At 40.5% G+C, this 230,686-nt stretch carries 174 protein-coding genes (1 of these 174 cut by a window edge); 78 read left to right on the top strand and 96 right to left on the bottom strand.

Annotation, left to right across the window (positions count from 1 at the left end; all coding sequences use genetic code 11):
- Positions 1 to 505: 505 nt before the first annotated feature.
- A complete protein-coding gene (locus BVC89_RS24245; RefSeq protein WP_086933685.1) occupies positions 506 to 1,351 on the bottom strand; it encodes a hypothetical protein in 846 nt (281 codons plus the stop codon).
- A gap of 1,523 nt (positions 1,352 to 2,874) precedes the next feature.
- On the opposite strand from BVC89_RS24245, the gene dinB reads away from it, so the two are divergent.
- Together dinB and BVC89_RS24235 are read left to right on the top strand one after the other, a co-directional pair.
- A complete protein-coding gene (gene dinB, locus BVC89_RS24240; RefSeq protein ID WP_086933684.1) occupies positions 2,875 to 3,957 on the top strand; it encodes a DNA polymerase IV in 1,083 nt (360 codons plus the stop codon).
- A 297-nt stretch (positions 3,958 to 4,254) separates the two neighbouring features.
- Positions 4,255 to 4,674 (top strand): ExbD/TolR family protein, encoded by a 420-nt coding sequence (locus tag BVC89_RS24235; RefSeq protein ID WP_086933683.1) that lies wholly within the window; start codon positions 4,255 to 4,257, stop codon positions 4,672 to 4,674.
- 136 nt (positions 4,675 to 4,810) lie between these two features.
- Here the strand turns inward: BVC89_RS24235 and BVC89_RS24230 are convergent, their stop codons facing one another.
- The 5 genes from BVC89_RS24230 to puuE form a co-directional block, all read right to left on the bottom strand.
- Positions 4,811 to 6,208 (bottom strand): AtzE family amidohydrolase, encoded by a 1,398-nt coding sequence (locus tag BVC89_RS24230; RefSeq protein WP_245929216.1) that lies wholly within the window; start codon positions 6,206 to 6,208, stop codon positions 4,811 to 4,813.
- 143 nt (positions 6,209 to 6,351) lie between these two features.
- Positions 6,352 to 6,546, bottom strand: coding sequence for a DUF4089 domain-containing protein (locus BVC89_RS24225; protein WP_086933682.1), 195 nt, complete (start codon positions 6,544 to 6,546; stop codon positions 6,352 to 6,354).
- Between the two features lie 17 nt (positions 6,547 to 6,563).
- Complete coding sequence (locus BVC89_RS24220) at positions 6,564 to 6,863, bottom strand: DUF1330 domain-containing protein (RefSeq protein ID WP_086933681.1); 300 nt, start codon at positions 6,861 to 6,863, stop codon at positions 6,564 to 6,566.
- A 15-nt stretch (positions 6,864 to 6,878) separates the two neighbouring features.
- A complete protein-coding gene (locus BVC89_RS24215; protein WP_086933680.1) occupies positions 6,879 to 7,385 on the bottom strand; it encodes a cupin domain-containing protein in 507 nt (168 codons plus the stop codon).
- 20 nt (positions 7,386 to 7,405) lie between these two features.
- A complete protein-coding gene (puuE, locus tag BVC89_RS24210; RefSeq protein WP_086933679.1) occupies positions 7,406 to 8,320 on the bottom strand; it encodes an allantoinase PuuE in 915 nt (304 codons plus the stop codon).
- 365 nt (positions 8,321 to 8,685) lie between these two features.
- Between puuE and BVC89_RS24205 the strand changes: the two genes are divergently transcribed.
- The 8 genes from BVC89_RS24205 to BVC89_RS24165 all read left to right on the top strand — a co-directional run bounded on the left by BVC89_RS24205 (position 8,686) and on the right by BVC89_RS24165 (position 21,948).
- Positions 8,686 to 10,113 (top strand): amidohydrolase family protein, encoded by a 1,428-nt coding sequence (locus BVC89_RS24205; protein ID WP_245929214.1) that lies wholly within the window; start codon positions 8,686 to 8,688, stop codon positions 10,111 to 10,113.
- Positions 10,114 to 10,192: 79 nt separating this feature from the next.
- The gene (locus BVC89_RS24200; RefSeq protein ID WP_086933677.1) at positions 10,193 to 11,803 is read left to right on the top strand and encodes a gamma-glutamyltransferase family protein; all 1,611 of its coding nucleotides are present in this window, start codon (positions 10,193 to 10,195) and stop codon (positions 11,801 to 11,803) included.
- A gap of 226 nt (positions 11,804 to 12,029) precedes the next feature.
- Positions 12,030 to 12,845: a sulfite exporter TauE/SafE family protein gene (locus BVC89_RS24190; protein WP_086933675.1), complete on the top strand. Its 816-nt coding sequence runs from the start codon at positions 12,030 to 12,032 to the stop codon at positions 12,843 to 12,845.
- A 27-nt stretch (positions 12,846 to 12,872) separates the two neighbouring features.
- Entirely contained in the window at positions 12,873 to 14,099 is a 1,227-nt protein-coding gene (locus BVC89_RS24185; RefSeq protein WP_086933674.1) for a pyridoxal-phosphate-dependent aminotransferase family protein, read from the top strand.
- 8 nt (positions 14,100 to 14,107) lie between these two features.
- The gene (locus BVC89_RS24180; RefSeq protein ID WP_086933673.1) at positions 14,108 to 15,127 is read left to right on the top strand and encodes an adenosine deaminase; all 1,020 of its coding nucleotides are present in this window, start codon (positions 14,108 to 14,110) and stop codon (positions 15,125 to 15,127) included.
- 10 nt (positions 15,128 to 15,137) lie between these two features.
- A complete protein-coding gene (locus tag BVC89_RS24175; protein ID WP_086934734.1) occupies positions 15,138 to 16,400 on the top strand; it encodes an allantoate amidohydrolase in 1,263 nt (420 codons plus the stop codon).
- Positions 16,401 to 16,887: 487 nt separating this feature from the next.
- Positions 16,888 to 19,758, top strand: a complete 2,871-nt coding sequence (locus BVC89_RS24170) for a tetratricopeptide repeat protein (RefSeq protein ID WP_086933672.1) — start codon at positions 16,888 to 16,890, stop codon at positions 19,756 to 19,758.
- Positions 19,759 to 20,205: 447 nt separating this feature from the next.
- Positions 20,206 to 21,948, top strand: coding sequence for a methyltransferase (locus BVC89_RS24165; RefSeq protein WP_086933671.1), 1,743 nt, complete (start codon positions 20,206 to 20,208; stop codon positions 21,946 to 21,948).
- A 257-nt stretch (positions 21,949 to 22,205) separates the two neighbouring features.
- Here BVC89_RS24165 and BVC89_RS24160 read toward each other — a convergent pair whose 3' ends face one another.
- Complete coding sequence (locus tag BVC89_RS24160) at positions 22,206 to 23,135, bottom strand: hypothetical protein (RefSeq protein ID WP_086933670.1); 930 nt, start codon at positions 23,133 to 23,135, stop codon at positions 22,206 to 22,208.
- Between the two features lie 239 nt (positions 23,136 to 23,374).
- On the opposite strand from BVC89_RS24160, the gene BVC89_RS24155 reads away from it, so the two are divergent.
- Positions 23,375 to 24,295 carry a hypothetical protein gene (locus tag BVC89_RS24155; protein ID WP_086933669.1) on the top strand — a complete coding sequence of 307 codons (921 nt, stop codon included), beginning with the start codon at positions 23,375 to 23,377 and terminating at the stop codon, positions 24,293 to 24,295.
- 180 nt (positions 24,296 to 24,475) lie between these two features.
- Positions 24,476 to 24,853 (top strand): VOC family protein, encoded by a 378-nt coding sequence (locus BVC89_RS24150; protein WP_086933668.1) that lies wholly within the window; start codon positions 24,476 to 24,478, stop codon positions 24,851 to 24,853.
- Positions 24,854 to 24,904: 51 nt separating this feature from the next.
- Here the strand turns inward: BVC89_RS24150 and BVC89_RS24145 are convergent, their stop codons facing one another.
- From BVC89_RS24145 to BVC89_RS24135, 3 genes are all read right to left on the bottom strand, one after another.
- Positions 24,905 to 25,888: a TauD/TfdA family dioxygenase gene (locus BVC89_RS24145; RefSeq protein WP_086933667.1), complete on the bottom strand. Its 984-nt coding sequence runs from the start codon at positions 25,886 to 25,888 to the stop codon at positions 24,905 to 24,907.
- A gap of 21 nt (positions 25,889 to 25,909) precedes the next feature.
- Positions 25,910 to 26,866, bottom strand: coding sequence for an aldo/keto reductase (locus BVC89_RS24140; RefSeq protein WP_245929212.1), 957 nt, complete (start codon positions 26,864 to 26,866; stop codon positions 25,910 to 25,912).
- Positions 26,867 to 27,018: 152 nt separating this feature from the next.
- Positions 27,019 to 27,771: a GntR family transcriptional regulator gene (locus BVC89_RS24135; protein ID WP_086933665.1), complete on the bottom strand. Its 753-nt coding sequence runs from the start codon at positions 27,769 to 27,771 to the stop codon at positions 27,019 to 27,021.
- Positions 27,772 to 28,284: 513 nt separating this feature from the next.
- Between BVC89_RS24135 and BVC89_RS24130 the strand changes: the two genes are divergently transcribed.
- The 4 genes from BVC89_RS24130 (at position 28,285) to BVC89_RS24115 (ending at position 35,523) form a co-directional block, all read left to right on the top strand.
- A complete protein-coding gene (locus BVC89_RS24130) occupies positions 28,285 to 30,354 on the top strand; it encodes a TIM-barrel domain-containing protein (RefSeq protein ID WP_086933664.1) in 2,070 nt (689 codons plus the stop codon).
- A 140-nt stretch (positions 30,355 to 30,494) separates the two neighbouring features.
- On the top strand, positions 30,495 to 32,225 hold the full coding sequence (locus BVC89_RS24125) for a solute:sodium symporter family transporter (protein ID WP_086933663.1): 1,731 nt from the start codon (positions 30,495 to 30,497) through the stop codon (positions 32,223 to 32,225).
- A 384-nt stretch (positions 32,226 to 32,609) separates the two neighbouring features.
- Positions 32,610 to 34,982 carry a TonB-dependent receptor gene (locus tag BVC89_RS24120; protein ID WP_086933662.1) on the top strand — a complete coding sequence of 791 codons (2,373 nt, stop codon included), beginning with the start codon at positions 32,610 to 32,612 and terminating at the stop codon, positions 34,980 to 34,982.
- A 160-nt stretch (positions 34,983 to 35,142) separates the two neighbouring features.
- Positions 35,143 to 35,523: a hypothetical protein gene (locus BVC89_RS24115; RefSeq protein ID WP_086933661.1), complete on the top strand. Its 381-nt coding sequence runs from the start codon at positions 35,143 to 35,145 to the stop codon at positions 35,521 to 35,523.
- Positions 35,524 to 36,011: 488 nt separating this feature from the next.
- Here BVC89_RS24115 and BVC89_RS24110 read toward each other — a convergent pair whose 3' ends face one another.
- The 7 genes from BVC89_RS24110 to BVC89_RS24075 all read right to left on the bottom strand — a co-directional run bounded on the left by BVC89_RS24110 (position 36,012) and on the right by BVC89_RS24075 (position 45,238).
- Positions 36,012 to 37,250 (bottom strand): family 43 glycosylhydrolase, encoded by a 1,239-nt coding sequence (locus tag BVC89_RS24110; protein WP_086933660.1) that lies wholly within the window; start codon positions 37,248 to 37,250, stop codon positions 36,012 to 36,014.
- Positions 37,251 to 37,531: 281 nt separating this feature from the next.
- Entirely contained in the window at positions 37,532 to 38,356 is an 825-nt protein-coding gene (locus tag BVC89_RS24105) for a spondin domain-containing protein (RefSeq protein WP_158658100.1), read from the bottom strand.
- Positions 38,357 to 38,377: 21 nt separating this feature from the next.
- A complete protein-coding gene (locus tag BVC89_RS24095) occupies positions 38,378 to 39,214 on the bottom strand; it encodes a spondin domain-containing protein (RefSeq protein ID WP_086933657.1) in 837 nt (278 codons plus the stop codon).
- A gap of 483 nt (positions 39,215 to 39,697) precedes the next feature.
- Positions 39,698 to 42,175, bottom strand: coding sequence for a hypothetical protein (locus BVC89_RS24090; RefSeq protein ID WP_086933656.1), 2,478 nt, complete (start codon positions 42,173 to 42,175; stop codon positions 39,698 to 39,700).
- Positions 42,172 to 43,050, bottom strand: a complete 879-nt coding sequence (locus BVC89_RS24085; RefSeq protein WP_086933655.1) for a peptidoglycan-binding domain-containing protein — start codon at positions 43,048 to 43,050, stop codon at positions 42,172 to 42,174. Before BVC89_RS24085 ends, BVC89_RS24090 begins: the two co-directional genes overlap by 4 nt.
- A 23-nt stretch (positions 43,051 to 43,073) precedes the next feature.
- Entirely contained in the window at positions 43,074 to 44,351 is a 1,278-nt protein-coding gene (locus BVC89_RS24080) for an OmpA family protein (protein ID WP_086933654.1), read from the bottom strand.
- An 11-nt stretch (positions 44,352 to 44,362) separates the two neighbouring features.
- A complete protein-coding gene (locus BVC89_RS24075) occupies positions 44,363 to 45,238 on the bottom strand; it encodes a hypothetical protein (protein WP_086933653.1) in 876 nt (291 codons plus the stop codon).
- Positions 45,239 to 45,478: 240 nt separating this feature from the next.
- Between BVC89_RS24075 and BVC89_RS24070 the strand changes: the two genes are divergently transcribed.
- Together BVC89_RS24070 and BVC89_RS24065 are read left to right on the top strand one after the other, a co-directional pair.
- Positions 45,479 to 46,225, top strand: a complete 747-nt coding sequence (locus tag BVC89_RS24070) for a metallophosphoesterase (protein WP_086933652.1) — start codon at positions 45,479 to 45,481, stop codon at positions 46,223 to 46,225.
- Between the two features lie 368 nt (positions 46,226 to 46,593).
- Complete coding sequence (locus BVC89_RS24065) at positions 46,594 to 47,502, top strand: alpha/beta hydrolase (RefSeq protein ID WP_342752202.1); 909 nt, start codon at positions 46,594 to 46,596, stop codon at positions 47,500 to 47,502.
- A gap of 53 nt (positions 47,503 to 47,555) precedes the next feature.
- Here the strand turns inward: BVC89_RS24065 and BVC89_RS24060 are convergent, their stop codons facing one another.
- The 7 genes from BVC89_RS24060 to BVC89_RS24030 all read right to left on the bottom strand — a co-directional run bounded on the left by BVC89_RS24060 (position 47,556) and on the right by BVC89_RS24030 (position 59,087).
- The gene (locus BVC89_RS24060) at positions 47,556 to 48,653 is read right to left on the bottom strand and encodes a hypothetical protein (protein ID WP_158658099.1); all 1,098 of its coding nucleotides are present in this window, start codon (positions 48,651 to 48,653) and stop codon (positions 47,556 to 47,558) included.
- A 159-nt stretch (positions 48,654 to 48,812) separates the two neighbouring features.
- Positions 48,813 to 50,033: a family 43 glycosylhydrolase gene (locus BVC89_RS24055; protein WP_086933649.1), complete on the bottom strand. Its 1,221-nt coding sequence runs from the start codon at positions 50,031 to 50,033 to the stop codon at positions 48,813 to 48,815.
- Positions 50,034 to 50,582: 549 nt separating this feature from the next.
- Positions 50,583 to 51,059 (bottom strand): hypothetical protein, encoded by a 477-nt coding sequence (locus tag BVC89_RS24050; protein WP_216825039.1) that lies wholly within the window; start codon positions 51,057 to 51,059, stop codon positions 50,583 to 50,585.
- A complete protein-coding gene (locus tag BVC89_RS24045) occupies positions 51,056 to 52,378 on the bottom strand; it encodes a sulfite oxidase (RefSeq protein WP_245929208.1) in 1,323 nt (440 codons plus the stop codon). Before BVC89_RS24045 ends, BVC89_RS24050 begins: the two co-directional genes overlap by 4 nt.
- Before the next feature lie 28 nt (positions 52,379 to 52,406).
- Positions 52,407 to 54,659 carry an FdhF/YdeP family oxidoreductase gene (locus tag BVC89_RS24040; RefSeq protein ID WP_086933647.1) on the bottom strand — a complete coding sequence of 751 codons (2,253 nt, stop codon included), beginning with the start codon at positions 54,657 to 54,659 and terminating at the stop codon, positions 52,407 to 52,409.
- Positions 54,660 to 54,777: 118 nt separating this feature from the next.
- Positions 54,778 to 57,891, bottom strand: coding sequence for an efflux RND transporter permease subunit (locus BVC89_RS24035; RefSeq protein WP_086933646.1), 3,114 nt, complete (start codon positions 57,889 to 57,891; stop codon positions 54,778 to 54,780).
- A gap of 5 nt (positions 57,892 to 57,896) precedes the next feature.
- Positions 57,897 to 59,087: an efflux RND transporter periplasmic adaptor subunit gene (locus BVC89_RS24030; protein WP_086933645.1), complete on the bottom strand. Its 1,191-nt coding sequence runs from the start codon at positions 59,085 to 59,087 to the stop codon at positions 57,897 to 57,899.
- 226 nt (positions 59,088 to 59,313) lie between these two features.
- Here BVC89_RS24030 and BVC89_RS24025 point away from each other — a divergent pair, with 226 nt between their 5' ends.
- The 6 genes from BVC89_RS24025 (at position 59,314) to BVC89_RS24000 (ending at position 65,739) form a co-directional block, all read left to right on the top strand.
- Complete coding sequence (locus BVC89_RS24025; protein ID WP_216825038.1) at positions 59,314 to 60,123, top strand: nicotianamine synthase family protein; 810 nt, start codon at positions 59,314 to 59,316, stop codon at positions 60,121 to 60,123.
- Between the two features lie 3 nt (positions 60,124 to 60,126).
- On the top strand, positions 60,127 to 61,386 hold the full coding sequence (locus BVC89_RS24020; RefSeq protein ID WP_086933643.1) for an MDR family MFS transporter: 1,260 nt from the start codon (positions 60,127 to 60,129) through the stop codon (positions 61,384 to 61,386).
- Between the two features lie 11 nt (positions 61,387 to 61,397).
- Entirely contained in the window at positions 61,398 to 61,850 is a 453-nt protein-coding gene (locus tag BVC89_RS24015) for a hypothetical protein (RefSeq protein WP_086933642.1), read from the top strand.
- 226 nt (positions 61,851 to 62,076) lie between these two features.
- Positions 62,077 to 62,808 (top strand): ABC transporter ATP-binding protein, encoded by a 732-nt coding sequence (locus tag BVC89_RS24010; RefSeq protein WP_086933641.1) that lies wholly within the window; start codon positions 62,077 to 62,079, stop codon positions 62,806 to 62,808.
- A gap of 143 nt (positions 62,809 to 62,951) precedes the next feature.
- Positions 62,952 to 64,394, top strand: a complete 1,443-nt coding sequence (locus BVC89_RS24005) for an ABC transporter permease (RefSeq protein WP_086933640.1) — start codon at positions 62,952 to 62,954, stop codon at positions 64,392 to 64,394.
- On the top strand, positions 64,381 to 65,739 hold the full coding sequence (locus BVC89_RS24000) for a DUF3526 domain-containing protein (RefSeq protein WP_086933639.1): 1,359 nt from the start codon (positions 64,381 to 64,383) through the stop codon (positions 65,737 to 65,739). Before BVC89_RS24005 ends, BVC89_RS24000 begins: the two co-directional genes overlap by 14 nt.
- Positions 65,740 to 66,292: 553 nt before the next feature.
- Here the strand turns inward: BVC89_RS24000 and BVC89_RS23995 are convergent.
- Positions 66,293 to 68,104, bottom strand: a complete 1,812-nt coding sequence (locus tag BVC89_RS23995; protein WP_086933638.1) for a S8 family peptidase — start codon at positions 68,102 to 68,104, stop codon at positions 66,293 to 66,295.
- A 675-nt stretch (positions 68,105 to 68,779) separates the two neighbouring features.
- On the opposite strand from BVC89_RS23995, the gene BVC89_RS23990 reads away from it, so the two are divergent.
- Positions 68,780 to 70,000, top strand: coding sequence for a TolB-like translocation protein (locus tag BVC89_RS23990; protein ID WP_086933637.1), 1,221 nt, complete (start codon positions 68,780 to 68,782; stop codon positions 69,998 to 70,000).
- A gap of 224 nt (positions 70,001 to 70,224) precedes the next feature.
- Here BVC89_RS23990 and BVC89_RS23985 read toward each other — a convergent pair whose 3' ends face one another.
- The 10 genes from BVC89_RS23985 to BVC89_RS23935 form a co-directional block, all read right to left on the bottom strand.
- Positions 70,225 to 71,664: a S8 family peptidase gene (locus BVC89_RS23985; RefSeq protein ID WP_245929206.1), complete on the bottom strand. Its 1,440-nt coding sequence runs from the start codon at positions 71,662 to 71,664 to the stop codon at positions 70,225 to 70,227.
- A 940-nt stretch (positions 71,665 to 72,604) separates the two neighbouring features.
- Entirely contained in the window at positions 72,605 to 74,737 is a 2,133-nt protein-coding gene (locus BVC89_RS23980; RefSeq protein WP_086933636.1) for a glycoside hydrolase family 6 protein, read from the bottom strand.
- Between the two features lie 852 nt (positions 74,738 to 75,589).
- The gene (locus BVC89_RS30220) at positions 75,590 to 77,950 is read right to left on the bottom strand and encodes a cellulose-binding domain-containing protein (protein ID WP_086933634.1); all 2,361 of its coding nucleotides are present in this window, start codon (positions 77,948 to 77,950) and stop codon (positions 75,590 to 75,592) included.
- 811 nt (positions 77,951 to 78,761) lie between these two features.
- The gene (locus BVC89_RS23965) at positions 78,762 to 79,391 is read right to left on the bottom strand and encodes a hypothetical protein (protein ID WP_086933633.1); all 630 of its coding nucleotides are present in this window, start codon (positions 79,389 to 79,391) and stop codon (positions 78,762 to 78,764) included.
- A 189-nt stretch (positions 79,392 to 79,580) separates the two neighbouring features.
- Positions 79,581 to 81,815, bottom strand: a complete 2,235-nt coding sequence (locus BVC89_RS23960) for a M14 family zinc carboxypeptidase (protein WP_158658098.1) — start codon at positions 81,813 to 81,815, stop codon at positions 79,581 to 79,583.
- Positions 81,816 to 82,297: 482 nt separating this feature from the next.
- Positions 82,298 to 83,485: an acyl-CoA dehydrogenase gene (locus BVC89_RS23955; protein WP_086933632.1), complete on the bottom strand. Its 1,188-nt coding sequence runs from the start codon at positions 83,483 to 83,485 to the stop codon at positions 82,298 to 82,300.
- A gap of 20 nt (positions 83,486 to 83,505) precedes the next feature.
- A complete protein-coding gene (locus BVC89_RS23950; RefSeq protein WP_216825037.1) occupies positions 83,506 to 84,546 on the bottom strand; it encodes an ACP S-malonyltransferase in 1,041 nt (346 codons plus the stop codon).
- Entirely contained in the window at positions 84,543 to 86,786 is a 2,244-nt protein-coding gene (locus BVC89_RS23945) for a thiamine pyrophosphate-dependent enzyme (RefSeq protein WP_086933630.1), read from the bottom strand. Before BVC89_RS23945 ends, BVC89_RS23950 begins: the two co-directional genes overlap by 4 nt.
- Positions 86,787 to 87,175: 389 nt before the next feature.
- On the bottom strand, positions 87,176 to 88,675 hold the full coding sequence (gene amaB, locus BVC89_RS23940) for an L-piperidine-6-carboxylate dehydrogenase (protein ID WP_086934731.1): 1,500 nt from the start codon (positions 88,673 to 88,675) through the stop codon (positions 87,176 to 87,178).
- A 99-nt stretch (positions 88,676 to 88,774) separates the two neighbouring features.
- On the bottom strand, positions 88,775 to 89,863 hold the full coding sequence (locus tag BVC89_RS23935; RefSeq protein ID WP_086933629.1) for a saccharopine dehydrogenase family protein: 1,089 nt from the start codon (positions 89,861 to 89,863) through the stop codon (positions 88,775 to 88,777).
- Positions 89,864 to 90,183: 320 nt separating this feature from the next.
- On the opposite strand from BVC89_RS23935, the gene BVC89_RS23930 reads away from it, so the two are divergent.
- The 9 genes from BVC89_RS23930 (at position 90,184) to BVC89_RS23890 (ending at position 96,836) form a co-directional block, all read left to right on the top strand.
- Complete coding sequence (locus BVC89_RS23930) at positions 90,184 to 90,765, top strand: AHH domain-containing protein (protein WP_158658097.1); 582 nt, start codon at positions 90,184 to 90,186, stop codon at positions 90,763 to 90,765.
- 1 nt (position 90,766) lies between these two features.
- Positions 90,767 to 91,378 carry a hypothetical protein gene (locus BVC89_RS23925; protein ID WP_086933627.1) on the top strand — a complete coding sequence of 204 codons (612 nt, stop codon included), beginning with the start codon at positions 90,767 to 90,769 and terminating at the stop codon, positions 91,376 to 91,378.
- A gap of 124 nt (positions 91,379 to 91,502) precedes the next feature.
- A complete protein-coding gene (locus tag BVC89_RS23920) occupies positions 91,503 to 92,480 on the top strand; it encodes a histone deacetylase family protein (RefSeq protein WP_216825036.1) in 978 nt (325 codons plus the stop codon).
- A gap of 161 nt (positions 92,481 to 92,641) precedes the next feature.
- Positions 92,642 to 93,322 (top strand): DUF3047 domain-containing protein, encoded by a 681-nt coding sequence (locus BVC89_RS23915; RefSeq protein WP_086933626.1) that lies wholly within the window; start codon positions 92,642 to 92,644, stop codon positions 93,320 to 93,322.
- A complete protein-coding gene (locus BVC89_RS23910) occupies positions 93,319 to 94,215 on the top strand; it encodes a class I SAM-dependent methyltransferase (RefSeq protein ID WP_086933625.1) in 897 nt (298 codons plus the stop codon). The genes BVC89_RS23915 and BVC89_RS23910 overlap by 4 nt, the downstream gene beginning before the upstream one ends.
- Before the next feature lie 186 nt (positions 94,216 to 94,401).
- Positions 94,402 to 95,565 carry an RHS repeat-associated core domain-containing protein gene (locus tag BVC89_RS23905; RefSeq protein WP_086933624.1) on the top strand — a complete coding sequence of 388 codons (1,164 nt, stop codon included), beginning with the start codon at positions 94,402 to 94,404 and terminating at the stop codon, positions 95,563 to 95,565.
- Between the two features lie 6 nt (positions 95,566 to 95,571).
- Positions 95,572 to 95,889, top strand: coding sequence for a hypothetical protein (locus BVC89_RS23900; protein WP_086933623.1), 318 nt, complete (start codon positions 95,572 to 95,574; stop codon positions 95,887 to 95,889).
- Positions 95,890 to 95,978: 89 nt separating this feature from the next.
- Positions 95,979 to 96,278, top strand: coding sequence for a hypothetical protein (locus BVC89_RS23895; RefSeq protein WP_086933622.1), 300 nt, complete (start codon positions 95,979 to 95,981; stop codon positions 96,276 to 96,278).
- Positions 96,279 to 96,530: 252 nt separating this feature from the next.
- Positions 96,531 to 96,836 (top strand): hypothetical protein, encoded by a 306-nt coding sequence (locus BVC89_RS23890; protein WP_086933621.1) that lies wholly within the window; start codon positions 96,531 to 96,533, stop codon positions 96,834 to 96,836.
- Between the two features lie 75 nt (positions 96,837 to 96,911).
- On the opposite strand, the gene BVC89_RS23885 is transcribed toward BVC89_RS23890, so the two are convergent.
- On the bottom strand, positions 96,912 to 98,864 hold the full coding sequence (locus BVC89_RS23885) for an endonuclease/exonuclease/phosphatase family protein (protein ID WP_086933620.1): 1,953 nt from the start codon (positions 98,862 to 98,864) through the stop codon (positions 96,912 to 96,914).
- 644 nt (positions 98,865 to 99,508) lie between these two features.
- Between BVC89_RS23885 and BVC89_RS23880 the strand changes: the two genes are divergently transcribed.
- Positions 99,509 to 100,432, top strand: a complete 924-nt coding sequence (locus BVC89_RS23880; RefSeq protein ID WP_086933619.1) for a hypothetical protein — start codon at positions 99,509 to 99,511, stop codon at positions 100,430 to 100,432.
- 91 nt (positions 100,433 to 100,523) lie between these two features.
- Here the strand turns inward: BVC89_RS23880 and BVC89_RS29960 are convergent, their stop codons facing one another.
- The 3 genes from BVC89_RS29960 to BVC89_RS23870 form a co-directional block, all read right to left on the bottom strand.
- Positions 100,524 to 100,850 (bottom strand): hypothetical protein, encoded by a 327-nt coding sequence (locus BVC89_RS29960; RefSeq protein WP_158658096.1) that lies wholly within the window; start codon positions 100,848 to 100,850, stop codon positions 100,524 to 100,526.
- A 616-nt stretch (positions 100,851 to 101,466) separates the two neighbouring features.
- Complete coding sequence (locus BVC89_RS23875) at positions 101,467 to 102,084, bottom strand: DUF1176 domain-containing protein (protein ID WP_086933618.1); 618 nt, start codon at positions 102,082 to 102,084, stop codon at positions 101,467 to 101,469.
- Positions 102,085 to 102,113: 29 nt separating this feature from the next.
- On the bottom strand, positions 102,114 to 103,148 hold the full coding sequence (locus BVC89_RS23870; RefSeq protein ID WP_086933617.1) for a hypothetical protein: 1,035 nt from the start codon (positions 103,146 to 103,148) through the stop codon (positions 102,114 to 102,116).
- A gap of 1,351 nt (positions 103,149 to 104,499) precedes the next feature.
- Between BVC89_RS23870 and BVC89_RS23865 the strand changes: the two genes are divergently transcribed.
- Positions 104,500 to 105,918: a carbohydrate-binding protein gene (locus tag BVC89_RS23865; protein WP_086933616.1), complete on the top strand. Its 1,419-nt coding sequence runs from the start codon at positions 104,500 to 104,502 to the stop codon at positions 105,916 to 105,918.
- Positions 105,919 to 105,994: 76 nt separating this feature from the next.
- On the opposite strand, the gene BVC89_RS23860 is transcribed toward BVC89_RS23865, so the two are convergent.
- The 3 genes from BVC89_RS23860 to BVC89_RS23850 form a co-directional block, all read right to left on the bottom strand.
- Positions 105,995 to 108,373, bottom strand: a complete 2,379-nt coding sequence (locus BVC89_RS23860) for a phage tail protein (RefSeq protein WP_086933615.1) — start codon at positions 108,371 to 108,373, stop codon at positions 105,995 to 105,997.
- A gap of 324 nt (positions 108,374 to 108,697) precedes the next feature.
- Positions 108,698 to 109,468 carry a hypothetical protein gene (locus tag BVC89_RS23855; protein WP_086933614.1) on the bottom strand — a complete coding sequence of 257 codons (771 nt, stop codon included), beginning with the start codon at positions 109,466 to 109,468 and terminating at the stop codon, positions 108,698 to 108,700.
- 108 nt (positions 109,469 to 109,576) lie between these two features.
- The gene (locus tag BVC89_RS23850; RefSeq protein WP_086933613.1) at positions 109,577 to 110,263 is read right to left on the bottom strand and encodes a glycine-rich domain-containing protein; all 687 of its coding nucleotides are present in this window, start codon (positions 110,261 to 110,263) and stop codon (positions 109,577 to 109,579) included.
- Between the two features lie 347 nt (positions 110,264 to 110,610).
- Here BVC89_RS23850 and BVC89_RS23845 point away from each other — a divergent pair, with 347 nt between their 5' ends.
- Complete coding sequence (locus BVC89_RS23845; protein WP_086933612.1) at positions 110,611 to 112,314, top strand: transporter substrate-binding domain-containing protein; 1,704 nt, start codon at positions 110,611 to 110,613, stop codon at positions 112,312 to 112,314.
- Positions 112,315 to 112,386: 72 nt separating this feature from the next.
- Here BVC89_RS23845 and BVC89_RS23840 read toward each other — a convergent pair whose 3' ends face one another.
- Complete coding sequence (locus BVC89_RS23840) at positions 112,387 to 113,754, bottom strand: esterase-like activity of phytase family protein (RefSeq protein WP_086933611.1); 1,368 nt, start codon at positions 113,752 to 113,754, stop codon at positions 112,387 to 112,389.
- A gap of 382 nt (positions 113,755 to 114,136) precedes the next feature.
- Positions 114,137 to 115,378, bottom strand: a complete 1,242-nt coding sequence (locus tag BVC89_RS23835; protein WP_216825035.1) for an ABC transporter substrate-binding protein — start codon at positions 115,376 to 115,378, stop codon at positions 114,137 to 114,139.
- 64 nt (positions 115,379 to 115,442) lie between these two features.
- Here BVC89_RS23835 and BVC89_RS23830 point away from each other — a divergent pair, with 64 nt between their 5' ends.
- Positions 115,443 to 117,041 (top strand): methyl-accepting chemotaxis protein, encoded by a 1,599-nt coding sequence (locus BVC89_RS23830; protein ID WP_086933610.1) that lies wholly within the window; start codon positions 115,443 to 115,445, stop codon positions 117,039 to 117,041.
- Positions 117,042 to 117,092: 51 nt separating this feature from the next.
- Here BVC89_RS23830 and BVC89_RS23825 read toward each other — a convergent pair whose 3' ends face one another.
- Positions 117,093 to 117,974 carry a LysR family transcriptional regulator gene (locus tag BVC89_RS23825; protein WP_086933609.1) on the bottom strand — a complete coding sequence of 294 codons (882 nt, stop codon included), beginning with the start codon at positions 117,972 to 117,974 and terminating at the stop codon, positions 117,093 to 117,095.
- A gap of 316 nt (positions 117,975 to 118,290) precedes the next feature.
- Here BVC89_RS23825 and BVC89_RS23820 point away from each other — a divergent pair, with 316 nt between their 5' ends.
- The 3 genes from BVC89_RS23820 (at position 118,291) to BVC89_RS23810 (ending at position 127,627) form a co-directional block, all read left to right on the top strand.
- Positions 118,291 to 125,865, top strand: a complete 7,575-nt coding sequence (locus BVC89_RS23820) for an RHS repeat-associated core domain-containing protein (protein WP_086933608.1) — start codon at positions 118,291 to 118,293, stop codon at positions 125,863 to 125,865.
- A complete protein-coding gene (locus tag BVC89_RS23815; protein ID WP_086933607.1) occupies positions 125,846 to 126,262 on the top strand; it encodes a type II secretion system protein GspG in 417 nt (138 codons plus the stop codon). Before BVC89_RS23820 ends, BVC89_RS23815 begins: the two co-directional genes overlap by 20 nt.
- A 741-nt stretch (positions 126,263 to 127,003) precedes the next feature.
- Entirely contained in the window at positions 127,004 to 127,627 is a 624-nt protein-coding gene (locus BVC89_RS23810; protein ID WP_086933606.1) for a hypothetical protein, read from the top strand.
- An 89-nt stretch (positions 127,628 to 127,716) separates the two neighbouring features.
- On the opposite strand, the gene BVC89_RS30800 is transcribed toward BVC89_RS23810, so the two are convergent.
- A complete protein-coding gene (locus tag BVC89_RS30800; RefSeq protein ID WP_086933605.1) occupies positions 127,717 to 127,881 on the bottom strand; it encodes a SymE family type I addiction module toxin in 165 nt (54 codons plus the stop codon).
- On the opposite strand from BVC89_RS30800, the gene BVC89_RS29955 reads away from it, so the two are divergent.
- Positions 127,872 to 128,039: a hypothetical protein gene (locus BVC89_RS29955; protein WP_158658095.1), complete on the top strand. Its 168-nt coding sequence runs from the start codon at positions 127,872 to 127,874 to the stop codon at positions 128,037 to 128,039. The genes BVC89_RS30800 and BVC89_RS29955 overlap by 10 nt on opposite strands.
- A gap of 31 nt (positions 128,040 to 128,070) precedes the next feature.
- On the opposite strand, the gene BVC89_RS29950 is transcribed toward BVC89_RS29955, so the two are convergent.
- A complete protein-coding gene (locus tag BVC89_RS29950; RefSeq protein ID WP_158658094.1) occupies positions 128,071 to 128,253 on the bottom strand; it encodes a hypothetical protein in 183 nt (60 codons plus the stop codon).
- Positions 128,254 to 128,576: 323 nt separating this feature from the next.
- Positions 128,577 to 128,747: a SymE family type I addiction module toxin gene (locus BVC89_RS30795; protein WP_425428402.1), complete on the bottom strand. Its 171-nt coding sequence runs from the start codon at positions 128,745 to 128,747 to the stop codon at positions 128,577 to 128,579.
- Between the two features lie 310 nt (positions 128,748 to 129,057).
- On the opposite strand from BVC89_RS30795, the gene BVC89_RS23790 reads away from it, so the two are divergent.
- From BVC89_RS23790 to BVC89_RS23780, 3 genes are all read left to right on the top strand, one after another.
- Positions 129,058 to 129,531, top strand: a complete 474-nt coding sequence (locus BVC89_RS23790; RefSeq protein WP_086933603.1) for a hypothetical protein — start codon at positions 129,058 to 129,060, stop codon at positions 129,529 to 129,531.
- On the top strand, positions 129,528 to 130,091 hold the full coding sequence (locus BVC89_RS23785) for a hypothetical protein (RefSeq protein ID WP_086933602.1): 564 nt from the start codon (positions 129,528 to 129,530) through the stop codon (positions 130,089 to 130,091). The genes BVC89_RS23790 and BVC89_RS23785 overlap by 4 nt, the downstream gene beginning before the upstream one ends.
- A gap of 103 nt (positions 130,092 to 130,194) precedes the next feature.
- Positions 130,195 to 130,524: a hypothetical protein gene (locus BVC89_RS23780; protein ID WP_158658093.1), complete on the top strand. Its 330-nt coding sequence runs from the start codon at positions 130,195 to 130,197 to the stop codon at positions 130,522 to 130,524.
- A gap of 103 nt (positions 130,525 to 130,627) precedes the next feature.
- Here BVC89_RS23780 and BVC89_RS23775 read toward each other — a convergent pair whose 3' ends face one another.
- A complete protein-coding gene (locus BVC89_RS23775; protein ID WP_086933600.1) occupies positions 130,628 to 131,602 on the bottom strand; it encodes an ADP-ribosylglycohydrolase family protein in 975 nt (324 codons plus the stop codon).
- Positions 131,603 to 131,962: 360 nt separating this feature from the next.
- Here BVC89_RS23775 and BVC89_RS23770 point away from each other — a divergent pair, with 360 nt between their 5' ends.
- The 6 genes from BVC89_RS23770 to BVC89_RS23740 all read left to right on the top strand — a co-directional run bounded on the left by BVC89_RS23770 (position 131,963) and on the right by BVC89_RS23740 (position 135,470).
- The gene (locus tag BVC89_RS23770; RefSeq protein ID WP_086933599.1) at positions 131,963 to 132,436 is read left to right on the top strand and encodes a hypothetical protein; all 474 of its coding nucleotides are present in this window, start codon (positions 131,963 to 131,965) and stop codon (positions 132,434 to 132,436) included.
- 191 nt (positions 132,437 to 132,627) lie between these two features.
- Positions 132,628 to 132,822, top strand: a complete 195-nt coding sequence (locus BVC89_RS23765; protein WP_086933598.1) for a hypothetical protein — start codon at positions 132,628 to 132,630, stop codon at positions 132,820 to 132,822.
- A gap of 505 nt (positions 132,823 to 133,327) precedes the next feature.
- Complete coding sequence (locus BVC89_RS23755; RefSeq protein ID WP_086933596.1) at positions 133,328 to 133,627, top strand: hypothetical protein; 300 nt, start codon at positions 133,328 to 133,330, stop codon at positions 133,625 to 133,627.
- A gap of 19 nt (positions 133,628 to 133,646) precedes the next feature.
- A complete protein-coding gene (locus BVC89_RS23750; protein ID WP_086933595.1) occupies positions 133,647 to 134,045 on the top strand; it encodes a hypothetical protein in 399 nt (132 codons plus the stop codon).
- Positions 134,046 to 134,604: 559 nt separating this feature from the next.
- Positions 134,605 to 135,090, top strand: coding sequence for a hypothetical protein (locus BVC89_RS23745; protein WP_086933594.1), 486 nt, complete (start codon positions 134,605 to 134,607; stop codon positions 135,088 to 135,090).
- Positions 135,087 to 135,470: a hypothetical protein gene (locus BVC89_RS23740; RefSeq protein ID WP_086933593.1), complete on the top strand. Its 384-nt coding sequence runs from the start codon at positions 135,087 to 135,089 to the stop codon at positions 135,468 to 135,470. The genes BVC89_RS23745 and BVC89_RS23740 overlap by 4 nt, the downstream gene beginning before the upstream one ends.
- A 267-nt stretch (positions 135,471 to 135,737) precedes the next feature.
- Here BVC89_RS23740 and BVC89_RS23730 read toward each other — a convergent pair whose 3' ends face one another.
- A complete protein-coding gene (locus BVC89_RS23730) occupies positions 135,738 to 135,953 on the bottom strand; it encodes a SymE family type I addiction module toxin (protein ID WP_086933591.1) in 216 nt (71 codons plus the stop codon).
- A gap of 72 nt (positions 135,954 to 136,025) precedes the next feature.
- On the bottom strand, positions 136,026 to 136,811 hold the full coding sequence (locus BVC89_RS23725; protein ID WP_281261003.1) for an RstR family transcriptional repressor: 786 nt from the start codon (positions 136,809 to 136,811) through the stop codon (positions 136,026 to 136,028).
- An 802-nt stretch (positions 136,812 to 137,613) separates the two neighbouring features.
- Here BVC89_RS23725 and BVC89_RS23720 point away from each other — a divergent pair.
- Together BVC89_RS23720 and BVC89_RS23715 are read left to right on the top strand one after the other, a co-directional pair.
- Entirely contained in the window at positions 137,614 to 137,919 is a 306-nt protein-coding gene (locus tag BVC89_RS23720; protein WP_086933589.1) for a hypothetical protein, read from the top strand.
- Positions 137,920 to 137,934: 15 nt separating this feature from the next.
- The gene (locus BVC89_RS23715; RefSeq protein WP_086933588.1) at positions 137,935 to 138,927 is read left to right on the top strand and encodes a Gfo/Idh/MocA family protein; all 993 of its coding nucleotides are present in this window, start codon (positions 137,935 to 137,937) and stop codon (positions 138,925 to 138,927) included.
- Between the two features lie 105 nt (positions 138,928 to 139,032).
- Here the strand turns inward: BVC89_RS23715 and BVC89_RS23710 are convergent, their stop codons facing one another.
- Positions 139,033 to 139,500, bottom strand: coding sequence for a hypothetical protein (locus BVC89_RS23710; RefSeq protein ID WP_086933587.1), 468 nt, complete (start codon positions 139,498 to 139,500; stop codon positions 139,033 to 139,035).
- Positions 139,501 to 140,628: 1,128 nt separating this feature from the next.
- Here BVC89_RS23710 and BVC89_RS23705 point away from each other — a divergent pair.
- The 3 genes from BVC89_RS23705 (at position 140,629) to BVC89_RS23695 (ending at position 144,155) form a co-directional block, all read left to right on the top strand.
- Positions 140,629 to 141,129 (top strand): hypothetical protein, encoded by a 501-nt coding sequence (locus tag BVC89_RS23705; RefSeq protein ID WP_086933586.1) that lies wholly within the window; start codon positions 140,629 to 140,631, stop codon positions 141,127 to 141,129.
- Between the two features lie 861 nt (positions 141,130 to 141,990).
- Positions 141,991 to 142,959 (top strand): expansin C-terminal domain-related protein, encoded by a 969-nt coding sequence (locus BVC89_RS23700; RefSeq protein WP_086933585.1) that lies wholly within the window; start codon positions 141,991 to 141,993, stop codon positions 142,957 to 142,959.
- Between the two features lie 674 nt (positions 142,960 to 143,633).
- Positions 143,634 to 144,155 (top strand): hypothetical protein, encoded by a 522-nt coding sequence (locus BVC89_RS23695; RefSeq protein WP_086933584.1) that lies wholly within the window; start codon positions 143,634 to 143,636, stop codon positions 144,153 to 144,155.
- A gap of 98 nt (positions 144,156 to 144,253) precedes the next feature.
- Here BVC89_RS23695 and BVC89_RS23690 read toward each other — a convergent pair whose 3' ends face one another.
- Positions 144,254 to 144,868, bottom strand: a complete 615-nt coding sequence (locus tag BVC89_RS23690; protein WP_086933583.1) for a DUF2799 domain-containing protein — start codon at positions 144,866 to 144,868, stop codon at positions 144,254 to 144,256.
- A 307-nt stretch (positions 144,869 to 145,175) separates the two neighbouring features.
- Positions 145,176 to 146,201 carry an L-threonine 3-dehydrogenase gene (tdh, locus tag BVC89_RS23685; RefSeq protein WP_086933582.1) on the bottom strand — a complete coding sequence of 342 codons (1,026 nt, stop codon included), beginning with the start codon at positions 146,199 to 146,201 and terminating at the stop codon, positions 145,176 to 145,178.
- 109 nt (positions 146,202 to 146,310) lie between these two features.
- Between tdh and BVC89_RS23680 the strand changes: the two genes are divergently transcribed.
- Positions 146,311 to 146,913, top strand: a complete 603-nt coding sequence (locus BVC89_RS23680; RefSeq protein WP_086933581.1) for a helix-turn-helix domain-containing protein — start codon at positions 146,311 to 146,313, stop codon at positions 146,911 to 146,913.
- A 75-nt stretch (positions 146,914 to 146,988) separates the two neighbouring features.
- Here the strand turns inward: BVC89_RS23680 and BVC89_RS23675 are convergent, their stop codons facing one another.
- From BVC89_RS23675 to nhaA, 9 genes are all read right to left on the bottom strand, one after another.
- The gene (locus tag BVC89_RS23675) at positions 146,989 to 148,878 is read right to left on the bottom strand and encodes a metallophosphoesterase family protein (RefSeq protein WP_086933580.1); all 1,890 of its coding nucleotides are present in this window, start codon (positions 148,876 to 148,878) and stop codon (positions 146,989 to 146,991) included.
- Between the two features lie 286 nt (positions 148,879 to 149,164).
- The gene (locus BVC89_RS23670) at positions 149,165 to 149,929 is read right to left on the bottom strand and encodes a SapC family protein (protein ID WP_086933579.1); all 765 of its coding nucleotides are present in this window, start codon (positions 149,927 to 149,929) and stop codon (positions 149,165 to 149,167) included.
- Positions 149,930 to 150,072: 143 nt separating this feature from the next.
- On the bottom strand, positions 150,073 to 151,593 hold the full coding sequence (locus BVC89_RS23665; protein ID WP_086933578.1) for a tryptophan halogenase family protein: 1,521 nt from the start codon (positions 151,591 to 151,593) through the stop codon (positions 150,073 to 150,075).
- 292 nt (positions 151,594 to 151,885) lie between these two features.
- Entirely contained in the window at positions 151,886 to 154,729 is a 2,844-nt protein-coding gene (locus BVC89_RS23660; RefSeq protein WP_086933577.1) for a TonB-dependent receptor, read from the bottom strand.
- A gap of 1,114 nt (positions 154,730 to 155,843) precedes the next feature.
- A complete protein-coding gene (locus BVC89_RS23655; protein WP_086933576.1) occupies positions 155,844 to 156,974 on the bottom strand; it encodes a GDSL-type esterase/lipase family protein in 1,131 nt (376 codons plus the stop codon).
- Between the two features lie 191 nt (positions 156,975 to 157,165).
- Positions 157,166 to 158,083, bottom strand: a complete 918-nt coding sequence (locus BVC89_RS23650; protein WP_086933575.1) for a substrate-binding domain-containing protein — start codon at positions 158,081 to 158,083, stop codon at positions 157,166 to 157,168.
- A 338-nt stretch (positions 158,084 to 158,421) separates the two neighbouring features.
- Positions 158,422 to 159,240, bottom strand: coding sequence for an MBL fold metallo-hydrolase (locus BVC89_RS23645; RefSeq protein ID WP_086933574.1), 819 nt, complete (start codon positions 159,238 to 159,240; stop codon positions 158,422 to 158,424).
- 280 nt (positions 159,241 to 159,520) lie between these two features.
- Complete coding sequence (locus BVC89_RS23640) at positions 159,521 to 159,895, bottom strand: hypothetical protein (RefSeq protein ID WP_086933573.1); 375 nt, start codon at positions 159,893 to 159,895, stop codon at positions 159,521 to 159,523.
- A 41-nt stretch (positions 159,896 to 159,936) separates the two neighbouring features.
- Positions 159,937 to 161,130, bottom strand: coding sequence for a Na+/H+ antiporter NhaA (gene nhaA, locus BVC89_RS23635; RefSeq protein WP_086934727.1), 1,194 nt, complete (start codon positions 161,128 to 161,130; stop codon positions 159,937 to 159,939).
- Between the two features lie 261 nt (positions 161,131 to 161,391).
- Between nhaA and nhaR the strand changes: the two genes are divergently transcribed.
- Positions 161,392 to 162,291: a transcriptional activator NhaR gene (gene nhaR / locus BVC89_RS23630; protein ID WP_086933572.1), complete on the top strand. Its 900-nt coding sequence runs from the start codon at positions 161,392 to 161,394 to the stop codon at positions 162,289 to 162,291.
- A 182-nt stretch (positions 162,292 to 162,473) separates the two neighbouring features.
- Positions 162,474 to 163,781, top strand: coding sequence for an alpha/beta hydrolase family protein (locus tag BVC89_RS23625; RefSeq protein WP_086933571.1), 1,308 nt, complete (start codon positions 162,474 to 162,476; stop codon positions 163,779 to 163,781).
- A 72-nt stretch (positions 163,782 to 163,853) separates the two neighbouring features.
- On the opposite strand, the gene BVC89_RS23620 is transcribed toward BVC89_RS23625, so the two are convergent.
- The 6 genes from BVC89_RS23620 to xdhC form a co-directional block, all read right to left on the bottom strand.
- Positions 163,854 to 164,954 carry a Gfo/Idh/MocA family protein gene (locus BVC89_RS23620; RefSeq protein WP_086933570.1) on the bottom strand — a complete coding sequence of 367 codons (1,101 nt, stop codon included), beginning with the start codon at positions 164,952 to 164,954 and terminating at the stop codon, positions 163,854 to 163,856.
- 157 nt (positions 164,955 to 165,111) lie between these two features.
- Entirely contained in the window at positions 165,112 to 166,350 is a 1,239-nt protein-coding gene (locus BVC89_RS23615; protein WP_086933569.1) for a urate hydroxylase PuuD, read from the bottom strand.
- Complete coding sequence (gene guaD, locus BVC89_RS23610; RefSeq protein WP_086933568.1) at positions 166,350 to 167,684, bottom strand: guanine deaminase; 1,335 nt, start codon at positions 167,682 to 167,684, stop codon at positions 166,350 to 166,352. Before guaD ends, BVC89_RS23615 begins: the two co-directional genes overlap by 1 nt.
- Before the next feature lies 1 nt (position 167,685).
- Positions 167,686 to 168,024 (bottom strand): hydroxyisourate hydrolase, encoded by a 339-nt coding sequence (uraH, locus tag BVC89_RS23605; RefSeq protein ID WP_086933567.1) that lies wholly within the window; start codon positions 168,022 to 168,024, stop codon positions 167,686 to 167,688.
- Positions 168,021 to 168,533, bottom strand: a complete 513-nt coding sequence (uraD, locus tag BVC89_RS23600; protein WP_086933566.1) for a 2-oxo-4-hydroxy-4-carboxy-5-ureidoimidazoline decarboxylase — start codon at positions 168,531 to 168,533, stop codon at positions 168,021 to 168,023. The genes uraH and uraD overlap by 4 nt, the downstream gene beginning before the upstream one ends.
- A 5-nt stretch (positions 168,534 to 168,538) precedes the next feature.
- On the bottom strand, positions 168,539 to 169,381 hold the full coding sequence (xdhC, locus tag BVC89_RS23595; RefSeq protein ID WP_425428401.1) for a xanthine dehydrogenase accessory protein XdhC: 843 nt from the start codon (positions 169,379 to 169,381) through the stop codon (positions 168,539 to 168,541).
- Between xdhC and BVC89_RS30790 the strand changes: the two genes are divergently transcribed.
- On the top strand, positions 169,366 to 169,419 hold the full coding sequence (locus BVC89_RS30790) for a hypothetical protein (protein ID WP_425428400.1): 54 nt from the start codon (positions 169,366 to 169,368) through the stop codon (positions 169,417 to 169,419). The two genes, xdhC and BVC89_RS30790, sit on opposite strands and share 16 nt — an antisense overlap.
- A 16-nt stretch (positions 169,420 to 169,435) precedes the next feature.
- Here BVC89_RS30790 and xdhB read toward each other — a convergent pair whose 3' ends face one another.
- Together xdhB and xdhA are read right to left on the bottom strand one after the other, a co-directional pair.
- Positions 169,436 to 171,802 carry a xanthine dehydrogenase molybdopterin binding subunit gene (xdhB, locus tag BVC89_RS23590; RefSeq protein ID WP_086933564.1) on the bottom strand — a complete coding sequence of 789 codons (2,367 nt, stop codon included), beginning with the start codon at positions 171,800 to 171,802 and terminating at the stop codon, positions 169,436 to 169,438.
- Entirely contained in the window at positions 171,795 to 173,393 is a 1,599-nt protein-coding gene (gene xdhA, locus BVC89_RS23585) for a xanthine dehydrogenase small subunit (RefSeq protein WP_086933563.1), read from the bottom strand. Before xdhA ends, xdhB begins: the two co-directional genes overlap by 8 nt.
- A gap of 779 nt (positions 173,394 to 174,172) precedes the next feature.
- On the opposite strand from xdhA, the gene BVC89_RS23580 reads away from it, so the two are divergent.
- A complete protein-coding gene (locus tag BVC89_RS23580; RefSeq protein WP_086933562.1) occupies positions 174,173 to 174,874 on the top strand; it encodes a TetR/AcrR family transcriptional regulator in 702 nt (233 codons plus the stop codon).
- 63 nt (positions 174,875 to 174,937) lie between these two features.
- Here the strand turns inward: BVC89_RS23580 and BVC89_RS23575 are convergent, their stop codons facing one another.
- The 3 genes from BVC89_RS23575 to BVC89_RS23565 form a co-directional block, all read right to left on the bottom strand.
- Entirely contained in the window at positions 174,938 to 176,056 is a 1,119-nt protein-coding gene (locus BVC89_RS23575; protein WP_216825034.1) for a nucleoside hydrolase, read from the bottom strand.
- Position 176,057: 1 nt separating this feature from the next.
- On the bottom strand, positions 176,058 to 177,155 hold the full coding sequence (locus tag BVC89_RS23570) for a purine-nucleoside phosphorylase (RefSeq protein WP_086933561.1): 1,098 nt from the start codon (positions 177,153 to 177,155) through the stop codon (positions 176,058 to 176,060).
- A gap of 154 nt (positions 177,156 to 177,309) precedes the next feature.
- A complete protein-coding gene (locus BVC89_RS23565) occupies positions 177,310 to 177,873 on the bottom strand; it encodes a phosphoribosyltransferase (protein ID WP_086933560.1) in 564 nt (187 codons plus the stop codon).
- Between the two features lie 718 nt (positions 177,874 to 178,591).
- Between BVC89_RS23565 and BVC89_RS23555 the strand changes: the two genes are divergently transcribed.
- Complete coding sequence (locus tag BVC89_RS23555) at positions 178,592 to 179,887, top strand: NCS2 family permease (protein WP_086933558.1); 1,296 nt, start codon at positions 178,592 to 178,594, stop codon at positions 179,885 to 179,887.
- Between the two features lie 169 nt (positions 179,888 to 180,056).
- On the opposite strand, the gene BVC89_RS23550 is transcribed toward BVC89_RS23555, so the two are convergent.
- A complete protein-coding gene (locus tag BVC89_RS23550; RefSeq protein WP_086933557.1) occupies positions 180,057 to 181,289 on the bottom strand; it encodes a spondin domain-containing protein in 1,233 nt (410 codons plus the stop codon).
- Positions 181,290 to 182,732: 1,443 nt separating this feature from the next.
- Here BVC89_RS23550 and BVC89_RS23545 point away from each other — a divergent pair.
- Positions 182,733 to 184,124, top strand: coding sequence for a M20/M25/M40 family metallo-hydrolase (locus tag BVC89_RS23545; protein WP_086933556.1), 1,392 nt, complete (start codon positions 182,733 to 182,735; stop codon positions 184,122 to 184,124).
- A gap of 58 nt (positions 184,125 to 184,182) precedes the next feature.
- Here the strand turns inward: BVC89_RS23545 and gcvP are convergent, their stop codons facing one another.
- Positions 184,183 to 187,071 carry an aminomethyl-transferring glycine dehydrogenase gene (gcvP, locus tag BVC89_RS23540; protein ID WP_086933555.1) on the bottom strand — a complete coding sequence of 963 codons (2,889 nt, stop codon included), beginning with the start codon at positions 187,069 to 187,071 and terminating at the stop codon, positions 184,183 to 184,185.
- Positions 187,072 to 187,320: 249 nt separating this feature from the next.
- Here gcvP and BVC89_RS23535 point away from each other — a divergent pair, with 249 nt between their 5' ends.
- Both BVC89_RS23535 and BVC89_RS23530 read left to right on the top strand, forming a co-directional pair.
- Positions 187,321 to 188,448, top strand: a complete 1,128-nt coding sequence (locus tag BVC89_RS23535; protein WP_086933554.1) for a CvpA family protein — start codon at positions 187,321 to 187,323, stop codon at positions 188,446 to 188,448.
- A 13-nt stretch (positions 188,449 to 188,461) separates the two neighbouring features.
- Positions 188,462 to 189,013 (top strand): NUDIX domain-containing protein, encoded by a 552-nt coding sequence (locus tag BVC89_RS23530; protein WP_086933553.1) that lies wholly within the window; start codon positions 188,462 to 188,464, stop codon positions 189,011 to 189,013.
- Here the strand turns inward: BVC89_RS23530 and BVC89_RS23525 are convergent.
- Both BVC89_RS23525 and BVC89_RS23520 read right to left on the bottom strand, forming a co-directional pair.
- Positions 188,993 to 189,664, bottom strand: a complete 672-nt coding sequence (locus BVC89_RS23525; RefSeq protein ID WP_086933552.1) for a ChrR family anti-sigma-E factor — start codon at positions 189,662 to 189,664, stop codon at positions 188,993 to 188,995. The two genes, BVC89_RS23530 and BVC89_RS23525, sit on opposite strands and share 21 nt — an antisense overlap.
- Before the next feature lie 6 nt (positions 189,665 to 189,670).
- Positions 189,671 to 190,291 carry a sigma-70 family RNA polymerase sigma factor gene (locus tag BVC89_RS23520; RefSeq protein WP_086933551.1) on the bottom strand — a complete coding sequence of 207 codons (621 nt, stop codon included), beginning with the start codon at positions 190,289 to 190,291 and terminating at the stop codon, positions 189,671 to 189,673.
- A gap of 182 nt (positions 190,292 to 190,473) precedes the next feature.
- Between BVC89_RS23520 and BVC89_RS23515 the strand changes: the two genes are divergently transcribed.
- The 5 genes from BVC89_RS23515 to BVC89_RS23495 all read left to right on the top strand — a co-directional run bounded on the left by BVC89_RS23515 (position 190,474) and on the right by BVC89_RS23495 (position 195,123).
- The gene (locus BVC89_RS23515) at positions 190,474 to 190,896 is read left to right on the top strand and encodes a nuclear transport factor 2 family protein (RefSeq protein WP_086933550.1); all 423 of its coding nucleotides are present in this window, start codon (positions 190,474 to 190,476) and stop codon (positions 190,894 to 190,896) included.
- 135 nt (positions 190,897 to 191,031) lie between these two features.
- Positions 191,032 to 191,796 carry an SDR family NAD(P)-dependent oxidoreductase gene (locus BVC89_RS23510; RefSeq protein ID WP_158658092.1) on the top strand — a complete coding sequence of 255 codons (765 nt, stop codon included), beginning with the start codon at positions 191,032 to 191,034 and terminating at the stop codon, positions 191,794 to 191,796.
- On the top strand, positions 191,793 to 193,061 hold the full coding sequence (locus BVC89_RS23505) for an NAD(P)/FAD-dependent oxidoreductase (protein WP_086933548.1): 1,269 nt from the start codon (positions 191,793 to 191,795) through the stop codon (positions 193,059 to 193,061). Before BVC89_RS23510 ends, BVC89_RS23505 begins: the two co-directional genes overlap by 4 nt.
- Positions 193,062 to 193,063: 2 nt before the next feature.
- Positions 193,064 to 193,846, top strand: a complete 783-nt coding sequence (locus BVC89_RS23500) for a DUF1365 domain-containing protein (RefSeq protein WP_086933547.1) — start codon at positions 193,064 to 193,066, stop codon at positions 193,844 to 193,846.
- Positions 193,843 to 195,123, top strand: coding sequence for an SAM-dependent methyltransferase (locus tag BVC89_RS23495; protein ID WP_086933546.1), 1,281 nt, complete (start codon positions 193,843 to 193,845; stop codon positions 195,121 to 195,123). The genes BVC89_RS23500 and BVC89_RS23495 overlap by 4 nt, the downstream gene beginning before the upstream one ends.
- Here BVC89_RS23495 and BVC89_RS23490 read toward each other — a convergent pair.
- Together BVC89_RS23490 and BVC89_RS23485 are read right to left on the bottom strand one after the other, a co-directional pair.
- Complete coding sequence (locus tag BVC89_RS23490) at positions 195,120 to 195,338, bottom strand: helix-turn-helix domain-containing protein (RefSeq protein WP_086933545.1); 219 nt, start codon at positions 195,336 to 195,338, stop codon at positions 195,120 to 195,122. The two genes, BVC89_RS23495 and BVC89_RS23490, sit on opposite strands and share 4 nt — an antisense overlap.
- The gene (locus BVC89_RS23485) at positions 195,338 to 195,868 is read right to left on the bottom strand and encodes a hypothetical protein (RefSeq protein ID WP_086933544.1); all 531 of its coding nucleotides are present in this window, start codon (positions 195,866 to 195,868) and stop codon (positions 195,338 to 195,340) included. Before BVC89_RS23485 ends, BVC89_RS23490 begins: the two co-directional genes overlap by 1 nt.
- A 155-nt stretch (positions 195,869 to 196,023) precedes the next feature.
- On the opposite strand from BVC89_RS23485, the gene BVC89_RS23480 reads away from it, so the two are divergent.
- Positions 196,024 to 198,075: a S9 family peptidase gene (locus BVC89_RS23480; RefSeq protein WP_086933543.1), complete on the top strand. Its 2,052-nt coding sequence runs from the start codon at positions 196,024 to 196,026 to the stop codon at positions 198,073 to 198,075.
- Between the two features lie 105 nt (positions 198,076 to 198,180).
- Here the strand turns inward: BVC89_RS23480 and BVC89_RS23475 are convergent, their stop codons facing one another.
- The 7 genes from BVC89_RS23475 to BVC89_RS23440 all read right to left on the bottom strand — a co-directional run bounded on the left by BVC89_RS23475 (position 198,181) and on the right by BVC89_RS23440 (position 211,723).
- Positions 198,181 to 198,765 (bottom strand): hypothetical protein, encoded by a 585-nt coding sequence (locus BVC89_RS23475; RefSeq protein ID WP_086933542.1) that lies wholly within the window; start codon positions 198,763 to 198,765, stop codon positions 198,181 to 198,183.
- A 2,048-nt stretch (positions 198,766 to 200,813) separates the two neighbouring features.
- Positions 200,814 to 203,651, bottom strand: a complete 2,838-nt coding sequence (gene pulA, locus BVC89_RS23465) for a pullulanase-type alpha-1,6-glucosidase (RefSeq protein ID WP_086933540.1) — start codon at positions 203,649 to 203,651, stop codon at positions 200,814 to 200,816.
- 279 nt (positions 203,652 to 203,930) lie between these two features.
- Positions 203,931 to 204,413 (bottom strand): nucleotidyltransferase-like protein, encoded by a 483-nt coding sequence (locus BVC89_RS23460; protein WP_086933539.1) that lies wholly within the window; start codon positions 204,411 to 204,413, stop codon positions 203,931 to 203,933.
- 86 nt (positions 204,414 to 204,499) lie between these two features.
- On the bottom strand, positions 204,500 to 205,858 hold the full coding sequence (locus BVC89_RS23455) for a ribonucleotide-diphosphate reductase subunit beta (protein ID WP_086933538.1): 1,359 nt from the start codon (positions 205,856 to 205,858) through the stop codon (positions 204,500 to 204,502).
- Positions 205,859 to 205,984: 126 nt separating this feature from the next.
- Positions 205,985 to 208,870, bottom strand: coding sequence for a ribonucleoside-diphosphate reductase subunit alpha (locus BVC89_RS23450; RefSeq protein WP_086934725.1), 2,886 nt, complete (start codon positions 208,868 to 208,870; stop codon positions 205,985 to 205,987).
- A gap of 724 nt (positions 208,871 to 209,594) precedes the next feature.
- Complete coding sequence (gene argF / locus BVC89_RS23445) at positions 209,595 to 210,506, bottom strand: ornithine carbamoyltransferase (protein ID WP_086933537.1); 912 nt, start codon at positions 210,504 to 210,506, stop codon at positions 209,595 to 209,597.
- Between the two features lie 53 nt (positions 210,507 to 210,559).
- Positions 210,560 to 211,723: an acetylornithine transaminase gene (locus tag BVC89_RS23440; protein WP_086933536.1), complete on the bottom strand. Its 1,164-nt coding sequence runs from the start codon at positions 211,721 to 211,723 to the stop codon at positions 210,560 to 210,562.
- Positions 211,724 to 212,213: 490 nt separating this feature from the next.
- Here BVC89_RS23440 and grxD point away from each other — a divergent pair, with 490 nt between their 5' ends.
- The 3 genes from grxD (at position 212,214) to BVC89_RS23425 (ending at position 216,410) form a co-directional block, all read left to right on the top strand.
- Positions 212,214 to 212,549 (top strand): Grx4 family monothiol glutaredoxin, encoded by a 336-nt coding sequence (grxD, locus tag BVC89_RS23435; protein WP_086933535.1) that lies wholly within the window; start codon positions 212,214 to 212,216, stop codon positions 212,547 to 212,549.
- 308 nt (positions 212,550 to 212,857) lie between these two features.
- A complete protein-coding gene (locus BVC89_RS23430) occupies positions 212,858 to 215,503 on the top strand; it encodes a serine/threonine-protein kinase (protein ID WP_086933534.1) in 2,646 nt (881 codons plus the stop codon).
- 145 nt (positions 215,504 to 215,648) lie between these two features.
- Complete coding sequence (locus BVC89_RS23425) at positions 215,649 to 216,410, top strand: hypothetical protein (protein ID WP_086933533.1); 762 nt, start codon at positions 215,649 to 215,651, stop codon at positions 216,408 to 216,410.
- An 86-nt stretch (positions 216,411 to 216,496) separates the two neighbouring features.
- On the opposite strand, the gene bfr is transcribed toward BVC89_RS23425, so the two are convergent.
- Positions 216,497 to 216,967, bottom strand: a complete 471-nt coding sequence (gene bfr / locus BVC89_RS23420) for a bacterioferritin (protein WP_086933532.1) — start codon at positions 216,965 to 216,967, stop codon at positions 216,497 to 216,499.
- A gap of 173 nt (positions 216,968 to 217,140) precedes the next feature.
- A complete protein-coding gene (locus BVC89_RS23415; protein ID WP_086933531.1) occupies positions 217,141 to 217,344 on the bottom strand; it encodes a bacterioferritin-associated ferredoxin in 204 nt (67 codons plus the stop codon).
- A 310-nt stretch (positions 217,345 to 217,654) separates the two neighbouring features.
- Here BVC89_RS23415 and BVC89_RS23410 point away from each other — a divergent pair, with 310 nt between their 5' ends.
- Complete coding sequence (locus BVC89_RS23410; RefSeq protein WP_086933530.1) at positions 217,655 to 218,257, top strand: peroxiredoxin; 603 nt, start codon at positions 217,655 to 217,657, stop codon at positions 218,255 to 218,257.
- 134 nt (positions 218,258 to 218,391) lie between these two features.
- Here the strand turns inward: BVC89_RS23410 and rnt are convergent, their stop codons facing one another.
- Both rnt and pyrC read right to left on the bottom strand, forming a co-directional pair.
- On the bottom strand, positions 218,392 to 219,033 hold the full coding sequence (rnt, locus tag BVC89_RS23405; RefSeq protein WP_216825033.1) for a ribonuclease T: 642 nt from the start codon (positions 219,031 to 219,033) through the stop codon (positions 218,392 to 218,394).
- A 52-nt stretch (positions 219,034 to 219,085) separates the two neighbouring features.
- Positions 219,086 to 220,120 (bottom strand): dihydroorotase, encoded by a 1,035-nt coding sequence (gene pyrC / locus BVC89_RS23400; protein ID WP_086933529.1) that lies wholly within the window; start codon positions 220,118 to 220,120, stop codon positions 219,086 to 219,088.
- Positions 220,121 to 220,436: 316 nt separating this feature from the next.
- Between pyrC and BVC89_RS23395 the strand changes: the two genes are divergently transcribed.
- Positions 220,437 to 221,378: a flagellar protein MotY gene (locus BVC89_RS23395; protein WP_173780739.1), complete on the top strand. Its 942-nt coding sequence runs from the start codon at positions 220,437 to 220,439 to the stop codon at positions 221,376 to 221,378.
- 12 nt (positions 221,379 to 221,390) lie between these two features.
- Here BVC89_RS23395 and BVC89_RS23390 read toward each other — a convergent pair whose 3' ends face one another.
- From BVC89_RS23390 to BVC89_RS23380, 3 genes are all read right to left on the bottom strand, one after another.
- Entirely contained in the window at positions 221,391 to 223,007 is a 1,617-nt protein-coding gene (locus BVC89_RS23390; protein WP_086933527.1) for a methyl-accepting chemotaxis protein, read from the bottom strand.
- Positions 223,008 to 223,287: 280 nt separating this feature from the next.
- Positions 223,288 to 225,612 carry a TonB-dependent receptor gene (locus BVC89_RS23385; RefSeq protein ID WP_216825032.1) on the bottom strand — a complete coding sequence of 775 codons (2,325 nt, stop codon included), beginning with the start codon at positions 225,610 to 225,612 and terminating at the stop codon, positions 223,288 to 223,290.
- Positions 225,613 to 225,850: 238 nt separating this feature from the next.
- Positions 225,851 to 226,135: a hypothetical protein gene (locus BVC89_RS23380; RefSeq protein ID WP_086933526.1), complete on the bottom strand. Its 285-nt coding sequence runs from the start codon at positions 226,133 to 226,135 to the stop codon at positions 225,851 to 225,853.
- Positions 226,136 to 226,461: 326 nt separating this feature from the next.
- Between BVC89_RS23380 and BVC89_RS23375 the strand changes: the two genes are divergently transcribed.
- Positions 226,462 to 228,612 carry an anthranilate synthase component I gene (locus BVC89_RS23375; RefSeq protein ID WP_086933525.1) on the top strand — a complete coding sequence of 717 codons (2,151 nt, stop codon included), beginning with the start codon at positions 226,462 to 226,464 and terminating at the stop codon, positions 228,610 to 228,612.
- A gap of 89 nt (positions 228,613 to 228,701) precedes the next feature.
- The gene (locus BVC89_RS23370; RefSeq protein WP_086933524.1) at positions 228,702 to 229,529 is read left to right on the top strand and encodes a TatD family hydrolase; all 828 of its coding nucleotides are present in this window, start codon (positions 228,702 to 228,704) and stop codon (positions 229,527 to 229,529) included.
- 40 nt (positions 229,530 to 229,569) lie between these two features.
- On the opposite strand, the gene tcdA is transcribed toward BVC89_RS23370, so the two are convergent.
- Together tcdA and dbpA are read right to left on the bottom strand one after the other, a co-directional pair.
- Positions 229,570 to 230,400, bottom strand: a complete 831-nt coding sequence (tcdA, locus tag BVC89_RS23365; protein ID WP_086933523.1) for a tRNA cyclic N6-threonylcarbamoyladenosine(37) synthase TcdA — start codon at positions 230,398 to 230,400, stop codon at positions 229,570 to 229,572.
- 46 nt (positions 230,401 to 230,446) lie between these two features.
- Positions 230,447 to 230,686, bottom strand: partial view of an ATP-dependent RNA helicase DbpA gene (dbpA, locus tag BVC89_RS23360; protein WP_086933522.1) — the 3' end only. It continues 1,149 nt past the right edge of the window; the window shows 240 of its 1,389 coding nt (coding positions 1,150-1,389); its start codon lies off the right edge, out of view; its stop codon occupies positions 230,447 to 230,449.

The raw sequence follows: 230,686 nt of genomic DNA, 5'->3' as shown, positions 1-230,686 counted from the left end.
AAAATCATGGTTTTTGAGCTTTCCTAGTATTGGAAAATACCTTTAAAAGGTCATTTAGGAGCGTTTTTGTAAGGAATCAATGTTAACCAACTAGATATTGGGTGTATTTTTGCTCGTTCAACTGATATTTCCCTAAGTTTTGGTTTTTAGTTTAGTTGGTTTATTTCCATTTAAACCTTAAGACAGCTATAAAACTCTAGGAACTTTGTGCTTTCAAATAATAGTTTTTGTATATATTGAAACAGGTTTTAATCTTTTTAAGATGAGGTAGGCAAAAGGCGTCAAAGCCGATGTTTCGAACCGAATAAGTATTTATTTGTATGTAATCTTTCTGTAGTTAGTTGTTTACTCAATGTCTTGCCATGTTGACAGACACTGGATCCAGATCGATTTCCATTTGATTGTTATAGAAGTAGAAATAATTAGATGTGTTTTTTAACATTTTTGAGCAAAAAAAAGCCACTATATTACTATAGCGGCCTTTTGTGGAACTTTCTAACTAAACTTATGCAGTCTTAGGTGGACGACCGCGACGTTTTGTTCCAGCTGCTTTAGGTGCTGCGGTTTTTGCTGCCGCTGGTCTACCGCGTTTAGCTGACGCTGCAGGTTTCGCTTTTGCAGGAGTTTTACTTGCTGCAGGTCTACCACGTTTTTTAGGTTGTGCAGCGGTTGCAGGAGCTTTTTCTGCTTTAGCCGGACGGCCACGACGCCCCGCTGGTGCCTTTTTGGCAGCAGAAGCGGCAGGACGACCACGACCTGCAGGAGCTTTTTTAGTTTTAGCAGCGGCTTTTTTAGCAGCAGCTTTTTCTTTTGCAGCAGCTTTCTTGGCATCAGCTTTTGCTTTAGCGGCAGCTTTCTTTGCGTCAGCTTTTGCTTTTGCAGCGGCTTTTTTAGCAGCAGCTTTCTCTTTTATTGCTTCTTTTTTAGCAGCAGCTTTAGCGGCAGCATCGGCTTTCTTCTTACGAGCTGCTTCTTCACGAGCAATTGCTTTAGCGGCAGCATCAGCAGCTTTTGCATCTGCGGTTACTTTAGATGCAACTGCTTTTGCCTCAGATGCAGCTTTTTTTGCTTCTGCAGCAGTTGCGGTTGCTTCAGTTGCTGCTTTACGTGCGGCAGCAAGTTGAGTTGCTTGAGCAGCAGACTTTTTCTTTTTACGTATAGTAGCTACTTTAGCTTTAGCAGCAGCAGCTTTTTTAGCAGCAGCAGCAGCTGTTTTAGCTGTTGAAGTAGCAGTAGCCTGTGCAGACTTAACTTCAAGTGCACGTGCTTTATCCAATTTGGCTCTCAATGCAGCCAATTCTTTTTCGAGATCAGCCACTTGATCTACCACTTTTGCTTTACGACCAGCCATGATTTTACCCTTTTTTATTTGCAGTTATAGAAGTTGTAGCACTACATTACGAAATAACAAGAAAAATTCAACCCTTTTTAGTGAATTTTAAAGGTTTTTTTTGATTTTTTGATGTTTTTTTTATTATCCGGCGACTTTTTTTAAATTTTTCATTTAAAAAATACATTCGCAACAATTTTGTATGTATTAATTTTACATTAAAGCTTTGTTTTTTTGGCTTAAAAATCTAAAAGTTTTTTTACTGTCGAAGGTTAGTTTTATTAACTGCTGTGTAAAAAAAGTAGACATAAATAAGTTTACTTCGAAAACTACAAAAAAGTTGCTTTGTTACATAGATTTTTAATTTCAAAACCCCGTTTTGCTTTGAGAAACTCAGTTTAATCCTTCGGATTTGTTCTTGGAGTCGTTTTTTTTAATTATCTTTGGAGTATGAACTCTAAAAATATGAAAATATTTAAATTCAAACACCTGATATATCGATTGTCGTAAGCAAATGATTAATTTGCCGATTTAATATTTTGTTTCCTCAGGGAGCAGATATTTGGTTCCAGATAAGCTAGATAACTCCCTTTTTTAGATAAAATCTGTCAATTATTTGATCAAATTTAGTTTTTTAAAGGGGTAAACTTATTAAATTGAGTCATTTGGGCTAAGAAATACAATTTACTTTACTTCTGAGCACGAATAATTTGGATCAAAATCTGATATTTCCTCTTTAGGGGATTAAATAACACCATATTTCGCTCTTCAAGTATCAAGGTTTCCAGGCAGAAATTGTAGAAGTAGATTCTGAAACTCGCTTTAAGGTTATTTTGTACTAATTTGACCGCTCTTGTTCATTCCCAAAAGCGCTAATTACCACAAATGGGCCTTTAGCCTAAGCCACTGGGAGGTAACTTAAGTTATTTTGGCAATTGTGCCAGCACTGTTCTTGCTCCTGCATTGCTCTAATACATCGCCTCCTTGTACTTATCGGCAATTGCTCCTGTATTACTCTAATACAGCATCTCCTTGTACTTATCAGCAATTGCTCCTCGTTGCCTTAATAATTTTTGTTGTTAAATCTGTAATCTAAAGTCTGTTAACACCAATGCTAATGCTTTTCTTCGCTACCAAAATACTATTACCCAAAAATATCTGCTCAAATCTACCATCTGCGCTCTAATACAGCACTTCCTGTGCTTATCGGCAATGGCTCCGAGGTTATAGCCTTCTGGATAATTGTCCCTGCTTGATGCTTATATTCTACGTTCCTGTAAAGATATCTCGCTCAAACTCTCTTATTCTTAAGTTTTTGTACATTGCTCCAGTTATCTGTACCTATACAAGTGTAAATAATGGGTGAGTAACCACGAGCGGCGTTTTTAAAAGCAAACTTTGGTGGCTGATATCATTTTTCTATCTAGCATCGTTAATAGACACTCATTTAGAATGACTGAAAGTCGTTGGTGTTCCTCGGCCAGCCAAAAAATACGTGCCGTCAGGTGTAATTCAATTAGTGTTAAGAGTTTCTATGTCAAAATATGAAAAAAATCATTCATATCGATGCTGATAGTTTTTACGCTTCTGTTGAAATACGCGAAAATCCCGAACTGAAGTTATTACCTATCGCCGTTGGGGGTAATCCAAATTCACGTGGTGTTATTGCAACGTGCAATTACGAAGCACGTAAATTTGGTATACACAGTGCCATGTCTTCTGCAATGGCTTTAAAGTTATGTCCATCTTTACGAATTCTCCCACCAAGAATGTCTCTTTATAGAGAATATTCTTTGTCTATGAGAGAAATTTTTTCTAATTACACAGATAAAATAGAACCACTCTCTCTAGACGAGGCTTATCTTGATGTTTCAGATTCAACACTTTGTGGAGGCAGCGCCACTTTCATTGCTAAAGAAATTAAGGAAAAAGTATTTGAAAAGTTAAAAATTTCTGTTTCTGCGGGTGTTGCACCAGTTAAATATCTTGCAAAAATTGCAAGTGATTGGGATAAGCCAGATGGTTTATATGTGATTTCCCCAAAGCAAGTTGATAGTTTTGTATTGCCATTATCTGTCAAAAAACTGCCTGGAGTTGGGCCGGTGACAGCGAAAAAACTTGCTGGGAGAGGTATTTTCACATGCGCGGATATACAAAAATTGGAATTGAGTACTATGGTTCGTCTTTTTGGCACATTTGGACGGCGACTTTACGAAATGTCATATGGTATAGACGAAAGGGGGATCGACTCTAAGTCGGATAGAAAATCAATTAGTGTTGAGCGTACTTATGCCAGCGATATGCACAACTTGGAGAGTATTTTTCCCAACCTCGAAGAGCTTTTACTTTCTCTAGACGAACGTTTCGAGAAATTAGATTCGTCTTTAATGATTAAAAAACTATTTGTAAAAATTAAATTTAATGATTTCTCGATTACCACTATCGAGTCAGCGGCTACCGATAACAAAGGTAAAAACAATGAGCGTTTTCATCATTTATTATCCGCAGGCTGGCAACGCCAGCAAAAACCAGTAAGGTTAATTGGTGTTGGCTATCGGCTATCTCCATCTTCATACGAACAGTTACCCCTTCCATTTGAACAAGATGGCAGTATTCGTGATGAGTAAGAAATGATCAAAAACGAACAGTTTTATCCTTTATAGCAATAAGAAAAGGACTTCAGTACGCGCAGATAGTGTTGTGATAGCTATTTTTGTATAAAAAGTGAACGTTTTGAGCGTGGTAATGCGTAATCCAAGGTAGATAATAGTGTTTTAGGATAGAGTCTATCGATGACACATGTTAGTATCGTTCTTTTGATTGGCATCAAGCTACGAAGCTGTTGCCGGCTTGGGGGGCCTCAGGCGCCTACTGAATGAACAAGCGCACAAGCACGCACGGTATACTATTGTGGAGAATTAAAGGTGAGTCGTAGAAAAAGAAACAAGGTTGAAGCTGAAGATAAAGCTGAGATTGATTTAACCCCAATGCTCGATGTGGTTTTCATCATGCTTATCTTCTTTATCGTGACAGCATCTTTTATTAAAGAAAAGTCTATTGGTGTTAATGTTCCAGAAGATAATGATCAGCCACCTCCACCAGATGCTGAGTCAAAAAATATCCTTATTTCTGTTAATTCAACAGATGAAATCTATATTGATCAGCGCCGTGTCGATATTCGTGCTGTACGTTCATTGATTGCTCAGAAATCTGCTGAAAATCCAGAAGGTGGTGTGGTTGTTCGCGCTCACGAGCAATCTACTGCGGAAACCTACGTTGCGATTGCTGATGCCGCACGTGAAGCCAAGATTTTTAATGTCTCTTTGGTTCCATATACTGAATAAGTAACAATTGAGTTTACTTTATATAAAAAGCGACTTATTTAAGTCGCTTTTTTTTGGGCTAGAGAAAAATCTGAGGTTTATTGAGGCAGCTTTGGCAACGACAAACTCAATGTCAGCAGGCCATGGTATAACTTTGCTATGACAGTGATGGTTGGTGCGATATGCAGCCCTCGCGCTCCAAATACGAAGCTACTTGAAAGCATAAATCTTCGCGCCAGGGGGCAGCTATAACTTGTATTCCAATTGGCATATTTGCTTCTTTATCTAACGTTGGTATTACTAAACTGGGTAAACCGATAGCAGAAAATGGCTGTGTAAAATAGCCTAAATTTGGTCGTAAAGCTTGTTTTTCTCCAGCGATAGTCAGGGTTTTCTCTCCCATTTTTGGTGCAGTACAAGGCGTCGCTGGGGCAATAATGATATCTGTATCTTTAAATAGAGGTAGGACTTGGTTTCGGTACCACAGCCGAACCTGCTGTGCTTTTATATACCATTGGGCCGGTAGTAGGGCCCCTGCAATAAAACGATAGCGAGTATCTGCATCAAAATTATCGGCTTGTGTTTGCAAGTGTGCTTTATGTAATGCACTGCCTTCAACATTCGTAATTAAGTATGCTGCTGATCGACCTTCATGTGTTCCTGGTAATTCAATTTCCTCGTTAACGTGCAATATTTGACATACTTTGTCCATCGCAGCTTGAGCTTGCGGAAAATCACGGCAACTGAAATAGCCTACGGCCCTTTTTATCCGCATCCCATCTATGCCCCGATCTAGTAGATTAATAGTATTTATATTTTCTCGCTTAATGCAGGCGTGATCTTTACTGTCATACCCTTGGAGTGCATCAAAGCACAAAGCTAAATCTTTTACACTGCGAGCGAGAGGGCCCAAATGATCGAGACTGTCAGAGAATGGATAAGTTCCCGTTCTGCTTAACCGGCCATATGTTGGTTTTAAACCGAAAATACCACATAGAGATGCGGGTACCCGTATGGATCCATTGGTGTCAGAGCCGAGAGAAAGGGGGGCAATTGCTGCTGCTGTTGCCGAACCGGATCCAGAAGAGGAACCACCACTCATTGATGATAATGACCAAGGATTAGCGCAATTACCGTAATGGGCATTCTCACCAGTAAAATCGTAAGCATATTCCCCCATTGATAAGCCACCTAATAATATTGCGCCTGCTTTTTCCAGTTGCTGTATTAATTTGGCATCCACTTTTGCCGGAGGATTATTAGCGTTAATTTTAGAACCGGCGAGAGTTATTTCCCCGGCAATATCAAACAAGTTTTTAACTGCGAAAGGGACGCCGGCTAGGGGCCCCGGGTTAATTCCACGACTGATATCCTGGTCAATTTCCGCCGCTCGCTGTTTTGCCCTTTGGGAAAGGATCGAGCTATAGGCGTTTAATGAGGGGTTGAGTGTTTCTATTCTTTCTAGATAATGATTTACAATCTCTTTTGCACTTAGTGTTTTCTCACTAACGTGCGTCGCTATCTCGTGTGCCTGGATAAAAGCTGGAATGTTCACAGGTTTACCTTTTATATTTCTGATATAAAGTTGTTATCTTATGTTTTGCTGATTGTGCAACTATTTATAAGACAACTTATAAGACAACGCCCTAGCATTGCTAAGACAAACTTTTCACGTACCTCTATTAATAGAAGTGTGTTTTAGTCTGGTGAGTATGTATTTGCCAAATCAAGGCTATCTTTATCTATATCCGCGTTTTCCACTATATTCGCCATTTTTGCCGCATTATCAAGGTGGCCTATGATCTCATCTTTCCATTCTTCTTTTATTTCTATACCTATGCAAGGCGCCATAAATGCTAAGTATGAAGCTGAGTCAAAGTGTTTTTTTGTCATAGATATCTCCTGTGTGATTAATTGTCGGTGACACCATCACATAAAATCATATTACAGTAGTGGGCATTTTGACGTCGCATATTGTGGATTGCTTTTAATTTTTCATCATTGAGCCACGCTTTAGCTATTTCTCTATTTGGGTACTCCATAATGACGATACGTTCACTTGTCCAACTTCCGTCAAGTGTTTCCGGAGAACCTCCTCGAACACGGTAGCTACCGCCATATTCGGCTACAGATGATGTAATCAATTCAATATATTTCTTATATTCGACTTCATTTTTAATGGCAATATCAACAATGACAAATGCACTCATTAATTCACCTTTAGTTTATTGATTGTACGCTTTGATAATGGTTTCATGTTGGGGAAAGATTTTGCTTAACCTATCTACATCACCGAGGGTCATATCTTCATATTCGAAACCTGGGGATACGGCTTCGCTTATAAGCCCATAGCCAGCATTAGAATTAAGCAGTTTCGCTCGTTTCCAAATACCACCTTTAACGTGAAGTTGCAGTTTCTCTCCAGATGTAATATCTGAACCCATAACTATTTTTTCTAAACGTCCGTCTGGATGGATTAACGTATACTCAATAGGATCGCCCAAATGATAATAGTGCAAAATATCTGATTTATTTAAATTCCAGTGACCTATAGTCTGATCTCTAGTGAGTAAATAATAAATAGATGTGAGTAAAAAGCGGGAGCCTTCTGCGGTGTTCAATCTATCGCGTTCTTCCGCCTGATAAGTTCGCCGGAAATATCCTCCTTCAACATGAGCACTGAGATCTAGCGTTTTAATAACTTCTTCAACGGTGGCAAATGTGTTAGACATAAATATTTATTCAATGAGAGTTAGCGGGCGTTGGGATAAAAGTTTTGGTGCCAATGCTTAGCGATGTCAATACGCCGACAGATCCATACTTTATCGTGCTTAAGAATATGTTCAATAAATCGCTCAAGTGATTTTAAACGCGCGGGCTTTCCGATAATCCTGCAGTGTAGTCCGATATTCATCATTTTGGGCGCTGTTTCTCCTTCATTATAAAGCACATCAAAGCAGTCCGTCAGGTAGCTTAGGAATTGTTCGCCACTATTAAACCCCTGAGGTGCGGCGAAGCGCATGTCATTAGTATCCAGAGTATAGGGAATAATTAGGTGTGGGCTTTCATAATTCATATTCCAGTAGGGGAGATCATCTGCATAACTGTCTGAGTCATACATAAAACCACCTGCTTCAACGATAAGGTCTCGTGTATTTGGGCTATCTCGACCGGTGTACCATCCAAGTGGCCTTTCGCCCGTTATCTCTTTATGAATTGCAATAGCTTTTTTGATGTGTTCACGTTCGGTTTCTTTGGTCATGAATTGGTGGTCTATCCAGCGATAAGCATGACTTGCTATTTCCCAATTAGACTCTTTCATTGCTGCTACGGCATCTGGGTTTCGCGCCATTGCCATTGCTACCCCATATACGGTAACGGGGAGCCGATAACGGTTAAATAGCCGGTGTAAACGCCAAAATCCGGCTCGACTACCGTACTCATAGAGCGACTCCATGCTCATATGACGCGCGGGATAGGGCTTGGCTCCTATAATTTCAGATAGGAATGTTTCTGAATGTTCGTCACCGTGCAAAACATTGTTTTCACCGCCTTCTTCGTAGTTGATAACGAACTGAACGGCAACTCTTGCGCCGTTGGGCCAAGGAGATGACGGCGTTTGGCGACCGTAACCAATAAGGTCACGGGGGTAATCGTTGTCTGACACAGATTATTTCTCCCAATTCTTAGGGTGTAGCAGCTTTGATTCGATAATTTCAGTATTGTTGGACAGCAAACAAGCACATTATATTATAATAGTTGACCTATTGGACATGTTTTGTAGTTTAATAGGCACTCCTGTGAAACTAAATATATGTCCACAGGGGGTATTATTGCAGCTTGAATGACTGGCGTGAAGCCGTCCGGTAATTGCCCAAAGCCAGCATGCATACTGCCTAGAGCCTGTATGCTCACTTTATATATTGGGTATTTGCGCTGATATTTTTTGTCAGGTCTAATAAGACAATAAATCGGATCAGTTAATGTTGGTTAGCTGATGACCACTAAACTTTAGCACAGGTTATTTTTGTTATGCTGACAAGAGCACTACAAATGGGGTTATTCATTATATGCACTCAAGCTTTTTCCTTGAACGCATATAGTCAAGTAGATAAATGGTTCGAAGACTTTAAAAGCAAGGCGACAGATGAACAGTTGTATAAGTTTCTATACGCTATGCCTAAAGGGGGTGATTTACATAATCATCTCAGTGGTGCCGGGTTTCCCCGTTGGTGGTATGAACTGGCAATAGCTCAGGAATCTCGAGGTTTTACATACTATACAAAAACACAAATACTAAATTGTCGGCCCTATGGCAGTAATGAGTTCGGCGGTGCGCCTTACTTGCTTCTATTCGTCAATCTGCAGCAATCGAACTACGATAAATTGAGCAGTTGTGAGAAAAAAGAATATACCAAACTAAAAGACTTAAACCCAGAGCAAAAGCAAGGGTGGCTTAACAGCTTGAAATTAGATAAATCATATGAAGGCCGCGATGAGTTCTTTCAAACTCATTGGCAGCGACTTAATGATTTATTTGTTAACCACCATATCCAAGCAGAGATACTGGTAAGAAATATGGTCGCCTTTGGTAATGAAGGCTTATCTTATTTAGAAATAGATATGTCTCCCACTGGTGTTAGACCTGATGGGAGTTTTTTGAAAGCAGAAGAAGTGTTGGCTTACTACAAGCAACGTTTAAAGAAAAAGGATGCTATTGATAGTGGTGTTGAGGTACGTTTTCACTGGGCACTTCTACGTTTTACCCCAGATGCAGAAAAGAATCTTGTTGAGGCATACAAGTTTCTTGATCAAAACCGAGATATGTATGTTGCCTTGGATCTAGTTGGACGTGAAGACAATGATAAAGGTTACCCGTTACGCTTTCTTCCAACACTACGCAAACTAAGACACTCTTATCCCGATATAGAATTATCCATGCATGCCGGAGAAGTCGACGAACCTAACCAGCATATACGTGATACTTTGTTGCTGGGTGCGAATCGAGTGGGGCATGGTGTGAATTTATTGAGTGATCCTGACACCTTCTTATTAATGCGCCATGGCCCTTATTTGGTCGAAGTAAATTTAGTAAGTAATTTACTATTGGAGTACGTTTCTGATTATAGCCAGCACTCCTTCCCGGAGTTTTTGCGCCTAGAAGTTCCTGTTGCTCTTTCAACCGACGATCGCGGAATGTTTGATTCAAATATCACGGATGAATTCTTCGTGGCAGTGAAAGAATTTAATTTATCTTGGGCCGAAGTAAAAAAACTAAGTCGAAATTCGCTGCAATATGGGTATATGGATGAGAAAACGAAAACTCGTCTATTAAAAAGATATGCCAAGCGTATTCAGAAATTTGAGCAGGGCTTTAAGAATAAAGAAATGAAGAGCTTGCAAGGGGTTAAACCTGTTAAGCATGGCTTTATTTGCAGTAAATATGGGCTATGTGGCTAGGGCCTGTTCACACTAATTTAAGAAGGCAATTTTTTACTTACACTATGGTGCGTCATAACAACAATAAGGAAACTATCTTTTGAATCAAGTTGCATTTACTGCGCCCCATTATAAAGCGGCGCAAATAGGTTTAGACTTATTAAAAGATGGCTGTAATGCGGTGGATGCCATGGTAGCCGCTGCTGCCGCTATCACCGTTGTTTACCCCCATATGAACAGTATTGGGGGAGATGGCTTTTGGTTGATACAGAAACCTGGCGAAGTGCCTTTAGCGATTGATGCCAGTGGTTTTTCCGCCAGTAAGGCAAGTATTAAAAATTATTTGTCCCGCCAACTTACAGCAATTCCTTCACGTGGTGCGGATGCGTGTATTACACTTGCTGGCACCATAAGCGGCTGGCAGGTAGCGCGCAATAGTATGGAGCAGGTACTAGGATATAAAAGTCGATCACTTAGTGAGTTGCTAACCCCGGCAAAGCAATTAGCAATAGACGGTATTGAGGTTACGGAAAGTCTAGAGGCTGCCAGTCGCAAGTGTTTGTCAGAAATATCGGTATTAGAGGCAGACACTATTGTAAGTACAGACCCTATGTTTGCGCCGTATATATCTGCTTTTAGTCATGATAATAAGCCTTTATTAGCTGGAACAAAGTTAAAAAATCCTGCATTAGCTGGTGTGTTTGAACAAATGATACATGCAGGCTTAGATGATTTTTATCGAGGTGATTTAGCGACAAAAATTGCTAAAGGTTTAGAAGACGCTGGTAGCCCAATTACTCTAGAAGATATTAATGACTACTCAGCAAAAGTTGTGAATCCCTTATCTGTTAAATTGAGTTGTGGTGAGCTATATAACATGCCGCCTCCAACGCAGGGTTTAGCATCGCTTATCATTCTTGCACTCTATGACCAGCTTCAGAAAGAAGGCTTCAGTGAAGCGGAGCATATTCACTACCTTATAGAAGCAACCAAAGAAGCTTTTAAAATACGCGATAAAGTTGTGGGTGACCCCAATAGAATTACCACCCCCGTTGAGAGTTACTTAACTTCTGACAATATAAAATCTCTTGTTGCAAATATTGGAAAGCAAGCTCAGCCCTGGCCTTATAAAGCTGAACCTGGTGATACGGTTTGGATGGGGTGTACAGACCAAAATGGTGTGATGGTTAGCTTTATTCAGAGTGTGTATTGGGAGTTTGGCTCCGCTATTGTGATTCCTGATACTGGTATTGTTTGGAATAATCGCGGCAGCAGTTTTAGCTTGGACGTGCAACATCACAATGCATTAGGTGCTCGTGTTAAGCCGTTCCATACACTTAATCCTGCATTTGCACAGTTAAAAGACGGTCGTCGGGTGGTTTACGGCACGATGGGAGGTGAAGGACAGCCTCAGACACAAGCTGCATTATTTGCCCGTAAGTTTTATCAAAACATGAGTCTACAAGATGCGGTTAGTCGAGGGCGATGGCTCTTGGGACGCACTTGGGGTGACCAAAATTCTGATTTAAAAATGGAGCAGGATATCTACGATGAGCTAGGCGAGCAATTGGAAAAGCGAGGTCATAAAATCTCAGTTGTGACGGCAAAAAATGAGTTGATGGGCCACGCTGGGGCGATTATTGAGTCTGGGGGGGAATTGGAATCTGTATGTGATCCTCGCAGCGATGGCGCAGGCTTAGTTGCTCTTTAGTTTTCCGCTGAAAAATGCATCCTGAAACTTTTCAGCGAGTCGAATCAAAAATACTGGCGCAAATGTGTGGATATGCTGGCGCTTTTGTTTCTCGAATGGGGCTTATAGCCACCTGTAAGCAAGTCTTGTTTGGCTTGTATTTTGTCCATAAGCCTGTGCTAGGGCATATGTTGTTAATTTGTTTAATGCCCGTACAAGAGGCATATTTTTAAGAGTTAGGATATTTATGATTGAATGGTTGCCGATTGTTTTGGCTTTACTATTTACTGGCGTAGTGGCTGGTATTTTAGCGGGCTTATTGGGTGTTGGTGGTGGTATTGTTATCGTTCCAGTATTGTATTTTATCTTCCAAGGCTTGGGTATTAATGCCGATACCGCAATGTCGATTGCTACTGGAACATCATTATTGACTATTATTCCAACCAGTATTTCGTCTATTCGCGCCCATCATCAGCGCGGTAATATTGACCTTGATATTATTAAGCTTTGGTCTCCTTTTATTATTCTCGGCGTGGTAGCGGGCAGTATTTTCGCGACTCGTGCAGGGGGAGGGGTTGCCAGTGCAGTTTTTGGCTGTGTCGCTTTATTAGTTGCGGCCAATATGTTGTTTCGGGCATCAGCTGCGCCTATGCAAGAAAAAATGCCTAACAATATTGTGCAGGCAATATTTGCTAGTATTGTTGGCGCGATATCAGTAGTGATGGGAATTGGCGGTGGTACTTTGGGCGTTCCCTTATTAAGTGCTTTCAATACAGCTGCTCATCGGGCTGTTGGAACTGCAGCTGTATTTGGTTTAGTTATTGCCGCTCCAGGTGCTTTGTTAATGTTGACTTTGGCAAGTACTCCAACGGATGCCCCAGCAGGAACTATTGGCTTTGCCAATATTTATGGTTTTGCTTTAATCGTTCCGTTAACTATATTGACTGCGCCTCTAGGGGTGAAAATTGGCTCATCCTTAGATAGCGCTAAGTTAAAGCGGGTTTTTGCCGTATTTTTAGCGATCAGTGCTTCACGTATGATCTACCAATCATTTTTCTCGTAACTTTTAAATAAATGAAGGCCAAATAGTATGTCAGATTTAATTAATAAAGCTTTCGTTCCACCTGCAAGACTGCTGATGGGGCCGGGCCCTATTACTTGCGATCCCCGTGTTCTGCAGGCTATGTCGCATCAGCTGGTCGGTCAATTTGATCCGTCGATGACACAATGTATGAACGAAACAATGGCCTTGTATCGCGGCGTGTTTAAAACAGAAAATCAATGGACTTTTATTGTCGATAGTACTTCGCGAGGTGGTATTGAAGCTGCGCTAGTATCATTATTAAATCCTGGCGATAAAGTTCTAATTCCCGTTTTCGGGCGCTTCGGCTTACTTTTAAAAGAAATTTCTGAACGTTGTGGTGCCCAAGTACATACAATAGATATCGAATGGGGAGAGGTTGTTCAGCCTGAGCAGGTTGCGAAAGCGATTGATAAAGTACAACCAAAATTAGTGGCACTAGTGCAAGGAGATACGTCTACAACTATGTGTCAGCCTCTTGATGAAATCGGAAAAATTTGCCAAGAAAAAGGCGTCTTGAGTTACTGTGATGCCACTGCTTCTATTGCTGGTAATGATTTTCGCACAGATGAATGGGGAATTTCTGTAGTTTCTGCAGGCTTACAAAAGTGTCTCTGCGGTCCCTCGGGTAGTGCACCTATTACATTAAACGAAGAGGCCGTTGCTGTTATTAATACCAGACGCCATATCGAAGCGGGTATACGTTCAGACAAACATATCGATGCCAGTGGTGAGCGTATTCGCTCTAATTATTTTGATCTGGCCATGATTATGGATTATTGGAGTGAAGAGCGCCTCAATCACCATACTGAAGCTGCCAGTATGTTGTTCGGTGCTCGTGAATGCGCGCGAATATTATTAGAGGAGGGCGTCGACAACGCAGTTGCCCGCCATAAAGTACAGGGCGATGCCATGGCTGCTGGCCTTGAAGCAATGGGCTTACGCCTGTTTGGCAATCAGCAATATAGAATGAATAATGTTGTTGGCGTTTATATTCCTGAAGGTGTGAATGGTGAAAAAATTCGCCAGCAAATGTTGATGGATTTCGGTATCGAAATAGGTACTTCTTTCGGCGCTCTGCATGGTGTAATTTGGCGTATTGGCACGATGGGATATAACGCTAGAAAAGATGCAGTATTGCAAACCCTTGCGTGTTTAGAACAATCGCTAACCATACAAGGTTTTAAAGTGCCTGCCGGTGAAGCTGTTAAAGCGGCACTTGCAATGATGGGGTAGCGAACAATATGAGTGACAATAGTGATTTCAATGCCTGGGTAAGTGGGCTCCCTAAAGCGGAGTTGCATTTACATATTGATGGTAGCTTACAAGCTCACCGTTTACTCGCTCTTGCTGAGAAAAATAATGTCAAGTTAGATTACAAGACTACTGAAGAGGTCGAAGCCGCATATAATTTTGTCGATTTACAAAGTTTTCTAGACCTTTATTATCTGGGCGCTTCGGTGCTAAAAGACGAAGAGGACTTCTACCACTTAATGATGGATTATCTACTTAAATGTCGGGAGCAAAATATTGTTCACTGCGAAATTATGGTAGAGCCTCAAACCTACTTTCCTAATGGTGTTAGCTTTGCCACTGTGATGGCCGGGTTTAAAAAAGCCATCAAAGAAGCCGAACAAGGTTGGGGACAATCTGTACTTTTAATTTTAAGTTTACTACGCCATTTAAGTGAGCAAGAGGCAATTGAAACACTAACGCAAGCCGAACCCTTTCGCGATGATTTTGTAGCCATTGGCTTGGCCAGCTCAGAAAATGGAAATCCACCTGAAAAATTCGAAAAGTTATATCGTGTAGCAAGAGAGCAAGGGTATCTAGCCATTGCTCATGCCGGGGAAGAGGGACCAGCAGATTATATCTGGAGTGCGTTGAAAAAACTCAAAGTGCAACGTATTGATCACGGAGTCAGATGTGTTGAGGATGCAACGCTCTTACAATACCTTAAAAAGGAAAATATCCCTCTAACTGTCTGTCCACTATCCAATGTTTGTTTATGTGTTTTTGACTCGATGACAGAGCATAATATTCTTGAATTACTGGAGGAGGGGGTAAAAGTTACTGTAAATTCTGATGATCCTAGCTATTTTCGAGGTTTCCTCAACGAAAATTATATGGCGCTACATGAAGCCTTAAACTTAACGAAACCCCAAGCTTTAGTACTAGCTAAAAATAGCTTTGAAGCGAGTTTTTTGACAGCGGATCAAAAGGCGCAATACCTGCAAAAACTCGATGTTTATAGCCGAGGTTGAAATAGTGAGTATGTTTGATTTGAATGGCGATAAGCACATTCCCGGAGCTGCTAGGGTGATGCAACGTTGTGAGCAATTAGCGCAGTATAGCTCAATGAGCACAGGTATTTGCCGTACTTATCTCACACAAGAGCATCAGCAATGTAACGCCACAACTCAACAGTGGATGCAAGAAGCCGGTATGAAAAGTTGGATAGACGGTGCCGGCAACTGCTGGGGACGTTATGCTTCAGCAAATGAAGATGCCAGTTCTATTATTTTAGGTTCTCACTTAGACACTGTTCCAAATGCTGGAAAATACGACGGTATATTAGGCGTAGTCGCGGCAATAGAGGTGGTTGATGCTCTTCACAGGAATAATGTTCAATTACCTTTTCATATCGACGTTGTTGGGTTCGGTGATGAAGAGGGGACGCGTTTTGGCACTACCTTGCTAGGTAGCCGTGCAGTGGCTGGACAGTGGCAAGACTCCTGGTTTGCGCTGCAAGATAAAGAAGGGATGAGCCTCTCGCAAGCAATGGAGAGCTTTGGTCTTAAACCTGAGAAAGTCTCCACGGCTAATCGTAGTGGCGACAAAGTCGCAGCTTATCTTGAGTTACATATTGAGCAAGGCCCAATACTTGAGCAAGAAGACTTAGCTGTTGGCGTTGTTACTTCTATCGCAGGGGCTCGACGCTTTAACTTTACTCTTGAAGGTATGGCTGGGCATGCAGGCACTGTGCCTATGAATATGCGTCGAGATGCCATGGTTACTGCCGCTTTGTGTATTGCTCAAATTGAAGATGTAGCTAAGAATTCGAATGTCGTTGCTACTGTGGGTAAGTTGGAATGTTCCCCTGGCTCAGTTAATGTAATTGCTGGTAAATGTCAGTTCTCTCTGGATATTCGCAGTGGCAAGGATTCGGATCGTGATGCCGCGGTGAAGTCTATTTTTGAATATATCGAACAGCTATGCCACGATCGAGATATTAACTTTTCCTACCAAGAGATCCACAATGCACCAGCTGTGGAGTGCGCCGATTGGCTACAACAACTGACCGCTGCATCTATTGCTGACTATGGCTTAAAACCTCTTTCTATGATGAGTGGAGCAGGCCATGATGCTATGGTTTTTTCCGGTATATATCCTATGGCAATGCTATTTGTGCGATGTAAAGGTGGTATAAGTCATCATCCAGCTGAAGCTATCACCGAGGCGGATGTAGCAGTTGCTCTAGATGTATTTTTAGATATGATAATGAAATTTGAAAAATTTTATTGTTCTGATTCTTAATATAGGATTACTAGCCTAATAAAGATTACTAACAAAGGACGGTTAATATTTTCTTGCTCGCAAAGAAGAAATACATACTATTTCTTCTTTGTAGACTTAATTAATCATAACCGGCACAGTGTAAACTGACTGTTTCTTACTGGGAACGTATTCTATTCGTTTTTGTTTTCTATTTTTCTGCTTTTCTATGTTTTTATTAACTTCACACTAGTTACTCTAAGGCCTGTTAACATACTCTAAAGCCAGCAGCATTATTATATACTTAGAAGCTGTTCATAACCGTTGTGCTTGTTTTGCCCGCGTTCGCGATTTATTAGTAAAGTCGTAAACTGTTAATTAATAGAGGTGTCCTATATATATTAATGATAGCGGCGACTATATAATGAATTATAGAACGATAAATGTTAGCAACTACTAATGGAAAGTGAATAGCGACTTGCGATTAGTTAAGGCTTAGTTGGATACGGCTCTCTATGCCCTATATTCTATGGAAAGAGACGTACGTTGCGATCACTTAAATATTATGACAATAGATTTCTCTGCAACTCGATGGCATGAAATTACATCAATAATTGATCATGTACTTGAGCAGCCCGAAGACAAACAACTCGATTATCTCAAGTCTTTATGTGACAAAAATAAATCGTTATATGAAGAGATTGAAGCTCTTTTGCTGGCTGAGAAAAATGCGCTGACTTTTTTAAGCCGCCCTGCCGCAGAGTTGGTAACTTCATTAATGAGTATAACTGGGGATACTGTTGCTGGCGGAAGTTTTGCTCAGAATTTAGAAGGCCTAGATATAGGGTCTTACACCCTGTGTGAAGAGTTGGGGCGCGGTGGTATGGGTGTGGTATATCGCGCTGAGCGAAGAGAGGGTGAATTCGAGCAGCAAGTAGCGATTAAATTACTCAGCCACTATGACAATAATAAAAACAGCTTAATTGACCGTTTCAAACGAGAGCAGAGACTGTTAGCGTCGCTAATACATCCTAATATCGCACAACTATACGATGCCGGTCTGACCGCAGAAGGGCAGCCCTACTTTGTGATGGAGTATGTTTCTGGGCAGCCGTTTAATGAATATTGCCAAAAAAATAACCTTAGTGTTGATGCTCGCTTGAGATTGCTACAACAAGTTATCGATGCACTGAGTTATGCCCATAGCCACTTAATTGTACATCGCGATATTAAGCACTCTAATATATTAGTAACAGAACAAGGGCACGTTAAGTTATTAGATTTTGGTATTGCCAAATTGTTGAGCGAAAGCGAGCCTGACAATCTAACTCGTACCGGGGAAAATATTATGACCCCAGGTTTTGCCGCACCTGAGCAATTGCAAAATAGAACAATTACCATTGCGACAGATATATATCAGCTGGGTTTAGTTGCTTATGAATTGCTGACTAATCGCCAAGTATTTCGTGATAGAGCAGCATCACTTGCAGAACTGGTGAAAATGATCTGCGAGGAAGATCCTAGTTTGCCGAGTTCTGTTATTAGCCGTAAAGCTATATTTCAAACATCCACGAAAGCTAAGAAAAGCGATTCGATAGTTCAGAGTCTAAGTGAACTTGAAATCAAAAGGCTAGGTAAAAAGCTCAAAGGCGATGTGGATGCCATTATTCTTAAAATGTTAAGAAATCGACCTGAAGACCGTTATGTGTCGATGTTGGCAGTAAAAGACGATATCGAAGCCTATTTTGAAAAGCGCCCCATTGCTGCTCAAAACGCAAGTCTTGTTTATCAAGGTAAGAAATTTGTTACACGCCATTGGCGTTCGCTGTCGGCAGTAACTATGTTTATTATGTTACTCGCCGTATATGCTGTGACTGTGACTTATCAAGCAGATGAAATTAGCCGTGCACTTAAAGTTAGCCAACTTGAAACAGAAAAAGCAAATAAAGTCTCTGATTTTTTGGTAAGTGTTTTTAAAGCCGCTGATCCTACCGTGGCAGGTTTGGAAAGTGTGACAGCACAAACTTTGTTAGAGCGAGGCGAAGAACGAATCGAGCAAGAGCTAGCGCAGTTTCCAGAAATACAAGCACATATGCTCTCTTTGTTTGGAGAGATATATTTTAGTCAAAGCAAACTAGACAATAGCACTAGTTTTGTCGAAAGATCGCTACAAAAACAACGTAATTTTCCTGAAAAAAATGAAAAGAGCTTAGCCGATACCCTAACTCTTCTTGCTAGTGTTTACACCTATTCTGGTAAATACAAAGATGCCGAGCCTCTATTTGAAGAAAGCTTAGGTATTTACAAAAAATTGCTTTCCAAAGATGAGCTATCCCAAAGTGTTGCCTATGCAGAAACACTCGCGCTTTATGGAGAGTTTAAATATTATACCGCTGATTATGATGAGGCCAAAAAGTATCTAGTTGAAGCGATTGATATATTAAGCCCGCTGGCGAATGGACAGCATGAAGAGCTTGCTACTGCGTTGAATAATTTGGCTGTGTTACAGCATACTGAAGGAAAATTCGACTCCGCTAAAAAGAATATGCAGCAAGCTATTGAAATTCAAAAAAATATTTTAGGGGAAGAGCATTCCTACTACGCGGTACATCTGACGAACTTTGCTATTATGCTGACCGACATGGAGCTACTAGATGATGCCGAGCGTCTAGCACAGCAAGCTCTGGAGTTACAGACACAAATACTAAAGTCCAATCATATTGATATTGCTGAAACTTATAGAACATTAGGGGTAATCTTTCATCGTCGGGGACAATTAGAAAAAGCTGAACGTTATATTCGCGAAGCCATTGCTATTCGTAGTCGTGCTGTTTCAGATCATACTATGCCTACTGCTATCGATTACATGTGGTTAGGTGCCGTTTTACAGGATTTGCAAAAGTACCAAGAAGCTGATGTTTTCTACCGTGACATGATTAAAATTTTCCGTGAGAAAACCAACAGCAATGATACTATCGGCCGCGCTTTATGCCAAATAGCCTCTCTTGCTTTTGCTCAAGATAATATAGAAAAAGCAGAAAAGACATATGCCGAAGCCTTAAGAATTATGGCTGATGGTGGTATGCGTAAGACATTTGCTCAAGTGGGCTATGGCAGAGTTTTACTGGCGCAAGATAAAGCTGATGAAGCTGAATTTTTGGTGCGGCTTGCTTTACAAAAACGTAGCGAAAAATTTCCTGCTAAACATAGTATGATTGCTGAGGTGCAAGTTTTACTCGGATTGATCTTGCACCAACAAGAAAAAAATAGTGAAGCGCTAAGTCTTTTACAAAAAGGTGTTAAAGAGTTAGCTGGTCGAGAGTTATTTAAATATGGCAACCAGCATCAGCTATTAAAGCAGGGGCAAATTGCTCTTGCGATATTAAGTGCCAATCCTTGATTGGCTAATCTATGCAGCTTTAATCTAATTTCGATTGAGACCCTCTTCTTGTGTTTGCACTTTAAGAATATGCTGATATTTACTCAGACCGCCAATATTGATGCCTAGAGTGTTCTGTCTCAGTTCGCTATTTGCTGCTTGAGTCTGGTTTAAAGGCGCTTTTATTGTAAATGCGTCAACAGCTCAGGCCAATAGTGGAGTTACCATACAACTATTCATACAAAGCCTAATTTTCTAGTGGGCCACCTTAGGCACGTTATTCAAAGCTAATCTATCCAATATTTTTGTGTTGTTTATATATCTCGATCTAAGAAATATAGGCATATCATTTATGAGACCTTTCCTAGGAATAAACAACAAATTATCGCTCTTGCATGAACTTCTATCTTGCAGCACTCACTATCTCCATAAAGCGATCAAAAATACTGTCATGTACGGTGTCTAACAGTGAGAAAATCTAATATGCTACAAAGTCAAATACCCAGTTTTAAAGATACGCTCGCACTTCATGAAGATGGTCAGTTAGAGCATGCTCAAGCAGGATATCACCATCTTTTACAACATGAGCCCGATAACCATGTTGTTATGAATGCACTTGCCTGTGTCTATCAAGGCCTGGGGCAGAATCTCAAAGCTTTGGAGTTCTACCAGAAAGCTGCAAATACTAGCCAAGAAACATCACTGTATAAATTTAATACCGCAACAACACTTATGAATCTCAACCGAGACGACGATGCCCTGGCTACATGGGATAAGTATATTGCACAGGTTCCCAATAATGCTTCAGCCTACCAAAATCGCGCATGGATTTATTGGTATAAGAAAAATATGTTAGAAAAGGCGTCGGCCGATTATCAACAAGCATTAAAATATGATGCTGAGAATATTTCTATTTATAGTGAGTTGATTGAAGTCCTGATGGAGCTTGGTGAAACTCAGGAGGCAGAAAAGCTTATAGCAGCAGTTGTTACTCTTGCCTCGGAACAAGAAAAGCCAGAAAACCATAAATTGCTGGCAATAAGCTTTATGAATCTAAGGCGGATAGATGATGCCATTAACCAGTGGAATCAATATCTATCAGAAATTACCGATAGTGCTGAAGGCTATAGTTATCGAGCACTATTGCTCCGCGAAAAAGGCGACGTAAAGCAAGCACAACACGATTATCAACTAGCAATTGCATACTCACCTGATGATATCGGTAACTATTGCGAGCTAGGAGAAATGCTATGGTTACATGATAAAAATGCTGAAATGGAAATAGTGTTAGAACATGCTTTAGAAGTTGCGAAGAAAAAGGGTTCAAGTACAATATTTAAACAGCTTTCTATAACGTTTGATAAGCTTAACTTAACCGAAAAAGCACTGTTTTGTTTACAGCAGTGTATAGACTCTGAGTCAGAAGATGAAGACCTGATTAATCGTTGTTACAAACAAATAATGTATTTATATATGCGTAATAACGATAATGATAAAGCGAAAGAAAATTGTCAAAAGTGGAGTGAGCACTATCCACACAATCCCATACCTACCTATTTTTTAAATATATTAAATCAGAAGCAACCGGAGAGAGCTCCGGCAGGTTATGTCGCTCACGAATTTGACAGCTTCGCTGAAACCTTTGATAAAACACTTAGCAATTTAGAATATTCTGCCCCACAAATTATCGCAGATAACATAGCGCCATTTATAGTAAATCCAGAAGATAATGTAGTGTTAGATTTGGGGTGTGGCACGGGCTTATCAGGCAAAGCAATCACACAATATAGTCAATATCTCGAAGGTGTTGATCTATCTCAAAAGATGCTGGATAAGGCAAAAACACTAAATGTTTATGACAAACTAGCAGCAGATGATTTTATTAACTATCTGGCTAATGTGGAGAATCGCTATGATCTAGTCATCGCCGCAGATTCTTTAGTATATCTAGGTGACTTAGAGGAAGTAATTGCTAAAACTTCTCAAGCATTAAAGACAGGTGGGATATTCAGCTGCACATTAGAAATGCTAAAAAATACCGAATCCCCTTGGCAAGTTCATTTACAAGGTCGATTCTCACACAATCAGAATTATATCAACAATTTATTAGCGGCCAACAATTTAGACGTTCGTGTAAGTAACACATGTAGCTATCGCAAAGATAGAAATAAATCTGTAGATTCACTTATTATTGTTGCAATAAAACAGTGATAATAAGATGTGGCAAGGTTTCTGTTGCTAGATTATATGTGACAGAAATCTAGATTTTGGGTGGCAATTTATTATGTATTGTAACTCTATAATCAAAGGCCTTTAAGTGGGGCTCGATAACTCAGATAGACAGAAAAAATCTATCTTTAGAAAATTATTAACATTTTTAAGTTTTCTATTTTAGTGTGTTGGTAAGAGAGATGACGGATAAGTGTATTTATCCGTCATTTTGATAATTGATAGCTACCAATAAATATTTAGGGTGCCTCAATGATATCTGTTGGTGTTAAATCAGGGTCGACGCACATTAGTGGTTGTCCTCGGGCGGGACGGGCACACATGACAACAGGCTCCAGCTGTATATCGCTTACCGCGCTAGCTGAGGGCGCGGAACTTGTTGCCGGACTCTGGTCAGTTGAATGACTTTGTGGTTTAGTCAGAAACAGAATCATATCGGAGTTACTGCTTCCACAGCATGATCCACCTTCATCTTCGATAACCAAGTGTGTGTCTCCTGGGGCGTTTTTACAAGGAAAATCCTCTGATCCGCAGGTTAACATTGATTTTTTAGGTCGACAGAATTCATCAGGGTTGTTTCTGACAAAGCCTTCGTCACAGGCTTCTCCAGACGAATATAAACCCAGTTCTCTCAGCTCTTTAAACGGTCTTAGTGCTACATCCATAGACATGCAGTAATCGCCATCTGAAGGCAGATAGAAGCCTGCGACGCATTGATTGGCCGAACGAGATAGCCCTTTTATCTTCCTTGACGCTTTGATGAGCTTTAAGCGCTTATTTTCCTCAATCAGGCCCAGTTGGTTATCTAAACATACTTGCGACATTGCTAGTCGGCTAAAACCTGCAAAACATTGGTCAGCTGCTGGCTTAACGACATAGTTGTGTCTTCTCATTGTTATCGACGCATTTTGATCTTTAATGCAAAAACGTGTTCCTTTGATATGAATATATTCTGTAGGGCAAGTATTACTACTTGATAGCGGCAATACCGTATCACTGTCGAGAGTTTTATCGAGACAAACATCATCTAATACTTTGACAGTTCCTACTGGGCAAATATTAAATCTAGTTTCTGAAAGCGTGGCAGTGTTCGCCGCTAAGGCGGTTGGGATATAACATAGACCTAGAACTGTTAGGCCTTTTAATGCTTTAATGAAATTAATACGCATCTCTAAAATTCTCCATTTATCCTTGTTGATGCATTACATGCCTTTATGGTTACAGCAATCCTAAAAAAACAGGACAATTAAAATTTGATATATTTAAAATCTGTTAACGTATTATCAAAATGAACTGTTCTATTTAAGCTTGGCATTTTAATTAACATTGTGGTGTTTTTTCAAATTTTTGATTAAAAATGAGACTTCAGTCGGAAAAACACTCAGTTATGAGGCTCTAAGTGACCACTATGTACGTTAAATTACGCACCTTGTTATTATGCCTTTTGATTGTAAGTACTTATTTATATGTTGTTTCCGACCCAGGTGAATATTCCGCTGATGAGTATTCTCCCCAGGATAATAGCGAACTCACCCTTTCTGTCAGTGACTCTCTACCCGCCGAAACCCCAATATACTCGCCAGCTCGATATGTATACCCTGAAGAGAGCAGCGGCTTAAACTATGAGGATGATTGGTGTCACTATTCTGAACTTAGTGATAAAGCGAGTATTGACGCGGATATAGAAAACGAAGATTGGCTGTTAGCTAGAGGGCACTTTGCTGGACAATTTAATGGTTATGAGGCTTATCCCGTTGAGCAGTTAAAAGAACTGGCACAAGGAGGGGATCTTAGAGCTTCATACGTATTGGTTTATGTTAAAGACTCTACGACCGAGCTGAAGTTTTGGGCTGCAAAAAATGCCGCTATATATGGTGGAACTGGCTTAACTATGTCGTATATCGCGACAACATACGCACAAAAGTATGAGCGATTTTTAACCCAAGGGAAAAATGCCGATGCCAAGAGTGCGCTGTTGGAAAGCCTCGCTTGGCGTGAATTTGCAGCGATGCGAGGGGATTTTCTCCATTTAGAAGCAGGCGTTTACACTGTTTCGCTAAGTATAGGAAGCATTGACCTTAGTTCATCTGATATGACCTCGATTACCACAAGAGCACGGCAAATATACCGCCAGCTTGAGAGCTCAAGAATTAGTAAAGGTTTAGGTGAATTTGATAAAGATCTACCTCGTATTATTAAGAAAAAAAATGCATGGGCCGCCGCTAGCCTACTAGCAAAAGGCTGGAGCAAGTGGGGGCATCAGTATTTAAATCAGAGTGAATGCGTTCAAAAAAACGTCAAAAGCTTTCTAAAAAATGAACAATTTTAATATTGCCTTTATTTTTTTTGCTTTAATAAATCTTTCACTTTTCATTTCGTGATAATTGGTTCAAAAAACGATAGTATTATTTTTAGGTAGAACGACTTATTATCTTGAACAGGGTATAAAGTGAAATAAACCTTATGCCTTACTATAAATGCACAACTCAATTTTAGCTTGGAGACAAATATGATTGGTTACACCACCATTGGAACAAAAGATATGGATCGTGCAGTTGCTTTCTATGATGCATTGCTTGCTGAAATAGGAGGAAAACAGTTGATGGGTATGGATCGTATCAAGTTTTATGGCAATGACCCCTCTTCAGCCATGTTAGCTATTTGCCTTCCCTACGATGGTGAAGAGCAGGCGTGTGGTAACGGCACCATGGTTGCTTTTCCTGGCGGCTCAATTGAAGGTGCGAATAAACTATATGCCAAAGCTATTGAATTGGGTGCAAGTGATGAAGGTGAGCCAGGGCAGCGTATGCCATTTTTCTACGGTGGTTATGTACGTGATCTAGATGGCAATAAACTGTGCTTCTACCATATGACACCAACTGAGTAATACCTGTTTGGTCTTTATCTAGAGTGAGGGCCTATTTAGTAGGCCCTCATACTATGCCGCTGCTAAGGCGACCAGTACTTGTCTTTTTCTCTCTCCTGAATATGGCCTGCGGCCATGCATTGCCATATAGTTATCGACAATAGCGACATCATCATCTTGCCATGCGAGATCAAAAGTATAGTCTTTTGCCAAATCTACTACTAACTCTAAGCCGGCTTTAGGTATTGCACTACCATCTCCGAAAGTAATAGCACTGGAAGGATTTTCCTTTACTCCCTGCCAACCTAAATATGCTGCGATTAGTTGATTAAAAAATACCTGTTTGCCGTTATCAAGTTTTAATACTGCTGGTAGAGCTGGAGTTACCGCTCTTAGGCTATTATCTTCTAGCCATTTCCAGCTATAGCCCAGCTGTTTTAGTTTATGCTCTGCAGAGGCTTTATCCGCAACACTCAATGTGCTTTTCCAGCTGCGACCTTGTCCTGATTTCGGATTATCATCAGCAGGCATTGTGGTGGTATATTTAAGTCCCTTGGTAGCAAAGTCATTGGCTAACTTAGGGTCTTTTTTCTGCAATGCTTCAAATAGCTTATCTGAGCGGCACAGCGGGGTGGCGCCCCCTTGATCGGCAGCTGATTGGCAAAAGAAAAACAGTTTACTTGGATAGATCGGCGTCTGTGCCATTTCATGGTGTAGATAAATTTCAACGTCTTTTGGTGCTTCATTAGCGGTAAAAACTCGCTCGGTGAAATTTATCCTTACAGCATTCGATAGAGATTCCTGATAAGTGAAATTAGGATACTCAAAGGCAGCAGAAAATTCATCAAAGCACTCTGCTGACTTTACTGGAAAGCCGCGAAATAAAAGTGCTCCAGATGTTGTAAGCGCTGTCTCTAGTGCTTGTTTATTCGCCTTAATCCAGGCTTTGCATTCTTCTACTGTCGAAGCAAAGCCCTGATTAACAATAATCTTGGGAAAAATGTCTCCGTCAAAATTTAATTGTTCGGCGACATCCTGAAATTCTATAGTAGTCATTACGTGGGTGTCTCTATAGGGCTAGTCGTAAATAGGGTGGAAAGTATTAAAGGCGATCTCGCAAAAATGTCCGGGATCATTAAAGCGACGATTAGCATTGAGTGCAGAAATACTCAGCATCTCTTCTTCAGTTAATGAGAAGTCAAAAATATCTAAATTTTCCTTCAGGTGATTAGGTTTGCTCGATTTAGGGATAACTGAGCAACCTCGCTGCACATTCCAGCGCAGTACAACTTGTGCTGCTGTTTTTCCTGTACGCTCTGCAGCTGTAATAACAGCGGGATTTTGTAGTACGGTATCTGAAGATGTTGCCATATCTAGTTCTACATAAGATAGAGCACCCAGAGGAGAAAAGGCGGTCACTTCAAGACCATAGCTTTGACTCAAACGTATCAGTTTCTCTTGAGTCAAAAATGGGTGTGATTCAATTTGCAAGGCGGCAGGCTTAACAGTGGCGTAAGACATTAAGTCGTGTAAAAGACCCGAATTGTAATTACAAACACCTATTCTTTTGACTAAGCCTTCGTTGACCAGTTCTTCCATCGCCGCCCAGGTTTCATGTAATGGTACTTTCGCACTTTGCATACGAGGTGATTCAGCTTCTGGGTCTAAAAACCACTCCGGTGGATAGCGTGTTTCAAAGGGCACAAAAGTTAAGGCGATAGGGAAGTGGATAAGATATAAATCGAGATATTCAAGTCCTAAATCATTGAGGGTTTTCATAAGTGCTGGTTTAACATGCTCTTTAGCATGATAGGTATTCCATAGTTTAGAGGTCACCCATAGATCTTCCCGCTGACATAAGCCTTCATCCAAAGCCTTTTTGATACCTTGTCCCACTTCCACTTCATTGCCGTAATCGCAGGCACTGTCGAGATGGCGATAGCCGATAGATATTGCATCGTAAACGGCCTGGGCACAGTTCTCTTTGGCGATTTTCCATAAACCCAAACCTACTTTAGGTATTTCAGTTGACATATTCATTTCTCACTTAATGTAAATATCAGTATATTCTTATGTCTTATATAAGACCTACGTTAAAATCTAGTTGTACAATTGTCAATCGTTTAAATTATATTTAGGCTAATAGATACCTATTGATAGGCCCTAAAAGGCAGTGCAGACCACTCTTACTCAAGGTCTACCAAATAGTGAAAGCGGTCTGAGCGGCATCTGTTGACGCGATATTCGATTATCTTGCCATCGAGAGAATAAGTGACCCGGGTAAACTTCAGTAAGGGCTCTCCTCTATCTATCTCCAAGGCCTTGGCATCGCTAGCTCGTGCAAGTACCGCTTTTATTTTGTCTACAGTTTTATGGACTGTTAAATTAAAGCGAGTTTGATAAAAGTGATACAAAGTGTGTGGGATTTCTTCTTCATCCAACAACTCTTTAAAATACTTATAAGGTAGGTGAATATCTTCAAGTAAGCAGTACTCGCCATTTAGTATGCGTCTACGGGATAAAAAAATGACTTTTTCTTTTGCCTTTAATCCCAGGCTATTAAGTATTTCTGTGCTGACAGATTTTAGTAAGCGCAGTTGCATCACTTCGGCTTTAGGGAGTTCGGGCTTTTCACCATCTGCGACCAAGGGGAAAAAGCGGTAGAGTGCTTGATGGCCTGTATGCTCAGAAACAAAGGTTCCGACACCTTGCCTACGGGTTAAAATTTTGGAGTCAGTTAAGGAATTTAAGGCTTTTCTTACGGTTCCTTGGCTAACGTTATATTGGCTTGCCAGCTCGAATTCACTGGGTAACATTTCGCCAGGCTTCCAGTGCTGCTCCACAATAAGTTGGATGACATGTTCTTCGACTTGTTTGTAAAGCGGTTGTAGTTTGAATGAAGAGCCGCTTAATTTATTATCAAATTGCTTTGGCGTCATATAATTTACCGTCTTATTATATAAAGCTTATTATTTAATCAGATCCTATCTGACAGGTATTAGCCAACTATCGCTATATCATACTCCTTCGGCTTATTGCTGTGCAGGTTTTATGGCATAAGCTCTGAATTGATATTACCGTTATCATACAAGGCACAATAATTGATCTGCTCCCCATGGGGCCTATTTTCTTATATTTTTAGATGTAATATATCTGGGCTGATTGGCTATCAACAGGTGCGGTCTTAGATATATCGTTTGAATCGTTGCAGCCTAATAAACGGTGCCATTGTGAGGCGGTATGGATGGTCAGAGCCACGAGATTTTCAAATATTTTTCTAAAGTTATGGATAAATAGGTTTAAGTGCCTTATCCCCCCGTTTATAGGGGATATATTGACATTAGATATCTAATACAATACTTTGCCTTCTAACTTATATAAGACATAAGTATTTTAACTTAAAAGGTTTTCGGGCCGCTTGATGTTTCAATTCGTGAGTTTGGTGAGGCTAGATGTCTGAGTTTTCGTTACCTGTTCCTTCTTGGAACAATATCCCGCCTATAGAAGTGACTGGAATAGCCCGTTTGCTCAGTGATAATCAAGTAGTGATCGGAACTAGTGAAGGCGAGATGCATATCACTTTTTTCGATTGTGGCGTGCGTATTCTTATGGGAAAAGAGCGTCGCGATGATTACCAAATATTATACTCGCTACCTCAACGTGAACATATTGCCTTAGCTCAAGATGATGAGGAAATACGTATTACCAGCGAGCAATTCGAACTGCTGGTAAATATTTCCCCCTTTCACTTCCGCTTATATAAAAGTGGTGAATTGGTACAAAGTAGCACAAGAGATGGACATTTTGTCAGAGAGTATCGCCTTCCCCCACTTGCGAAAGTAGATGAAGGCTGGTTTGTCGCCCTCGATCTTGATAATGATGAAGCGGTTTATGGCTTGGGTGAAAAATGGGGCAAGTTGAACAAGCGTGGACAACTGATACGCTCTTTTAACAGTGATGCATTGGGTGTAAATGCAGAAATATCTTATAAAAACACTCCCTTTGCATGGAGCCCAGATGGCTGGGGCGTGTTTGTACATACTCCCGCACCTGTAACACATGGGGTTGGTTATGCGCCTTGGTCTCAGAGAGCCTATGGCATATTAGTGGAAGATGAAACGCTCGATGTATTTTTATTTGCCGAAAAATCGGGAGCGGAACTCATCGACACATATACTCAGCTAACAGGTCGTGCTCCTGTGCCACCTGATTGGAGCTTAGGTGTTATTTTATCTAAGGCTTATTACAAAGATGTGGCGGAGGTGTTGAGCACTGCTCGCACTGTGCGTGACAACAAGATGCCATGTGATGTGATCACTCTAGATGGCCGTGCTTGGCAAGATACAGATACGCGTTTCGCTTTTGAATGGGATCCAAAACGTTACCAAGACCCGGCAGCTCTAGTAAAAGAGCTTAAATCAATGGGCTTTAAAGTATGTGTTTGGGAGTATCCTCTTGTATCAGTGCAAAACCCTTTATTTAAAGAAATGGCTGATAAAGGCTGGTTATTAAAAGATAGCCGCACTCAAGAAGCGTATCGTTACCAGTGGGACATGAGTGCCTTTGGTGAGACTCTTACTCCATTGCCCGAATCTGGTATTGTAGATTTTACCCATCCTGATGCTTACACCTTTTGGCGTGACAGCCATAAGCCTTTGTTTGATCTTGGTATTGATATGATCAAGGCTGATTTTGGTGAGCAGGTTGAAGATAACAATATGCTGGCCCACAACGGTGAATCAGGTATTGCTCTGCACAATGTATATTCACTGTTGTATAACCGATGTGTTTATGAAGCCGCTCAAATGTACAGTCAAACGGGAGCTTTTTTGTTTAGCCGATCTGCCTGGACTGGATCGCAGCGATACCCTTCACAATGGGGAGGGGATCCGCAAGCAGATTGGGGCGGCTTTGCTGCAAATATTCGCGGCGGTCTGTCGTGGGGGCTATCTGGTGGGCCTTATTATGCGACGGATGTGGGAGGCTTTTACAAAGATACACGTGATGCCGAATTATTTGTTCGCTGGTCTCAGGCGGCCATTTTTTCTGCACACTACCGATTGCATGGTATTGGCCAACGAGAGCCATGGAGTTACGGTGAAGAAGCTGCGAAGGCTGCCACTAAAGCGCTTCAACTGCGTTATCGTCTGTTGCCCTATATTAAAAAGGTTGTTATCGAAGCAAGCAAGAGTGGGCTTCCCGTGCAAAGAGCAATGGTTCTTGCATGCCCTGAAGATCCAGCCTCTTGGGCGTTTGAAAGCCAATTTATGTTTGGTGACGACTTGTTGGTGGCCCCTTGTTTTAAACCTGGCGGCGATGTTCAGGTGTATTTACCCGAGGGTGATTGGGTGATGCTGCAAGATGGTCGTGAGTTTAACGGCGGTCGTGTTCATCGCTTAAATTTAAAGTTGGATGAGATCGCAGTCTTTGTTAAGCGCGGCACTCAAATTCCGCTGGCAGCACCTGGTATTGAACACCTCGAGCACAATAGTTTGGATGTAGTAGAGTATTGGTCGGCGTAGCCAATGCTTTTGAACCGGTACTAACCAACTAATGGCCATTAGGCATTAGCAAAAACGCATTGACTAAAATTCTGGCATGGGCTAACTAGCACTTCACCTATGTCAGAAAACAATAAAAATAATAAAAGATATTCAAAACCATGGCATTAGTAGACGTACTTACCACAATTTTTTCTTGCATCTTCTTTATGGGATTGGTGGCTTGGATTTCTTATCAAAAAACCAAGGGCGTTGTAGACTCAAAAGACGGGTATTTTTTGGCAGGTCGAGGCTTAACGGGTGTTTTTATAGCCGGTTCGATGCTACTGACCAATTTATCTGCCGAGCAACTAATAGGCTTAAATGGTTCTGCTTTTGGCTATAACATGAGTTCTATGGCTTGGGAAGTGACGGCAGGTGTTGCCACTATCATTATGGCCTTGATATTTCTGCCGCGTTATTTGAGTGGTGCTTTTTCTACTTTGCCTGAGTTTTTAAAAGTCCGATTTGATGATTCCGTGCGTCGTATGACAGTGGTTTTATTTATGATTGGTTACGGACTCATCACTATCCCTTCCGTGTTATATGCAGGTTCTGTCGCAGTACTACGATTATTTGATGTTCCTGTATTGCTTGGCGTCAGTTATGAATTGGGCTTGGTTATCACGATTATTATGGTTGGCACCATAGGATCTATTTATGCCATTTTTGGTGGTTTAAAAGCAGTGGCCGTATCCGATACGATCAATGGCGTCGGGCTGTTAATTATTGGAGTTTTAGTGCCTATTCTAGGCTTCGCAGCACTAGGTGACGGCAGTGTTATGCAGGGTATAGACACAGTATTAAATAATCATACCGAAAAACTTAATGCCATAGGTTCACCACAAGATCCTGTGCCATTTGGCACCATCTTTACGGGGATGATTTTTGCGAACTTGTTTTATTGGGGAACAAATCAGTATGTTATACAACGTACTTTGGGCGCTAAAAATCTCGCTGAAGGCCAAAAGGGAGTATTATTTTCAGGCTACTTTAAATTACTAGTGCCTTTTTTGATGATGATTCCCGGTGTCATTGCTTTTCATTTGTATGAAGGTGAAGCCATGCAGAGTATTGATTTGGCTTATCCAAGACTTGTTAAAGATGTGTTGCCCCTTTACTTGTCTGGCTTTTTCTTGGCAGTCTTATTAGGTGCAGTATTTAGCTCTTTTAACTCGTTACTTAACAGTGCAGCTACCTTATTTTGTTTGGATGTCTATTCACCTTTTAAGAAAAATAATGTCAGCGATAAACAGCTGATTAAAGTGGCGAAGATTGCTAGTGTAGTGATTGCCCTCTTTTCCTTCATTGTTGCGCCGTTATTAATGTTTGCCCCTGAAGGTTTATGGCAAATCATACGTATTTTCACCGGTTTTTATAATATTCCTATTATTGCCATAGTCTTGGTAGGACTGTTTACTTCTCATGTGCCTGCATTAGCAGCGAAAGTTGTTATTATTTTCCATGTTTTTGCTTATGCTCTATTAAAGTTTGTATTCGATGTAGAGCTTAACTTTATTCATATTTATGCGCTGTTGTTTTTCGCCGAAGTAGGCATTATGTTATTGATTGGTTGGCAAAAGCCGATGCTCAAAAAGTGGCAATATGAGCGTAAAGATACTGTTAGCTTAGTGCCGTGGAAATACGCACTACCTACTGCGATTACCCTACTATCATTGATTGTTATATTGTATATAAGCTTTTCTACCATTGGCGTTGTAAATGGCTTAAGTACAATGTTCTGGCCGAGTGTTGGCGGAGTTTTGCTGATCAACGCCATTTTGTGCGTATTGGCACTAAGACATTGGCACCAGCACTACAGTCGTGGTATCGAGAGGATTGGTAAAAGCTAAAGGGCTTTTAGTATATACATAGGTTCATTGTAGTAATTGGGCTGAAAGTACAATTATTAGTCTTATATAAGATATTAGTTGTACTGTGCTCCATTAATGGTTAAGGTAAATACAATAAAAATTAACCAAATTTTTAATACGTCATTTTTACTGGATAAAAAGGTTTGTCGCTAAGCTTTTGGGTAGCCTTTTGTTTGGGTAGTCGTTTGATAGAACCTTTTGATAAAAATAGTTGGATTTTCTTGCTCAAAAGAAAATTTATGGCTATATACAGAAAAATTGCATAACAATAATAAGGGCCATCTCAGTTAATTAGACTCGCGCAGAGGTCAAAACCAATTAGCAGAGCTGCCCATAATGTAATTAAAAATTCGGAGAAGACCGATGGGAAAACACAAGACTAAGCTGGCAATTGCAATTGCCTCCATAACATTTCAACACTCAGTGATGGCTCAAGATTCCGCTGCTACCGACAGCCGAAACCTTGAAGAGCTAGTCGTTACTGCCCAGAAGCGAGAAGAAAAATTATCTGAAGTTCCTGTGGCTGTTTCTGTTTTGGGTAGTGATAAAATTGACTCTGCTTTTGCCGGTAATTTCGAAGGTTTGCAAAGCCTTGTACCGTCGGTAAGCTTCCGCAAAGGAACCACATCACGTAACTCAGCAATTACCGTGCGTGGCATTGGTACGATATCTTTTAGTGTGGCTGCTGAGCCAAGCGTTTCTACGGTGGTTGATGGCGTTGTACTCGCCCGTTCTGGTCAAGCATTTACAGACTTGTATGATTTGGAACGCATCGAAGTATTGCGCGGCCCACAAGGTACATTATTTGGTAAAAATGCATCCGCGGGTGTGGTCAATATCACCACTAAACGTCCGTCAGATGAAACTGGAGGATTACTGGAAGCGACTTTATTACAAGGCCATGAATACCGTCTTAAAGGTAAGATTGAAGGGCAGATAAGCGATAATGCCAACGGCAGCATAGTGGCTGTAAAGTCCGCATATGATGGCAATATATTTAACGTATTTAATAATCAGCAAGTTAATGGCTATGACCGTCAGGGAATTCGCGCGATGTTAGATGTTGCGGTTAATGATGATACTAATATGTTGTTTATTTTTGAAAACACTGAAGCTGATGACGACTGCTGTGCCGATATTGAAGCCCTCCCAAGTGGGCGCAACCCTAATTCTGAAGCTGCGCCTAATAGCCAAGGAATTGTTAATGGTGTAGCAGATTTAGATCTAAACCAACGTCGAGTTGATCATGATTTCGAGTCCCGCACAGTAGATGAAAACACTGCATTTTCAGTGCAACTTGATACCAACCTAGGAGAATATGGCTTTACCTCAATTACTGCATATCGAGAGTGGGATAACACTGAGTTTAGGGAAGGTGATTTTACCTCTATTGCAGGGGATTCAAACGAGCCTGTCTTTGGTGTGCCTTTTCAACTGCACGATATTGGCCCACAAACTTGGCGGCAATTTTCTCAAGAAGTTCGTTTGGCCTCTCCTACCGGCAACGCACTTGAATGGCAAGTAGGTGGTTTTTTCTGGGATTTAGATTCAGAGCGCAGTTTTACGCGAGATGCAAGTTGCCAAAACAACAACGGACAATTAGCGAGCGAGATAGGATTTTTCTTAGAAAATGATAGGGGTATCAGTAACCCAACAGATCAACAAATTGCCGATTTTATTAGCGACGAGAACATAAGCTGTAACGCCAACGATATTGTTAGCGCAACAGCAAGAATGAGGACAGAGTTTAATAACTGGGCATTGTTTGGTGATGGTAAGTACCATATTACCGATAGCTTCAGATTACTCTTTGGTTTTCGCTATACCGATGACGAAGTTACCTTCGATCATAACAGACTTAATAATGATAGTTTTGGTAGGCGTGGTGTTGGAGTAAGACCTGCCAGTGAGAATACTAACTTCAATGGTAAAACCGATGAGACTGATTTATCAGGAAAGTTTGGTTTGCAATATAGCTTTGAAGAATTTGGTACTTTATACACCACATGGTCGCAAGGTTATAAAGGGCCCGGATTTAACGTATTTTTCAATATGGCGCAGAATGATACTTTGCCTATAGGTGAAGAAACTTCTGATGCTTATGAGTTTGGATATAAGTATGCGTCGCCTAATTTCTTGTTTAATGCTGCAATTTTTAAAACAGAAATAGAAGGCTTTCAGGCGAATAACTTTGACAACTCTACCGGTGTGACTATCACACGTTTAACCAATGCCGGTAATGTATCAACACAAGGTATTGAATTAGATTTCTTGTGGCAGGTAACAGATGCTTTGACTTTATCTGGTGGCTTAGCTGAAATTGAAGCGGAGATAGATGAGTTTTTCTGTCCTGCAGGTGCTGCCTGTACAGATCGTTCAGGCCTTGATGTGCCTTTTTCTCCAGACACTAAATATTCATTAGCATTAGATTACACCATGGCTTTGAGTAACATGGATATTTTGTGGAATGCTTCATACTCATATACCGATGAGCAGGTCAGTGCACTGCCAGATAATGAAGGTAACTTTGCTCCTTTCTTGTTTTTGCCTGACTACGGTTTGTTGAATGCGAGCATAGCATTTTCATTTAACGATGACGCCTATAGAATTAGCTTAATTGGTAAGAATCTGACTGATGAGCAATACTTCTCGACCTATAGTGGTGACGGCTTCCGTTATCAAGTACCAAGAGATGCAGACCGCCATTTTGGTGTTCAGTTTAGAGCCCAGTTCTAATTCCTACTTGTATAGTGTCGCTTAAAGTAAGCGGCACTATTTCAACAATTAAATACTATATCGCTTGTTCGATAGAACCCTTCGTACTGTTGATTTTGAATTCAATAATCGTTATTTTGCTGACATAATTTTTGTGAGCATTCCTTTGGGGGTTAATTGAGTGAAGAAGTTTTTGTCAAAAATAAATCATCTCACTTTGTTATTATCTCTGAGCGCTTTGGCTGCTTGTGGCGTAACTAATAATATAAAATCTAGCCCGCATGTCGCCCGAGCCCCATTACAAAATAATGACGTCAGTATTGAAACTGTTGATAGCCTGGAGTCGGAAATAGATGACTCTGCATTTGCTGAGCTTATGGAAGCTTCAGGCTTACCTAGCTACGACGCTGATGTAAGTTGCAACGAGGTGTTAGAAGATTTAAGGAAAAAGGATGTAGAGATTTTGTCTATTGAGAAATATGCAGTGGTAGCACAGTCTCATAATATGAATTTCCAGATGAAGTATAGATTTGATCAAGGAGAATGTAGCGAGCGTTTGTAGTTTTTCTTTACAGCGTTAAAAACAGTGATTGATAAGACAATAAGGAAAGAGAAGCATATTGTTTAACCTTATCGCATAGCATTCTTATGAAATGCCTTAGCTAGGCTATGAGGTATACACAAAAGGTATTTGAATCCTAAATCGACTGCCGGGATGAAAAAAGTAAGAGTTTGCAGTAAATTTTACGATGCTTCTTGTATTGCTTGTTATTTATACCAAATAATTTGTACCAATTAATCTAGTAAATTAATAAAATATTTTTTCAAATGAGTTTATGAGACTCTTAGATGTCTCAAATTGCGATAATAAAAAGTCGGCATCGAAATAAACCCCAACAATACCACATGTCATAAGTAGTGCGATAAATCCAGCGGCGACTAGAATTTTATCATCAGCAGTCATAGTTTATTTTCTCCAATAAATTAAATATGTTAATTGAAAACACGCTAATAAGGTTGAAAAAAATTCTTATTAGCGCGATAGATTTTTTAATTACCTAATGATGGTGTGTTAACTTTTCTATCAGGTCTAAATGGTTTTACTCTACCACGCCTGCTTGTGTCAATATCTACGAGACTATACATGGCTTTACGGAAAGCCCAGGTGTCACCATGGTTAGAGAAATGGTCGTGGTAAAATGAAAAATATTTATTTTTCCATTTCACTACCGAACCATGCATGGTGCCCTGGTTGCCAAAAGCATGTACTTGCACACCTGGGCGAGTATCGAACATGCTGTAGGGCTGATTGTTATTCCAAGCGACAGCATGTTTTAGCTCATAACCGGCGGGATAAAAGCCACCACCTGGCCTAGACTGTCTACTGGCACTAACACTTGCATATTGAAGCCATAAATCATTATTAATAAAGTATGCATGAGGGCCTTCTAGATAGCTGTTGCTATCGAGCTTTAGATCTCTAGGATTCCACGTGGATGTGAAATTCCCATCGATACTAGACATCCAGATAGACTTTTCGAAGAGAGGCTGGCCGTTAGGTTTGAAACGCAAAGCGCCGGTATTTTTGTCTCTTGCTTGTACCGAACCTCCTTTTGCATAAAAAATATACCAGTTTTGCCCCACTTTGATAACAGAGGGATCAAATACATGGTCGAACCCATTAGCTGTGGAAATTGGATTAGGCCTGGCAGTAAATGGACCAAGCGGATTATTGGCCGTTGCTACCCCAATTGTTTGATGACCATTATCTTTTCTAATAGAAGGGAAAAACATGTAGTAGGTGTTGCCATTTTTGACAACATCTGGCGCCCACATAGTAGCACTACCACCGTGGCCATCGGTGGCTTTTCTCGCCCAGGGGACACTTGCTTGCCAAACAATTCCGTTGTGAGTAGCCCAGTTATTTGAGTTTAAATTGGCGTCAGAAGATGAAAATACACGGTACTGCTGCATGCAAAACTGGCCTTGGCCTTTGTATCTTTTATTCTTTGCACGGCTAGTGTTACATAAGTCTCTGCTATCGGTGGATGTATAGACATACATTTTTTCAACACCGTTATGAGTAAATACTTTTGCTGTAGGGTCTGCTGTGCCCTCAGGGGTTGTTTGTCCTAATAGCGGCTCCCAAGTGTTTAGGCTGGGCATTTCAGCACGATTTCTTAATGGCTGAGCGTGAGTTGCTGTAGCGATAGCCGTTGTAATAGTTCCTAGTATTACTAAGCTACTCAGCCTGAAGTTAGTAATTTTTTTAAGACGGGTGATATACATTTATTACATTCCTCTATGGAAGTCATTATTATTTGTTTAATATCTGGTCAAAAAGATGTTTTTACTACTGCTCAAGTTTCAACACTATATACTCATTTTGTAAACGATTACAAATCTGCTTGCTCGTTTTTTAATGCACTTAACTAATTTATGTCTAAATTTTAGTTTGGGATTGCGTTCTGCTGCCGCAACTGGTTAATAACATGCGGTGTTTTAAAAAAATACAAAAAAAGGCCCCCATTATTGGGAGCCTCAAAAAGGGTTTGAAAGTGTAACTATGATTATTGGGTTCGTGTAATCACAATTCTTGACGCAGGATTATCCCAGCGGTCTATTTCTGTTAACACTGAGGTGCTCAAACCCTCTCTACTTGGGTCATTGCTATTGGCCGAAGTAACGACACCAGGGTGGAAGTGCACTCTATCGATAAGATCGTCTCGATCCGCGTTAAAGCCTTCCGCTGCGCCACCTGCTGCCATGGCCGCAGGCCCGGGCATTGTGTCTGCCGTTTCAGTATTTGCTTCTGTGCCAGAGTCCCAGGTTGGAGCATTGACAATCCTGCTTGCACCTACTGCCATGTTACTAATGTCGAGTGCGTTGGTGCCGGTAAAAGCGTCATTAGTATCAACTAGCATCGTTAAAACAGTGAGCCTTAAATTGGCAACATCTGAAGCTGGTATACTAATGGTGTTATCATCACCAATAGTAAGCGGTGGTACAGGCATAACACGCATAGACATAATATGCTCTGATGCAGCTTGGGCTTCAGATATCAGCATATCTGGATTGCCACCTTCTGCGAGTGTTTCTAAACCAACGGTCGCTGGCTCGCCATCCATAAAGCTATTAAAACCACCTTGGTGCATAATAATTGCAGGCGGAGACATAGGCTGACTTTGAGTTAAATTAGTCACCGAAATTGTAAACATTGCCATTGGTGTTGGCGTCGGTGTGGGTGTAGGCGTTGGTGTGGGTGTAGGCGTTGCAGTAGCCGTTGGCGTTGCAGTCGGTGTTGGCGTTGGAGCCGGACCATCATTATCACTGCCACCACAGGCAACAATTAACGCTGTTAAAAGCGGTAGAGAGCCGAGTTTCAATATTTTCATTTTCTTTTTGTCCCCCAGGTTCTATGGCTGTGGCACAACAATAACAACGCGCGCTACTGGGTTTAGCCAACGATGAACTTTAGAATTTAAATCACTGGCACCCGCAGAGTCGTCAGTATCTCCTAACACATTGCGGTGAATATGCACTGGGCCATCAGTACCGTCTTCAATTTCTCCCGCTACCACTTGTGCTCCAACACCTGTACCGCCTATGCCCAAATCAACAACACGTGTTGGTGCTGGGCCACCAGCAACACCTGGCACACCGTAACCGCCTAGAGCATTACCTGTACCTGCTTCTACTACATCGGTACGAGCAGAGTTTAATTCGTCGTTCAACTCAGTGCCTGCATCATAAGCATTTAAGGTATAAGTGTAGGTGCCTGGTTCTGTTGGAATACGAATATTGTCTAAGCCTGCAAATGCATCGTTAGTTGGAATTAACATTGTCGCCATAGTTATATATTCAAAGTCACCAGCATCAAAACGATAAACGGCACTTGTACGTGAGGGCCCTAACAGTCCGCCGAAACGCTGCCAATTGTTTGTAGGGTTTTGTACTAATGCATTTTCTGCTGCAGGTGTACCTCCCAATTGTGCCTGAAAATTCTGCCCAGTTGACGCAGGGTTTTGGATATCATCAATAACCCCCGCTTCTGCTAACCATGCTAGAGCAGTACTTGCTGTTTCGCCAACCTGAAATAAATCCTGGCTGCCGTCATGAGCAACTACTAGACGTGGAGTGAAACTTTGGCCGTGTGTTAAATTTGTAATTGTAATGTCTAGTGTTACCGCTTGAGCTGATCCCATCGCCAAGGCAGATGCAAGCGTTGCCACTGCTATTTTACATAATTTCATTTTTGCTCCTCATCGCAAGTAATAATTAATTAAATAAGTGCTTTTATCTGTACTGCTTTAATTTAATTTTGGTTGCACGTTAGCTGTGAAACTTAATCACATAAAAAATTTTCTTGGCGAGTATAGAATAGGAAGAAGAGGCTTTGATAGTTAGGCTAATTTTTAACGAGACAATTTTTTTACAAAATAACCTCGTTTTTTATAGGTCATGTAAATATTTTAGCTGCTAACTCGCCTTTTTTTTAACTAAAAGAGCGAGTTATTCTACAGATGTAATTTAAATATGATGTTAATGAGATAGTTATATTTATTCTTGTGATTTTTCTGTGATCTTTGCGTGACCCATTCGTTAAGTATTTGTTAAGAGATTTGTAAAGCTTTTTAACTTATTTAGATAATTCGTAATAAATTTAAAATAGATATCATAATTTAGTTTACAAAGCATTATTAAAATAATATATAAATTGATAACTTTTTAAAATATCAATTATTTACTTTTAAGCCTTTATCCTTAAGTTTATCTAGTAAAGAATATATATCCTTCACATTGGGTAAAACATCCCTCCACTCATTTAAACTTGGGAAAGGTATCGCTCTGACTGCATATAGATCGTTTCCATTAGTAACAAAACGCGAGAATGCACGTTTTCCCGTTGGGCTCTTCCAGTGTTCTAAATGTGGATGAATAAATGTAGGTAAATATGTTTGACTTGGGTCACTATGTGCAGAGTCAAGAATACTCTTGTGCTTTTCATGCAACGGAGGCTTGAGCATAGTTATCGACTTTAAAGGCTTAGAGCGTGTTGTACCCCCCATAGCCGTAAAATATATTTGTCCTTTGTCAATGGCAATACTAAATCTATTATCTGCTACTTTGTACCAGTTAAAAGGTGTGCATCCCATTAATGAATGTTTTTTCCCTCCTTTATTGTCTTCGACTTTTTTTCTAAGGGCAGACCCGGATTCTTCATATACATAAAGTTGTCCCTCAGCTGATGCATCAGAAGGGCAACAGTCTATACCACTTAAAGGTTCATACGCGGCAATATATCCTGTTGTTGGAAGCTCTTTTTCATCGAGTAATTTTCGTAAAGGTTTTACTTTGACAATGCCCCATTCATGGCCAGATACCGCTACTACATTAATATCTGTAAGTTTGCTGGCTAGATTCACTTCACCTCCTCGTGAAGTTTTTATTTTGTCGGTATTCTCCCTAAGTTTTTTAAGCGATTTTATTTTCCCTCTAAGTTTAAAGCGAATTTTATATGCATCATTCATGCTATGTCGGTCGCTAAATCTTTTTGTTTCATTGCATTTGACCCCTCGCATATTTGTGAGATAAGGCTCTAAATCTCCAGTGCTCGGTCCATAGGACGAGAACATTGTCCAATATTTTTGCGCAATTAACCTATCCATAGCTGCTGCCCATTGTCCTATGTTATGAGCAATATCTTTATGCAAATCTATTAGAATTTTTTTACCTGCGGGTTTTGTATCTTTACTCTTGATTGAGTAATATAAGGTTTGCATAAAAGCATTCGGCTTAGTCTTAGGTGCAAGATCTTTTAACTTGTCGAACCTTTTTTTCGGAACCAGCTCACCTAAGTTAGGATTCAAAGCCATTGCCTTATTAAGTAAAACATTCCAAAAAGCAGTTTCACCATATATTTTCTCATAGAGCACATTTATTTCTTTATATAATCTCTCAAGATTCTCTATTTTTTCTTCTCTCGTAAACTCTGGGGCCCACATCTCAATATCTGATGCGGCAACACGATGATAAAAATCATGGATGGGGTAGCCAGAATTATTAACTGTACCTGAAACAGAACCTTTACCTGTAGACCAACTTTTTCTGTCTATACGTATCATATAATTTGTTAGCCAGAGTAGGGTGTCTGAACATACTCCACCAGGTGTCATGGGTTGATGCTGTGGTAGTAAATCAAGGCTTTCTCGTGTTGGTAAACATCGTGGTGGATCATGCTTTTTAACATCGTGACACCAGCCTGATGTAAATAAACGATAGCTTTCTTGTAAACTTTTATCTCCGAAGCTTGACCATCGAGGGCTATTAATAACGGCGGCATACATCATGCCTCTAGCATAGACATGATGTGTTTTTGTTGGGCCTGTTATGTTTTTTTTTGCCATATCTTCGCTGGTTTCAGGTACGGTAGCTTCGACCGAAATAGCTTTGCCACTATCGTAGAATTTATCAGCATATACTTTTTCATTTAAATGATAAAAACCGGCACGAAATGCATGTAAAACATTCTGAAATCGCATAGCAAGACGATTATCATGAAGGGGAGCATTTGTTGGCGGTGGCGATTTGCCATCTGCTGCGACTACTGAGTTACCCAGTAAATAGCTACCCTCCGGATTAAACTTCATAATATCTGTAAATGAAGGCTTATTACCGTATTGTTTTAAGCCGCAGCCTCCCAACATTTTCCACAATGGAAATTCCACTACATCGCTGGTAATAAATGTTGCATCTGCATTATTCACTTGGCCTTCTACGGTCGCTAATCTAGGAGCCTGAGGAGACTCTTTAGTTGGGTTGGGCCAGGGAGTAGTCACTAAACTGAAGACCTGTTCTGCGTCATGCCAATTTTTACCAATGAGTGATTTTGCATATTCTTGTTCTAACAGTGTTCGAAGAGCCCCTCTCCAAAGGCGCACCTTCAAGTCAAAGGGGGGGTGATCAATGGTCACTTCCCCATCTCTAACGCCATGGATAGCACTATCGCTTTGTGATGGAAAAAATGATTGATACCAAAACTTTATCATCTCTAGGCCACTGTGAAAGCTTGGATCATCTAGCTTATACCAGCGTTTAAGTGAAGTTTTGCAAGCTTTTATTTCGTTTATCCAGGCTTGAATCAACTCAGCATAACTTATTTGTGATATAACAACAGCTCTTCTTCCTGGAACAATCCAATTTAATTTGCTCATGAACTATGTGCCTCCTTTAATTTTTTTTCATCGTCCTTAGATATCGTACCCGTCACCTCTATTTTAGCTGCTTTTTGAAATCGCTTGATGGCTAATGGAAGCTGAGTTTTATCACTTTCATCTTCATCTATAATAAAATGTCCGAGGTGAGCTAAACGTGCTTTTAAACCACTTTTCTCATTAATAGGATCTAGATAGCCTAACATTAGTTGATAGATTTCTATCATTTTTTCTTGCTCGATCGTTTCTTCAACGAGTAGACGGCAATTTCTTTGTAACGCCGGTATATTGAAACTGACACTACCTCTTTCATCTGTGTTATTTTCAATATATGTATCATTGATCTCAAGTCGACAAGGTAAGTTCTTTCTTGCTTTGCCACCGCAAAGAAAACGTATGCGAATCGTTGTGGTTGCTGCAGGTTTTAATTTAAAGACGGTTTTGTCAGCAATGGATACGGACAGATATTCATCATCAGCAGCAGGTATATAAATCTTATCTCCCAACATTAGTTGATTATGAACACGGTTTTTATCTTCACTAATTTTCTTATTTTCACTTTGTTGAAGGATAAATTCTGGTGTTAGCTGATAGTAAGCGGCAATAGATACCAAGCAGTCACCTTGTTTTATATCTATCCAGCAAGGTCGCTTAGGATATGTAAGTGGTGGTAATATAGGCTCAGTTTTTGAAGGTGGCGATATTTCTTCGTCATCTTCTTCTAGACCTTTTTCGTTATCTTCGTATGGATCGATTTCTATATCTTCTTCTGGTATATCACTCTCTTCAACGTCATCCCACTGCTCATCTTCGCTATTTTCAAGCCAGCTATCTATAGGATCTTCGTCCGTAACATCCTGCATATTTACCGTCATAGTTATTCCTTAGCACTAATGTTTTATTTATCTACGGGGTACCAAGTACCGCTCGGGTAGTGGCTAAAAGATACTTCACATATTTTAGCTGACTTCAAATGCTGTAATTTGGCTGTGCCATTTTCATTTGTTGATGCCTCATATGGCTCTCCATCTATAAGTGCATTAACCTGAGTTCCTTTTACAGGATGATCATTGCTATCAAGTAATACAACTTCTGTTGTGGTAAATATATCGGGCCTTTCAGCTGGACAGCGCTTAGCAAAGCTGTCGTAGAAATTGCAACGAAACCCCGTTTTATGCCGATAGTTTTCGTTGATTAATTGCTTTTTACATGGTGCTATATCAGCAAACTTGCAGGGCAAGGTCGGTTGTCTATCTTTATGGAAAAAATAAAAGGTAACACGACGGTTTTTCTCTGAGGCATTGTTACTCTCTTCGACTAAATTAAATTCTCCACAGCCGGTAAAACCTGGTTCAATAAAGCGCTCCCTAGGTAGGTCAATATCGTGCTTACTAGACATATACGCACCAAAGAGAGACTTGCGGAAAGGTGCGTTATTATTGATGGGGGCGTCCTCTGGCAGGCTGGCAAAGGCCCTCATGGCGGAACGAGTAAGAGGCCCAATTTTGCCATCGATCGGCCCTGGGTCGTATCCTAAATCTTGTAGGATTTCTTGTATTGCAGCTAGTCCCCAGTCTTCGTCTTTATGATTATATAGTGTTTCCCACACATCTGGATCATTGACAATAAATGCATAGGTACTCCAAGCTCGACGTTCACTTAGTTTTTTATTATAAAGTTCATCGCCAACGGCATCCGTGTGTCCAAAAATTAATACTTTAGCATCAGCTTTTTGTTTAGCTAAGTCTTCCAGTTGGACTAAGTCTTCGGCGACACTAGGTCTGATAAATGAGCTGTTAAAACCAAAAGTAACGGAAGGAATTGAACAACAGCCCAAAAACTGCTTAGGGGTGGTTTTTTTTCGCAGTTTAATCTCATGGACTTGTTGAAGAGGAATTAGCTGCTGTTGAAATTGTACTGGAATTTTAATTTCATTCTTAGCGTTATCATCGGGGGAGAGTGCCAGTGTATTATCTTCAGTACGTGTATAAGCCGCCAGCTCATCTCGCATAAAGTTTTCGGCTTCATCTTTGTCCGTTGTTCCCCAGTTATACTGAGAAATGTCTTGCCAGCTTATGTTATTACCAAGCTGGTTTTGCTCTTTTGCAATCGATTCTAAAGTATCACCTTTTTGCGGCTTGTGCGATTTTGCGTTGTCCAATCTATTAAATGCCATTGCTTTCCCCTCTAACGTATCTTTTCCATTGAACAGAATTCCCAACCGTCGTTGTCCATAATTTCTTCAATTTCACAAAACCCTTCATCGAGGTTATTTAGATAAATGCTACCTTTGTTATCTGAAGCTTTGATAACCACGGTTCCGTCCGGACGCTTAATTCTAACTTTAATTCCAACGAGAGGATTTCCACTCTGTTCATCTCGTAATACAAACTCAATCCAGGGTGCAGTAGGAGGGGCTAGCTCGACAGAACGTGTACCAGGCTGATTATATGTTTCCTGTAGCTGTTCTTTTGATTTTGGCCTCGGTAGGATCGGTGTTCGATAAACAACAAAAAGTGTCCTCTCATATAGATGCTGTGCGAGTATCTGCAACGATGTTGATGAATCTTTTTCCGAAATATTTTTATTTAACGTTAACAGAGAGTTTTGTATTGAAAATGGTATATTAGAACTTTCTAAAAAGTTCAGAGCTGCATCAGTTGTTGCAAAACTAAGAATGTGCTTTTTATCGGATAAGCCAATAGAATTTTCCGTTACGATTGAATATGTTTTACTAAATGCGTCTTTAATAAGGGGAGCATCTTTACCAGCAATGAGCTGCTCAGTGTTTACTCGTGAGAAACTGATTCTTCCTTGTACCACTGCAGCCGCAATTGCATTTTCGATGTCATTTTGCGAACCATTGTGACGACTGAGTCCAATGGAGTGGTCGATTCTTCGCCAGTAGTTAGTTGGAACAATGAGTTTACGAAGAAATTGTAAAGCTTGCCTTTGGTCGAGAAAAATTTCTTTATTTTGATAGCTTTTGTCATGAGATAGCGAGGAGTTACCACTAATGTGTATACTGAACTGTTGTCCAAAAATATTACTGATATGTTTCATATAACTATAGTGCCCGCAAGGCCCCTGTATTTTTCCATGTCAAAAGCTCTCTCTCACTAGATATACAGAGACAAGAGAAGATAGAGGACACTGTTAAGTTAAAAAGTAGTAAGTTTTTATCCTTATGTGAATTTGTAAGTATTTACTACCGCCGCTGTGGTTAGAAGATTGATAATGAAGGGTAGCAAAGATGAAAACTATCGAGGTTAAGCCGTTCTATACTGTGGGATTAGCACTGTAATGAAAATTCATGTTTTAAGTGATTTACATATTGAGTTTGGACATTTTCAATATCCCGAATGTAATGCTGATGTTGTTGTCCTCGCGGGGGATATACATGTTCGTGATAAGGGGGTTATTTGGGCTATGGAAAACATTCCTCACATTCCCGTTGTTTATGTGATGGGTAATCATGAATACTATGGAAGTGCTTACCCTAAGTTAGTCGATGATGTAAAAGAAAAAACCCAAGGGAGCAATGTTCATGTACTTGAAAACGATAGTGTTAAACTGGACGGTATCAATTTTATTGGCTGTACTTTGTGGACAAATTTTGAATTATTTGGTAATCCAGAAATTATAGGATATGAATGCCAGCAACTGATTAATGATTATAAAAAAATCCGCCGTTGGCCTAGCTATTCAAAGTTGCGCTCAATTGATGTGGCATCTATTCACTTGCAATCATTCACATGGTTAAATGAAACATTACTCCATTTAAAAGATGAAAAAAATATTGTCGTAACACACCATGCTCCTAGCATAAAGTCGTTGCCAGAGTTCAGAAAGAATAAAGTTAGCAGCGCAGCTTATGCTTCAAACTTGGAAATATTTGTAGCCAAACATAAGCCAGACTATTGGATACATGGACATGTACACAGCGGTAGTGAATATTTTCTTGGTGACTGTAAAGTGGTATGCAATCCTAAAGGTTACCCTGACGAAAATATCACCAGCTATGATCCGTTAAAGTGCATTAACATATAGCCCCTCGTATCTATAAAAGATATATAGCATCGGGAACTATTCAATTTAAGTACCGATCCAAAGCTATTAACCTGGTGGCAGTATATGTTGGGTTAATAGCGGTTTATGGATGCACCGCCGTATGTCGATAGACACGTGCGAGCCCTTATAATCAAGCCTTTTCGAACAACGACGCTTTATGTTAATGGGCGACGGTTAATAGTAGGTATTGTTTACCCGATACAGGTATTTGCAGAGGTAATAATCTGTTACTGGCTCTATTGCGTAACTACCTAAGCTGTGACTATAACCATTATAAATGGGATCATAGTATCCTTTGTAAGATTACACCTACGATTTTTCAATGCTACTTTTAATACTAGATTTTTATGCAAAAGTATATTTTACTCTTATTTGTTATCTGTTTCCTGCTATCCGCTTGCAGTAATCAACCGTTAAATAAGCAAAGCAGAAGCGAGCAGGGAATAATCTATAGCCCGGCAATGAAAAAGGATATGCCTTACTCTGTCTATCTTCCCCCGGGTTGGGATAAGCAAGAGGCCTTACCTCTTATCATTATGTTGCATGGGGCTGGTGGGAATCATCGTACTTTCGATAAATATAATGCGGGTGAACGCCTAGACGAACTTATTTTAGCAGGTGATTTGCCCAGAGCTATTATCGTCAACCCCGAGGGTGAGTTAGGTTTTTGGGAAAATTGGTTTGATGGTACACGCCATTATAGAGATTGGGTTGTCAAAGACTTAATGCCTCATATTCAAAAAAGTTATCCAACGTTAGCGTGTCCTGAGCACTGCCATGTTACTGGGATTTCTATGGGGGGGCACGGGGCATTGCGTTTCGCCTACTATGAGCCTGAAACATTTTCAAGTATCGCAGTTATTAGTGGCCCTATCTTTACTAAAACATATAAAAATAAGTTTTCCTTGCGTAGTGTTTTGATTAAATTACTTTTGCCAACTAAACGTATTTGGGGAGATATAAAAAATGGCAATGGTAGTAAGACTCCTAAAGATATTGATCCCTTTGTCAGCTGGGTTGAAAACCCTAACATGCAGGACATCCGTTTGTTTTTAACTTGGGGGGACAAGGATCATACTGGTATTAGAGAGGCCAATGAATTATTTCAAAAGCATTTAGAGACTAACCAACGTCCACATAGTTGGTTAGTCTATGAAGGTAAACACAAATGGTATGACTGGCATACGGTGATTGCTGAGAGTGTCCGTTTTCATATTGATCGCAAAGCAAATACGACTACAGATGTCTCTGGTTGATGGCTGCTTTAAATTATTACGCAGCCTTAAATAGATTGATAATGCAAAAAAAATTAAGAGTCTTTTGGACGGCTAAATGCATTTTTTGCTTGTTGGAGTATTTGTGTTTTTTGTTGTTCGTCAAGTAAGTAGCTATTTAGCAAAAAATATTCAGCTTCTTCATTACTCTGAGCATACCAATTCTCAAAAGAAGCACTTAGTATTTGTTCACGAGAGTGACTGTTGTTGATGCTCATTGCTAATTGAAATATTTCTTCCAATGGCGCTTGTGTGCCGGAGCTTTCTATATATTGAGATAAAACTTTGTCTTTTATCTCCCCTTCAGGTATAGACTCTAACCAAAGCTTCGCATTTTTCCTATTGGGTTCAAGATTACTTTCAACTAAGTGTCTAATAACACTTTGAGCTAATTCTTGACGTATGCCCTCAGGATATTGATAAATGGAACTAGCTTCTAATTCAGGATTATCAAGAATCATACGGCGAGCAGCAATATCTGTTGCATAGAGGCTTAGTTCACTTGAAACATCTGAATATGTTGATAGAAAATCTAAAACTTCTCTTGGATTATCTACAGCCCAGTCATGAATTAAAATATGTTTTGCATGATCTCTTAGATTATCCTCCGCAATATTTTCAGACCAATACATTGCCGAAATAGGATCTTCTTTACTAATAAAATCTATATAATCATTGATTATTTGTCCTTTACTAACAAGCTGAGATGGTAATTCCAATATTAAATTAGCTATCTCAGCTTTATCTTTATGAGTAGCATCAGTTAATGCAGCAATAAAAATGGCATGGTAATAGTACCCGACACCATCTGTAGTTGTTGTAGAAGATAACCATTCAAGTGCCGATTTAAAATCTTGCTTGCCCCACTTAGAAAGTAAATGAAGTGTTTTTTCAATTTTGCCTTCTTCGGGGCTAAGGCGTGATATTTTATCTAACCGCTCGGGGAAAGAAGGTTGGCTTTTGTTAACATTACCCCTTTGCTTATAGTGCTTAGCTACTTCACTTTTTTGAAAAATAATTTTTCGCTTATGTAGATCAGCAGCAGAGCTTTTGTTAGTTGAAGAAGCATCCTGTAGTGGTGAATCTACAGCAGAAAACCTCCATATAAAACATATAATAAAAGCTGCTACCAATACTGCAGATGTAGAAAAGTATTTTATGTGAGTTTTCATAATTTACTGTACACAATGACGCTACTTAACTAGTAAAACTAATAATAAATCACTTAACCAATACTATACCTATTAATAGTTAAGTGATTTATTTATGAGGAGTATTAATGATTGTAAAAGCTAGTTTCCTCGAGAGGGTTGCTGAACAACACGGTCAGGCCTAAACGACTTAATCTGACCTCTTTTGCTCCAGTCAACATCTACTAAACTATACATTGCTCTACGATAGTTGTGTGTTTGGTTCCAAGCATTGGGATTGTAGTTGTTATTACGGCCATTGACATGGTCATGATAAAAAGCCCAAAATTTATTATTCCACCAAACGACAGAGCCATGGTTAGTTCCTGGTTTGCCAAATGGATGAACTAAAATACCACGCTGATCAAAATTATGATGGGGATTGTTGTTATTCCAGGCAACTGCGTGTTTAATTTGGTAACCTCCTGGATAAGGCCCCTGGGGTGAAGCTGTTACACTTGCCCATTGTAACCAAACATTATTACCCACTTTATATGCATGTGGGCCTTCTAAATATTTGCCTTTTTCTAATTCAAGGTCTTTAGGGGTATTTATTTGAGTAAAATTGGAATTAATCTTCGCGACCCAAATTGCTTTATTGCCACCGGCACCATTTTTAGCATAGAAAATGTACCACTGCCCACCTATTTTAATAACTGAAGGGTCAAATACATGATCAAATCCATTAGCAGTAGAGATCGGCCCGGACCTAGCAGTGAAAGGCCCTGTGGGTGAATTAGCCACGGCTACACCAATGGTTTGGTGGTTGTTATCCGCACGAACACTAGGGAAAAACATATAGTATTTGCCATCGTCTCCTTGAACTACATCAGCGGCCCACATAGTAGCGCTATGTCCCCAGCCAGAATTCGCTTTTCTCGCCCAAGGCACATCTTTTTGACGTAAAACTAAACCGTGCTTTTGCCAATTGTTCTGATGTAGATTGCCATCTGTAGAAGAATATACTTGGTAACCAGGCATGCAAAAACCAGTATTTGCCCAAGGAGCATAGGAGTGTTTCTTCTGTTTGTTATTTCTTATTTGGCAAAGCTCTTTGCTATCGCTAGAGGTATACACATATATCTTATTACCGAATACTTTTGCAGTTGGATCTGCAGATCCGACTGGAGCCCACTTATTAAAATGGGGATTGTTGCCTCCGTCCCAAATAAGATTAGGTGCATAGTGTTCGGGCAGAATTGTTCGATTACGTAATGGTTGTGCTTCCAAGGTGGATGCAATACCTATAGAAGTAAAGGTAAGGGCGGTAAGCAAGCGCTTAATATAAGAGTTCTTTGCATTTTTATTTTTATTAAACAGCATTTATTGGATTCCTCTTTATCTAGTTATTATTTATTTTATTCCTACATTTTTAATATTATTTACCTGTGAAGTTTGTCGCCGTATTACTAAGAAGTGAGCCGCTATGCAATACAGTTCGAAACAGTTTAAAACGGTTTCTCTATTGAAATAGGCCGTCTGCATTCACATCTTATTGGCAGTTAGTATATATACGTTTTGAAAACGATTACAAATCATTCTGTCACTTTTTTAAACTTAAGCGAAATTAGAAGGCTAATGTTTATAACCTTTTAACATGCTAATTAAATTAACAATACTGATAAAACGGACAGTTTAAACAGAGGCAATAGAGTGCATAGTAGAAATTATAATGAGTTATTAGAATTTTAGTATTTTTAGTATAAATAATTTTTACATAAGTTAAATAAAGATATTAAATAAAAGAATGTTAATTGTATTGTCTATATTATTTTCTGTTGTTATGAGCTTAATTTCTGATATGTAACCAATGAATAGCACTGCCTTATAGTCATCAGAATTATAGAGTTAAGCTCTTTACAATAATAAAGATCAGGGTTTTGATACAGGCTGTGAGCTTGGAGGTAATAAATGAGTGGGCAAGTTCCGTCTTCTTCCAATTTTATCTGGCCCGTAGTTTTTTGTTAAATACCTTAGTATCTTCTCTTCTGTAGCGGTATCAAATTTCCACAAATTTTGGGTTTCTTGCATCCAGCGAATCATAGAGAGCCAGCCTTGTTTATTAGCACGATTTGTTTTAACTAAACTAAGAGAGTGGCATGCACTGCAGTTACCAGCGATGATTTGCCAGTTTTCATCGATAATTAGGCCGGTGCGTTGGTCTATTTTTTTCTCCGTAGCGTTCACGTAAGACACATTTACTACAATAAACAGCGTTGCGACTATCTCTTTTATCCATTTAGATTTTCTTATCTTTTTTACTGTTTTTATCTTTGTTACACCATCTAACTGCAGCAGAGCTAATGTGTTAGCTCGATCATATAGTTTGCGATAGACGTTAATACTCATGAAACAGCTACCGCGATACGGTGACAGGCGTTGTTTAGATATCCTCGTGGATTCCAGCCAGGTAAAATCATTGGTTGTGATTTTCCATTTGAATCTACTGCTCTTGCCCAAACTTCATAATATCCTGCTTGTTGAAATGTTACTTCTGCTTGCCAGCTCTGCCATGCTAATCGATTCGCTGGCGCTTTTAGCTTTGCTAATTGCCATGTGACTCCAAAATCAATGGAAGTAAAAACTTTTGCAACGGATAAGTCTCCCGCCCATGCCTTGCCGCGAATATCGAGGGGCTTGTTCAAATTGTGAGTGATGCCTGATTTAGGAAAGGTTACTAATGATTTCACCGGCATCGATTCAATAATACACATATCCTGTTCGGCAACTTTTGTCCCCGGTGCCACCGGCTTACAGGGTACTCGATAAGAATAGCCACCCATTTTAGGGCCATCGTGAATTGTATTGCGTACAACAATTTTATTTAGCCATTTGCCGGACGTTGATGCGGGCCAACCACCACAGACTAACCTTAGGGGGTAACCATTTTGTAGTGGTATCGCCTCACCATTCATTTCCCATGCGATTAAGGTTTCTTTTTCCAAAGCCTTACCGATAGGTACACCTCGAGAGATTACAACTTTATTTTTTTCACCACTTAGATGTTTATCAGCACCGTAGTAACCAATATAAATTGCATCTTCCTTCACTCCGCAATGTTTGAGTACATCGGCGAGACGTACACCTGTCCATCTAGGACAGCCAATGGCACCGACTGTCCATTGGTTTCCCTTTGCTGGAGGAGAAAATTCACTGCGACCATTACCACCGCATTCAATGACTAGTTGATAAGTATAACTCTTAAATTGTTGTTTTAACTGGGCAATAGAAAAGCTTTGTGGTCGTTCACATGCTTCTCCGTCAATAGTTAATTGCCACGTACTTGTGTCGATATCAGATAACTTGGGAGGTATGCCATTATTTCTTACAAATAAGTGTTTAGCTGGTGTAATATCATCATCTAAAAGATGTGCAGGTGTCTCGGCGTTGATAGGTCGGTCATTTAAAATTGTTAGGCCCGATTTACCAGGAATAGTAAATTGCTTATTTTGTTCTGCCAAGGCAATAGGCATGAGCCCCTTAGGCATTAAATACCCAAAAGGGATTGCCATACCCAATAGCGTCGTCATACTACTTAGGGAAACGCTTTTCAAAATATTACGTCGTCCCTGATCGATAGTACTATTGGAGTCGCTATTTTGAGAGTTAAGTTCGTACTCGCTCGCAGTGTATGAAAGTGTCTTATATGGCGGTCGACTTTTCTTCACGAGGTCTCCTTACATATGTTTGTTGTTGCTAAGACGTAGACAAAGAAGGCTGCCTCTCTACAACTTCTATATCGACATTAACCGACTTAAAAGCAGGGGTAAGGCTGCGAGGATCGTGATCTCGACCCACTAAAATATTTGCCTCTGGAAAATATGCCATAATGTTGCTGTTAGGTAAATCGAAGGGAAATACTTTTACATCATTCATCACTCCGTGAGCAGAGCGCACGTTAATACAACTATTTTCTGTAATGCCTAGTTTTTCAATGGTAGCTGGATTCATTAATATAGACCAACGGTCATCTGTGTCTCTATAGCTGTCTTTTTGTTCGTAAACAATAGTGTTAAATTGGCCTTCGCTTCTGACTGTAGTAAGTGTATAAGGCAAAGGTTTTTCTCTTTCATCACGTAATATTGAGTGGGTAATGAATGATGCTTGCCCATCTTGAGTATTAAAATTGTAATCATGAACAAGGCGTCCAGAAATATGAAATTCCTCTTTACTCGTGCCTATCTCAGCAAGTTTTTCCATCCCAGGTATTGTTGATGCTATAGCTTCTCGAATATTGTTATGAGTACGAAATGCTGAAAAATCTAATTGCGAATCGGGTAAAACCTGTTCTGCTATATGAGTTAGAATAACGCTCTCTGGTCTTACGTGATCAAGCCGTTTAATACCGCCATCGCTTAAGCGTACATAATTAAACATTGATTCCTGAGTTGTCGCTTGCCACTCTTCATCTCGTGCTGTCACAGGTAACACTAAGGCCTCACTGTTGTCCATACCATTCACATGGCCTTGATTTAACGTGGTGGTAAGAAAGACCTTAAAATTAATATTATCCATAGCTTTCTTTGTCCATTGTTGATCTGGTGATGCCGCATATAAATTACCACCCATTAACAATGCAAAGTCGATACTATTGTCGTAAGCCGCTTCTAGGCAAGCTAAGGTATCCATACCTTTTTCACTAGGTAATGTAATATTAAAATTTTTCTCTATGCCATCGAAAACATCTTGAGGTAGAACAGGCTTGACACCAATAGTGCCAATACCTTGTACGTTACTATGGCCACGCAACGGCAGTAGACCTGCGCCCGGGCGGCCGACCATGCCACGTAGTAAAGCTAGGTTAGAAATATATTCAACGTTTTCAACACCATGGGTATGATGCGTAATACCCATACCCCAAGCAAAAATGGTATTGGAAGACTCAGCGTATATTTTAGCAATATCGCCAATTTGTTCACGGGAAATACCACTGCACTCTACGATTTCTTGCCATTCGGTAGCATTAATATTTGTTAGAAAATTATCATAGCCTTTTGTATGCTCATGAATAAAATCCTCTGTTATTGCCTCCATTTCTATAATGGCCTTTGCAATACCCTTAAATAGAGCGATATCAGAGCCAATACTTGGTTGAATATATAGGCTGGCAATTTCTGTCCCGCCAAACAGCAAAGACTTTGCACTTTTGGGTACCGCAAATCTCACTAGTCCAGGCTCTTTTGCTGGGTTAATGACAATCACTTTGCCGCCGCGCTCACGTAAGGCTTTTAGCTTATGGATAAAACGGGGGTGGTTGGATGCCGGGTTAGCGCCAATAAGAAATAATACATCGCAGCCATTTAAATCTTCCAAACTGACAGTTGCTGTGCCACTGCCAATGGTGTTTGTTAATGCTACCCCCGTTGCCTGATGACAGTAGTAAGAACAATTATTGATATTATTAGTGCCATACATTCTTGCCAGTAATTGCAATACAAAACCGGCTTCGTTTGACGAGCGGCCAGAGGAATAGAAAAAGCTGCGCTGGGCGGGTGTCTTGCGCATGGCTTTAGCTATTCTATCGAGGGCTTCTTGCCAACTGACTTCACAGTAATGTTGCGAGTCTTTGGCTTTGTAAATAGGAGTACCCAATCTGCCAAGATGCTCAATCTCTTGGCCGGATAGCTCTTGGAAATCTAATAGTGGGTGTTTATTAAATAGGGCATTAGGAATCGCAGGTTGTATATCCGTACTTTGCGCCTGGATACTCTTATTGCAAACAGATGGGAACTCATCGAGTTCGTTGGTCATTCCCCCCCGTTGGCCACCCATTCCAAGGCCGCAGGCTTTACAGGCATTATGAGAGGTCAGCGCTTTTGCTGAGTTACGTAGGCCAATACGTTGGATAGTACTTAATGTGTATATAACCTTTTTAACGCCACCACCTGTTGTGGTCGGGACAGTCTTATTTTTGACAGTAGCTTTGTTTATATCTTTTATATCTTTCATGCCTAATAAGCGCCTACTACATTATTATTAACGAACCCTGGAATTTGTTGACACTAATACATCAGTATTAGTTTCAACAAATCCTTAAGACCCTATTATATAGCGTACGATAAGTTATTTATTTGCTAAGTTTATAGCGTGTTATTGGGGCGCTTAATAGTCTCGAAAACAAGAGTTTGAGGTCTTCTTGTACGATGTAGAGGCATGGCACCATTATCAAAGAGACGAGGGTGGCGAATAGTACTGAAAAGCTCAGAGATATAGCCATCGGAATGACAAACTGGGCCTGCAAACTGGGTTCAAACATAATCGGAAGTAGGCCGAAAAATGTTGTTAGAGAAGTCAGTAAAATAGCCCGAAAACGTTTTTTGGCAGCGTCTACCACCACATCCTTTGCCTGCTTACCATTTAAACGAGAGTTATTGATGACATCGGTGATCACCAGCGAATCGTTAATGACAACACCCGCCGCCGCGATAATACCAAATATGGACATCATGCTTAGGCTGTAACCAAGGAAAAAATGTGCCCATATGGCGCCTGTTAAGGAAAAGGGAATAACAGACATGACAATCAATGGTTGCAAATAACTTTTAAGTGGCAGGGCCAGCAGTAGGTAAATCACAAATAAACCAACCAATGCAAAGGTCGCCATCTGGCTTTGTTCCTTGCGTTGCTCGAAAAGCGCGCCGCCAAGTTTTGTTGTTACCCCTGGATACTGTGTGAGTAATTCAGGTATTATTTGCTGCTCAACTTTATTGCTAATACCGGCAACTGCTGCTTTAGCCTCATCCACGTCGGCATTTACCGTTACTACTTGAAACCCTAGTTCCCTGTCTATAGTGCTGACACCTGGCACTTCATTATATTCTGCAATATCACCAAAAAATACATGGCCACCTTGTGGTAAAGTAATTAATGTACGTGTCAATGCACTGAGTTGCTGTCGATCTGATAAAGGGCCTCGTACCATAAAAAGAATTTCTTGTCCTTCTCGAATAACGCGTTGCGCTTCTAACCCATAAAATTGAGCTCCGACTTGTTGGACGACTTCCTTTGCAGTCAATTGTAATTGATAGGCCAATGGCTTGAGGGTAATTTTATATTCAGTTTGTGAGCTATCTATACTAGAAGAAAGGTTATACACCCCTTCAACTTTACTGAGTTCATTAATTAAATGGCTACTGGCTTGCTGTAATAAGTTCACGTCCTTAGCAAAGAGCCTATAGCTAAGGTCGCCATCTTCAAAAATATCAATGACATCGGATTCTATCGTCAGTTTTTTCACCCCTGGTATTTCCGGCAGTGCTAAGCGCCAGCGTCGTGCTAGTTCAAAAGTATCAAAGGGGCGTTCAGCTTCAGGTACCAAAGGGACAACTACCTCGGCTTCTGTCAGGTGGTCAACACGAGTATACATACTCTCCATCATTGCTTGCCCAGTTTCATCCATTATTTCTTGCTCTACTTGCCGCATCATGTTTTCAATTTTTGCTGCGGCAGCAAGTGTCTGAGCTTCAGAAACATTTTGGTTCATTTTAATATTGATAGAAGGGTAGTCATGGGGCACTTTAGGTACAGAAATAAAGCGAACTTGACCTGATATCACGAGGCTAATAGCAAGGGCTAACAATATAATAAATGCGCAGATCACCGCATACCGATAATGAATACAATAGGTTAACAAAGGTTGAAAGCGCGTTTTTAAGAATTGTTGAAGATTGTTATTAAAACGCTGCCGCCAGTGATTTTCCGGTAAAGGTGCGAAGTATGTGCTGCCCAAATGAGCCGGTAAAATTAATTTAGACTCCACCAAACTGAATAGCAAACAGAGTATGCATACTCCGGCAATGGCAATAAACTGTCCGGAGTTAGGGCCGGAGCTGAGCATAAAAGGGGTAAAGATTGCGACGGTGGTTAACACTCCGAAGGTTGCGGGAGTGGCCACCTTGTGTGTGCCTGTAATAATATTTTCTTTTGAGTGACCGCTTTGCTCAGTTTGATCGCAAATACTTTCACCAATCACAATGGCATCGTCAACGACTATTCCAAGCACCATAATGAAAGCAAATAATGATACTAAATTAATGGTAACACCTAGCCAGGGCATTAGCCAAAATGCCCCTAGGAACGAAACTGGCAGTCCTACCATCACCCAAACTGCCAGTCGTGTGCGTAAAAATATTGCCAATATGATAAAAACTAAGACGGCACCCTGAGCTAAATTTTCTAGCATCATATTTAGCCTGCCATCTAAATAAAAGGTAACATCTACAAACTCATAAATTTCGATTTCACTCGGTAGTGTTTCAGTTTTTCGTTTAACGTAAGCTTGCACTTGTTGCACTACTTCGTTGAGGGATTGATTTTTTCCCGCGAATACCATGATGTAAACAGCTTGGCGTCCGTTCAAACGTCCGAGACTTAGTGTTTCTCTAAAACCGTCCTTAATATTTGCAAGGTCTTTAAGTAATACCTTCTCTCCTAACTCACCCACTATCACAGGAATGTCCGCAAGTTTTTCTCCGATGTAGCTTCTCTGTTCTAGCCTTAAATAAATATTTCCTCTATCCGTTTTAATTTCACCCGCTGAGATATTATCGGAGTGAGATTGAATGGCGCTCACAACTTTTTGCAAACTCAAGCCATATTCCTGCATTTTGATAGGTCTGATTTCTATTGCTACTTCATAGTCGGGTAAGGCTGACAGTTCCACGTGTGATATGCCGTCGAGTTGTAACAATTCAGATTTAACTTCATTGCCTAACTTTTTTAGCGACATAGGATCGCTGGGGCCAGAAACAACTATGCTGATTGCTCGCTGAGTTTGTTTTTTCTCGTACACCAGCAGCGGTTCCATTTGGCCAGGAAAACTGGCAATGCTGTCTAGTTTCAATTTTATTTCATCGAGTCTAGACGAAATATTCTCACCGTTTTCTAACTCAATAGTAACTTGTCCCTCACCTGGCCTGGCAAGGCTAGTCAATCGTTTTACACCTGCCTGGGGTTTGAGTGCTTGTTCAATTTTGATAAGAACACTTTCTTCAATTTCTTTTGCAGACTCCCCAAAAATTGTTGCTTGAATAATTATTTTGTTATTTTCAGAGACCGGGAATGTTTGCCTTTGTATGCTGTTATAACTCAACAATCCCATACATGAGACAAGTAATAGAAGTAAATTTGCCGCAACCGGATGGTAGACAAAGTAGGCGATTAAGCCTCGCTGTTGCGTCATTTATATTATTCCTTTAATGCTAACTTAGCTGCCGAAAATGTATCTTTAACGAGCATGCCATGCTGAGGATATTCTGGCAGCTGATTCACTATTCTATACCCATTGTTCGTCCATTTATCTCCTTCTATTAGAGCGTAATCCTGTTCTTGTCGCAAAATAGTGACAGGCTGCTCTACCAGTTTTTGTTCTTGGCTAACTAGCCAAATTGATTTATTGCGTATCCACTCTTGAGGTACTTTTAATACATTAGATAAATGTTTACCTGGAATACGTGCCTGCAGAAATTGGCCATAGTGCAAAGGTGGAAGTTTTGTATTAATGCCATAAGGATCGTCGACTCTCACAATGTAGTAGGCCATGCGTGTATTGTTGTTAAATTGGCCTATGTGGCGCGTTAATATTCCTGATCGTACACTTTGTTCTTGTGACAGCGGCCCTGGTGAAATGGGGTCGGGAAATATCTGGATGCCGTCGCCTGGTAGCTTTGGCAAAAATGGACGGTCAAAGCCTGCAATGGGAATTCGAATTTCGCCATAAGATAAATTCACCATCTCTCCTAAAGATTCACCTTCAGATATTACTTGTCCAAGTCCTGTGTCGCGGCCGGTGATAAGAGCATCATAAGGCGCGTAATACTTTGTACGTGTAAGATTTTTTTCTGCCAGTGCTAGATTCGCTTTGGCTGCCGTAACTTGTGCTTTAGCACTGTCTACCTGAGGTTTTCTAAGTGCTAAGTCTGTTGTTTTCGGATTGTTTGCCCATTCTACTTTTGCAACTTTTGCCATGGCGATTTCTCTTGCTAAGTCTGCTTCGGCTAGTGCTAACTGAGCTTTTTGTTGGCTTACTTGTGTCTCGTAGTCAAAAGATTCGAGCGTGGCCAGTATTGTACCTTTTTTCACTATACCGCCTTCGATAAAGGCCGCGTTTAACCATGCAATTTTTCCTGTTAACTCAAAGGCAATATCTGTTTTTTCTGCCGCCTCTAACACCCCGGCCACATTAATTTGCGTCTGATACTGGATTAAACTTACAGGCACTGAAGCTACAGCAGGTCGAGTATCAAGCTCAGAATTTATATTGACTTTAGGTGAGGCAAGAGAAATAAGAGCAACGCAAGCTCCTCCACCTAAAAATAATATCAATAGACAGACAATAAAGTGTTTAAAAGAATTTTTCGCGCCATTTTCATTTTTCATTAGTGCTGTGCTCTCGATACTTCCATTAATTTTCCTTTATTGTCGCGTAGTACATCTACCTGCTCGCCAAATATATAACGTGTTAACTAATTAAAATATTGAGGTCAAACAGGATTGATTGTTTTGCAGAATTATACTTGCTTAAGTTATTCGTGATATGTTACAACATATCTGCCAATTCAATTGATAATATCACCATTTCAATAACTCGTATATGGACATTTCAATGTCGGTTTCTGAGCACGTAAAAAATATTGTTGACCAGTATCAGCGCATTACAGCAATGCCTGAAATAATAATTTCAGAGAATACAATGGGACAATTTCACAGTTTTCTAAATTTACTGTCTAATGATCATGGCAGTGATTTTTCAGAAAGTGTGTTAGCGCACCCAGATATTCAAAAAATTAAACCAGGTATTCAAAAAATATTTAGTCATGCCTCTAGCCTTTACGAGCGTCACTGGGCTACGCAAATACTCAACTCGGATATGCCACGACAGACTTTCGAGCGTGAATATCCCTATTACCAGCATTATGAGCGGGCAACTGGCCTGGAAATAAATTCTATCCAATCCTTATCTGAGCGTACTATAGAACGTGTACTTATGGTAGGTTCCGGCGCACTTCCGGTTACATCCATGGCTCTTGCACAGAGTGGATTTATCACTGACAACCTTGATATTCACGGAGAGGATCTTGAATTAGGACAGTCAGTTAGTCAGAGACTTCACCCTAGTTATCAAATGTCATTTATTCATAATGATATTTGCCAGGAATCCAACTTAGCAAAATACGATGTTATCTGGCTTGCCGCGTTGGTGGGAGACGAGAAGATTAAAGCCAATATTGTCGCCCATTTATTTAAAAATATGAAACCCGCAAGCTTGTTGGTTGTGCGCACTGCTTATAATCTTCGAACCTTGCTTTATCCTAGTATAAGTGAACAAGAGCTGCAGCCTTTTAAACTGAAATTAAAAATTCAAACTTACGCAGATAACTTTCATTCAATACTTATTGCACAAAAGCCGGTTTAACTAATGTCGATATTTACATCGCTTTTAAAGCTCAGGGCGGAGCATCGTTGGATGTTGCTAGCGGCGTTCTCTTTCAACTTGGGCTTTTACATGCTAATCCCGTTTTTAGCTGGCTTCCTCAAAGAGCAGTTACTGTTAAGCGCAACCCTAGTGGGGGTGGTGTTGGGTATACGCTCGTTTTGCCAACAAGGCCTTTTTATTGTAGGGGGATTACTTGCCGATTTGTTCGGTTATAAGCTGCTGATTATTTTGGGGTGCTTGTTACGAGCACTGGGCTTTGCGCTATTTCTATTTTCTAGCTCCCATGTATTGCTTTTTAGCGCGGCCATACTTACAGGTTTTGCTGGCGCGCTCTTTACTCCCGCTGCACAAGCATATTTTTCTGGGCAGAAAGATATTAGCCGTACGCAGATGTTTTCTTTAGTGGGGATTGCGCGTAACGGTGGTGAACTTCTTGGCCCTATCTGTGGTGTCATGTTACTCAGTGTGAGCTTCGATACCTTATGCCTAAGTGCGGCAGCGCCTTTTGCGATATTTGCACTTATTTTTATTTTTTTACTTCCTGCTGAAAGTAAAAAGAGCACTTTCAGTACATCAGAAAAAGCCGCCGATTCTAGTATTAAAACCATGATAAGTGGCGTACTAAATAATAAACCCTTCATTAAGTTTTCTGTACTTATGACAGGTTACTTTATGTTGATTAACCAAATCTCTTTTGCCATTCCCATTCATATTGTCAATCAAAATGGCGCGCAAAAAGATGTTGCCTGGGTGCTGACATTGTGTGCCCTGGTCTCAATATGCTTGCAGTTCCCAGTAACACAATATTGCGAAAAGAGACATTCTCCACAATATTGGATTCGAGTAGGTATCGCTTTGATGGGACTGGCATTTTTGTCATTAATACCCACCTGGTCCGAAAATCAGAGTCTTTATCATTATATTTCTTTAAGTGTTTTGGCGGTGGTATTTACCGTGGGTACGATGGTGAGCTTTCCATTTATCCTCAGCCAAATATCCGAATTCGCTAACGATCGATCAGTTGCTACACACTATGGTTTCTTTTACTTATTTGCAGGTTTTGGGTTGATTGCTGGTAGTAGTTTAATTGGTATCGCCTTTGACCTTTCTAGCCTAAATAAACACCTTGCATGGTATAGCCTGACAGCAATAGGCCTGTTGACCGCATTCCTGCACATGCTGCTAATGCCCAGTGGTGTAAAGCCACGGGCCAGTCACGTGCAAAACTCGCTTACAAACTAAGGTGAAACATTATGATCCAGCTTACAAAAGAGCAACAACAAGCATACATGTCTGATTACCTGGAAAAAGGATGGAGGGAAGAGAAAATGACCTTCGAGTCGGTCAATTTAGAACCGGGTTATATTGATGGAAAAATAAATGTCGATCATTTTCAAATTATGGGAGACGGTAAATTTCACTTCAGTGCACAAAGTGCCATGATATGGATCTCGCAACTGGGAATCATATATGGCTGCTGGGATAATAAGCTAACTTCTAAAGCAGGAGAGGTGTATTTACGCGACCTGGATATCAAATTTAAGCGCACGATAAATAAAACGGAAAGCGTACGCTTTGAGGGGTATTTCCCGAAGTATTGCAAAAAGCAGCTGTCTGAAAATCTGGTTTATTATAAAAACGCAAAAATTTGCGTTGAATCAGGCGCCTTTACCGGTTCGGCGAGTTTTATGGTGCCTATTGCTTAGCATCTGTTTCGCTACTCACGAATATTAAATAACAGTCACCATTATTTACATAGGGTATGATACATTATATCATTTGTAGACATTTAAATTACTTCAAAAATTCGACCTGAATGTAAAGGTGGTCTCACAGCGACGCTGAGGCACCTGAAACTCACCCCGTGTAAGTGTTTTTAGCTGCAGCGGTGTGATCTACAGGTGTGAAATTTTAATCAGAAGAGGACTCGCTGTGATAGAAGCCGTCAACTTGAGCAAAACCTTTGCTGGCAATAGTGTGCTCGATAACCTGAGCTTTACTGTTAATCAGGGTGAGATTATGTGTTTGCTGGGGGCCAATGGTGCGGGTAAAAGTACCACTTTAAATTTATTTCTCAATTTCCTACAGCCCGATGGTGGTAAGGCCCTTATCGATGGCATCGATGTCAGCGACCGCCAATCCAGTAATAACAGTAAGGAAAAGCTTGTTTATCTGCCTGAACAAGTTAATCTCTACCAAGAGTTTAATGCCATAGATAACCTAAAGTATTTAGCGAGTTTATCTGATTTAAAAGTTTCTGAGGATCAGCTGAACGCAGCGCTCGATGAAACAGGGTTAGAACCTGATGCGCGCCGACAGCCCTTAAAAAGTTATTCTAAAGGAATGCGGCAAAAGGTGGGAATTGCTTTTGCGATCATCCGCCAAGCAAAGGTACTGTTGTTGGATGAACCTACTTCTGGTCTTGATCCCAGTGCAACACTTGAATTTATTCGCATTATTGAAAAAATTGCCAAAAAAGGTGCCGCTGTTTTAATGGTGACACACGATTTTTATTGCGCCCATTCGCTAGCGGATAAAATCGGTATTATGGATAAGGGACGTTTATTAGATCTATTAGATAATAAACAGCTTTCTATCAAGGTGTTAGAAGATACCTATCACGGTCTTATTTCTGGTAAAAGTGCTATTCGGCAAGCTTCTTAACGCTAACTTGTTAACATAAGCTTCTTAAAATTGTCGCAATACGATGTACATATTTATCCAACCTTACACGAAATGAGCTTAGGTTACGTTGCCCTCAAGGGCTGTGTAGCTTGAGCTGCTTTGTAAAAGGAAATCGAGAATAAATGGTCGATCAAAAAGTCCTTAAGATTTTTCACCACGAACTGGCGAGCAAACGCAAAAGCCCAAGTTTATGGATTATATTTATTATGATCCAACTACTTTTGGGAATTGCCCTGTATACCGGCTGGCAACAATATCAGCATAACCTGACTACACAACTGACAACTCAGGCTGTAGTTGAAGAACAGTGGTTGGCACAACCAGATAGGCACCCTCACCGAGTGGCACATTTTGGTCATTTTGCATTTCGGCCCCCAGGGGCACTTAGCTTTTTTGATTTGGGTGTCAATGCTTGGGTGGGACACAGTATTTTCCTTGAGGCACACAAACAAAACAGTGCTAATTTTGCCAGCGATCAAGATGCCAGTAGCTTGCTTAGGTTTTCAGAGTTAAGTAGCGCGAATATTCTGCTGTTAATTTGGCCTTTACTGATTATCGCTATGGGATTTGCCAGTATCTGTGGCGAACAAAAAAGTGGCACCTTGAGGCAGTTAATGTCCATGGGGGTGTCGTTTAGGCATTTGGTAATAGGCAAAAGTTTGAGTTACCTACTGGTATCACTGATCTTTATTTTGCCAGTTTTTACATTAACCTTGATTCTCGCAGTTAATGCCGGCGCAGCCGTATCTACAGAAGAGTTGTTGCGGGTTGTCTTATTGTTTGGAGTTTATCTCGTCTATTGCTTATTTTGGATAGGCTTAACTCTATTAGTGTCGAGCTGGCTCAAAGAGCCTAAGCAAGCACTCATATTATTAACTTCCATATGGTTTATCCTGACGATTTTAATGCCGCGCATGTTGGCTGAATTCGCTCACAGTCAATACCCTTATCAAAAACGTAATGACTTTGAACTGGCTGTTAAATTAGATAACAGAAAGGTGGGTAATAGCCATAACCCTGATGATCCTTATTTTAATAAGTTTAGAGCTGAAACTTTAGAAAAATATGGAGTCGATTCTGTCGATGACTTACCCATTAATTACAATGGTTTGGTGATGCAGGAAGGTGAGAAGATCACAGCAGAAATTTATAATAAGCACTACCAAAAGCAAATGAAGCAATTTACTGCGCAACAAGATTTTGTCAGTACTTTTTACTGGCTCAATCCCTACTTGTTTGTGCGAGATTTTTCAATGGCGCTCACACGGGCAGATACACGGCACTTTTTTAATTTCGAAGAGCAAGCCGAAGTACATAGATATGAGCGCACTCAAAAGTTAAACAAACTGCATACTAATGAAATTCATCGGCACAATGACAGAGACCAGCGAGCTGATAAATCTTATTGGCAAACATTTGAAGCATTTGTTTATCGTGCACCTAATTTAAGTTGGTCGCTCAATGCCTTTTCATTTAAATGGCTACCTTCATTGGCTGTGGTTTTCATCTTATTCCTACTATTAAGCTCCAAAGGCATGCAGCGGAGGATATATGCTACTGTTTAAGCTCGAATGTAAGCGCCTATTCTCTGGCATGATTAACAAACTTGTGTTGCTCTTATTTTTGTTATCTGGAGTGTTTGCTATTTACCAAGGGGCACAGGGATATAAATCCATCCGTATAGATCAGTACAAATCCCAGATAGTATTTGAGAAAGAGCGGGAACATATCAATAAGCGTGAAGAGCTGCCGGAGACAGGTTCTCTTGCTTATTACGCTTATGCTCCTACTGAGTGGAAGCTCAGCCCTTGGGCGGCTTTGTTCGTGGGCCAGAGTCAGACATCAATGGTGGCAACTAAGATTCGGGCGCTGGCATTACAAGGGCAAATTTATAATAGAGAAATCGTTAACCCCTCTCAGCAGCGAGCCGGTGGTCTAGATTTAGGCTTTGTAATTGTTTATCTACTACCTTTAGTAATCGGTATTTTAACGGTTACACTTATCTCAGACGAACAGCATGCCGGTCGTTGGCGTTTGTTAAATGCGTTGCCCAAAGGTGCCTTTAGTTTGTTGTGTAAGCAGCTGGCCCTGCGCTTTAGTGTTATCTGGTTGTTAGCTGCAACCTTATTAGTAACGGCAGCCCTATTACTTAAGTTGCCTTTTGATGGGCAGTTTTGGATTGTTGCAGTGGCAATCACACTTTATATGTTATTTTGGTTTACTCTAGCCGGGTTAATTATGAGTATGGGCAAGAGTAGTGTTGTTAACAGCTTGAGTTTTCTCAGTGCTTGGGTGTTGTTTGCCATATTAATTCCTGGTGCTATCCATCTATATTTGTCTCAGCAGTTTCAATCAGATGCGCCATTGCAAGCAAGTTTACAACAACGCATGGTATTAAACGATGGCTGGGATCAAGATAAACAAGCAGCTTTGGATAAATTTCTAACTCGCGAGCCGAACTGGAATGATACTGCCCCTCTGGACGCTTCATTTAGCTGGAGGTGGTATTATGCGCAGCAACATTTAAGTGACCTTGCCGTGGAACAAGAGTGGCAAACATACTTACATAATAGCCAACTCCGCCAGCAGCGCTTGCAAAGTCTTAGCTTTTTGTCTCCGTGTCTCTTTCTTCAGTTAAAGCTAAATCAGTTAGCGAATACTAGCAGCGAACATTATTTGGCATATTTGGGTGAAGTAGAAGAGTACCACAAGACTATACGTTATTTTTTCTATGATTTTATATTTGATGATAAGCAAATAGGCAAAGAAGAAGTGACTAATTTCCCATTATTCGAGGCCAAAGAAACATCTTCGGCACCCACACCTTATTGGTTATTGTTTAGTGGGATTTTTGTTTTAGTTGTTGCTTCCTTATCTGCATTTAGGCTTCGTAAACTACGACCACTTTAATGCTTGGTGGGCGAATTTAATCCGGCTAGGTATCTATTTATCTGCCGGATTAATAGAGCATTATCTAAATATTTCAGCCCCCCTGTTGTTATCGTACAAATATCTTTTGATCGCTTCCTCTTATTAGACTTAATTAAAATACGGTATGGCAACCTATATTTAATTAGTCCTACCTCTTATATCCACATTTTTATAAAGCTTTATAACAGTCTGCAAGCGGATAGTGTTTGCGTATATGATGTGTGCCGACTAGGGAGGTATATAGAATAAATAAGAGTGCTAGACACGCTGCTAATACATTTCTGAGTGTTCTTTATTAATTAGAATTAAGGGGCTGCCAAGAGCCATTAAGATACTGCCAAGCAGCACCGAGGAATTGCACCTGAAAGGCTATAAAGGTAATTATTTAACGAGATAAATATATATTGATCAAAGGAAAATTGTTAGAGCTTGTAGCCAAGGCCTTAAGCTCTAACGAAGTACAGCGATTAAAATCTTAATCGCTGTAGGAGGGGATATTGTTATATAAAAATGTTTAAACTTGGCTTAAGGTTTAGTCGTAAGAAGCTACTAAACTTACGCCAGAGTAATTTCTATAACCAACTAACATTACATGGTAAGTGCCAGCAGGGAAGCTTGAGAAACTGCAGGTCTCATTATTACCATTGCGGAATGGACGGCAGTCGTAAGTTGATGTTGTTGGCTCGGAACCAAACCTTACATAAAGGTCAGCATCACCTGATCCACCGGTCATACGGAAAGATAGGTTAGAGGCACCAGCAGGAACTTGAAAAGTAAAACGAGTGGTAGAGTTTCGAGCTCCAGATAAGCTAGTCTTTGCAACACCGTCTTGAAGTACAGAACCACTAGGCGCTGGTGTTGGTGTTGGGTTTGAACCGCCGCCGGCAGCTGCAACTGCTGCTGCTGCATCAACGATACCTTCACCACATCCGTTACAGGTACGTGGGAAAGATCGAGCAGTATTTTTAAGGATATTTTCTACTTGTGTTGGAGTAATCGATGGATTTACCGAGTAGAGTAAAGCGGCTGCTGCTGCTACATGCGGTGTTGCCATACTTGTGCCTTGATAAAACGCAAGAGAATCAGCACCTGGGCCACGTCGACCAGCATTTAAAGTAGAAAGTACACCGTTGGGATCGTTAGCTACTCGTGTCTCACCACCTGGTGCAGCAACATCCACGGGGCTACCGAAGTTTGAATAGAAAGCACGTCCACCACTGCGATTTGTTGCTGCAACAGTAACTACTCCATTACAGTTTGCTGGTGTAGCTGGTGGTATGTTTCGAGATGGATCACCTGATACTACGTCCGCATTTGAATTACCTGCGGCAACAACAACTGTCGCACCTAAACTGCGAGCCCTATTAATCGCAGATTGCATTGTTGAGCCACATGCACCACCACCGCCAAGGCTTAGGTTAAGTACCTTTGCAGGGTTGGGGTTTGCTGGCACGCCAGGAACGTTTCCGCCTGCACCCCAAATGAGAGCGTCTGCAATATCAGAAGTTGATCCACCACAACGCCCCAATACTCTGATAGGCACAACTTTAGAGCCAAATGCCGCACCTACAACGCCTGTGGAATTTGCTACAGCTGCAATGGTTCCTGCCACGTGGGTGCCGTGCCAGCTGCTGTTAGTGCCTCGTCTACCTGGTATACACTCATTATCATTTGTCCAGTCACCTTCATCTCGTGCATCTGAATCGCGACCGTTGCCATCCTGTGCCGTTTGCGCACTAGATATAAAGTCATAACCGGGTAAAAGATTTCCGACTAAATCTGCATGTGGACGATAACCTGTATCGAGAACACCTACTACAACACCGGTTCCAGTAGTAGTATCCCATGCATCAGGAAGATTCAGTCCTCCTGTAGACTCAAAATAATGCCACTGCTCGTTATAGCGTGCATCGCTAGGCGTGAACATGGGATACATTCTTGTATCTGGCTCTACCATTTCGATGTTGGGATCGGCCATCATCTTTTTCATGATTGATTTTAATTCGGCTTCAGAAACTTTATTTCCTAGCTTAACAATATGCGCACCAGTAGCAATTTTTCGTAGATAATTTACTTGTCCGCCTGTCACATCAGACACAGCATTAGATACAGATGCCATTGATGATGTTGAGAGCGACGATAGAAAATTTTGTGGCGCATTGTCTTTATATTTTACAATGAGTCTATCTGTTGTAGCGGGGTTTGCTAACGGTGAAACAAAGCTAGTTTGACTTGCATCGTCCATAACCGCTGCATTTACAGTGTTTGCGGCAGCTGCAATGGCAACAGCACTAGCCAGCACTAGCTTTTTAATTAAGCAACCTGAAGGCATTATATTTTTCATTGCGAATATTCTCCGGTCTAGAATTTATGTTCATATTTTTTTACAACGTATAAAATCCTGTTTTTATTTTTAGATCCGATTTAATGCAAATAAAGAAAAGAAGTAAAAATGTTTTTTTTTGTTAAAAGCTATTGTTTTTTTTCTGTGTGCAATGTTTTTGCTTTTATGTAACGAAAGTATCCCGATAATCCCTCAATATTTTTGATTAAAAAATTAATAAAAAATATTTTTTGTGAAATAAGACTAACTTAAATTAAATTATTGGCGCGAAAAACTTTTTATTTTTATTATTTTATTTAAAAATATCGAAATAATTGTTTTTAGGTTCACATAAGAGCTGTTACTTTTTATTTATAATTTATTTCTAGATGTAACAAAAAAATACATGTTAAGTAAAATTTTATTATGTCGATCTAGCTATTCACTTAAACACTGTTATTGACCTGGTCACAGTGTTTGAGATGTCAAAGTACTTGAGAAAATTACTTAATAATAGAAAGATGTTTTTTGTGTCACTTTGATGATGTAAATTCAACCAGGATATTACTTAAACTAAAAGGCTAAGTGTAGCCTGTAACATAGACAGAGCCTATGCAAGGCTTTATCCTGAGCAGAATTAAATAAGTTATTAACCCACCGGGTTACTGAGTTATAGGTTTTCTGAAGGTAATATTGATGATTTTAAATGATAGTAAAATTGGCGTAGAGAAATATAGACCATTAACAAAGCTTAAATCTTGTGTGGCTTTTTCTTTTTTATTCCTGCCTTTGATATCTGATGCGCAGGTATATTTCAACGCGAAAATTTTTGGCCCGGTAACAAATATCTATTCTGTTGATCAGCAAGGAAAAATAGAGAAAACTACCGAAAATAGCGCTTGGCGTGATAGGGAACCCAGTATCTCAAATAAGGGGGATGTTGTATTTAGCTCTAACCGAGAGCAACAAGTGAAAGTGGATTTAAAACGTAGCTCGGAAAATTTTAATCTCTATATAAAGAAAAATAAAACAAAAGAAATAAAGCCTTTAGTGGTTAGCAAAGCTCAAGATATCTTGCCACGTTTTAATCCGCAGGGCACACAAGTCGCTTATTTAAAGGTAATTTCAAAAAATAATGTAGAGTTGCATAGTGTTGATGTCAGTGGCGAAAATGATACTATCTTAGTACAGGCTAATAATATTTTTGACTTCTCTTGGTCTCCCAATGGCAAAAAAATAGCACTCTCTTCTATTAGGGGAGAAATGTCCTATATTCAGGTAGTGGATGTTAGAGAAAAAAACAATGAAGTATTACTTAAAGCCACTATCCCTTTAGAAAACCGAGATAAAACGCTACCCAAAGGTAAAGTGTCTAAATCGAATGATCTATTTTTGATAGCACCAAATTGGTCGCCTAATGGCAAGCATTTAGCTTTTATCAAGCACCCAGCCACTGCTGACAAAAGTAAAGCTCTTTATATTTTAGATCTTGCTTCTTTAAAAGAGCGGCGTATATCTGCCGAGGAAGTACAAGTGCAAGCGCCAGTAAATTGGTCAGCCGACGGTAAACAATTGTTGTATTCCGGTTTAGTAGGCTATCGTTATTATTATGATGAAAGCAAACGTGATCGAGTTTATGAAGGCGGTATGCATATTTTTGTTGCTAATGTTAGTGAAGGCGGATCTCATGATAAAAATATTAAACAATTAACTAAGGGAGATCACTTGCATAGTTATCCTGTATTTTCTCCTGATGCAAAAGAGATTGCGTTTTTGTATGCCGATAAGCTTGGCGATGTAAGAACTGTTGCTTTGAAAAAAATGAAGCTCAATAGCCAAGATAAAAATATTGAAGCGGGTGAGATTGAGGAATTGTATTCCAGTGTTGCTCGTGATTCGAAAATTGTTTGGCGCTAATAGTTGGTGTAAATAATTGCTGGTTCTAATTACAGGTTCAACTGTAAAAGGCAAACCTAAAAATAAAAAGGGGTAATAACTTAATATTCCCCCTTTTATTTTTTACACAAGCGATTTATTTTACTTGGATTTTATTGCTAATTAATCAAAGCATAGCTCTACAATGATAGTGCCTGCGTTACAAGTAACTGTTGACGTTGTTGTAGCATATATTCCGTCTACTGTTAACGATTAACTGCATCAACTGCCGCTGCTGCATCTACAATACCTGCACCACATCCTCTGCAACGTCTTGGGAAAGAGCGGGCAGTGCTTTCAAGAATATTTTCTACCTGATTAGGTGTAATCGAAGGATTAACCGAGTAAAGTAAAGCTGCCGCTGCTGCTACGTGAGGCGTTGCCATACTTGTTCCTTGGTAGAAAGCAAGTGAATCATTTCGAGGGTTGCGACGACCAGTATTTAATGTTGATAATACGCCATTGGCTCTAACACTATTTGTTTCGCCGCCAGGAGCCGCTACGTCCACTCTATTACCAAAGTTTGAATAAAACGCTCGACCACCGCTGCGGTCAGTTGCAGCAACAGTAATGACACCATTACAGTTTGCCGGAGTTGCATTTGATACATTTTGGCTTTCATTACCTGCAGCAACAACGACAGTGGCGCCTAAACTGCGAGCCGTATTAATCGCAGATTGTATTGTTGAACCACATGCACCACCACCGCCAAGACTGAGGTTTAAAACCTGCGCTGGATTAGGGTTTGCTGGAACACCTGGAACATTTCCACCGGCACCCCAAATCATTGCATCTGCGATATCAGAAAGTGATCCACCACAACGGCCTAAAGCTCTGATGGGAACAACTCTTGAGCCAAATGCAGCACCGACAACGCCTCTGTTATTTGCTACAGCAGCGATGGTTCCTGCTACATGAGTGCCATGCCAGCTACTGTTCGTGCCTGGTCTGCCGGGCACACACTCATTATCATTGGTCCAATCACCTTCATCTCGTGCGTCTGGGTCGCGACCATTGCCGTCTTGTGCTGTTTGTGCGCTAGATATAAAGTCGTAACCAGGCAAAAGATTACCCACTAAGTCGGCATGTGGACGATAGCCTGTGTCGATAACACCTACCACAACGCCAGTACCGGTGGTGGTATCCCACGCAGTTGGAAGGTTTAAGCCACCGGTTGTTTCAAAGTAATGCCACTGCTCATTGTAGCGGGCATCGTTGGGGGTGAGCATGGGATACATTCTAATGTCTGGCTCCACCATTTCTATATTCGGGTCGGCCATCATTTTTTTCATAATTGCCTTTAATTCGCTATCAGAAACTTTATTTCCTAATTTAACTACGTGAGCGCCCGTACTCATCTTACGTATATAATTGACTTTGCCACCAACAACATCTAACACTGCATTAGATACAGATTGCATGGAAGAATCACTTAATGCTGACATTAAATTTTGTGGTGTATTATGTTTATATTTAACAATTAGACGATCAGTTTCTGCAGAATTTACTAACTGAGGAGAGAAACTGGCTTGACTTGTATCGTCCATAACTACTGCATTTACAGTGTTTACAGCTGCCGCAAGTGCAACGGTGCTGGCCAATGCTAGCTTTTTAATTAAATAACCTGATGGCATTATATTTTTCATTGCGAATATTCTCCGGTTTAGAGTGTGTGTTATTTTTTACAATATATAAAATCCTATTTTTTGTTTTTAGATCCGATTTGGTGAAAATAAAGAGGAAGAAGTGTTTTTTTAAAACTATTATTTTTTTATTTGTGTAATGCTTTTGTTTTTTATGTAACGAAAGGATCTCAATAATCCCTCAATTCTTTTGATTAAAAAAATAGTAAACTTTTGTTAAGTTAATCTAGAAGTTGATTTGAATGCTACTGTTGAATTGATTTCACTATTTAAAAGGTGAAAGTGCTTAACAATAAAAAAGTATTTTTTGTGTCACTTTGAGGGTGTAAATTCAGTCATGATATTTCTTAAAACCAAAGAATTAATTTTGGCTTTAATATAGACAGAACCTACGCAAAAAATTATCCATAAGGGAATTAACGTCAGTTAATAATCCGTAAGCCTATTTATTTATAGAGTTCTAAAGGTAATATTGATGAGCTTAAATGATAGTAGGCTTGGCGTAAAAATTATAGATCACGGACTTAGCTTAAATCTTATGTAGCTTTTTTCTTTACATTTCTGCCCTTGATGCATTATGCGTAGTTATATTTAAATGCCAAATGTTTTGGTTCAACAATAAATATCTATTTCGTTGATAAGCAAGAAAAAATTGAGAAAACTACGGAAGATGATACCTTTGTGTGACAGGTAATCCAGTATTTGGGGGAAGTGAGATATTATAGTTAGCTTTAGTCCAGAGCGATAAGTGAAAGTAAATTTGGGCGGTGGAAGTGGACTTAGGCGCAGCTCCAAAAACTTTAACTTCTATATAAAGACAGATAAATCAAAAGAAATAAAGCTTCTAAAGGCACACCTACAAATAAAAAAGGGGGAATATTAAATATTCCCCCTTTTGCGTTTTTGATGCAAACGATTTATTACGCTTGCATTTTATTTACGATTAATCAAAGCGCAGTTCTACAGCAGTAGCATCGGCATTGCGGCTAACAGTTGCATTGGTAACACCAGGCATTGAAATAGACTGGAAGAAACCTTGAGCGCCAGTGGTACCTGCAGATGATTGAATTTGAATATCAAAAGCTCCGCCAACAGCGTCGACGAAAAGATTGCCACTAATTGCTGGACTAAATTGAACATAGATAGGTGCTTCACATCCTAGATCAATTTGCTCTCTTGATCCGCTTAAAATAACAACTGGATTATTAGGATCTAATCCTGGGCAGTCGCTACGTGGTGGAGCTGGTGGTGGTGGTGGGCCAGCTGGACTATCGGCTGCTGGATACGCATTATCCAATAGTAGTTTGAAGGCTTCTGGGTACCAACGACCTGCATGGGGAGCATTATCAAGTGCGCCTGTTCCTGATTTACCGTCTGGACGAGTAGCTGTGGGATCACACATTGGATCGTGTTGTTTCGCTGGATCGTTTGGATCTGGCTCGAAGTTAGGATCGCTAATACCATCAGATTCACCTTGTGGTTTCACCCATACGAATGCGTCGATGCCATCATAAGGATCTGCCCATGGCTTAAAGCCAACGCCACCAGGTTGGTTACACCAGTTACCACGATGCAAACGACGGTCAATGCGAGATTCTTCTACATAGGTATCCACATTGGTTGATGTACTTGCTTGCGTTGGGCGATTAGGTCCACCCCAGCCATTTCGACCAGTGTCAATCAACATACCAATGCTTTCAGGTGCACCGCGAGCAATCATTGCCGCACGCCAATCTTGAGCGAAAGACTTTTCTTCGAAGTAGGGGTTGTACTCGTAGAAGCTTGCAGCACGAACTGGCATACCGCCAATACTTAAGTTGGGGTCTTGTAAGAAAGGTTCTACTGTTGGTGCATAGTTTGCGCTGTTAGTAACAAAGCCAGAAATGCTGTCCCAACCTGCGTCGGTGCTGGTTACTACATCGCCGATTAACTCAACAGCGGGGCCAAAGTTACTAGACCATCCCAACCATCCTGAGTTAGCAACATCAAGGTATGAATATACATTAGGTACTGTGGCTAATTCGTTAAGTGCGTGTCTTATACCGTCACGGTAGCCGCCAGGGCCATTAGCTTCCGCGCAATCAGGCACATTTAGGTTGGTCACTAGGTTTGGAAGTGAATCAACCTCGATAATTGCGACAATGCGGATATTTCTATATTTAGCATCAGAAACAATTTCTTTAATGGGTGCAATATATTCATCCATATAGCGTTGGAAGCCATTTTCAGATATACGTAATTCACCATTTGACGCAAGTGCAGCACAGTCACGATTAGGAAGATCGTAAACAACAAACATAAACATTTCAGCTGATTGCGCGAGAGCTTCATCAAGGTGGCCGCGCAGACCGATACCATCGGTTATTGCACCGATGCGATCCATCCATACTGCAGTGTTATAGCCAGCAATTGCCGCTCCGCCTGGTTCTGCCGCTGCACGAGAAGACCAGCCTGGATCAATGTAGAACTTAGCATCGCGGAACGGGTTATCAACGCGTGCGCCAGGAACCGGAGTAGGTGTTGGCACTGGAGTTGCGGTTGGCGTAGGAGTCGGCGTCGCTGTTGGTGTTGCAGTAGGTGTTGGTGTCGCCGTTGGAGTAGGTGTTGGTGTTGCAGTAGGTGTCGGTGTCGCCGTTGGAGTAGGTGTTGGTGTTGCCGTTGGAGTAGGTGTCGCCGTTGGCGTTGGGCTAGATGAACACACATTGCCACCCACTGTAGGGATCTCCGCGGCACCAGCACCTTTAGAACCCTGCATGCCAAATTCTACTGATTGGCCAGCAGGGATTGTGCTATTCCAGCTTAAGGCTGAAGCTGTGTAAGGATTACTTCCAGATACGGTTGCATTCCATGAATTAGAAACGGAGTTGTCACCAGAATAAGACCAATTAACATTCCAACCGTCTATTGCAGTGTTGCTGTCATTAGTAATGCGAATTTTAGCAACGAAGCCGCTATTCCATTCGTTGTCGATAATGTATTCGCAATTAGCTGCATGGCCCGACGCAGCATACAAGCTTAGAAGTGCCGCACTTAATGGCTTCAGCCATTTGCGCAACACAGGCTTTGATTGTTTCATGCTTTTTCCTCTAGTGGGTTGTGTGTGTTTACAAACATACATAGTGATCAACGGTGTGGAAGTAGGTGTCGTCGATCGTATTAATCATGTTTATGCTTTTATACAAAAACACTCATATTCTTTTTATAGCTGTGATCACATGATTGGCGATGAGGTTAAGATAATTATGAACTTTCTTCGTTCTAGTTTCAGAAAAGCAGGGTTCTACTTCAATACTTACAAAGTTAAACAAACGAAGATGAAAGTTAAACGTTTAACTAAGAGTATTGTTGGGTACAAGTATGCGCATATGGCATGGAAAGCTTTGTAAGATGGTTATTTATAATACTTAAAAAATAAACTACAAGGTCGAATAATATTTGCGCGTAGTATTTTTCTAATTAACAGAAGGAAAAAATACTTAATACTTTGTCCTATGTCTCATTTATTAGTTCCCTACATCGATGCCTAATAATTTTTAATTACGTGCTAAATATTAACTATTTTATATGTGAAAATGTGAAGTGTGTCCACTACAAAAATATTGTATAGGATCTAAGTATTTAAAGGTACTATATTTAAGTCGAGTGAAAAATATTTATTTTGTTGTATATAGATTGGATAGCTAACAAGTATTGTTTAAGCTCTTCTTTTAAATAGGATATTTAACTAAAAATTAGCTTTAAATAATTATGAGAGATAAGGCCTTGAAATTTTAGGACTGTTAAAAATAGTTTATGGCGAATCTAGCGATATATTTAAAAACGATAATAGAAATTATAATTTGTAATATAAATAAATTATAATATTAATAGGAAAGGCTTCAGTTCGAAGCCTTTTAGCCATTACTATGAATTCGGCAAAATTGAAGTATTAATGCCCAAGTTCAATAATTCCCCAAACCCCAAGATTATTGACAGTCATTACTGTGTCGCCTGAAGCATTTTGAGATAAGGATAAGCGTGAAGAACCCCCTCCAGGTAAATGCAAGGTAGCTTGAGTGATGGCTTCATCAAAGTAACCATCAGGAATGGCAATACTGATATTGTCCAGCTCAGGTGTTGTTCCGTCGACAGAGTTAAGCGGACGGTTTAACAAGTGAATAATATAAGGTGCATCGTTATTACTTTTATGAACCCGAGAGAGCGCTGTCACTGTGTCATCGGCAATTGAACCACTTATGCTGACAGAAATGTTATTGATTCTTAATGCATCAATAGCTGCCGCATCGCTTGATTTAGTCAAGTCTAAAACTTTATTGCTATATCTGTTTAACAATGCCTGTTGCTCTGCAGTGAGATAATTACGATCTCTATCCACAATAATTGTGTCGTATTTAGCAAAATCTTCTACTCTGGGTACAACTGGGGTTCCAGGGTCACCAAAAATAAGCAAGCCAAAGTTTAGGTTGCTTTCAATTAACTGACGAATACTTCCTAACATGGTATTGCTGCCATCAATCCATGTCGCATCGAGATAGGCCATCATGGATGACACTAAACCAATTTTGGAATAAGCCTCATAATCATCGAATAAATCGGCGTTATTACTGACAAATTGGTAAATATCACGGTAGTTGTCGGCATTTATATTCCAAACACCCGAGCCTCCTACCCATACTGCTGCGGGAACTGAAAAGATACCTCCCATTGCGTAGGACTGAGCAATCCAGCCACGGGCTTGTTGAGGCGCATTACGGTTGAATAAGTTTGCAAACTCCCAAGGATAGGGGAAGTAAATTAAAGTTTTATCCACTGCTTCAGCGGCTTTTAAATGACCAATGATATTAATTGGCATTTCATTTTTAAAATTAGCTGCACCCATTGCATGTTCGCCGGCAAGGAAGCTGATGTTCTTATCAAATATATAACCCCGAGCTTCCGTAACAGCTGTGGTTGCACCAATTTCAATATTGGGATCAATTGAACGAATATAACTCAGTATCTCGGCCATTTTTTCATTCAATACTTTGCGGTTAAAGTATATGAAATCTTCCATCAGCGGCACGCCACCACTGACTCTATTAGCACCTGCCATATAGCTGGTGTGAGTGTAACCGGCACTTATTAGAAAGTTACGATAGTTAAAATCACTAATATCATTAATGCCTTTTGCACGTAATTCTACTTCAGTGTAATTATCATCCATATATTCTCTGAAGCCATCCATTGCCCAGCGTGAGAAGTCGCCACCAAATTGATTCAAGTCGGTAGATCGCGTTGAGGATGTTTGTGAATCAAACATAAAGTGTGAAATATTAGCTTTAAATATTTGATCCACTTGAGATTTGAAATAATCTACAAACGCTGGGCTGTGATTACTAACCCAACCGGACTCATAACCTAAATAAGTGGGATCTTCTGGGCCGAAATCCCATGACACAACGTCGTTATCTAAAGTGCGAACCCAGTGTTCATCGGGCCTATCCTGAAATTCAATAAACCATTTCCAAGCCCAGTCAAATTCACTGCGTGCGGTATATTCCAAACCTTGATTTCTATATCCCTGTACCTGATTTGCCCAATTGTTGATAGTGGTATCGTTATAAAAGTTTTGGTTAGGTGGATGTCCCCAAAACGCACCAGTAGCGCCAAAATTACCATAGCCGGGTAGACCTCTGTTTTGAGGATAGGTGTACCACACAGAAGATTTTTCTATTTTACGATTAGCAGGTATTGCAATAGGTGGTTCCATATGCAACGCATTGCCTGGAATTGGCGTAGCCGTTGGTGTGGGCATTGGCGTCGGTGTTACCGTTGGAGTGGGAGTGGGAGTTATCGTCGGTGTCGCTGTTGGGGTAGGCGCTACCGTTGGGGTAGGTTGAGGGGTGCTTGTAGGTTGTGGATTAGAAGAGCATACGCTACCACTTAGTGTAGGGATTTCGGCTGCACCAGAACCTTTAGATCCTTGCATACCAAACTCCACTGATTGGCCAGCAGCAAGGCTACTGTTCCAACTTAAGGCAGATGCAGTGTAAGGGTTAGTACCTGATAATGTCGCATTCCAACTATTGCTAACGGTATTATCACCAGAGTAAGACCAAGTAATGTCCCAGCCATTAATAGCACTATTACTGTCATTGGTGATTTTAATTTTAGCAACAAAGCCATTATTCCACTCATTGTCGACGATGTATTCACAATTGGCTGCATAACCTGACGCAGCATACAAACTGAGGAGTGCAGCACTTAATGGTGTTAACCATCTACGTGCGACTGTGTTTGACTGTTTCATTATTTTTCCTGCTATGGATAGTGTATGTTTAAGGAATTTACAATGACAATAGGTCTTAGTATGAAACATAGTTAACCTGTTAATCATATGTAAGCTCTTATAAAAAATATAAGTATTACTTGATAGGTGTGATCAGATTCTTAGCAAGAAGACTAGAAGAATTGTGAATGCCCTGCGTTCTGATTTAAGAAACAGAAAGTTTTGTTTGCGATTTTTGTAAAAAATAAAACAGAGAGAAAAAAGCCGAACGTTTAGTTAACTGCATAATTTAGTTCAAGTATATGCATGTGGCATATAAAGCTTTGATACCCTAACCTTATAATCCTTTTCTTGTGAACGATATAATCGAATATCATCTGTGTTTGGTGTTTCTACAGTTAAGGAAATGTTAATAAATGATATGCTTTGTCGTATGTCTCATTTTGGATTTTATTTTTATTATTAAGTTAATTTTTAAATGTTAACAATTTAATGTATTAATTTGTGATGTATTTCCATTGAGCGGCAGTATATAAATCAAGCTTTCCAAAGCTTTGATCTTCACATTAAATAGAGAAATGTTTGCTTCTTGTGCCAGGTTTACAAAGAAAAGGTCGTTTTAAATAGCTAAGAAAATCCTTATCTTAGCGTTTGTCATTTTAATCTTTTCGAAAGCCTTAAGCGAATATAGCGATATGTTTCAAAATGATAATTTACTATGCAATCTCTGTAAAATTGCAAATTACGATATTGTTTATTGCCATCTATGTATCATTATAAATATCTTTTAATAACGATATATTGGATAAGGCGCTGATAGCTAGCCCGTAAGTTAGCCTTCCAGGTTACTAGTCAAATTTTGTTCCATAGTTGACTCACCCTTTTTTTCTTGAGACAAACGTACTAGTGCCTTCATTATTGCACCTAAGCCACCTCCTTCATTACTGCTTATCGCTTTCTCTACATCTGCAACACTAATACCTAAAGACATTGCCAGCATCATTTTTTTAAACGGATCATTCTTAAGTTCTGCAACTGCAGCCGAAACTTTTTTCGATCCATCCATGCCGGCGAGTTTCAACAGCTTTTTGATTTTAACCTCAAGAGGTGCTGGAGATTCCAAAAATTCGTTAAATTTCTCTGGAGATATATCGATCTTAAGAAGTCGTATGATAAGTTGTAAGCGAACCTTTTGATGCTCTTTTTCGGCATCTTTCATCTTCTCTTTAAAAAAGTCAGCGAGCTTTTGAATAGGCCCTTTATTTGATTTTTTTGACTGTTTATCTGAAGTACTCTTCGAGTCGTCTCCCTGTAATATCTTGAAATAGTTAACGCTCTGGCTTTTGTCTGATATTTTGAAATGTTTACTGTCCTGATTTTTAGTCGCAACTTCTTTAGATTTATCACCATCACGTTTCATAGTTGAATTGGACAGCCATGTTGGCTGAGTATTAATCTTCATTATTTTGCACCTCGGTGATAAAAATATAAGTTTAGTTAGCGTTTAATAAGTGATCGGCTAGCAAGAATAGTTCAACTACATTAAGTTGCATTAGTTATTGATATGTTAATAGAGATGAAATGGTACGCTTATCTAGCCCGAGTCTAAGCCCGGACTAGAAATTACTATATTTTTTATATTTACATAAAACTAAAAGCTGATAGTTTCTTCTGTAGAACAGTTGCTTACTGAACCAGCTTCACATACTTGGAAAGTGTATGTTCCTCTTGAAGTAAAGTTGCGATAGCGGCCATCATTCGCTGTTGTCGTGAGCAATGAACCATTGCGATAAATATCGACCTGTGAGGATTGTGCATCACCCCAAGCGACATCGACCCAGTTGTAAAAGAAGAAGCTACCAGATGATAAGCTGATAGTAATATTACCGGCAGTTGGCTCTGTTACAGAAATTGTTTCGGTGATGCTATCACTGGCTGAGCCGTCAGATACAGTAAGGCTCACATTATAACTACCACTTTGGCTAAAGGTGTAATTCACATTACTGCCTGTCGCATTGTTGCCGTCTCCGAAGCTCCATTGGTAACTATTGATATTGCCCGTGCTTTGAGAAGCATCGAAGGTGCAATTTAGATCATTACAAATGCTGCTAAAGCGTGCTTCGGGCTCTGTTGGTGTTTGGCCATCTCGAATAACCAAGAACTCAGCAGAAACAGCCCCCCAAACATTACTGGCATCTCTTGAGCGTACAAAAACTATATGCTGTCCTACACTTAGCCCGCTGGTATCAATAGTTGCTGTAGCTTCCTCTGTTTTTTCATTAAAGGCTCCATCAGAAGCCGATAAGGCTATGGCATTGGCACCACTTTGCCAGGGGGGAGTATCAATATAATATTCTACGGCAGCTATATTTTGTGTGGCCTCGGTGCCGTTACGGGAGCTGAAACGTGTATCTGTTACCGCGGTATTAAGGGTTACTGGTGTACCAGCGACTACACCAGAGTCGGTGGCATTGGCACTAAGTGTTATTGTTGTAACATCGGGGCCTGCTGGTGTGATATAAGGTGTTCTTACCACTTTGGCGGCATATATTAATGCGGGTATATTGTCGGGCTTAATTGAATTATTAAATACCGAGCAACTTTGGAAAAAACTTGTCCCCAATTCAAAAGTAAATGCAGCGACCCCAAGTTCTGCATAACTAATACTATCGCTGGTGCCGTCGGTGGGATAAAGCCCAACGGATTGTTGCGGGGTATAGCCATTAAAAAATGCAAACTTACGCCCTAATGTTTGTAATGCGGTACCGTTTGGTGCGACACTGTTGACGTCTCCCCAAGGCCACAATACTAACTCACTGAAGCTATGGATATCTAAGTGTATGCCACTGGTATCAGCTGGCGCTGCATCGTTATCATTCGGCCCACGACGATCCGGAAAAATACTACGCACATAGCTTTCAAGGGCTTGTACTTCAGGCTCTGAGCCTGCAAATGGGCCACGATAGGTTAAATTACACTGGTTACCGCTTGAACCTACGCCATTAGTAATATTCCAACGATCGCTAAAATTACGATTTAAATCAGCACCTCGAGTATTGGATGTTGGACTACAATAGTTTTGATTAACATTTTTGCGCCAAGAAAGCCCTGTTTCTGCTTGTTTTCGACCATCTGGATTGGTCTGTAACATGAGATGAATTTCGTGATGATCCAGTAGCCAACGAGCATCTGCATCATTTTGATAGTTGTCCACTAACCAATTTGCAAAAGCTAATACCAGTGGCGCTGTAGTGTATTCACGCGCATGTATTGCACTATTAATAAATAGTTTGGGCTTATCACCGGTAGTCGTTTTGTTGGTTAACACTAATACCTTAATGTCATAGCCACCAAGCCCTTGGGTCTTTTCCCAAGAATTTCCTACATCAATAAACTCAGCTAAATTAGGTTGTTGCGCAACAATTCTATCTGCTTCTGCAAATGTTTCTTCTACAGTTTCATAGCAGGCATAACCTGGAATTGCAGCTGCTTGACTGGCGCTTTGAAATTGTAAACTTTGTTGTATTTGTTGTAATTTAATATTTCGTTTTTCAATAAATTTACTTGCGGGTTTAAAAGTAAAATCAAAATCTTGAAGCCTCTTTATTTCCTCCGGGGTTAATTCCAAAATAAGATAGCCGTCGTCGAAATTAGCTTCATGCAATTGTGCATGAAAAGATATAACTGCCTTGCGGCCTATATCAGCATTTGGAAAATAGGCGCGGTAAATGTTGTTTTTACTTCTTTCCTCCAAAATAGCTTGTTGCGTTGTCAAGGCTCGATGTGCTGCATGTTCTGATGCTGTATGAGCTTTGGGTGTATCTGCAAATGTAGACACTGAAGATGCGAGAAACAATGCTAAAGAACAGTGTTTTAAGGTATTCATAGTGCACTCTTGTGTTAGAAGGGAAATGGATAAAATTCCTGCGTTAAATGCTAGGAATTTCAAAATAATAGCGAGATTAGTGCCTTACAGAACGCCTATTAAGAATAAAGAATAAAATGTTCAAAAATATATAGAGCTTATCTTTTTAAGAAAATAATATTTTCTTTTCAAATTAATAAATCATGTGTTGAACACAGGTACTGGTGTGGAAGGGTATTTTTCAAAAAATTAGTTAGAAATATTATTTTTGTTTTTATTTTAAGTGCCAACAATACTGCTCTTATGGCATTTAAAACTGCTTTATAATGTTTGTGGCGTATGTAAAGAGAATTGCAAGGCGCTTGGAAAGAAAGTGGTCAGATAAAAGTAAGGCAAGTACTAATAAAAAAAGTTTATCTTACCTTACCGGTTATATCATTAAATTTAATGATATAACCTATCTTTTAAAAAATAATTATTTTAACGAGCTCTGATCTAGTGCACTAAAAAGATGCTATACCCGTAATAGCGCGCCCCAATATTAACGCATGGATGTCATGAGTGCCTTCATAAGTATTAACTGTTTCTAAGTTGACCATGTGACGCATTACCGGGTATTCATCAGAAATGCCATTGCCTCCTAACATGTCGCGAGCATTACGAGCAATATCGAGAGATTTACCACACGAATTACGTTTAATCATCGATATAGTTTCAGGAGATAACTGGTTTTCATCTTTTAATCTTCCGGCTTGCAAACAGGCTTGTAAAGCAATAAAAATTTCTGTCTGCATGTCTGCAAGCTTCTTTTGGATAAGCTGATTAGCGGCGAGAGGGCGCTTAAATTGCGATCTCTCAAGAGTATAATCCCTTGCAGCCCTCCAACAGGTTTCAGCCGCGCCTAACGCTCCCCAGGATATGCCATAACGGGCATTGCTCAAACATCCCATAGGCCCTTTTAATCCCACTACATTTGGCAACATGTTTTCTTTTGGCACAATGACGTCTTGCATAACGATTTGGCCGGTAACGGAAGCCCGTAAGCTCAACTTGCCTTCAATTTTAGGGGCACTTAAGCCGGGCATACCTTTTTCTAAAATGAAACCACGAATGGCATCATCCTCATCGCTGACTTTTGCCCAGACAACGAAAACATCAGCAATAGGGGAATTGGTAATCCACATTTTCGCACCGTTGAGACAGTAACCATCGTCTACTTTTTTTGCTCGAGTAATCATACCGCCGGGATCTGAGCCATGATCGGGCTCAGTTAAGCCAAAACAGCCAATCCACTCGCCTGTTGCGAGCTTTGGTAGATAAGTATTACGCTGCTCCTCATTACCGTAGGCAAAGATCGGATACATAACTAAACTTGATTGTACACTCATCATTGAGCGATAAGATGAATCTACAGCTTCCACTTCTTTTGCTGCTAAACCATAGCTAACATAACCAACACCATAGCAACCATAGCCTTCGATCGTTGAGCCAAGCAGACCTAGCTCGCCCATCTCCCTAAAAATATTTGGATCTGTTGTTTCTTCACGAAAAGCCTGTTGAATACGAGGCAGAAGCTTTTCTTGCGCATACTGTCGAGCAGTATCGCGCACCATACGCTCTTCTTGTGTTAATTGGCTTTCTAAATTGAAAGGGTCTTGCCAGTTAAATTTGGGCCATTTTGCAGATGTCATAGTGAAAACCTGTTTGATCGTTATGAGTTTATAAGCAAATTACGTTGATCTTCGAACCCCATGCTCAACACAAAAGGATCATCTTGTTGTATACGCTTAAAAGTTTGCTTGCTATCAATGTTGCGCCAATTCATTTTAATCAGCTGCTGAGCTGTGGGTGGCCCGAGAGTTGTTCCTGGGCCTAAAATAATCAGGCAGTCGGGTGCAAACTCTTTACAGGCAACATTTATTGCCTTTGAGTAATTATATGTCTGGCACACCTGATGATCGAAGGTGTACTGAAACAATGCTTCTGCTTCGGTACTGTGTGCTTGCCAAATATGACCTCGGCCATCAATAAGGGGAATTTTAGGTGAAGCAAGTATCTGTTTATCGAAAGTATTGATGGCAATATCTGATATGGGCTTCATTAATGGACTGTGAAATGCCCCATGATTAGGTAAGGCAAATGGATAGCGGCCTTGTACTTTGGGTAGTGCATTGAGTAATTGTTTAACAGCATAATCATTCGCTGCAATTACTGCCATAGAACCTAAGTCAATGGATTGATAAATTTCCGCTTGGTTATCTTGTGATACCGCTTTTATTGTATCACTGAGTTGTTGGACTAAAGCTTCATCATGTTGCCAGTTATCATCACATAGTGGAAATAAGACTTGCCCTCCTTGGGCTTGTTTATGCATCAGTGTGCCCATCGTGTTAACAATGTGCATGCCGGTATGAAAATCTACAGCGCCGCCGGCGGCGAGTGCTAGATACCAGCCCATGGAGTTACCTGTGACTGCGACAATATCGAACTGTTCTTGATCAATACTTAAAAAGTCGGCCATTGCACAGGTGTAAATAATTGCTGAAGCATTGTCACCAGTGTTATGTAAAGACGGTTTATATTTTTCAGCAGCGTCTAATTCACTTACAGGTGGCTGCTGACTATCACGGCGGTAGGCATCCATCCCACTGATAAACGATTTTTTATCGCTGTGATATTGTTTTAGAAAGCCTAATTCCTCTTTATTGTAGGTGCCTCTACCTGGGCAGATAACCACGGCACTGCGTTTCATGATGCGGCCCTCTTGTTGTTACTGCTGTGATTTATATTCTCAGAGCTTTGTTGCTGTAAATTTATGGCAGCCTCGACGATATCATCGACACTTAGTAGCACTTCGTAAGCGGCACTACCAAGAGGAATAAAGCTGTCTTCAGCATTTATTCTAGCAATATTTTGTGGGCACTGTTGCTCTTGCAACATGGTTATAATGGCTTCGCTCACTGAGCCTGAGCGACGACATTCATCGACAATTAAAATATTCTCGCAATCATTGATTGCTTCTAGTATTGATTCTTCTGGTAATGGATGTAACCATCTTATATCGATCAAGCGCACTTGTATGCCGTGCTCTTTTTCTAATTTAAGAGCTGCTTGGTTACTTAAATAAAAACCATTAGCATAACTTAGAATACACAGATCCTTACTATCACCCACTACCTTAACATCACCGTAGTTAAAGGCATTATTTATAGCCGGCGGTTGGTATTGTGATGCCCACAGATTATCTCCAGGCTCGTGCAAATCCATGGTGCCATAAAGTGCAATAGGCTCGATGATAATAACGACTTTTTGTTCTCGCCTCGCCAAGTCAATACAGATTCGTAAAATGTGTGCGGCATCTTCACCATTACTGGGGGTGGCGACAATAATTCCTGGAATATCGCGAAAAACAGTAAAGGAATTATCATTGTGAAAATGACCGCCGAAACCTTTCTGATAAGCAAAACCTGCAATTCGAACGACCATTGGGTTGGTAAATAACCCTCTAGAAAAAAATGATAGGCTTGCCGCCTCGCCGCGAATTTGATCTTCAGCATTATGAAAATATGCCAGGTACTGAATTTCAGGTATAGGTAAAAAACCGCAATGCCCAAGCCCAATGGCGAGACCCAAAATACTCTGCTCATCAAGTAGAGTATTGGTGACTCGGGCCGGCCCAAACTTATCGTGTAAACCTTGTGTTACACCGTAAACACCACCTTTTACCGCTACATCTTCACCGAAGACAACGGTGTTTTTGTGCTGTAGCATAATATCTGCTAGTGCAAGGTTAATATGCTTCGATAAACTTACAGGTTTATCAAGGTGGCGTTTATCTTTTTTAAAGAGTTTTTCCCGTTCGTCATTGCTAACAGGGATATTCTCAAGCTTGTGCTGTGGAGAGGGCCAAATACTGTCCATGACAGCCGCTGCCGATGTTAATTTGGGGCGCTCAATTGCAGCTTCGGAAATACGGGTAATTCTCGCTTCAAGATCTGTATATAATCTACAAATCTGTTCGCCACTCATAATATTGCGGTTAATTAATAAACTTGCCGAATACAATAATGGATCATTGGCCTCTGTCGCTGTGATCTCATCATTTTTATGATAGCTGGCTTCGATATCAGAACCTGCATGCCCCATCAGGCGCACTGTTTTAAAGTGCAAGAATACAGGTTTACGTGTGCGTCTTGTGTATCGTTCAGCTTCTTTGGCCGCTCGGTAAGTATCGAGAATATCAAGGCCATTACAGCTAATATATTTTAGGCCTGGTTTGTGACTAAAATTAGCTTCCACCCAACCTTTGGGTGTATGAGTGGAAATACCAATGCCGTTATCTTCACAGATAAAAATAATAGGCATGGGAGATAATTGGTACGATGCCCAGGCCGCTGTATTAAGTGCACCTTGCGCTGTCGAATGATTTAATGAAGCATCGCCGAAATTACACAGGACGATACTGTCCTTATCCAATCCTACATTGTCATATTGAACTTTTTCATAAAGACCTAGTGCATGAGCAGCCCCCATTGCCTTAGGTAAATGGGAGGCTATAGTACTGGTTTGCGGTGGTATCCATAGATCTTTTGAACCAATAACTTTATGCCGTCCTCCAGAAATAGGATCATCACTACTGGCGACGAAGGATAACATGGTGTCGTATAAAGGGGTGCTACCGTGAATTTTCTTGGCCCGTTGCAAAGCCAGTGCACAACTTCGGTAATGCAAAAAAGCAATATCATTGCTTTTAAATACCTTACCAAAAATAGCATTACCTTCATGGCCAGAACTACCAATGGTATAAAAACTCTGTTTGCGGCTACTCATACGACGAGAAATAATATCCAGCAAACGACTCATTAACTGAGTTTCAAATATATCGACCAGCTCACTATTGGTTAATGTTGCGGTCAAATGAGAAGCGGAGGGGAGATCAGCTTTACTCACCCGTTCAATAAAATTGTTGTGGATGATTTCAGAGCGGTTCATGCAGACATCTCATATTTAAACATCATGTATGGAAGTTAAAACGTTTTATTCTTTTCGATATCTTGCCAGGGCCAACAAGCACCAATGCTATTAGTGATGACCGGCCCCAGTGGATGGTAAATAGAGCACTTTTATATCACAAAGTTCTTTAAATTTTCTTGGCTTTACACTACCGCAAAGCCAAGAAAAGGGCTTTCGCCTGTTACTAGCGTAACGAAAATAAAGAGTACTCTTAGGTATCAGACCTTCGGAGGCTGCTTGACAGTACCTCGGTGCCGCTTGACGGTAAGCCGACGCAGAGCGCACAAGGATGTATTCACAGCGTGTCTGTTACCGATGAGTATTCTTTTCATGCATCTTAATAGTAATAGCCATTAACTGGCCCTAACTTAAAGATCAAATTTTATTCCCTGCGCTAAAGGCAACTCGCGCGAATAATTGGTGGTAGAGGTCATACGACGCATGTAAGCCTTCCAAGCATCAGATCCCGATTCGCGACCGCCACCGGTTTCTTTTTCTCCGCCAAAAGCGCCGCCAATTTCAGCACCGCTAGTACCGATATTGACGTTAGCGATACCGCAATCACTGCCAACCGATGAAGTGAACAACTCAGCTTCGCGCACATCCGTGGTGAATATGGCAGATGACAAACCTTGTGGCACATTGTTTTGCAAGTGAATAGCTTTTTCTAAATCTCGGTACTGGTAGATGTACAAAATGGGTGCAAATGTTTCATGCTGCACCGTTTGTTCACTAATTGGCATTTCTACTAACGCAGGTTGTACATAGAAAGCATCTTTGCTGTCTACTGGCATAACCCGTTCACCACCGAGTACCTCGCCACCATTTTCTTTGGCGAGTACTAGGGCACTTTGCATTGCATCAAAAGCTTGCTGGTCAATCAGTGGCCCAACCAAATTAGCCTCATCTAATGGATCACCTATGCGAATACTTTGGTAAGCTTTTTTAAGTACTGGCACTAATTTGTCGTAAACATCTTCATGAATAAAGAGTCGACGTGTGCTGGTGCAACGTTGCCCAGCGGTACCCACCGCACCAAAGACAATAGCATTGGCAGCCATTTCTAAATCAGCTGAGGGTGCAACGATAATAGCGTTATTACCGCCTAATTCTAAAATGCTTCGACCGAAGCGCTGCGCTACTACTGGTCCCACTTTACGACCCATGGCGCAACTGCCAGTGGCACTGATAACGGGTACACGTTTGTCGGCAGCTAGTTGCTCACCAACGTTTCGTTCACCAATAATTAACTGGGATAAATTGGCTGGCACATCTCCCACTTCTTCACATGCACGCTCGAATAATTTTTGACAAGCAATGGCTGTGAGAGGCGTTTTCTCGGAAGGTTTCCAAATTACCGGATCACCACAGACAATAGCTAAGGCCGTATTCCATGCCCATACAGCCACTGGGAAATTAAACGCTGAAATAATGCCAACTGGCCCAATAGGTTGCCAAAGTTCCTGCATTTTATGGCCGGGTCTTTCTGAGACAATGGTTAAACCGTAAAGCTGACGTGATAAGCCCAGAGCAAAATCGCAAATATCGATCATCTCTTGCACTTCACCCAAGCCTTCTTGGTAAATCTTTCCACATTCCAGTGTTACCAAGGCTCCGAGGGCCTCTTTATGCTCACGTAAGGTGTTGCCGAACACGCGAATTAATTCACCGCGCTTAGGCGCTGGTACTTGACGCCATGCATGAAACGCCGTGACCGATTGCGCAATACAAGTCTCAACTTCTTCGCTGCTATAAGACTTTACTTGACCTATCATTTCGCCATCGATCGGGGAGGATACTTTTAAATCACCGGATGCAATGTCATCGGTGGTGAGATTCATCTTGGCAAATAATTCTTGAATTTTCATTTGAGCTTTCATCTCTCTTCTTTATGCCGTTTTATAGTCATTCAGCTATAGTTAGCAAATTAACTTTTCTTTTTAACTTTTCGGTGTTGTCCAGCTATATTATTTAGCTATTTGCTCGGCATAGTATTGTCCGAAGCGATTGTTAATAAAGTCATCGAACAAGATGTCTTCTTGTTTGATAAAGCCTTTATCAGCAAGTTTACCTTGAGCTAATAAATCTAATACCGTACAAATACCAGAAGCCGTGGTGATCTGGATTGCACTCCACAGCTTGCCGTTAATTTCTCGACTATATACTTTATTTACATAGGACTCCTGCACCAGCATACCGTCTTTCTTGCCACTAACATTGACGAATACTAAAACAACATCCTGAAAAGTAATTGGCAGGGCTTCTTCCATAATCTCTTTTAGTAGATCTTGACGATCTTTTAAGCGTAGATCGTGGAGCAACATCTTCATAATGTCGCGATGACCCGGATAGCGCACTGTACGATAATTAAGATTACATACCTTGTCATTTAATGTTTCACACAAAGTACCGAGACCACCAGAGGTATTAAATGCCTCATAATCCACACCGTCGAGAGAGAACTCCTCCAGTTCCTCTAGTGCAGGCACCTTCGTTAACTCTCCTTCAACAATCGCTTCACAAGGATTGCAGTATTCATTAATCAACCCATCGGTTGACCACGTTAAATTGTACTTCAGAGCATTAGATGGGTATTTAGGAAGAGCACCTACGCGCATATGCACGTTTTGCAGAGAATCGAATTTCTTTGCTAACTCGTAAGCGGCGATAGTAATAAACCCAGGCGCTAAGCCACATTGAGGAATAAATGCCTTCTTACTATTTTTCGCCAGATCTTTAACGATATTGGTGGTTTCCACATCCTCGGTTAAATCCAAATAGTGCACCTCAGCTTCCGCTGCCGCCATCGCCACATTACGTGTTACTTGGTAAGGCATCGCACTTAGAACAGCAAACTGGCCACGCATCGCTTTCAATAAGGCTTCTTTATCAGTGACATCAATGCGCTTGACTTGGACATTATCACGCTTAGGTAAACGAGAAAGGTTTTGTTCGTTAAGATCGACAACTGTGACATGGTAATCACCGCACGACGACAACAATTCAGTAATAATCGCGCCAATTTTGCCAGCGCCCAATAACATAACCTCTTTCATAATGAACTCCACTTGTATGCATATAGTTATCGCACAATATTAGGAGCCAAAGCTGTCATATTAAATATTGATTGTGGGTATTATGATTACTATTGCTTAACATATCGGTGGGTTTTCCGTTATTTTGTTAACTCTATTAGAGTGCTTGTAAGGCCTAAGCAGATGTTTTGCGAAATAACTCACAGATAATCTATTAGAAAACCAAAATCGATATTGAGGCGGGCAATTACAATAATGGCGGGTACTTCTTTGATAGCATCAGAGGTAGCAAAAGCAGCTAATTCGTTTTTATGCCTTACCCCACATACAAGGATCGCCGAATGTTTCCTGATATTAAGTTTCCTCAGGCCAAAGTTGATTGGCTTATTGCTGACTTTGTTAAGAAAGATAAGCCCTCAATTGCCGATTTTATGCGCCTTAAAACCATTGGCGGCTTGTATGATCGGCTAGATCGCTACCGCGCCGAAGCTATAAATATGAGCCGTAAAGACTTAATCGGAGAACATCATAGATCAAGTCGTTTAGCGCGGAATATGACAGCAGCGGGTGACCCTCGCCCATCTTCCCGGTGTGATTGCCATGCTTTGATTTCTGGTGCTCATGAAGGATCGGTTATTTTGCGTGCAATCATGGCATGGTTATTAATGAGAATTGATGATCCTTTTAATGGGTGCTGGCTGCCGAAAGATTGGGATGACCGTAAATATATGCCTAACTATCTTCGCCACGCTGTACCACATTGTCGTATCCACCATACTGAATACTACAACTGGCTTAATAGACGCATAAACTACCTAACGATTAAAACCCCTGAACAACTTATTAATGCTCTGCGAATAGTGCGTGTTTTACTTCAATCTGGTAATGTCCCGCCTAATGTTATGCCCAAAACAGGACGATAAAATGCTTTATACTCTGGCATCCGATAATCAGCACCGCCCTATGGTATGGGATTCAGATCACCTTGATATATTGGTCGGAGAAATCGGCGAAGCCATCGAAAAACGTATTGATATTAATCATGAACCCCGTTCATTTAAAGATGTGTTTCAAGAACCTGTACGCGTCAGCTTTCCGGGAATTGCTAAAGAATATAAAGATAAACCTATTCCGGATATAGCCGATGTGCAAGGGCGTTTATTCCTAAATGCCAAAGCTTATCAATGTTTACATTCATTGCTGGAAAATGACGGTGAATTTATAACGTTGAGCTATGAGTTAGGCGAAGCCTATTTTTTCATTCCTTTACAAGTGGCTGAAAATGCAGATGCATTGGATACTCAACTAAGCCGTAAAAATGAATGGGGTGATTTAGAGCATATGGCTTTTCATGAAAATAAAGTAGAGAGGTGGGCTGTATTCCGATCTATGTACAATGCCTGTATGACTTTACAATGTAACGAGAACATAAAAAATGCCATTGAAAAAGCCGGATTAAAAGGTGTATTTTTTACAACAGATTTAGGTAATAACTACGCAAATCAATTTGATGAAGGCGTACAGGTAAAAAATTGATAGAAAAACTCAAGCCAATATATGGCTTGGATGGGCGTTTCAGTTTGTTTTTTGTAAACTTGGTAGCTATGGTGGCAGTGTGTATATATTGTAATGCAGAAATCTATTCAGGGAATGGCGGGGTATGGAGCATGAACAGCCCCTAGAGGACTGGCATCGCAGGGTGGGCAATAGTATGAATGTTATCTACAGCACAAATTATAATATCAACCTTGGGCTATTAAATTACTTACATCCTTTTGACGGAATGAAGTTTAAAGCGATCCACCAAGGCTTAAAGTCCAATAGCAGAGTTAATTTTATTGAGCCTCCCGAATCTGCCAGCATGGAGTTAATTGATGGCTTTTTTTCCAGTATTATGCGAAAAAAAGTAAGGGATTCTGTATTCATCTTTAGAGCCCTAGAAGTCCCTCGTATTCCTTTTATCTCTTTTTCCTTTCTAGATCGCAAGATACTTCAGCCGATGCGTTGGGGTGTGGCTGGAACAATACTCGGTGCACAAAAAGCATTAAGTGAGGGCGGCATCTATTGGAATATATCGGGTGGCTACCACCATGCCGTGCAACAAAATATGGAAGGGTTTTGTATTTATAATGATATTGGTATCTGTCACCAGAAATTAGTTAACAATGGCGTGTTGGCAGAAGATGACAAGATACTGATTATTGATACCGACGCTCACCATGGCAATGGTAATGCCTACACCTTTATGGAAAATAAGCAGGTGACGATTTTGGACATTTATAATGCCGGTATTTATCCAGCATCTGGCTATACACGCGACCGTGTTGACATTGCCGTCCCTCTTAGGCCAGGTACAGAGGGACAAATATATTTGCAAAGCTACAGCGAGGCATTGCAAAAACTAGACGATGATTATCGTCTGGCCTTTGTGGTCGCGGGCACGGATACTTTATTAACGGATAAACTCGGTGGGCTATGTTTAACGATTGATGATGTGGCCGCAAGAGAAAAGCTCACACTGCAAGCACTTCACCAGCGCTCAATTCCAACGGTTATGCTCGGCGGTGGAGGCTACTCCAAAGACAGTGCAAAAAGCGTTATTCGCGCTATTTCTGCCTGTGCAGATTTGAAATTATAACACCAGTTATTAATAATATCTGGTGTAGGAGATTTAAAAGAAGGAAAGCAGCCGGGAAATAATGGGCAGCCTCGAATTAAAAATGAGCATGAGGGCCACGCGCAACCAATGCTTTACCTGTTAAAGATGGTAATTTAGCCTATTAATTAACGTGATAAAAAATGAAAAAACTGTGTTTCTGCTTAGCTATCTTCCTATTAAGCCAAAATTTAGCGGCCTTCTTGGGTTCCGAACTTGAAAAAAATGGATGGAAAATCCTAACAAAAAAGAAGGTTCCTGCTAGTGAATTCTCTATCACTGAAGATAATGGCATTAAAATTGTTTCTCCTGCTAGCAACGCGTTAATTTATCGTGAGGTTAACGCTGAGGAGCGTATGGGGAATGTACTTTCTTGGGAATGGAAAGTTGAAGATGGTTTGCCTAGCAAAACATTAAAAAAGAAACGGGGAGATGATCGTCCTATCGCGATCTATATTTGGTTTGAATCCAATCCTAAATACGATAGTTGGTGGATGCGAACAAAAGCTAAAATTGCCCGAAGTTTCGTCGGTGTTCCCTTACAAGGGCGTATTTTGACTTACGTCTGGGGAGGAACTGCTTCGGATCAAGAATTCTTTGATAACCCTCATATTCGAGGTTTTGGTAAGATGATTGCCTTAAAAACTCAAGAGGAGTCCTTGGGGCTATGGCAGATAGAGAAACGTAATTTAAAGCAAGATTTTCAAGAGGCTTTTGGTTTTCCTATGCCCAAGATTCGTTTTCTAGCACTATCTGCAGATTCTGAAGATAGTAAAAAGAGAGGTGTTGCTTTTATTAAGAATATTCAGCTGTCAGATTCATGAAAAAGATTTGTTGCCCCGTCTGCAATTCGTCACATGTCAACTTAGTTGAAAAAAACTCAGTTGATTGGATTGCCTTTCTCTATCAGCTTTTTCTTCAAATAGATGTCGCCCCATATTTTAAAGACATTGGAACCCTCTCCCTTTATCGTTGCGGGGATTGCCGCTTAGGTTTTTTCTCGCCCCATGTATCGGCACAGCAGGAGTTATACCAACAATTGCAAAAAAAAGATTGGTATTATCCTGCTATAAAAGAGGAGTATCACTATGCTGCCGGTTATATTGAGGCTGGCGCTAAGGTCTTGGATATCGGTTGTGGGCCTGGATATTTTAAGTCTTATCTAGAGGATGCTTATTATCAAGGCTTGGACTATTCACATTCTGGTAAGGAGATTTTATCTGAAGATGTTCATGAGCATATTGATCGACATCCATCTTACTACGATGCCTTAGTTTTATTCCAATTTGTGGAGCATTTAGAACAGCCTAAGGACTTTCTCGCAAGAGCGCTCTCTGGCCTTAAAAAAGGCGGGCGGCTAATCGTCGGCGTTCCCTACGAAGATTCCTACCTTCAAGATTTTCCGCTTTTTCCTCTTAATATTCCTCCTCATCATTTGAGTTTATGGAATGAGGAAGCGCTGAAACGCCTAGGTGAAGAACTGTCATTAACATTAATCTCTCTCCATCAACCAAACCTTGAAATATGGGAGAAGCCACTTTTTTGGTTGATTTTCTTTTTAAAAAAAATGGGGGTGTTAAAAAAGAAAAGACGTTTACTTTTAGGCTTCTGTACACCCATAGCCTATATTCTGAGCCTATTAGCCACCAAGTGCAATTGGCCTGTTCCCGTTCAGAAAGGTGCAACTATGATAGCCGTTTATCAACTGGATAGGTAAACGATCAATCAAGTAGTCAGAGTAAACCTCCCCCGATTTGGACTATGAAGATGTCACCGAACAGTTTGCACTCAATAAACTTAGCCCTGCTCTCACTTAAACAACAATAAACGAGACAATAAACAAGACACCCACTTTTTTCTAAGTTCGGTCGATAAGCTGTTATGAGTGTCTTGTTAATTCATTATGATTGGTGGCGGCGTCACAATTATTTTTGACCTGCCAAATCAGCCGACAAATATCAGCAACAGTGTAAACGGAAACTACATCTATGACGGTAATTTAAAGCGGGTAAAATCTGTCGTCAACGGAAAAACCATTTATAACATTTACGATCAATCCGGCGCACTCGTTCATATCGATGCCGTTAGTGACAACCAAAAAACCAATTATGTGAGCGGCCCCAACGGCAGCCTCGCACGAATCAGTAATAATATTATTACCTACCTCCACCCGGATCACCTAGGCAGCGCCCAAAGTGGCAGCGATGAAAATGGTAATGTGATATGGCGCGAACAATATACGCCCTATGGCGAAGAAATTAACAGCCCTGCCGCCAATGATGACTTAGCAGGCTATACAGGGCATATAAAAGACAGCGGCACAGGCCTAAACTATATGCAAGCGCGGTATTATGACCCTGTGGTTGGACGGTTTTTGTCGAATGATCCGGTTGGGTTTGTGCAAGGGAGGGAACGGCATTTTAATCGCTATGGTTATACTTATAATGACCCGGTTAATAGTATCGATCCTGATGGAGAGTTTGCTCTACCTGCTGTAGCGATTGGTGCTATTGTAGGTGGTGTGGTTAACGCTGTAGCTTATGCTGTTACCAGTGATTTCAATGGAAAAACTACGACTCAAATTCTAGGAGGAGTGGTTAAAGCTGCGGCTATTGGTGCAGTAGTTGGTGCAGCGACTACTTATGGTGCTGGTGCTGCTGTAGCTGCAGAACTGGGGGCAGTAAGAACTGCTGCCAATGTTACCGGAGCTGGTTTTGCTGCGGGCGGGACGGGAGAGATTGCTAATCAGTTAATAGAATCTGGTGAAGTAAGTAACTCTGGAAGTGTGTTGGCTGCGGCAGGAGGCAATGCTATTGGGGCGGGAGTCGGGGCTAAGGTCGCCGCTCCTATTGCTAATGCAGCAAGTAAAACATTAAGTGATGCTGGTTCACATGGTACTGGTGCGGCAATCAAAAGTTTAAGTAGCAAGGTTTTTAAACCCGTGGGCTATAGGGCTCCTACAACCATAGCTGCGCCAGAAGGGGCTGTAAAAGCTGGCGCTGAACTTATTGGCGGGTCAACAGGAGCGACAACGAACCAAGCTATAGATAAAACACGAACAAAATAAATTTATATGAAAATTAAGTTACCTAAATCTCGAAATTTACTACTAGACTTTTTTTCAATGTCTGTTTTTGTTGCTGTTTTTTATTTTAATGCGGAGGATATTGCGAGATTTTCGCTTGGCGATAGGGCTGATGTTATACCGTCTGATGAAGATATGATTTATATAGTTATTCTTTCTATTGTATATATTTTCGTTTGTGTCATATCTCTTATTTTAACAATTAAATTTTTCCGTTTTATTGCTAAAAAAGTATTTGGAATAGATGCAGGTGAGGATTATGTGGAAGTCGATTTATCCGAAAAAAAAGGAAAGAAAAACAAATAATATATTAATTTTTACCCAAGATTACTTATTGATTTTTTGAGTTGTGCCTTATTAATGCTGCAATATGTGCTGACAATGGTTCGTTCAAAATGAGAAATTATATGCAAAGGCTAAAGCAATCATTTTGCTTAAAAAGCGTAGTTTTATTTTTTGTACTTAGCTTTTTTGCTTTTGCTTTTTTGGTTTTACCGATCCCTGATTTTGATACTTTAAAAAAAGTTGATGGGGTTGTCTTAAGTAGACAGTTAAAAAAGGGTGGGGTAGGTGCTCAGGTTATTATAAATTCTGGAGAAGAAAAGATACTCTTCAATATTGCCAGTCTTACACATAAAGAAAATACTAAAGTTCGTAATTTAAAAAAAAGGAACAAAGGTTACAGTATGGTATGAAAAGGATGTTTTTTATACTTTTAATGGTTTTGAGCCATGGCAAATTGCTATAAATGATAGTGTTGTTGTTCCATATGAGCGGAAAATAAAAGCGGCAAGGATGTTGTACGACTTTGGTTTTATCCTTGTTTTTATTTCTCTGCATTTTTTTGCTATTTATTTTTATCTTTTGATAAAAAATAAATGAATACTATATTTACTTATATTTTAATTTGGGTGATACGCTACTAATAGGTATTCATTAGTTACTTTATGAAAGTTAAGCTACCTAAAACGAGAACGCTTTTATTAGATTTGAGTGTTATTCTTATCTACACGTTTATATTCAATGAAAATCTTGAAGATCTTTTAAGGTTTATACTTGGCGATTCCTATGATGCAAGTATAGAGGAAACAGGCATACTTATACTATTAATAGTAGTGTTTGTGGTTGGCGCAGCTTTTATATTCTTTATGTTCTCTTTTATCAACCTATTTAGGTTTTTTGCACAAAAAATCTTTGGTGTGAATGTCGGCGTAGATTATGTAGACCTTGATTTATCAAAAAAAATCAAATGACAAGCGGTAGTGTGAATAAAATAAATATACCATCCTTGGTAATATTGAAATTCTAGTACTCGAAGATTACTTATTTTATTTTGATTGTACTTCGGCAATATTTGAGGATTTCGATTTATTTTTAATATGTGCAACGTTTTTGTTTCGGAAGTAAAAACGGCTTTCCAACGGATCGCGATCGGTAGCTCGAATGGGGGTGTTGGGGTCAAAGCGAGGGGAGTCGAAATCTGGGAAGAGGGAATTAAAATGCAAAATATCGAAGCCTGCTAGGCGCTCGACTAATGCAGGGCTTGCCAGCATATGCGATAGAGCTTGACTGGTGCCATTATATACCCAAGTAAAAGCTTCCTCTGGCGATTCTTTTTCAAGTAAGTTTTGGAGGCTGATTTGCTTGCCTCCGTCCGCAAGAATTCCCACTACATGTTCTTGTTCGCCGGGTTCGGCAAATGGCAAATCCCCTAGATCTCCGGCGATCATTATCTGTGCTTTGTTATTTTTTTCGAAAAGGCTGTCGACGTATGCGCGAATAGCGCGGGCTTGAATTTGTCGTTGTGATTCAGTTATACGCTGGTGAACTCCGTTAAGATTGAGTAGAGGTCCATCCATGCGCTTACTTTTAAGTTTGCAGGCAATCACAGTAACAGGTGGAGTATTGTCTGCGAATCGAAAAACGCCTAATAAAGGCTCCCGAGTTCGAAATGGGCTGGAATAGCCAAAGGCCGATTCTATTTCTTTGCCTGCCATTTGTTCATATTTTATGAGTTCGACCCGCGCTTCATCATAAATAAATCCCACTTCGAGGCCGCGTCGGTCGCTGGTTTCCATGGATATGGCGCGGTAACGTGTGCCGGCCTGTTGGTTGACGCGATCGGCTACTCGCTGTAGCAAAGCTTGTGATTCAAATTCTTGCCCGACAATAAGATCTGGTAGTTCAAGTTCTTGAATAAAGGCAAGTGTAAATTTTTGAATGCGATTTTCGACTTCTTCTTTCGATGGGGTGCCCATACGGCCGGAACCGGGATCAAAATTTTCATCGAAGCGCTCAGGATTATCTACCTCATCAAAAAAGTCACGAAAATTCACATTGGTAATACGAGTGTCTCCTTTTTCAGCGCTACGTTGACTCACTGGGACTTTTGGCCAAGGGAGTGTTTTAACAGAAATTTCAGTCGGGTAAAGACGATAATTACCGTGTGAAAAATTGACGATCCCCGTAATATGTTTAATTGTATCACCGGGGCGGACAATCGTTGGTTTTTGTCTTTTATCTCCCCCAACCAGAATAACTTCTGGGTTGTAGTCCACTGCTCCATTTTCCAATAGCCGAGTATGTACTACATTTGTATTTCGAGAAAAGCCAGAATCTGTACGTGCATTTTCTTGTGTTAGCACAGCAAATTGACCAGAGCGTTCTGTAGCAGAAATTACCGAGGCATTTTTAATCGTAACGCGCATGCCTTCTAACGGCTCCCAAAAATCGACAGCTTCTGAGATATTTTGGTTCGGCAGCTTTGTTAAGCGAATAGGTTTGGGTAATTTCTGCTTATGCTTGAGCACTTTAAGATGTTTGATGTCCGTAAGTACTGTGTGAGGTAAGGTAATGCCACGCTGTACTTCCTGCACTTTTCCAATAACGTGAATAAGATCGCCAACCCGTAAATCTTGAACGTTATGATCAAGAGATGTATCTGGCGTTTGCATGATCATTAAACCATCAGAGCTTGACGGATTATTATCGCCCTTAGGATCTTGAATCCAATAACCGGTACCATTTTCTAGTATATGGGTGATTACCCCACGGGTGGCGACGATGTAGCCTGTGAGAGGTGAAAATGTTTCTGTACCTTGAATATCCATTATTGAGAATGATTCAAATCCGCGCAGATCATCGAGGATGCTCGGTGCAGAAGTGCTTTTTGGTGTCGTTGTATTTATCGATGCCAAACTCGATAACGCAAAGAAAAAGCTTATGAGTATAAACAGCATATGCTTGAGCTGAATAAAGCGATTCAGGATGCCACTTTTCATACCTATCCAAAATGGCTGAGGGGGAATCAAGAAATAAGATCTCGGCATAATATATCGATTCTAAAAGATTAAGGGAATGAACGTAGCATATTTAAAAGGTGCTACGGGCGAGCATGCAGATTTCAATTGTAAACCACGACAGTTTATTGTCTGTATTCTTTTTCAGTTTTTTCTCCCTAGTATTTTTTACCATATTCTTAATGTGGTATTAAAATGAGTACTCACTTTTTCTTAAATTTGACCGATGAGTCATAATTAATTGTATTTGTATAGAAAAATGAATAAGTGTTTATTGTTTTGACATCTTAAGTAACTACACAATTTAAGTAAATAATAAATTCTAAGTCTATTTTCTCTGGTAAAAAAATGGTAAACACGGGATTAATGATGAGGAATACCTATTAATATAGATACAAAAAACCCTTGCAGCAGTAGCAGGTTATTAGATCTAGGTAAAAATTAAGTGTTACTCATATTTAAATTATTATTAGAAAATTAATTTTATAATCTTTTATAGTAAAGAAAGATAAAGAAAAGTGATAACAACCGTATGCTTTTTTTAAGGTAAGCCATTATTAGATATGCAGGTTAATAGTTATGTGAGTAAATTTAATAAAAAATAGTGGGTATGTAGAGGCGTTTTGATGAAGGAGAAGTATCCAAATGATTTTTACCAACGTCATCAATTAGATTTATTATGCCATCTTCTCATCGAAATAAAATCGATGATGATATGGGCTCTGACTAATGGCTTTGATGTTCCCGAAAATATCGTAATGAAATACTGCGATGTACTTTATGGTATGCATCAAAAAAATATAAAATCAAAAGATACTCATAACCAAAAAACTTCACAAGATAATTTCAATTGCTATAAAGAAAATATTGGAAATCTCGTTCACATTCACGGTGTACTAAAACAAATTATTAGGCCTGCCAAGCCGAGAACGGTTGCACTTATTTACAGAGAACAGCGGCGCCGATCATTATTTATTTTTTTAGGGCCAGTACCATTAATCCGCCAGTTAGTGTTAATTGCGGTGTTTTTTCTATGTATGTTATATAGCTTAGGGCAGTTTTCTGAAGTGAATGTTATTAATGTTAATTTGAGTATTTTACATTCAGAGGGGAGCGCCCAGTTAAAAAGTCAGGGTTTCTTATTGGCGTGTGCTGGTCTTGGTAGTATTTTCTCGGGGCTCTTCCAAGCGATGGAATATGTTACCAAAGGTACTTATGACCCGAAATATAATGCTTCTTATTGGGTTCGAGTAATTTTAGGATTAATGTCTGGGTTAATTTTAGTTGAAATGATACCCGATAGTTATTTGGCCGATGGCCCTATGCAGGAGTTTGGTAAGCCGACTATTGCTCTTTTGGGTGGCTTTTCAGCAACTGTCGTTCATAAATTATTACAAAAAATTGTTGATATTATGGGACGAGCAATAGATCAAATTCCAGGAGGAAAGAATCATGATTCCACCGAGAGTTTTAACGTTCGTCAAAAAAACTACCATTCTCATGATATGATTTCCCTCCAAGAAAAAAAGGTCAACATTGTCAAAGAATAAAGGCACTCTCCATCACTTGCGCGAGCGGTATAGCACAGGTGATGGAGAAGATCGAATCGGTTATATTTGCAAAACTATTTTTTAGAAGTTATTAATTGCACGTTCCTGGAAATATAGTCTCGTTAAAAAATCCTTCAAGAGTTTCAATTCTTGGGCTTCTACAGCCTCTTGGTCCGCAACCCCCTGCACGTCTAAAAAAGTATTCTAATTGAACACTATCGCCACAACTTACATCAGCACTAATAGAACCACTAGAAGATCTATTGCTGACTCTGGCAGTACAATTATTTACCTCGCTAACTTTTCTAAATGTTTGAAAATCAATTACGTCATAGAGTGCAACTGTATATGTTTTCTGTAAATTTTCTCGATTAACTCCATCATCAAAAAGAACAACTCTCGTATCTGAGTCGCTCACGTTACAAGTGAATTCAATATCTGCTGAACAATGCATTGCGTATAAAAAAACAAACTAATAATAAAACGAACTAGTATTTTCATTATTTTACCTATTCTAATGACTCTTTGAATATAGTGTTTCTCTTTATGAGAAAGTTAATAGTTCCACCTAAATATATATGCGTCAATGCTGAAAAAATCTCGGCAAATTTTTACTTATATTGACAAATATTTAAATTAAATCTCTCACTAGTATTAATGTCCTTTAAATTATCATGATTGTGATAATCGTTGATTTTTAGGGGCGCTATTGTTGACTAATGTCGCTTATTTTTTTCTGTAAGGAGAAAAGCGTTTTATAAATTTTTTATAACAATTTTATGTTGTTTTTATGTTTTTCCGCTTTTCAAAAAAATAGTGACACTTATTTCAAAAGCTTATTTGCAAGAATTACTACTAAGGCAGGCTGTTTTTAATAATTGTTTTTGACTTTTAATTGGGAATTTTATCTATTAGTTAAAACATAAACAGGTAAGGCGATTTTTCAAATATAATTGATATCTTTATTATAAATGTGCCATTACCTGTTTTCGTTACCAAAGACTAGATGTATAAGTTGCAGCCATAAAGTAAATCTATTTTACCAATGGCCAACGCTTTGGGTCGAATAATTCAGCCGGTGGGTTCTCCGGTAGAGGCGATTCACTACAAGCCTGCTCACGTTTTTCAATTAATCTCGGTGGGGTTACTGCATCGGCCATTTGATATACCCGGTAAGAACCACAATCTCCAACCCCCCGCGATAGTGAATGTATTGCTAAACGCAGATTCTCCACTGTAAAGCTGATATTTCCCACTACCTCTTTGGAGTTGTCCGTATTGGCAGTATCTCCCAGCAGTAATTGTTTGGCTGTTTTAGTTGCTGCATCGTAGGTAAAAAGGTAATAAGTGGGTTGATATGCTCCAGGTACGCACATAACTTGTACAAGTTGTGTGTTGTTTTGTAGTGGGTATGTTTCTATGTCAGCCACATAATCGCAAGCTTTATCCCAGCGCAGCTTACGCTTCCACGACCACTGCTGCTGATCCCAGCCATCTGGCCCACTCCAAAGGTCGCGATCGTAGTTTTTAAGTAGATCCAAACCGTTGTTATCATTGCTTTCAGTCTGTCGCGGCGATTTCACTGCTTCACCAGCGCTGCAGCACGCTGTGACTAGAGCTATAGTTATGGCGCCAAATAAAGAGTAATTCATACGATCTAAAACTCCGCTACATCCGATAGTTATTGTGTACTAGTTAACATAATAATTTCAAAGTTTTCTGCATACCCTGCAATTTTTGCTGCCTTATCTGTGCCATTGATAACCCGTCGAGCGTTGACATAGTCAATTTTGGTCTTATTGACATAGTCGCCAATTTTCTTTGAGGTGTATATCCCCTTTTGCATGGCCCAAACCAAGCCGACATAAGCATTTTCCTTATCCAGCGCCTTAGCTGGGTTTAAATAAATACTTTTGGTCGGTTGGGATACTGTAAACCCTTTGTTGTAATCGATAGCCTTGGTTTTATTCTTGTTAGGGTATATCCCATTGCCGAGCTTTTCATCCAAACGCTGGTAATTATAGCCCCAAGTCAGTTGCACATAGCCCCGTCCATAATACTTATTTTTATAGGTTTTCTTCGTTTTGGGATCTACTACTTTAATTTCTTTGCCATAGGGTCTGCTAGCTCCCTTACCGTACTCTTCGATGCCACGGAAAGTATGAGCGGTTTCATGTTTGGTTGTGGCCAACATATAGGCAAACTCAGGCAGGCTTGTCAGATCGCTATCGCTGCTAGCAGTCGTTAAAATATAGCGCAACCCATCTTTATTATTGGCAGCCATGGAGCCGTATTGTTTTTCATACAAAGCCAAGCAAACCTCAACCTTGAGCGAACTTACGCCACAAGGGCTCACTAGCTTCTTGCGAATATACGCCATTCTACTGCCGTTTGTCGCGACTTTAGCATCGGCCAGTATTGCTTTAATAGTATTGCCTCTGGGGCCCACCCAGCCATCTACAATAGCCATTGACTTAGCGCTTTGGTAGGCTGTGATTCTAGTAACAAGCTCAGTAATGGATTTACCATCTACTTTCAGTTTTTCGAGTTTTTTCCCTCCAGCAGTGCTGTCTAACGTATAACTTGCCGGAGTTTCTGGTTTTGCACCTTCAGATGGTGCCTTTTTATATATAGCAATATCGTTAAGCAATAACTGTAACACGATGACATCAACCGCCTTGTTAGACTTGTCTTTACCAGTACTTTGCTGAATCATTAAAATCTCCAGTTACTTGCAGTATTGAAATCAATTAAATAAGAGGTGCTCCCAGTTTTTTTACTGCACGCTGAACCACTGTAAGCGTCTCGCTTTTTAAGAAGGAAGCGTATACAGAGGTAGAGTATGCTGAAAATGCAGGGACACTTTCCAAGAAACAGACGCTAAAAGCGCTCTTTTTTTGCCACAAGCAGGGGTTACCCTGTCTAATCTGTAGATATCGAGAATATGAACTGGATGGCCATGCGTCAACATTTTTACGGACACCTAGGTACACGTTTTTTTTTAACTTTTAAGGAAACACAAGACCGAAGCAAGCTGTACTGATTTCCTGATAGATTTAATTTTCTCACAGCGATTTGATGACTGTCTTCCGTTGTTTTTAGCGACAGTGTGCTTTTACCGCCAAGACTTATAATTCGCTATCACTGCAATATGTATTTTAATTACTGGCTACTTTTAGCGTTTACCTTTTCAAGCGGCATCTTCTGTGACTGTATCTCTAAGTGCAAGCACTTTAAACCTGAGGCTGAAACCAATAAAAACTTTGTATTTCTGGTCAGTCTTTTTAGTACAAGATGCCTAAAAACACCAATAAAATGTAAGAAAAAAAGTCAGGATAGTTTTAGTTTATTATGGGTTGCTATGATGGCTATGGTATTAAGTAAGATACGTTTGACTTGCTTTCTTATGTTTTATCACTCCCTAGATTTAACAAGAATAATAAATTAAATTTAATTTATTAATAGATTAACAATTTATTTTGAGCAATTAACTACTGTTAATTTGTTGTTCAATCTAGTATTCCTAGACGAAACCTGATTGCAAGTAAAAATAAAAAGAGATTTGTTAAATTTATATTGGTCAGACAATTGGTACTCTATAGTGATTTAAAATTTTTGGTTAAACGTTTACATTTGATTATCATAAAATAAAAATATGATTTTAAATATGTCAAAGGCGTTTAAATTTTAAATACTACCCACTGCGTTTTTTTGATTTATATCAATATAAAAGTATAGGTTTTTAAATTTTTAATAAATTTAAAATAATATAATCAATATTATTGTTAGTGAATAACTCAATGTTTCCTGGTTACACAAAGCTATGAAATATATAGTAGACCAATTTTTAATTAAAAATATTTTGTTTTTTTAAACCAATAAGGCTTAAAAAAACAAAAAAGATATAAATCACATTTTTTTGTCTTTGTAATAACTCTCTTAATTTTTGATGGTTATAATCATTAAATATTACAAATATAGTAGATCGCATATTTGGGGTGAGGTGTAGAGAGTGTCTTTATTTTCTTATCAAAATGTTAATCTAAAACTAACCAAGAGAGATAAAAATGAAAGTTACTAAAAAAGCTTTTCTTTTAAATTTCGTTTTCTTTTCAACGATTTTTTTAAATCAGGGAGCGTTAGCTCAAGATCAGTGTGATACGACTTTGCAATGTAAACTTGATTTTGGGGAGCGGGCGACAGATTGCAAAGATAGCCGATCTGACAAGAGTATATGCATGTGTGGTTCTTTGCCCTGTAATACAGATAGTGGTACAGACTCTAATTCTCTATTAATACCAGCACTGATAGAAGCGGAAGACTTTATTCGTTATTTCGATTCTTCTAATGAACATAGAGGCAACTGTGGTTCTGGCCCGGTAGACCAACAAACAACTTCTGACCCCAAGGGCGGTGGATGTAATATTGGGTGGACTGCTGCAGGAGAGTGGTTGGAGTATGATGTTCAAGTTAACCAAGGTGGTAAATATGACTTCGATTTTCGTTTAGCGTCGCAAGATAAGAATAAAAATCTTAACTTTTCTATAGATGGTAACAGCGTCGATAATATAGTTGCGCCGGGTAAAGGCTGGCAAAAATGGGACGATGTTAGTGTTAAAAATGTACAATTGAATTCAGGTAAGCACACATTAAGAGTCACCTTTACCTCTGGGTCAGTAAACTTTAATTATTTTGATGTCAAAAAATCAGGTAGTAACTCTGGTAACAATAAACTTGGTTTCTTCAATAAAAATACAGATTTATTATTGTTACATTTCGATTTAGATAACGACCTTGATGATGCTCACGGTATCGCTGGAGCTGGAACTATGTTGCAAGATGCACGTTTACAGGGAGTGAATTTTCATGCTGTAGTAGGTACCTATTCAAAGAGACCAAGTTCTTTTCCTAATATGAACCGCCTTATGAATTTGGCATTTTCCAACAATTGGTCAAATGCTCATACAAAAAGGAATAATGCTCTCAATACGGTTGTTAATAAATCGCTCAGGACATTGAGAAATGGTGGTGATATATGGATTGCTGAGGGTGGTGAGTCCGATTTTAGTGCAGATGTGCTACGTGCTATAAAAAACCAAGCGAAGAACATAAACACCAAAGCAAAGATTCATGTAGTTCAACATAGTACTACCAATGAAAAAAAATCCAATCAAAAAGATTTTAATTTTGTTAAATCAAATACCGATTATAGAAAAATACCAGATGGCAACATAGAAGGTAATGGGTCATCAGGATTTAGAACTTTTGCTACCCAATACTGGGGTAGGGCAACTTCAGATGTGGAGTCAGGCGCAATGTGGCAGGAAGCTCGTGATATGGCCAATCAATTCAATGGTCAATTTGGACGTTTTGATAATGTTCATATAGGTCGTGGAGGTATGGACTTTTCTGATACTCCCGAATTTTGTTATATCATAGGTATTAATCCCCGTGGTGTGAAGGAATTCTTTGACGAATTTCTATAAAACTTATTTTATAAGATATTGATAATAAAAGCCCAGTTGAATGACTGGGCTTTTTTTCAGTAAATAACCTTACAAGTTAACCACCTGTGAAAGAGAAGGCTTTCTGCTCTGGGCATCGGCCAAAGACTTCATGATCGAATCTAATGCGTGCTTTACTTCCACCTATACGCTTGGTACAAGCTTTAATATAGGTATTGACACACGTTCTACCATTTTGCCTTTTAATAGAGTTATTACCTATTCCGCTACCACCACTACCTGGTGAATGATAGTCTTTAATATCAAGGCCAAAGCCACGATTAAGACCTTGGTCATATCCTTGGAACGTATCTTCAAAACATGAAGCATTAGTCAAGCAGGTGTATTTATCTGTTTCGATACATTTTTTATTCCAAGCTCCGCCGGTAACACTATCATTGTGTGAACCTGTTTCAGAGGTTGCTCGTAGGTAGTCGATCTTATTTCCTAGCTCATGATAAAGATTTACAGGTGAAGGTAATACGCCTGGCATGCTTGGATTGGAAATACCTGCGGTGAAATAGGTAGCTGGGTCTTCACAATTGATGCGGTCAACAGACGTTGCACAGTAATCTTTTGCTATTTTAAGTTCGACACCCATTGTGTCACAATGGCTAATATCTATTTTACTACCGCCGATATCTTCATAGGTCTCAAGAGTTTTACAACGTTGTCTGCGCTCGGCATCCAAGAAGTTCCAACGTCTCACTTTGGACATATCGGGTAAAAATCGATTGAAGATATCGTAGTAATTGTAATCAAGCAGTGATGTAGGATGTGGATAATTACGATATTGCAATGCTAGTGCACGATAATTACTCTCGTTAGTACCATTAACAAACTCTTGAATTTTAGTATTAAAATTGTTGATAGTAATCCCTGTTTCGATATTTTCTGGTCCACCAAGTGTATATGCTTCGACGCTCATGTTAACGGATTGTAGTAAGGCTCTAAATTGCTGAACCTGACTGCTTGAATACGCACCATCTAATATACTCTGTATTCCTACTTCTATGTTGGTATTATTTTCTGATACCTGATTTGTAGCAAAACTCTTACTATCATAGGAAAATACGAGATAAAGCTTTGCACCGAGATCCGTACTGCCAATGTATTGATCACCACATCGTTGACGGAAAGCGTTACGACCATTACTGTCCCTGCGAGACAACATATTATCTACAAAGTATCTTTTTATTGGATCATTTTGTGTTGTCACCGACCATGTTTCACGGTTTTCAACAACTCTGGCAACAAATACTTCACTATGATTACCCGTGAGGCTTTCTAATAATCTTCGTGATTCGCTACTGATATTAGCTGAGACATCCTCGGTAGTAAGATCAACTGATGCTGCATCTGAAATATCTAAACTTTTAAAAAGATCGGAAGTATTTCTTATAAACGTTACTTTTTTAACATCCTGTTTACTTGAAGGAGCCTTAAAAACACGATAATCATCGTGATTGAAGTTTAGACAGGCTTCTGCAAGAGCACTGTTTAGTCGATCGAAGCCCTGTCCAAGATTAAAATTATCTTCAGGATCATCACCTGTTCTTGCATTCGGATTGCGGGTACTAACACTTCCTCGTCTGCCTGCAGATGTACGATATTTATATTCGCCTCTAAACGTTTTTGCTGTTTGCGCATATTGTTCGTTTTCGGCATCATCTGAAACTAGAAATGGGTATTGCGCATAGAGATCTATCGTTTCAGGTTTGTTCGCTACCATCCTATCGCCATAACGGTAACTGCTACAGCCGTTACTATTACATGAGCGAACCCTAAAACGATAATTGCCGTTATCAAGGCTGACATTTCGCGACCTTGCACTACCTGAATATACATTTGTCCATGAACCATTATTTTTACTTTGGTCCAGGTAGTGCGTTACTCCTGAAGTAGTGGAAGTTCTCCAGTCTATGTCAACGTTTCCACTATTCGTATAACCTGCATATTCTATCTCACTAGGTGTGCCTGGACGTACAGCGACAGAAATATTAGAGCTAAGACGATAACCGCCACAGCCATAAGAATTACAAGCGCGAACGCGATAGCGATATGTACCATCGGATGCAGTTACTGAACGAGATAATGCGCTGCCGCTATAAATACGTGACCACAGACTATTCCCTACTTGGTTTTGATACAATTCATAACGAGATGCGAAGCCACTAGGCCGTGACCAGGTTACAGAGAAACTGCCACTAGAATTAGAGGATGGAACCGTTATTCTAGAAGGTATTCCAGGGAAAAGGTTATCGTTACAGTCATCAATGGGAATACGTGAATTTAAGCTATCATTATCTAGGGGCTCTGGGCATATGGGGATTTCAGGTATTGCATATGCATTTGAACAAAGTATTAATGCGCCGCTAACTAAAGGCGCCGCTATTATTTTTTGATGTCTTTCAAAGAATCGTTTAAATATGAACATATTATGTACCGTAAATATTTATGTAAGTTTTTTACGATGATATTTTTAGGAGGCTCTAGTATCGATACAAAATTACTGACGCAAAAGCGTCTAGCTATAAATCTCATCGCACGACCCAATGATAGATATCTGGCAGAATAATAATTTGTTTAGAATGCAGTTGTTATTGACTAAGCGTGCATAGAACTAATTTATATAGCAGCAATATTGTTAGAGTAAAATAACTAAGGAATTACTGATTAAAAAGTATTATGTAGATAGGTAAATATAAAAAACCTGAATATTGTAATTATGAGATAATAAGTGTTAATAATTATAGGTAGGTTAATAATTATAGTTTTGTTCTATCTTGGCCGCTTTTTTACGTGCTTTTATAATTTCTTTCTTCGTTAATTTATAGCCAGGATTTTTACCCCCCATCAACAAGTTAAAAAGTTTTTGCTGCGTTTTGTTTGGATGTTTCAAACCTAATATATGTCCTATTTCATGACTTATCGTTCTACTTAGAGAACCAATTTTATAGGGTCTGCTCTCTACTAACTGAAATCTTTGAGGTGGCTTTTTGCCTTTAGATGGTTTATCTGTCCATTGGCCAACAAAAATTCGTTTATATTTTCTGTTAGCATTTCCTTGAGATGTTTTCCCTAAGTAAGGCACTAGGTAAATATTAATGACATTCTTGTTGTGATTAGCCCAATTGATAAGTTTGTTGAGATGACTAATACGCTTTGGGTCAGATCTCCCTTTATCATCTCTCTGAGATTTTACTATTTGCGTAATAAGGTAATTTTTGTTATCGAGGTTGAGTGTTTTACTATGAAAAATATTCTCTAATTCAAACTCTATTCCTGCTGGCAGCCATATATTATTTACTTCTGGCAGAACTGTATTTTTCAAGTCCTCACTGCTCACCCAGCTTTTCATATCTGCTCCGTTACTTTTCATAGTTAAATCTTTTACTATATGAAAACGTAAAGGAATAGAAATAAGCGATTGTGCGTTAACGCTGTTACTAACAAAGGCTAAAAGAAATATAGCGAATGGGATCTTTATTACAATAAAAACTTTTAACATGCCGAGATTTTTTAACGTCATTATGTTGTGATAAGCGCCTTGGGGTGGCTTTAGGCGGAAAAACTATGGTTATACCAACCTCCTTGCAGATATCTATGTTGTTTGTAATTATTTTAGTTGCTGCGGTCTTTACCCGCCGCAGCCACCACAACTACTTCCACAACCACCGCAGCCTCCTGTTCCCCCATCTTTTTTGTTGTCGTTTCTATTACTATTAGCCGAATTTTTAACTAATTTCAAAATAATCAATCCTCCTATAAAAATTAAAGACACCCAAAATACAAATGCCGACTCTGTGCGTACTTCATAAGGAGAAGCCAACGCTGTTATTGTAAAGGTGGAAAGAGCGAGCGTAGCGCATAAGATTAACCAGTAATTTGTCTTAGGTTGTAACTCTTTATCAGTTGTTATTGGTTTATTTGTTGTTGTCGGCCAGTATGCTTCAGGATGTGGTTCTTGAAAGTATTGACGATATAGCTTTAGCGTATACTGGTATTGATTATCAATGGTTTCCCGCTCCGATGGTGGTGATGGATTATGGTGTAGTCTAAAGCCCAGTATATTCGTGCATAACTCCTCCCAATAACAATGGCTAAAAGTTAAATGTAAATGCCATACCTGATCTACAATCGTAGACGGCGTCAATACAGATTCAGAGACCGTCGTAAGATAGATAAAGCGTTTATATTCATAGATGGCCTGATCACAAACATCGCTACTCCATGATGTCTGTTGCTGTAGCTTGTTTACAAACAATTCTGCCTGCTCTCCACCAGGGGTAAAGTGCGATAGTGCGAGCCATTTATCATCCAACATAAGATATCTCCAGCAATTGATATTTCGTGTTATCTGATGAAATTATTGCGCTGCTTTTTACGACTTAGAACCGTTATTCGATAATTCGTTACGACCATAAATGCTGAAAATCTAAGCTTAATCTGTTTTGGTTAAAAAGTGTTCGGATGTGTGTGCCAGAGCAATAACTTATTGATTTTTATAAATTTAAAATTAATATTCGTAGAGAGATCGTAACGTTGTATTTACTAATTAGTGACGATTTAGAGGAAAATTGAGCATGGCTCATAAAGTCATGGTTTAATTTATATAAAGGATGAGGAGTTATATATTTATGTATTTTTACGCGAAAAGAGCAGAACCTCAAAATGCTTCCTGAGTTTTTGGATGAACAAAAAACCTACAAAGTGGGCACTGAACCATTAGCCGATGTGCAGGAGTTGGCACCGTTAAAGCGCTGGTTGGAGAAAAAAGAAGCAGAGACAAACCGTCAAACCAGACCTGCATGGATCGAGATTATCTGGGCGCTAGTTAACCTTTCTGAACAGCGCTTGTCCGATCAGGGGCAAGCTCTTGAGACCTGTGTATTTGAAACACATATTATCGCTCGTCAAGCCGCTAAACAACGTTCTGAAAGGCAACTACCTACCCGCTTTGTAACGGATGAAATTAAACGAGTTAGTAACCACCAATTAGACTTTCTAAGTAGCTTGGACGATGCGGCGTCAGCCGATATGGCTGCGGTTATCGGTTGGTATCGGTTTACTAACAGGCGTGGCCTTGGCTTTGCAAAAATGACTAAAGAGTCAGCTCTAGTGCTATGTTCTAGTAATACCAAAGAAGAGGAGAAAACTGGTAAAAATAAGGGTGTTCCAGACCATAGTGACATTGTAGGCGCTATACATAAAAGTGAGCTGAAAACTTCTATCTATAAGAAGTGGATGACCGGGTTCCTGGGTATATTTGTATTATCGCTAGTTGCTGCTATTGGCGTTTCGCTCTATCCAGCGCATGAATACATTTTATCCCAGAATGTATTGTCAGCAATAAAGCAAAATAAAAAATTGTTATGTGGTGTAGATGGCCTATTGCCTCACTTTTCTTTACGCAATGATGCAGAACAAACATGGTGGGGGCTTGATGTAGAGCTCTGTAAAGCTTTAGGACGTGCGCTTGAAGTAGATGTGGAATATGTAAAGGTAAGTAGCTCACGGTTTGAAAAACGCATTGCGGCATTGGAAAAGCAAGATGTTCATATACTGTTTCGCAATACCTCACACACTATTACGCGTGATCTTAACAGCAAAATTTTATTTGGCCCTATTTATTTTTACGAACGAGAATATCTACTTGACCTTGTATCTGAAAATGATAGTGCTCTAGTATCAAACAATGAAATACGAGATAAAAATGTTTGCGTTAAGCCAGGCACATCTAATGCGCAGGCGCTGTATTATCTTAAACAAGAAGTTAATTTTCATATTATTACTCAAGATAAAGCAGGTAATAATTTATCCGATAATGTAAAACTGCTACAAGCTTTGCGCGCAGATAATAGATTGTGCGATTTTGTTTTTGGCAATTACTTTATACTCAAACAGATAAAAATCGACCAGGAGAGGCGAAAACTCGGGGAAGCATTAGCACTTAGAACTTTTGATAAAGCCGGATTAGACCCGCTTGCGCCTGTTCTACTAAGAGATTATGGTTGGCAAACAATTATTAACTTCACAATTTATGCATTACTCTATGCCGATAAACTAGGTATAAACTCCTATAATGTAGACGAGAAATATATTTCTGGTAATACGATAGAAAGGCAATTTCTAATGGCAAAAGGCATGGAGGAAATTGGGCTTTCTGAAGAGTGGGTATTGCGAATTATTAAAGCTGTTGGCAACTACAGTGAAATATATTATCGTTCTATTGAATGTTCATATGTTGCCTGTGCAATAGCTGACGAAGATGAGTTTCATAAACTAATGAAACAAATAGACGGTAAACGATGGCCTAATAAAGTGTTCAACCTGCATGATAAAAGACCTGGTGTTTTGCATGCGCCGCGTTTTTAAGAAGTGAGGGCAGGCCAAATGCTCGCCCTCACTATACGCGCTCTCACCAAAGATCTATTTTAGTTTTTACAATTATTCATCATCGCTAGGAGCGAATCGCGCTATAGGCCTTGGGAATTTCAGCTTGATAAACTCAGTACTATCTGGTGTCCCAGGAGCACGCCCGTCTTCACTCGGAAAATTAGTATCAATAGCAACACCTAAGGTTTTTCTATTAAACACTACGAGGCTTTCGATAGAGTCAAACGGCATACTAAATTTTTTATCAGCTAAGCCTTCCAGTGGTCCGCCTATATCTTTAGGATCATTAATATCCAAGAGGTCTATTAACAATCTTTTGCGCAATATTCCATCTTCGTCAGTAACATTGAGATCAATGATATAAAGTCTTTTCACTTCAGCATTAGCGCCGAATTTACTGTCACGTTCAATTAATACGTATTTATCTTTGCCAACGTTTGTCATATCACCAATAACAATGTTATTGCCCAATACTGGACCATCTTTACGGTATTTATATGTAACACCGGTATAAGAAGATGTTTTTGGATCAAATTGGAAAATTTCAAGTACTCGCTCATCTTCTGCGCGAGGTCTTAGTTCAGGCTTCACTGGTGCAGCTTCTGGCACAGCATATAAAAACTCATTATCATTATCAAAAGCTAAGCTTTCAAAGCCTCGACTAGCGCCATGGGTCGCTTCTTCAGGAAGCGCCAGTGCAACAGGATGGAAAGGACTTACTAAAAATGGATGCGCAACAGGTTCTTCAATTAAAGTACCTTCAGCATCAAAGTGAAGTAGGAACGGCCCAAACTCTTCGCCAACCCAGTAGCTGCCATCATTAGCACGAGCGATTGATTCAACATCAAAATCATAACCGGTTAATAAACGATTATCTTTGATGTCTGAGTCTACAGGAATATTAGAATTCTCCCCAAAGCCGCTGCCTTTTCTATAGTTCTCTAAGTCAGCGGTAATAACCAGGTCTATACCTTTACCGTTTTTAAGTAGGTTATTACGATCGTTAAAGGGCACGAAAAATTGATTTTCAATATTTCCCGGTTTGGTCGTACCATCACCGCGTTTTTTAAAGTCTACTTTTACATTATAAAAACCGATTAAATAATCAGCGGAATTTCCTTTTGCTCCGAAGCCATTATCTGGAAGCGCCGTAAACGAGCCATCATTGTTTCTCAGTAACCCAGACCAACCTGGAATAGGTTGAGTATTGAAGAACGGAGGGGTAATACCTAATTGCCCGTTAATAAATTGACCGGAAGTTGGGCCCTGCTCTCGTTCAGATTGATCTAATGCCGCCCAGCCGACTAAACGATGAGGTACATGACGGTTTTCATTACCGTTAACATATGTACTGCACCCAATAGTTACTGCAAGCGTACTGTAAACAATACGCTTGGTTAGATTGTTGAATCTGATCATAATATAACCTTGATAGCCTATGTATATTAAATATTTGATAACAAACTTACAGAAGTAAGCATAAAGTGTGGGATGATTTTTTAGCCAATTACCTATTTGTCAAAATTAATCTAGCGCCAATGTATTACAAGATTATGATGTGGCGTTTATTATGAATTTTCAGTTGCATAACAATTGATTATATCTATTTTGAGCGAGGTGAGGGTGTTTCCGTGAAGTATAAGCCGAAAGGGTGTTAAAAAAAATGTGAAATAAGTCAACATTTAATAGTATGCACGCTTTTATTGCATAGCAGATATACAGCAAAACATCTTATCTTGCTTTTTATAGGTTTATTCTAAGGTTATAGGTTCATTCTAAGGTTACAGGGGCGTTCTAACGGTTATAAGTTGAAGGATATTCGGCGAGCCTCTTCAAGCTGCTTTAGAGTCCTATCAATATTAGGATCTTGTAAAAAATCAGTAAAAATTCCAATAGCTAGTTCAGCCATTTTTGCATTTGTGTCGCGATCGAAAAACTGCGAAACACCAGCCGCTTTTTCTAGTACCGAACTTCCTTGTTGAATAAAATAATCATTACTTGCTGGGCTTTTCTTATTGGGTGAAATCGTGCCTTGGACGATATTTAACTCAGTTTGAAAAGGCTCACTTGCCACGAACTTCAGAAACTCCTCGGCCATTTTGGGGTGCTTACTGTGTTTTGGAATCATAAATAGATCCAAAGGCGCTTCCTCATAATTCGGAATATTTGGATTTATCACAGGAAAGGGCGAGAACGCAAAATCCTCTTTTAACATTTCGGGTAACTGTCCGGCAAAGAAATTACCGATAAGTGTTATCCCAGATTTTTTATGATACAAGAAGGGTAAAGCCTGCTTCCAATTCCATACTATGTTTCTTTTGACAAAACACTGGTTTGTAATCAGTTCTCGCCAAGCACTGAAAACTTTGCGAACTCTCTCATCGTGATAAGAAATATTACCTGTAAGAAGTGATCTATGAAATTGAAGGCCGTTTATACGCAAGTTGATATAGTCAAACCAGGCAGCAGATGGCCATTTGTTTTTGACTCCTAGGGTGATTGGTTCAATACCTTCTCTCTTCAGTACGTTGCAAACATGTAATAGCTCATTCCAATTCTGTGGCGGAGACAGGCCTAGGTTAGAAAATAATGACTTTCTATAATAAAAACCCCATTGGTAATAAGAAATAGGTATAGCATAATGCTTACCTTGATAAGACACTGCATCAATAGCGCTAGGTGTAAAGCGATTGCTAAAATCTCGCTGTTGCCATAAATCATCAATTTCTTGTAGTTGGCCACGTCGAGCATAACGAAATAAACGTTCTCCCCCTTGCCAGTGAATAACATCTGGTCCACTTTTCTCTGCAAACCATTTTTTCATTAATGCTTTATAATCGGCATCTTCTTTAGCAATTAAACGGACGGAAGTCCCTGTTTTTTCTTCAAATTCTTTGATCTTATTGGTAAAAAAAGTACGTTGTCCGCTAGCTGTGATAAATACACTAACCTCCATGGATTCTGCATGCACTGGGACAAAGCTATAACTCACCAAGAACAGCATGAAAACACTATTCTGTAATTGCTTAAATATCCTCAGCATACTGTTGCCCCCTGGCTAAAATGACATTGCTCTACTAGTATAAGCATAGAAGTAAAATATAAATTTGAATGACATATTCGTTCGTATTTGGGAATGTCAGCAAAAAAATGGCGCCAAAACCTTATCGAAAAGACTGCTAGCTGTGACTCTAAAGACAAAACTCAACCTTGCCTTACTTGTAATCTTGACCGCTGTTTTAGCCATCTATGCAGTGGTAGATTTATGGCAAGTGCAGAAAAGCCTCACCGTAAAAATGGAGCAAGCCGCACAAAATACTGCATCTAGAATAGGTATTACTCTAGCTAGCCCTCTTTGGAATTTTGATATTGCAACTGCGAAAAAGATTGCTAAAGCTGAGCTTGGGACAAATGATTTGACAGGGATATCAGTATTTAATCTTGAGAAAAAGCTACTTTTTAGTATTTCATGGGACGAAGATAAGAAAATAATAAATGATGGCGAGTTTCAAGGTAGTGTACTTTTCGAAAAAGAAACCAGCATTAAAGTGGATGATCAGGGAGTTTTTTACGATACCGGCCAGGTGAAGTTAGTTTTTTCCAACGCGACCCTCAACGGATCTTTCTACGAGACAATAAAGCGAAGTATCCTACAAACTGTTATTCTTGTAGTCGCATGCTTGGTGTTAATAAGTGTTTTTGCCCATCGGGTTATTATTCATCCCCTTGAGAAAATCAATAAGCGTGTATTAGATATTGCTTCGGGTAATGGCGATCTTACCAAGCGTTTGGATCATGACTCAAAAGATGAGCTGGGTGAGTTGTCCTCAGGGATAAATTTATTTATCGAAAATATTCAAGGCATTATAAAACATATTATTGATGTGACAGAGAAGCTCAATAGTTCTGTGCACTTCAACCAAGAAAATATACATGGTCTTAATTCTTTGATGGAAGATCAAAATCATCAACTGAGTCATATTGTGACAGCCATCGATGAAATGCAAGCGACCTCTGCCGACGTAGCTTCTAGCGCAGCCAGCACTGCCGACGTTGTTCAAGAGACAACTAATTTAGCTCATGAGGGTATGAGTGAAGTTTCCTCGGCGAATCAAGTGACTCAAGATCTCGCCAGAAATGTTGATGAATCAACAGTAAAGACGTCCTCTTTACAAGAACACTCACAATCGATAAGTACCGTTATCGATGTTATTAAAAGTATTGCTGAACAAATCAATTTGCTGGCTTTAAATGCTGCCATTGAAGCCGCCCGAGCAGGCGAACAGGGTCGAGGTTTTGCTGTGGTTGCCGATGAGGTGAGAACTCTTGCTCAGCGTACACAGGAGTCTACATCGGATATCACTAATATTATTACCGAGCTGCAACAGCAGGTGGAGCAGACTCATGAGCTTATGATGAACGGTTTAGAGAAAGCAAACTTAAACGTTACTTCTGTCGCTCAAGCAGGTAACACTATTAAAGGTATTCAAGACTCTGTTGAAAGAAACCTTTCCAGTGCCACGACAATTGCAGCGGCTGCCGAAGAGTTGAGTCAAACGCTTGTCCGCTTAAAAGATAATGTAGATAGTATAAAAGCTGGTAATGACAAAACCCTTAAAATTACTGCAGAGAACGACCAATCAAATATAGCGCTAGTTGAGCTTAGTGAAAAAGTTGCAGGTTTGGTAGAGCAATTTAAAGTTTAGCCTCAGCCGTTAGTAGATTTTTAAGCAATCTATTATTCATCTACATATTAACTACAGTGGGTTATCTTGAAATCTCGACAGTAGAAAATCTATTGCCATACGAGCTTTTGCCGACAAGTATCTTCTGTTCGCGTATACAATCCAAGTAGAACCTCGGTTTTTCCAGTAACCACTTAAAACACTTTCTAACTGTTTGTTTTCTATAGTATCGCCAAAACTCGTTATCGGCATATAGGCAATACCTAACCCTGCTTTACATGCATTGACAACCGTTCTTACGCTATTGGCCTTGATTCTTCCATTAACGCTCACTTCTATGGTTTTATTATCGCACACAAACGGCCACCGATTATAAGTTGTCACTATGCAAGAATGAGCACTGAGATCTTGCGGCGTTTCAGGGCGGCCAAAATTATACAAATACTCAGGGCTGGCTGCTGTAATATAATTATGATCCGATAATTTGCGTGCGATTAAATTTGAGTCTGGTAATGAGCCGAAACGAATAGCGAAATCAAAACTTTCTTCAACGAAATTCACCATGCGTGTATTATAATCCAGCTCGAGAGTTAGCTTTGGGTGCTGTGCAATAAACTCAATAAGCACAGGTATTACGTTTTTTTCGGCAAATTCTCCAGCGGCTGTCACTCTCAGCACACCGCTTAATTCAATTTGCCCGGCAGTTAGTATTTCATTGGCTTGATCTAGGCCATGTACGAGATCTACACAACGTTCATAATAAATAACGCCAGCATTTGTTAATTTCACTTGGCGAGTAGAGCGCGCCACTAGCGCTATACCCAGGCGGGCCTCAAGGTCGGCTATTCTGCGACTTACATGGGATGTAGAAACATTTAAACGCCTAGCTGCCGAAGAAAACCCTTGGGTTTCAGCCACTGCAATAAATTCAGTAATCCCCTCGAACATGGACATTGTTGCACACCTGCAATAGTTTTGCATATATTTTTATTATTATGCTATTTGATGACGGTAATTGCAATTGTATATAAGAGTGAAAAATGCAGCAGTGAAGAGTATTCTAGTCACAATATAAGCTTATCAACGACTCGATTAGTGTAGACAGCCCCTTACAACTTTGATTACCATAGAAATAAATGTTTAGGAAAGGTGTTTGAACGGAAGCATCCCGCAAATGGATTGCTTTTCTCCCAAATGAACTTTCAAAATATCTCACCTGATTTTTATTTTAATACCACTAAATTTGGTGGTAACCATATGGGGACTTTATATGCTCGTTCGAGTATTGCAGATATTTTTCATATTAGCTTCATATTTATTAGTACCGTCCTTAGTTCATGCAGTTGATTTTAATAATAACAAATATGATATTTATCGCGGTGACGTGAACGGTGATGGCACAGATGACATATACCTTCATGGCAAACAACAATTTATTTTGCTGCATAGTGAAATTAGTATCCCTATAATTGTTCCCCCACAAAGTGCTTATATTATTGATGGCGTTACAGAGCAGACGGATCAAGTTGATTGCTCCCCCACCGGTTGTGGTGGCCAGATCATTATCTCGAAATTCTTTTCTTCATCCCCCAGGCTTCAGAGTCCTGCGTTATCAGATCAAGAGATTTTAGATTTAGGTTTAACTTTATTAGTCGAGGGAATAGATTATTTTTTATCTGATTTCAATCAAGACAATATTACGGACATTCTGTTAAGGGCCCCAGATTTTGATAAAGCCTATATTTATACCGGCAGCGTAGCAAATAGTGCGCCTTCCCAATTTAAAGAATATACCGATCAACACAGTACTTTAATTAATGACTCTGGCACAAGGCTGTCGTTAAAAGATACTAATGGTGATGGCTTACCAGAGATCGTCATTGCTGCAGAAAATAGCCTTTATGCCGATACCGCCATTTTTGGTGGCGGTAACTACGAAAATATAGATTATGTTCTCGAAGCATCTGCCCCTTTGCCGACAACGCTAGTGGGATCTACTAATGGCGCGTTTCGAGTGAATGAATCGGGAGCGGCGACTTATAGCGTATCCATCTCAATGCCAGAAGGTATTGCAGGTGTTATGCCTTCTGTTTCTTTGGATTATTCATCACTGAATACCAACACTGTTGTTGGCCGGGGATGGTCTTTAAGCGCCGGCGGTGCAATTACCCGTTGTCGATCAACATTATTTGCCGATGGTCAAGCAAAGCCTATCCAACTTAATAACGAAGACAAATTTTGTTTAAATGGCCAGCGTTTGATTCTGGTGAGTGGTACCTATGGTGCTCCAGGATCTGAATATCGAACAGAGATTGACGCCCATGAGTATATTTACGCTGTTGGCGGAACCAATGGCGACCCAGCTTACTTTGATATCATTGCCAAAGACGGAACACTAAGTCGTTACGGCTCAGCAAACAATGCCAGTCTGGATCTGGGCTCGAAAACCTTAGTGTGGGCACTAAGTCGTCAATCAGATAATTTTAGTAATAATATCGATTATTACTATCTAGGTGGAAGTGATAGCCATAGGCTCGACAGAATAGTTTATGCCGGTGGTGAAAGCGTCATTAAATTTAACTATACAATGGCGCGGCCCGATATCCAAAAAGGATATACAGCAGGCTATTTAACACAGGCTAGGGCACGTTTAGAAAATATTACTGTAAGCAATAATACTCATACTTTTAGGCGGTACAATTTAAGTTATTTAAAAGCGACAGAAGATAATCGAGTAAGCCGTTTGAGTCGCATACAAGAGTGTACAGTATCAGATGCTTTATGTTTGTCGCCATTAGAATTTGACTGGCAATACCAAACTAGAGAAGTCTCTGCACACGCCAATTTCAATTTTGCTCCCGTCTCCGGTGGACAAAAAACATTACTGGATTTTAAACCTACGGATATTAACGGGGATAGTTGCCAAGATATTATCTATGGCTGGTACGATCAAAGTGATAACCGTTTTTACACGGGCTACTCATTATCGATTCGCAATTGTACAGATTACTCTGCAGTAACGAATATGCTTTCCAAGGCTGCAACAGGTAATGACGATGTCTATCAAACTAGCATTGTTGATTATAATGCCGATGGTCGTCAGGATTTAGCCATTCGTTATGCCGATGATCAAGAATGGCGAATTCATTTGGCTACGCCTGATACCTTTGGCAATTGGAATTTAAATCCCACTCCTGTCGTCACATCTCGAAATTTAACTGGGAAAATATTTGTTGATATTAATTCTGATGGCCTTATTGATAACTTAGACGATAGCGAAGCCATACTATTAAAACGGGATGTCAATTCACCCGAAACGGCTGCTTCTCATTACCATTATGCTACATCTCAACCTCAAACCATCGGCGGCGCCGGAGAAGTTAAAGCTTTTGGCGATTTTAATGGCGATGGTAATGTTGATTACATTAAATTTTCAGAAGTTACATACACTGAAGATGAAACCCCCAACAATATTACTATTGAAACAACTAAGACTATTGCTGCATATATATTTACCGATACTGGCACGCAGTTATTTTGGCAAACATCGACTTTTTTAAGACAATGTCGGACCTGCCCGCCATCGTCAGTAGGGCAAATTTCGGATACCCCAATGGTTGCCGACTTTAATGCGGATAATCTTGCAGATATTGTTGTTTCGGTGGGTAACCAATACCGCTTATATTTAAGCACGGGTACGGGCTTTGCTTCCCCGATTATTTTGCCTGTATTACCTTCGGTCATCCAGCACCCCAATGTGAACGCTACGCTATTGCCATCTACCGTTGATCGAAACCGGGACGGTTTCTTAGATTTATTCTGGCACGACAGAAGCGCTAATAAGTTATTTGTAGCACTTTGGGATGCAGAAAATGAAACATTCTCACCTCCAGAGTCTATACGTAATGTTGCCGATGATAATACCTATAGCTATATGGATGTAAACGGCGATGGCGCGGATGATCTTGTTGAGTTGCGCAATGCTTATAGCAGTGACAGAGAGAAAAGGATTCTTTTCTATCTTAATCAAGATGATGCTAATCACAACCTCATTACTTCATTTGTTAATAACTTTGGTAATGTAACAAATGTTAAATATGAGCGTTTGAATAAAACTGGTAGCTATGCACGAATGGAGATACGTGCACAATCTCAAAGTCAATATCGTCAATGTTCGTACTACGAACAAGAACCAGGAGACTTGTTGGGTCAGTTGTGTGAATTCCGCGAAGTTAACTACGACGACTTTAATAGGTATCTTCACAACCCATTAAATGTCGATTCAAGTTCGAGTGAATTTGGTCGGCCTATTATTGATTTAAATTCACCTACGCCAATTGTTACCAGTGTCGAAAGCTCTGCTCCAGTTGCCGGTAATCCCAATGCGCTAAATCGTGTTGACTACTTATATGCAGAAGCGAAATTGCAGGCTGGTGGACGAGGGTTCCTCGGTTTTAAATCATTAACCTCTATCGACACTCAAACAGGCATTTATACAACCACAGAATATCGTCAAGATTTCCCTTATATTGGCATGCCGACTAATACGATTGTAAGAACCAAAGAAGGCAAGAAACTTTCTGAGAAAATAAATAACTACGATCTGTTCCAGCCGAATAATGTTAGCTTTTACCAGCCTAAGCTGATAACAAGTACTGAACACGTTTACTCAACTAGTACGAACACACATTCTGTTACGGGAGATGTTCTTGTCGATGACAGTTCTCCCCTTGCAACCACCGTCACACACACCAATTTTGATAGCTTTGGTAACTTGCTTACGTCTACTACCAATGTGAGCGGTATTTTTACCGATCCGGATGCTAATTCTGGGGCAATCACAATCAACCAGAGTAAGTCGACCATTAATAGCTATTCTGGCAGTACCAGCATATCCCTACATGGCAAACCTTTTTCCTATCAGCAGCTGGGGCGCTTAGTTTCTACATCTACTAGCGGTGAGCGTAATGGTATTGCGCAGGCACCTCGTTATGTGGAGTTCAGTTATTATTCTAATGGCATGTTAGATGAAGAGCGCATAGAGCCAAACAGCACTAATAATGCTCATAAGCTTGTTAAGAAAAATTTCTATGATTCACGCGGCAATACTGAGCGTACTGAAGTAACAGGGTGGAATGGCGATACAATAGAAACCCGTGAATCAAGAGTACTCTTTACCAGTTCAACTAAGCGTTATGCTGATAAACGTATCAATGCTAAAGGCCATGAGATTGAAGAAATATTGGCGCGCAATAACTTTGGTGCGCCGACAAAAATTAAAGGCACTAACGGAATTGTTACAGATGTTGTATTTGATTCCCTTGGCCGCGAAATAAGCCGTACTGATAATACCGCTACACAAAATACATCAAGCTCTGAATATTTAAACTGCTCTCAGGTTTCTCCTGCTTGCCCTATAAATATGGGAGTACAATATGCACTGAGAAAAAGTATTCAACATGGTGTTACTAGTGTCGAATATTTTGATGCACTAGGGCGTACAGTAAGGTCTGCGAGTACAAGTTTTGATGGCCGCTGGGTATATGTGGATACAGAATACGATGCCCTTGGCAGAACTGTTCGGGTCAGTGAACCATATTTTTCAAGCCCTCAATATTGGACATCCACCAGCTACGATATTCTTGGGCGCGCACTGCGTATTTCTGCACCAGCTTCTGCTGGCGGTGCAACGGAAGCGGTAAGCACAATGGTGTACAGCGGCACTACTAGCACCACAACCAATCCCGATGGTCAAACAAAACGTGAAATCAAAAATATTTTCGATGAAGTTATCAAAGTTGAAGATAACGTTCACGATTCAGCAAATGATTATGCCTATATTCGCTATCACTATGATGTAGAGGGGAACCTTAGGGAAACCGCAGTACATTCCGCTGAAGGGGATATTATAAAAACCACAATCGATTACGATTTCCTCAATCGAAAAACATCCATGACCGATGTGGATAAAGGCTATTGGACATATCAATACAATGCTTTCGGTGAATTGATCAGGCAGCAAGACGCAAAAGGTCAAGTAATTAAAAACCGCTATGATCTTCTCGGTCGTATTGTTAAGCGTTTTGATTACTGGAATAGTAGTGAAACTTCCTTAGAAAACTATAGCCACTGGTATTATGACGGAGAAACAGATGACGCCGCCCTAAGTGTTGCCAATGCTATAGGCCAAGTGACAGCGGTTGTGCAAAGTCGAAGTGCTGCTCATACACGTTGCACCCAAGCCAGCACGCAGTATTGCCAGTATCAGACCTTCGATAATTATGGCCGTCCTCTGGTCACTACCACCCATATCAATGCAGATGACAATGATGCTACACCACTTGAAACCTTTAATTCTGATGTCAGCTACGATCCGATAACAGGACGTATCGATATTGCGCACGATGCTATGCATGGTTGGATAAAAGACTTTAGTGTGAACACACAAGGGCAAGATATACAAAGTGGTGTGCGTAACCATTACAACAGTCGTGGCTTCTTAACTCACACGGAAGACTTGGAGACAGGGGAAGAGTTATATCGCACTGACAGCGTTAACGAAAGGGGGCAGGTGACACGTGCTTATGTTGGTCCCTATGGCAGAACGCTATACTACGATGACGCTACTGGCCGTTTAGAAAAGCAAATCGCTTATATTGGCGGTTTGATGAATACTTCTGAAACACCAGATGCGATGACAATCCAACATATCACCTATGATTGGGATATTGTGGGTAATTTGAAATCCCGCCACAACCAAAGTTCACTGGCAAATAATGGCAACCAATCGGCGAACAGAAACCTGCAAGAAAGTTTTTGTTACGATAGCCTCAACCGTTTAATTAAAACCAATATTGGCACCACGAGTGTTAGTAACTGTGCGTCGTTAAGTGCTGCGCAACAAGATACGCGCTATTCATCCATTGGTAATATCACCTACAAAGCGGGTGTTGGTACTTACCACTATCTCCACCCCACAAAAAAACACGCAGTGACTTCAACGGGGGATGGCAATAGTTTTGTTTATGACAATAACGGCAACCTTACTTCTGATAACACCAGAACATTACTTTATTCTACCTTCGACAAAGCTATTCAAATATCGAAAGGCAATCACTCTTCTCGCTTTTTATATGGCCCGGAGCGTGGACGATATTTGCAGGTAGAAACCAATAGCACTGTAGCAGAAAAAAATAAAACAACTCTTTATGTTGGCAATATTGAACGTGTTAAGTTAAATGATGGCACTTATGAATGGCGCCGAAGTGTGACCGGAGGCCAGCGTACTTACACCACAGACAGCAGCTTTGCTGTTATTGGCGATGAAGAAAAGCGTTATATATTTAAAGATCACTTAGGCTCAGTAGATGTTATTGCCGATGACTTGGGTAACTTGGAACAAAGTATGAGCTTTGACCCCTGGGGTGCCAGACGTCAACAAGATAGCAATCTAAGCTTATTCTCCGACACCCAGCTATTTGGTTTTGACGATGGCATTACATCCCGTGGCTATACCGGCCATGAAATGTTGGACGAGCTAGGGCTGATTCATATGAATGGCCGAATTTACGACGCCAGCCTTGCTCGTTTTGCCCAGGCTGATCCTTTTGTACAGGCAGCGGCAGATGTGCAAATGTATAACCGCTATTCCTATGTACGTAACAATCCACTCAATGCCACCGACCCAAGCGGTTATATTCTCAAAAGTTTGTCGAGACGCTTCGGTTTTGCTGGCGGGCATTATTTCCTACATACCGGCGATTTACTCGGCGCCCATGCCATGAACGCGGTTAATAGCCGCTTAGCTCAAAACGATACCTTTGCCCAATGGGCGCCCACGGTGGCAGGCATTGTTTCTGCAGCTATCTGCGGGCCCTGTAGCATAGGCGTCACCGCCATGGTCACCGCCGATATTACCTACTACCGCACCGGCAGCTTCGGCGCAGCCGCCAGAGCCGGCGCCATATCCGCCGCCTACGGAGGCATCACCTACGGTATTGGTCAAGGCTTATCTGCTAATTACGGAGCTAATAATGCCGCAGGTTTGAGTAGTAAGGGCTACGCCCTAAAAATTGCCTCCCATGCAGTAGTCGGTGGCATAATGGCCGAAGTTCAAGGTGGCAAATTCGGCAACGGCTTTGTCGCCGCCGGCTTCTCCGCCGCCGCCTCATCCTACGCCCCAGGAGGCAACGGCAGCGGCCAAGGTAATTTCCCGGCCTTTGCCCAAGGTGTTATCATATCGGCACTGGTAGGCGGCACCTCCTCAGTATTAAGTGGTGGTAAGTTTGCCAATGGTGCGAAATCTGGGGCGATTGTTTATGCTTTGAATTCGGCTGCTAAGAAGGCTGTAAGTAAAAGAAGAGTTTATCTTGATTTCAGTGAGCTTGATGAAAGTTTGTTGGATGGGTTAAATTACGCGGAAGTTAAGGCTAGTATATTAGAAAAGCTTGTAACCGATTATTCAGGGTACAATATAGAGTTTATTGAAGGTAGTGGTTTCCCTATTTTTAGTAAAACCATCTTCTTTTCTAATGCTGTTGTTGATGATGGAACTACATTTGGTCACAACGGCGTTGTTAGGGCTGATGTATATGTAGGGTCAATTGTTAGTGATTTGTCAAAATCTATTTATCATGAATTAAATAATGGTACTTTCTCTAAGCTAAATGCTTCGTTACTTGGAGTAGCTATAGGCAATATAGCTTCACATGAGCTTGGTCATAGATTTGGCTTAGAGCATTATGGTTCAAACTTTTTAATGAGTATCCCTGAGCGTGGTGCTAATGTAAATCCACTTGTCTGGTCTAGTAGATCTAGGGCTATTCTTGATAAAAAACTTAAATAGCCTTGGACTAAAAATGTATAAATTTTATTTTCTTATTTTTGTATTATTAACTTTTAATTGCCAACTCGCTTTGAGTGACTCTCGCGGAAATAGGGTTCAAATGGATTTAAATGCCTTGCGTGTTGCTGTGTTGGCATATGAAGCACATTGTAGAAAGTATCCTCAAAACCTTGACACTTTATTTTCTGAGATACCTAGTTGCGATTATTGGAAGGGGCCTTACCTGTCTACGAAAATAAATCTGGTTGACCCTTGGGGTGAGTCATATATGTATTTTACTGTTGATAGAAAAGCTGGCGTATTTTTTTTGTTATCTAAAGGGAAAGATAATCTTCTTGGATCGCAGGATGATATTGTGATGGTAGGCAAGGCCATAGAAAGAATACATCAACAATAACCAAGTAATAAACATGACACCCATATTTTATCCCAAACAAAGCAACATCTTTGGATAGCTGTCTCGTTAAAATATATGGCTATTAAAGCTGAGGCGGAAGATTTTTTATCGATGTTAAAAGCCTCAGGTAGGCAAGGCTTCTAGCTAGGTAAATGAATTTGAACGCCATGGTCGCATGTATGGTAGGTAAGGAGGCGACAGGTGACCATGGCGTGTGCGGCTTACATCTTCGTAGGCTTTTCTTGTACCCTGACACGAGGCGCGATTTCATTGCCAGAGTCGGAAAAGCCGGTCGGTGGTGTGAATGTCATAGTTAAGTTTTCCTAACTCATTAGTGTGAATATACTGTGTAAACGTATTTTTATGCTTTCTTTCCTAACGACTTGTAACTAACAATGTCATCCGTAAGTAGCGTTATAATTAAAATAGCTCTCTATGCTGAAAAATTATTATAAGGAATGGAACCCCACTAATTTTTTGTTATATTCGTTGATATCGATAATCAATAAGTAGAGTTGAGCAAAAATAATCAGGGTGTATCTATTTCTTAGAGTATTTTTGCATCTTTGTGTGGGTGTCTTGTTAGGAGCCCCGTGGTCATGGTATTCCCGGTGGAGAGATAACTCTAGATGCAGGTCAATATACTGTAAATTGGGTTGTTGTTCGTCCAAGTGGGGCGGGAACCTCTTATAACGCTTCAAATGCTCAAGCTATGCAAGATATGGCGGAAGGTTTGTTTCAGTGATTGAGTTATACAATTATTTTTTATCTAATGGCTTTAAGAAAGCTAGAAAGAAAGCTGTTGTTAAATATTTGTCAGCAGATATTTATATTAAAATCACCCCTCAAAGTGGCAGTTGGAACGATAGTGGAGATTTGTATATATACCTGTTTTCATCGCCTTTTGGGATGGTTATGACTGACCTTTTCAAGGATAAAGACTCACTAGCTTGGGATTACTCACCTCGAAAGTTGAGGAAAGATACAGAAGGCTGCTTGGGAATGGTGATGTGTGGTTTTGATATCGATTTTGATCGAATTGAAAATAGCACGCTTACACCTTCCGATTACAGTATCTCTGTCGGTAATTTCCTTGAATGTATAAATACGTTGAATACAGATGGAGATATATTCGATAATTTATACAAAGGTGCTCTTGGAAAGATTTTAGTGCTGATTGAAGGTTTATGGGTTTATTTATACTTTGCAAATAAGCTGGGGTATTCGATTGAAAAGACTCTGGCTGATGTAGAAGAAAATGATGCTATTCAAGACAGTCAGCAGGCGTGGCACTTGAGAAAATGTGTGGATATAGAGGCTGTTGAATTGTTTAATAAGCTCTATGGACGTGCCTTGACCCAATGAGTGTGGCAGGCACGATAGTAGCCACGGTCAAGACGGAGTGAAATGCTCTAATCGTAAAGCCCTAGCTAACCACTAGGGCTTTTTAGTTTTTAGAGTTCTCTAGTCAGCACCAAACACCCCTCCATCACTCTGACCTTCACCGGTGAATCAATCTCAAATCCGGCTTTAATTAACCAATGGCCTTTAAGGTGAATCTCGCAGATGGGTGTGCGTTGGTGGTAGCTCTGGCTAAGTTGGTAGGAGTATGAATACATCAGCTGGTTTTTCGATTACTATTGACGCACCACTTAGCGCAATTGATAAAATACTTTCTTTTTTTGGAGAAAGACAAACAGGACACCCATATTTTATCCAAGACAATGCAACATCTATGGATAGCTGTCTCGTTAAAATATATGGCTATCAAAGCTGAGGCGAAAGATTTTTTATCGATGCTAGAAGCCTCAGGTAGGCAAGGCTCTCGCTATGTACATGGATTTGAACGCTATAGTTGAATGTATGGTAGGTAGGCGACAGGTGACCATGGCGTGCGCGGCTTGCATCTTCGTGGGCTTTTCTTGCTCTCTGACACGAGGCGCGATTTCATTGCCAGAGTCGGAAAAACCGGTCGGTGGAGTGAATGTCATAGTTAAGTGTTCCTAACTCATTAGTGTAAATATATTGTGTAAACGTATTTTTATGCTTTCTTTAACAACGACTTGTAACTAACAATGTCATCCGTAAGTAGCGTTATAATAAAAATAGCTCTTTATGCTGAAAAATTATTATAAGGAATTGAACCCCACTAATTTTTTGTTATATTCGTTGATATCGATAATCAATAAGTAGAGTTGAGCAAAAGCAATCAGGGTGTATCTATTTCTTAGAGTATTTTTGCATCTTTGTGTGGGTGTCTTGTTAGGAGCCTTTTTAATTGGAGCCCTAGTCAACCACTAGGGCTTTTGGGTTTTTACCGTTCGCTAGTCAACACCAAACACCCCTCCATCACCCTGACCTTCACCGGCGAATCAATCTCAAATCTTGCCTTGGTTAACCAATGGCCTTTAAGGTGAATCTCTCCAATGAGTGTGCGTTGGTGGCATCTCTGGCTAAGTTGATAGCATTGGTAAGTCTCCTTTATGTTGAGATTAATTCTTTAAGAGGCTTTGTGTGCGGTGCTTCCTGGCGGTATATACTCTGTATAGGGTGAACATTCTCATTTTATTCTTGAGTTGGCTGGATTTAGAAAAAGGCAAAACTCAAGACCTGAGGTTAAAGGCTTCTCCTCCGCTACCTCATCCTACGCCCCAGGAGGCAACGGCAGCGGCTAAGGTAATTTCCCGGCCTTTGCCCAAGGTGTTATTATATCGGCACTTGTAGGCGGCACCTCTTCAATATTAAGTGGTGGTAAGTTTGCCAATGGCGCGAAATCTGGGGCGATTGTTTATGCTTTGAATTCGGCGACTGATAAGGCTAGAAATGGTTGGAATGTTGTAAGGCAGAAGGGAACTCTTGGGGAGGTTATCACTGGGGATGGGATTCTTGCTCCAGAGTGGGGGCCATTTGCTGAGGCTTTAGAAAATGGCGGTTATATAAATCCTGATGAGATAACTATTGTTGGGCATGGTACTAATGACTCACTTGAATACAGAAAGAGTTTACGTCCTGCATCTGAATACGCTGAAATCCTTCGGGGCAGGGTGAAGCCAGGTGATACGATAAGAATATATTCTTGTAATGTGGGTAAAAAAGGCGGCTTTGCACAGGAATTGTCTAGAATTTTGAATGTGAAAGTAATAGCACCTAATAATTTTATTAATTATAACAGCGCTGGAGAACATGGGTTGTTTACAATTGGAAAGTATGATGATTATGGTGTTACCAATGGAGGCTTTGAAACATATGTTAATGGTGTTAAGCAATGAGAAGTATACTAGTGTTCATAAGCTTATCTTTTTGTCTTTCCTCTTTTGCAGGTGGCGAAATTACAGTGTCATATGATATTTATCTGGAAAAGCTAAGAGAGAATAAGCAAGATGAAGCTGCTGCTTGGCTTAGCAAAGCTGTTATTGATGGAAACCCTAGAGCTTTGTTAGAGTTATCTTCAAAATGTTTAAACGAAAATCATTGTAATGATCCCGTCATTCTACGGCCTCTTTTGAAAAACTTAATATCTTCTGAAGATGTTTATATTCGTGCTAGAGCTTATTTGTTAATGTCTCAGTTTACTTTGAAGTATGAGCCAGGAATTAAGGGGGAACTGCAAGCTCTTGATTATCTTTTACTTGCGAGCGCCTACGGAGAAGAGGGTGCTATTGTTAAAGCTTTACCTTTATTTGAGAAAATTAGTAAATATAATAAAGATTATGCGGTTTTTATTTATACTATTCTTCAAAAAGAAATATTATTTACACAGAAGGACTCTATTCTCTATAAAGAAATTCAAAGTCAAATGAATCTCCTTGCAGATAAATTAAAAGAATGACCTAAGAAAGAAACAAACGGGGTCAGGTCTACTGATCCAATTATCGTTTTTCAGAAAGATACCTATTCCCCAAGAGAAATATATCATATAGTTGGTGATTGGTTTGAGTGATAAGAATAAAAACTATTATCTAATTATATTTATTTTATTTCTTCAGTGGGCAATGATTGTTGCATATATGGGAATTTCTAGTAATTGGTATTTCCCGCTAATTGCTTGGGGAATTGTTTATTTTTTACTTGTCAAAAAATATAGCTTCTCATTTAATAATATTTTATTAGATATTGGTAGAGTTAGGTTGTTTCTTGCTGCTACTGTAAGTGCTGTAGTTACATTTTTTTCTCATGGTCAATCATTATATTATTCTATATTCTTTTTTTTATTTTCGTTTACTATTTTCATATACGGTTATGGATTTATGAATAAAAAATAAATGAGTAAAAAACGCAAAAAAGGTCAGATCGATATCCCCCATTTTTCTGACACTCCAAAGGCTTTTACTCTCTCGCCTGATTCTCTAGAAGTGGGAAGAAGGTTTAAAGAGTTTGATGGTGTTTTGGATGAATCCTTTCAAATAAATCTTTTGAGATCTGGTCAATTTTTTCCCATTTCTCGATGTTTTTGGCTTCTTGGTTTAGGCTCTGGTTCCCATTAAATGCTCCCCAAATTGATCCGGCCATAGAGGCTATTGTGTCAGTATCTCCCCCCAGTCCTATTATTTTATTTAACATTGAGTTAAATTTCTGGTCGCGGAATTGTAATGAAAAGTAAATAGCAGTAACACATGATTGCGGAGCTGCTATTCCATTACCTAATTGTTTTTTTATTTCACTGACCTTTATGTTTGGCTTGTTTAAAGCCTCAGTGCAAAAAATGATTTTATCTTTGTAGATTTTTGATTGGCATTGGTGGAATAGCTCCGCCAGGATTTTCTCGTTGTCTAAGTCTTGAAATGCTGCTTGAGTTGCCCGTGCTATAAGCTTGGCGCCTTCAATACCTAAAGGGTGGGCATGAGTGATTTCAGCACTTTTAATGACGCTGTTTAGTAATGTTTGAACGTTGTAAGGAAAGCACATCGCTAGGATGGATGCCCTCATTGCTGCGCCATTCCCAAATGACCCTGTTTTAAATTTCTTTTTGTTGGCTTCTCTCCAGTTTTTTCCCTTCTTAATGAGCCTTAACAATTGCGAAGTGGAAGGGCCATATCCCCTTGACCACTGATAACTCTGTGCAAACGTTTGTGCTAAATGATTCTGGTCGATTGTGTCGTTATAAAGGTATGATTCTGCCAGGTCTATCGCCATTTGAGTGTCATCGGTATATCTAAGTTTACCATCTCTTGTTTTGCCAATGGCTCTCCATAGTAATTGTTCTAATGGCCCCCCTTCGTATGGTGCGCCAAATGCGTCTCCCATAGCTAGTCCAAGGAAGCATCCCTTGTACTTATTTAAACTGATCATTTTTAAAATCCAGATACAAATTAGTGGGAAAAAATAAAAAGTCTTAGTCATTGAGTATGGCTAGGACTTTCTGTTGTTAATGTTTGCTGGTCAATACAAAATATCCATTCATAACCCTGACCTTCATCGGCGAATCAATCTCAGATCTCGCTTTGATTAACCAATTTTGGCTCAATTATTAGGAGAAGAAGATAAACAGTGGCATCCATTAGACTTTGAGTCAATAAAAAACAAGAAATAGTATCCCAAACCAAAGGGAAAAATAAACAAAACACTTATATTTTATCCGAGGTAAAGCAATATCTTTGTATGGGGGTCTCGTTAAAATATATAGCTGTTAATAGCCGCTTACCTTAAAACGATACATTTGCCCAATGAACGCCCACGACGGTTGGTGTTGTTTCTGCAACTATGCCTGCCGCCTCATCCTACGCCCTAGGAGGCAGCGGACAAGATAATTTCCCGGCCTTTGCCCAAGGTGTTATTATATCGGCACTGGTAGGCGGCACCTCCTCAGTATTAAGTGGTGGTAAGTTTGCCAATGGTGCGAAATCTGGGGCGATTGTTTATGCTTTGAATTCGGTAGCTGATAAGGAGAGGGAGGTTGCACAAAAGGTGAAATCTGATCTTTTGAAAGGTGAAGTTGAGATCGAGTTAAATGGCTATATTAAGGGTAAGTTGTCTTCGGGGGGCATTGAGCTTAGTGTGGACCTTGGAGCAGCATCAGTTTCATTTGATCAGGATGGAAAAATTTCTGGCACGTATGGCTTTGTTAAAGGCGAGGGTCAGTTTTCCGGTTTAGGTGCAAAACTCACGTCCTTAGGTATTGATATTAGAGGTGCTCAGTTTACATTGAGTGACTTTTCATCAACCTCCCTTTCTTGAAAACTCCACTATTCGAATAGTTTTTGGGGTTACGATGTAGGTAAGCACTTCCCTAGCTTTAGTGGTTCAATCAACATAGATCAAGTTCACTACATAATGCAAACAAGAGCCGGTCAAGCAGGTCAGCAATACCGATCTGGGTCAACGAATTACGTTGAGCAATGCATGGCTAGAAATTTTAAGGGTTGCTGATGATTAAGTTGATAGTAGTTTTAGCTTGTTTTCTCACTACTTGGGGACTGAATGCCAATGCTGAAGGTGGAGATGCCGATTGCGAGTCTAACGTTAATTTTTTCCAAGATTATATTGGTCGCATAACTGAGCTTGACGCGAATACAGCACAATATTTTAATCTGCGTTATCTCTCTCACGAAATGAAAAAATAAGGTATACCAGATGAGGAAATTACAACTAGGTTATTAAAATACATATCGAGCATCGATCAATTATTGGAAGGGGTCTCGTTGATTGTCGTGAGCCCTTCCTGCGCAGGTCAATCTTCGAGGCTGGTTTTTAAAATTGACGATAAAGATTCGCCTGGCAAAGGCGACTATATAATTGTTCGCATGATTGAAGGTCGGGTCATAAATGTGAGTTTTGAGGAATCCAGCATCTTATTAGATAATATGGGAATTCAAGATTTAGCCTACAAGAACCTATAAATAACCTCATGCACAAAAGGGATACACGATAGGGCTTGGTGCAAAACTGGTGGATGCAGATGATCTAGTTGGTCATGCATTTATTGTTTTAACTGATTAAAATGGAAACAGAATTGTTAAAGGTTTTTATCCGGAAAAGCACGCGCCGTTTGCGGATGGTGAGATTAGGGATGACTCTCGGGTATACGACAAGTTGGTAGCCGGTAAACTTATCGGTGGAATCCATACGGTGAATATATCCGAAGGCCAGTTTAAACAAGCATTATCTATGTTAGGGCATGCTGATAGTAACTATTACAATATTTTTACTTGTCAGTGTGCGACTACCGCTGCTGGAGTGTTTAATAGCGTCACCGGCATCAACTATTCAAATGATTTTTGGACAACGCCTTCGTCTATATTGAGCCGAATGGTTGGTGGTGGTTCGGGCATTTCTTTGTATAGGAATATTGGCTCTTTTCTGGCAAGACAACAAAGATATGAAGATTCAGCGAAGTACATGGGCTACATGTTTTCGCCCTCGTTTTAGATGCAGCAGGAGCAGAAATATGAAAGTGAAAATTTTGTCTTTTTTGTGCACATATTTTTTATTGACAGGTTGCCATGCTATGGATTGTGACAATACAGTTTCCAAAGGCTTAGATCTCGACGAGAAGGGGCTAGATTTTCGAATTTATAGTGATACAGGAAAATATTGGGGGGAATTTGTCTTGTACGCAGTGGATCATACTGTTTCTTATACAAATAACTCTGGCATAAAGTTTAGAGAGGATCTAAAAGGCCTTGAATATGTTTGGTTTGACGGGGGCAATCAGGATGGTAGGCTTTTATTGAAATGGCCAAATAACGAAAAGGCAATTTGTATTGCAAATATTCCTCATTCTTATTGGCTTGAGATAAAAAAGTACTCAAATCAATGGGATGAAAGTGATAAGTTTCTTCCTTGAGTTAAACCACTTCCCAAGGCTTATTATCCATTCTCGTTAAATCCCGACTGCCGTGCTAATAGAAATAACCTGGACAGGCATTCGACAAAAATTATCGAGTGCCTTTTTAGTTTTTACGACTCGTTAGTTAATACCAAACACCCCTCCATGACTCTAAACTTCACAGGCGAATCAATCGCTCCCCCCTTTGATTAACCAATGGCCTTTATGGTGAATCTCCCCAATGGTTGTGCGTTGGTAGGAATGGTAAGTCTCCTTTATGTTGAGATTAATTTTTTAAGAGGCTTTGTGTGTGGTGCTTCCTGGCGGAATATACGCTGTATAAGATGAATATTCTCATTTTATTCTTGAGCTAGCTGGATTTAGAAAAAGGCAAAACTCAAGACCTGAGCTTAAAAGTTTCTCCTCCGCTACCTCATCCTACACTCCAGGAGGCAACGGTAGCGTCCCAGCCTTTGCTCAAGGTGTTATTATATCGGCACTGGTAGGCGGCACCTCTTCAGTATTAAGTGGTGGTAAGTTTGCCAATGGCGCGAAATCTGGGGCGATTGTTTATGCTTTGAATTCGGCGACTGATAAGGGGAGGGCTGCTGCACAAAAGGCGGACGGAGGTTTGCGAGGCAAAATTACTCGCTTCTTTAAAAATAGCTCGGAAGAAAATCAGTTAATTGAAGAGTTGTTTTTTGCTGAAGACTCACCTTTAACTGTTGAGGGTTTGTTAAGGAAGGGGAACTATAAATTTGGTGTAGATCAGACCGGTGATGCCTATGCTAAATATTCTGTGTCGTCGGGAATCTACTCAGTATCTGGGAATATTGATAAAGATGGTCGTTTATTTGGAGTGTCGGTTTCTGTTGGTACATCATTGAAGTTGTCTGGTGTGGAGTTGGGATTAAAAGTTGATCTTGGGAAAATTGTTCCATTTACGGCAAGGCAATTTAACGACTTTATTGCTACAAATTCAGGACTTTCGGGTCAAGCTTATAGAGCATTACAAAATCGCCAATCTGTACTCGATTCTGCAATTGATGGGGCAAGTAGATGATTAATACGAAGAGAAAATTATTATTAGTTATAGGAGCTTTGTTTATTTTCTTGCTTCTACTTTCGGCCCCTTTAACAGCTTTGATTTATAAAGTTGGGAGTATCTTTACTGGCGAGGAGTCTTTATTTATTGCTGGAGTGCTAAGTGCATCCATTCTTTGTTCGTTAGTTGCGAGAAAATGGCCTGAGCAATCTGTTTCGATTTGTTTTTGGGCGACCTTTCTTACTTCGTCACTTTTGGCGGGTGCCGCGATGTACTTAGCAAATATTTTTGAATCGTTCTTGATCCCTATGGCATTTTATGTGATTTGTTTGGTTGGCGTTGTTGCGGCTTCCTTGGTAAAAAATACTGCATTGAGTAAGGAAGTTTTACAGGGTTAATATTGTATACCGAGAAAAGGTATCACTGGTTATTATCAAATATCCGATGAAAATGGATATTAACCCGATGACTATAGCCTTTGCTCCTTTATATTGAGTTTCTGGGGCTGTGTCACTTTCTCCCCAAGAGATAGTAACACGCTTTTTGATAACAATATAAATCCCGAAAATAATAAATGCTGTTCCGAAAAAGGTAGCCGAGGTTATTGTCATCTATATAGGCCTTAATAATTATTTATTCTCTAGTCAACACCAAGCACCCTTCCATCACTCTGACCTTACTCTGACCTTTACTGGCGAATCAATCTCAAATCCCGCTTTGATTAACCAGTGGCCTTTAAGATGAATCTCACCAATGGGCGTGCGTTGGTGGCAGTTCTGGCTCAGTTGGTAGGAGTGGTAAGCCTCCCTGACTTTTAGCTGCCGTTGTTGATTAAGAGTTTTAGCCAAGCGCGAAGCTTGTGTATCATTCTCGTTACTCATAATAACCTCGTATACAGGTTGTTGTGATAGCTGGTCCTGGGTGTTGGCGCACCCTTGATCAGCGCCTTTTAATTAAGCTAGTTTGTCAGCAAATGCGCGTTTGGCATTGTGCTTAAGAATCAGACTTTCCAGTAGTTCCTTAGCGACCATCCGTTCACTCTCATCAAATTGGCTTAGTGCCTCAAATTGCAGTTTTAACTCATCGTCAGGGCTTCGGTGATCTTCTCCGAATACCAAATCATCCAGCGTTGTATTGAGTTCTTTAGCCAGTCTTACAAGTGTCTCTAAGGTAGGCTGTGCTGTACCTGCTTCGTACCGCTTAATCTGATTCACATGCAGTTCAATGTCTTGAAATGCTGCTTGAGTTGCCCGTGCTATAAGTTTGGCGCCTTCAATACCTAAAGGATGGGCATGAGTGATTTCAGCACTTTTAATGACGCTGTTTAGTAATGTTTGAACGTTGTAAGGAAAGCACATCGCTAGGATGGGCGCCCTCATTGCTGCGCCATTCCCAAATGACCCTGTTTTAAATTTCTTTTTGTTGGCTTCTCTCCAGTTTTTTCCCTTCTTAATGAGCCTTAACAATTGCGAAGTGGAAGGGCCATATCCCCTTGACCACCGATAGCTCTGTGCAAACGTTTGTGCTAAATGATTCTGGTCGATTGTGTCGTTATAAAGGTATGATTCTGCTAGGTCTATCGTCATTTGAGTGTCATCGGTATATCTAAGTTTACCATCTTTTGTTTTGCCAATGGCTCTCCATAGTAATTGTTCTAATGGCCCACCTTCGTATGGTGCGCCGAATGCGTCTCCCATTGCTAGTCCAAGGAAGCATCCCCTGTACTTGTTTAAATTGATCGTTTTAAAATCCCGCTTTGATTAACCAATTCTGGCTCAGTTGGTAGTGGAAGAAGAGAAACGGTGTCACCCATAAGGCTTTTAGTCAATAAAAAACAAAAAATAGTATCCCAAACCAACGGGAAAAATAAACAGGACACCCATATTTTATCCAAGACAAAGCGACATCTTTCGATAAGTGTCTCGTTAAAATATATGGCTATCAAAGCTCAAAGCTAAGGCAGAAAAACTTTTGATCGATGTTAGAAGCCTCAGGTAGGCAAGGCCTCTCGCTAGGTAAATGGGTTTGAACGCCATGGTCGTATGTATGATTGGAGGCGAAAGGTGACCATGGCGTGGACGGCTTAGGTTTTCATCGGCTTTTTCTGGACTCTAGCGCGAGGCTTGATATTATCGCCAGAGTTCGAAAAGCCGGTTAGTGGTGTGAATGTCATAATTAGGTATTCCTAATAAGTTAAGTAATGTAAATGTACTGTGTAAACGTATTTTTATGCTTTCTTTCCTAACGACTTGTAACTAACAATGTCACTAGTAAGTAGTGTTATAAGAAAAATAGTTCTTTATAGAGAAAAATTATTATAAAGAAGAGAACCCTACTAACTTTTTGTTATATTCTTCGGTATCGACAGATCTGGGTGGGCTAAAAAATAGTCAGCAATGCCTTTTCGAAGTGCAAAATATGATGTCTTATGATAAATGTAGTCGTCACATTCAATAGACAGTACATACATACTCTATATGGTAGACATTGGCATCTTTATATGTGGAGCTCTTTAGCTTTTTTTAGGGGCATCATTAATAAATGAATACTTTTTTAATACAACTCTGTTTAAGTTGGATTATTTTTTTATTGGCATATGTTTATTTTGCCCAATTTCCTCTTTTGGTGATAGGAGAGCTAGCCCAGCTGTATACTGCCAAAGGAAAGGCAATTATACTTGGAATATTCACATATTTGGCTTTATCTATAATGTCTCTCTTTATTAAAAAAACAAAAGTTTTATACGAAAAACATATGCTATACACCGCGATAGATGTTTTATCTATTGTTACTTTGGTTGGTTTTGTTAGTTATCAGGTTTTTTCTATACCTATCTCCATCAAATAAATTTTTATAAATATTATGACTCTTCGTATCGGTATTATTGGCTCTGGTTTTGTCGGACAGCATATTAACGCACTTAAGAAAATAGATGATGTACTCATCGTTGCAATTTGTAGCCGTAATGAAAAGAAAGCACGCAGTCTTGTTTCAAACAATGTCAGTTATTATGTATTTGATAATTATTTAGAAATGTTGAGGAAAGAAAATTTAGATGCTGTTTATATCTGCCTTCCTCCTTTCTTACTTAGCGAAATAGTCATGACGTGTGCTGACTATGTTAAAGCGCTGTTTATTGAAAAGCCCATTGGGATCGAAATTTCAGCAGCGCATCGAGTTATGGAATCGCTTGACAAAGTAGGCACTATAGTCAGTGTGGGTTACATGTGTCGCTACCGTAAAACATTACAAATGGCGAAAGATTTTTTTACTAAAGAGCCTCCGATTTTAATTAATGGCGGTTGGTGCTCAGACTTACCATCACCTTATTGGTGGCGACAAAGAGGCATGTCTGGTGGTCAGCTAACAGAGCAATGTACACACTTTCTTGATGCCATTAGGTTTATTGCCGGCGAAGTGGATGAAGTTTCAGCTTTTTCAGCTTCTGGTTTTATTGATGATGTTAATGACTTTAATGTTGATGATGCAATCACGATGAATTTTCGTTTAGAATCTGGAGCTGTTGGGAATGTGATGACGTCCTGTTTTTCTAGAACTGCCGATGTAGGGTTAGGGTTATTTCTAAATTTTTCTTCGAGAGACAAAAAGTTCTTATTTCATGAGCACTGCTTGAACCTGAACATTCATAGCTTAAGTGGTGAAAAGCAAACTTTCTTTTCTAAAGACGACGCCATACTAGAAGAAAATCTAGCATTTATTCATGCGGTCAAAACTGGAGATCTTTCCAATATAAGGTCAAATTATAAAGATGCACTAGAGAGTTTAAAACTTAGCCTTGCAGTGGATATTTCGATACAGGAAAAAAGATCGGTGAAGATATCTGAATTCAGCTAGACGTTACCTATTAGATTTTTCAGAGAAGTGCGTCGTAAATAATTTTAATAACAAGAAAGCCAATACAAACAGGGTCAGCTCTATTGAAATGACCCTGTTTAATGACTAAAAGACTTTACCCAGAGCGATGCCAAAAACAACGGTATCTTCACTGCTAGATAGATCATAGTGGAGTTGAGGGGAAATAGTAAATTCGTTTTCAAATTCCACTTCATAAAGGACTCCCGCCCGGCCAATAGCAAATGTTTCATCATCTACAAATTCTACTCCTGGCCCTACTTGAAATATAAGTCCATACCATACATGGATATCAGCCACAGCTAATACTGTAGTTGCTTCCACATCACCGAATGTCTGTTCTACAACTGATCCCAGTCCGAGTAGTTTATCAACACGATACTCATAATCGATACCTACAGTAGAAAATGTATCGTCTTTTTCTTCTATGTAGCTACCTCCAGTCAGCACCGATAGGTGGTGCGGTTTTTCTTCATTAAACTCTACGCCAACTTGTGCTAATGCATGTTTAGATAAAAAAGATAGAAGTAATAAAAAATAATATAGTTTCGTCATATAGTAAGTTCTCTTGTCACTTTTATTTCTGATAATTATGTAAGTTCACGTAATTTTTTCACGAGGATTTATACATAGTTTAAATAAGATTATCAGGTATATACATTCGATAGGAATGTACAACTGTGCCATTAATTTTTAGTTAGTATTGCACAAGTAAATGTGAAAATATGAGGTGTAGTGATTAAGTTTGAATTCTATACTTGTGGGACACTAGAAAGTGGAGTAACTCGCCCACTTACTTTCTTTGACTGCGGTATATTATTTGAGCGTTTTAAACTAGATAGAAAAAATATTGATAGAAGCCTTAGGTAGGCAAGGCTTCTTACTTCTCATTCACTTAGATGGAGCAATGAATGTGAACGCCATGGTCGTATGTATGATAGGAGGCGAAAGGCGACCATGGCGTGGGCGGCTTAGGTTTTCATCGGCTCTTTCTGGACTCTAGCGCTAGGCCTGATGTGATCGCCAGAGTTCGAAAAGCCGGTTAGTGGTGTGAATGTCATAATTAGGTATTCCTAATAAGTTAAGTAATGTAAATGTACTGTGTAAACGTATTTTTATGCTTTCTTTCCTAACGACTTGTAACTAACAATGTCACTAGTAAGTAGTGTTATAAGAAAAATAGTTCTTTATAGGGAAAAATTATTATAAACGAGAAAAGCTTTCTAACTTTTTGCTATATTCCTTAAAATCGATGGTTTGACAGTTAAATTGGATAAAAAACGAGTAGGCGCTAAAAGTGGAATCACTGTATTTTGGAATAATATTGTTTATCAATAGCAATATAGCCGTATTAGTTCAATACCCAGCCATACTTGTTCTTTTTTGTACTAACAACTAACCTAGACAATAATAACTTAGCATCCTATACGCTTAAATATTTCTACACCTTAATCCTAAGGTAAAAATATAATCAACTTTTATAAAAATTTAGTTAATAAGTTAAATAAATACTCAGTGTCATGTAATTAGCTTTTAATATTTTAATTTTCGCCTCTTTAATCATTTTTTAATACAAGACATTCCAAACAAAAGAAATATAAATTTTTTTATAGACTATTACCCGTAATAAAATAAAATAATATTTCAACTTTTTTATTTTAAATATAAATAAGGCACCGATAAATGAAGTTAAAAAATAACAAAATTATGTTTCCTGCATTATTCGTATCCGGAATGCTTTTTTCTATGCATGCTTCTTCGGAAATTAAGTATGTTTGCGAAGAAATTAACAGTGAAATTAATCCTTTTTTGCGAACAACTATTGTTTTTGAAGAGGATAGCATTGAAGATATTGGGTGTAATTTATGCTCTAATCGAACTAATACTCGACTCACAATTGAGGAAGTTGATAAATTTAGTGGGCAGGCTCAGCTCGTTCTAGAAGACGAAGGTAACAACTGGTTTGCTCGATCTTTTAACTATTATTATGGAAGAAATGGAGAACCTACCGGGCGCTATATTAGTTTTAACAGTCAAGCACCTTCGGCTCTTCGGGAAGTAGCTGATAATATGCAATTAGACTTTAATGGAACTGGAAAGATAAACGATACGAAAATTGAATCTACTGCTAACACAGGGCGTAGAGTTACCAATATTTTGTGGAGTTCTTGTATACAACAGTAGGACAAAAATGAGCACATGCTTTTTTGTTAAGTAGTAGTTACTTTGCCTCGTAATATAACGGGGCCTTTTTATCTTATTTAGTTTATATTTTTAATCAAACCTCTCTTCTGATTTTGTCAACCCTCTCAACAGAGGGGTAGAGCTATTAAAAGAACGCTTATAGATTGATTTATTGCTTCCATTTTTGCTTTTATAAATAGAGAGATGTGAGCAGATTTTATCTGTATATGAATATCCTTTTTAATCAGTAAGGAGAGACTAATGAAATATAAAATGTTGATGTTATTAGCATGTTTAAGTTCGCCTGCATTTTCTGATGATACTTCTACTGCAGGCAACACTATTACCAAAAACAGTGCTTATTCCTTTTCCTTTTAACTATATTGCTATTTTCTATATTAATTATCACCAAAACTACCTGGCGTTACAGTTATCTCATGTTTTACAAATGATAATTATTACTCTTCTCGCCTCTATCTCATTGTTAATTTAGCTTCTTACGTGTCTAGGTTTACTTTTTATTAGAAGGCGATAGTGACAATATAATAAATCTAGGGACAGTTTTTTTGATTTTTAGATAGAGAACTTACTTGGTTATTAAAAAAGCTATATTTTTAATACTTGTTTCGTATTGAATAGTTAATTTTTCTAATATTGACCATTAATTTGGTTTGTTTTTTTGAAATTATAAATTTAGGGTGATGAGACTAATATCTATTTTTTTTCATGGAATTTTAATTTTTAATTTTTTTGGCGCAGTACATTTTTTCGTGTCTTGTGAATAAGCTTGATCTCTATAACTTAACATGTTTTTGAAAAATTTTCTTTGCCCGTGCTTTCAAAATCATAGGCGGCGGGGATATGTTAAACAGCTTGGTTGATTTGTTGAATTGCCGAGTGTTGAAGAATAGTATGCTGCCCGACAAAATCAACTACATGAGAAAATATATGGCATCTTTGTTAAGTAAAGTGATTATTATCTTTCTGGCTATTAGCATTCAGTCCAGTGCTTTTGCGGCTGCTACAGAAGATCATAAAAGTAAAATAGAAACAGAGTTAGGAACTAACGCTATTCAAGGAATAAGTAATTTCAAGAATACTGCTGCTGTATCAAAGAAAAAGTTCCCACATTCTGGTCAACTAATGTTTAATGGAGGAAATGCTACGGGTGGCGCTTGTGGGTTTAATCAACCCGAGCTTTATATGAATAGCGACTACGTTGATTATTATGCAGCAGCAGGGTCTGATATTTTTAAAGGTGGGAACAATTGTGGAATGGTGATTGAAATTGCGAATCCTTCTCGTTCAAACCCTGATAATACCAGTTGTACAACTAACTCAGATGCAACAGTTAAAGTGATGGTGATTGATCAATGCCATGAATGCGATAATCATCTTCTGAATTTAGCACCAAAACCGTTTGCTGACTTAGTGGGGCCTGATCTATCGGGTACTTGTGGGATAATAAATGCAGATTGGAGGTTCGTGCATGCAGGGCTAAGCAGTAATATCTCTATTCAGAATAAGGAAGGGACTAATCCTTATTGGTATGGCTTTCGAATATTTGGTCACAACCTTCCGGTTAAATCTGTCGAAATTAAGTCACATGGTTCTCCCGAGTGGATAAAAACGACCAAGTCCAATGGCCCGAGCTTCTATGTATTAGAACAAGGTGGCTATCCACTGACACCTCCATTATCTGTTCGTTTTACAAATGTAAATGGAAGGAAAGTGAAAGCAATGAATGTAATCACTAACTTTGATAGTGGTGCTATGTTTGACACGGATATTCAATTTCGGGGGCGACTTGTGGGTGATCCCTTAGAATAATACTCTAACGCATTTTATAGGAAAGAAAGTAAGGCGTACAATGCGAGTTTCAAGTTGTATGCCTTATTCTTTCTGTACCATTATTTAAAACATATAGCCTATTATTGTAAATAAAATGTCCAGAGTACTTATTTTTAAAGTAATCATATTAGCGCTATTTATATAATTATAATAAAGGTTTTTACTTCCTATCTTTAGTTGCTTTGTAATAAACAACACACGATATAATTCAATTTATAGATAAGTCTGCACAATTTATTTTATCGTCCTTAATATTTATGGAATATTTTTCAAGGATAATTCATTACTTCATTGTCTTTGATTGATGTTAAATGAGTTGATGAAAATTTAAGTTAGGCTCCTTATATTTGATCTTGCAGTCAACAATGTTGCTGAAGCAACTAAGTTTATATTCCACGATGGTAATCAACATGCTACAAAAAGACATCAGATTCAACATTTCGAGTTGCTTGCTGTAAGTTGAGTCAGTAGATTAAAGAATGAATTTAATGTCGTTAAGTGGGGTTTAGATCAGTCACTTAAACTGGAAGATAAAGACTGATTTGTATGCAATATATAAAAGTCTGTTCGAGCTAAGTCGCTGTTCTATCTTTGTTAAGGATATATGTACACAAATAAATTTAATGTAGGTTTAACTAGAACGGGATTATATTATGACAACTAAATGTGTAGAACCAGGAGAAGCAGTGAACGGCCCTCATCAATATGTAGTGGCAGTTCCACCGAATGATGAATTGTTGTTTCCTCACGTTGATAGCTGTATTGCCATAGCTTTTATAATGAACGATGCCAGTTATATTGGTGGCCACGTCGGGATGCAAATGCCTAATAGCCCCAACCTAGCCCCTCGTGCAAATGCACTTAATATCTGCACGCAGATGCAAGTGCTTGCACAACATGGCACGATTGACCGTGTTATTTTAGCTGGTGACGGAAATGTTTGGCGTCATGACTTCTTGACAGGGCAAGATATAGTGCAAGATTTGATTAATCAAATCAATTGTGCAAATTCTATCTTTATGGATTCTAGAGGCTTTGCTGGAGGGATGAACGTATCATTAAACCCTAGACGCAGAATGGCTTTTGTTAACCGTTGTACAGGCGGGAATACAGGTGTCTTTCTTTTGCAACAACCTTATACCGGCATCAATGGCCATACAACCAGAATTCTCTAATTAAGATATCGAAGAGGTATTTCAGCGGCGCCGCGGGCACACTGCTGCGCCTTGTTAATTATTATTTAGGTGTGCTCTATTTATACTTATTTTAACTATCAATAATCTAAACTTCGTTTAAAATCTTGGTATTCTCTTTCGGCGGCAATGCTTAGCTCGAGATCTTCATCTACAAGTAATAGCAGTTCATCAATATCATGTTCAATTGCAATTATTTCATCCAGGGCTTCAGTTCGTTGTTGGGGTGTGGAAGTTTCACTTGCGATTTCGTCACGAAGATGGAGCACTCTTTTATCTAGACGTTTTATCTCATGACGGTTGTGTTCAATACGAGATTTAATTTTATTACGCTCTTTATTAAGAGCGTATAAATGTTTGCCATCATGGTAACCGTCTAGGAAGGCTTGTTCGTTAAAATCACGGCAGACACCTTGATAGTTGTACCCACTGGAACCTTGCTGAAAACCACTATATTCGCTGCAAAATTCTTTTAGCCCATCGCTTCGTCCGGTGCGATATGCTTGTAATTGTGGCGTAACGCCATGTTTTGCACAAGCTTCACGGCGATCGCTCAGCTTGTTTATGGTATGGCCTTTAGCGCCATCTTCGTAGCCTATGGCCTGCCAGTCTGCACTAAGACATTCTGATTTATTCATGGTTGCACAAGCCGATAACAGCAAACATAAAAATGATAAGGCTAAAAGTCTGAGCATGTTGTATTCCGTTTTCTCTATGATGCAAATTTTAGCATAGAATATTCCTGTGCCGTTAACAGACTCTAGCTGGGGTTAATTTGCCATTGTTTTTTAGTTTTTTAGCTTTTGAAATGAACTCTATCTATTATGGAATGGTGTTAATTTACCGTAACTGAATATAGAGCCGAGCATTGAGTTAAATAGTGGTCGCAACATATGAGGAGGGGAGCATAATGCTATGCAAATATATTAAGCGCAGAGCTTAAAAGCCTCTGCGCTCTTATGTTTTTAAACATTGTTTATATTAAATAGAACTTAAGAATACCTATTCCCAGTTTAAAATAACCTTGCTAGCATCACCGGCATTCATAGCATCGAAGCCTTGTTGGAAATCGTCAGCACCTAAGCGATGACTAATGACGGGTTTTATATCCAACCCAGACTCAATCATTACCGACATTTTGTACCAAGTTTCATACATTTCTCTGCCGTAAATACCTTTTAACGTTAGCATGTTAAAAATAACTTTATTCCAGTCAATTTGCACATCACCACCGGGTATACCCAGAATAGATATTTTGCCGCCGTGGCACATGTTGTCGATCATATCTCTAAGTGCAATAGGGCTACCTGACATCTCCAGACCAACATCGAAACCTTCAGACATTCCTAAGGCTGCCTGACATTGTTCAAGGCTTTGTTCAGCGACATTAACGGTATAAGTTGCTCCAAGCTGTTTGGCAAGCTCCAAACGCTTGGGGTTCAAATCGGTGACCACTACATGGCGTGCCCCCGCGTGGCGACATACGGCAGCGGCCATGACGCCAATTGGGCCGGCGCCAGTGATCAGCACATCTTCACCTAATAAATCGTATTGCAAGGCTGTATGCACAGCGTTACCTAAGGGATCGAACAAAGAGGCGATATCCAGATCTATGCCTTCTTTATGCTCCCATACATTGGACATGGGTAATGACAAGTATTCGGCGAATGCGCCAGGCCTATCGACCCCAATACCGCTAGTGTGGGCGCACAGATGGCGTCTACCTGCCATACAGTTGCGGCAGCGACCGCATACTACGTGACCTTCACCAGAAACTATTTGGCCTGGCTTAAAATCGTTAACATTGGAGCCTACATCAACAATCTCACCTACAAATTCATGACCTACTACCATCGGCACAGGGATGGTTTTTTGAGCCCAGCTATCCCAATTGTAAATATGCATGTCAGTGCCACAAATCGCGGTACGTTTCACTTTAATGAGCACGTCATTTATACCAAATTTCGGCTCTGGCACATCTTCAAGCCAGAGGCCGACCTCGGCATGGCGTTTTACAAGCGCTTTCATTGTAGATAATTCCAGGTAATCGTTTAATATATGAGAAATATTTCCAGGATACTAAATCAATAGTGTTCGCTATACAAGATATTATTCTCATATGAAGGAATTAATCTTAATGAGTAATGAATTTAATACTTCTAAGCATAAGCGTGGTAATGAATCTGACCCTGCCAGCCAGGTGTTGTGTGAACGTGTTGCTCAATTACGTAAACGCCACGACCTAACCTTAGATCAACTGGCAACGGTTTCTGGTGTTAGCCGCTCCATGCTCAGTCAAATTGAGCGAGGGCAAGCAAACCCGACGTTGGCCGTTACCTACCGTATTGCTCAAGCCTTTGGTATTACTATTGGCGAACTGGTAGATCAGCCTTGGTCTTTTTCCTCGATAGAAGTTGTTCACGGAGAAGATCAAAACAATCTTTATCGTTCGGATGATGAATGCCAGATCAGAACTTTATCGCCGCTGCACATGGAAAAGAATATTGAGTTTTACGAAATTCGTGTTGCTCCTAACGCACGTTTAACCAGTGCACCTCATTACCAAGGCACTAAGGAATTACTAACGGTTACCAAAGGGGAAGCGTCGGTACGTTCGGGAGAAAGTATTTGTAAATTGAAGCAGGGGGATTCGGCTCATTACCGCGCTGACCTTGACCATGTTATCGAGAATCCCGGCAAGAAAGAATTGGTTTGTTATCTAATTGTCACTAATCAATAGATGCCTTATCTTGAATTGCAAAAAGAGGGTGACTTATAGACGTTTCCCCCTTTTGTTATTTACGTGAGCTGTTATTTATTTCTTTTGAAATTCAACATCTTTGCCATTCGCTGCCAGAATTTTTGCTGATACGATTTCACTATTATCGTCTAAATGTAGATAACCCAAGCCACTTTGATTAACCAGTGTTTTACCGATGTGTTTATTGGGGTGGCGAACCTTAATCGACATGTTACGACGCTGTGTAAACCAATTAAGCGGTGAGCGTCTAGCATATAACACTTGATTAAGGTAATCGAACCAGGATAGTAACTTTTGAGGAAATTCGTTTTTAAGTCCACTACAGGTAAATTGGGTGATTTGTGGGCTACTGCGGCGAAAGCGTAAAGTAACATCATAAAAAAATGAGTAGTGCACATCGCCAGATAATATAATAAAGTGAGGTGGCGTTTTAAAATGTCGAAAAACATTGAGGATAACTTCGGCAGTGCCTTTATGGGCCATCCAATTTTCCGCATCCACCATTAAAGCTTGCCCGAAGAAGGTAAAAATCTTTTGTACGGTCTCAATTAATTTAACCCCAAAAATAGGTGCTGCTGAAACCATAATGACGGACGGTTGATTAATTAGCTCCTGTTGTAGTTCACAAAGAGATTCCCAATCCATTAAACCTGAAGGTTTATTTAATTTACTTTCTGAGCGCCAACGTTGTGTGCGGGTATCTAATACCACTACCTTTGGTTGTGTATCGAGGCAATAATGCCAGTGATTCCATTTAAGCATGATATCTACCAGCTTATCGTGTTCCTTCACTCCTTGATCCTGAAAGTGCTGTTGTGCTTGTTCCGATAAGAGGGCTAGGTTATCAGGATTATTTCCCCAGCCCTGACAAAGCCAATACGCAATTAAAGCATTGCCGATGATTCGTTTTGAAAATGGATGACCATATGCAGTTTCTTCCCAGCCTCGTGTGAGATTCCAATCATCGGTAACATCATGATCATCGAATATCATGTACACAGGCAAATGCGCCAGCGCTCTGCGTACCTTAGCTAAGCCTTTGACAAAGTGTTCGATAACATTCTTTTCTTGTTCGTATTTAGCTAAAAATTCGGTAGCTATGTTGTGATCAGAAAAGTCGACGAGCCGCCAGAGCGATGGTGACCAAACTAATAAATACATCGCAATTAATTCACTTAAACTGATTAAATGATTACGTGCATTTACTGATGTAAAAATCGGCTTTCGTTTAGCCGCAATAAATGTTTCGTAGAGCTTTTGGTTTGCCTCGTCATGCGGTAGCAGTAGCTCTCTTTGATAATAACAATGGGGGTGGGCCAGAAGTGCTTGGGAATTATTAGCAATACTGCCGTGCCATTGTTCATCAAATAATCCAAGCATATTCATTACTTGATGAATTGCCACCAACATTGGGCCAGCTGCATCGTCGGCGTATATTTGATCGCCTGACATCATCAGTAAGGATGGCCTGGCCTGTTTGCTGCCAACACGCTCGCCGATTAAATTATCCAAACGTACCAATGCATCGTCACCTGGGTGGTGGGGTTTACGACAGGAACCATGGTATAGCTCGTTAACCTTAGGCCTAATTTCAAAGCTAGGTAGCGCGCAGTCCTCATAGCTGATATCGGGGAGCAAATGCGCTAAGCCGGTAAACGTATTATCTTGGTTGAGCTGAATATCATAGTAAATTGTTTGTTCAAGGGGGAGTGCATGCTTAATTCGAATATCAAGTTGTTGAATGAAGGCGTGCTTACCCACCTTGATGGTCTTTTTTTGTTCGCTATTTAGAACTTGCTGCCAAATGTTGTTTTTATTTTGATCGCATAATAATACTTTTATATCCATATCCTGGCTGGTCACTAACCATAAACACATTTGTGTAGCAGACACATGACGCAGTATCGGTCCGGCGATAATAGTGTCTAATGAAGTATTATTCATGGAATTTCTAAGCCTTTTCAAATTGTTCCAGTCGACAGTATTAACAATACCTAGGGAATTGATCAACTATTGATTGTTAAAGCGACTCTAAAAAGAGGTTAACGTCCTTTATTCAATGATGTAAAAGAAAGCTGTACCTTACAGACTAATTTAGTGTTACTGGATCTTAAATAGTTGTGGGAAGTAGAGAAAATACTATATGTGTAGATATTTTATCCAGCTATTTGAGCCATAACTGGATAAAAATGGTAAGAATTAAATGGTAAGAATTTATTCAGGTTTGGTGTTAAATCGTGCTCTTATCTTTAGTGGTTTCAAACTTCACTTGTCTAATTTTATCGAGGCCATCTACGGCATTATTTTTTTGAATTAGTGAGTTTATCTGATATAAAGATATTAGCATCGCATGGATCTGAACAAGGTAGCCTTTTTTATTTAGCTCTTCTAATGTTTGCGCAGATAGTAGCTGTAATTTATCTTCATCGATTGTGTGTAGGCCTGTCATATTTTGAGCGGTGCCATCGTTAAAATAAACGATCATATCCAAAGCTTTCATCAGCTCTAACTTTTCGATTAGCTCAATAAATTGTGCGGTATGAACGGTATTTTTAATATCGGCTTCAAGCATACTTGTGACTTGGCTCAGGTGCATTGACGCTTTATTTTCACCGCTAAATATTGGCTCCCCATGTTCTTTTGATAATGCTTCGCTATCTTCATCTATTCCAATGGTAAAGCCCTTTTCTTCTGTGGAGGAATTCACTAAGAAAAAAGGGTATGTTTGCACCATAATCGGTAGATAGGTTGCCAGCCATTTTTCCTCGCTAAGAAAAAGGTTACTGTTAGGTACGAAGCTTGTCAGACCTGATAGTGCCCAGTTCCCAGTGGCTACATTAGACATAAAAAATACAGGGAAATTAGCTGCACACTGTGCCACTTCAGAAATTCTAATATTGAGTGTTTGCTGTTTTGCAGCTATTTGGATGGCTGCTTGAGCATCTAATTTGAGATCTTTATGGTCGGTACTGCTCAATTCAACAATTTTTTTCATATGATATTTTTAATGTTAACTGACTTTTATCTTGAACTCTTGCGCTCTGATTTTTTGCGTTTCAGCGCTTGTTAGTTGGAATTTAGTATTTCCAACTTTAGTTTATATGTATGACAAAAGAAAGCTTCATTCCCTCTTTATAATTAATGTGTTTTCGCCAACCACTGTTGAATGTAATCGCGATGTGGAGGCAGAGTTTGTAGCATCTGCTGAGTTAACTTTTGATTGTTGCGAATAATTTGATCGGCTTTATCTTGCTGATTATATAAATACCCTTGGCGACTAAAATCAGGTTTAAACCCCATGCCATAAATTACATACTGATAACTGGCTGCGGGAAACAATTCAATTGCACTATCAAAATCGCCACTGATTGGCCCTCTAAAGCGCCATACGTCGAGATCTTCTTGTAAACTCTCTGGAATAGAACTCTTTTCTGTGTTGGCTTGCCAATAGGGTTCGGGTCTTTTGGTTAGCATATAGTGCAGTTTAAGAAAGTCGATGATGCGACGCCAGCGATAAAGCATTTGTTCATTAAAACGCTTGGCTGTTACTTTCATTAAGCTTTCGTCAGCTGGTAGGTTATCTGAAATATAGCGAGCCGAGATTTCTATCAACATTAATGCTGTGGCTTCCAGAGGCTCAACAAAGCCGGCTGATAGACCAACAGCAACACAGTTATTCTTCCAAAATAATTGTCTATGTCCGGAGTTAAAGCTGATTTTTCTTGGACTTAGTTGTTCAAATTCATCGCCAATATAGTTATGTAAAACTTGTTCGGCTTGCTGGTGATCAATAAAATCACTGGAATACACGTAGCCGACACCTCGGCGATTAGTAAGTCCTATATCCCAAATCCAACCTGCTTTTTGGCCTGTAGCTATGGTGTGGCTGGCAATAGGGCTGGTCTCTGATGAGTAGGGTACTTGCACTGCCAGTGCTGTATTGTTGAAGAGGACATCATCTGTCGATATAAAGGGAACGCTCAAGGTTTCGCCTAACAGCCTGGAAGCAAAGCCTGTACAGTCAACAAATAAGTCGCCTTCAATATCATCATTTTTCTCTAATGTGATACTTGTGATATTGCCTCTATCATCGAGCTTTGCTTGTTGCACGGTATCGACAATATGTTCTACACCGAGGTTATCAACGCTGTGTTCTCTCAATAAATCCGCGAAGGCGCCAGCATCAAGATGGTAAGCGTAGTTGCAAGGCCCCTGAAATTCAGGATCTGCGATTCCTCTGGGAGCGAGGCCAGCTTCACAGACGTGGTGCTGGAAATTAGATTCGACAGCGTAGTCTTCTATGTCCGAGACGTATGGTGCTAAATCTAAGCGCCCGTACCCCAATGGGACGGTGAAAGGGTGGTAATAAAAATCTCCTTCACTATGAACCCAATTAACGAATTTGCCACCTTGTTTAAAGGCTGCATGACAGCGTCGGAATAGCTCGCTCTCTTTGATACCTATCTGTTTGATGGTGTTTTTCATGGTCGGCCAAGTGCCTTCACCGACGCCGACAGTCGGGATGTCAGAAGACTCAATAAGCGTGACTTTAACGCCATCGGGAGAGCGACTCTTGTGATTTGCTGCAACCAGTGCGGCCGTCAACCAGCCAGCTGTTCCGCCACCAACAACAATTATTTTTTTAACCGCGTTTGACATGATGTATCACGTTTTTAAATGAAGATGAATGACTATGCCAAAGCTTGTCGATGACTGCAAGATGCGCATTGGCAACAATGTTTTACAGGTGTTCTGCACTCTAATTTACGTAAATAGTGTAGAAGCTTCTTTCTCTGAATTTGTATTTTTTAGCTTGCGACCTAAAAAAGTATTAGCGTTAACATGCACTAGTGAGAGTAGTGAGGTGTTTAAAAAAATGGAACACCATTGCTGGTGTTCCATTTAAAGCAAGACAGGTATATCAGGAACCTGCTATGGGAGTAGAAATGTATTAAAACTTATAACGTCCACCTAGAGAGTAACGGGAACCGTTGTCTTCAATCGAGAATATTTGATTATCAAAACGGCCAGTTTGCTCAAGCTCTTCTTCGGTGATATTGATACCTTCGAAGAATACAGTGAAGTTGTCGTTAATATCGTAGCTAGCGCTCATATCCCACTGACCAAAAGTACGGGTATTGATGGGCTCGCCATTAAAGCCGTTATCCAATTGTCGCAAGAAGCCTTCACGGTTGTTAAAGGCGATACGCGCTTGGAACGGGCCTTGTTCGTAGAACAGGATAACGTTTTGTGAATCCCCTAAACCTTCAAGGCCGAAACTCTGGGTAGTATCGGTACCTACATCAGCGTCGCTATCTACAAAGGTCGCGTTAACCGTAACACCTACACCGATATCCCAAACATGGGTAAGTGCAAGTTCAACACCGTCGACTTCTGCTGAAGGGCCGTTTTGTGGTCTAGAAACATTAAATACTTCTGTTTGTCCAAACAGCTCAGGAGTGTTGAGAACAAATGGCAATGAACAATCGTTAGAGTTGCTGACGCTGCATCGATCATCTGGTTGACCTGCACGATCTGCCAAGGTAACGGTTTCTGCCCCGGTTAAAGTGACAATAAAGTTTTCAACATCTTTTCTGAAGTAAGTAAAGCTGGCATAACTTACATCGGTGTAGTACCACTCAACAGAAAAGTCGAAGTTATCGGCAGTGAATGGCTCAAGCTCAGGGTTACCACCATTTGCCGTTAAGTTTTGACGGCGAGGCTCGCCAAATACTGTAACAGGCGATAGCTGTGACAATGTTGGGCGCGTTAGCGATTGATACAGTGCTGAACGTACAACAATATCGTCGGTAACATCTAATCTAAGGTTTAAGCTCGGCAATACGTCAGAGTAATCTGTGCCTTGAGTGATGTCTGTTGGGTTCGCTTCAACTCTGGCAAATAATGTTCTATCACTGGTAGGAATAATATCGTTAAGAGCTGACTGTACACCGGTAATGTCGATATCTGTTTCGGCATAACGCAGGCCAGCATTTACTGTTAAAGGCATGTCGCCGATATTGAAGCCAAAGGTAGCATCGATATAAAGGCTGGTGATGTCTTCTTCGATAGTGTAGCGATCGTTTTGCAATACAGCATCAAAACTTCCACCTAAGGCAGCAGCTGTTGTGCCTGGAGCATTGCCTGCAGCGATATCATTATCAATAGCTGATTGAGGTAGCTCTAGGAAATCGAAGTATGCTTCACCGTCATAGGTGTAGAACGTATCAATTAAGCCACTGAAGAAGTTATTAGCCGTGAATGGTCTTAATAAACCATTAGGAATTGGCAGATGGTAGCCGCCAAATGCACCAGCTCCTGGCGAAAGTTTTTGGAAACGAGACTTTTCACGGCTCTGGTTATAGGCACCGAATTTTAACTTTTGGAAAACTTCTGAGTCAGATTCGTATTCAAAATCTACTTTGAATTCGGTAATCTCGTCCTCATCAGTAAAACCTTCACGTCGGTTAAAGTGAGCTCTTGCTAAGCTTTCATCGGGCAATGCGCCGTTGCCAAAGCCGTCATGTGTGACCACAGGAAAGCCGCTGCGAATATCAAACTCGTAGTTGTTATCGATACCGATAACGTTGAAGCGCTGACGACCTGCTTGGTCATTTTCAGCATCCGAAGTCGATGCGTCAAATGTCATTGTGAAGTTATCATTAATCGCGTAGTCAACATTAAGACCAAAGCCTTTGTTGTTTACGTCGCGGCCATTTCGAGTATGAGATACAAGGTCAGTACGAGGAGCACCACTACTAACATCAAGGCCTACTCTTTGAGTGAAGTTAAGAACTGTGCCGTTAGCGTCAACTTCAGCTGCACCCACACGGTCTGGCTCAAACCAGGATGCCAAATCCGTTGTTAATGAATCTACCTCAAATTTAGAAATATAACCGTCAAGGGTAATAGTGATATCGTCATTGGGCGCAAATTGTAATACCAAGTTCGCGTTAGTTCTTTCACGGTCTTGCTCGTCAACAATTTGATCCCAGTTTCTGGGTAAAAATACGTTGGTAGCAACGGTAGTGACAGTATCGGGATCTGTATCTCCGCCATTATTTGTTAAGTCTAAGCCTGGGCGCCAACCTGCAGTTTCAATACGGTTGATCTGAACTTTACGTTCTTGACGGCTTAAAGCAAGTAGAACACCGAAAGTATCATCAGCAAATGTATTACTTACAAGCGCTGAAACAGAGGGTGCTGTTTCTTCTGATAAGGTTTCATAAACACCTTTTACAGAGCCTACAAACTGGAAGCCGGGATTATCAAAAGGTCGTGCTGTTTTAACATCGATAGTCGCACCAATGCCACCTTCTTGAAGATGGGCGGCGGAGCTTTTATAAATATCTGCACCGGTAATCTGATCTGCTGCCAGTACATCGAAGTTGAATTCACGTCCCGGGCTATCAGTAGCGATTTGACGGCCGTTAACAAGTACCATATTAAATTGTGGACCGAAGCCCCGAACTGATACTTGTTGACCTTCACCGCCGCTACGGTCGATAGATACACCGGTAATACGTTGCAATGATTCGGCAACGTTTAGATCCGGAAATTTACCCAGGTCTTCAGCAGCAATTGCGTCTACCAATGTCGAGGCCTCACGTTTGACGTCTTGGGCTCTAGATAATGAAGCGCGTATGCCTGTGACAATTACCTCTTCTTCTATCTGCCCTTCAGTTTGGGCGTAGGAAGCTGAGGTTCCTGAGAGTGTAAGAATGCCGGCAATTGCTACGGCAAGCTTGTTTTTTAATTGTGGTGATTTTATGTTGCTTTCTACGTCAAACGACATGGTTTTACTCCTGGGTATTATTATAGAGTAGGAGGATTAACGTTCCCTTATTTTTCTAAAATCAGCTATATATACAACATATAGTGAATCATGCTTTCACTGCACTAAGTTAAATACTCATAACTATAGATGCTTCTTATTATAAATGCTTAACCGATATGACATGTTTTTTTACAACATTCGGCTTAATTATATTTACACCCTATCCTATAGAGTAATACGGAAACTCAAACTGCGACTTGTTTGCATTACAACCATCGATAAGCAGGTGAACACCTTGTGGGCGCCGCTTATTGTGTATAGGTTGATGGATTACTAGATTACTGGTCTTAAGTTCTCACTTTATTTGATAGCGTTAATGTTATTATTTTTTCATTTATTTTCGTATTAAATCATATAAATGACAAGAATCCTAGTATAATTTTGACGTCTAAACGCTCTAAATCGTAGTGAATAAGTTTTCTCATCCTGTTGCCAGACTAAATAGGATATTCTCTGTAAAAAATAGGCCTTATCTGGATAATCTCAAGTAATTCGCAGACTTAATGCAATAATTTTTCTTTATGCTGCGCTGCATTGTTGGTCAGTTTTTGTTGTTTTTATTCACTATCTGAATCAAAACTACAGATTTAAGTAGGCTTTTACCAATATAACGCACTAAATTTCCATTAGATTTATTACTACTTATTTATATCTTACTTATTCTTTTAGTTAATTAATTGAGTGTATTAATGTACTACTTTTCACCATTTTAGGGGTTGGTGGCGACTATTATTGCTATTGTTTTATATCTGTTGGGCTTGTTTTTGTTATCTATTTTAATGCCCCGGAGATAAAGCCATTAAATTTACACGAACTATCGAAACAGTAGAGAAAATTTCTTTTTTTTTCTTTATTGGTGAATCTTATCCCGATTGTTCTTAAATGTAACTGCTACTTTCAGATGAACAGAATTAAAAACAAGGTAAATTGAATCTTTTAGATAACGACTAAAAATGTCATTAGAAGTTAAACGATGACGTTATAGAGGAAATTATGATATTTGCTTGCGACCGAGATCGCAAGCAAAGTAGCTATAGACAGTTAATTTTTTTAAATTGATTGGCTTAAGTTATTAGTTTGATGCCTGGATGGTCAGATAATTTAAATTGAAATCGTCGTCCAAAAACTCAATTTTAATTGTGTGCGTACCAGGTTCAAGGTTAATGCTTGCGCCAGCTTGAATTGAATCGAAAGATTGCCAGCCCCTGGCGTTTGTCGTCATTTGACCGTGGTTGTTGCCATCGATGAGAACGCGAGCGCGGCTATTACGGATACTAGCGGCTCTAAGCTTTATCACATAGTTTGCTGCTTGCTCTATATTTACTTGGTAAGCAATAGATTCGCCAGCTTGAACATACGCAAGATTGCACCCACCGCCTATATCAGATGTTCGTTCAAAATCTACGTCGGGGAATTGCGGATTGGTACAGGCGCCGCCAGAATTTCCTCTACTTGTATCATTAGATGCATCGATAAAATCTTCTGCCTCTATTTTAATTGTACGGGGTAAAGTAGAGCCATTGCCATTGGGTAGGTGATTTGCGAGTACATTATAAATTCTGTCAGTAAGTACTTGATGGCCCGAGGCATTTGGATGGAAAGAATCATTAGGAATAGTAAGGTTTTGGTTACCCCAAATATCTGTCATTACTCTAGGTACAATAACAACACCCATTTCATTGGCCAGGCTTTCCAGTTCCGAATAGTAGTTACCCCACAAAGCAGGAAGTAAAAATCCGATAGGGTTATTTAGTCTGCGCCAGTTACTTACAGGGTCAATTGCTGCAAAAACAACCATGGCCCCACGGTCTTGAAAGGCTTGAAAAACCGAGCGCATATTATTCTTGATCTGATTCGTTCGGCGTCTATCATTCATAATATCGTTGCCACCAAGTGTCATAATCACTATTTGTGGATTAGGCATCTCTCTTAGAGATGTTGAGATATGACCATTCGAGCCTAATGCTTGTTGGGTGGTCAATCCATTTCTTCCTCGGTTTAATATTGGCACTCCCAGAATATTTCCTAGTTGTGCAGAGTAGGTGACATCTCTGTCTAAGCGGAAACCATAGGTTAAACTATCACCGAATGACATGATACGTGTAACTTGGTCTAAGTTTCTGGTATCGTTTACAATTTCTGAGTATGAAAAAGAGGAAAGTAACAACAAAATAAATGCTGTCAGTTTAGATTGGATTTTCATTCATTATCCTTTCACTATTGGGTATTTAACGAGTTAATTATTGATGAATATCATACGTTATTACCTATTTGGGGCTTCAGTATTTTGCTGACAAAATTGAACAATAGTGCTTTAGTCTATCTTTTAATAAACTAAATAAATTTAGCAGGCTGGCTTAAAGTGATATTAATTCTCAGTATAAATAGTGGGATTTAATTATTATCTGAGGAGAGCTTTGTTTTGGTGATAAATGAAATGGGAGTATATATGTTTTCCTCTATATCTAGTCCCAGATGGGCATTATAAACTGTTTTTACAGCCATATAGCCCATTAGATAAGGGTCTTGTTTTACTACACCGTATATCTTCGCTTCTTTAATTGCTTTGCGAATAGTTTTATTGGGATCAAAACCAAAATGGAAGATATCTCTTTCTAATTTAAGATAATTAATAGTTGCCAATAAACCTAATGTTGTAGATTGATTGGGAGTAAAGAAAACACGAGAGCTAGTGTTATCTATTATTTCCTTAATTTTTGAGCGAGCCTCACCAACAGTTGAACCAACGTCGAAGATCTGTACCTTAATTTTAGACAGCGTCGAGATACCATGGAGAAAACCTTCGACCCTTTGATTGGTTGGGATGATTTTCCGACCTGGTCGAAATATTGTAATGAAGGTGGAATCATCGATAGGGGCATTTTTTACTACCATCTGAGCGGCTTGAAAGCCTGCGTTAAAATTATTCGTCATAATGACGGCGATGCGTCCACCGCCAACATCACGATCAATAAATACAGTGGGAATACCACTTTGTTTGAGCTTTGAGGCGTAGGCGCCACGTTCACTTGAATTTGGCGCGACAACTAAACCAATACATCTTTTTTTTTCGAAACTCTTCAGTACATACTCCTGGCCTTGGATATTTTCTTCTTCTGAAGCGCCTCTCACCGACACAGATACTCCGATTTCTGATGCTGCTACTAGCGCACCTTTTTTGACGCTATCCCAGTAGTCAGAACCTCCTCCTGCAGTGACAAGTCCAACACACTCTTCTGCCATCGCCAGGTATGGCAAAAAGGAATACGCTAGTACAAGCAAAGCCATGTTTTTATAGGGAGGTATCAACATTTCACATCATCTTTTTTGTGCCAATATATTTCCATTTCTGGGGATCGCAATTAACTTATCGCTTAGCTATATACTTTCCTGATGACCCTTTCTACATGCTTTATGAAACCAGTCATTCTCAATATCGAGATCCCTGACCAATACAGTATCACAATAGCAAATCGAAAATGTCGACTTAAGCTTTATAATAACGGGAAAAATCTTTCTAGAATGCCTGGTTGGCGCGATAAAAACGACATTGCCAGTTTTTGTGAATGTGTTCTTTTGAGTGAAATATGAAGCCGTATTTAAAACTATCGTTTATCGAAGCCCCACAGTTATATATTTGTTTACATAACTTAATGTTTATGAGTGTTTTTGAAAGTTTTGGTTTCTCCAGGAGAAGAGAAGTAATCGATACCTTTTTTCTTTAGTTCTTCGGGAACCTTAACGGGAACATGAATACCAATGCTTTTTTTAGCATTGATTCTCTGTTTTAAAATAATATTGCCTTCATCAGATAGAAAAAACCAATAAGGTGGTAAGGCGACATCGCTTGCATTGCTCTGCCAAAATTTCTGAAAAGGTAAAAAGTGCTGGTCATTTGGATCCGCATCTCCCATATGGGTTACTGTTGTACCATCTTCTAAAGAAATGCGAAAAACAATATTCTCGACCTCGGCTCTTCCCGGCCAACCAGCGTGGGGGACTCTTACTGCTTCGACTGTTATATTTTTAAAGTCAAAATTTTCAGGCTTATCTCCATAGTTTAATGTTATAGCACTTATTCTATCTTTCAATTTGCTACTCTCAGGTAGCGCTAGAATCTTATCTACAGCCTGCTGGGGAGCAAACAGTTGAATATCTTTGTGAGAGACTAAATAAGACAACATATCAGTATCGGAAAAGTGATCACCATGGGCATGACTTATAAACACCGCGTCAATATTATTAAAAGGGGGAGTGCCTGCAAATATTTTTTGCCTGATATATTCTGGCACTAAGCTATAAGTGCCGTAATTATTGTGGAAGAATGGATCGAAGAGTATGCGGTTTTCATTACTGACAACTAGCACGCCCTCATTGCCGAGATAGTGAAGTGTTGAACTGTCTTTATGAGCAGATGCCAATTGAGATAGCAAAATTAATGTAGCTAGCAGAGTGGACTTTATACTCATTATCGCTGGCTCCTCAGGTTGTATCCGACAGTAATCGTGTGCTGTTTGTTAGCAAGTCTCACATGACTTGTTCACATATGCAAGGTTTCAGCGCAGAGTTGTGCTTAAGTTGTGATAGATCCTTGGCTATGAGGCGAATATATGACTGATAGCGCTTGTGAGAAATTTGATTTGTTTTTGTTGATAGGTTCTTGGAATATGAAATTCTAGGTATGTTCTATATACCAATATGTAAGCAATGCCCTCCGTACAGAAAGTGGCATTGCACTACTATTATTTGTTATTGTTCCATTTCGCTAGTTGCAGTTTGTGGTTGTTCATTAGCAGTTTTCAGTGGTACTTTTTTACTGAGTAACTGTTTCCTTTTCCATTTTCTCAAAAATGCATGATTTGCCCGTTGTAAGGCATTTTTTGTTGCCATTTGGGCAGAAAGTTGTGTGTCTTTAATAACAATAGGGGCATCTAGCTTACCATTTACAACTACCACACACTGTTTATCTATGCCGCCTTTAGGGCCGTTATCATCACTTAAGGAAATTTTTATTGTATCTATGACGTTTCTAATTCGCGAAAATAATAACTGGGCTTGCTGTTCAATTCTATCTTTCTCTTCTCTGTTAAGATCTACGTTAGTAGATTCTACGCTAATTTTCATATTAGTTTCTCCAAGGCCCCTATAAGAGCTTATTGTTATTCTTATGGTGTTAATTTATTTGTCTTAAGCTTATTTGTTTTAGCCTTAGCAATAATCCATCCCCCTAGAACAGCAGAAGCTAAAGATCCAAGTAATACACCGATTTTTACACTTGCTAGATATGATAAATCTTGGTTTTCAAAGGCAAGAGTGCCTATAAATAAACTCATCGTAAAGCCAATACCACACAATAATGATACGCCATAGAGTTGTACCCAGGTCGCGCCTTTTGGTAACACTGCTAGTTTGCTTTTAACTACAATCCAGCAAAGTCCAAAAATACCTACTTGCTTACCAACAAAAAGTCCAAGTGCGATACCCACAGTTATCGGATTTAACAGTTCAGCAACGCTAGTATTAATAAAACTAACACCAGCATTGGCAAATGCAAAAGTGGGTAAAATAAGGAACGATACCCAAGGATACAACTCCTGCTCCAACGCTGGCAGCATAGGTTTACCGTGTTTGTTAAGTTGTTTTAGTGGGATAAACCAGGCTATTAAAAACCCTGCTAAGGTAGCGTGGACACCTGATTTTAAAACCGCTGCCCAGACAACTGTGCCGAGAAGAATATAAGCGGCCACACTGTTGATAGATAAGCGATTTAATATCAAGAGCCCCAGCAAACCACAAAATGCGATAGCTAATGAGGCTGTAGATAATTCTTGTGAATAAAATAAAGCAATAATAACAATTGCGCCTATGTCGTCAAAGATTGCAACAGTCAGCAAAAATAGCTTAAGTGTAATGGGTAGGCGTGAGCCAAATAATGTGAAAACGCCAATAGCGAAGGCGATGTCTGTTGCTGAAGGAATTGCCCAACCTTTAATAGCGATTGGGTCATTGTAATTAAATGCTGAAAAAATCACTGCGGGGAAAATAATGCCAGCAATAGCCGCAATACCAGGCAGGACGATTTGGTCTAGTGATGACAAATGCCCATTTAATAGTTCACGTTTTATCTCTAAGCCAACTAAGAGAAAAAAAAGCGCCATCATGCCATCGTTAACCCAAAGCAGAAGCGGTTTGGCTATTTCAAAATCGCCTGCAGCCACTACTACTGGAATTTCTAAAACTCCTTGATAAAAATCGTGCGCAGGTGAGTTGGCAAGAATTAGGGCCGCAACGGCAGCTATGGCGAGTAGTACACCTCCAGAAGCATCATGTTGAAACTTTTCCTTCAATACTTTAATCATAATGAATGGTGCAATCACAAGTATATTCGTGTCAGCATGCCTTAGCACTGTACACTGAAGTTATTAACAAGTATATTCGAAATAACTTTAATTTTTATCAGTTTAAACCTGATAGCTGTTTTAGCTTATAACTATATACTAGTAGAAAAAATATGGAATTGCCATTTTGTCGTATCGGCCTAAAGTCGAGCCAGGTTCTAAAACTAGGTTCTGAATTGAAACGAGATGAAAATAAATCTTATTTGTAAGGTTGACTAAATAATGTTGAAGCAAATTAACTACAATCATCTTTTCTACTTTTATACGGTAGCAAAAGAAGGTGGTATCGCAAAGGGCGCAAAGCGTCTTAATGTAACAGCGCAAACTGTGAGTGGTCAGATAGCTGTTATGGAGAGTTATCTGGGAATTAAATTATTTGATAGAACTGGCAAGCGCCTTTCTTTAAATGAAACCGGGCATATAGTGTATAGCTATGCTGAGGATATCTTTGGTTTAGGAAATGAATTAGCAAGTGTTCTCTCGTCGAATCAGCAAGGTCATGAAATAACTTTTAATGTTGGTATTATTGATGTTATACCCAAAGTTTTCGCTTTTGATCTATTGAAACAATGCTTTAACTTAGAGCAAAGTGTTCGCCTAGTTAGCCGTGAGGGAGATTTTGACTTATTACTGGCAGATATGGCTTTAAATCATTTAGATCTAATTGTTTCCGATAGGCCTCTTCCTCCTCGTGTTGGTGTTAAGGCCTACAGCCATTATTTGGGAGAGTCTGGTTTCACTTTTTTTGCAGAAAAAAAATTGGCTAAAAAAGCAAGAAAAGACTTTCCCCATTCTCTTACAGATATGAACTTCCTAATGCCAAGCGATCGCTCTGCGCAGAAAAATAACCTGGTTACTTGGTTTGAAACAGAAGGTATTCACCCACACGTTGTAGCGGAATTTGATGATAGTGCGTTGATGAAGTTTTTTGGCCAGGATGGATTGGGAGTATTTTGCACGCCCACGAGCATTGAAACTTTTGTGTTAGAGCAATTTGCAGTTGAGGTCGTAGGGAGAGTAGAGAATATTAAAGAAAGATATTACGGTATTTCACCGGAGCGTAAGATAAAACATCCCGCTGTTGAAAAACTCTTTGAAGAAGCTAAACGTGTTATGAATTAAAGCATATCGTTATCTCAGTAATCGAGTCCTCGATAAGAATAGTGTAGTTTGGGTTATCGATACCTAGGTATATCGAAAGATTTAAGCTATTCATATTGTTATAAATCGTTAATGCAATCGTTTGAGAAGGCGACTAAAATGTGATCTTTACTCAATGTTCATGAATAGTGAAGGAAAGTGGGATGACATTATTAATCCGATACTGTGCTTTTATAACTTTGTTTTTGTTTTCGGCTCTAGCTAGTGCTGGAAAAAAATCTGATACAACGTTGATACCCGAAGATGTATATGTGGGAATTAGCAATGAGGTTTTTCCTCGGTTGTCACAGAGGGGAGAGTACGATGTGGGTGTCCGCACAATAAATGTCGTTAATCCTCAGCAGCTGGATGTTTCAAGCCAAAAAAATAGCGATAGAAAACTCGTATTAGAAGTTTGGTATCCTGCTAGTAATGTAAAAAATAAACATCGGGCGAGCTATGAGAACGTCACCCGAACTCATAAGCCTTTCTCCATTCTAGGGCAGGCTTACCGCGACGCCGAAGCGGCTAAAAATAAAAAGTTTCCTCTCGTTATCTTGTCGCACGGTTATACCGGCTACCGCTCACTTATGTTTTATCTGGGAGAGCATTTGGCTTCTCACGGTTATGTTGTTGCATCTATTGATCATACTGATTCAAGAAATATTGATGTTGATATGATCAAAGCACCATTTAGCGGGTTTTTAAGTACTTTGTACAATCGTTCGCGAGATCAGTATTTTGTTATGGATTACTTTTCTAAAAATAACCATGATTTGACAAAGATAACAGATGCTAAGTTATCTGCCATTATTGGTTACTCGATGGGAGGCTATGGAGCGATCAATTCCATCGGTGGGTGTTTTGATTTTAGCCTCCCAGTGATAGCGCGTTTGAGCGGCGTTCAAGACAGCGCGCAACAGCAGCAAATGCGTCAATTATTGAATAGCTGTGCGGGAGGCCAGTATGACAATGTTAAGGTTGATGCCAGGCTGAAAGCTGCCATATTAATTGCTCCTTGGGGAGGCGAGTTATCTATTTTCAGCAAAGATGCTTTGTCAAAAGTAAGGGTTCCGTCACTGTTTATTTCTGGTGATCAAGATGATATCGCAGGCCATAAGAGTATTCAGTCTATTTTTGAAGGCCTAGGATCTGAGTCTCGCTATCTCTTAACCTATAATAATGCTCGCCATAATATTGCTGGGCATCCTGCGCCAAAAGTGGCTCGCGAGAAAGAACTTGACCTTGGCCATTACTGGGAACCATCGTGGAATACTGAGCAACTCAATGCCGTTAACAAACACTTTGCTTTGGCAATGATGAATTGCCATGTGAAAAAAATATCCTCTTCCTGTAAATTTTTGAAACTTCCCCAAAATGCAACGCAGCAAAAAGTAGATGGCAAATTAACACCTGCCTGGGAAGGCTTTCCCGATCGTTTTGCTACTGGAATGCAGTGGTTTAGTCGTTAAACAGTGTAGACCTGCTTTATCGTTATCCAATAGCTTATGGCGGCGCTATTGGATAACTATTATATTATAGATTTATAACTTTACTTCAGCCGATTTGTTGGCAGCCGACTTGAGCGCGCCTTCAATGATATGGATATCTCGTAATCCCTCGTCACCAGGAACTAAAACAGGTGTGCTATTTAAAATTGCTAAGGCGTCATCATCCATTTGTGTCGCTTGTTGATCAGCAATTCTTTTATTTAATTGTATTCCTGAGCTTGTGAGCCCTCGGACACCACTATAAGACTGAAATGGCTCTAGCTTGTACCAGCCCTTTGTGCAATTAGCCTGCAAGATATTCATACTCTGGCCTACGCTGGTTGCGCACTTAGCGATGGCACCACTGGGAAAGTGGAGAGTTAAGTAAGAACTCTCATCCACCTCGGTGAATATTTTTGTACGCTTCACCTCGTGCCTTGCTGATACAGAGATAGGGTCTTCTCCTGTAACGTAGCGTGCAGCATTGAGTGTATAAACACCCATATCATAAAGTGCACCGCCGCCCATAGACCTTTTCACGCGCCAGTTATCAGGCCCAGGGTCGCCACCGGCATAGCCCGCCTTGGCGACTAGATTATTTATTTTACCAAAGGGCTTTGTTTTTGCGTATGACATAACCGTGCGGGTATTGGGTTCATGCTGCATGCGGTAGCCGATGCTCAACTTTACTTTATTTTTATTACACACGTTAATGATTGACTGCGCCTCTGCAACAGTCATTGCCATCGGCTTTTCACACCATACATGCTTACCTGCATTGGCCGCGATCGCCGAGTACTCTGCATGTAAGCCTGTTGGCAATACAATATAGATAACGTCAATCTCTGGATTGTTGGCTATTTGATGCATAGTTTCGTAGGAATATACGTTGCTATCAGGAATGCCATATTTTTTTTGCCAAACTGGGATTTTGTGAGGGCTACCAGTGACGATACCTTTGAGCTCACAGTGCTGAGTCAACTGCATGGAGGGAGCTAATAGATCGCGGCTGTAATACCCAAGACCTACTAGCGCCACACCTAGTTTTTCTTTTTTACTCAGTGCAAATATATCGCGGCTATAGATGGTAGATGCTGAGACGACAGCCGATGAACTTACAATTGAGATAAAATTTCGACGAGACAGTTTAGTCATAATTATGATCCGCTATAAAGTATAGAGGTAACAGGTGGGGCGCATTTAGAACAGACACTAACAGATGCGATAACTAAAGGGAACAGGCCCTGGATGAAGCGGCCGTATGAAAGGATAGCCCGCCGTGACAACGGGCCTTTTTATATTGTTATTAATATTATAACTGATCGAGTAGCAGCAAAAATTGTTCTCTTTCTTTTTCACTCATTTGTGTAATGTTGCCCAGCGGCATGTATTTAGACGATACTGCGACGCGAATTTTGTCTCGGGCGATTAGCACTTGGTCAACTTCTTCTAACACTAAACCTGCTGGGGGAGCGCTAAATCCTGCTTGTGATGGCTCGTTTGCATGGCAGACCGTGCAGTGCTGTTGGGTAAGTGCGAGTAGTGTCTCATTGCTACTGACTGTTTCTGAGACTGCACTCGTATTGCTTTTAGTTTCAGTAGCTTGAGGCTGTTGTTTTAGAGTATTTTGTTTTTGTGCATGTTGCTTATGGTAAGTCATAAAGCCTATCAAGCTAATGAATATTATTGCCGCTACCACTAATATATGGGGCTTAATAATGCCTCGGTGTTTTAAGTTAAAGAAATGTCTAGCATAGGCTGTGGTTGCTATAATGACGGCAAGCAAAACCCAGTTATAGCTATGACCATAAATAAATGCATAGTGGTTGCTAATCATGCAAAACAATACTGGCAATGTAAAATAGTTATTATGTACAGAGCGTGTTTTTGCAAACAACATCGGTGCTCTGTCAGGCTCACTGCCGGCATTAATAGCGGCCATAAATTTCTTCTGTGCTGGAATAATTCCGATAAATACATTGGCAGCCATAATAGTGGCAAGCATTGCTCCCACATGTAAAAAAGCAGCGCGCGAAGCAAAGATATGAGTTGCCAGCCAGCAGGCAAAGACAATAAAACTTGCAAGTACTGCAACAAATACAGGCGTATTTTTTACCAGTGGGCTGCGAATTAAAATTTCATAAACACTGAGGCCAGACACTAAAAACAGTAAGCTTGCTACAATGGCTTTACTTGGGGTGTTAGTTAATGGATTTTGGCCCACAAGATAAAGGTCGGCTTGAAAGTAATAAAAGATAATCAACAATAAACTGCCGGTTATCCAGGTACTGTATGCTTCCCATTTAAACCAGTGTAGTGTCTTGGGCATCACCTGCGGTGCTAAAGAATATTTAGCTACTTCGTAAATGCCACCGCCATGAAAGGCCCATAAGTCGCCGGCAATCCCTTTTTCTTTTTTCCATTCTGGGGGTGTTTCAAGACTGTTGTCTAGCCACACAAAATAAAAAGATGCGCCTATCCATGCTATCCCAGTAATAAGATGTAACCAACGTAGTAGTACGTTAAGCCATTCAAATATAAATACTTCCATTAAGATAAACTCCTACTAGGTTCATTGGTCAGCATATTGTTTTGATATCGTTGCTCACCATAAATATAAGTACGTTCTATTAAGCGTTCATCCCCCATCGTCATATAGACGAACAGCTCTTCTTCGATATTGTTGCAAAGTTTTACCCGCTGGTGAACGTTGTCAGATAAGGCGGGGTTTATCACAATAAAATCGGCTTCTTTTCCTATTTCAAAATTGCCGACATGGTCAGCAATACTCAGTGCTTGTGCGGCACCTAGAGAGGATAAGAAAAAAGCTTCTGCTGCAGCGAGGGAATAATTTTGCAGTTGACAGACCTTATAAGCATCGGCCATCGTTCTGAACTGAGATAGGCTGGTGCCACCTCCCACGTCACTGGCGAGGGCGATAGGAATGCCGTAAGATTTTAATTTAGCGAGATTAAATAAGCCGCTACCGAGAAATAAATTTGATGAAGGGCAGAAGGCAATATTACAACCGATGGTAGCGATACGTTCTATCTCAGATTCATTGAGGTGAATACAGTGTGCGAAGGTTGTTTTAGGGCCTACTAAATCGAACAGCTCATAAGTGTTTAAATAATCTTTCGCTTCGGGAAAGAGTGATTGTGTCCAGGTGATCTCATCTAAGTTTTCACTGAGATGTGTTTGTAACCAAAGGTCTGGGTGGCGTTTGAAGATTTCACCTGCTACCGCTAACTGCTGCCTTGTGGATGTGCCCGCAAAGCGTGGTGTTAACGCGTAGCCCAAGCGTCCGGTTCCGTGCCAGTTATCGATCAAGGCTTCACAGTCGTACTTTGCTTGTTCGGCGGTATCCAATAAAGCGTCAGGCGCATTGCGATCCATCATGACTTTGCCAGCAATTAAGCGCATATTAATAGCGTTTGCTTGTTCAAATAAATGATCGGTACTGTGTTTGAAGCTAGTGGTGAATACCATAGCACTGGTAGTGCCATTCGCTAGCAGCGAGTTAACAAAACGCGCCGACTGTTGTTCGGAGTGTTGTTTATCTGAAAACTTAATTTCAGTAGGAAAAGTATACTTTTCTAGCCAGTCGAGTAATTGTTCACCGAAAGAAGCCATCACATCCATTTGCGGTGCATGGACGTGAGGATCGATAAATCCGGCAACTATTAACTGTTTGGGAAAGTGCAAACATTGTTGCAGATCAAACCCCTGCTGTGCCATATCTTTCGCATCGGCCAGAGATTCGATTTTGCCATTTTTAACAAGTAGAACAGCATCTTCCAGATACTGGAAATTAGGTTTATCACTGTTAGCTTGATCGTCAGGAAAATGCATTACACGGCTGCGAAAAGCCTGTACTTTGTCCATATTAACTGCCTCGATAAGTGCTGTAGCCAAAGGCATTTAACAATAATGGCACATGGTAGTGTTGCTCTGTATCGACAACTTTAAATGACAAGGTGACATTATCATAAAATGAATCCTCACCTCTTTCGCTAAACCAAGATGCTGTTGAAAAGTCAATTGACCACGTTCCTGGCGTAAGAGAAATTTCTTGATCCCACTGAGATATACGCCCGTCTGCGTCGGTAACACCGCAGGCAACAGGTGTATTACTTTGTGGCGAAGTGAGGGTGGCTTTCACCCCTGCGGCAGGTGTTCCTGTACTTAAATTTAAAATATGTGTGGTAATCGGAGCGCGTGTCATGATATCCCCAGTAATTTTTTTAGTCTGATATGCGTAATCTTATTCTGCTCTCCTGCGCCATTGTTAAGCTCTTCGCTACGAGAGTTTTGAATTCGTTGCCTGAGTATGTCAAGCATATACTCTGCAGGTTTGCCGCTGGCACAGACTATAAAAATAAAACCGAACTTATTTTCATAGTCATCGTTGAGTTGTTTGAGCTCTTGTAAAACTGCATCGCTTGTCTGCTTTATTTGTCCTTGTTCGGCACTGGCATATTTGTCTCTTAATGCATTTAAATCGCCGATTTTTGCGTGGCCTAAAAATGCTTCTAAAATTTCTTCTTCTGAAGCTGTTGACCAGCTGCTGGTGGCATATTCAAGTAATACCTGCGAGGAAGAAAATGGTCGGGCATCGACCATAAGGTTTGCCCATTTCTGACAATGACAGCAATTGAAAAACATATTATATGCATCATCCACTGATAGTTTGTTTACTTCATCGATATTTAATATTTCGTTAGTGATTGCCATGTTAATTATTTTTCGATTTTCTCTGCAGACTGATTTGAATGTTCGTGCGCAAGTGCATTATTTATTGCGGATACTTGCTCTGTTGTGGATTTATCTTTTTTTGTCTTATCGTCACTGTGGCTATACTGTATGAGCTGCGCTGCGATGGATACCGCTACTTCTATAGGCTGTTTCCCCGGAACGTCGGAAAGTCCAACTGGGCAGTGTACACTGTCAATGTCAGCGTCGCTGAAAGAAGCGCTTTTCAGGCGTTTTCTAAAACGAGCTGCCTTGGCATCCGAGCCGATTAAACCAATGTAAGCACTGTCTTTTCTATCCAGTACCGCTTCTAGTAATTGATAATCGAGGGTGTGCTGATGGGTAACTATAAGAATATAAGCTCCTGCTTGAAGATCGTTAACATGTTGTAGCACATTATCGTATTGTAGCACTTTCGTATTATTGGGGACGTTCTCTGGGAATTCATCCGCGCGACTATCTATCCAGTGAATTCTGGCATCCAGTTGCCCAAGAATACTTACTAGTGCCCGTGCTACATGACCTGCACCAAAAATATGGATATTTAATCCTTGCTCGCAAAAACATTCCAGCAGCACAGTCATAGTACCACCACAGCATTGCTGCGCTTTGGCAGATAAAGGGATATGTTCCACTATTTGCTGTGATTTTTTTTGTTCGATTAGGTCTCTTGCACGGGCAATAATATTAAACTCGAGCTGCCCACCGCCTAGTGTGTCGTATGCGAGGTTTTCGGTTATTACCATTTTGGTTCCGCAGTCGCGAGGTGTAGAGCCCTGTGTGCCAATAACCGTAGCCAGCACCCAGGCTTCTCCTGAGCGCTGACATATTCCCGCAGCTTCAGACCAATGTAGTTTTTTATTCATAACTAAATTTATTCATGCCTAAATACTTTTGCTGGTTTGATTACCTGCATCGTTTCTTGCGTGTGCAATAGCTGCTTGCATACATTCATATACTTTTTCAGCCGTCGCTGGTGCCGCCAATGGTGGACTAAAAGTATAGTCGCAGACACTGGCACAGGCATCGCGCAAAGCACACCATACTGAGATAGGCAGCATTAAAGGTGGCTCGCCCACCGCTTTGGAATAATAGACATTATCTTCTTGGTTGGGCCTGTTAAATAATTCTACGTTGAAATGTTCGGGCACATCTGTGGCCGTAGGGATTTTATAGTTAGCGGGGCTATTAGAAATTATTTTACCTTTCTCGTCCCATAATAATTCTTCCGTGGTTAACCATCCCATACCCTGTACAAATCCACCTTCAATTTGGCCAATATCCAAGGCGGGATTAATCGAGTCGCCGACATCATGAAGGATATCAACTCGTGTCACTTTATATTCGCCAGTTAGCACATCCACAATAACTTCTGACACTGAGGCGCCATTGGCAAAATAAAAGAAAGGACGGCCTTTTGCTGAAGCGCGATCGTAGCCAATTTTAGGCGTGCGATAGAAGCCCGTAGATGACAGTGAAATACGATTCATATACGCAAGTTTAATAAACTCTTCAAAGGCAATAGGTTTATCGTCAATCCACACTTTATCATCACGAATACTTACTTGCTCAGGTTTTACCTGATAATGCTCTGCGGCAAACTCTATGAGATTATGTTTAATTTTGTTAACAGCATCCAGTGCTGCCATGCCATTGAGATCGGTGCCAGCAGAAGCCGCTGTGGGAGAGGTATTGGGCACTTTATCTGTACGCGCAGCACTTATCATTATGCGCTGGTAATCAACACCAAAACCTCGTGCCACCACCTGCGCCACTTTGGTATAAAGTCCCTGTCCCATCTCAGTGCCACCATGGTTGAGATGGATACTGCCGTCGGTATAAACATGGATAAGTGCACCAGCCTGATTTAAATGCTTGGATGTAAAGGAAATACCAAATTTCACCGGCGTGAGTGCCAAGCCTTTTTTCAGCCATTTACTCGATTTATTGAAGGCGGTAATTTGTTCGCGTCGCTCACGATAATTTGAGCTTTCTTCCAGTTGGGCAATTAGATGTGGCAGTACATCTTCCTCTACTTTTTGCCCATAATGTGTTTCAGTATTGTCACCTTGATAAAGATTAATTTTACGAATATCGAGAGGGTCTTTGCCAAGTTTACGCGCAATGTCATCGAGCATAGCTTCTGTTGTCAGCATACCCTTGGGGCCACCAAAGCCCCGAAAGGCGGTATTAGATACGGTGTTAGTCCGGCAGCGATATCCAATCACATCAGCATTATTGAGGTAGTAGGCATTATCGGCATGAAACATGGCTCTATCGACAATGCCGTCGGATAAATCTGTGGTACAGCCGCACATTCCCGCAAGTTCTAGGCTGACACCGGCAAGCTTACCCTCATTGTCGAAACCCACATTGTATTGGTTCCAGAAATCGTGCCGTTTGCCTGTTTGCACCATGTCATCCTGTCTGGGCATACGATATTTCACCGGACATTGATTGCGCTTTGCAAAAACCGCAGCCATACAAGACAGAGCAGCCGCTTGGGATTCTTTACCACCAAAGCCTCCTCCCATTCGGCGAACTTCTGTTTGCACTTTGTTAAGGGGAACAGCGAGGACACTGGCGACAAGTTTTTGCACTTCAGAAGGGTGCTGAGAGGAAGACAGTACATGCATACCGCCATCTTCATTAGGCAGAGCGATACTTATTTGCCCCTCTAAGTAAAAATGTTCTTGCCCGCGAATATACATGTCAGCACTGATCTTGTGTGCTGCCTGTTTTATTGCTTGCTCGGCGTCCCCCATTGACATTTTGTGGGTGGGCATAACAAAGTCGCTTTGCTCTACCGATTCTCGTGGGTGTAATAGTGGCGGTAGAACTTGGTACTCAATTTTAGCCAATTTAACAGCGCGTTTGGCCGCTTCAAAAGTTCGCGCAGCGACCGCAAATATCGGTTGGCCGACATAGTGCACTGTGTCGCCAGCGAGCAAGACGTCGCCGGTAAAAACTGGTGAAATATCTGCATCACCAGGAATATCTGTTTGCACAATAACGTCGATAACATCGTCTGCCGCCACGACATCAGCGAGATCTATTGAGGTTATCTTGGCATGGGCATGGACAGACATACCTGTGGCCACATGAAGCATGTTTGGCCACTCTGGAATATCGTCCAGATATTGTGCCTTGCCAACAACATGTTTGAGCGCCGATTCGTGAGCGAGTGACGCTTTCTTATCGGCGCTGCTGCTCTTGCTTGGTTCAGCAAAGCTTTGTGGTAGTTTACGCATGGGAAATCCCCCCCTGGCTATCGCTTGCAAGATGGTGGTGGCCAAGATCGGGAATGACTTCGCCGTTGGCTTCCAACCATGCTTTGTAAAGTAGATTTACGGCAATATTCAAGCGGTATTGTGCGCTTGCCCTAACATCTGTAAGCGGGTTTAGGTGTTGCTTCAAACTGGCAATGGCATCATTTATTGCGATTTCTGAATCCACATCAGCATCTTTAAAGCAGTCTTCTGCATCCTTTGCTCGTATCGGTGTTGCTGCCATCCCTCCAAAAGCGATTCTTGTTCTGACAATTTTATTGTCTTGGATGTCAAAACGTATGGCAGCCATAACACTTGAAATATCATCTTCCATTCGTTTTGATACCTTATAAAAACGATGGAACTGCTCAAGGTTTTTACTGGGTAATTGGATGGAAATAATATATTCCCTATCTTTGAGCACGGTCTTCTTATAATCTAAATAGAATTCGTCTAAACGTACTTTTCTTCTACTTCCATCGGTAGCGCCTATTTCCACAACGGCATCCATACACAACAGAATGGGTGGTGTGTCGGCAATCGGTGAAGCATTACCGATATTGCCCCCAATGGTTCCACGGTTGCGGATTTGCCTGGAGCCGAGACGGGTGAGTAATTTACATAATTCAGGAAAGCGTTGTGCCAGCTGTTTTTCTATTTGCGAATAAGTAACAGCCGCGCCAATGACAAGTTTTTCCTCAGCTAATGTTGTCTCAGAGTCTACGTCATCTTCATCTGTAACAAAGTCACAGCTTTGCATCTCTGGAATGTTGCTCACATCTATGAGTTCAGGTAAGGCTTTGAATTGTTGTGTCACCTCTAGCATTAAGTCCGTTCCACCAGCAATGACTTTGGCGTTCGACAGACGATTTAATGTTTGATTAAGCATCTCAATGGATGTTGCTTGAATAAACGCTGCTTCCTTGTGCTTGATATTTTCTTCTGGAGCGGTGATGCTGCGCAGTTGTTGTAATATTTTATCGTTGAACAAATGATGGTGTTTGCCACTATTGTCATTATCTTCGCGCTCGAACATATGAAAACCGGCATCAACAATGGGACGGTAGCCAGTACAGCGACAGAGATTACCTGAAATGGCATCATACACTTCAGCACGGGACACTTTAGCACAAGACGCGTCTGTTAGCTGCGCATTGGTCTTATTCTCATAGAGCCCGGCCAGAGACATAACAAACCCTGGAGTACAAAACCCGCACTGAGAACCATGAGATTCTACCATTGCCGCTTGGCTCGGATGCATTATCTGCGGTTCAGATTGCGATTGTGTTGACTCTTGGGGGGTACCTGCAAGATGCTCTACTGTTACTACATGCTTTCCTTGTGCAATAGCTACTGGCGCTATACACGCGTTTACAGAAATATACTCGACAGTCTCTTTGTTAGCAGATGTGTTGAGGCTGCCGACTAATATTGTGCACGCCCCGCAGTCCCCCGAGGCGCAGCCCTCTTTTGTTCCACACAAATGTTGATTTTCACGCAAGTAGCGCAGTAGTGTGAGATCGGCTGGCAGGTTATCTTCAGTGATCAATGTATTGTTTATAACGAATTGCAAAGTATGACTCCTGTGCGTGGGTCTATTGCGTCATGGATATAGGTGCTTATATAGCAAAAACTTGTCCGCATGGACAGTTTTTTGTTGTTCAATGATAGATTTTTTATCTATTAAGCCAATTTTGTGCCGTCTTACTACTTAGGTTGGGCTTATCTAGGTCTTGTTGTGAATACTTACTTTAAGATAGCCAGAATCACTATAAAAGCACTTTCCTTTGTTTTCATGTGGGGTCGTAACCTGTCACTTATCATATAAACATATGCAGCGAAAGAAAAATGCATTTCTATGCAATGGTAAAGATGCACCTTTATTATTCACACAGTTAAGTGTGAATCACTATAAAAGCCATCGCTTTTGAGCTTCAATACGGTCGCGGTCAGGCCAAAGTTCTGATATTAAATTTTAGCTGTTGTTCTAGGTTTTTATACAATACTATGCTGTTGAGTATGCTTACATTTATTCCTATAACGGCGTTTTGAATTACAGACAAAGATAAACATTGAGATAAATAATAAGAGTCTGGATTATATCTTGTAACACAAGGAGGCAGAGCCTAATTAATGTAGACAGATCCTAGGTGAAAACAATATCATAATAATGAAACAGCGTTACCCTAGGTAATTGTTGTTGAGAGTGTTGAAATATAATTATAAGTAGTGTCGGATTTATCGCGTTTGTGGCAAGTTTATATTAAGGGCAAAACATAAGCTTGTCTGAAGTCGATAAACGTGTAGGGATTTCTTTGAAAACGTACACTTGATAATAAAAAAGGCCGCTTCATGGTAAATATTATAGATGATCATGAGAATCATCCCACTACTGCTCCGCGCAAATATAAACGCGGAAAAATACGTGATAAAAATCTTGAGAAAATTTTAAGGGCTGCTAAAGAGGAATTTGTTTTAAAAGGATTTTCGGGGGCAAGTATCCAGGCTATAGCTGACAGGGCCGGTATTCCCAAAGCTAATGTGCATTACTATTTTCGTCGAAAAACTAATCTTTATGTAGCTGTGCTTGATGGAATTCTGCAACTTTGGAATGATCACCTTGACGATATAAAGGTCGATGATGATCCTGCTGAGGTGCTCGATCGTTTTATTCGAAAAAAAGTTGAGCTTTCCTATAGCCATCCGCGATCGTCTAAGCTTTTTGCGATGGAAATTATTACCGGTGCTCCCCATCTTGGCGAGTATATGCGCAACGATATGCGGCCATGGGTTAAAGATAAAATACAAGTCATACAAACTTGGATTTCACAGGGCAAGATGAAGCCGGTAGATCCTATGCACTTGATCTTCCTTATTTGGTCTTCAACTCAGCATTATGCTGATTTTAAGACACAAGTATTGACTATTATGGAGCGAGAAGAATACGAAGAAAAGATGATCGACGAGGTCGGCGGTTTTCTAAGTAAAATGATTCTTAGCGGTGTTGGACTAAAGCCGCCCATACCGCAAGCAGCCGTGCAAGAGAATAGTTAAGAAATAAAAAATTGCTAGCAAATACGTAGATGAGGAACATCTATAAGATGTCCCTCATTTTATTCACATGTTAACTTTATGTTTGCTTTTGGATGTATCCCTCGAATTAATTGTTTTTGTAAACAAATCGAATGCCGCTTGAGCTTTTGTCTTTCGGCACACTTTTACCTTAGGGTTGCTACCACTGACTCTTGTTATGCCTGCGGTTTTAGCCGAGAAGTGATTTCTTACTGAGCCGTCAGCTAGTGTTTTTGGTATGGACTTAAGTGCAGAGGCTTGCCAAGGCTCATCTGTGACATCGTAGGAAACTTCAACAGAATCATATGTGCCCTCACAAAAAGATGAATCTATCGCAACAATAGCTGCCAATACATCCCAGAAGTAGTATTCTCCTGAGTCAATAAACCAATCGTTATCATCTAATACCTTATCCCAGAATTCAGCAGCAGGGGTAGCAACAGATTTTTTAAATGCCGTGGCGAACCAAGCTTCTACTTTCACTTGATTGGTAACATCTAGACCCACAGTTTCTATTGGCAATCCCGATTTAAAAACAATACTTGCAGCCTTAGGGTCGACAAAAATATTCCACTCAGCATGTAAATTCGGATGTTTATCGGTAAAGCCTGGCACAATAATATTACCGGGAACGTCAAATGCTCCCCCCATAATGATTAGCCGAGAAACTCTGCTTTTTTGTTGAGGGTACTTTGTCAGCCACTGAGCGATATTAGTTAGGCTGCCAGTGGAGACCAAGATCACTTTCTCACTACTATTCTCTTTTAATATTTTATGAATAAGTTCTACCGAATGTAATTTGCTCACTTCGCGCTGGCTTGTAGGCAGTTTTACATTAGATAAGGTATCTGCTTGTTGACGCCAGGCCTCTGGAAAGGCAAAAAACCCGTCTATTGGATAGTCATCACCACAGGCAATAGCCACTTTTTGCGAAGGCGTAAGATCTAGTAGCTTGGGAATGTTTTCCATTGCGGGTTGACAACGCGATTCACCAACACCGTTAGCGGTTACCGCTAACAAGTTAATATCTTCATGCATAGCCAGAAGTAGCAGTGCCGCCCAGTCATCTATTGCCATATCTGTATCGAGAATAACCGGTACTTTATTGCCAGCAAAAGATAGTGTGGAAAAATTTAATAATACGATAAAAAATACAAACTTCACTTTAGTTTCCCGGTACTTCACTTTGATAAGTATTCCAATTAGTGACAATTTTTTTGATGATGCTGCTACCGATGGTATAGGCTGTTTCAAGCGCCGGGCGACCTTCGTCGGCGTAAGGTGCGGTAACACTCCAGCTGGTGGGCTTATCTTTTGGTGCCATGGAATAATTACTTACGGTGCGCAATATCATAATGCGTTTGTAGTCGATGATATTCTGTCTCGCTAAGCGAGACAAAGCAGTTAATGTGCCGCTGTCTTCCATATTGGTCGTCATAAAATTAGCATCTTTACCCGCGTAAAGTTTCACCCAATCATTGGCCCATTGATTCATATGCTTACCATGCCAATATGTACTGGAGCTTAAAGTTTCTCCAAGTGTAATAAAGGGAGGTTTTTGGGCGTTTGGATAAGATGAAAATAGTGCGCGATATTTTTTAATACCAGGTGAATCAGGCAACGTTATATCTTTAGTTGCCTTGTATGCCCACTTGGCAAGGTCTGAGTTTAATTGAAAAGATACGGTATCAAGTGTCCAACCGGTATATATATCCTCAGGCGTTTGGGCAGGTTTTTTAGCTCCCAACGGTATCAAACCATATGGCCACTGGGAAGGAATTTCTCGTGCGTCAATTTCGTAGACTAGGTCGCCATCGACAACATGACTTGCCCAAGCAGCTGAGCCTAGTGAAATATCTTCTGGATCACCGCCGGCGATGCCGGCTACCAGCCAATAGGCTTTTGATAGATCAAAACGGGGGTCTAGTCCTAAAGCCATGATAGACGCTGTCGCATTTGCGATACCGCCACCTAAGCATATTGCTAAAACACCCTCTTTGTTCATCCTTAAGGGGTACTCCCCAAGAGGAAATTCATGTTCTATATCCAGCTTCCCTCTCTCTACCCAAAACTGAAATTCTCCGGGTTTATCGCCAGTAATTTTTCCATATTCAAACATTGTAACGACAACAGCTTTAACCGCTATCTTTTCGCTCTCTATTTTTGTCTGGGTGGCCGGAGCAGTTGCAGAGGTCGCATATGTCAGCGGGAAAGCGTGCGTCAAAATCAAAAGGGTAATGAGTAATCCAAAGTTTTTACACATAAAAATATCTCTATCGCAAATCTAACAATATTAATTTACATGCTATTTTTGTACCTTAGACGACACTGTATAAAATTTGGATTGCAAGTGGATTACTGATATCCAAAAATGGCTATGGGACTTTTGGATATCATAATGTGTCTGCCGCTAGGTATTACTTTTGTGTTTTTAAGACAATGTTCGCAAGTTCTTGCCCCTTTCCTTTGATTATTTCTTCCTCGCTCAAATCCTTAAGCTCATGTGGAAAGACAAGCCATTTATCTGTTTCGTGTACGTAGAAATCAGGTACGATATCAGTAACATTCTTAGCGGGCTTAAACCACGGGCAGGCTACTTTAATGGTATGTGGCGTATTGCGTCGCGCACGTTTTTTAACTTGATCAATAATTGCTCGAATAGAGCGCCCTGAGTCGAAGACATCATCGACAAGTAACAACTCTTGATCCGCTTCGACATTATCTATGACGTAATCCAAGCCGTGAACACGTACTTCTTTGTGCTGTTGATTGATTCCATAATATGAGGACGTACGAATAGCAATATGATCGGTATGAACCCCCATATGATCCAAATACTCCTGTACGGCAATTCCTACTGGTGCGCCACCACGCCAAACACCGATAATAAAGTGGGGGCGAAAACCTCGTTCAAATATCTGTTCTGCTAATTTAAACGAATCCAGTAGTAACTCATTGGCGGTAAGAAAATATTTTTCCATGCAACTAAGGCCTGTGTATATTATTGATAATTGTGTACTTTATGGCCTGTTAATAGGCCCAGGATCAGCAGTGTAAATCTAATGTTTGTTGCTGTATATAGAGGCTTTTCTATGGCGATAGTATATTTATTGTTCGCCGCACTGTGTAGTGGTACCAATGGATGGTGAGTAAAGTCGAAAAAAACCGAAACCTCAGTGGGTTCCGGTGAAGCTCTTTTGGGGAAAACGAATCATAGGCTAGATGGATCGAAATCGCTATGAGGCGAGCCTATGACGTATAAGAAAAGACGAGGATATGTTTCTCATTTCCTTTCAAATCCTTGCACTGATTTAGTTCGTTTTCTATATTAAAAAACCATTATGTGTTGTTGTGGGGCGCTATCAACTGATTGCAGGCACCTGTTAATCCAATCTTAGGGCTTTGTTAAACCTTATGTCTTTGTGCATTATTTGAGATATACAAAAAGCAAATGATGGGTAATAGATGTGAAAAGAAAGAGCTCTTGGCGCTTTTATTATATGGCACTTGAATATATGGTTTGTTCATTGCTTTGCTTTCATGGTTTACATCCATGATGTCGATTCGCACTTTAGATTTATGCATAGATTTGCTCCTAGCATAGCACTTAGCGCATATAGCAAAACATGCTAGGTAATTTTCGTATGTGCGAGTAAGTCAAACTACTTTCAATTTTCAAAAGAACAAGAAGCCTTAACTATGGAATATATATCACGTTATTTTCAATTGGATAATAAACAAAGCACCTATAAAAAAGAAGTTATCGCGGGAATAACGACATTTCTAGCAATGGCCTATATTACGGTGGTTAATCCCGCTATGTTATCCCAGACAGGCATGGACTTTGGTGCTGTATTCTTCGCAACATGTGTTGCTGCCGCTTTTGGTTCTATTGTGATGGGGGTGATGGGAAATTATCCTATAGCTCTGGCACCAGGCATGGGACAAAATGCTTTTTTTACCTATGGTGTTGTGTTGGGGATGGGCCATACATGGCAGGTTGCTCTTGGTGCCGTTTTTATCTCTGGCATTTTATTTATTATATTGAGTGTTTTGCCTGTAAGAGAGTGGTTGATTAACGCCATTCCGCGCAATTTAAAATTGGGTATTTCTACTGGTATTGGTCTTTTCTTGGGAATAATTGCTTTGACAAATGCCAAAGTCGTTGTCGACAGCCCTGCGACACTTGTGCAATTGGGAGATTTGACGAGTTTCGAACCTTTTATGTGCCTAATTGGTTTTGCCATTATTGCAACGTTGGTACAAAAGAAAATAATAGGGGCTGTGATTATAGGCATGTTGTTAACGACCTTGGTTGGTTGGCTGACGGGTTATGCTGAATTTAAAGGAATTGTATCGTTGCCGCCGTCTCCTGCACCCGTATTTTTGAGTTTAGATCTTGCTGGTGCATTTGATGTCACCATGATAACAGTTATTATCACCCTGCTTATTGTCGATGTATTCGATACAGCGGGAACTTTGGTCGGTGTTGCCACACGTGCAGACATGGTGAATAAAGATGGCTCTTTACCTCGTCTTGGTAAGGCTTTATTGGCAGACTCTGGCGCGACAACTTTCGGCGCGGTTATGGGAACCTCATCCACTACCAGTTTTATCGAAAGTGCCACAGGTGTTGAGGCTGGGGGGCGAACAGGTTTAACGGCTATTATTTGCGGTGTTCTATTCTTATTGTGTTTGTTCTTTTCACCTCTTGCGCAGAGTGTTCCAAGTTACGCATCTGCTGCAGCGTTACTTTTTGTCGCTTGTTTGATGACTAAAAGTGCTGCTGATATTGACTGGCATGACTACAGTGAAAGCGCACCCGCTATAATAACCGCTATTAGCATGCCTCTTGGCTATTCTATTGCCGACGGCATAGGGTTGGGGTTTATCACGTATGCTCTTATTAAAGTGTTTAGCTTTCGCCTGCGGGAATGCCCCTTAGTTGTTTATGTGGCGGCATTAATCTTTACTGGGAAGTTTATCTTTTTATAGTCTTAGATGTGCTCTTAGGCTATTGGAACATCCGCTTTTATCAAACGAGTCTAAATAAATAAAACTACGCTTTATCAACTTAAGGCTTTTTTATTAAGTCTTAAGTTTAAGTTTGTGAATATATTAAACAGATAAAAATATTGACGATAGTGTTTTTTAACACAGCTTATTAACGCAAAGTAAGCTGCCCACGAAGTTCTCCAGTCGGGAAGTCTTCTGTGCGCAAACTTACATAAATCCTACCGGCAGCCATTTCGTTTAACAGGTTTAACATTGGATCTTTGCCCTCTGATAAATCTCCTAAAATATCGCTAGCCTGAATTGTAATATCGACCTTAGAATCGTAGATATTGTCTTCAATATCGACCACAATTGGACCCTCTTCTCCTGATAGACCACGATGTAAATGCGCAGATACAAGATCGCTAGATAAGTTATTTGTCTGTATTTTTATTCTTATACTTTCAGCATTTTTAGATCTTAAGTTCGCCTTAGCAGTGGCATAGCTTTTAGCAACAGGAGAAGAATTAGAGTGAGTGGAATAGTTGATAGAAGTGGTTGAGATTGTCGGGTCTGGCATTAGTTGGCTGGTAAAACGGACTCGCCCTCCTAAATCCACATATCTAAAACTGAAGCTGGTGACGCGATAATGAGGATCAACAAAATCTGCTCTGGCAAATTCAGGGTCATTTAATATGCCTTGCGGGTGAGAAGACTTTCGCAGAAGTCCGGGGTGTTTGCCGACAACATTATTTTCAGGGGTGCCGGTGTTGTCTAGGATTTGTTCTAAATAGGCTATATTTGTCGTTATTTCATCATTCGCTTCTGTTCCCGCGTCCACTATATCCTTGCCAATGACGTTAAAATCTTCCGCAATAAAATAACCATATTCATCAAAGAGCTGATGAGCCATCGGGTTTTCATTTGCTATAAATGCATCATTACTAGGGATAATCATTGACGCGTAGCTAAAAAAGCGGTCTTCTAATGGATTTACATTAAGTGTAATGCTTGCCATTTCCCCGGGGTTTAGCAGGGCACTTTTACTTACTAATGTCGCCTGTGGTGATCGAGGTTGCAGCAGACTGAATTCTTTGCTTATCAGCTCAGTATTACCGTCTTCTGCAACACGTTCGACTGCAGGTGCTGGCACTAAATTAGGATTTGCGGCAGTATCACCTAAAGCCGTATTTTCGTCAAAAGTATCAAAAGAGCCATCGTGCATGCCTAACCAAAATGGTGTCAAGCTTGTGCCTTTGGATGGCGCATCATTTTTAACAGTGATGACAACGGAAGGTATAGAGCGATCGTAGTAGCTCTTGTAATAACTGGCCGATGCTGTGTGAGCTAAAAACATTATGCCGCTCATTAATATGCTTATCGGAAGTTTTACGTTTCTCATTGAAAAAATGCCTATACCTATGTTTGAGTTTTTTGGATTTTTTAAATCAATACAGCTTTAAACCACTTCTCTACATAATTCTGCATATTGGACTGTAAAATTAATCGACTAATTAACGTCAAAAGGATGCCCGATTAAACTGTTAACTTAGTCCTAATCGCTTTAATGTAATTGCTATTGTTTTACTCCCTGGCTTGGGGAGCGCATTTAACTACAAAAAACACTCTGAATGTAAATATTTTTTGCAAAAATAATCCACAATATGTTTCCCATATTATGTGGCTTTATAGGTCGAGAGCTTTTTCGATAGTGGATAAGGTGTTGAATCTTGTTTCAATCAACCCATTAATAAATAAACAATAAATACCACTAACTAATTTTTCTATGATGAAAATGGCTCTAGTTAAATGCTCGATAAATAATATGTTCGAGCATTGGATATCTATAAATTATAACAACTCATCAATGTGTTATTTGTCACGAACTTATTCTGTGCAAATGTAGTTGCTTTATTATTTTGGCTTTTTAAATACGTCATTAATTGGTACTGACTGTATTCTTGTCCTTGCCTATTCCGCGACGGGTATAAATATAATCTTTTAAATTATTTGATAAATAAAAAATTTTAATTTTTGTGAATAGCTAATGATAATTGTCATAAAGTGTAAAATTATCCGTCGATTTTGTCGCGCATTTCTACTTATATTAAGTGTCAATTTTTAATTAAATTTGCCCGAAAAGCTATTTCAAAAATATAGAGAATGTAACAGCCAAGATACACTTTAGATGTAGTTATTATGTTAATCATTAGCTAATTCGATGTTATCGAAACTTCTCATATCGCTAGAGTCTTTGTGCTTAGGCTATCTTGCGTCGGTGTGGATTATTATTTTATGGAATGGCTTTATCGTATTGATCGAAGATAGGTTTCTTCTCTCCGCTTCGTAAAAATACCTAGCAATGAATTGAGTCAGGTGAGACTTGCCCTTAATGTCCCAGATGCATAACTCTAGTACTTAAGATCATATTTATTGCAGGTATGAAATCTAACTGCTGATACATGATCTCTCGACGAAGTGTTGTTTGTCTTTTCGTCATGTGTGCATAGCCAGTTCTCGTTATAATTGTAACCGTATATACAGTGCCTTCTTTTTGGCGCAAAACAGCGTTTTTGATTGTTTTTTGCTTCTTTTACCGTCAAAATACTTGATAAAAATTTAAGTTCTTATGATGCGCTTTGTTCGATGAAGTGCGTTATTTTATGTGGTAGTTAATGATAGCTATGCGCACTTAGATTTTCGATTTTTATTGGTACTAGCGAAATATGTCAGAGTGATATGTTTCGCTGCCGGATTAGTAGATCTGATTACCGAATGAGAGTTGTGAATTGGAATTACGAACTGTAATTAATAGTATCTAAGTTTTTAGTAATAGGGTTTTTTTATGTTTAGAGGTTTTATTTATCTCTTATTGAGTATTATCAGCTTTTCGAGCTTTGCTTTCGAGTTTAGTCCTCAGCAAAAAAAGAATGCGGATAAGTTAATAGCCGAAGCGCTGAAAGATGATTTAGGCTATCAAGTTGTAGAATCATTAACCACGGAAGTTGGGCCTCGTCTTGCTGGTACTGAAGCCGAAACTCGTGCTCGTCGGTGGGCAGTGAAGAAGCTTAAATCACTGGGTTTTAAAAATGTACGAGTAGAGCATTTTGATGTGCCTCGTTGGACTCGTGGTATCGAAACGGCTGAAATTACTTCTCCATTTCCACAACCACTCACTATTACTGCTTTGGGTGGCAGTGTTTCTACTCCAGCTCAAGGTGTTGAGGGTGAAATTTATGTCGTGCCTTCACTAAAAGCCTTGCAAACTGTTAAGGCCAATTCTCTAAAAGGCAAAATAGTTTTTGTCGATGAAACGATGGCTCGTACTCAAGATGGCTCTGGTTATAGTGCCGCTGTAGCTAAACGCCGCGAAACTGCGTTTGAAGCTCATCGAGCAGGTGCCAGCGCAGCATTGATACGTTCAGTTGGAACTTCTAAACACCGCTTTGCCCATACCGGACAGATGAGACGTGTGACAGATACGACAGGTGACCCGAGTGTGCCAACAGCGGCATTATCCGCTCCAGATGCCGATCAGCTGCGAAGAATACTGAATAAAACAGGTAAGGTGCGTGTCAAGGTCACATTGACACCGCGTACAGAGCCAAGAGGGAAATCAGGTAATGTAATTGCAGAAATTCCTGGCACTCAATCGCCCAAGGAAATTGTGATGATTGGCGCTCATCTAGATTCATGGGATCTTGGAACTGGTGCAATCGATGATGGTGCCGGAGTAGGTATAGTCGTGGCGGCTGCTCGTTTGGTAAAAGAAGTACTTGGCAAAGCGCCGAAGCGCACAATTCGCGTGGTGCTGTTTGGTGCTGAGGAAGTTGGCCTTGTGGGTGCTAAAGAATATGCTAACAAGCACAAAGAGGAACTGGCTAATCACATTATCTCAGCTGAGTCTGATTTTGGTGCCGATGTTGTATGGCAGTTTGGTTCTAATAATGTTGCCAAAGACAAATTAGACATTGTTAAAGCTTTCCAGGAAGTATTACGCCCCTTGGACATTATCCCTGGGAGCACAGTAGCTTATGGTGGCCCAGATGTTAAATATATTAGAGAAATGGGCTTTCCTGTTGCTGAATTAAAGCAAAATGGTGTGGACTACTTTGATCTCCACCATACACCAGATGATACGCTTGACAAAATTAACATCGACAAGTTACGCCAGAATATCGCCGCATATGCTGCGTTTGTTTATCTCGCTTCTGATATGGAAGAAACTTTTAACTAGTTAGTGTCAGCATAAACTCTTGGGGATAAAGCCTTACGCTTTATCCCCAAGATACTTGTTAATCAATATAGCTTTCTAATGAAGGGCAAGAACAGATAAGGTGCCTATCGCCATAGACATTGTCAATACGATTGACTGACGGCCATACTTTATGTTCTTTCAGGTAGGCTAAAGGCTGACTTGCCTCTTCTCGGCTATAAGGCCGTTGCCAATTCCCATCTAAGACATCATCAAGCGTATGAGGCGCATTCACCAACGGATTATTATCTGCCGGGTATGTTCCCGATTCAACGGCTTGAATTTCACTTCTAATTTTAATCATGGCGTCGCAAAAACGATCCAGTTCTATTTTTGACTCAGACTCTGTAGGCTCGATCATTAAGGTGCCTGCGACGGGAAACGACATGGTGGGGGCATGGAAGCCAAAGTCCATAAGCCTCTTGGCTATATCTTCTTCACTGATACCACTGCTTTCCTTTAAAGGGCGCAAATCAATTAAGCATTCATGAGCCACAAAACCATTTTTGCCTTGGTAAAGAATGGAGTAGTGATCGGCTAAGCGTTTGGCTATGTAGTTTGCATTTAGGATGGCATACTCAGTGGCCTGTTTCATGCCTTCACGGCCCATCATATTAATATACATCCAACTGATGGGTAGAATGCTAGCGGAACCCCAAGGAGCAGCGGAAATCGTACCATTACTGCTGTCGTTCCCTGTTTCTACTAAAGGATGCGAGGGTAAAAATGCGGCCAAATGTGACTTTACCCCAATAGGCCCCATGCCTGGCCCACCACCGCCGTGGGGAATACAGAAAGTTTTATGCAAGTTTAAATGGGATACATCGCCACCGAATTTACCCGGGGCGGCGAGTCCAACTAGCGCATTCATATTGGCCCCGTCGATATACACTTGCGCTCCTACAGAGTGGACAAGCTCACATATTGCTTGAATGTCTTCTTCAAAGACACCGTGTGTAGAAGGGTAGGTGACCATGAGCGCGGCAATATTTTCGCCATGTTGCTCAATTTTATCTTTAAGGTCATTAATATCCACATTGCCGTGCTCATCGCAAGCGCTGACAACAACCTTCATCCCAGCCATTTGTGCTGATGCTGGGTTAGTGCCATGAGCTGAGGCTGGAATTAAGCAAATATTACGATGGCTCTGTCCCTTGTGCTCAAAGTATTTCTTAATTGCTACGAGACCTGCATACTCCCCCTGGGAGCCCGCGTTTGGTTGCAAGCTAATGGCATCGTAGCCTGTGCAGGCCTTTAACATTTCTTCTAGTTGGCTAAATAGCTCACGGTAGCCCTCGGTTTGATCCTGTGGGGCATAAGGGTGTATTTTGCCGAATTCTGGCCATGTGACGGGTACCATTTCGGCCGTAGCATTGAGCTTCATGGTGCATGATCCCAGAGGGATCATCGCGTGATTCAACGCAATATCTCTCGCTTCTAGGCGATGAAGATAGCGCATCATGTCCGTTTCAGATTGGTACTTAGAAAATATTTCGTGTTGTAGAGCAGGTTCCTTACGCAAAAGTGCTTCAGGAATTACCTTTAATTGTTCTGCTTGCTCATATAGAGCATCAAGCTCAATAGGAGTTTTATCGCCTGCGAACACTTCTAGCAATACGGCTATATCTTCTAGTGTTGTGCATTCATGGAGACTCAGTGAAATTGCAGAGTCACCTACTAGACGCATATTTATCTGGTGTGCTAATGCTCGCTCGTACAAGGTTTTTTGCTGATCACCTACTTCAATACATAAAGTATCAAAGTAGTGCTCATTATTTTGCTGGTAGCCCAGCTGTATTATTCCTTGAGCGAGAATTTTAGTGAATTCATGGATTCGGTTGGCGATTCGGGTGATACCTTCTGAGCCGTGATACATGGCATAGAAAGCACTCATGAGCGCCAGTAAAACCTGTGAGGTACAAATGTTGGAATTGGCTTTTTCTCGGCGTATATGCTGCTCGCGTGTTTGCATGGCCATGCGCAGCGCGGTTTTGCCTCGAGTGTCTTTGGAAACACCGATAATTCTGCCTGGGGTTGCTCTCTTATACGCATCCTTAAAAGCAAAAAAGGCAGCATGCGGGCCACCAAAGCCCATTGGTACACCAAAGCGTTGATTACTGCCTACCACAATATCTGCCCCCAATTTACCTGGGGCTGTTAGCAGCACTAGGCTCATAATATCTGCGGCTACAATAGCAAGTGCTTGCTTCTGTTTGATGGTTTTAATTAATGGTTCGATATCTTCAATTGCGCCGGTCGAGCTGGGGTATTGTATAAGGGCGCCAAAGATGCTCTCTTGTTCGGCTATCTGCTCTATTTGATCAACAATAATGTTGAAGCCGAAGTGCTCAGCGCGAGTTTTAATGACGGCAATGGTTTGGGGATGACAGTTAGCATCCACAAAGAAATTTTCCGATTTATTTTTACGTGAAACTCGTTTAGCCATTGCCATTGCTTCGGCAGCGGCGGTCGCCTCATCAAGCATGGAGGCGTTGGTAAGGTCCATGCCTGTTAGTTCAATAATCATTTGCTGAAAGTTTAATAAACCTTCCAGACGCCCTTGTGCTACTTCTGGTTGGTAGGGTGTGTAAGCGGTGTACCACCCAGGGTTTTCTAGCACATTGCGCAGGATAACAGGAGGGACATGGGTGTCGTGGTAGCCCATACCTATGTAGCTTTTGTAAATTTTATTTTTGCTGGCAATTGCTCGTATTTCTTGCAAAGCCTGATGCTCATTCTTGGCATCCTCTAAGGTCTGTGTAGTTTCAGAGCGAATGCCTTGAGGGATAGTTTTACCGATAAGTTGATCGATAGATTCGAGCTGTAACGACGCTAGCATAGATTGAGTTTGTGATTCATCGGGCCCAATATGACGGCCGATAAACTCTTCACTATTAATGAGCTCTTTTAAACGCGCTGTTTTTGACATACATTGAATTCCGATGGCTAGTGAGAATCAGACTCGAAAGCCATTTTTGTGAGTTAAAATGCTGGCTACACTATAGAGCGCTTGTTATTTATAAGCGCGCTAAACCTAGTGGTATTTTTCGTTGAGCGTTGTTGCTACGAGCAATAGCCTTTAGAGCACCTCTACTGTACTTAACAATGTTGCTTACAAGGTGCTGGCGAAGTGTAGCAAAATGGGACTTCTATGGGCAATTTCAATGGTGGAGTTTGAATGTTTTCTTCAACACATTTAATCATCTTAGCTGGATGTGTTTTTATCTTTGCTTTACGCGCTTATAACAAAGGGATTTGGCTCAGTATTATTGGGTTTGTAGGCTTTGTTTGTGCCTATATTGCCAGTGCTATTGCGACCGCACCTTTGGTTGAGTTAACCAAAGATAAAGGGCTGGAAGGTATCATTGCTATGCTGGTTACCTTAATCGCACTTTTTTTCACCGTCTCAGCGTTGATCTCCTATGTTGCCATCTTAATTTTTCCATCTTTGAAAAAAGCGACCTCTAAACAGCGTCTTCTTGGGGCAGTGCTTGGGGCCACCACAGGTGCCATTATTGCCGTTGGATTAATATGGCTTATTAGTGTTTTATCGGCATTTTCCTCTAGTGACAAGACAAAATATGCCGAGTCTGACCCTCTGGGCAAGTTTTCCTCTATGTTTGTTGCCGAGCTTGTGCGTGCAGGTATGAATTTTAGTAGTGATGATGAATTTAGAACCAATATCGTTGCCACCGCAATTAGTGAACCACAGGAGTTTTCTGCTGCGATTAAAGAAGTTTCTAGTACGCAAGAATTAAAGAGTTTTTGGCGTGACCAAGGCACACAACAACTGATGATGCACAATAACATCGATGAGCTCATTGATAACCCAAATTTTCTTGCCTTGGTGGAGCAGCCGGCAATGAAACGAATATTGGAAAAAAGTTTGCCTAAAGATGCGGCTCCAAGAGACAACCATCGTTATGTGGCTTCGCAAATGAGCTTTGTTTGGCGGCGAATGGACACCTTGCGTTCGGACGAAAGGGTGATTGAGATATTGAATGATGCTGAAGTAATGGCGTTGGTAGAAAAACAAAATACCGTAGCGCTGCTTGCCAATAAAAAAGTGCAAACCCTTATTACTATTGTCATGGAAGAGGGTGGCCCTAGTTCGCCTGATGGTGCTAACTCTGCGCATACAGTTGCTAGTGAACCTATTGAGCCCGTGCCCTTGGGACAAAGTGTTTTAGAGCATAAAACGAAAGTCATTTATAAATGGCAGGATGAAAAGGGCAATACTCGCTACACAGATTGGTCGAATACTCCTCAAGATAAGCGTGAGACTGCGCAAAAAGTTGTTCAATAAAGACAGAGTTGTTATGAAAAAAAAGATTGCAGGCTGGTGTCAATTAAAACAAGAAGTGGTTTACGAAAATCCTTGGATTCGTGTGACTCATGAGGATGTAACACGTCCTAATGGCAGCGAAGGTATATACGGCGTTGTACACTTTAAAAATCAAGCGGTGGGTATTGTTGCTATTGATGATGAAGACAATACTTGGTTAGTAAGACAGAGCCGCTATGCGCTTAATCAATACACTTGGGAAATTCCCGAGGGCGGCTCGCCTATAGGGGAAGATCCGCTTAGCTCTGCCAAGCGAGAGCTTAATGAAGAGGTTGGTTTGGTGGCCGATAACTGGCAACCCCTTATGACATTGCACACTTCGAACTCCGTGACCGACGAAGTAGGTTTTATTTTTGTTGCAAGAGGCTTGTCAGCAGGCCAGCAAGCATTAGAAGAAAGCGAAGACATTGAAGTCAGAAAACTACCATTAAAAGAAGCCATTGAAATGGCGATGAATGGAGAAATTACCGACGCAATGTCAATTGCTGCCTTATTAAAGCTGGCTTTATCTAGGGTTGATTCGTAAGAACGGATTGATAATTTTACCTGCAAAGCCAGTCACTTTTACCGGAGCTTCCACGACAGAAAGACAGAGGCAATCTTGGTCTTGTGTCGCCATCGGTCGGTGGATCTCACCGGGCTCTTTGACAATGTAATCGCCGGGCATGTAGCTACCATTTTCATCAGAGAAACTGCCCTCTAAAACTAATGTAACTTCAAGTCCTCTGTGATCATGTTCCACAACTTTTCCGCCTCGTTTGATCTTGTGAAAGCACACCTCATATTTTCCCTGGCCTGTATCAAGCCGGGCGGATTTTAAAGATGACGATACAAATGACCACTTGAGAGTTTTGTCTTTAGGTATCAATTTTTGCACTATTTCGGGCAAGTCTTTGGTTCGTTGATCCTGCTTAGCTTGACGCTGTATCGGCTGACAATCCTGTGTTTGAGAAGAGTTTTTAATCCTCTGCATGAGGCTGTCAAAACTTGAGTTACACACCTGAGCGGGCTTAGTTTGCTCTATCAAAGCGCCACCAATAGCGTTGAGCTCACTGACTTTGTGCGCGCAGTGAGGACAAAATTGCAGGTGTGCAGAAACACAGATGCTCAGAGCCCAATCCAGGTTGCCGGCAGAGAATTCGATCAGTGTGTTTTCTGATGGGTGAAAATTCGCCACTTTAAGTTACCTCGATAATACTTGTGGGTGAGCTTGCAATTTCTTGAGCCCTAAGCGAACTCTGGACTTGACGGTACCTAATGGTAACTTGAGTTCGTCTGCAATCTCAGTATGAGATTTCCCTTCCATATACACCTTTCTAATACAGGAGCGTTGTTCTTTCGGAAGGGACTCCAAAAAACTTACAATTTCTTGTTGCTGGCGATTCTGTTGTAAATAGATGAACGGTTGGTTGTCAGCTGCTTCGTCCCATATATCGTCCGTCTCAAGGGGTTGGCTGAGCAGCTGATGCTTTGAATTCTTACGTAAGTAATCAATTCTAGCATTGCGCGTTATGGTAAATATCCAAGTGCTGGCGGAGGCCTTGGATGAGTCAAAGTTGGCTGATTTTTGCCACACCTTAAACATCACCTCTTGAACCAGCTCATCTGCGGCTTCTGACGACAAGTATGTAATGTTACTTTGGCAAAAACCTTTGATCAGGGGTGCAAAATGCTGGAAAAGCTCTGCGAAAGCATGCTCATCGTGGTGTTGGGCAATGCGAGTAAGTAGGGTAGACCAACTATCCTCACGGGCTTTTTGTGTATCCATGCGCTTCTGCTGACTTTGCTCTTTTTGTACAGCCATAAGGACAAATACCGTGTAAAAGTGTGTGTTAACAGCAACTTTTACGTATTGTCTTGACCATTGGATGACTATTCTCTCATCTTCGTTTAGTGCTAGAGCCTATTAATAAGTGTTAACAGGTCTTAACTGATCTTAGCGCTTGTGAAGCACGTAATAAAGACAAACATCGTATTGTGAGCCCTATGTCCCGTTCATTTGAAAGATTTATTAACTTCTACTCAGAATTTACACCAGAATCATTGCATTTACTGCCTGATATCTATGCACAAGATGTGGTGTTTAAGGATCCTGTACATGAAGTTAATGGTGTTGCTCAATTAAGTGCTTACTTTGCGAGTTCGATGCAGAATTTAGATTATTGCCGCTTTGAGTTTACGGAGCATTTTGCTGGAAATAACTCCGGCTACGCCGAATGGAAAATGCACTACCAGCATCCCCGGATCAACTCAGGAAAGCCTCTGTGTTTGAAAGGTGTAACGGTAGTCGCCATGGATGACAAAATAGTCTCTCATCGAGACTATTACGATATGGGTGAGCTACTTTACGAGCACATCCCTCTGTTGGGGGCCGTGGTTAAGAAACTCAAACATAGGGTCTCTTCTTAGCTGGCTAATTGAAACTGCACATTCGATAAAGGCAAATTCCCACGCTCCGAGATAATGCTCTTGGGTGGTGAGTACTAGCAAACTAGAAAACGTAAAATTAGGAATGAATTAGTAAACGTCATGAGCCTATCCTATGTGAGTAACAAGACAATATGGATCACCGGAGCCAGTAGTGGTATCGGCTTTGATCTCGCTAAGTTATTAGCTAAACATCGAAATTACCTTTACATCAGTGCCCGCTCAGAAGATAAGCTGCTAGCGTTGAAAGCGCAGTTTCCGGACAATATTTTTGTGTTACCTATCGATGTAGGGGATAGCGCGAGTCTTGCAAAGGCAGAAGAAGTTTTGCACCAACAAACGGATCAGTTGGATATGCTGATTTCATGCGTAGGTACATGTGAGTACGATGATGTTCCAGCACTACAAGCAGAACAGTACGAACGTTTGACGCGAGTTAACTACCTTGGAACTGTAGAAACAGTTCGTATTGCTCTACCATTACTGCGCAAATCAGCCAGTCATCCTCATATCGTTGCAATCAGCAGTTTGGCTGCGCTTGTGCCTTTTCCCAGGGCCGCCGCCTACGGTGCGTCAAAAGCTGCATTGGAATATTTCCTACAATCACTGAAAGTTGATATCGCTTCAGATAATATATCTATTTCCATTGTACGACCCGGTTTTGTGGATACACCGCTGACGCAGCAGAATGACTTTGATATGCCCTTTTTAATGCCAAGTGATCTTGCTGCTAAACATATCGTAAAGGCGATAACCAAACGAAAAATGTTTATCGACTTTCCTAAACAAATGTCTATCCCTCTTAAAATTATGCGCTTTTTACCTTCATTTTTTTGGATGAAAATATGTGCTCCAAGATTTAGGAAACCTGAAGTTTTATGACAAAGAAAATAGCAATTATAGGCTCAGGGATTTCCGGCTTAACAGCTGCATATTTACTCAATAAAAACCACGACATTACATTATTTGAAAAAGAAAAACGCCTCGGTGGTCATACTGCTACCATCGATATAGAGCACAATAACCGTAGCTATGCAATCGACACAGGCTTTATTGTATTTAACGATTGGACTTACCCTAACTTTATTGAGTTATTGTCGCAAATAGGTGTCGCATCGCAGCCTACGTCAATGGGGTTTGCTGTCAGTTGTGATGCGACAGGTCTTGAGTATTCGGGTGAAAATTTAAATACAATTTTTGCTCAGCGTAAAAACATGCTCTCGCCTAAATTTTATACAATGTTGCGAGATATCATTCGTTTCAATCGCGAAGCTCGTAATGATTTACAGCGTCAGTCAATCTCAGCTGATATGTCGCTGGGAGAATATTTAGAGGCTAATAACTATTCCGATAGTTTCTCTCGTTTTTACCTAGTGCCTATGGGCGCGGCAATATGGTCGGCTTCACTGGCTAAAATGAAAGAGTTTCCCGTTCACTTTTTTGTCCAGTTTTTTCATAACCATGGTTTGCTAAATATTTTTGACCGTCCGCAATGGCATGTAATTAAAGGTGGTTCAAAGGAATACATCACCCCGTTAACTAAATCATTTGCCGATAAAATATTCTGTGATGCTGAGATTAAAACAGTAGAACGTAGTAATGATGGTGTTATTCTCCACTTTAACAATGGCGAAGCCTTGAGTTTTGATGATGTGGTTTTTGCCACACATTCCGATCAAGCTTTAGATCTACTACAATCGCCAAGTGATGCCGAGCGCGATATCCTGGAACAAATTCCCTATTGCGAAAATAGTGTCGTATTACACACCGATACCCATTTATTACCAAAAATTAAGAAAACATGGTCGAGCTGGAATTACCGTTTGCAAGCCGACAATGATTTAAGTATGAATGCTTTACCTGTTGTCACTTACAATATGAATATTTTACAAGGCATCTCATCTGAAGATACTTTTTGTGTGACGTTAAATGCCGATGAGCTTATCGACGAAAGTAAAATTCTTGGTCGCTTTCGTTATGCCCACCCACAATTTTCTGTGGCTGGTATTGAGGCGCAAAAACGTTGGCAAGAAATTAACGGTGTCAATCATACATGGTTTTGTGGTGCCTATTGGGCAAATGGTTTTCATGAAGATGGTGTTGTTAGTGCATTGCGAGTTGCCAAATGTTTTGGTGAGACTTTATAAAAATGAAAAGTGCAATATACACAGGTAATGTTAGACATCGTCGTTTTTCGCCTAAATGCCACGAATTTAATTACAACGTGTTTATGCTTTATGTCAGCCTAGATGAGTTAGATGATGTGTTGAAGTTGTCGCCTCTGTGGTCTAAAAGTGCATTTGGTGTTGCGCGATTTAAGCGTGAAGACTTTCATGGTGACCCTAAACGCGACTTAAGCGATTGTGTTAAGCAAACTGTTGCTGACAAGCTTGGCCGCGAGGTTACAGGCGATGTGCGTGTACTGGCTAATTTTCGTTATTTCAATTTTAATATGAATCCACTAACAACGTATTATTGCTTCGATGAAAGCGGCGAGAATTTGCAAGCGATACTAGCTGAAGTGAATAATACGCCATGGAACGAGCGCCACGCCTATGTTTTGGATATGAGCTGGGAAAATAGGCGGCAACGTGTATTTTTTGACAAAGTATTTACTGTTTCGCCCTTTAACCCCCTTGACATGCATTATCAATGGAAGTCGACAACTCCTGATCAATTATTGCACTTGCATATTGATACGGTTCAGAATAATCAACGTATCACAGATGCGACCTTACGTCTTAAGCGGGAGCCAATAACAAAGGCCAGTTTAAACCTTATACTATTGCGCTATCCCCTTATGACTTTAAAAGTTTTTACAGCAATATACTGGCAAGCATTTTGTCTATTTATTAAAGGTGTTCCTTTTTTAGGAAAAAATGCAATGTCTGGAATACATAAAAAAGAACAAACTGGAACGAGAGAACTATGAGATCTATTTTAGCAGAGACAAAAAAAACGGGAATAGGCCATGCCTCTCAACTTATTGCTGGCATTGCACGCAAGCTATTGTTCAATCAACTTGCCGGTATCAAAGAAGGTTGTTTGACCATAGAAGAAAATGGTGAAATTAAAACCTTTGGCAATAAAGCTCATAATTCTCAATTAATTGCTCATATCTCTGTGAAAGACATTGCTGCCTATCCTCAGGTTTTATTTGGTGGGGCTACTGGCGCCGGTGAAGCTTATATGCAGGGAAGCTGGACATCATCGGATCTGGTTATGGTTGTTCGCGTGATTGTTGCTAACCAGAGAACACTTGATAATTTAGACTTTGGATGGAATTGGTTTAATCGTTTATTAGACAGTCTTTCTGGCTATCTTAAGTTAAACACTAAAAATGGTTCTAAGAAGAATATTTCTGCCCACTACGATTTAAGTAACGACTTTTTTAAATTATTTTTAGACAAGAGCATGATGTACTCTGCGGCACTTTTTCCTGATAAGAGCCTTAGCCTGGAAGAAGCATCCTTTATTAAGCTCGATCATATCTGTCGTCGTTTGAACTTAAAACCAAGTGATCACCTTTTAGAAATTGGCACAGGCTGGGGTGGTATGGCTATTCATGCTGCTAAATATTATGGTTGCAAGGTGACTACAACCACTATCTCGCAAGAACAGTATTCTCTAGCAAAGACCCGTGTTGAGGAAGAAGGTCTGGAAGATAAAATATATGTTTTGAAAGAGGACTATCGCGATCTTGAGGGGCAGTACGACAAGATAGTGTCTATCGAAATGATAGAAGCTGTGGGTCACCAGTATTATAATGAATACTTTAGCCGCTGTTCAAACCTGCTTAAGGACAATGGTTTAATGCTTATTCAGGCTATTACCACTCAGGATCAACGTTATGAAAGGGAAAAAGATAAAGTAGATTTTATCAGACGCTATATTTTTCCTGGCGGGTGCTTGCCTTCGAACGAAATTTTATTGCGCACTTTAGCCAAAGTGACAGATATGCACCTTGTCTGTCTGGATGATATGACGTTGGATTACGCTCAAACACTATCTCATTGGAAAAGACGTTTCTTTAATAAAATTGATGAGGTTAAACGTCTAGGATTTGATGACGTATTCATTCGTATGTGGGATTTTTATTTATCCTACTGTGAAGGTGGATTTAGTGAACGTGTTATTGGAACATCGCAATTTTTGTTCGCTAAACCTAAATGCCGAGAGTTACCTAAAGTTGGTGAAGACCGACATTAAAGCTCCTTGTTTTCCCCTCTAAACTCTAGTAAGTCGCCCGGCTGGCAGTCTAGGTGTAGACATATGGCATTTAAGGTTTCAAACCTAATGCCTTTTACTTTACCTTGCTTAAGCAGGGAAAGGTTGGCTGGAGTAATACCTACTGCTTTGGCAAGTTCTTTTGAGCTGACCTTGCGCTTAGCCAGCATGACGTCGAGATTGACAATGATCGTCATTATACAAACTCTTTATTCTCTTGCTGGATATCACATGCCAGCTTTAAGCTATAGGCAATGATTAAAAATATAGGAGGGTAGAGTAAGTCTATCGGTTTAATGGCGAAAGCTAGAACAAAGTTATCTTGCAGAGTCATATACCAAAGGGCCAAGGGAATGGGAATCAATAGTCCTAAAAAAAGATACAGTACATTTAGCCACGCTAGCCATAGGTAACAGTGCACAGTGCTGCTATCCAGTAGTCTACCTCTTTCGTAACAAGTAAACAAACGCGTAAACCACCACATCAACCACAATCGCATTAAGAGAAAAGGCATTGTTAATATTCCAATCAGCCATAAATCTCCTTGTTCAATATAGTGGTCTACCAGTGCATTCCACACGGGATTATCTAGATTGACGAGTAAATAGTCATTAGTAATGAGCAATACAATGTGTAAGGCCGGGATTACAGCCATAAAAATAAGTATCGCATATCTTGCTAACCGAGAAACTATCTGAATATGCGATAGAGATAATTGCCAAGACATAGAAAGCCCTAATGTATATGTAAAATTATCTTACCACAGTCATTTAATAGTGTAAAACAAAAATAAATTTTTGTTTTGTTTGTATTAATTATTGTAAAACAATAATTTTAAAGATAAGGTAGGTATCGTCATATAACAAACCGAAGAAGAGCATCATGTCCCATCTTATCTATCGAAAGATTGTTTTCTTTACATTATTTGTTTGCTGCCTTGTCAGTGCCTGTTCAAATTTCGAGGGGAGAAAGCCCAAAGCGCTGCCTTCTCTCGTTGCGACTCCTCTGCTGGACGCTGCTCTGTTCTTTGATGAAAGTACAGTTTCCCGCCCTCAACTATCGCCCAATGCCAAAACAGTTGCATTTATCAAAACCGTTAATGATGTGCCCAATATTTTTATTCAGAGCCTTGAAGACGGGGCTAGGCCTTATCAGTTAACTAGGTCTAGTGTGCCTATACGGAATTTTATTTGGTCGACAGACAATCAAGATATTTTGTATATAAAAGATAATAACGGTGACGAAAACTATGGTCTTTTTAAAATCTCGATTGCTAATTCGAAAGAGGGTAAAGCTGAGGAAATAACTCTGGTTAACCTTGCTGATGCTAGAGTCTCGATTTCAGACACTATAGAAAATGATCCCGATAGTATCATGATTACACTCAATGATAGAGATTCACGATTTTTTGATCTGTACCGTCTAAATATTCGTTCAGGGAAACGAGAGAGGGTATTTGAAAATAATGAAGGCTTTACTCGTTTTTTAACTGATAAAAATGGAGCTTTACGTATTGCTCAACGTCAAGCTGATGTTGGTGGTCAAGTCATTTATGGTTTTGACGGGTCGTCTAGTAAAAGTAAAGAACTAATACGCACTGTGCAAAATGAGTTGATGTCAGTAGTTACTCTAAGCAAAAATGGAGATGATCTTTATTTTGCCAGTAATAGCGGTAATACAGATAAAACTCAGCTACGTTCGTTGAATCTTTCTACCGGAGAGCAGAAGTTAATAGATAGTGATCCCTTAGATAAGTCGGATATTTATCAAACTTTATTTTCTCCTGCTGGGGATCTATTACTGACCAGTTACTACGACGCGTATCAACGGGTTTATATTAAAAAAGAAAGCTTCAAATCTACCTTTAATGCAATAAAACAACAACTTGAAGGTTTACAAATTACAATTATTGAGATGAGCAAAGATGAGAATACTATTTTATTAAAAGCCGGCAGTGGCAATACACCTACAGGTTTCTATATTTATAGAGCCGATCAGAAAAAACTCACGTTGTTTTATCAAAATAGTCCTACTCTAAACCCTAAACTATTAGCTCATCATTCTTCTATAGAATATAGCGCTCGTGATGGTGAAATTATTCAAGCGTATTTAACTTTGCCTAATGGAAAAGAAAAAAAACATTTGCCCCTAGTTGTAATCCCTCATGGTGGGCCATGGGTGAGGGATTATGCTATGTTTGATGATGGCTTTTTTAATCGTATGGCACAGTTTTTAGCAAATCGTGGTTATGCGGTTTTACAGCCTAATTATCGAAGCTCTAGTGGCTTTGGAAAACGGTTTTTCAATTTAGGGCACCGAACGTGGGGGCGAGGTGCCATGCAACATGACATTACTGATGGGGTTAAACATCTAATTGATTTAGGTATCGTAGATAAAGCGCGTGTTGGTATTTTTGGAGGGTCTTACGGTGGTTATGCGGCATTAGCTGGTGCTACTTTTACTCCTGACGTGTATTCAGCGGTGATATCTTTTGTTGGGCCTTCAAGTTTAGTTACACTAGTCGAATCGTTCCCTGATTATTGGCGTCCGTTGCTTAAAGGCACCTGGTTTTCCTGGGTTGGTGACCCGCAGAATAAAGAAGATTTGTTGGAATTAAAGCGTCGATCTCCATTAAATTATGTGGATTCCATTAAGGCACCTGTTTTGTTAATTCAAGGTGCAAATGATGTTCGAGTAAAGCAAGCTGAATCGGAGCAGATAGCCCGAGCAATGTATGAAAAGGGTTTGCCCGTAGAATATATTTTAGCAAAAGATGAAGGGCATGGCTTTGGAAAGAAAAATAATAAGCTTGCCGCTGCTATTGCTGTAGAGTATTTTCTAGCTGAACACTTGGGAGGTAATAAGAAAGCTATAACTGATTCAACTATAGTTGCGCATTTAGAAAAGCTTAAACAGGATGTCAGTGAACTATAAAAACGATAGTTTACTCTTATATAATTCGTGTGACCCATTAGGTCTGAACTAATATAGTTCAGACTATGACGTCACACAGAATTATTTATAAAGTATGGTGGATTATTAAAAACCTATCCAATAAGCCCATGGGCCACGACTCTTGGAAATCTTAAACTCCATACCTTTACACGTTTCTGCAAGTTCGCTGTTAACTTCTGCGATGCTAGTTTTTTTTATGGTGTTGTCTTCCCAGAAACTTATCACTTCGTCTTTATTACCTGTTGCTAAAGCTACATGGTCTAGACCAAATGATATCTTATCATCACTTCCATTGTCGCCAAGTTTGAAAATTGTTTTTGCGAGAATAGATGTTTCGGCGACCACCGACTTCCAAAACACTAAATCACCTTTATCTAGTTTAACACTACTTGTGTAATTTTTAAGTTGGTAGCCTTTAAGCCAATAACCCATATCATTGTACATTTTGGTTACATACTTCTTGGTCAGTGCATTAGCACTTAACGCTGCCATCAGTGGCATCTCAAAGCAATTTACTGACCAGGCTTCACTGGGAATTATTGGTGATGTTAAATTATTAGCGCTAAGTTTTTTGTACAATGTTGATTTGTCGGGATCGAAGGACACCCACTTCATTTTTTTTCCTACCCAGCTTGTTGCTTCTTTGACGATTGCATCTTCGTAAGCCATAACCTTATTTCCTTAACTTATATTTTTATTGAAAATAATATGGATAAAATAAACTCTCTATTTACGAATAAATAGAGACTCTCTAGCTTTTAGTGTAGTGTTTACGAGTAGTGTTGTGCTTATGAGTATTTTGCAGTGGGTGGAGAAGTGTATTGATAGATATTAGGTCATCCTTGACCAACAGCCTTCTACTTCCTTGAAGCTACATGAGTTGTTAGACATTTTCCCGATCGCTCCTGCTACCCTGTTCTCATCCGTGAGGCCGTACATCTATCGCCCTATTACTATCTGCTTTTTGCTTTAAATATATAGTGACTTCCGCTGTTTGTGTCCAATTTCTATTCCTATACTTAATTCCCTTTAAACTTCCATTTAGTTGCCGCTTTGCCCAATTATACTTCCTGTTCGCATCAATCCGTGCCAACGGTTCAATTACAATATCCTTTTCCTTTTATTCCATTAAGGTGTAGCTCCCTGCTACAACATTTTGAAGTGTTTTTGTTATCTTCCTTGAGCGTTATCGTTGTTGTTATGCTCTGAATACTTACAAGTTATCTTTGTGTTTATGCATTTATAGATTTTCTTCCATGAGGCAAATCTTTATTCCTTTTGCCTTCATTCATATTCCTAATTTTCTTTGGAGATATTATTTAATTTAGCTTTTCGACTATCTTTTGCAAAGATCATCCTGATCCAAATGGCCTGAGTACTTCCTATTCATACTCTCAATACTTACTAGTCTTTCCTTTAACTCTCAGCTTGCAACCTTGCGTTTTCCCATATCCCTTCGATTACTTTCCGTTGTAATCACCATCCTGGTATCCAATATCCTAGTACATCCGTTTGCTCACGATCCTAGTTGAGCGCTTTCCTTTGATCCTTTTCCTTACCGATATTCGCAATCCTGCGTTTTCCCATATCCCTTCGATTACTTTCCGTTGTAATCACCATCCTGGTATCCAATATCCTAGTATATCCGTTTGCCCACGATCCTAGCTGAGTGCTTTCCTTTGATCCTTTTCCCTATCGATATTCGCAATCCTGCGTTTTCCCATATCCCTTCGATTACTTTCCGTTGTAATCACCATCCTGGTATCCAATATCCTAGTATATCCGTTTGCCCACGATCCTAGCTGAGTGCTTTCCTTTGATCCTTTTCCCTATCGATATTCGCAATCCTGCGTTTTCCCATATCCCTTCGATTACTTTCCGTTGTAATCACCATCCTGGTATCCAATATCCTAGTACATCCGTTTGCTCACTGTCCTAGTTGAGTGCTTTCCTTTGATCCTTTTCCTTACCGATATTCGCAATCCTGCGTTTTCCCATATCCCTTCGATTACTTTCCGTTGTAATCACCATCCTGGTATCCAATATCCTAGTATATCCGTTTGCCCACGATCCTAGCTGAGTGCTTTCCTTTGATCCTTTTCCCTATCGATATTCGCAATCCTGCGTTTTCCCATATCCCTTCGATTACTTTCCGTTGTAATCACTATCCTGGTATCCAATATCCTAGTACATCCGTTTGCTCACGATCCTAGTTGAGCGCTTTCCTTTGATCCTTTTCCCTATCGATATTCGCAATCCCGCGTTTTCCCATTTCCCTTCGATTACTTTCCGTTGTAATCACCATCCTGGTATCCAATATCTTAGTACATCCGTTTGCCCACGATCCTAGTTGAGCGCTTTCCTTTGATCCTTTTCCCTATCGATATTTGCAATCCTGCGTTTTCCCATATCCCTTCGATTACTCTCCTCTGTAATCACCATCCTTGGTATCCGATATCTTTTTACTTCCTTGAAAACTCTGTTCCTGGTGAGTTTTAATCCGTCTCAGCATTTCCTTAGCTGTTGAAGTCATTATGCTGATTTTCCCTGTGGAGAAATAGTCGTATATTGCTTGGATGCTTGTAGGAAATTGACCATAGTGGGTGCTTGAAAAAACAGCATATATAAGATCAGGGCCTATTAATACCTGTCTGGTCACTCTCTATTAGTGTTATAAGGCCCTAGTGCAGACTTACAATACGCTAAATTAACTCTTTCTACTCAGCTTGCACAAAAACAACGGCACTTAGGCCAGGAACAGTAAAACCATTGGTCGAGACTTTCGCTATTGTGCGGACTTTAGTATCTGCACCTTTTGCTTGTACAGGGTGCAAAGAGAAGACTTCAGCGTTATTGTAAGAAAAAGTCTGGGTATTTATATTATTATTAAAAATAATAAATATCTTTTGATAGTTGCTATCTATATTGTCCGTAAACCCTACGTCGCTAATTTCCATTGCAATTAAGCCCAATTGTTGATCTTTACCTGTATTGTGGAAACGTAAGCGCTGAATAATTTCCTTTTCTGAGGTTAGTCGTAAAAGGGGAGATTGGGAACGTATTTGTAGCCATTCCATAAAGATGCTTGCTGCAAAGCGGATGTGCTGAGGTTTTACCTGGTCTCTGCCCTGGTTTCTTTCCAATAATTCCAGAATAAGCGGCCAGTTTTTCTGGTCTTTCGCTGCCGGTGGGAGGCCTACATTATAGTTGTTGCTTTTCATGCTAAAGTCTAGGCGATTAAACCAGTCGTTATAATCATAACTATCGCGCAAAAAACTTTTTGAGCGAAGTAGCTCAGAACCCATGTGAATAAAAGGTATGCCTTGCGATAATAAAGGATAGGCCAGGGCCAGGTTTTGCATGCGAACTCTATCTTCTGTACTGGTATTATAGGGGATGCGGTATTGGTTATTGTCCCATAGGGTTTGGTTATCGTGTTTGGAGACATAGCTGATGGTATCTGCTGGATCTGAGGCATAGCCCGTTACTGAGTCTCCATAGGGAATATCTTTGCCGCTAACTTGTTCATTGTTGCTATTTTTGATGGGAAAGTTTGCAAGGTTGCCGGCCAAACCGATACGTACTTGATCCATGGATAGCAGCAAGTGTGATGGGTCTTGGGTAGGGGGTTGAAGATCATTAGGTAGAACAAATAGACCATTACTAATGCCTTGCCCTTGGCGAATTGCTGAGCCCTCGTGAAAGGGGGCGCCACCGCGAATAGCATCGCGACTGCGATCTGAAAATGTGCCTATTTGTGTACCTGCTAGTTCGTATTGTGTTGCCTGTACGAAAAGTGCATTGTCTTTTACTTCACCGAAGTTCCAGCCTTCTCCGTAGAAATAGTTATCAGGGTCTAATGCTTTTACACGCTGGTAAGCGGCAAGCATCAGTGCTTTTGGTTGGTGTCCCATCAAATCGAAGCGAAAGCCATCAATTTTGTAGTCTCTTGCCCAAACGGCAAGGGAGTCCATCATGAGCTTGCCCATCATAGTATTTTCTGTTGCCGTATTGTCACAACACGTTGACTGTTCAATCTTACCCGTGGATGTGTTCAAACGGTGATAATAATTGGGAACAATTTTATCGAGTACAGATTGTTTTTCTAAGTGTGCAGCATAGGTGTGGTTGTATACCACATCCATAATCACTCGAAAGCCCATGGTATGAATGGACTTGATCATTTCTCGAAACTCAACAATTCGGCTAAACCCTTCTGGTGCTCGTGCGTAGCTGCCTTCAGGTACTGTGTAGTGATATGGGTCATAGCCCCAATTATAGGGATCTAGTGCGCGCAAGGACTCGATGGTTTTTTGGGCGTAGTCGCTTTGAGTTGGATAGCTCTGTAAAAGCTGTTGTAGAGTCCAGTTTGGTTTATAGTCGCTCTGACAAATAGCATTATCAGGTGCTAAGCGGCATACTTTTTCTAAACTATCATGTGGATAAATAGTTTGCTTAGGGTCTTCGTTGATACTTGCTATATCGAAGGTAGGTAATAAGTGTAAGTGAGTGAGTCCTGCTTTTTGTAGTCGCTTTAGGTGTTTTATCCCATCACTATTCTTTTCACTAAAGGCACCATACTTGCCGCGGACTTGGGAGTTAGAGATAGATGAATCAGAAGCACTAAAATCACGAATGTGCATCTCATAAAAAATACTATCTTCGTAATTAGCAATTGTGGGTATCGTATGATTATCCCAATCTGTTGGTTTAGTGGCGGGGTGGTTGAGATCGACAACTTGCGAATAAATACTGTTCGTTGACAAACTCAGTGAGTATGGGTCTGTTGTTATGACACTTTCTATCGCCTGTGTTGTAGGATGGTAGACAGTGACTTTGTATTGGTAGTAGGCATTTTGCAGCTTAATATTACCTAGTGCTCGCCATGTTCCACTAATGGTATCTTCTTGCATATTTATTGAGGATGGTGATAGAGGCTTTTTATCCTTATCGAATAGTAGAACTTGAACCTCTCTTGCTGTTGGTGCCCACAGTTTAAACTGTACTTGGTTATTTGAGATAGTCGCTCCGTAATCTGAGATCTCATCGGCATCATTATCACCCAAGGTATAAAGTACATCGATCAGCTTGCCGTATTGGACTTGCGATGCGCTAACAATTTTTTCACTGTCATCGAATTGAATAATAACTAACTGCCCTTTAAGTAAAGCTTTCAAAGCAGTACTGTTAATAGACCTTTTGGGTTTTACGACGGTATAGCCTACGGCAAAAGAACTACTCATCTCGGTTGAGGAGGGATCAAACACCTCCTCTAAATCAAGGTATGGGCTGTTGTTGAGGGCTATTTCCTTTTCGCCTATCTCAATTTCTCCATTTAACGAGTAATGTAAGCGGACTGTTCTAGCATCAGGGAATTTCTTTACCATCAAGGTATTAGGACTGAGCCAATGTGCAGAATAATCTGTCACTACCCTTGCTACTATGGGGGGCAAGCTTGCTTTAGCTTTTGGTGGCGTATTTTGTTCTACTGCCGTGTCACGGCTACATGCACTTAGTAAAAATATAACGATAAGGATAAAAAACGAACTTTGCACTTGAAATCTCTTCTTTTAAAGACTCGGTCTGTTAACAGACTTCAATCGAAAATGTTAATCGAGTTAGTTGTTGTCTGGCTAATAGTTCTTAGCGCTTGAAAACAGTCTTGAACTCTCGCTTAGCAGCCTTGAGCTCCCGTTAACAACCCTGACCACCACTAATAGCTCTGAGCACATATACTAGCCCCTATTATAATTGGCTCAAGGTTATCACTGTGTGAATGAGAAATCTGTTATGTGTTTCTTCAGTGATTTCTTTCTATAAAAATAGTGTCTGAATTATTGTTCGTTCGAACTCTGATTTTTTAGGAACACCAGCAGCGCTGTTGCGAAAACTTTCGTATCTTCCAGAGAAAAATTCTCGCTGTTGGGGAATAGGGGAGTGATACCATCAAGCTCTACAAAACTTGTTTCCATGTGATTATGTTTTGTTGCGCATTGAATAATATGACAGAGAGTCCAGGATACAATAGTGCGCCAATCATTATTAGGTTGTATGCAAAAATGGCTATGGATGAGACATTTTAACAACCAGGAGCTTGGAATTTTTATGTGAGTTTGTTGACGGCGTATATCTTTTGATAAGTGAAAAAAAATTCGAGAGGCTTTCTTTAGTTCTCTGTTGTAGTACTGGCTTTGAATAACTTTTTCGAGTGGCGTTGTGCAATGGGGATAACTCTCGAATGTCTGTAGAACATTTGCTGAGATCTGCTGTGATACGATGTTGCGATGACATTCTTGATTAACAGATGTAATAACCACTGCATCCACCTACTTTGTTGGGGAAGTTTTTAATGACGTGTGTTAATGAGAGCGTCCTTGCTCTCTACCAATCAATTATTTAAAACTTACCAGCTTAGAGCACCACCTGTTTGATATTCGATAACACGAGTTTCAAAGAAGTTTTTCTCTTTGCGTAAGTCCATAATTTCACTCATCCATGGGAATGGGTTTTGTGCACCAGGGTAAGCTTCTGCTAAACCTAGCTGTGCCAAACGGCGGTTGGCAATAAAGTGCAAGTACTCTTCCATAATGGCGGCATTCATGCCTAGCACGCCTCTTGGCATACTATCGCGGGCATATTCAATCTCTAACTCAGTGCCTTCTAGTATCATCTGTGTGACTTCATCTTGGAAAGCTTCAGACCAGAGTTCAGGGTTTTCTAATTTAATTTGATTGATGACATCAATGCCGAAATTTAAGTGCATAGATTCATCCCTAAGGATGTATTGGAATTGTTCGGCAACTCCAGTCATTTTGTTGCGGCGTCCCATAGATAAAATCTGCGTAAAACCACAGTAGAAGAATATTCCTTCAGTGACTGCGTAAAAGCCAATAAGGTTGCGCAAGAGTTCTTGATCGGCTTCATGGGTACCTGTCGTAAAGTCAGGACTGCTGATGCCATGTGTATGGGCGATACTCCATGCTGCTTTCTTTGCTACCGATGGTACTTCTCGATACATATTAAAAACTTCAGACTCGTCCATACCAAGGGACTCGACACAATACTGATAAGCATGAGTATGAATTGCCTCTTCAAAGGCTTGGCGCAACAAGTATTGGCGTGCTTCTGGGTTGGTGATGTGGCGATAAATTGCCAGTACCAAATTATTGGCTACCAAAGAATCTGCAGTTGAGAAATAACCTAGCGAACGCATAACAATACGGCGTTCATCTTCTGTTAAACCTTCTGGATTTTTCCATGTAGCAATATCTGCATTCATGTTAACTTCTTGTGGCATCCAGTGATTAGCACAGCCATCTAGATATTTTTGCCAAGCCCAGTCGTATTTAAACGGCACTAATTGGTTTAAATCCGCGCGGCAGTTGATCATGCGCTTATCATCTACTTCAACGCGCTCAGCACCCATTTCTAATTCTTCAAGGCCAGGTGCAGGATCAAGTTTGGCCACTGCATTTTTTGCACGCGTTACGGCATCTGTAGCGGCGTTAGGCTCTTCGCTTGCTTGTGGCTGTTCAGTAGCCTGTTCTGAAGCTTCCACAGCTTTTGTTGCTGTCGGCTGTTGAGTTTCTGTTGCCGCTTGTTCTTGTCTAACTTCTTCTACGTCTTTACTTTTTGTTTCTGGATTTTTTACTTCTGTGTTGGCTTCATGCTTTTTCAAAGTGTCCAGCGCCTGCTGATTGACAGCAACATCTTGTGGCTTTTCACTGGTGGCTTCATCGTTGTAGTCGTCCCAACTTAGCATATTTAGATTTCCTAATTTTGTTAAGAATGTCGTTTATATCTTTTATAATAAATCTGTCAGGCGGGCCTATTCCCGCCTGACAGATTCTCCCCCTCATCCAATAACACGCGTTATTTTTCGTCGTGTTTATTGGCAAGCTTCACAATCGGGATCATCGAGAGAGCAGGCTTTTGGCACTTCTGCAGGTCCTGCCGATAACGCTGGTGCTGCTTTGGCAGAAACTGCATTTAGCTCTCCTGTATCAATAGTGGATTTCTCAGTTGTGGTAGCCGCTAAAGCGCGCAGGTAGTAGGTGGTTTTCAAACCGCGATACCATGCCATACGATAGGTAATATCAAGTTTCTTGCCATTAGCGCCAGAAACGTAAAGATTTAGACTTTGTGCTTGGTCAATCCACTTTTGGCGTCGACTTGCGGCATCAACAATCCAGCGCGGTTCCACTTCGAACGCTGTAGCATATAAAGCCTTAAGCTCAGCGGGTATACGATCAATTTTTTGTAGTGAGCCCTCGTAGTACTTTAAGTCGTTGACCATGACGCTATCCCAAAGGCCTCGCTCTTTAAGGTCACGTACTAAATAGGGGTTAACAACAGTAAACTCACCAGAGAGATTCGACTTGACGTATAAGTTTTGATAAGTGGGCTCGATTGATTGAGAAACACCCGTAATGTTAGCAATGGTTGCTGTAGGTGCAATTGCCATAACATTGGAGTTGCGCATACCTTGGCTTTGTACCTGCTTGCGCAAGGCGTCCCAATTTTGAGTGGATGACTTATCCACTTCAATAAAGTTTTTGCCTCGGTGTTCTTCGAGAATTGCGATTGAATCTATTGGCAGTACTCCTTTACTCCAAAGGGAGCCTTCGAAAGTTGAGTAACTGCCTCTTTCCACTGCGAGGTCGCTAGAGGCTTTAATCGCATAGTAACTGACTAGCTCCATAGATCGATCAGCGAACTCTACGGCTTCTTCGCTACTGTATGCGGTATTCATTTTATATAAGGCATCTTGGAAGCCCATGATACCCAAACCAATAGGGCGGTGGCGCATGTTTGAGGTGCGCGCTGTTTTTACTGAGTAGTAATTGATGTCGATAACATTATCGAGCATCCGTATTGCAGTTTTTACAGTTTCTGCCAGTTTGGCCTCGTCGATTTTTCCATCGACAATATGCTGTGCCAAATTAATGGAGCCTAGATTACATACGGCAATTTCGTCATTGGCACTTGTGTTTAAGGTAATTTCTGTGCACAGGTTTGAGGAGTGAACAACACCCGCATGTTGCTGTGGACTGCGCAGATTACATACGTCTTTAAATGTAATCCATGGATGGCCTGTTTCAAATAACATACCTAGCATTTTGCGCCACAGTTCTACCGCGCGCACGGTTTTACTTAGCTTTATTTCGCCGGTTTGTGCTTTTCTCTCGTATGCTTCGTATTTCTCTTGGAATTCTTTTCCGTATAAATCGTGAAGATCTGGTACATCATTGGGCGAGAATAATGTCCATTCTTTATCCTCGAAAACACGTTTCATAAATAAATCAGGCACCCAATTAGCGGTGTTCATATCGTGTGTTCGTCGACGGTCGTCACCGGTGTTTTTGCGTAGCTCAACAAATTCTTCAATATCTAAATGCCAAGTTTCAAGGTAAGCACAGACTGCCCCCTTACGCTTACCTCCCTGGTTGACGGCAACGGCTGTATCATTTGCTACTTTCAAAAATGGTACAACACCTTGAGATTTGCCGTTGGTGCCTTTTATATAAGCACCAAGTGATCGTACTGGCGTCCAGTCGTTGCCAAGCCCGCCCGCCCACTTAGATAGCATAGCGTTATCTTGCATAGCACCGTATATGCCATGTAAATCATCTGGAACTGTAGTGAGGTAGCACGAGGAAAGTTGTGGTCTTAAAGTGCCAGAATTAAATAGTGTTGGTGTTGAACTCATATAATCGAAAGATGAGAGCAAACGATAAAACTCTATAGCACGTTCGTTCTTTTGTGCTTCATTTAATGCCAGTCCCATAGCGACGCGCATAAAGAATATCTGTGGTAATTCTATTCGCACCTGATTGCTGTGTAGGAAGTAACGATCGTAAAGGGTTTGCAGGCTTAAATAGGTAAACTGCAGGTCTCGCTCAGGCAGTAAGGCTTGTCCTAAGCGTTCGATATCAAAGTCTAGTAAGTCTTCAGAGATTAAATCTAACTCGACGCCTTTTTGAATGTAAGTATTAAAGGCTTGAGGGTAAAACTCTGTCATTTGTGACTGGGTAGCAGATTCACTAATTTTTAAGAAGCTTAAGGCTTCACTGCGAAGTTTATCGAGTAAAAGCCGAGCAGTTGCATAAGTGTAATTAGGCTCTTGCTCAACTAGTGTACGCGCAGACATAACAAGTGAAGTATTTACATCTTCAAGAGATACGCCATCGTAGAGGTTGCGCAAGGCTTCTTTTAATACTGTCTCGCCTTCAACTTCATTAAGACCAGAACAAGCCTCTTCTACAATGATCTTAATGCGTTGAACATCAAGGGGCTGTAACTCGCCGTTAGGCATTTTTACTGAAATATTGGGTACATCGACATTAAGCTTTGAAATCGTCGCTTCTTGCTCGCGCAGTTTGGTGCGCTCAGCACGGTAAATAACGTAAGAACGAGCGACTTTATGCTCACCTGTACGCATCAGTGTTAACTCAACCTGATCTTGTATTTCTTCTATATGAATCGTGCCGCCAGAAGGCATTCTGCGTTTAAATGTTGCAGTGATTTGAGAACTAAGGTTTTCTACTAATTCATGAATTCGGCTCGAAGCAGCGGCAGTACCACCTTCAACAGCAAGGAAAGCCTTGGTCATAGCAATGTTTATTTTATCGTCATCATAAGGCACGACTTTGCCGTTGCGCTTAATTACTCTAAGTTGTCCTGGTGCCGTTGCAGCGAGAGAAGCTGTGTTGACATCAGAAGAGGGGGTATTGGCTGAGAGAGTCCCTGATTGTTCGATTTCACTTGTTTGCATTATGTCTGTGCTCATGATTCTCGGGTTATGTTGTAAGTCCTGGGTATAGCAAGTATTAAAAAACACCCATGAGTAAGTGGGCGTAGCAGTTACAGATTTAAATGTTAAATTGAGTATTGGTATTACGTTATTTGCATTCGTTTCGTTCTATTTATTTTATTTGCCATTGGTCATTAGCAGGTAAATCGACAAAGTTAAACGCTTAAATTCCTACAAATTTTTAACTGCAAATACTAACTATGACAATCGGCAAAGATCCTGTTCTTTTGTTGTTATCTCGAATGCTTATTTTCGTTTTAATAGATGGTACTGCTTGCATTATTACTTTATTCACAAAGCAAAGGTGTGACGCAAAACAACTTTTTATGGCGTAACAATGCTTCTTTATATAAGGATAGCCTATTCTTCGGCAAAACACCATATGTAGGGGTTTCTCAAGGCTTGAATACAAGATAATGCGGTTTTTGTGTTATTGCAAGGTGGCTTATTTGGGAGTTACTTGTGGATAAAGTGTGAATATATTATGCATGAAGTAGTTACTTACTTTGTGCGCCCCATCTCGTCCCAGTTAATCAAAACGTGGACGCAATGGTGGCACTGTATAATATTTTTTTATTTATTTTTATATTGTTTATAGCGAAATTTTAAAAGAATACGAGCTAGCACAAAGAGCTAAAATAACAAGTGGTATTGGGGATTTTTAATAGGGACTTAATAATCGTCCCTAACTGTTTTGTAACAGAAATAGCAGCAAAGCTTTTTGTGCATGTAAGCGGTTTTCTGCTTCATCCCAAACCAAAGATTTGCTGTCATCTTCTAATAATTCTGTGCTGACTTCTTCACCACGGTGAGCGGGTAAACAGTGCATAAATACTGCGTCATTGTGCGCGTAACTCATTAACTCGTGATTGACTTGGTAGTTAGAAAATTTTTCTATGCGGGCTTGTTGTTGTTGTTCCTGTCCCATACTTGCCCATACATCTGTCACCACCCAATCTGCATCTTTTACCGCTTGCACAGGATCGTTAAAAATTTGTACACGATCTTTATTCTCTGCCACTAGCTCTGGATTTGGAGCAAAACCTTCTGGGCAAGCAATTTTGAGTTCGAAATCCCATTGGCGAGCGGCATTTATATACGACTGACACATGTTATTACCATCTCCTACCCAAGTTACCGTTTTGCCTTGTGGGCTGCCTCTGTGTTCCACATAGGTTTGTACATCGGCGAGCAATTGACAGGGGTGATAGCTATCTGTCAAAGCGTTAATAATGGGTACTTTGGAGTACTCAGCAAAGCGTTCAATGGCCTGATGATCGAACGTTCTAATCATGATGATATCGACCATGCGTGATAATACGCGAGCAGAGTCTTCGATGGGTTCACCGCGGCCCAGTTGAGTATCCTTAGGGGATAAGAATATGGAGCCGCCACCAAGCTGTAACATGCCTGCTTCAAAAGATACACGTGTGCGGGTGGAAGACTTTTCAAAAATTTTCCCCAGCACTTTGTTTTTTAATGGCTCAAAAATCTTTCCCGACTTGTATTCGCGTTTTAACTTTATGGCTTCTTCAATAAGAGTATGTAGTTCAGCTGCGCTGCAATCTAATAATGTTAAAAAATGTCGAGTAGCCATGATAATAAACCTGGTTAAAAAGTGAAAAGGTTGCCATAAAACTTGTTGAAGGATTAAAGTGACTCGATCAGCTCACAGACAGTGTCAATGATTACCTGGGCTTGTTGCTGATCAATAATTAGAGGGGGGAGCAACCTAATGGTATTGCCCGCCGCTATGTTAATAAGTAAATGACGTTGTGTTGCTTTACTCACTAGATCACTGCATTCGTGATCTAATTCGATACCCAGCATCAGGCCTAAGCCCCGAATATCTTTCACATGTGTATTGCCTTCCAGGCGGTCTGTGAAAGCTTGCTTTAGGAAGGTACCCATATCCTCGGCATGCTTAATGAGGCCGTCATCGATTAGTGTTTGCACTACAGCCAAAGCGGTATTAGTGGCTAAAGGATTACCACCAAAAGTAGAGCCATGATTACCTGGTTGCAAAATATCGGTCGCAGCTCCTTGTACCAGGCATGCGCCGATAGGAACGCCATTCCCCAAACCCTTTGCTGTGGTGAGAACGTCGGGTAGCACATTGCTGTGCTGACAGGCGAAATACTTACCTGTGCGGCCATTACCTGTTTGAATCTCATCGATAATTAGAAGCCAGTTATTCTGGTCGCAGAGTGAGCGTAAATCTTTGAGATAGTCTTCATCTGGCACATGAACACCGCCTTCGCCTTGCACCGGTTCCACCATAACTGCCACAGTATTAGCATTGGCGACTTCTTTGACTGCCGCTAGATTGTTATAGGGAACGTGTGTAAAGCCTGAGAGTAGGGGAGCAAATCCTTGCTTAACTTTTGGATTGCCGGTGGCGGTTAGCGTCGCCATTGTTCTGCCATGAAAGCTCCCGGTGGTGGTGATGATCTCGGGTGATCCGATACCGCGCTCTTGGCCGTATTTACGAGCAATCTTTATTGCTGCCTCATTGGCTTCTGCGCCTGAGTTAGAAAAGAAGACTTTGTCCATACCTGATATATCGATAAGCGCTTTTCCCAGTCGCTGTTGAGGTTCGATATTGTACAAATTAGAACAGTGGATAAGGGTTTTGGCTTGTTGACAAATTGCGTCGGTGACTTTGGGATGATTATGGCCAAGACCGCATACGGCAATGCCGGCTACGGCATCAAGATAGCGCTTACCTTCGCTGTCCCATACATAGGCACCGTCGCCTCTGACTAGCGTGATGTCTCGCTCACCATAGGTATTAATAAGCGCAGATCCTGACATGTATTGCTCCTATTTTACGTATTATTTACGTGCGTTATGTCGGTCTTACATAAGTTATACAAGTTACATAAGATATAAAAATTGTTTCAAAAGATTTGCCATAGCAGCAACTAAGCTGCAACAAATAACCGAAGCCGCTATTGAGTTTATTCAGCATTCTATAAATAAATGCAGATTTTTCAAAGCGTTGAAGCATAGATTGCTATGTTGTCCAGCGACTAGAGAGTATTACCGTTCAGGTAGCTGACGCTTAATGAATTGCCTTATTTAGTTGTTATTTCTCAGACAGCCGTATTTGTAGGAATAATTTTCTTTAACTAAACGCCTAAGCTAGGATAGAATGGCGAATAGTTGAGTAAATAGCTCGGTTTTTGTTGTACGAAAATAAAATTGTAAATTTTGCAAACGTAAGTAGCGCAAATGCTACATATATAGTCAAACAAATAGCTAAACAAACCGAGATACGAGTAATAAGCGAGGTTTTGCCACCATGGACATCATGGATACTATCAAGAAACAAATCGAAGAAAACCCTATCATCCTTTACATGAAAGGGTCTCCAAATGCCCCCCAGTGCGGTTTTTCACAAAGAGCTACCCAAGCAATTATGGCGTGCGGCCAGCGCTTTGCCTATGTTGATATTCTATCTAACCCTGATATCCGAACTAACTTACCAAAGTACGCAAATTGGCCAACCTTTCCACAGCTTTGGGTAAATGGTGAATTAGTCGGTGGCTGTGACATTATTACTGAGATGTATGAAAATGGTGAACTCAAAACACTAATCGATTCAGTCGATATTGAAAGCTCTGATAACAATTCATAACGTAGCTTCAGGCACGATGCATATTCGCTAGTGCCTAGGTTCATATCCTATATTTAGTCCAAGCCTTGTCTGTATTTTGTTCAAAATATGCCGTTGAGTTGTCTGTTTGGTATAAAAAAGAAACAATAACTGCATTCAAGGTTGCCAGTTTAATGTGTGGGCTACTAAAGCACGTGGCTTTTAAGCTATTATTTTACCTATAACTGCCAGCTGTTCACGGCGGGTTTTTTTCTACACGTTTTATAACTACGGTGCTTTTGATTAAATCTATGACATTTATGCCCAAGCAGATAATTTGGTAGCCCTTGATGTCGCTGAATATTCCTGGATATAAAATTCTTCGTACTCTTGGCCGTGGTGGTATGGCGACTGTATATCTTGCGGTACAAGAAATCTTTGAGCGCGAAGTCGCGCTTAAAGTGATGTCGAAGGCTTTAGCTGAAGATCCCAATTTTGGCCAGCGTTTTTTTCGTGAGGCAAAAATTGTGAGTAAGCTGGTGCATCCCAATATCGTGACGGTTCACGATGTTGGAATGCATGACGGCTATTGCTATCTCTCAATGGAATATATAGATGGCAAAGACTTAAAGCATGTGGGGCGGCGCTTAAGTCTGCGCGAAAAAATGGAAATGATTAAGGATATAACCAAGGCCCTGGATTACGCCGGTGGTAAAGGCTATGTGCATCGCGATATAAAGCCAGAAAACATTATGTTCCATTCGTCGGATGGGCGTGCCGTACTTATGGATTTCGGTATCGCACGCACAGCGGAGTCCGATACCATGGTGACTCAAGTTGGCACTGCGATTGGCACACCTCACTATATGAGCCCGGAGCAAGCGAAGGGCAAAAATGTAGATTCTCGTTCTGATATTTATAGTTTAGGCGTAGTGTTTTATAAAGTGTTGGCTGGAAAAGTACCATATGATGCTGAGTCCGCCGTAGCTATTGGTATTAAACACATTACCGAGCCTGTTCCGACACTCCCTAAAATATATGCAGGTCTGCAGCCTATCCTCGATCAGATGATGGCGAAGGATGTGAATAAACGTTATCAGAACGCTAAAGCATTAATGGCCGACTTAGAAAGCATCGATATTGATACCATTGAGCATGCAGCCACGTTTGCTCTACAAGCGTCGGTGGCTCGTAGCAATGCAGACGAGGAAATGACAACTCTTAGCCATACTGGTGATGAGAAGGCTGAGGCTTTTGAAGTCGATGATGACCACATTAGTATGGTGGATGCTTTTCCTGACTACAATGTTGCCAATGAAAACCTGAACGATGAAAAGAAAGCTGTTCTGCCTTGGTTTGTAGCCGCTATATTTGTTATGTCGGTGATAGTGGTTTTTACCCATTTTAAAAAGCCTGAACTATTCGAGCCCTGGTTGAGTCACGTAATGGGTGAGACAGCGATTGTCTCTGACGGACAACAACAGCAGAACGTAGGTCAAAATCCAAATAATGTTAATTCAACTCCCAAGCTGGCGGCTGCTTCTCCTGCACTAAGTGACCCCACTTCGACATATAATGATCCGACTTTATTGCCACCTTTATACGAGCCTGACGAGCCGATTATCCCCTCAAGTGATGAAACAAGCAGCGCTAATGTAGGCGAGGAAATTGTTACTGATAACGTAACTAACGTAGTGGATGATGCCGGGTTGGCGGCTAACCTCGAACAGGAGAAACAAGCACAAATAGCGGCGTTAAGTAACAAGATAAATCAACTAGCAGAAGCTTATACGAGCGATGATATTTACTTAAGTGAGATTGTTTCAACGTTTCGTAAAATTATGGCATTAGTACCGCCTGAGCATGCGGCGGTTGAACGATTTGCTGCATTTAAGCAAAGTGAGATCGATAGATTAATGCTACATGCGAGTAAGAATGGAAGTTCCACACAGCTAGATACACGCATTAAACAACTGCAATCACTTTTTCCTGAAGAGGACGAGGTAGTTTTTACTGATATAAAAGACCTTGCAAAAAAACGAAAACGAGTGATGAGTTTAATTCTAGAAGCTGAAGCGTATTTAAATCAGAATAATATTACTAAACCTGTTGGTCGTAACGCACTTGATAGTTATGAAAAAGCCCTTGCTCTCGACGCTGAAAACGAACAAGCGCTAGAAGGTAAAAAACAAATCTCAAGACGTTTATCCAACTTGGCAGAAAAACGTTATAAAAACAATAAAGCCAGTGAAGCGTTAAAGCTGATTGAAAACGCATTAAATATCGATGCGGATAATCAACATGCCAAACGTATAAGAACAGACATTATGTCCACTGTGGACAGGGAAACAACTATTGCCAAGTTACTGGCCAGCGCAGATTCAAAAATTGCTAAAAAGGAACTATTTTCTCCTTCAGAGAAAGCCGCTTTTCATGATTTACAGAGCGTTCTCAGATTAGACCCTGATAACGCCACAGCAAAAGACGAGCTGGAAAGAGTTGTCGACGAACTATCCGCTAAAATATGGCAGTTGGTGGGCGATGAGCAGTATCTACAAGCAAAAGAAGCGATGCGTGCTCCATTGACTGAATTTGGCGATCATGAGCGAGTGAAGTCTCTTGCTCTGGCTCTCGACGAAGTTATTGGTGAAAAAATTATTAATGCTCAGCCCAAGATTGGTGGTATGACAATTAGGCGTGAGCCAATTGAAAGTGTTAACGGCGAGTATTCAAAAGTAGCAGCCAATGACCGTACAATATTTTTAGGTTTTCGTTACGAAAATTTTCAAACCACAACGACTGTCATCCAAGCAGTCTTAATGGATGGCGGCAAGCAAGTTCAAATAGCCCAAGTGCCTGTTGTTTTAGAGGGTACAGAGGGTGAATCTATATTTCGTATTGATCGTCCTGTGGATGGTTTTCCCGCTGGTGTTTATTCAATTGAAATGCGTCTCGGTTCTGAAACATTGAACTCCTCGATTTTCAAGGTAGAATAGTTTCTTCAATTGATACCCTGTCAGCCTACTTGGCAACAAGATGTAAGCATACATCTTCATTGAAATACCTTTGTGTACATTATTTTGATGGGGTAATAACTTATTTTGATCTTTATTAATTGCTAGCTGGTTTTAAGGAAAGACAATGTTGCCTCGTTTTTTTGCATTGAGTATGTGTATCGCTTTAGCCGGGTGTGAAATCACACCTGAAGTTCAGGATTTGATGGACAAAAATAGCACACTTGAGACCCAGCTTAAGGAAGCGAATCAACAAATTAGTAGTTTAGAGTCAGAACAGACTATTTTGGCCGCAGACAATACTGAACTGAAAAGAGTAATGGCAATACTCGATACCGAAAAAAGTTCACGTGTTCAAGAGTCATCTGGGCTGCGTATGCAAATTCGTAAATTTACTCAAAAACAAATTGATCAATTAAAAGAATTTTTAGTGCTGAGTGATTTACTGGATTATGTCGGTGAAGAGCTGTTTGACCGCACTAAAATTGATGCTACTGCCGCTGTGTTAGTCGACCTTGCGAATCCGATCCCCAGACGAGGCACACTTATTGGTGTCAGTGGCCATTTCTCACGGTCAACAGATTTTTCTATCCATATTTTGCGTCCGGTAGGTAACCGTTACGTAGTCATTTGGCAAAGCCCGAGTGTAACTGCGAAAGGAGAGGGGTTTGAGCGTTTCCGTTTTCCTCTTTCTGTTGGTATCGAGAAAGGCGACGTGATTGCCTATGATTTTCCAGCAACTGTGGGGGTGAAGTACGATAATGGTACAGGACAAACCTTGTTATCGAAAAAAAGCTTTATGCTGGGGGCATCAGTAGCGGTGTCTTCGCTGAAGTATGCTAGCGATAAGCGTGCTTACTCCTTAGGCGTTAGCGCTATCCTGGAGTAATTAGTATTTGCTTCTTTGAATATCGTTTGGCGTATTATTATGCCTGAGACTGCTAGCAGCCCAGGCATACGAAGTTTTGCGATATGTTAGTTGGCCATTTTAGATTGTAGGTAATTTTCTAAACCAATCTTATCAATCAAGCTCAACTGTGTCTCAATCCAGTCCACGTGCTCTTCTTCGCTGTCGAGAATCTTCTGAAATATATCTCGAGACACATAGTCTCGCACTGATTCACAGTACTCTATGGCATCTCGCAGATCTGGGATGGCTTTAAGTTCGAGTTGAAGATCGCATTCCAGCATCTCTTTGGTATTCTCACCGATCAGCAACTTACCGAGTTGTTGTAAGTTGGGGATGCCTTCAAGGAATAAAATGCGCTCGATAAGGACGTCAGCATGCTTCATTTCATCGATGCTCTCCTCATATTCGTGATCTGCTAGCTCTTTTAAGCCCCAGTCTTTATACATACGCGAATGCAGGAAGTATTGGTTGATTGCAATAAGTTCGTTACCTAATGCCTTATTTAGAAATTCGATAACCTTAGCGTCGCCTTTCATGCGATGAATCCTCAGCTAGATAGTGGTGGGTAAATTATTACTAATTGTCGCGCTGAGAATGACCTATGTCAAATAAGTCTTTGATTTAAAAGAATAAATGCGATTGTTAATAAGAACCAGTAGCGTTTTGTTTTTATTCTGTTATACCACTTGTCAGTAGTTTTTACCCTATTTTAGGCCACCTGATAGTAGGAGGATTTGTTTGTAGAGGGGCCTTCCAAGGCGTCTTTAACTAAGTCGCGAACGTGGCAAGCGCATTTCCCACATTGGCTGGAGACATCAAGCTGCTCACGTACAGCCCTCATACTTTCTGCGCCGTTATTTACTGCTTCACGAATTTGTGAATCTGTCACACCTTTACAAAGACAAACGTACATAAATATCTAACCGCTAATGCTTATTAATTTCTACAGTATTAAGGTTAATGCAAATAAGAATGATTGTCAATAAAGTTTGCAGAAGGTTACTATATGTATAGGATCTCGTGATATATGAGGAATATTGTATTTATAAATATAATTTATAGTTTTGATTTGTAAAAACAATGTGAGCTCAATAACCACGGGTGTATCATATTAAATCCGTTTTTTATTCGATGATTTCTGTGAATTTTATGCACCTGTCACCTTGTATGTTTAAGGTGATACGAGATCATTATTTTTATTAACTATGTTTTGAGGAAGCATTATGGCTGTATTAGTTGGAAAACCAGCTCCTGATTTTACTGCACCTGCAGTATTGGCTAGTGGAGAAATTGTTGACGAATTTAACTTTGCTGAAGTAACTAAAGGCAAAAAAGCTGTCGTATTCTTCTACCCATTAGACTTTACCTTTGTGTGCCCATCTGAGCTATTAGCTTTTGATCACCGTATGGCTGAATTTGAAAAGCGTGGCGTAGTTGTTATCGGGGTTTCTATCGACTCGCACTTTTCGCACAATGCATGGCGCAACACCGCCATTAACGACGGTGGTATCGGTGCTGTTAAATACCCATTAGTTGCAGATATGATGCATGAAATTTGTAAAGCTTACGATGTTGAGTCTGAAGGTGGTGTTGCTTTCCGCGGTTCTTTCTTGATTGACGAAGAGGGAATTGTTCAGCATCAAGTAGTTAATAACTTACCTTTGGGGCGTAATGTTGACGAAATGATCCGTATGGTCGATGCACTTGCGTTTCACCAAGAGCACGGTGAGGTATGCCCAGCAGGTTGGCAAGAAGGTGATAAAGGTATGGACGCATCACCAGAAGGTGTTGCCGCTTACTTGTCTGAAAATGCTGACAAACTATAAGTTAGTTGTCTAAGCGTTTGTTACTTATAAAAAGCGTCTGTTGCCAATACTTAGCCAATCAGTGATTGAAATTAGTGCTAACAGGCCAGTAACAAAAAAAGCCCGCTTACAGCGGGCTTTACAATTATTCTATTTTACTCTTCTACTGTAATTGGCCAACCGCCCAAGTCTTTCCACTTATTGACAATTAAACAAAATAAATCGGCTGTCTTTTCAGCGTCATAAGCAGCGGAATGAGCCTCTTTGTTGCTAAACTCAAAGCCCGCTAATGTACAAGCTTTGGCTAATACTGTGTGGCCAAAAACAACGCCAGACAGAGTCGCCGTGTCAAAGCATGAGAAGGGGTGAAATGGATTGCGTTTGATCTGGCAACGATTAGAAGCCGCATTTAAAAACCCCAAATCAAAGTGAGCGTTGTGTCCGATCAGTATGGCGCGATTACAGCCAGCACTTTTTACTTCTTTGCGAACAGCTTTAAATATCTCATCCATAGCGATATGTTCTGGCACAGTTTCGCGGTTATCCAAATCAATGCCGGTAAACTCAAGAGCTGATTGTTCAATGTTTGCGCCATTAAAGGGTTCAACGTGGAAGTTAAATGTTTCATTTCGCGTTAGTATTCCGTCGTCATCCATTTTTAGGGTGACTGCAGCTATCTCAAGTAAAGCATCAGTAGTCGAGTTGAATCCACCTGTCTCAACATCTATAGCTACAGGTAAAAAGCCACGAAATCGTTTTGCTATGAGTGATTTTTCTGGTTCAGGAGTATTTGTCACAAGGTGCCATATATCAATTATTTAACATTTGCCGGCCAATAGTAGTGAGATGCTAACGCACTATTTGCCAATTCAACATTTCGCCCGCTTTAATGGGGACTAGCTTCTCGCCAAGATAGTCGAAGGACTCTGGCACATGCCAAGGTGTTTTTTCTAATGTAATAGTAGTCTTGTTCGGTTCTAGCCCGTAAAAACTTGGGCCATTCAGGCTTGCGAAGGCTTCTAACTTATCAAGAGCATCGGCTTGGTCAAATACCTCGGCATACATTTCCATAGCGGCAAATGCCGTATAGCTGCCTGCGCAGCCACAAGCGGATTCTTTGGCACTCTTAGCATGTGGTGCTGAGTCGGTACCTAGGAAAAAGGATTCCCCACCCTGGGTTGCTGCCTTAACAAGGGCTTGCTGATGGCGATTACGTTTTAGAACAGGCAGGCAATAATAATGAGGACGAATGCCACCGACCAGCATATGATTGCGGTTGAACATTAAATGATGAGCCGTAATTGTAGCTGCGATATTGGCTCCGGACTCGGCAACAAAACTGACAGCGTCCTCGGTTGTAATATGTTCAAACACCACCTTCAAGCCTGGGTAGCTGCGAATTATCCCTTTCATACGTTGTTCAATAAATGCGGCTTCACGATCAAAAATATCGATATGAGAGTCCGTCACTTCACCGTGCACCAACAACAGCATGTTGTGCTCTTCCATCGCCTCAAGAGCTTTGCTTATCTTAGCGATGTCCGTTACTCCAGAGTCTGAATTGGTGGTAGCTCCAGCTGGATAAAGCTTGCACGCTACTACACCAGCAGCTTTAGCATCGGCAATTGTTTGTGCATCCGTGTTATCAGTGAGGTAGAGCACCATCAATGGCGTGAAACTGACACCTTCTGGAATATGCTGGCAGATACGATCCCTATAAGCTAGAGCATGTAGAGCATTCGTTACCGGAGGAACCAGGTTTGGCATGACAATCGCGCGCTCAAAAGACATCGCTGCATCTGGAACTGTGTATTTGAGCGATTCCTTATCCCTAAGGTGTATATGCCAGTCGTCAGGTGCTGTAATTGTGATAGTTTCGGCCATAGATATTTAGTTCAGTTTGGTGAGTAGCGCATCCTACCGGAAAAAGTGCTATTTTGCACAGTTTTGCATGGCGCCTAAGTTTTCATTTGTGTATGACCGGTAAGATCTTTAACTATTTAGTAAATATCTTAGTGAACATTAACTAATGCGCTTTGCGCAGGTATTTCCTTTGTCATCAATTGCCGTTTATGTGCAAGCACTGGCTATACTCTATATTGAAGGTTTCATGATTAAGAGTTTTATAAAAAGCTAATGTTGATATGGAGGAAAAGGCTCTCCAGTAGTAATCATAGCGTTAGTGTTAGAAGGTTCTTGTATGCGCATATTGCTATGTATTGTCGTAGGTTGTTGCTGTTGCCGGCTGTTTGCAGAAGAGGCACTAGTGACTTATACCAATGCAATTAACGCCAGCAGTTGGACATCTAAGCTTTCTGTATTTGAGTGCCGTATGGAGCATAGCGTACCTTACTATGGTCAGGCGGTATTCAGGACGAAAGCGGGAGAGTCGTCGAGGTTTTATCTGAACGCTCAATCGAGCCGTTTTAAAGCTGGTAAGGCTGAAGTGGTCTCCACCTCACCTGTTTGGATGGCTCAATCACAGTTGTCCAGCCTAGGTGATGTTGCGGTTAAACGCGGGCGCAGACCATTATGGATCGGCACTAAAAAGACAGAAAAAATGCTCTCCGAGCTAAATCGAGGTAAAGATATCGAATTCATGCGCGATGCTTGGTACGAAAATGAAACTGAAAAGCCTATGCGTTTAGTCGTAGGTACCATCGGCTTTCGCGAAGAGTATCGTAAATACCTTAAATGCTTAGCGGGGCTATTGCCTGCTAACTTTGATCAACTGCGCCGTACTTCTCTTTATTTTGAGCCAGGCATACCGGTGGAGTCTGGCAAGCTAACACGAGCCAATATGCGCGTGTTAGATAAGGTATTAATGCTAGTGAAGCATGATAGTGAGATTAATCGCTTTTATATCGACGGCCATGCTTCTGAGCCGGGAGATCGAACGGATAACCTAGAGCTTTCTAAACATCGAGCGAATAAAGTGGCCGAGTATTTGACTCTTAAAGGTATTCCGCAAGATGCCCTGGTGGTGCGTTGGCACGGAGAGCGTTATCCGGTTGCGTCTAACGCGAGTACGCGGGGGCGAGCTAAAAATCGCAGAGTAACATTGCGTTTGGAAAAAATGAAAGATACCGATACTGACAATACCGCGATGACGAATAAAAATGAGATGATGAATAAAAAATAGTGGAAGTTATAATTATTTAATTGAAAACTTCATGACCTGATCTCTTAAATCGTCAGAAATCTCAGTGAGAGATCTTGCAATTGTACAAACTTCATTAGTCGCCTCCAGGTTATGGTTGGCGAGCCTATCAATATTGGTAATATCCTGCTGTATACCAGCACTTCCTGCGGCTTGTTTATTAACAGTTTGCTCCAATTGTTCAAGGCCTGCGAACGAGGCTTGTGCACCGGAGTTTAAATCTTCTAGAGGCTGCACCATTTCCTGAATAATCGAGACGCCCTGCTCTAATTCTCGTTGGCCGTTGGTGATTTGGTCCACAGCGATTTTTGTTTCTGAGTCAATAGCATCAATCACTGTATTGATCTCACTGGTTGCTTGTTCTGTGCGATTCGCGAGGCCGCGAACTTCATCTGCCACCACTGAAAATCCGCGTCCGCTCTCTCCTGCACGCGCCGCTTCGATGGCCGCATTAAGGGCGAGTAGGTTGGTTTGTTCGGCAATTTCCCTCACCGTCGTCACTAGGTTTCTAACGGAAACAGCGCGTTCACTAAGGGTTTCTACCGCTTGGGCTGAGCCGCTGATGGTCGATGAAATTTGAATAAATTCTGATGTTGCTTTATGGATAAGTGCTTGTCCCTCTTGCGCTAGTTTTCTCGCTGAATCCAATTGTTTTTTAGCGCCTTCAGTAGCATCCGCAGCGTGAGCAGCTTCATCTGCAAACTCATTCACTAAAGAAGCAATATGACTGACCGCGTCGCTTTGATCTTGAGAGCCTTGTTTGACGGTATTTACTGAATTTGTCAGTTCTTGTGCTGATGAATCAACGCCGCCAGACGACCCCTGAATTGAAGATACAAGGTTTTGTAAGCCCATACACATATCCCTAAATGCATGCATAAGAGAAGCGGCTTCATCCGTGCCCCCATATTCTGGGGGTGAATGTAATTCACCATTGGCAATTCTACGCGCAATTTGTACGGCATTATTGATGGGTTTGGTAATACTATGGGCGACTACCCACGCCAGCAACGCTCCAAGTATAAGGGCTGTAACTCCCATAATTACCATGAGTGTTAGGGTTTTGCTACTTGATGCTATCGCTGCATTTTGCTCAATCAATAAGTTATTTTGTTTTGTCTCTACTAGCTCATCCACAAGCTGTAAAAATTTTTCCAGTGCGGGGCTGGTTTCATCTGAGAAGTGTTCTAAAGCTGATTCGGTATCCAGTTCCAATAACTCAACGCTCTCTTGTAGTGACGAGCGATATTTTTTTTGGGAATTTTTTAACTGTTCTAACTTAGTTTGATCAACCCCTTGATTTGATTGTAGTTTATCAATCAATACATCAACATTGTTATTGTGTTGATCCATTTTTTTATAAACAGGAATTCGTGCTTCTCGTTCTGAAGTGGCCAGAATAATAAGTAATTTCAAGGCTGCAGCACCGGCCTCCATATTAATCGCCGAAGCTGCTGCTAGGTCAGCTAGCTCTTGGTTAACTAATCTTTCATTTGTGCTATTTAAAGTGCTGATTCGGCTAGTTGCCACAAAAACAATCATAACCAGCAATACCAGTACCGTCGCGAAACTTAGGCCAAGCCGCGTTCCAATGCGAAATTGAGATAGCATTAGGGAGTATTCCTCTTGGTGGTGTGATGACTCCCACCTCTCCCTTAGTTGTTAACTCAATACTGGGAAAAGTGACAATAGGTTATTGCTAATTTTAGACCATAATCCATTGGCTTGTTTTTAGCACTAATATTAATAGCTATGAATTAGAGCACTTATTTATTAATGCGAGGGGAACAAATACTATGTTCAAAGTAAGATGAATGTGCAAAGGCAATCGCAAATATACAAAAAAAGGCTGCAATAAATGCAGCCGTTTTTGTATGAGTATAGGTATTTTTTAAAAGTTTGCACGTACTCCCAAGGCAAAGCCACGACCTGGTAGCGGTGCTTGATCTTTAATAAATGATGTATGCGGGCGTGCTTCTTCATCTGTTAGGTTGTGGCCACGCAAGAATAGTGTCCATTCTGTCGGGCCGGTAGTAATACGGTAATTAACGTTGGCCTCCACCAATGTATAGCCATCGGTCGCTGTTTCGAATGGTGCGATATCATCTTGTTCGTCATACCAATTAACGCCAATATTACCGGATAGAGCATTTGCGTCGAAGTCTAAGTATGTGCCTATTCTCAACGGTGGTGTACGAGGCAGCTGCTCATCGTTGTCTAGTTCCGCATTAATATAGTCGGCAATGATGCGTGCACTAACAAAGTTGTTGAATTGGAATGACAACTCACTTTCCATACCGTAAAGCGTGGCGTCTTCCTGGCGATTGATAAACACAGGCAATTCTTCAGCTCCAGTAAGCCCGGTGTTACTTTGGAAGAGATAGTCGTCTACTTGGTTATAAAATAATGATACTGTCAGACCAAAACTCCCTTCGTATTTACGCCAAGTCACGTCAATATTATTGGCAATTTCTTCTTCTACTTGCTCATTGAGAATGAGATTGCCTTGATTATCAAAAGTAAATACTGCGCCGAGGTCAAATGTTCGCGTAGATATATGAGGGCCTGCCGAGAAAAGTTCTTGATGGCTAGGTGCTCGTTCTGAGCGGGTTAACGACAAAGAAAGAGAATAGCCTTGTTGATAGTTCCACACGGTACCAGCTGACAATGACACGCTGGTGAAGTCCTGGTTTGCGAGAGTAAATGTAGCGGGTTGTTGGCCTTCAAGCTCAACTTCTACTTCTTGTTCAACTTCAAGCTCTGTGCGTTCAACTCGTCCGCCTAGCTCTAGTATAAAGTCCCCAACGCGTTTTTCTTCGACAACATATAAGGCCAGTGTTTGCGTATCGCTACGGGGGGTAAAGGCTTCCTCACCGACTGCGGAAAAATCCACATGACTTTGATGAAGTCCGACAACACCATGCCAACCGCCCAGTGCTTTGTGTGTTAGAGATAAGCGGTTCTCAACGGTGTCATTGGTAAATAAAGTACCAATTTCTTCACCTTCAAGTTCCACATGTTGGTATTCGGTATAGGCGCTGCGCAAATTGATCGAGTTGATAAACGGAAGAGGGGAAAACCATTCGCCGCTTATCTGATAGCGATCCATTTCCACATCCAAGCTGATTGCTTCCTCTTCTTCTTCCTCATGTGGCTCTTCTTCTCCAGCATGAGGCTCTTCCTCTTCTTCTTCGTGACCATGGCCGGGAATGCCGTACAAATTTTCTAACCGCTGATAAGCGATACCAATGTAGCCTTGTTCGCCGACTAGAGATGTGCCGATGGTAAAGCCGTGAGTATCTATAGCACTGTTTTCTAGTGTTCCTGGTTCTTCACCTTCATCTGGCATACTTTCTGCGAAGCCTGGGATTTCGTAGTTTTCTGTTTCACGGGTGAAGGCATCTAAGTGGAATGCACTTATGCCTACACCAGCATTTAAATCTACTTTAGCGTACTCCTCGTCAGAGACTGTATCGAATCGTACTTCTGCCTCTCCGGTTAGCTTCTTGGGAACACGAGTAGGAATGCGCTGATCCACAACATTAACAACACCGCCAATAGCGCCACTGCCGTATTGCAGAGTAGCAGGACCGCGCAATACCTCTATCTGGGTCGCGGTAGAGGCTTCACTGGCGGGATTGTGGTCAGGGCCAACCCTTGATGCGTCAGAAATATCTAATCCGTTTTGTACGATTTTTACTCGTGGCCCGTCTGTCCCACGAATGATAGGGCTGCTTGCGACAGGCCCAAAATAGGTTGAATGCACGCCCGGTAGGCCGGATAAGGTTTCTCCTAAAGTGGGGGCTTGTTTATTCTTTAAAGCATCGCCTTCAAGAATTGAAACCGGTACGGAAGATTCTAACACAGAAGACGTAAGTGCACTGGCTGTGACTAAAACATTTTCTACCTGAGTAGGTCTCAGCACAAAGTCTGCCACTAGTTGCTCAGGAATATCGGAATATTCGCGATCACCATGAACATGGTCAGAAGAATAAACGTGGAGGTGAAGATGTTCTTTATCAATATTTTCAATGATAAATTCACCTTTTTTATTGGTGTACACCTGAATGTTTGAACCTTCTACATATACTCTCGCATTATCGACTGCCTTGCCAGAAGTGTCTGTAACCGTGCCGCTAATCGTGCCAGCGTATAGTGGAGACATAAATATAGTTGCCGTCGCAGCACAAGCAGCGACAAATTTGTTAATGGCCATGAAAACACCTTAAATACAGTTTTTATTGGAGCCCATAACCTAGAATTTTGCTTTTATGTGACCTGCTTATATGTGTTCCGTGAGGGGAACTTTGTTATGCGCAGACAAAATTTTAATTCTTAGGAAAGGCGTAAACTTTTAAATAATCTAAATAAACAACGGTAGGTTAGATACTCGAACACAGGTATTACCCTTCCGCTAGCATCTTGCATTCGCTTTTCTAACAATAGATGTGTTGCTAAACGTTGAAGGGAGGAGCTCTTGGTAGAGTGGTGGTAAGCGTAGTGAAGGCGTAATCCCGGTGTGGCGTTACCAATAGTACACTACTCACTGAAATAAAAGCGCTTGCTAGCGGGTGATTTGAGACAATATCCCCATCGGCAAATTTAGACTGAATATAGACGCCACATAATTGGTCTTCATGGCTATGTTTTTCGAAGGCATAGTCAGACATATGCGACAGCGATAACAGCTGCGCACAGAGAAAGCATGCACTTAAAAGTAAGCCAAGTTGTTTATTCATGTTTTTGTAACTGGATTAAATGGAGAGGATTAGATCTCACCCATATTGTTGTTTAAACTACCGTTTAAAACAAGGATCGGCCCATAGTTTCGTCAAAACACTATTATGTTGTCAAGTCTGACAATCTGTGTATTTGAAACACCGAATTTTAATCGGCAATTATTTAACTTTATCACGAAGATTCAGCTAAATAATCAACATATGATGTAAATGCTCCCGGCGAAATGGTGTTGTCATTAACAATGTTGTAAAGTTCTCCACCCTTGGAAGCGCAATGAATAATTAAATAGCCACTTCTTATTAATGATATTGATATTTCGGATACTATGACTAATCCCTTTAACTATAAGACAAAGTCCGGTCTTCAGATTATACGGCGCAAAACAACGGTTGATTATCACAATGAGATAAACCGTCTCGCTGAAAAACTAGACTCTCGATTAGGTTGTTTGTTGTCTTCGAGCTACGAATACCCTAATCGCTATAAGCGCTGGGATCTTGGCTTAGTCGATCCGATGATTGTTATTTGTTCAAAATCCTATGGCCTTAATATTCGCGCGTGTAATCGGCGTGGAGAAATTGTATTAGGTGTTATTGATAAAGCCCTACAAAACGAAGACTATATCGAGTCTTATAGCGCTAGTGAAACTGAAATAAACCTTACAATCAAACAGACAACCCATCGTTTTGCTGAAGAAGAGCGCAGTAAACAGCCCTCTGTGTTTAGTGTGATTCGCTCCATTCGCGAACTATTTTTCAGTGATGAAGACAATAATTTTGGTTTATATGGCGCCCTTGGCTATGATCTAACTTTCCAATTTGAAAAAATAGATTTCAAATTGGAAAGAGCGGAGAACCAGCGGGATATGGTATTGTTTTTACCTGATGCTGTCTTTGTGCGAGATCATGAGCGTGTGGAAGCCTCTGTTCACTATTATGATTTTTTGATTAATGGGCAAGATACCTCGGAACTACCAAGAGAGGGCTCCTCAGAACCTTTCCAGGGGAAAACTGAAGTTGAGCAGGACAGTGATCATTATCCTGGTGAATACGCTGAAGTTGTGCGTAAAGCACAGCAAGCGTTCTTTAAGGGCGACCTTTTTGAGACAGTTCCCGGCCAAACTTTCTTTTTCCCTTGTAAAGATTCTCCATCCACTATTTTTAACCGCTTAAAGCATGCTAACCCTTCGCCCTACGGCTTCTATATGAATTTGGGGCAACAAGAGTACTTAGTTGGCGCTTCACCGGAAATGTTTGTGCGAGTCAGTGGTGATACTGTCGAAACCTGTCCTATTTCCGGGACTATTGCTCGTGGCAATGATGCTCTTGGTGATGCCGATCAAATTCGTACCCTGCTCAATTCAGAAAAAGATTTGAGTGAATTGACGATGTGTACGGATGTTGACCGAAATGACAAGTCTCGTATTTGTGTCCCCGGTAGTATCCAAGTGGTTGGCCGTCGACAAATCGAATTGTATTCCAAACTCATCCATACTGTTGACCATGTTAAAGGTCGCTTGCGTAAAGGTTTTGATGCCTTGGATGCATTTCTAAGCCATACTTGGGCTGTGACGGTGACAGGTGCCCCTAAAATCTGGGCGATGCAATTTATTGAAGATAATGAGAAGTCGCCACGCCGTTGGTATGGCGGTGCGGTTGGACGTATTACTTTTGATGGTAATATTAATACCGGTCTCACTCTACGAACTGTAAGAATTGAAGAAGGTGTGGCTGAAGTGCGTGCGGGTGCTACCTTGTTATATGATTCTGTTCCAGAAGATGAAGAGGCGGAAACTCGTCTTAAAGCTTCGGCTTTAATTCAAGCTATAACTCATGATCCATCTAAGGATACAGACGATAGTGACGCGGTTCTCAATGCTGGTGAGGGCGTTAAAATTCTGATGGTAGATCACGAAGACAGCTTTGTGAACACCCTTGCCGATTACTTTCGTCAAACAGGCGCTAGTGTGACCACATTGCGCTATGGCTTTGAGCAAGCAGATGTTGAAGCCATCGCGCCTGATTTAGTCGTGCTATCGCCTGGCCCAGGCCAGCCCTCGGATTTTAACTTGAGCCAAACAATTGAAATGATGTTGGCTATGAATTTACCTATGTTTGGTGTATGCCTCGGTCTGCAGGGTATGGTGCAATACTTTGGTGGTGATTTAAGTTTGCTAAGTGCCCCACAACACGGTAAAAACAGCAGTATTAATGTTTTGCAAAGCGATGGTATCTTCAAAGGTATTAAAAATAATATTAATGTTGGACGTTATCATTCCCTCCACGCAGCAAAAGCCTCTTTTCCTGAATGCTTAGAAATTACTAGTGAAACAGAAGAGGGTGTAGTGATGGGTATCCAACATAAAACACTACCTATGGCTGCGGTTCAATTCCATCCAGAATCTATTATGACTTTAGAAAATCAAGCGGGTCTTAAGCTTATCAATAATGTCTACTCGCTTATTAAAAAGTCCTAGAATTTTTTCTATGATTTGTGGCTTGTTAACAAGCCACAATATTCATAAGTTAAGTCTTTTTTATTATTTTTAATAACTGGACTTTAGCTATGAATGACAACTCTTCTTTAAAACCCTCCCCTTTATTTATCGATAGCCATTGCCATTTCGATTTTGCTCAATTTGATGAAGATCGTCAGCAGGTCTGGCAAGAGTGTATTAATAGTGGCGTTATCGCGGCTATTGTTCCTGGTGTGGATGTTTCTCAATGGCGCAAGGCAGCGTCTCTTTGCCAACAACTTGAAGGCTTATATTACGGTGCAGGTATTCATCCTTGGTGGGTTGATGAATTTTTAAATACCTATCCACAAGGTTTAGCTGCTTTGCAAGAAAAAATTGTACGGGAAGTTCAGTCGCCACAATGTATTGCTATTGGGGAATGTGGTTTGGATAAAACCATCAATACACCTTTTAAAGTACAACTTGAGATATTCGAATATCAATTAAAGCTAGCCTATGATCTAAACAAACCTGTGATTCTACACAGTCGTAAAGCCCATAATGAATTGTTGGCAATATTAAAGAAGGTACAACCTGCCCGTGGTGGTGTTATCCATGGTTTTAGTGGAAGTACAGAGTTGGCTAAACAATATTGGTCGCTGGGTTGTTATTTAGGTGTCGGTGGTACTATTACTTACTCAAGAGCAAATAAAACGCGCGCTGCTATTAAATCAATGCCCTTAGAATCTTTGCTTTTAGAGACAGATGCACCTGATATGCCGATCATGGGTAAGCAAGGGCAGCGCAATAGCCCAGCATATATTCCAATGATTGCTCAGGCGCTTGCCGACTTAAAAAATGAGTCATTACCGACTATTGCACGACAGACTAAGAATAATACGCAAAACTTATTTGGGATGTCAGAATTAGCGCTATAACCTATCAGCGGTAATTAAGCATTCCATGTTTAAAAAGATATCAACTCTTTCTACCTGATAACAAAACTTTATCAAGATAACGCTCAATGCCTTTTGAGGCAGCGAGAAAACCAAAAGTACCGGTAACCATTACCGCTGATCCGAAGCCGCCGGCACAGTCTAATTTGACACCTTGTTGTAGCGTTTGTTTATCCATACTCACAGAACCATCGGGTTTTGGATAAATCATTTGTTCTGTTGAATAAACGGCGTCAACACGAAATTTTCTATTTTTATCACGTGAAAAATTATGGTGGCGATATAAATGTCGACGTACCTTTGACAGCATAGGGTCGGAGATGGTGCGCCCCAGATCTTCAACGGTTATAGCCTCAGGAGATAACTTTCCTCCTGAGGAGCCACATAAAATAAGTCGTATTTTTATGGCACTACAGTAAGCTACTAATGTTGCTTTCATATGTGCAGCATCGGTCGCATCTATGACAATATCGTGCTGCGGTTTAATAATATCTTTAATATTATTTTTATGGAGAAAGTTATCGACCTGATGAATACATATTTCAGGATTAATATCCTTTAGTCGTTCAGCAATAACGTGATTTTTTGGTCGACCAATATTAGATGCAGTAGCATGAATTTGCCTATTGGTGTTTGTCACACAGACATCGTCTAACTCGATCAGTGTTAGAGTGCCAATACCTGTGCGAGCCAGTGCTTCTGCTGTCCATGTGCCAACACCACCCAAACCCACAACAACAAAATGAGCTTTGTGTAAAGCTACTAAGGCCTTTTCTCCATATAATCTGGCGATACCGCCAAAACGTTCTAGGTAGTTCTGTGTTAGCGCGTTAGGTGTGGATACGTTTGTCATAACTTGCAATATATTGGTATCGATAAATATTCTTCGAGAGTGAACCTTAACCTCTAATACGCCTTACTCGAAATGAACGGCCTTTTAATTTTCCTTCGGCAATTATTTTTAGGGCGAGTTTTGCGTCTTGGCGATTAACTGCAACATAAGCACAGTAGTCAAATATGTGAATTTTGCCCACATTCTCACTTTTAATTTTCTTTTGTGCCGTCAATGCTCCAAGAATATCTCCAGGTCTTACTTTTTGTTTTTTTCCACCATCGATTTGTAAGGTTGCCATTGATGG

It is taken from the genome of Agarilytica rhodophyticola, from assembly GCF_002157225.2.
Taxonomy (GTDB): domain Bacteria; phylum Pseudomonadota; class Gammaproteobacteria; order Pseudomonadales; family Cellvibrionaceae; genus Agarilytica; species Agarilytica rhodophyticola.
Note: the sequence above shows the minus strand (reverse complement) of the source record. Positions and strands in the feature narration are given on the sequence as shown.

Coding starts and splice junctions, on each gene's coding strand:
- BVC89_RS24245 (WP_086933685.1), bottom strand. CDS start 1,351: ATGGCTGGTCGTAAAGCAAAAGTGGTAGATCAAGTGGCTGATCTCGAA.
- dinB (WP_086933684.1), top strand. CDS start 2,875: ATGAAAAAAATCATTCATATCGATGCTGATAGTTTTTACGCTTCTGTT.
- BVC89_RS24225 (WP_086933682.1), bottom strand. CDS start 6,546: ATGACAAAAAAACACTTTGACTCAGCTTCATACTTAGCATTTATGGCG.
- BVC89_RS24220 (WP_086933681.1), bottom strand. CDS start 6,863: ATGAGTGCATTTGTCATTGTTGATATTGCCATTAAAAATGAAGTCGAA.
- BVC89_RS24215 (WP_086933680.1), bottom strand. CDS start 7,385: ATGTCTAACACATTTGCCACCGTTGAAGAAGTTATTAAAACGCTAGAT.
- BVC89_RS24205 (WP_245929214.1), top strand. CDS start 8,686: ATGCTGACAAGAGCACTACAAATGGGGTTATTCATTATATGCACTCAA.
- BVC89_RS24190 (WP_086933675.1), top strand. CDS start 12,030: ATGATTGAATGGTTGCCGATTGTTTTGGCTTTACTATTTACTGGCGTA.
- BVC89_RS24185 (WP_086933674.1), top strand. CDS start 12,873: ATGTCAGATTTAATTAATAAAGCTTTCGTTCCACCTGCAAGACTGCTG.
- BVC89_RS24180 (WP_086933673.1), top strand. CDS start 14,108: ATGAGTGACAATAGTGATTTCAATGCCTGGGTAAGTGGGCTCCCTAAA.
- BVC89_RS24175 (WP_086934734.1), top strand. CDS start 15,138: ATGTTTGATTTGAATGGCGATAAGCACATTCCCGGAGCTGCTAGGGTG.
- BVC89_RS24170 (WP_086933672.1), top strand. CDS start 16,888: ATGGAAAGAGACGTACGTTGCGATCACTTAAATATTATGACAATAGAT.
- BVC89_RS24160 (WP_086933670.1), bottom strand. CDS start 23,135: ATGCGTATTAATTTCATTAAAGCATTAAAAGGCCTAACAGTTCTAGGT.
- BVC89_RS24155 (WP_086933669.1), top strand. CDS start 23,375: ATGTACGTTAAATTACGCACCTTGTTATTATGCCTTTTGATTGTAAGT.
- BVC89_RS24150 (WP_086933668.1), top strand. CDS start 24,476: ATGATTGGTTACACCACCATTGGAACAAAAGATATGGATCGTGCAGTT.
- BVC89_RS24145 (WP_086933667.1), bottom strand. CDS start 25,888: ATGACTACTATAGAATTTCAGGATGTCGCCGAACAATTAAATTTTGAC.
- BVC89_RS24140 (WP_245929212.1), bottom strand. CDS start 26,866: ATGTCAACTGAAATACCTAAAGTAGGTTTGGGTTTATGGAAAATCGCC.
- BVC89_RS24135 (WP_086933665.1), bottom strand. CDS start 27,771: ATGACGCCAAAGCAATTTGATAATAAATTAAGCGGCTCTTCATTCAAA.
- BVC89_RS24130 (WP_086933664.1), top strand. CDS start 28,285: ATGTCTGAGTTTTCGTTACCTGTTCCTTCTTGGAACAATATCCCGCCT.
- BVC89_RS24125 (WP_086933663.1), top strand. CDS start 30,495: ATGGCATTAGTAGACGTACTTACCACAATTTTTTCTTGCATCTTCTTT.
- BVC89_RS24120 (WP_086933662.1), top strand. CDS start 32,610: ATGGGAAAACACAAGACTAAGCTGGCAATTGCAATTGCCTCCATAACA.
- BVC89_RS24110 (WP_086933660.1), bottom strand. CDS start 37,250: ATGTATATCACCCGTCTTAAAAAAATTACTAACTTCAGGCTGAGTAGC.
- BVC89_RS24105 (WP_158658100.1), bottom strand. CDS start 38,356: ATGAAAATATTGAAACTCGGCTCTCTACCGCTTTTAACAGCGTTAATT.
- BVC89_RS24095 (WP_086933657.1), bottom strand. CDS start 39,214: ATGAAATTATGTAAAATAGCAGTGGCAACGCTTGCATCTGCCTTGGCG.
- BVC89_RS24090 (WP_086933656.1), bottom strand. CDS start 42,175: ATGAGCAAATTAAATTGGATTGTTCCAGGAAGAAGAGCTGTTGTTATA.
- BVC89_RS24085 (WP_086933655.1), bottom strand. CDS start 43,050: ATGACGGTAAATATGCAGGATGTTACGGACGAAGATCCTATAGATAGC.
- BVC89_RS24080 (WP_086933654.1), bottom strand. CDS start 44,351: ATGGCATTTAATAGATTGGACAACGCAAAATCGCACAAGCCGCAAAAA.
- BVC89_RS24075 (WP_086933653.1), bottom strand. CDS start 45,238: ATGAAACATATCAGTAATATTTTTGGACAACAGTTCAGTATACACATT.
- BVC89_RS24070 (WP_086933652.1), top strand. CDS start 45,479: ATGAAAATTCATGTTTTAAGTGATTTACATATTGAGTTTGGACATTTT.
- BVC89_RS24065 (WP_342752202.1), top strand. CDS start 46,594: ATGCAAAAGTATATTTTACTCTTATTTGTTATCTGTTTCCTGCTATCC.
- BVC89_RS24055 (WP_086933649.1), bottom strand. CDS start 50,033: ATGCTGTTTAATAAAAATAAAAATGCAAAGAACTCTTATATTAAGCGC.
- BVC89_RS24050 (WP_216825039.1), bottom strand. CDS start 51,059: ATGAGTATTAACGTCTATCGCAAACTATATGATCGAGCTAACACATTA.
- BVC89_RS24040 (WP_086933647.1), bottom strand. CDS start 54,659: ATGAAAGATATAAAAGATATAAACAAAGCTACTGTCAAAAATAAGACT.
- BVC89_RS24035 (WP_086933646.1), bottom strand. CDS start 57,891: ATGACGCAACAGCGAGGCTTAATCGCCTACTTTGTCTACCATCCGGTT.
- BVC89_RS24030 (WP_086933645.1), bottom strand. CDS start 59,087: ATGAAAAATGAAAATGGCGCGAAAAATTCTTTTAAACACTTTATTGTC.
- BVC89_RS24025 (WP_216825038.1), top strand. CDS start 59,314: ATGTCGGTTTCTGAGCACGTAAAAAATATTGTTGACCAGTATCAGCGC.
- BVC89_RS24020 (WP_086933643.1), top strand. CDS start 60,127: ATGTCGATATTTACATCGCTTTTAAAGCTCAGGGCGGAGCATCGTTGG.
- BVC89_RS24015 (WP_086933642.1), top strand. CDS start 61,398: ATGATCCAGCTTACAAAAGAGCAACAACAAGCATACATGTCTGATTAC.
- BVC89_RS24005 (WP_086933640.1), top strand. CDS start 62,952: ATGGTCGATCAAAAAGTCCTTAAGATTTTTCACCACGAACTGGCGAGC.
- BVC89_RS24000 (WP_086933639.1), top strand. CDS start 64,381: ATGCTACTGTTTAAGCTCGAATGTAAGCGCCTATTCTCTGGCATGATT.
- BVC89_RS23995 (WP_086933638.1), bottom strand. CDS start 68,104: ATGAAAAATATAATGCCTTCAGGTTGCTTAATTAAAAAGCTAGTGCTG.
- BVC89_RS23990 (WP_086933637.1), top strand. CDS start 68,780: ATGATTTTAAATGATAGTAAAATTGGCGTAGAGAAATATAGACCATTA.
- BVC89_RS23985 (WP_245929206.1), bottom strand. CDS start 71,664: ATGAAAAATATAATGCCATCAGGTTATTTAATTAAAAAGCTAGCATTG.
- BVC89_RS23980 (WP_086933636.1), bottom strand. CDS start 74,737: ATGAAACAATCAAAGCCTGTGTTGCGCAAATGGCTGAAGCCATTAAGT.
- BVC89_RS30220 (WP_086933634.1), bottom strand. CDS start 77,950: ATGAAACAGTCAAACACAGTCGCACGTAGATGGTTAACACCATTAAGT.
- BVC89_RS23965 (WP_086933633.1), bottom strand. CDS start 79,391: ATGAAGATTAATACTCAGCCAACATGGCTGTCCAATTCAACTATGAAA.
- BVC89_RS23960 (WP_158658098.1), bottom strand. CDS start 81,815: ATGAATACCTTAAAACACTGTTCTTTAGCATTGTTTCTCGCATCTTCA.
- BVC89_RS23955 (WP_086933632.1), bottom strand. CDS start 83,485: ATGACATCTGCAAAATGGCCCAAATTTAACTGGCAAGACCCTTTCAAT.
- BVC89_RS23950 (WP_216825037.1), bottom strand. CDS start 84,546: ATGAAACGCAGTGCCGTGGTTATCTGCCCAGGTAGAGGCACCTACAAT.
- BVC89_RS23945 (WP_086933630.1), bottom strand. CDS start 86,786: ATGAACCGCTCTGAAATCATCCACAACAATTTTATTGAACGGGTGAGT.
- amaB (WP_086934731.1), bottom strand. CDS start 88,675: ATGAAAATTCAAGAATTATTTGCCAAGATGAATCTCACCACCGATGAC.
- BVC89_RS23935 (WP_086933629.1), bottom strand. CDS start 89,863: ATGAAAGAGGTTATGTTATTGGGCGCTGGCAAAATTGGCGCGATTATT.
- BVC89_RS23930 (WP_158658097.1), top strand. CDS start 90,184: ATGTTTCCTGATATTAAGTTTCCTCAGGCCAAAGTTGATTGGCTTATT.
- BVC89_RS23925 (WP_086933627.1), top strand. CDS start 90,767: ATGCTTTATACTCTGGCATCCGATAATCAGCACCGCCCTATGGTATGG.
- BVC89_RS23920 (WP_216825036.1), top strand. CDS start 91,503: ATGGAGCATGAACAGCCCCTAGAGGACTGGCATCGCAGGGTGGGCAAT.
- BVC89_RS23915 (WP_086933626.1), top strand. CDS start 92,642: ATGAAAAAACTGTGTTTCTGCTTAGCTATCTTCCTATTAAGCCAAAAT.
- BVC89_RS23910 (WP_086933625.1), top strand. CDS start 93,319: ATGAAAAAGATTTGTTGCCCCGTCTGCAATTCGTCACATGTCAACTTA.
- BVC89_RS23905 (WP_086933624.1), top strand. CDS start 94,402: ATGATTGGTGGCGGCGTCACAATTATTTTTGACCTGCCAAATCAGCCG.
- BVC89_RS23900 (WP_086933623.1), top strand. CDS start 95,572: ATGAAAATTAAGTTACCTAAATCTCGAAATTTACTACTAGACTTTTTT.
- BVC89_RS23895 (WP_086933622.1), top strand. CDS start 95,979: ATGAGAAATTATATGCAAAGGCTAAAGCAATCATTTTGCTTAAAAAGC.
- BVC89_RS23890 (WP_086933621.1), top strand. CDS start 96,531: ATGAAAGTTAAGCTACCTAAAACGAGAACGCTTTTATTAGATTTGAGT.
- BVC89_RS23885 (WP_086933620.1), bottom strand. CDS start 98,864: ATGAAAAGTGGCATCCTGAATCGCTTTATTCAGCTCAAGCATATGCTG.
- BVC89_RS23880 (WP_086933619.1), top strand. CDS start 99,509: ATGAAGGAGAAGTATCCAAATGATTTTTACCAACGTCATCAATTAGAT.
- BVC89_RS23875 (WP_086933618.1), bottom strand. CDS start 102,084: ATGAATTACTCTTTATTTGGCGCCATAACTATAGCTCTAGTCACAGCG.
- BVC89_RS23870 (WP_086933617.1), bottom strand. CDS start 103,148: ATGATTCAGCAAAGTACTGGTAAAGACAAGTCTAACAAGGCGGTTGAT.
- BVC89_RS23865 (WP_086933616.1), top strand. CDS start 104,500: ATGAAAGTTACTAAAAAAGCTTTTCTTTTAAATTTCGTTTTCTTTTCA.
- BVC89_RS23860 (WP_086933615.1), bottom strand. CDS start 108,373: ATGTTCATATTTAAACGATTCTTTGAAAGACATCAAAAAATAATAGCG.
- BVC89_RS23855 (WP_086933614.1), bottom strand. CDS start 109,468: ATGACGTTAAAAAATCTCGGCATGTTAAAAGTTTTTATTGTAATAAAG.
- BVC89_RS23850 (WP_086933613.1), bottom strand. CDS start 110,263: ATGTTGGATGATAAATGGCTCGCACTATCGCACTTTACCCCTGGTGGA.
- BVC89_RS23845 (WP_086933612.1), top strand. CDS start 110,611: ATGCTTCCTGAGTTTTTGGATGAACAAAAAACCTACAAAGTGGGCACT.
- BVC89_RS23840 (WP_086933611.1), bottom strand. CDS start 113,754: ATGATCAGATTCAACAATCTAACCAAGCGTATTGTTTACAGTACGCTT.
- BVC89_RS23835 (WP_216825035.1), bottom strand. CDS start 115,378: ATGCTGAGGATATTTAAGCAATTACAGAATAGTGTTTTCATGCTGTTC.
- BVC89_RS23825 (WP_086933609.1), bottom strand. CDS start 117,974: ATGTCCATGTTCGAGGGGATTACTGAATTTATTGCAGTGGCTGAAACC.
- BVC89_RS23820 (WP_086933608.1), top strand. CDS start 118,291: ATGCTCGTTCGAGTATTGCAGATATTTTTCATATTAGCTTCATATTTA.
- BVC89_RS29955 (WP_158658095.1), top strand. CDS start 127,872: ATGAATACATCAGCTGGTTTTTCGATTACTATTGACGCACCACTTAGC.
- BVC89_RS30800 (WP_086933605.1), bottom strand. CDS start 127,881: ATGTATTCATACTCCTACCAACTTAGCCAGAGCTACCACCAACGCACA.
- BVC89_RS29950 (WP_158658094.1), bottom strand. CDS start 128,253: ATGACATTCACTCCACCGACCGGTTTTTCCGACTCTGGCAATGAAATC.
- BVC89_RS23785 (WP_086933602.1), top strand. CDS start 129,528: ATGAGAAGTATACTAGTGTTCATAAGCTTATCTTTTTGTCTTTCCTCT.
- BVC89_RS23775 (WP_086933600.1), bottom strand. CDS start 131,602: ATGACTAAGACTTTTTATTTTTTCCCACTAATTTGTATCTGGATTTTA.
- BVC89_RS23770 (WP_086933599.1), top strand. CDS start 131,963: ATGCCTGCCGCCTCATCCTACGCCCTAGGAGGCAGCGGACAAGATAAT.
- BVC89_RS23765 (WP_086933598.1), top strand. CDS start 132,628: ATGATTAAGTTGATAGTAGTTTTAGCTTGTTTTCTCACTACTTGGGGA.
- BVC89_RS23750 (WP_086933595.1), top strand. CDS start 133,647: ATGAAAGTGAAAATTTTGTCTTTTTTGTGCACATATTTTTTATTGACA.
- BVC89_RS23740 (WP_086933593.1), top strand. CDS start 135,087: ATGATTAATACGAAGAGAAAATTATTATTAGTTATAGGAGCTTTGTTT.
- BVC89_RS23730 (WP_086933591.1), bottom strand. CDS start 135,953: ATGAGTAACGAGAATGATACACAAGCTTCGCGCTTGGCTAAAACTCTT.
- BVC89_RS23720 (WP_086933589.1), top strand. CDS start 137,614: ATGAATACTTTTTTAATACAACTCTGTTTAAGTTGGATTATTTTTTTA.
- BVC89_RS23715 (WP_086933588.1), top strand. CDS start 137,935: ATGACTCTTCGTATCGGTATTATTGGCTCTGGTTTTGTCGGACAGCAT.
- BVC89_RS23710 (WP_086933587.1), bottom strand. CDS start 139,500: ATGACGAAACTATATTATTTTTTATTACTTCTATCTTTTTTATCTAAA.
- BVC89_RS23705 (WP_086933586.1), top strand. CDS start 140,629: ATGAAGTTAAAAAATAACAAAATTATGTTTCCTGCATTATTCGTATCC.
- BVC89_RS23700 (WP_086933585.1), top strand. CDS start 141,991: ATGTTAAACAGCTTGGTTGATTTGTTGAATTGCCGAGTGTTGAAGAAT.
- BVC89_RS23695 (WP_086933584.1), top strand. CDS start 143,634: ATGACAACTAAATGTGTAGAACCAGGAGAAGCAGTGAACGGCCCTCAT.
- BVC89_RS23690 (WP_086933583.1), bottom strand. CDS start 144,868: ATGCTCAGACTTTTAGCCTTATCATTTTTATGTTTGCTGTTATCGGCT.
- tdh (WP_086933582.1), bottom strand. CDS start 146,201: ATGAAAGCGCTTGTAAAACGCCATGCCGAGGTCGGCCTCTGGCTTGAA.
- BVC89_RS23680 (WP_086933581.1), top strand. CDS start 146,311: ATGAGTAATGAATTTAATACTTCTAAGCATAAGCGTGGTAATGAATCT.
- BVC89_RS23675 (WP_086933580.1), bottom strand. CDS start 148,878: ATGAATAATACTTCATTAGACACTATTATCGCCGGACCGATACTGCGT.
- BVC89_RS23670 (WP_086933579.1), bottom strand. CDS start 149,929: ATGAAAAAAATTGTTGAATTGAGCAGTACCGACCATAAAGATCTCAAA.
- BVC89_RS23665 (WP_086933578.1), bottom strand. CDS start 151,593: ATGTCAAACGCGGTTAAAAAAATAATTGTTGTTGGTGGCGGAACAGCT.
- BVC89_RS23660 (WP_086933577.1), bottom strand. CDS start 154,729: ATGTCGTTTGACGTAGAAAGCAACATAAAATCACCACAATTAAAAAAC.
- BVC89_RS23655 (WP_086933576.1), bottom strand. CDS start 156,974: ATGAAAATCCAATCTAAACTGACAGCATTTATTTTGTTGTTACTTTCC.
- BVC89_RS23650 (WP_086933575.1), bottom strand. CDS start 158,083: ATGTTGATACCTCCCTATAAAAACATGGCTTTGCTTGTACTAGCGTAT.
- BVC89_RS23645 (WP_086933574.1), bottom strand. CDS start 159,240: ATGAGTATAAAGTCCACTCTGCTAGCTACATTAATTTTGCTATCTCAA.
- BVC89_RS23640 (WP_086933573.1), bottom strand. CDS start 159,895: ATGAAAATTAGCGTAGAATCTACTAACGTAGATCTTAACAGAGAAGAG.
- nhaA (WP_086934727.1), bottom strand. CDS start 161,130: ATGATTAAAGTATTGAAGGAAAAGTTTCAACATGATGCTTCTGGAGGT.
- nhaR (WP_086933572.1), top strand. CDS start 161,392: ATGTTGAAGCAAATTAACTACAATCATCTTTTCTACTTTTATACGGTA.
- BVC89_RS23625 (WP_086933571.1), top strand. CDS start 162,474: ATGACATTATTAATCCGATACTGTGCTTTTATAACTTTGTTTTTGTTT.
- BVC89_RS23620 (WP_086933570.1), bottom strand. CDS start 164,954: ATGACTAAACTGTCTCGTCGAAATTTTATCTCAATTGTAAGTTCATCG.
- BVC89_RS23615 (WP_086933569.1), bottom strand. CDS start 166,350: ATGGAAGTATTTATATTTGAATGGCTTAACGTACTACTACGTTGGTTA.
- guaD (WP_086933568.1), bottom strand. CDS start 167,684: ATGGACAAAGTACAGGCTTTTCGCAGCCGTGTAATGCATTTTCCTGAC.
- uraH (WP_086933567.1), bottom strand. CDS start 168,024: ATGACACGCGCTCCGATTACCACACATATTTTAAATTTAAGTACAGGA.
- uraD (WP_086933566.1), bottom strand. CDS start 168,533: ATGGCAATCACTAACGAAATATTAAATATCGATGAAGTAAACAAACTA.
- xdhB (WP_086933564.1), bottom strand. CDS start 171,802: ATGCGTAAACTACCACAAAGCTTTGCTGAACCAAGCAAGAGCAGCAGC.
- BVC89_RS23580 (WP_086933562.1), top strand. CDS start 174,173: ATGGTAAATATTATAGATGATCATGAGAATCATCCCACTACTGCTCCG.
- BVC89_RS23570 (WP_086933561.1), bottom strand. CDS start 177,155: ATGTGTAAAAACTTTGGATTACTCATTACCCTTTTGATTTTGACGCAC.
- BVC89_RS23565 (WP_086933560.1), bottom strand. CDS start 177,873: ATGGAAAAATATTTTCTTACCGCCAATGAGTTACTACTGGATTCGTTT.
- BVC89_RS23555 (WP_086933558.1), top strand. CDS start 178,592: ATGGAATATATATCACGTTATTTTCAATTGGATAATAAACAAAGCACC.
- BVC89_RS23550 (WP_086933557.1), bottom strand. CDS start 181,289: ATGAGAAACGTAAAACTTCCGATAAGCATATTAATGAGCGGCATAATG.
- BVC89_RS23545 (WP_086933556.1), top strand. CDS start 182,733: ATGTTTAGAGGTTTTATTTATCTCTTATTGAGTATTATCAGCTTTTCG.
- gcvP (WP_086933555.1), bottom strand. CDS start 187,071: ATGTCAAAAACAGCGCGTTTAAAAGAGCTCATTAATAGTGAAGAGTTT.
- BVC89_RS23535 (WP_086933554.1), top strand. CDS start 187,321: ATGTTTTCTTCAACACATTTAATCATCTTAGCTGGATGTGTTTTTATC.
- BVC89_RS23530 (WP_086933553.1), top strand. CDS start 188,462: ATGAAAAAAAAGATTGCAGGCTGGTGTCAATTAAAACAAGAAGTGGTT.
- BVC89_RS23520 (WP_086933551.1), bottom strand. CDS start 190,291: ATGGCTGTACAAAAAGAGCAAAGTCAGCAGAAGCGCATGGATACACAA.
- BVC89_RS23515 (WP_086933550.1), top strand. CDS start 190,474: ATGTCCCGTTCATTTGAAAGATTTATTAACTTCTACTCAGAATTTACA.
- BVC89_RS23505 (WP_086933548.1), top strand. CDS start 191,793: ATGACAAAGAAAATAGCAATTATAGGCTCAGGGATTTCCGGCTTAACA.
- BVC89_RS23500 (WP_086933547.1), top strand. CDS start 193,064: ATGAAAAGTGCAATATACACAGGTAATGTTAGACATCGTCGTTTTTCG.
- BVC89_RS23495 (WP_086933546.1), top strand. CDS start 193,843: ATGAGATCTATTTTAGCAGAGACAAAAAAAACGGGAATAGGCCATGCC.
- BVC89_RS23490 (WP_086933545.1), bottom strand. CDS start 195,338: ATGACGATCATTGTCAATCTCGACGTCATGCTGGCTAAGCGCAAGGTC.
- BVC89_RS23485 (WP_086933544.1), bottom strand. CDS start 195,868: ATGTCTTGGCAATTATCTCTATCGCATATTCAGATAGTTTCTCGGTTA.
- BVC89_RS23480 (WP_086933543.1), top strand. CDS start 196,024: ATGTCCCATCTTATCTATCGAAAGATTGTTTTCTTTACATTATTTGTT.
- BVC89_RS23475 (WP_086933542.1), bottom strand. CDS start 198,765: ATGGCTTACGAAGATGCAATCGTCAAAGAAGCAACAAGCTGGGTAGGA.
- BVC89_RS23455 (WP_086933538.1), bottom strand. CDS start 205,858: ATGCTAAGTTGGGACGACTACAACGATGAAGCCACCAGTGAAAAGCCA.
- BVC89_RS23450 (WP_086934725.1), bottom strand. CDS start 208,870: ATGCAAACAAGTGAAATCGAACAATCAGGGACTCTCTCAGCCAATACC.
- argF (WP_086933537.1), bottom strand. CDS start 210,506: ATGGCTACTCGACATTTTTTAACATTATTAGATTGCAGCGCAGCTGAA.
- BVC89_RS23440 (WP_086933536.1), bottom strand. CDS start 211,723: ATGTCAGGATCTGCGCTTATTAATACCTATGGTGAGCGAGACATCACG.
- grxD (WP_086933535.1), top strand. CDS start 212,214: ATGGACATCATGGATACTATCAAGAAACAAATCGAAGAAAACCCTATC.
- BVC89_RS23430 (WP_086933534.1), top strand. CDS start 212,858: ATGTCGCTGAATATTCCTGGATATAAAATTCTTCGTACTCTTGGCCGT.
- BVC89_RS23425 (WP_086933533.1), top strand. CDS start 215,649: ATGTTGCCTCGTTTTTTTGCATTGAGTATGTGTATCGCTTTAGCCGGG.
- bfr (WP_086933532.1), bottom strand. CDS start 216,967: ATGAAAGGCGACGCTAAGGTTATCGAATTTCTAAATAAGGCATTAGGT.
- BVC89_RS23415 (WP_086933531.1), bottom strand. CDS start 217,344: ATGTACGTTTGTCTTTGTAAAGGTGTGACAGATTCACAAATTCGTGAA.
- BVC89_RS23410 (WP_086933530.1), top strand. CDS start 217,655: ATGGCTGTATTAGTTGGAAAACCAGCTCCTGATTTTACTGCACCTGCA.
- pyrC (WP_086933529.1), bottom strand. CDS start 220,120: ATGGCCGAAACTATCACAATTACAGCACCTGACGACTGGCATATACAC.
- BVC89_RS23395 (WP_173780739.1), top strand. CDS start 220,437: ATGCGCATATTGCTATGTATTGTCGTAGGTTGTTGCTGTTGCCGGCTG.
- BVC89_RS23390 (WP_086933527.1), bottom strand. CDS start 223,007: ATGCTATCTCAATTTCGCATTGGAACGCGGCTTGGCCTAAGTTTCGCG.
- BVC89_RS23385 (WP_216825032.1), bottom strand. CDS start 225,612: ATGGCCATTAACAAATTTGTCGCTGCTTGTGCTGCGACGGCAACTATA.
- BVC89_RS23380 (WP_086933526.1), bottom strand. CDS start 226,135: ATGAATAAACAACTTGGCTTACTTTTAAGTGCATGCTTTCTCTGTGCG.
- BVC89_RS23375 (WP_086933525.1), top strand. CDS start 226,462: ATGACTAATCCCTTTAACTATAAGACAAAGTCCGGTCTTCAGATTATA.
- BVC89_RS23370 (WP_086933524.1), top strand. CDS start 228,702: ATGAATGACAACTCTTCTTTAAAACCCTCCCCTTTATTTATCGATAGC.
- tcdA (WP_086933523.1), bottom strand. CDS start 230,400: ATGACAAACGTATCCACACCTAACGCGCTAACACAGAACTACCTAGAA.